Source organism: Streptomyces fuscichromogenes (genome assembly GCF_014645815.1).
GTDB lineage: Bacteria > Actinomycetota > Actinomycetes > Streptomycetales > Streptomycetaceae > Streptomyces > Streptomyces fuscichromogenes.
Window position 1 is genome coordinate 1 of sequence record NZ_BMML01000016.1, and the last position, 230,686, is coordinate 230,686.

A 230,686-nucleotide genomic window follows, 5' to 3' on the forward strand; every position below is an offset into this window, starting at 1 on the left:
CCCGACCCTGCTCCCCCGTCAGACCTCGGAACCGAGAAAACTCACGGCCCTGTAGCGCGCCCCAAAGGGGCGCGGGGAACTGCGCGACCAGCCACGAACCACCCGCAGCCGCCACACAACGGTCCCCCACGCCCCTTGGGCGCACTCTCACACCGTGATGATCGCCGGGTCGCTCACCCCGGGCTCCCCGTTCTCCACGTGCCCGGCGAACCGCCGCACAAAGCTCGCGTCGGCCGCCGACGTCACCGTCAGGTCGTACCACCGCTCGCTGTGGTTGAGATGCACGATGTGCGTCACGACGGCCCCGGCCCGCACCGTGAACGTCCGCCCCCGGCCCCCGTACCCGTCGGCCACCGCCAGCTTCACCGTCCCGCTGCCCTTGTTGGTGAACGTCAGCTCGATGTCGTCACCGTGCGGCCGGGCCGTGACCTCGGGCCCGGCCACCTTGCCGGGGCCCTGGAAGGTGCGCAGGAAGCCGTTCGGGCCGTGCACGGTCAGGTCGTACGAGCCGCCCGAGTACGCCGGGTTCCAGGTGTCGGAGACGGACTTGCCGGCCTCGGTGGTGTAGCTCCAGGGGCCGTCGGCGCGGTTGTTCGAGGTGACCAGGAAGGCGGCACCCGCGTGCGCGCCCGACGCGAAGGTGAGCGTGAACCTGCCGGCCGCCGCGTCCAGCGCGCCGTCCACCAGCGGGGCGTACCTGAGCGGCCGGGTGGGCCGGGAGCCGCGCTCCTGCCGGGGCAGCGCCGGGTTCGCGGGCGGGGTGGGCACGTAGTCGGGGTGGCGGTTCTTGTCGGGCGGCTGGTAGCCGTCCGTGGTCGGCAGCGCCACGGGCCTGGTGTCCTTGCGGGAGAAGTCGAACGCGGCGGTCAGGTCGCCGCTGACCGCGCGCCGCCAGGGCGAGATGTTCGGCTCGTGGACGCCGAAGCGGGCCTCCATGAACCGGATGATCGAGGTGTGGTCGAGCGTCTCGGAGCAGACGTAACCGCCCTTGCTCCACGGGGAGACGACCAGCATCGGGACGCGCTGCCCGAGGCCGTAGGCGCCGGCGGGGTGGCTCGCGTTGCCCGCGAAGAGGTCCAGGGCCGGGTCGACCGTGGATTTGCCCTGCGCGGCGGAGGACGGCGGGAACGGCGGGATCAGGTGGTCGAAGAAGCCGTCGTTCTCGTCGTACGTGATGAACACGGCCGTCTTCGCCCACACCTCGGGGTCGGACGTGAGCGCGTCGAGGACCTGGGAGACGTACCAGGCGCCGTAGTTCGCGGGCCAGTTGGGGTGCTCGGTGAAGGCCTCGGGGGCGACGACCCAGGAGATCTGCGGCAGCTTGCCGCCCTTGACGTCGGCCTTGAGCCGGTCGAAGAAGCCCTCGCCCTTGCTGGCGTCGGTGCCGGTGCGGGCCTTGTCGTACAGCGGGTCGCCGGGCTGGGCGTTCTGGTACTGCTTGAAGTAGAGCAGCGAGTTGTCGCCGTAGTTGCCGCGGTAGGCGTCCTGGATCCAGCCCCAGCCGCCGGCCGCGTCCAGGCCGTCGCCGACGTCCTGGTAGATCTTCCAGGAGACGCCCGCCTTCTCCAGGCGCTCCGGGTAGGTCGTCCAGCTGTAGCCGGCCTCGTCGTTGCCGAGGACCGGGCCGCCGCCCTGGCCGTCGTTGCCCGTGTAACCCGTCCACATGTAGTAGCGGTTCGGGTCCGTCGAGCCCATGAACGAGCAGTGGTAGGCGTCGCAGATGGTGAAGGCGTCGGCCAGCGCGTAGTGGAACGGTATGTCGTCCCGGTTCAGGTACGCCATGGTCGTACTGCCCTTGGCCGGCACCCACTTGTCGTACTTGCCGGCGTCGACGGCGCTGTGCGTGTCGTTCCAGCCGTGCGGCAGGTCCTGGAGGAAGGCGAGGCCCAGGTCGTCGGCGTCCGGGTGGAAGGGCAGGATGTCCTTCGTGCCGTCCGACTGGCGCCACACGGACTTGTCGTTCTGGGTGACCGGACGCGGGTCGCCGAAGCCGCGAACGCCTCTGAGGGTGCCGAAGTAGTGATCGAACGAACGGTTCTCCTGCATCAGGACGACAATGTGCTCGACGTCCTCGATCGACCCGGTGCGGTGGTTCGCGGGCAGCGCGGCGGCACGCTGGACGCTGCTGGACAGCGCGGTGAACGCCGTGGTGGCGCCCGCGAGTTGGAGGAATCGGCGCCGGTTTACTTCGGACATGGGTGAGCGACCTCTCATCCTGACGCACGGGCTGGCCGGAACAGGGCGGATTGTGCGCGGGTGCGAGTGTTCCAAGGGCATCGAACGTCAGGGAAGGGTCCGGTGGCGCGGATGTGAATCTCGGCGGTACGTGAGGTAGGTGGTCGGCAAGGAGACGGAGCCGGCCGCGGCGGGGCACGGTGACCGCGGCCGGCCCGGCGCGTCAGCTGATGAAGGAGCCCGCGGCGCAGGCGCTCGCCGTCACCCACTGGTGGGACAGGATGTTGTCGTTCATGTTGTTGCCGTCGGTGAAGTGGTCGCGGGTGAGGTCGTCCACGTAGAGCTCGCCCGGCTTCAGGCAGCCGTAGCCGCCCGAGTAGTTGGCGAAGTAGTAGAAGGCGACGACGTCCTTGCCGCCTACGTAGCCGCTGTTCATCACGGAGGAGGCGACGTTGCCGACGCCCTGGAAACCGCCGGAGCCGTCCGCCCAGTTGGCGTCGTTGCCCGCGGTGACGCCGAGCAGGCCGCCCGCGCAGTCCCAGTCCTTCCAGGCCCGCACGTTGCCGTCGCGGCCCGGCCACTGCGCGTTGCAGCCGGCGGAGGCCTGGGCGTTCACCGGCAGGGCGAAACCGACGGCCGCGAGGGCCAGTGTGGTGAGGGCGAGGGTCATTTTGCGCATGATGAATCCCGTTCTGCCTCGTCGGAGGCGGTCGGTGTGGGAGAGGGCCGCGGCGGGCGCCGCGGAGTCATGGGGCAGCGGCAGGTGTCAGGTGCGGGCGGGCACGAGCCGTTCGGCGCGCTCCAGCGCCTTCAGGCGCACCTGCCGGTAGGCGTCCAGCCGGGCGCCGTACTCGCCGTCCAGCCGGGCCAGATAGTGGGCCTCGCGGTTCCGGCCCACGGACTTGAGGGAGACCTCGCGGGCGCAGGTGGCGTCGGCGACCGCGATCCGGGTCTCGGCGGCGAAGCTCCTGGCCTCCTCGGCCCGGGTCTGGACCGCGGGGTGCTCCCGGGTGGCCTGCCGGGCCGCGTCCGGGTCCGGATAGGGATGGCCGGCCCGCTTCATGCAGGCGGACCACGCGTGCACGGCGGCGGTGAACCGCTGGTCGTGCAGGAGTCTGCCGACGTAGAGCGGGCGCAGGTTGCTCGCCGTGGTGTCGAGCCGGAACCAGGTCTGCGGATCGCCGTACAGCTGTCGCTCCGCCTCGCCGTCACAGCCGCCGGTCTGCTTGCTGACCTTGCCCCCGCCCGGCAGGTCGGTGCGCAGCAGCAGGGCCCGGCGGCCACCGTCGAGCGCGGTGTCGTACGCGGCCTTCCGGGTGGCCGTGAGGCCCTTGCGGTAGGCGCTGTTGGGGTTGCGCAGCCGGGCGCGGTCCTCCTTCGCCGTGATCCGGCTGCCGTATCCGTAGGTACGGGCCCAGCGCACGTCGTCCTGGACGTAGCCGAGCGGCCTGCTCTCGGCCAGGCTCAGCGGGCGGTCCGTCCAGTAGCGGAACCCGTGGCGCGCCATGCACCGCGCGACCAGCCGCTGTTCGGCGTCCGAGACCCGCAGGTCCTGCGCGTAGGTGAGATCGCGGACCCGGTGCCCGGCGGCGGGGGCCGGGCCGTCGCCGGACGTCCGGGAGCAGCCGGTGAGAACGAGCGCGGCCACTGCGGCGACGGCGCTCAGCCGCGCGACCCCGCGGCGGAAGGCGGTGCGCTTCATCGGACGGCTCCCTGGCGTAGGGCGAACGGCTCGGTGTTCACGTGCGGTTGACGCCGCCGGCGGGGCGTTCGTATGACATGCGGCCGCGGGGAGTTTCCGCCGCCGCGGATGTCGCCGCGGATGTCGCGGCGGATGTCGCGGCGGATTCGCGGACGCGGTCATACGAGGGCCGGCCGCCACCCGTCCCCCGCACAGGGACCGCTATGGCAACCCACAGAAACCAGCCAACTGCGGCCAGGGGCCGAGCGGCTCCCGCAGCGCCACAGGGACCGGTCCCCGTTCGGCGTACCGGGTGTCCCGGCCCTTTCGTCCGACCGGTCGGACGGAACGGTTCCGGACATGACGGCCCGGTTTTTCGCCTGCCCTGTCGATCGCCGCCGATATCGTTGTCGGCATCCGCGGGGCGGCGATCGGGGACCGATGTTCGAAGTGCGTCTGCTCGGCCCGGTGGAGGTCTGGGAGGGGGACGGGCGGGCCCCGCTGGGCGGCTCACGGCCGCTGGCCGTCCTCGCCGCCCTCGTCGTCCACCTGGGCGAGGTGATCTCCACCGAACGCCTGGTCGACTTCGTCTGGGACGAGGAGGCGCCCGCCACCGCGGGCGCCCTGGTCGCCACCCATGTCTCCGCCGTACGCCGGGCCCTGGCCCGCATCGGCACGGCCGAGGTGATCCGCACCCGGCCCCCGGGCTACGTGGTCGACCTCGCCCCGGCGCAGGTCGACGCCCGCCGCTTCGAGGAACTCCTCGCGGCCGGGCGGTCCCTGGGGCGCACGGAGGAGGCCGCCGACGCGCTCGCCGAGGCGCTGGGGCAGTGGCGGGGCCGGGAGGCGTTGGAGGGGCTCGGCCAGTCGTTCGCCCGGATCGAGGCGGCCCGGCTCGCCGAGCTGCGGCTGGTGGCCGAGGAGGAGTCCTACGGGCTGGCCCTGGAGCTGGACCGCGCGGACGGCACCATCGCGCCGCTGCTCGCCCATGTGGCCGCGCATCCGCTGCGGGAGCGGCCGCGCGGCCAGCTGATGACCGCCCTGTTCCGCACCGGCCGGATCTCCGACGCGCTGCGCGTCTACCAGGAGGGCCGCGCGGTGCTCCGCGACGAGCTGGGCATCGACCCGGGACCGGAGCTGCGGGAGGTGCACCGGGCGGTCCTCGCCCAGGACACCGCGGTGCTGGGCACCGGACCGGCCGCCCGGCCGGTGCCGGCGCCCAGGAACAGCCGGCCGGGCCGCCCCGCGCCCTCCCATCTCCCGCCCGACATCGCCGACTTCGTGGGCCGCGCGGATCAGGTCGAGTGGGCGACCGAGCTGGTGCGGGGCGTCGGCGAGACCGGCCGGACCGCGCCGCCGATCGCGGTGATCTCCGGGCGCTCCGGCATCGGCAAGACGGCCCTCGCCGTGCACGTCGGCCACCGCACCGCCGACCTGTTCCCGGACGGCCGTCTCTTCGTGGATCTGCGGGCCGCCGACACCACCCCGCTGGAACCCGCCGACGCGCTGGCCCGGCTGCTGCGGGCGATGGGCGTCGCCCCGGACACGCTGCCCTCCGGCGTCGAGGAGCTGACCGGCCTGTACCGCACGTACATCGGGCACCGGCGGACCCTGATCGTCCTGGACAACGCGGCCGGTGAGGCGCATCTGCGGCCCCTGCTCCCGCCGGGCCCCGGCTCGGCGGTGCTGATCACCAGCCGTCGCCGGCTGGTGGCGCTGGAGGGCGCCGCCCATCTGGACCTCGCCGTACCGGACGAGGCCGAGGCCCTCGACCTGCTGCGCCGGGTGGCCGGTGCGGGGCGGACCGGGGCGGAGCCGGAGCGGGCCGCCGAGATCGTCGCCCTGTGCGGGCGGCTGCCGCTCGCGGTGCGCATCGCCGGCGCCCGTCTGGCGGCCCGTCCGCACTGGGCGCCCGGCCGGCTGGCCGGCCGGCTGCGCGACGAGCGCCGCCGGCTCAACGAACTCAGCGCCGGCGACCTGGAGTTGCGCACCAGCCTGGAACTCGGCTACGCCGACCTCGACCCGCAGGAACGCCGGGCCCTGCGCCGCCTCGCCCTGCTGGACCTGCCCGACTTCGCGGCCTGGATCGCCGCTCCGCTGCTCGACATAGGGACGGAGGAGGCCGAGGAGGCCGTCGAGCGGCTGGTGGACTGCCACTTCATCGACGTGATCGGCGTCGACGGCACCGGCCTCGCCCGCTACCGCATCCCCGACCTCGCCCGCGAACACGCCCGCGAGCGCTGCCTGTTCGAGGAGAACGCCGAGGACCGGGCGGCGGCGGTGCTGCGGCTGGCCGCGAGCTGGCTGGACCTCGCCCGCAAGGCGGCCGCCCGGGGCCCCGGCGGTGCGACCCGGCACTTCCCCGAACCGGCCGCCGTCCGCCCGCTCGACCCGGCGACCGAGCAGGAGCTCCTCGCCCGGCCCGCGGCCTGGTTCGCCGCCGAGCAGGCCGGTCTGCTGGCCGCCGTGACCCACTGCGCCGACCACGGCATGGCACGCACCGCCCGCGATCTCGCCGGGGCGCTGATCGCGAGTTCGGCCGCGCTGTACAACCAGTTCGACGCCTGGTCCCGCGCGCACACCGCGGCCATGGCGGCGGTGCGGCGCGGCGGAGACCTGGAGGGCGAGGCCTGGCTGCTCGCCGGACTCGGTCAACTCCGTTATGAACAGGACCGGTTCGAGGACTCGTTCGCCTACTTCTCGGACGCGCTGCGGCTGTTCGGGGAACGGGTGCCGAACGGGGCGGCCGTGGCCCTCGCCGGGATGGGCACCGCCCGCCGCGAACAGGCCCGCTACACCGAGGCGCTGGAGCTGCTGGAGGCCGCGCTGGAGCGGTACGGCGACAGGGGGGACGTGGCGGCCCGCGCGGGGGTGCTGTACGGCATCGGCTATGTGCACCGGGAGCAGGGGCGCGGCCCGGCGGCCCGGGAGGCGCTGTCCGGGGCCCTCACGCTGTACCGGGCCGCGGCCGACCTGCACGGCGAGGGACTCACCCTGCGCTCGCTGGCCCTGTGCGAGCGGGCCGAGGGACGGTACGCCGAAGCCGGACGGCAACTCCTCGACGCGTTGCGGGTCTTCACCGGCCTACAGGACACCCTCGGCATCATGTACACCGAACAGGCCCTGGCCAAGGTGGAGTTGCGCACCGGCCGGACGGAGGAGGCGGGACGACGGCTGGCGCGCTGCCTGACGGTGGCCCGGGAGCGCCAGGACCGGTTCGGCGAGGCGCTGGTGCTGCGCACGCTCGGGGAGCTGCGGCTGGCGGCCGGGGACGCCGACGGGGCCCGGGAGCCGCTGGAGCGGGCGGCGGCCCTCTGGACGGAGTTGGGGCTGCCGCTGTGGCGGGCCCGTACGGTGCGGGACCTGGCCGCGGTGTGGTCGGCGGCCGGCGAGACCGAACGGGCGCGGGCCGCGCGGGCGGAGGCGCTGGCGGTGTTCCGGTCCCTGGGCGGACGGGAGGCGTGGGAGCGGGCGGGCGACGAGGTGTCGTAGCCACGTCCCGGGCGGGCCGGCGGGCGGAGCCGGACGGCGGCTGCAGAAGGCCTGGTGACGCGCTTGCAGGGAAGCTGCAGGGCAATTGCAGGGGAGCCGGGCACGCTGTTCCGCGTGACGGACATCATCACGCTCTCCGACCCCCGGGTCGCCGAGGTCGCCGAGCAGGAGTGCGGCGAACCGCTGGTCGACCTGCGGGAGACGCCCGGCCTGCGGATCGACCTCCGCCAGGCCGACGCCGACGGCAGCTTCGCGCACCTGCGCCTCGGGGCGCTGCGCCGGCTGCTCCAGGCGCAGTCGCTGCTGCCCGCCGGGGTCCGGTTCCTGGTGGTCGAGGGGTATCGGCCGCCCGGCCTGCAGCGCCGGTACTTCGAGCAGTACGCGGCGACCCTGCGCGCGGCCCACCCCGACGCCGGTCCGGACCGGATCCGCGAGCTGGCCAGCGCCTACATCTCCCCGCCGGAGGTGGCTCCGCACGTGAGCGGCGGGGCGGTGGACCTGACCCTGTGCACCGCCGACGGCACCGAGCTGCCGCTGGGCACGGAGGTCAACGCCACCCCGGAGGAGAGCGCGGGCGCCTGTCGTACCGGGGCACCGGGCATCGGCGCCGAGGCGCGTGCCCACCGGGCGTCGATGAGCCGGGCGCTGACCACGGCCGGCTTCGTCAACTACCCCACGGAGTGGTGGCACTGGTCCTACGGCGACCGGTACTGGGCCCTGCTGAGCCGGGCACCGGCCGCCCGCTACGGGCCCGCCCCGGCTCCGGTCCGACCCGCCTGACCGAGCGGACCGGACACCTTCCACGCACGACCCGACGCCCGACGACCACCGACCACCGACCACCGACCACCGACCACGACCACGACCACGACCACGACCACGACCGACCAACGGGGGACGACCATGGACAGTCACGGCGGCATGTGTACGCGGGACCCGCGCGACGCCGCGGACGACGGCTTCGGGCACCTGAGCCCGGGAGAGTTCGACGCCTCCTTCACCGCGGACATGCCGAGACTGCGCAGGCGGCTGCTCGCGCTGACCGGCAATCCGCACGACGCCGACGACCTCCTCCAGGAGACGTATCTGCGGCTCTCCCGGCGGGCCCGGGCCCGGACCCTGACGCCCCAGCAGCATCCGTACGCCTACACCTGCACGGTGGCGCTGAACCTGCTGCGCGACTCCTGGCTGCACCCCTCCCGCCGGGAGCACACCACCGACCGGCTGCCCGAGGCCGGCTGGGACGGCGGCCTCGGCAGCTACGAGGCCTCGGCCACCACGCTCGCGCTGCTGAGCGTGCTCTCGCCGAAGGAGGCGGCCGCGGTGATCCTCGTCGACCTGGAGGGGCTCACCCATGACACGGCGGGGGAACGGCTCGGCGCCCACCGCGGCACCGTCCAGCGCAACCGGATGCGGGCGCTGGCCAAGATGCGCGCGGCGCTGACCCGTTGAGCTCCGGGTGCCGCGCCCCCACGGGGGTGGGACGCGGCACCCGGTGGATCCGCCCGACCCCCGCACCCGGCTCCGAGTCGACGAAGGACGTACACCTTGAACCTCACCACGCCTGCCCGGACGCTCGCGGCGGTCGCGGCCCTCGCGTTGGCCCCGCTGCTGCCCGTCACCGCGCACGCCGCCGCCCAGGACACCTCGTGCGGGGTGCTGGCCTCCGGTGCCTCGGCCACCGCGCAGGCCGCCGTCGAGGCGGCCTGCTCCCAGATCGGCGTCTGGTACAGCTGGGGCGGCGGCCACGGCGCCACGCCCGGTGCCACGTACGGCTACTACGACGGCTCCGACCCGGACAGCCTGCACGACAACGAGCGCAGGGGTTTCGACTGTTCGGGCCTGATGCGCTACGCGTACTACCGGGCGACCGGCAGCGACCTGCTGAGCGGCACGGCCGACGACCAGTTCCACAGCCCGCAGGCCGCGGCCCGCTTCTCGGCGGGCCAGGGCACCGCTCCCCTGGTCCCGGGTGACCTGATGTTCTGGGGCAGCGGGTACATCCACCACGTCGCCATGTACCTGGGCGCGGGGCAGATGGTCGAGGCGTACGAGTCGGGCACCCACATCCGGGTCACCCCGGTCCGCACGGGCGGCGACTACGCGGGCGCGATCCGCGTCAACCCGTCCGGCACGCCGGTGCCGCCGCCGGCGAACGGCGGTTCGACCTTCGAGACGTGGGGCACGGGTGTGCACACGCACTCGACGCCGAGCGTGCACGCCTCGGTCGTCGACACCTTCGCCGGCCCCACGCAGGTCTCCGTCCAGTGCCAGGAGCACGCGGAGGAGGTGAGCGCCGAGGGCTACACGAACGACATCTGGGCCAGGCTGGCCGACGGCTCATGGATGACCAACATCTACATCAAGGGCCCGGCCGAGCTGCCCGGCATCCCGGACTGCGGCGGCGACAACCCGCCGCCGCCGAGCGGGGGCAGCACGGCGGTCCAGACCTGGGGCACGGGTGTGCGCACGCACAGCGAGCCGAACGTGAACGCCTCTGTCGTGGACTACTTCGCGCAGCCGACGACGGTCAACGTGGTCTGCCAGGCGCACGCCCAGACGGTCACCGCCGAGGGCTACACCAACGACGCCTGGTCCAAGCTGACCAACGGCGCGTGGCTGACGAACATCTACCTCAAGGGCCCGGCCTGGCTGCCGGGGGTCGCGACCTGCTGACCCGAGCTCGGCCAGGGGGTGCCCGACCCGTCGGGCACCCCCTCTCCCTGCCGCAATCCCTACTCACTTTGTTGTCTATGGAAGGCCGACCGCTGTTCGAGTCTGCGCAGCGCCAGCTCCCCCCAGCGGAGGTTCTCCCGCTCGAAGGACATCCCGCGCAGCAGGGTGAGGTACGGGCCGACGCGCTCCGCCTCGGCGAAGTACGCCTCCTCCGAGCGGCCGGCGAGCAGCCGCTGCCGTATGCGTTCGTAGCGGGCCAGTTTGGCGGTGGCCCACTCCATGCGCCCGGCGACGGCGGCACGGACCGCGTCGAGGTCACCGGCGTCCGCGCACTGCACCTTGACCAGCAGTTCGTCGCGGACCACGGGCGGCCGGGCCGGGGGTTCGGCGGTGTACGCGCGGACCGCGTCACGGCCTGCCGGAGTGAGGGAGAACAGCCGCTTGTCGGGGCGGCGCTCCTGCTCGACGACACGGGCGGTGACCAGCCCCTCGGCCGCCATGCGCTCCAGTTCGCGGTAGAGCTGCTGGGGCGTGGCCGTCCAGAAGTTGGCGACCGTCGCGTCGAACCCCTTGGCGAGGTCGTATCCGGAGGCCTCGCCCTCCAGCAGGGCGGCCATCACCGCATTCCGCAGAGCCATAGGCGCACGCTAGCATGCACCTACTCAACTTTTTGAATAGGTGAGGTGACCCTCCATGCCCCTCGTGCCCCCCGTGCACCCGTTCCGCGAGGCCGTCGAGAACGGCGACATGGACGCCGTGGCCGCGCTGCTCGCCGACGACGTCGTCTTCACCAGCCCGGTCGCCTTCAAGCCGTACCCGGGCAAGGCGATCACGGCCGCGATCCTGCGGGCGGTGTCGCAGGTGTTCGAGGACTTCGCCTACGTTCGGGAGATCGCGAACCCGGACGGCCGCGACCACGCCTTCGTGTTCACGGCGACGGTCGCCGGCAAGCGGCTCCAGGGCTGCGACTTCCTGCACTTCGACGAGGACGGGAAGATCGACGAGTTCACGGTGATGGTGCGCCCGCTGTCGGCCGCGCAGGCGCTGTCCGAGGCGATGGGCGCCCGGTTCGAGCAGATCGCCCAGGAGGCCGCCGCCGCCCGCTGACGCCGGCGGAAGCGGCGGGCGGGTCACCCTTTGCCCCCGCTGAAGTTCCGCCACTGGGGCCCGGTCTGCCGCCATTCCGCGTCCCATTCGGCGAGGCGGCGGCGCATCAGCTGCCGGCGGACCAGCCGGCCGCCGCCCCACACCACGGTGGCGACGAGCGGGCCCACGAGGACGGCGGTCGCCAGGGACTCGCAGGCGGCCTCGGTCTGGTTGAGCGGCGGGTCGACCAGCTGTTCGCCGTGGTTCACCCAGACCTGCAGCCGGCTGCCCGCCACGGCGGTGGGCAGGGCCTCGGCCAGGCCGGTGCGGACGGTGCCGTCCGCGCCCGTCCAGCGCACGGTCACCCATGACTTCCCCACGTCGTAGCCGGTGAGGACCGGTGAGCCGGCCGCCGCGTCCTCGGTCAGCCGGGCCGACACCGGGTGGACGGCGGCGCGCCGGTCGGCGAGGTTCCGGTGTACGGCCGCGCCGGCCGCCGCGCCGGCGAACAGCCCGCCGAGGAGGGCCAGGGTCCAGACGGCGAGCACGATCCAGGCCTCCACGACGTCGCTGTGGCGTCGCAGCGGATTGCGCCGCCAGCGCCACAGAGGCCTCCTGGCCGGGCGAACGCGACACGTCCTGCTCATGGTCCGGCGCCTCCTTCCGGGGTCCGGGACGTACGGCCGCGGGCGGCCCGGCTCAGGCCGGCGGCACGTGCTCCGGGTGCGGCACGTGCTCCGGGTCGGGAAGATCCGGGTCGAGGTCCGGGCGGCGGGGCGGACCCGCGAGCGCGCAGTCCACGGCGACCACGCCCGCCACGCCCCGCACCCACCCGGCGGCCACCGGGACCAGCCCGGTGTCCGGGACCCGGCCGGTGAGCGTGACGACGCCGTCACGGACCCGCACCGTCACCGGTTCGGCCGGGCCGGGGAAGAGGTGCGGGACGATGTCGCGCCGGATCTCGTCGGCGATGTCCTCGTCGGCCCGCAGGAACACCTTCAGCAGGTCGGCACGGCTCACGACGCCCCGCAGCAGACCGGCGGCGTCGACCACCGGAAGCCGTTTGACGCCGTGCCGGGCCATCGTGCGCGCGGCCTCGGGCAGCGGGGCCTCGGGGCGGACGGTGACGGCCGGGACGGTCATCAGTTCCGCGGCGGTGACCGCCGTCGCCTTGGTGCGGTCGGCTCCCGGGCGGCGGCCGGGGACCTCGGCGCGGGCCTGCTCCTTGCGCAGCAGGTCGGCCTCCGAGACGACGCCGACGACCCGGCCGTCGTCGTCGAGCACCGGGACCGCGCTCACCTGCCACCGCTGCATGGCCTGCACGATGTCCTTGAAGGCCGCGCCGTGGCGCAGGGCGAGGACGGTGTGGGTCATCACGTCGTTCACGACGTGTGGAGTGCCGGTCATGGCGACCTCCGTCCAGGGTTCGGCTGCCGTGGTCCGACACCCCCAGAATCGGTCATCGGTGCCGTGCGGGCATGGGCCGAACGGTCCCGTTCCCGGTCCCGGGCCGGCGGTGCCGGTGGTTCGACGCTACGGCCGGGACACCGGCACCCGCCACACCAGCGTCGTACCGCCGTCCCCGGGACAGTCCCAGTCCAGTCGGCCGCCGAGCTCGGCCGCCCGTTCCGCCATGTTGCGCAGTCCGCTGCGACGGCCGTCGGGCGGGATGCCGACGCCGTTGTCCCTGACGGTGAGGACCAGTTCCCGGCCGTCGGTGGCCAGGGCGATGTCCGTGCGGTCGGCGTGCGCGTGCCGGGCGACGTTGGTCAGGGCCTCGGAGAGGACGGCGACCGCGTGATCGGCGATCTCCTTGGGCACGTCGGTGTCGATCAGCCCCTCCATGCGGACGCTCGGCGCGAACCCGAGCGTCGGGGCCGCCTCGCCGGCCACCCGCACGGCGCGGGCCCGCAGCCCGGTGCCGGCGCCGCCCTCCCGGGCACGCAGTCCGAAGATGGTCGATCTGATGATCTTGATGGTCTCGTCCAGGTCGTCCACGGCGCGCAGCACCCGCTCGGACGCCTCCGAGTGCTCGATGAAGCGCCCGGCGCTCTGCAGGGTCATCCCGGTGGCGAACAGCCGCTGGATCGCCAGGTCGTGCAGGTCCCGGGCGATCCGGTCGCGGTCCTTGAGCACCGCGATCTCCTCGGCGTCCCGGCGCCGCTCCGCCAGTTCCATCGCGATGGCGGCCTGGGCCGCGAAGACCTGCAGCGGCTCGGTCTCCTTGGTGGTGAACAGCGGCTGACCCGCCTCCCGGGCCAGCAGCACCACACCGCGCACCCCCGCCCCGCCCGTGCCGATGGGGATCGCCACCGCGGGGCCGAGCCCGTGAAAGCGCGGCGGCTCGGGCGAGACCCGCTCGTCCTGGTTGACATCGACGCTGGTCACCGCCGCGCCCTGGGCGAACGCCAGGCCCATCAGGGTCCGGTCCATGACCAGCACCAGCCCCCGGTGGTCGTCGGCGTCCATGCCGACGGCGATCTCCACGGTGAGCGAGTCGGTGTCCGCCATCGGGGTCGCGACGGCGGCGAGCGCCGAGCCGGTGATCTCCCTGGCGTGTTCGGCGATCAGCCCGAGGGCCTCGGCGCTCGCGCTGCCGGACATCAGGCTGTGGCTGATCTCCGCGCTCGCCCGCAGCCAGCGCTCGCGCAGCCGTGACTCCTCGTACAGCCGGGCGTTGTCGATCGCCACCCCGGCCGCCACGGCCAGCGTGGACGTCACCGACACGTCCTCCTCGTCGAACTGGCCGCCGCCCCGCTTCTCGGTGAGGTAGAGGTTGCCGAAGACCTGCTCACGGACGCGGATCGGGACGCCGAGGAAGGAGTTCATCGGCGGGTGGTTCGGCGGGAAGCCGTACGAGGCCGGATGCTCGGAGAGCTTGGTCAGACGCAACGGCTCTGGGTGGCGGATCAGCTCGCCGAGGATTCCGTGGCCTTCCGGGAAGGGGCCGATCCGGGCGATCTCCTCCTCGGTGACGCCGACGGTGTGGAACGCCGACAGCCGCCTGCCGTCGGGGCCGATCACGCCGAGGGCCCCGTACTCGGCGTCGACCAGCACGGCCGCCGCCTCCACGATGCTGCGCAGAGCCTGCTCCAGGTCCAGTTCCCGGCCTACCGAGAGCACCGCCTCCAGCAGGCTGTGCACCCGGTCCCGGGTGCCGCGTGCGGCGTCCAGCCGGGCCTGCAGCTCTTCCAGCAGCTCGTCCAGCCTGAGCTGCGGCAGCCGCACCCGGGCCGCCTCGTGGCTCTCCACCGCACTCCTCCCGACCCCGTCGACTCGTACACCGGCAGGTCCGGTCAGAGCCAACGGTAGTGGGCACCGACCGCGTCGGGCACCCGGATCGGGCAAGTCCCGGGCGGCGCATCCGCCCCGCTCCGCCGTCACGGAGTATCCGTAACGGGTGTGCCGCCCGTGGCGTAAGGGCCGACCGGCCCCCGACGGGTGACCATCGGCACCTGCCGCGGGGCACGGACGGGGCGAGACTGGGCGCAGGAGCGGCGCCGTTCCCCCGCGGTGCCGCTCCGCCCGTGTCCGCGACACCGACTCACAGAGACCTGCCATGGCCGACGACCGCACGTACGCAGCGCCGCCGACGCGCCGGAGCATCGAGCTCGACAGTGCCGAGGCGCTGCGGCTGCTCGGCAGCGTGTCCCTGGGGCGCATCGTGTTCACCCAGCGGGCGCTGCCCACCGTCCGCCCGGTGAACCACGTCCTGGTGGACGGTGCCGTCGTCATCCGCACCCACGAGCGGGCGGCCCTCACCGCGCGCACCCGGCAGTCCCACGGCACGGGGGTCGTCGTCGCCTACGAGGCGGACGACATCGACCCGGTCAGCCACCTCGGCTGGAGCGTGGTGGTCACCGGCTACGCCCGCCTGGTCACCGACCCGCTGGAACTCGCCCGGTACGAGGCGCTGCTGCACCCCTGGGTGGACCGGGCCATGGAGCACACGGTCCGTATCCACCCCGGTCTGGTGACGGGCATCGCCCTCGTCGCGGGCGACCCGGCGGACGCCGGCTGAGCGGGCGCGGGGTCAGGGGACGGGATCCAGGCCGTACAGGGTGCGGCCGCCGGTCAGTTCGCGGCCGGTGACCAGCTCCGGCTCGATACGGACGAAGACCTCCCGGGGCGACGGCACCCAGGACCGGGGGCCGTCCCGGACCAGCCGCTCGTGTTCGCGGGGGTCGCCGACCACGGTCGCGCGGCCGGTGACGACGACGCTCCAGCCGGCGTGCGCCACGGCGTCGACCTCGTCGGCCTCGAAGGCGACGACGGCGCCGTCGATGGCCCGCACCAGCTCCGAGGCCTCGGACGTGCGCAGCACCACCGCTCCGTCGCGGTCCAGGCCGAAGTTGACGGGCAGTACGGCCGGCAGCGCCCCGCGCGTGTGGACGATACGGCCGACCGGCACCCCGGCGAGCAGTCTCAGGCACTCCCGCCGGTCGAGTTCACGGAATCCGTCGTTGGCGTACATCGGCCGTCCCGCCTCTCAGGTCTGTCACGTCGTGCCGCCGTGGTGCGCCGGCCCGCGGGGGCGGACAGCCGTGCCGCGGTGAACGCCGCGAGACCGCCGGGACCCGCGCTGCCGACGGCGACGACGGGCTCCTCGACGGCGGTGTCCGGTGTCGCCGGAGCCGCCCCGCGGGTCCAGCCTCTCCCGGCCCGGTGCGGGACCGCTTGGGCCGTCCGGCCCCCGCGGGCCGCCGGACGGGCCCGCGCTCGGCCCGCGCACCCCAGGACGGGCCGTTCGGGCCTGCCGCCGGGGGTGGAGGGGGCCGAACGGCCCTTCCGCGCGACCCGCCGACTGGACTTCGCTCTCTCCATGGCCGAAAACCACCCGGGGTCCGCGACGTACCGCACGACCCGTACCGACGGCGGCGCCACCGTCGTCACCCTGCACGGCGAACTCGACCTCCTGGCGGTTCCGGTCCTCTCCGCGGCCCTCGACAACCTGACGTCCGGCGCGCGGCCCGATCTGGTGCTCGACCTGAGCACCGTCTCCTTCATCGACTGCTCCGGCCTCAGCCTGCTGTGCCGGGCCCGCAACCGGGTCCGGTACCGCGTCGGCCGACTGCGCCTGGTCACACCGGACGACGGCATCCCGCGGCTGCTGCGCCGCACCGGGCTCGGCGACACGTTCGAGCTGTACTGCGGCCTCCCCGAGGCCCTCGCCGGCAAGCAGGTGCCCGGAGCGGTCGCCTGACCGGGCCGTCCGGTCACCGGCGACCGGACGTCAGCCGGTCCAGGTCCAGTCGGCGACCTCGGGCAGGTCGGTGCCGTGCTCGCGGATCCAGGCCTCGTGGCGGGTACGTGCGTCGGCCATCTGCTGGCGCACGCCGGCCGCGCGGACGGCGAGGCCGGGGACCCGGTCGATGACGTCCATGACCAGCCGGTAGCGGTCCAGGTCGTTGCGGACGACCATGTCGAACGGGGTGGTCGTGGTCCCCGACTCCTTGTAGCCGCGCACGTGCAGGTTCGCGTGCCCGGTGCGGCGATAGGCGAGACGGTGGACCAGCCAGGGGTAGCCATGGTAGGCGAAGATCACCGGTTTGTCGGTGGTGAACAGGCCGTCGTACTCGAAGTCGGTCATCCCGTGCGGATGTTCGTCCTTGGGCAGCAGCCGGGTCATGTCGACGACGTTGACCACCCGCACGGCCAGCTGCGGCAGATGGCGGCGCAGCAGCTGGGCGGCGGCGAGGATCTCCTGGGTGGGCACGTCACCGGCGCAGGCGAGGACGACATCGGGTTCGTGGGAGCCGTTCTCGGTGCCGGCCCACTCCCAGATCCCGGCGCCGCGCGCGCAGTGCACGCGGGCCTGGTCCATGGAGAGCCAGTCGAAGCAGGGCTGTTTGCCCGCCACGATCACGTTGACGTAGTCCCGACTGCGCAGGACGTGGTCCGCCACCGAGAGCAGGGTGTTGGCGTCCGGAGGCAGGTAGACGCGGACGACCTCGGGGCTCTTGTTGAGGACGTGGTCGACGAAGCCGGGGTCCTGGTGCGAGAAGCCGTTGTGGTCCTGACGCCACACGTGCGAGGTCAGCAGGTAGTTGAGGGAGGCGACGGGCGCCCGCCACGCCAACCCCCTTGACGTCTTCAGCCACTTGATGTGCTGGTTGACCATGGAGTCCACGATGTGCACGAACGCCTCGTAGCAGGAGAACAGCCCGTGCCGGCCGGTGAGGAGATAGCCCTCCAGCCAGCCCTGGCAGAGGTGTTCGGAGAGGATCTCCATCACCCGGCCGTGGTGTTCGAGATGTTCGTCGACCGGGAGCCGCTCGGCCTGCCAGGCCTTGCCGCTCACCTCGAACACCGCCTGCAGCCGGTTGGAGGCGGTCTCGTCCGGCCCGACCAGCCGGAAGTCCCGCCGCTCCCCGGTGTCCCTCATGACCTGGGCCAGGAAGTCGCCCAGGACCCGGGTGGGTTCGTGCAGGGAGGTGCCCGGCTTGTCGACGGGGACGGCGAACCCGTCGAGGTCGGCCAGGGGCAGATCGCGGACGAGGAGGCCGCCGTTGGCGTGCGGCGACGCGCCCAGCCGCTTCGCGCCGTCGGGGACAGCGGCCAGCACGTCGGCAACGGGCCGCCCGTCGGGACCGAACAGTTCCCCGGGCCGGTACGAGCGCAGCCACGCCTCCAGCTGCCGCAGGTGCTCGGGGTTCTCCCGGACCCCGGCCAGCGGCACCTGGTGGGCCCGCCAGGTGCCCTCGACGGGCACGCCGTCCACCTCGGCCGGGCCGGTCCAGCCCTTGGGCGTGCGCAGCACGACGACCGGCCAGTGCACGCGCCCGGTCACGCCGTCCTCGCGCGCCGAGCGCTGCATCACGGCGATCCGGTCCAGGGCGGTGTCCATCGCCGCGGCCATGTCCCGGTGCACCTGGTGCGGGTCGTCGCCCGTGACGTGGATCGGGTCGTGGCCGTAGCCGCGCAGCAGCGAGTCGAGTTCGGCCTCGGGGAGGCGGGAGAGCACGGTCGGGTTGGCGATCTTGTAGCCGTTGAGATGCAGGATCGGCAGGACGGCACCGTCGTGGACCGGGTCGAGGAACTTGTTGGAGTGCCAGGAGGCGGCCAGCGGCCCGGTCTCCGCCTCACCGTCGCCGATCACACAGGCCACCAGCAGGTCCGGGTTGTCCAGGGCCGCGCCGTAGGCGTGCGCGAGGGAGTAGCCCAGCTCGCCGCCCTCGTGGATCGACCCGGGGGTCTCGGGGGCCACGTGGCTGGGCACCCCGCCCGGGAAGGAGAACTGCCGGAACAGCCGCGCCATCCCCTCGGCGTCCCGGGAGACGTCGGGGTAGGTCTCGCCGTAGCTGCCCTCCAGCCAGGAGTTGGCCAGCACGGACGGGCCGCCGTGCCCCGGCCCCCACACGCACAGCGCGTCCAGGCCGCGCGCCTTGATCACCCGGTTGAGGTGGGTGTACACCAGGTTCAGGCCGGGCGAGGTGCCCCAGTGGCCGAGCAACCGCGGCTTGATGTGCTCGGGTCGCAGCGGTTCGGTGAGCAGCGGGTTGGACATGAGGTAGATCTGGCCCGCGGCGAGGTAGTTGGCGGCCCGCCAGTGCGCGTCCAGGGTGCGCAGTTCGTCGTCGGACAGTACGGTGGCGTCCTGGTGTTCGACCTTGGACATCGGATGGCTCCATGGGTAGGTCATCGGGCGGTGGAGGCGGCATGGCCGGCAAGAAGGCGGCGGAGCTGCCGCGCAGGGTGTACGAGGCGGAACTGCTGCGCCTGCAGACCGAACTGGTGAAGCTTCAGGAGTGGGTGCGGGCCACGGGCGCCCGCCTTGTAGTGATCTTCGAGGGGCGGGACGCGGCCGGCAAAGGCGGCACGATCAAACGGGTGACCGAGCACCTCAATCCGCGCAGCGCCCGGATCGCGGCGCTGCCGAAGCCCACCGAGCGCGAGCGCACCCAGTGGTACTTCCAGCGGTACGTGGAGCATCTCCCGGCGGCCGGGGAGATCGTGCTGTTCGACCGGTCCTGGTACAACCGGGCCGGCGTCGAGCATGTGATGGGCTTCTGTACGAAGGAGGAGTACCAGCTCTTCCTGCGGCACTGCCCGATCTTCGAGCGGATGCTGGTGGAGTCCGGGATCCTGCTGCGCAAGTACTGGTTCTCGGTGAGCGACACCGAGCAGCAGGACCGGTTCCGCAAGCGTCTCGACGATCCGCTGCGGCGCTGGAAGCTCTCGCCGATGGACCTGGAGTCGATCACCCACTGGGAGGCCTACTCCCGGGCGAAGGACGAGATGCTGGTCCACACCGACGTCCCCGACACGCCCTGGTACCTCGTGGAGAGCGACGACAAGCGCCGGGCCCGGCTGAACATGATCGCCCACCTGTTGTCGACCGTCCCGTACCACGACGTACCGCCGCCGGTGCTGGAACTCCCCAAGCGTCCGTCGTCGACCGGCTACGAGCGCCCGCCGCGGGATCTGCAGACGTACGTCCCCGACCACGCGGCGAGCCTCTGAGCGGCCGGCCGGCGCGGTCACGGCGGAGGGCGGGCGTCGGCCGGAGTTCCGGTGCGCGGGCTCCTGCACTGCCATGACGGTGATCCCTTCGGGGCGCGTCGGGACGGTGCGTGCTCTTCCTGACGCCGCCCACTCTGCCGGGGCGGACCCGGGCGCGCGGGTGCCGAAGGTCGGTGCCCGTTGGGCTGAACGGCCCTGTCCGCGAGGCCGGTTGGACATGCACACGGCGTGTGCGACATGGTCCGGCGCGGACCGCGGGATTCTGAGCTCACCGGACGGAAGGCGACGCATGACCCACGGCAGCGACGGGCACCCGGGGTGGCAACGGCTGGTGCCCGGCCTCGTCTCGCTGCTCGGCTACCGGCGCTCCTGGCTGAGGGGCGACCTGCTGGCCGGGGTGACGGTCGCCGCGTACCTGGTGCCGCAGGTGATGGCGTACGCCGGGGTGGCCGGGCTGCCCCCGGTCGCCGGCCTGTGGGCGATTCTGCCCGCCCTGGCCCTGTACACGGTGTTCGGCTCCTCCCGGCTCCTGTCGGTGGGTCCGGAGTCGACGACCGCGCTGATGACGGCCACCGTGGTCGCCCCGCTCGCCGCCGGTGACCCCGGCCGGTACGCGGTGCTGGCGGCCGCCCTCGCCGCCGCGGTCGGCCTGCTCTGTCTGATCGCGCGGGCGGTCCGCCTGGGCTTCCTGGCGGACCTGCTCTCCCGCCCCGTGCTGATCGGCTACCTGGCCGGGGTGGCCCTGATCATGGTGGTGGACCAGCTGCCCAAACTCACCGGGGTTCCGGTGACGGGATCCGAGTTCTTCCCCCAGCTCTGGTCGTTCTTCACGCACCTGGGCGAGGCCCGGCCGGCCACCGTGGTCTTCGCGGCGGCGGCCCTGCTCTTCCTGTTCGTCCTCACGCGGTACTTCCGGGCGCTCCCCGGCCCGCTGCTGACGGTGGTCCTGGGCACGGCGGCCGTGGTGGCGTTCGACCTCGACGGCCGTTACGGGATCAAGGTCATCGGCACCGTCCCGGCGGGGGTGCCCGCCCTCGCCCTGCCGGACCTGACCGAGCTGCCGCGCCTGGTCCTGCCCGCGCTCGGTGTCCTCCTGGTGGCGTACACGGACTTCATCCTCACCGCCCGCGCGTTCGCCGGGCGGAGCCCCGCCGAGGGCCCCGGACTCGACGCCGACCAGGAGTTCCTGGCCCTCGGCGCGGCCAACCTCGGGGCGAGCGTCCTGCACGGCTTCCCGGTGAGCAGCAGTGCCAGCCGCACCGCCCTGGCCACCTCGGCCGGGGCCCGCAGCCAGGCGTACTCCCTGGTATCCGGCGCCCTCGTGCTCGCGGTCCTGCTCTTTCTCAGCCCCCTGCTCACCCGGACGCCCGTCGTGGTCCTCGGCGCCCTGGTGGTCTACGCGGCGACCCGCATGACCGACCTCGCCGGCTTCCGCCGCCTGGCCGCCTTCCGCCGCCGTGAACTCCTCCTCGCGCTCGGCTGCCTGGCCGGGGTCCTCACCCTGGACATCCTGTACGGCGTGCTGGTCGCCGTCGGCCTGTCGGTGGCCGAACTGCTGACCCGGGTGGCCCGCCCGCACGACGCGGTCGAGGGCCTGGTGCCCGGTGTGGCCGGCATGCACGACATCGACGACTACCCCACCGCCCGGACGATCCCCGGCCTCCTGGTCTACCGCTACGACTCGCCCCTGTTCTTCGCCAACGCCGAGAACTTCCACCGCCGGGCCCTGGCCGCCGTCGACGGACAGAGCGAGCCCGTCCGCTGGTTCGTCCTCAACACCGAGGCCAACGTGGAGGTGGACATCACCGCCCTCGACGCGGTCGACGCCCTGCGCCGCGAACTGACCGCGCGCGACGTCGTGTTCGCCCTCGCCCGGGTGAAGCAGGACCTCCTGCAGAGCCTGGAGACGTACGGCCTCGCGGACGCGGTCGGCCACGACCGCATCTTCCCCACCCTGCCGACGGCGGTGACGGCCTACCGCGAGTGGCTGGCGGCGCGGCCGGACCGGTAGCGGGGCCGCGGCCGTGCGGCGGGGGTCCGGGCACGACCGCGCGGGGCGCGGCCCGCTTCGCACCGAAGGTCCCGGGTCGGGGACGTACCGAAGGTCCTGGGCCGGCGGGCCGCTCGGCCCATGGCCGGAGCGGCCCCGGCGCCGCACGCTGGCAGTGCCGGCTCGCAGACACGTCCCGTCACACGTCCCCTCACACGTCTCGTCACACGTTCCGTCCCGGGAGGCATGTCATGAACGCCCCGTCGACCCCCAGCATGCTGCGCGCCCTGCCCGCCGGGCAGCAGCGGCAGCTGATGCGCCATGCCCGGGAGGTCTCCTTCCCGCAGGGGACCCGGCTCTTCGAGGAAGGCGGTCACGCCGACCGGTTCTGGATCATCCGCACCGGCCGCGTCGAACTCGACATGCACGTCCCGGGCCGCCGGGCCGCCGTCATCGAGAGCCTCGGGCACAACGAACTGGTCGGCTGGTCGTGGCTGTTCGCACCCCCCGTGTGGCACCTGGGCGCCGAGGCCACCACGCCGGTACGCGCCTACGAGTTCGACTCCGCGACCGTGCTGGACCTGTGCCGACAGGACCCGGAGCTGGGCAACGCGGTCGGCCGGTGGGTGGGCCAGGTGCTCGCGCACCGCCTGCGCGCCTCCCGCAAACGGCTTCTGGACCTGTACGCCCCGTACGGCGCCGGCGCGAGCGTCTGACGCCGTCCCGGGCGCCGGCGACCTGGGCGACCTGGGCGAACAGGGCCGGGGACGTGGGGCCGGGGCAACAGGGGCCGGTCGGCCCTAGTACGACCGGCCCCGGCGGGCGATGATCCTCATGGGCAGCCCGCAGTCTGCCTTCCGTCCGGGGACAGCCGGCGACAAGGGGACGTCATGCCAGAGCCACGCACCTTCTCGGCCCAGGACCCGATCCGCGTGTTCCTGCTCGACGACCACGAGGTCGTCCGGCGCGGCCTGACCGACCTGCTCGACGCGGAGCCCGACATCTCGGTCGTCGGCGACGCGGGCACCGTCGGGCACGCCCTCGCCCGCGGCCCCGCGCTGCGCCCGCACGTCGCCGTCCTCGACGTCCGCCTCCCGGACGGCGACGGGATCACGGTCTGCCGGGAGCTGCGCGACCAGATGCCCGACCTGGCCTGCCTCATGCTGACGTCGTTCGACGACGAGGACGCCCTGCTGGACGCGATCATGGCCGGGGCGTCCGGCTATGTGCTCAAGCAGATCAAGGGCTCGGACCTGGTCTCGGCGGTCCGTACGGTCGCCTCGGGCCAGTCGATGCTGGACCCCGCGACCACGGCCCGCCTCATGCGCTCCCTGCGCGCCGACCCCGCTCAGACCCCGTCCGTGCCGCCGGAGCTGGCGAGCCTGTCGCCCCGCGAGCGGGACATCCTCGCCCTCATCGGCGACGGGCTGACCAACCGCGAGATCGGCGGGAAGCTGTACCTCTCCGAGAAGACCGTCAAGAACCACATCTCCCGCCTGCTGGCCAAGCTGGGCGTCCAGCGCCGCGTCCAGGCCGCGGTCCTCGCCTCCCACCTGGAACAGCCGGAGTCCGGGGGCTCTCCGGCGAAGTAGGCCCCGGGGCCGGTGCTTGAACTTCACCCACTCTCGCACCAATTTCCGTCGCTCAAACGAACCAATTGTGCGGCTCTTCGACCATCATGCGTCAGACCCGGAGACGCCGCCCCGGTACCGCTCCCGTCGGCCTACGGTCCGTGCAGATGGACGTGGACGCCGAGAAGCGTCCCCGTCGCAACCGACACCCGAAGGGGAGGCGCCGTCATGGCGAGCGTGGAAGTGTCGATGAAGGAAATGATGACCTCGGTCGAGGGGGCCCTGGGAGCCGCGGTCGTCGACTACACCAGCGGCATGGCGCTGGGAACGCTGGGCGGGGGCAAGGACCTCGATCTGACGATCGCCGCGGCCGGGAACACGGACGTCATCCGGGCCAAGGTGCGCACCATGGAACAACTGGGCCTCAAGACCCGGATCGAGGACATCCTCATCACCCTCGAAAGGCAGTACCACCTCATCCGTCTGATCACCGGCCGCAACGGGAACGGGCTGTTCCTCTATCTGGTCCTGGACAAGGAGCGCTCGAATCTCGCCATGGCCCGTCACCAGTTGAAGCGGGTCGAGGAACAGCTGGAGGTCTGAGGAGGATCCGGAGTCCGGGGTTTCGTGCGCCCACGATGTGAAAACTTCTTCAAGTCACCACATCAGCATGATTCCAATTCATGCCTGCCCACTGCCCCGGACGGCAAGGATCGGCTGTGACAGGCCGATGCGGCGGCGTCGCACGGCGCCGCCGCACCCCGACACCCCCTCCCGACCCGACCGGCAGAGAGCGAGCGGTCATGCAAGTCCCCCTCTACCAGGCCAAGGCGGACTTCTTCCGCATGCTCGGGCACCCCGTACGGATCAGGGTCCTGGAACTGCTCCAGCACGGGCCGGTCCCGGTACGGGACCTGCTCGCCGACATCGAGATCGAGCCGTCCAGCCTTTCGCAGCAGTTGGCCGTCCTGCGCCGGTCCGGCATCGTGGTGTCCATCCGAGAGGGTTCCACCGTCAGCTACGCACTGGCCGGCGGCGATGTCGCCGACCTCCTGCGCGCGGCCCGCCGTATCCTCACCGAGCTGCTCAACGGGCAGAACGTGCTTCTCGCCGAACTGCGCCAGGCCGACGCCTCCGCCACGCCCCTGTCCGCCAACAACCGCGGCTGACCGGCGCCCTGGACCGCCGGGCGAGTCGGTTCAGGGCCGGTGCGACGACGCGCGCAGGTCGAGCCCCATGGGGTTGTCCAGCGGAATGTCGCCCGCGCGCACCACGGCGTGCGTCAGCGGGCGCAGGAGCCGGACGAGTTCCTCGGTCTCGTCGGTGGTCAGCACGTCGTAGGCGGTGGCCGCCAGCCGGTCGGTCCGCTCCTCGATCTCGGCCTTGAGCCGATGCCCGCTCCGGGACAGCCGGTTGCCCTCCAGGAGCCCGCGCCGTTCGAGGGCGTCGTGTCTCGATGTCCACTCCGCCTCGTCGAAGTCGCGTGCCGGCCCGTAGACATCACGCGGGATCCCGCTCGCGGTCGCGTGCAGCACGTGTGAGTCGCGGCCCGTGATCCCGGCGGCGACCAGAGCCGCCACATGACCGTCGCCGCGGTGTTCACGAAGAAGGGTCGCGGCCTGCCACAGCCGGGCGAGGGGCTCCTGGGGCACGGGCAGGGAGCGGTTGGCCGCGAAGAGGGCCCGGCCTTCGAGGGGAGCCGACCGGGCGGCACGCGTGGCGAGCTCCGCCGCCCTGGCCACCGCCGCGCCCTCGGCCGCGGGGCCGAGTGCCCGCCGGAGCGCCCGCACCGACCCTCGTACGCGCGCTTCGAGGGCCTCCTCCGGCGGGGCGAAGCTCCAGGCCGCCGGCAGGGCGCGGCTCACCCGCGCGTAGCCGAAGTTGTAGAACAGCGCGTGCACGACCTCGGCTCCGGTACTGCCCAGGGGAGCGGCCCGGCCGGCGAAGTAGCCCATCCAGAAACCGCGGTAGCCCACCTCCCTGAACTCCGCCAACGGCTCCGGGGCGAAGTAGACGACGGCGTGGATCGGTTCGAGCAGCCGCCACAGGTCCCGGGCGACGTCCCCCGGGCGCGGCATCGATGCTGGTTCTGACATGACACCCTTGTACGCCTCGGCCGGTCACCGTGTCGCGCGGGGGGGCACTTCGCGCCCTGCGGGCAACGGGCGTTCCGCACCGGCGGGCCCCGGTGTCACTCGCCTCCGTACGGGAGCGTCGTCCCCGGCAGGTTGTACTCGTCGCGGCGGCCGCACATCCCGAAGCCGCCGAACCGGGTCGGCGCGGTCTGGTGCGCGGTCGCCTCGCCGAGGTACGACGGTTCGCCGGCCAGCAGCGCGTCCAGCTGGGCGCCGGTGCGCTCGGCGGCGGCCAGCGCACCGGCCCGCCACAGCTCGCGCCAGCGGGGCACCCGATCGCGCACCAGCCGGGCGGCGGCCCGCTGGAACTCGGCGTACGGGCCGCCGTCCCCGGCGACCAGCGCCTCGCGCAGACCGAGGTAGCCCGCGACGGCGAGGTCCCGGCGCCTGCGGGCGGCCTGCTCCGCCTCGGCTCCCGTACCGGGCGGCAGCGTCGCCACGGCCGCGTACCGTTCGGGGTCGGCGAGGACGTCGGGCGGGAAGGTGAAGACGGCGTCCCCGGCCTCGGGCAGTCCGCTGTTCTGCATCAGCACGGTGATGCGCAGGTCGCCGCCCTGCACCATGCGGTGCACGGTGCCCGGGGTGAACCAGGCGACGGATCCGGGCTCCAGCGGGATGTCCCGGTAGCCGTCCGGGCTCAGGGTCTGCACGGCACCCCGGCCGCCGGTGACGACGTACGCCTCCGTGCACACCAGGTGCAGATGCGGGCTGCCGCCGCAGACACCGTCGGCGGCCTCCCAGTCGTAGGCGCTGAGGTGGGACAGGCCGATGGCGCCGGGCAGCGGGTGCGGAAGCGTCGGTCGGGGGGACATGCGGTTCTCCTGGGAGCGCCGAGGACCAAGACATGACGAAAGCGATGGTGAAAAGCGATGCTGAAAGCGCTTGCTCTCGGAGGGACCCTAGATCCGCGGGAATGTCAGGACAACCCCCCGCGCGGCAGGTCAGTCGCTCACCTGTACGACCACCGTCGCCCCCGCCCGTACGGTCGGTGTCGCGTACGTGTACGTCACGCCGTTCACCGTCTTGGTGCGCACGTGCTGCCGCACCCCGTCGACCGTGATCCTCCTGTGGACGCCGGGGAAGCGGGCCTCCCAGCGGTAGGCACGGTGACGGGCGTTGTTCGTCAGCGTGGTCCTCGTCGCGCCGTCGTGCCGGACGGTGACGGTGTCCTTGCCGATCGGCACGTCCGCCGCCTGGAGCCACTTCATGCCCGAGGGCAGCCGGGACTGGGTGGTCACCGTGTGGTCGGCCGCGTCCGGAGCGATGCCCATCAGTCCCTGGACGGTCTGGCCGACCAGGGTGAACGACACCTCGGGGTAGTCGCCGTCCGGACCCTGGGCGGCGTTGACGTGCTGGGTGTCCCGCTCGCCGTAGATCTTCTTCATCCACCACCAGGCGGTGTCGGCGCGGTTGTTGTCGAAGAACATGTCGGGCAGGTACGTCGTCGACTCGATGTTGGGCGAGCCCTGCGGGCCCAGCTCCTGCGCCTGGATGTAGTCGAGGTAGGCGTCGTTGCGCGGTCCGGGATCGATGATCTGCTTCATCGGCATGAAGACGCTGTTCTCCTTGCCCCAGCCGGTGACCGGGGTGCCGGAGACCGTGTAGGCGCGCACCATGTCGGCGCCGCTCCCGGTGCCGCTCCAGTCGTCGTTGAAGTACGTCTTCAGTTCGGCGGCCCGCCGGTCGTATGTCCTGGCCAGCCCGGTGTCACCCTTGCCGCGGGCGAGCACGGCCATGGCCAGGTACGCCTGGTACTCGGCGGCGATGGTGTCCCCGGCCTCGGCGAGGTCGTCGCCGTCCTGCTCGTCGTAGCTGGCGGCGCCGGAGAAGATGCCCTGGCCGGTGCCTTCGGCCACCTTGACCTTGCCGTTGTCCTTGGCGGAGTTGTGCAGGTCGATGAACTGCCCGGTGGCGTGCCGGTAGAAGTTCCAGAGCACCGGGTCGTCGACGTATCTGCGGTCGCCGGTCCAGAGGTAGGCCTGGGCCGCCTTCTCGACGAGTTCGAAGACGGCGGGCACCTCGCGCACGAAGTCGTCCGGGCTCCGGTAGTCGATGCTCAGGTACGTCCTGGCGTCGAAGTTGAGGGACCAGACGGGGAAGTACCCGTGCTCGGCGGTGGCCGACGCCGCGTACGAGCGGAGCATCGTCTCGTTCTCGGTGTCGAGGCCGATGAGGTGGGCACCGGCGAGCTGGTGGGTCATGTCCCGCGAGTAGTAGGCGCTGCGGTTGGCGTATCCGGCCCAGTAGGTGGGCGCGTACGACGCCGTGCCGGTGCCGCCGGTCTGGTGCTCGTCGACGTTGACCGGGCCGGTCGTGCCGGGCAGCTGCACCCAGCTGTTGGCCTTCCGCGTGGCCCAGGCGAACATCTGGGCGACCTCGGGATCCGAGGAGGTGACCTCGGGGCGGGCGGACGCGGCCGGCGAGATCATCAGGTCGTCGGCGTTGACCCAGGAGCTGCCCGAGCCGAAGACGATCTCCAGCAGGTCGCCGGCCTTCAGCCGGACGTCGCTGATGGTGTACCGGGCGTAGCCGGCGTGCTGCGGCAGCGTGATCGTGCCGACGGTCTCGCCGTTGCGCCGGATCGTGTACGTGCCGCCGGTACCGGCACTGCCGATCCACGCGGAGAAGTCGTAGCTGCCGTCGCGGGGCGCGGTGACGGCCTGCTCGGCGGTCCTGCCCGCGCCGGCGTCGAGGTAGAGGAAGCGGGTGCCGCCGTGGCGGTTGCCGGTGCCGACGCCGGTTCCCGGGCCGAAGGTCCAGCCCAGCCCGCCGTTCTCGAAGCCCGGGTCGCTGATGGCGAGTTGGGGCTGGGCACCGGCTTCCGGTGCCGCCGAGGCCGACAGCGCCGGGGCCGTCGACACGAGGAGGGCCACAGCGGTGAGCAGCACGAGTCTTGAGCGCTTCATCGGGACTCCCGGTCTTCGGTGCCGTCGGGTGGGGCGGCCGAGTGGCGGCAAGCTAACAGGGGCCGCTGAGGCGGTTCAACGGTCATGCGGAAGAAACATGCAAGACCCGCAGTGAATCTGCCACTTTTTGCAGTCGACCGATCTGAAAGTTTTCCATAGATTCTTGCAAGTAGGCTGGAGCGCTTGCTGGCTTCCAGCCGCGTCCCGCGTCCGTCGGGCATGACCGTCCGTGACGAGCGGGCACGTATCATCGACGGCTGGCCCACGGGTGACGGAGGGAAACCGCATGAAGGTCGGCATCACCGAGGTCGCGGTCCGGGCGCGGGTGAGCGAGGCCACGGTCAGCCGTGTCGTCAACCGACGCCAGGGCGTGTCGCGCAAGACCCGCGAGGCGGTCGAGCGGGCGATGGCCGACCTGGGGTACGAGCGGCAGACGCGGGGGCAACTCGTCGCGATCATCACCGAGTTGGTGTCCAACCCGTTCTTCGCCGACGTCTGCGAACGGATCGAGTCCACCCTCGCCCCGCATGGCCTGAAGACGATCCTGTGCCCCTGCTTCCCCGGCGGGGTACAGGAGTTGGACTTCCTGACGTCCCTCGCCGACCGGGGTGTCGCCGCCGTCGTCTTCCTCTCCGCCAGCAACACGATCGAGGGCGCCGACCCGCAGGCGTACGAGTTGCTGCGGTCCCGGCGGATCCCGTTCGTCGGGGTCAACGGCCAGTTCGAGGGCGTGGGCGAGGCGCCGGTGTTCTCCACCGACGACCTGCTCGCCGCCGAGCTCGCCGTCGACCACCTCCACCGGCTCGGTCACCGGCGGATCGGCATGGCGTCCGGCCCGGTCGGCAACCGGCCGGCCGACCGCCGGGTCAGCGGCTTCGTCTCCTCGCTCGCCCGGCGCGGGGTCGAGGACCCCGAGCAGTGGGTGGTCCGGCAGTCGTACACCGTGGAGGGCGGCCAGTCCGCCGCGATCTCGCTGCTCGGCCGCGGCGCCACGGCCGTCGTCGCCGCCAGCGACTACATGGCGCTGGGCGCGATCCGCGGCGCGCGCCGCCAGGGGTACGACGTCCCGGGCGACGTGTCGGTGGTGGGCTACGACGGTGCCATGATCATGGACTTCGTCGATCCCCCGCTGACGACGGTCCGGCAACCGGCCGACCGCCTGTCCTCGGAGGTGGCCCGCAGCGTCATCGCCCTGGTCGGCAACCGGGACGTGCCCGTCGGGGAACTCCTCTTCGACCCCGAACTGGTGATCCGCGCGAGCACGGCGCCACCGAAGCAGGGGTGAGCGGGCCGACGGGATCCGAAGGCGGAACCGGGGATGGGATCCGCGAGGGCGCGGGCGGGGCGCGGGCGGAGCCCGTCCGGGGCGCGCGGGCGGAACGCGTCCGGGGCGCGGGCGGGGCGCGGGTGGGCATGTCATCGGGGTGTCGGCGGCGATGCGCAGGCGAGGACGGGGGGCTCGTCGGGCGCGGGGGACACCGCCACGGGAGCCGGTGCGGAGGCGGGGGCCAGCTCCTCCTCGGCCCAGACCACCTTGCCGCCCGGTACGGAGCGGCAGCCCCATCTGCGGGACAGCTGGGCGATCAGGAAGAGACCGCGGCCGTTCTCGTCGCTGGTGCGCGCGCTGCGCAGGCGGGGCGAGCAGGTGCTCGTGTCGAACACCTCGCAGGTCAGTACCTGGTGCCGGATCAGGCGCAGGCCGATCGGGCCGCTGCCGTGGCGGACGGCGTTGGTGACCAGTTCGCTGACGATCAGTTTCGTCGGGTCCTCCAGACCCTCCAGACCCCATTCGGCCAGCTGACGGGCCGCCAGATGCCGGGCGCGGCGGGCGGCGGTCTGGTCGCCGGGCAGCGTCCAGCAGGCCGCCTGTGCGGGGTTGAGGGTGTGGGTCCGGACGAGGAGCAGGGTGGCGTCGTCGGGGGGCGCCTGCCCCTGGAAGGTCTCCATCGCGCGGTCGCACAGGTCTTCCAGGGAGCGGCTCGGCCGGGCCAGGGCGGAGCCCAGCCGGTGCATGCCCTCCTCGATGTCGTGGTCGCGGGTCTCGATCAGACCGTCCGAGTACAGGGCGAGGAGGCTTCCCTCCGGCAGCTCCAGCTCCACCGCCTCGAAGGGGACCCCGAGTCCGACGCCCAGCGGGGTTCCGGTGGGCAGGTCGGGGAAGGCGACCCGGCCCTGCGGGTCGACGACCGCGGGCGGCGGGTGTCCGGCGCAGGCCATGGCGCAGCGGCGGGTGACCGGATCGTAGACCGCGTACACGCAGGTGGCGCCGAGCGGCGCGGGGCACTGGTCCGGGGGGTCGGCGTCCGCCTCGGCCAGTCGCTGGACCGTGTCGTCGAGGTGGGCCAGCAGTTCGTCGGGGGGCAGCTCCATGTCGGCGAGCGTGCGTACGGCGGTGCGCAGCCGGCCCATGGCCGCGGCGGCGTCGATGCCGTGTCCGACGACATCGCCGACGACGAGTGCCACCCGTGCGCCGGACAGCGGGATCACGTCGAACCAGTCGCCTCCCACGCCGTGGTCCATGTCGGCGGGGAGATAGCGCGAGGCCGTCTCGACCGCCGTGCCGCCCTTCAGACGATGCGGGAGCAGGTTGCGCTGGAGGGCGAGGGCCGTGGTGTGCTGGCGGAGGTACTGGCGCGCGTTGTCCAGCGACAGCGCGGCGCGGGCGACGAGTTCCTCCGCGAGCAGCACGTCGACCTCCTGGAACGGCCCCGGGTCCGCGGTGCGCACGAACAGCACCATGCCGAGCAGGACGCGCCGCGCACGGATGGGTATCACCATCACGGAGTGCATGCCGTTCTCGCGGATCTTCCGCGCCCGTGCCGGGTCGCGGTCGACCCAGGTGCCCGGCGCGGTGTCCAGGACCGGCTCCAGATGGGGCCTGCCGGTGCGCAGGACTTCCATGAGCGGTGAGGCGGCCGGCCAGGGGACCGTCTCACCGCGCCCCCACGGGGACTCCGGGATCCCGTTCCGGATCGAGGCCAGCCCGGCCCGCCGGAACACGGGAGGGCGCCCGAACGCCGGGCCCACCTGGAGCGGGGCCCCCTCGCCGCACGGGACCGACTGCTCCAGGTCGACGGCGACGTAGTCGGCGAGCAGGGGCACGGCCAGTTCCGCCAGTTCCTGGCTGGTGCGCATCACGTCCAGGCTGCTGCCCAGGCGGGCGCTGCCCTCGGTGAGGATGGCCAGCCGATCGCGTGCGCGCCGGCTCTCGGTGAGGTCGACGCTGATGACGCACACGCCCAGCGCTCGGCCGTCGGCGTCCTGGAGGCGGAAGATCGAGGCCACGAACGTGTGCTCCCGGTGCGGGCTCGACGGCAGCCACGTCCGGTGGTCCTGGACCTTGCTGGGCCCGCCCCGGAGGACCTCTCGCATCGCCGACTCGAGGGGATCGCCCTCGCCGCCCGGCAGTGCCTCGGTGAATCGACGGCCGAGCCGCCGGTCGCGGGAAATGCCGTCGTGGCTCTCCATCGTCTCGTTCACCCAGGTGCACCGCAGTTCCGGGTCCCGCACGACGATGCCCATCGGCACCCGGGCGAGCAGCGACTCCCGCACCAGGCCGTGCGTCGCCTCCCCGGAGGCCCTGCCGATGTCGGTCACGGACACCAGCCAGCGGACCGCCGCGCCCTGTCCCCACAGCATCGAGACCCGCAGGCTCACGTGGAGCCCGTGACCGTCCCGGTGCCGCACCGTCGTCGTGCCCGACCAGCCGTTCTCGGCCCGGCACCGCGCGACGAACTCCGATGTCGTCGGCGCCTCCTCGCAGGACAGCAGGACGAGTGAGGCCGGCCGGCCCACCACGTCACGGGCGGCGTACCCGACCAGCCGTTCCGCGGCCTGTGTCCATCCGACCACCGTCCCCTGCTGGTCGAGCATCGCGATCGCCGACTCCGAGGGCTCGCGGATGTCCGGGGGTTCGCCGGCGGGTGTTTCGTCAGTGCTGATCATCGAACCGTTGTCCTCGGAATAGATGGCGGCGGGGCGAACGCCTGCGGCGAGAGCGAGACTTCATCGCTTTTTGCCCCTTTTAACCCCATTGACCGAATGCTGGGGCGATCCGTGACAAAGGAACCCGACCCGAGGGTCCGTGCGCAGGGCCCGCGCGGCCGGACCTCCCGCGCGGGGGCGGCCGGTGCGGACGTACGGTGCTGGTATGTGCGCCACGCGGGAAGACGGCGCGGCACGGCCCGTCGGGCCCCGTCCGTCCGCACCCGCCAGCGGGTCGATCCACCGGGCGGAGCTGGACCGGCTGCTGGGGCTCGCCGTGCGCGACACCGGGGTCCTCGCGGGTGCGCTCTTCCTGCTGGCCTCCGACGCACGGACGCTCCGGCTGGAGGCGACCGCGGGGCTGCCGGCGGAGTATCTGACGCCCTGGTTCCGGGTGGCGCTGCCCAGTCCGGTCCCGGTGGCCGAGGCCCTGCGCGAACGGCGGCTGGTCTGGCTGAGCGACCCCCAGGAGTTCGCCCGGCGCTATCCGCGTACGGCGATCGCCCACCCGTACCACTACGCGGCGGCCGCCGCCCCGATCATCGCCGGCTCCAGGGCCTGGGGCACCCTGCTGCTCTTCTGGCCCGGCTCCGACCACGCCCACCCCGCCGACACGGCCAGACCCGCCGACACGTACGACACGTCCGATACCGCCGGGTCCGCCGGGTCCGCCGACACGGCCAAGTCCGCCAAGCCCACCGACACTGCCGGGCCCACCGGGGCCGCCGGGCCCACCCCGTCCGCCGACACCGCCAGGCCCACCGCGTCCGCCGGGGCCGCCGGGCCGAGTCCTGAGCGGGTGGCCGCCGTCTGCCGGCGACTGGGCCGGTTCCTGCGCGACGCCGCCGGTGCCGACCGCGCCGTCCGACCGAGCCCGGCACCCCGCACCCTGGCGCAACCGCCGCCCCGCGGCCGGGATCCGGCCGAGGCACTGGCCGCGACGGACCTCGTCGAGCGACTGCCGGAGGGCACCTGCTCACTCGATCTGGAGGGCCGGTTCACCTATGTCAGCGTGACCGCCGCCGTCCTGCTCGGCGGGGGCATCCAAGAGCTGACCGGCACCCGTCCCTGGCAGTCGCTGCCCTGGTGCGCCGGCTCCGCCTTCGAGGACTGCTACCGCGGCGCCGTGGTCAGCCGCAGGCCCGCGTACTTCACCGCCATGCGCCCGCCGGACCGATGGCTCGCGTTCGAGCTCTACCCGGACGGATCCGGGGTGAGTGTCCGGATCTCGCCGACCAGTCCGGGCCGGGCCGCCCAGGCCGGGCCCGCCAGGACGGAGATGTTCCCGGGCGAACCGATTCCACTGGGCGAGGTCTACCAGGTGCTGCACCTCGCCGCCGCCCTCTCCGAGGCGGTGGGCGTGCGGGACGTGGTCGATCTGGTCACCGAGGAGATCCTGCCCGCCTTCGGGGCCCGGACGGTCGCCCTGCTCGCGGCCGAGGACGGCAGAATGCGGGTCATCGGCCGGCACGGCTACCGCCCCTGGCTCCTCCAGCACTTCGACGGAGCGCCGCTGACCTGCGCCGCTCCCGCGGTCCGGGTCCTCGCCACCGGCCGGCCCGCCTTCTTCGCCACCTTCGAGGAACTCGCCCACGCCTATCCGCCCGCCCCTCGCCAGCCGGGCCTGCACGCCTGGGTCTTCCTGCCGCTGATCGCCTCAGGCCGCCCGGTGGGCTCGTGCGTGTTCGCCTTCGACCGCCCCCACCCCTTCCCCGAACAGGAACGGGTCGTCTTCACCGCACTCGCGGGACTCGTCGCGCAGGCCCTCGAACGGGCCCGTCTGTACGACGCCAGCAAGGAACTCGCGCAGACCCTGCAGACCGCCCTGCTCCCCGACTCGCTGCCCGACCTGCCCGGACTGGACGTGGCGGCCCGCTATCTGCCCGCCGCCCGCGGCCTGGACATCGGCGGCGACTTCTACGACCTGGTCCGCGTCGACGACACCACCGCGACCGCGTTCATCGGCGACGTCCAGGGCCACAACGTCACCGCCGCCGCGCTCATGGGCCGGATCCGTCCCGCACTCCGCTCCCACGCCGCCTCCGGGGCCATGCCGGCGCAGGCGCTCGCACAGGCCAACCGGCAACTGGTCGCCCTCGATCCGGGCCGCTTCGTCAGCTGCCTCCACGCCCGTCTCGACCTCGCCCGCCACCGGGCCGTGCTGGCCACGGCCGGGCATCCCCCACCGATCCTGCGGCACCCGGACGGACAGACGGAGGTCCTTGACCTGCCGCCCGGAGTGCTGCTCGGCATCGACCCCGACACGGACTATCCCGCCACCGAGATCCCGCTGCCACCCGGCACCGTCCTCGCGCTGTACACCGACGGACTCGTCGAGACCCCCGGAGTCGACCTGGACGACGCCATGGCGGCACTCGCCGTGGCACTCACCGAGGCCCGGTTCCAGTCCATGGACGGAATCGCCGCGACCCTGATCGAGCACGCCCGGCGGACCGCTCCCCGGACGGACGACATCGCCCTGCTGCTCATCGGCCTCACCCCCGCCGGGCATCCCGCCCCGGGGGCACACCTTGACGGCGCGTGGCCGGAGAACCAGCATGAAAACCATAGAAACTGATCTCGTTTCTTTCGTTTCCACAGCCGTCGGCCCAGGTGACGGGGCCGCGCACCGACCCGATCGTGGAGGCGGCCGGACGGCTGCTCCTCGCGGCGCGCCTCGCCCGGGTCAGCATGGACGACCTCGCGCGCGAGCCCGGGATGAGGAAGAAGACGATCCAGCGGCACGTCCCGGACAGGCGCATCCCGCTGACCACGCTGCTGGACCGGCGGTTCGCGGCGGCGGAGCGCACGCCGACGGCCGCCGCCGAGGACGCGGAAGGCCGGCCGTTCGGCATCCGGATACCGCGCTTCCTGATCACGGCGGGCTCCGAGTTCGGCCGGATCGGCGCGGTGCAACTCGCGACCGGCCGGGGCGACGCGGCGCTGCGCCGGTACGTGGAGCAACGCGTGGACGCGTGGACGCGAGGAGGACGAGGAGACGAGGAGGACGAGAGGGACGAGAGGGACCAGAGGGAGGTGGGCCCATGACCGCCACTCCCCTGGGCCGCCTGGCGCACCCGGCCGATGTCGCCCTGGCGGTCGCCTGCCAAGCAGACGAGGGCAACGCGTTCCTGACCGGCACACCGCCGCGGTCGACGGCGGCCTGGCGATGTGCTGACGCCCGCCGCCCCGGCCAGAAAGGACGTCCACGCACACCGTAGGCCTGGCCTGTGTCGGGCGCGGCCCGCACGGAGAGCCGGCCGCCCGTGTCGCGACCGGCTGTCACAGATCCCGGGACGCTCCGGTCGTAGTGAATGAGAACCCCCGCGATCGGAGTGAACCATGTCTCCTGCTGAACGACGTCTTTCCACGACGGTGCTGGTGATCGGCACCGGAGGAGCCGGGCTGCGGGCGTCGATCGAACTGGCCGAGGCCGGTGTCGACGTCCTCGCGGTCGGCAAGCGCCCCAAGGACGACGCCCATACGGCACTGGCCGCCGGCGGCATCAACGCGGCGCTGGCCACCATGGATCCCGAGGACAGCTGGCAGCAGCACGCGGCCGACACCCTCAAGGAGAGCTACCTGCTCGCCGACCCGCGCACCGTGGAGATCGTCACCCAGGGCGCCGCCCGGGGCATCGAGGACCTGGAGCGCTACGGCATGGCCTTCGCCCGGGAGGAGGACGGCCGGATCTCCCAGCGGTTCTTCGGCGCGCACAAGTTCCGGCGGACCGCCTTCGCGGGCGACTACACCGGCCTGGAGATCCAGCGCACGCTCATCAGGCGCACGGAACAACTCGGCATCCCCGTGCTCGACGGCGTCTACATCACCCGGCTCCTGGTCCACGACGGTGCCGTCTTCGGCGCCTACGGCTTCGACCTCACCCACGGCACCCGGTACCTGATCCACGCCGACTCCGTCATCCTCGCCGCGGGCGGCCACACCCGCATCTGGCGGCGGACCTCCTCGCGGCGCGACGAGAACACGGGCGACTCGTTCCGCCTGGCCGTGGAGGCCGGGGCGCGCCTGCGCGACCCCGAACTGGTCCAGTTCCACCCTTCCGGGATCATCGAGCCCGAGAACGCGGCCGGCACCCTCGTCAGCGAGGCCGCACGCGGTGAGGGCGGCATCCTGCGCAACGCCCTCGGCGAGCGGTTCATGAACCGCTACGACCCCGTCCGCATGGAGCTGTCCACCCGCGACCGCGTGGCCCTGGCCGCCTACACGGAGATCAAGGAAGACCGCGGCACCCCGAAGGGCGGGGTATGGCTCGACGTCTCGCACCTGCCCCGGCAGACGATCATGACGCGACTCCCCCGCGTCTACCAGAGCCTGCTGGACCTGCAGATGCTGGACATCACCCGCGACCCCATCGAGATCGCGCCCACCGCGCACTACTCGATGGGTGGGGTGTGGGTTCGCCCCGAGGACCACAGCACCGACGTACGCGGCCTGTACGCCATCGGCGAGGCGTCCAGCGGCCTGCACGGCGCCAACCGACTGGGCGGGAACAGCCTCATAGAACTTCTGGTCTTCGGCCGCATCACCGGCCAGGCGGCCGCCGCCTACTCGGAGTCGCTGACCGCGCAGCCGCGCTCGGCGACGGCGGTCGCGGCCGCCCGCGCGGAGATCGACGAACTCCTCGCGGCCGACGGCCCGGAGAACGTCCGCGCCCTGCAACGCGCCATCCGCAACACCATGACCGAGCACGCCGGAGTCGTCCGCGACGAACAAGGCCTGCGGGCCGGGCTCACGGAGCTCGCGTCGATCGAGAAGAGGATGCAGGACGTCGGTGTGCACCCGGACATCGCCGGCTTCCAGGATCTCGCCCACGCCTTCGACCTCAAGTCCGCCGCGCTGGCCGCCCGCGCCACCCTCGAAGCGGCACTGGAACGCCGCGAGACCCGCGGCTGCCACAACCGCAGCGACCACCCCGGGCTCGACCCGGCCCTCCAGGTCAATCTCGTGTGGTCCCCGGCGTCCGGTGTCACCCGCGAGAGCATCCCGGCGATCCCCGACGAGATCACCTCGCTGATGGAGGAGGTCTCGACCGACGGAAAACTCGCCGAATGACGCCGGTCCGCACCCGGGCGGATCGCTTCAGTCCGCTGTCGTGGCGCTCCGCGGGACCTCGGCCTGTGTGAACCCGTGGCTCCGTTCGACCTTCGCCACGTGCAGCGTGTAGCTCCGGTACCACTCGGCCCGCCCGCGCTGCTGCGCCGCACGGTGCTCGTCCTCGCGTCGCCAGCGCGCGAGGGCGTCGGCGTCGCGGAAGTACCCGACGGTGATGGACAGGCCACCGGGGGTGTGGGCCTGGTCCATGCCCAGGAACCCGGGGACCTCCTTCACCAGCTCCTCCATGCGCGCGGCGGTCTCGCCGTAGCCGCTCTGGTCCTGGGTGCGCACCGCGGTGAACACAGCCACGTAGTAAGGGGGTTCATAGGCCTCGACGGGCGCGACAGGCGCTTCGGCGTGATCACTCATGGCGCCACTGTAGGGCAGCGGCGCAGGGGTGTCAGGGGTCAAGGAGCGGCCCCGGAAGGCGGGTTCCGGCGGGCGGCCCGGTGTCCTGGTTCGACGACATGGAGCGACACAGGCTACATATCGGACCAAAATCGTCGGGGGAAGGTGCATGCCATGAAGTTCGCGCGCGACAGCCGTTCCGTGGTCACCGACGACACCGCCGGCCTGTTCGCCGCCGCCCCCGGCGATGTCCTCACCGCACCGGAGGGGGGCTGGTGCGCCGGGGGCCCGTTCGCGGTACCGCGTCGACCGGTTCGCCCACCGCCTCGGCCGGCTCGGCGGCCGAACCCCGGACCACGGTCAGCCGGGTGTCGGGCCGGGGGCCAGCAGTCGGCGGATGCGCTCGTACTCGGCGGCCATCTCCGGCGTGGCGAGGAAGTCGTCGAGATCCGCGGACACTTCTTGGTCGACGTCCTCGACGGAACGGATGGCGAGTTCGTAGAGCTCGCCGCGCCGGTTCTGCTCCAGGTAGCTCTGCCAGTGCGCCAACGCGCTGATGACGGTGAGGACTCCGGCGTCCAGGCCGTCGTCGACCAGGATGCCGTCGTAGACCGTCGCGAGCGCGTCGTGCAGCTCGGCGGCGCTGATCGTCAGGACGTTCGCGCAGGCGGTGTTGAGTGCCGCCCGGGCGTCCTCGGTGAGTTCGTCCTCGGCCGCGTCGCGCAGCAGCTCCGGCCGCACCAGACGGGTGACCGTCTCCTCCCCGAAGGCACGGACGCCGTCCTCGGTGGCTTCGACGACCAACCTGAGGACGTCCGCCTCCAGTTCGCTGTAGTTCACGCCCGCAGCCTATAGGCGGCCGCGGTCGCCCGGTTCCCGCACCCCGAGGCCCGTCCACCCGGCCGCACCGCTCGGGCGCCACGGACACTTTCGGATCTTGGCCGCAGACCGCCCCGACTGGCTGAAACCGGGCGTACTCTCGCGAACCTTGCTAGCCTGAAACCGGGTTGGGACCTAGGGGGGCCGGGTGGAACAGATCTCTCCGGCGGTCGAGTTGCGCCTGGTGATGGGCAGCGACCGCTTCAACGCGCAGGACGACTCCTGGCTGGAACAGGAGCGTGAACTGATACGGGCCCTGAGCGACGCCGGTGTGCCGGTGAAGCACGACGTCGCCGGCGGAGCACCTGGTACCAAGGGGCTGCTCGAAATCCTCGTGATGGCGCTCACCTCCGCGCAGGCGACCAGGTCCGCCGCCGAGTGCTGGCGCGCCTGGCTGGCGCGTGACGACTCCCGGCGCATCGAGGTGAGCCGCACGGTGGACGGTGAGACGTACTCCGTGGTCCTGACCGCCTCCCGGGTCCCGGAACGGGAACTCGCTCGTCTGCTGCGCGAGCCGGGTGGCCGCGCCACCGACGAGGACGGACCCGCTGTATGAGAGGGCGCCATCGCGCCCTCCTGATCGGTAACGCCCACTTTCCGAACGATCCGGCCCTGACCGATCTCAAGGGCCCGCCGAACGACGTGCTGCGGCTCGCCACCGCGCTCTGCGATGCCGAAGTGGGCGTCTTCGACGTCGAGGACGTCGAGGTCCTGCTCGAACGCGACAGCGCGCAGATCCTCGACGCCGTGCGCATCCTGTGCCAGAAGGCCGGACAGAACGACGTTCAGCTCATCTACTACAGCGGTCATGGCCTGCCGGGTCCGCCCGGGACCGGGACGCTGGTGCTCTGCGGGCGGGACACGTCCTCCGCCAGTCCGTCCACAGCGGTCGGTTTCCCCGAACTGGACGCGATCCTGCGGACGTCCCCCGCCGCGGCCACCGTCATCGTCTTGGACTGCTGCCTCAGCGGGGCGGCGAAGGCCGCCCCCGACACCCGCCCGCTGGCCGGCCGCGGCCGCTTCGTGCTGACCGCCTGTGGCCCCCGGGAGGCCGCCGGCGATGCCCTGACCGTCACCGCGATGAGCCGCTTCACCGAGCACGTCGTGACCGGGCTGCTCGGGGGAGCCGGGCGCCCCTATGCCGAGGCGATCACCTTCACCGACCTGTACGAGTACGTGTTCGCCACCATGTCGGCCGAGGGCGAGGCCCTGCCGACGGTACGTCAGGCGGCCACCGGCAGCGCGGTACTGGCCCGTACCCCGGTGGAGCCGCTGCCCGCCCGGCACGACGTGGGAGTTCCCCGGCCGCAGGAGTCGTCGCAGGCGCCGCGCTGGCTGCGCGCCACCGGCAGGTGGGGACTGGCCGTCCTCCTGCTGCTCCTCGTCTGCTTCGGGGCGCTGGGCTTCCAGGCACTGGGCGACGAGCTGGCCTATCGTGCCCAGTGGACGGTGGCCGAGGGCGTCAGCGAGTTGCAGGCCGTCGGCAGCCTGGGGCCGGCCTTCAACGAGATCGCCTTCTCCATGGTGGGAGCGGGGGCGGGCCTGTTCCTCGCGGCGTCGCTGCTGGCGCGCGTCCTGGGAGCCTTCTGGTGGATTCCACCGCTGCTGCTGATGCTCGCCGCCTCCCGGGCGATGTTCGACGGGCTCGACTTCTACGGGGACAACACCGCCCTCCTGCTGGTGCCCGCGGCGATCATCACGGCGGTGGCGCTCCGGCAGCCGGCCGGCGAACGCCGCGCGTGGCGCAGGACGGTGTCCGTGGTGGCGGCGGTCGCCGCGGTCCTGTACCCGTGCGCCTATCTCGCCTACGCCTTCGGTCAGTACGTGGGCAGCGGCTGGACCGTCGGCGACGCGATGACCTTCACCTCGCTCAAGGGATCCGCGGCCATCGGCCGGGTCTCCTGGGTGTGGGCCGCCGCGGTCGTCGGCTTCGCGCTGGGCGCCGTCGCGGCCCACTGGATCCTGCCGCGCATGCCGGTACTGGGCCGCTCCCCACACGGGGCCGCGCAAGGCCGTGCACGACCATGGCTGCACCACCTCGCGCGGTGGACAGCGGTGGTCGTCTGCGTACCGCTGGCCATGACCCTGGCGGTACGGGACTACGTGGGCCGACCGGACTTCGCCTTCACCGACCCGGCGATGCGGGCCATGGCCCTCGGCTGGTTCGGCTTCAGCAGCGGCTGCGAGGAGACCACCTGCACGCTGCGAGCCTGGGAGACGGCCGCGGTCGATGTGGAGTTCCTGGACCTGAGCAGCCCCAAGGACGCGCTCGGGTGGGTGCGGTCCGACAAGGATCGCGACCGCGTCATCGCCTACGAGGGAACCGACAAGGGCTACACCTACTGGATCGAGAAGTACGACGGCCACTCCGGCCGCATCGTATGGACGCATGAGCGCTGCGGCTGTGTGGCGTACATCGACGTCCGTGACGACAAGGCCGCCTACGACCAGGCCATCAGCACCTTCTGGTACGCCACCGACATCTCGAAACCGGAGGAATCCGGGTGAGCCGGGCATGAGACCGCTGGGGCCGGGTGATCCCGCGGAGATCGGGCCCTTCCGGACCGTGGGCCGGCTGGACGGCGGCGGCCCGGCCCGGGTCTACCTTGCCCGTTCGCACCGCGGCAGAGCCGTCGTGGTCAAGGTACCCCGCCCTGAGACGCTCGGCAGTGAGACCGTCCGGCGCCGTCTGGCTTCCGGCACCGGGGCAGCGAGCGGTGTGGAGCACCGGTTCCTCGCCGCGGTCCTGCAGTCCGACGCCTTCGGTGAGCCGCCCTGGGTGGCGACCGCCTACACGCCCGGACTGACTCTGGCCGAGGTGGTACGGCGTTTCGGGCCGCTGCCGGCGCATTCGGTGCGGGCACTGGGTGCGGGCTTGGCCGAGGGCCTCGATGCGGTGCACGGGGCGGGTATCACGCACGGCGCTCTCACCCCCGCCAATGTGCTGCTCGCAGCCGACGGCCCGCGGATCCTCGACCTCGGCAGCTCCCTGAGCGGCACATCGCGCTCCACCGACGAGTGGACCGGATTCATGGCGCCCGAACACATAGAGAACGGCCACATGGGCCCCGCGGCCGACATCTTCGCCCTCGGGGCCCTGCTCTGCTACGCCGTGGCCGGTGCGAGCCCGTACGGAGAGGGGTCGGCACAGGTCGTGCTCTATCGCGTCGTCCACGCCGATCCGGACCTGGACGCGGTGCCGGAAGGTCTGCGGCAGGGCGTCGAGTCGTGCCTGGACAGGGATCCCGCGCGCCGCCCGTCGGCCGCCGACGCCGGAGCCGGACTCGCGGATGTGCGGGACCAGGACACCTTCCGGGAGTGGCTGCCGGCTGCTGTGGCACTGGGGATGCTGTGCGAAGCGGCCGAGGTGCTGGACCGGGAGAGCGAAGCGGCCTGGCGACCGGCCAGGGCGCACCCTGCTCCACCGGCCGGGGCGGTCGGCACCACACACAGGACCGGGCCCACGGTGCGGCCTGACACGAAGCCCGAAGCGAGAACCGGCGAAGCGGCGGCCGAGGAGGATGTTCCGCAGCGACCTGCCAATCCCCTCCGCCGCCTCACCCGTCGTCAGCTGCTGGCCGCCGGCGGTGGGGTGGCTCTGGCGGCCGGCGGAGCGGCCCTCGGTGTCCGCGGTGTGCTGCGGGGGCCGCGACCGGACCACGCCCGATGGCGGTACGACGCCGGCTCGTCGGTCTACGGCCCGCTGCAAGTGGCCGCGGACGCAGGTGTCGTCCTGTTCGTCGACTGGAACCGCTCACTGCACGCCGTCGACATGTCCACCGGAGCGAGACGCTGGAGACGGGGACCCGCGCACGATGCCGGGGACCGGCCGGCCACGGCCCGGGGACTGGTCCTGGCCTGCATGGACGGCAAGCTGTACGCCATCGACGCCAGGAACGGCGACTTCGCCTGGTCCGTCCCCGGCATCGGGAACGGCGAGGTGACCGCCGACGCCCGTCAGGCGTATGTCACGACGTACGAGAGCGACGAACTGGTCGCTGTCGACCTGGACACCCGCAAGGTCCGGTACCGCAGGCACGCGGAAGAAGGATTCTCACGTGGGGCCACGGTCTGCGGTGATGTGCTTCTGGTCGGCATCGGTGGTTCCGCGTACTGTCTGGAGTCCGCCACCGGCCAGGTCCGCTGGAGCCAGGACGCCGGGAGCGGGACCGCCGCAGCCCCGGTCGCCGCGGACGGCCTGGTGTGGCTCGGGACGAGCATCGGGGACATGTTCGCCTTCGACCTGGCCACCGGTCAGGTCCGCCACAGGACGCTGATGTCGGGGGGCACGTACGGCGACGGGAGATCCCGGGTGGCCGTGCACCGCGGCATCGCGGTGGTCGGCACGACGGACTCGAAGGTGTACGGCGTCGACGCCACGAGCGGCAGGGTGCGGTGGTCGCACCTCACAGAAGGCGATCCGGAGTTCGGCGGGGTCGAGTCCTCACCGGCGATCGCCGGGGACACCGTGTTCATCGGCAGCGGTGGCCACTATCTCGACGCCCTCGACCTGACCAGCGGCACACTCCGCTGGCGCTTCCGCACGCTGAAGGTGGTCGACTCCTCCCCCGCCGTCCACCGCGACCTCGTGTTCTTCGGCAGCTACGACCACGGTGTCTACGCCGTGAACCGGCGAACCGGCCGCGGCTGACGTGGCCCACGGCAGCGCCACCGCACCACGCCCGCCATCGCCGTACCCCCACTCGGTCCGGGCCCATGCCGGTGCGGGAGGCACGCCCCCGGACCGGGAGGGTCATACCCGGTGCCGCGCCGTGTAGAGGGTCGCGGTCATCGGCGCTGTCACGGGGCCGACGCCGAGGAACTCCGTCATGTTCCGCGTGACGGCGGCCTGGACGGCCCGGGCGTCTTCGCGGGTCTGCACGGCGGCGCTCACCGGAGTGCCGGTGAGGCCCCAGGGGAGAGCCGACGGCAGCATCCCCTCAACCAGGGGGTACCCAAGCCCTCTTCCGCCGTCACCTCGGTGGAAGGACGCACCGCACGATCCACAGGCCCCTGTGACGGCCGGCAGTTGTTGCCCCCAGCGCACCGTCCTGGCATCTCGCAGCGCCTCAGGCAGAGATGACCCGGCGCCCGGCCCTTTGTGCAGGGCCCGGACCCGGATGCGCCTTCTCCGCACGACGGACGGCCCGCTGATCGGGCACGACTTCGAGCGCCTGCGGCTTCGCCGGTGATCACCCGAGGGCCGGACGGCCATGGACGGTGCGGGTGCTCCGGAGTGCGGCCGTCCTGGCGGTCCTCGGCCGCCCGCCCCGCCCTAGGATGGCGATGGACAGGGCGAAGGGAGAATCGGTCATGCGACGGCTGGGTGATCTGGAGGCGGAAATCATGGACCGCCTGTGGCGGTGGAGGCGCCCGGCGACCGTGCGTGAAGTCGTCGACGACATCAACCGGACCCGGCCCATCGCCTACACCACGGTGATGACCGTGGCCAACATCCTCCACTCCAAGGGCTGGCTGCTACGCGAGCAGAAAGACGGCCGCGCCTGGCTGTACGAGCCGGTCCGTACCCGGGAGGAGTACTCCGCGGCCCTCATGGAGGATGCTCTCAGTGCCAGCGCGGACCGGCCTGTGGCGCTCGCGCACTTCGTCGGCCAGATGTCACCCGCCGAACTCTCCGCACTGCGCAAGGCCCTGCGCGAGACGGGAAAGCGCGCGGACACCTGACCCGGTCTCCGCGCCTGACAGGGGGCACGCCGTCCGTGCCGGCGCGCAGGGCGATGCCGTGCCAGTGGATGGACGTCGTGGTCTTGTCGGGCAGCTGGTCGGACAGTTCGGCGGCGAGCGTGTCGCCGACGGCCGGCCGGATCTCCTTTCCAGGGGTGCGGCCGCTCAAGGCCCAGCTCTTGGCCATCACCCCGGCGCCGAGGTCGAGCATGGCCGACACGGCGGTCAGGGTCACGTTCTGCACTTTGCCCGTACTGCTGCGCTTCCTGTCCGTGGCGACGACCACCTTGCTGTCGGGGCTGACCAGCGAGGAAGTGCTGTTGGAGCTGCCGGAGCCGCTGCCGCACGCGGCGAGCGCGCCGTCGGGGTACGCGATCGGCCGACGTGGACGGCCGCGGGTGGTGGTGCGAGTCCCGCCGTGCCCACCTCCCCGGACGGGCGGTGCCGCATGGCAGGGCCCGAGCAGGCGCCGCCCATCACCGACTTTCGACTCCCGCTGCGACCAGGGCCAGGAACCGGCCGTCACGCCCCACGCCCCCGCAATACCCGAGCCCTCCGACGCCGTCGCTCCGCACCCGCAGATCCCGCCGGGCCGCCTGATCAGCAGAGAGCCGACGACACCGGACGGCACCGGCCGCAGAACGCCATGACCTCCAGGAGGCACGGAGGCGGTGACGCGTACCGGCGTGGCGGCACTGCACCGACCACCTGCCGGGCATACCGGACACGCCACTGCCCGACGACGCTCAGGCCGTCTTGCCCGCCGGCGTGACAGCGTGCCACGTGCCGTTCTTGCCCTGGCCGTTCATCTCACCGGCCTTGGTGTCACCCATGTACCGGTACAGCGGCCAGCCCGCGATGGTGACCTGCTTCATGCCGTCGGAGCGAGTCACGGTGCCGACCTCGGCCTGCAGCCCCATCCCCTGGACGCTGCCGTCCGCCATGACCGGCATCCAGGTCTGCGCACAGCTGTCGGTACACATCGACATGGAGGGGGACGCCTGATCCTTGTCGTAGCGGTAGAGCGTCCAGCCCTGCGCGTCGGTCACCACCGAGCCCATGCCGGACATCTGCTTCACCATCAGCATGTTGGTGCTGACCATGTGCGTGCCACCGGCAGCGGCGGCGGTGGATGTGCCACTGTCCGCCGGAGCCGTGGTGCCGGCCGGAGCGCCGGCCGCAGACGCAGCGGCGCCGGTGGAGTTGCTGTCGGTGGACGAGCCGCTGCTGCATGCGGCGAGCAACAGCACGGAGGCGATGCCGGAGGCCATGGCGAGAGCGATGCGGTGCCGGGACACGGGGGTTCTCCCTTGTGATGTCTTCTGTTTCTACTGACGAACTTAGTACGTTCGGTCTCAGGCGGCCGTTCAGTCGCACAGGTGGCACATGGCGAAGCCTTTACCCGGACCCCCGGGCGCACGGTGGGACGCCGTGGGATTTGACAGATTGCGCCGGGGAGGAGCGTGGAGCGGCCCGGCCGGAAGCTGCTGGATGTCGTCCGGTGCCAGGGCTGGATCCGGCGCCCACAACACCACTATTCAGCTAAGGAAGTTAGCGTTGGCGTGCAGCAGAAGGGCGGACCACGCTCCGGGCGTGAGGGGCTTGTGCTGTGCGGAAACGCGTAACCGTAGGGGGTTGGTGCGGGTCCCGCAGGGGTCAGGGCCCGCAGGCCACCAGCAGCGGAAGCAGCGGAGCCGCGACACTCGCCGCCACGATGCCCAGCCACGCCGCGCGGTGCGGCCGGGGCTGCGGGGTGAGCACGCGCCGCAACCGGATGAGGGCTCCCGACCCGCCCGCCCCCAGAGCCGCTTGCGGCGCCCTCCCGGACGCGACCTCGCACATCGCGGTGGCCAGCGCCTCCCGGGAGTACATCCGCAGGGCGCGGTCGTCCGCGATCATCTCCAGCAGCAGGTTCGTCTGCTCCTTGCCCTGCCGGGCGAGCGGAAGACCGCGGAAGGCACGCGAGAACGCGTCGACGAAGATCTTCAGCACGTGGTGCCTGCCCGTGATGTGGGCACGCTCGTGCTCCAGCACGGCCAGCAACTGCTCCTCGGTCAGGGCGTCCAGCGCGCCACGGGTGACGACGATGTGGGAGCCGGGTCCCGACAGGCAGTAGACGGCCGGGGCGTCGTACTCGACGATCGTGGCGCCGTACTCCGGCGCAGGTTCGCCGACGAGGGTGAGCATGTCCAGCTGACGGCCGCGAGCACGTCGAGCCCGCCATGTGCAGCGGAGCAGCCAGCCGACCGGTAGCAGGACGACCGCGATCGGAGCGGCGATCACCAGCGCGTCCCCGAAGGCGGACGGCGCGTGGCCGGGCGGGGCGTCGGCGGCCACTCCGCACACGGTGAGCAATCCGACCAGTCCGTCGTGCACATGCTGCTCGGTGATCACCAGGTGGTACACGGCGAGAGCGGTGGCGACGACGAACGTGACCATGAGGCCCTGCCACGCCAGCACGGCGGCGGCCGGTGCCCGGTACGCCCACCGGGCGCGGGCCAGCAGGGAAGGCGCCACGACGCCCACCAGGACCGCGTATCCGGCCAGCCCCACTGCTGTGATCATGCGCTGCTCCGCCTCTTCACGGCTCGGAGCGCCGAGCGTAGCGCGTCCACTTCCTCTGCACTCATCTGCTCCACGAAACAGGCCAGAGCGCCCACCGCCGTCAACTGCTGCTTCCATCAGCACGTTTGGAGACCTGGGAGTGTCGTCCGCGGATCGAAACGGCGGATCACCACCACGGCAAGGGGCACGCCCGCGCTGACGACCGGCAGGTACCAGAGCGCCGAGAACCGGGGCACGTCGGAGTCGTACTCCATGACCGGCACCAGCCGGAAAGCAGCCGGGTGATCACGTGCTCAGTGCCCAGGCGGGCTGCTCGTCGTGCTCGCGGAGCATCTGCATGACGGTGGCGGGCGAGGGGTGCGTCCGCCGGTGTCATGCCACCGCTCATGCGCCGTCGCGGGTGCGCAGTAGGTTCACGACCGTCACCCGCAGCACCGGCTCGCCGCCCTGATCGACGAGTTCGGCGAGCGTGCGCACGATGCCGCGTCGCGGATCGGAGCTTGATGGCCGGGTGTCGACGGTTCGGAGGCGTAGGCGGAGCCGGTCGCCGGGGCGCACGGGCTTGAGCCAGCGCAGTTCGTCCACTCCGGGGCTGCCGAGACTCGCGACCTGCGAGAGATAGTGCCTGGCGAACAGCCGCATCATCAGTGCGACGGTGTGCCACCCGCTGGCGACCAGCCCGCCGAAGGGGCCCTGCTGCGCGGCGATGGGATCGATGTGGAAGGACTGAGGGTCGTACTGCGAGGCAAAGCCGATGATTTCCTCCTCGGTGATCGCAACGCTGCCGTACTCGTACGTCGCACCCGCTGTGTAGTCCTCGAAGTACCGGTCGTCGACGGGGACCGTGAATCCGTCCATGCCCTGGTGTCCATTCATGTTGCTTCATCTCTACGAACTCGGGGCAAAAGCACTGCGGGGAGGAGGCCGAGGGTCGCGACCGCGGCCATGAGCAGCAAGGTGGTCCGCACGGAGGCGGCGGCGCCTGCGCTGGTTGCGATGGCGATGCCGAGGGTCGGGCCGATGTTCGTCGCGGTCTGTTTCAGGCCGCCGACGGCTCCGGCGTATTCGGGTGGCGCGTCGCCGACCACCGTCCCGGTTGCGGTGACCATGACGGCGGCGAATCCGGCGCCGATCACGGCGAATGCGGCTCCCGTTGGTCCCGCCGCGCCGCTCCGGGTCAGTTGCGAAAGCCCGGCTATGCCGAGTACGACGAGGAGCGTTCCGCTGACCGCGGTCGGGCGCGGGCCCCATCGGCCCAGGGCGACGCTCGCCAGCGGTGAGCCGAGCACCATCAGCACTGTGAGCGGCAGTACGCGCAACCCGGCGGCGAGAGGATCCAGGCGCAGGACGCTCTGGAGATAGAAGGTAGCGGTGAACAGACTGCCGAACAGGCCGGCGGTGGCGAGCGCGAGCAGCGCCATCGAGGCCGTCACCGGTACTGACCGCGTCACGGCCGACGGCACGATCGGATTCCCGGCACGGCGCTCGCTCACCGCCAGTACGGCCGCCAGGCCCGCCACGGCGGAGAGTTCGAGCAGCGTGTGCGGAGCGGCCCAGCCGCGCGCCGGGACGTCCGCCAGGGCGTGGACGAGGAGGGCCAGGAAGCTCGCGAGCAGTACCGCACCGGTGAGATCGAGCCTCTGCGGGGCTGTGCTCTCGGGGGCCGGAAGCCGGACCGCGAGAGCGAGCAGCACCGCAGCAAGGGAGATCGGAACGTTGATCCAGAACACGGCCCGCCACCCCAGGTGCGCCACGAGGACTCCCCCGAGCACCGGGCCGCTCCCGGCGGCCACCGCGATTGCGGCGGTCCGCACGGCGACGGCCCGGTGGAGCTCCCGTTCCGGGTACGCCAGCCGCAGCATCGCGAGTGTCGCCGGCTGGAGCAAGGCTCCGAAGACACCCTGAGCGGTCCTCAGCCCGATCACCCAGCTGACCGAGGGCGCGAGGACGATCCCTGACGAGGAGGCGGCGAAGCCGAGCAGACCGATACACAGCAGTCGCAGATGCCCGTACCGATCCCCCAGCCGTCCCGCGACGACGAGAAGGGCGGCCACCGCGACGAGATAACCAGTACTGGTCCACTGGATCTGTGCCGGACTCGCGGCGAGCGAACGCTGCAGGCTGGGCTGCGCCACCAGCAGGACGGTGCCGTCCAGTGCGACGATCATCGCCCCGGCCACGCTGACCAGAAGAGGGACGGAGCGTCGCAGCCGCCCGGTCATGAGGCCCTCGGGCCGAGATGGGCGTCCAGCGCGGCTTCGATCAGCCGGTCGTGACTGTCGGAACCGCCGTCTAGGGCGAGTTGCAGGCTGCCCCAGGACCACAGTTGGGCGATGCCGTGCAGGTTCGCCCACAGGGCGGCCGCAGCGACGGCCGCCGACGGCTCCGGTGCTTGCGCCCGGCACCGGGCGACGAGTTCGGTGACGCCCTGGAACATCGGGAGCGTCGCCTCCCGCAGCCGAGGCCCGTCCGGACCTCCACTCTGCTCGCCGCTGTCGAGCAGGTCGTGACGGAACATCAACTCGAACATGCCGCGCCGTTCCCGTGCGTAGGTGACATACACCCGCGCCTGCGCGCGATGGCCGACAGCAGTGCCCTCAGACAACACCAGCTCTACGCCTGCATCGACCAGTCGCTCCCGCAGAGCCCCCTCAACATCCATAGACAGTGTCTACCAGATATTCGTAGACAGCGTCTACGGGCAACTCGTCTGCGAGGACCGAGGGTTGGAGGTCACCCTGTGCCGTTCGCTGTCCAGCTCGGGCCTGCGATGCCGTCCGAGCCCGCTACACGGCGGTTCGGCTGCCGGTCGGGAGGAAAGACGGCCCCATCACCGTGCGGGGCGGCGCTTCGCCCACGGCGGTCCCAAGCGCCCCACCTACCGGGCGATCGAGGAACTCGGGCGGGCGGTGCGTACGGCGTTCCTTCGTGACTACCCCGCCGGAGCCGACCTGCGCCGTGAGATCAACGACGGGCTCCAGGTCGTGGAGAACCGGAACTCCGCCAACCACGACCTGTTCCACGGCAAGGACGGCGACCTGACCGGCTCCGACAAGGAGGCCCAGGAGGTGTCCATGCTCGCCCTACACCTGCACCTGCTCCAGTCGGCGTTGGCGCACGTCAACACTCCGCTCCTCCAGGACATCCTGGGCGAGGAGAAGTGGCAGAAGCCGGCTCACCGACACCGACCGGCGGACACTGCCGCTGTTCTGTTTTCTCACGTGAACCGCTACGGCCGGTTCGATCAGCGGCGGACGGTACGGCCGGGTCGGCATCCTGAAACCCGCTACAGGTGTGATCGCTCCCTGGGCAGTCGGGTCCGATACGACTGCCCCACCTGATCGGTGGATGAGGCCCGCCCGCCGTCTCGGCGGAGCGTGGCGGGCGGCCAGTTCCGCGAGGCTGGGGCGCCATGGGGGGTCAGCGCTCGGACTTGGGGGGTCGCTGCATCAGCGCGGCGGCGGCCTCGTCGAGGGTGATTTTGTCGTTGAGCAGGGCGGAGACCACTTCCGCGATCGGCATCTCGACGCCGCGGGTACGCGCCAGGTCAAGGACCGCTTCGGCGGACTTGACGCCCTCGGTGGTCTGCCAGGTGGCCGCCGTCGCCTCCGCGACGCTCAGGCCCCGGCCCAGGTGGACGCCGAAGGTGCGGTTGCGGGCGAGCGGGGAGGTGCAGCTTGCCACCAGGTCGCCCAGGCCGGACAGCCCGGCGAGGGTGGCCGGGGAGGCGCCCATGGCCACGGCCAGCCGGGTGGTCTCAGCCAGTCCGCGGGTGATGAGCAGGGCCGCGGCGTTGTCGCCGAGGCCCATGCCCGAGGCGATGCCGACCGACAGGGCAATGACGTTCTTCACCGCGCCGCCCAGCTCGCAGCCGATGACGTCGGTGCTGGTGTAGGGCCGGAAACAGGGGGTGTGGCAAGCCTGCTGGAAGCGGCGTGCGGCATCCTCGTCGGCGCAGGCGATCGTTGCGGCGGCGGGCTGGCCGTCCATGATCTCGGGAGCGAGGTTCGGGCCCGACAGTACGGCGACCCGGTCCGCGCTCACTCCGGTCACCTCGGTGACGACCTGGCTCGCCCGTAGCTCGCTGCCCCGCTCGATGCCCTTCATCAGCGACACGATCAATGTCTCGGGACCGATATACGGAGCCCATGCAGCGAGGTTCGCACGCAGGGACTGCGCGGGAATGGACAGCACGAGGAAGTCGGCGCCTTCCAGCGCGACGGTCGGGTCCGTGGTGGCCGTTATGGCGTGGGGCAGTTCGATGTCCGGGAAGTACCCGGGGTTGCGGTGCGCCGTGGTGATGGCGTCGGCGATCTCACCCCGTCGGGCGTGCATGATGACGTCGGTGCCGGCGTCGGCCATGATCTTGGCGAGGGCGGTTCCCCAGGACCCGGCCGAGAACACCGCCGCACGGGCGGGACGGTACTGGCTCACTGAGAGTCCTCTCGCCAGGGGCGGTGTGACGTTGTGATCAATCGGCTGCTTACAGGAGATCTCCGACCCATCTCATCGAGGCGCGGAGTTCGAGGCCGGCAAGGTGACCAGCGGATGTCTTGTCGAAGCGTGGGGCGATGCCGCGCCGGTCTCCGAAGCCGCAGGAGCGGCAGCGTGATCCGGAGCGCACGCGCAGGCTGATTCTTGAGGCGGCGGTGGCGGAGTTCGCCGCGCACGGCTACGCGGGTGCCCGCATCGTTGGGGCGAGCGGGCGAGCAAGCTCGTCGACCCCGGCACCCCGCTGTCCGAGCAACCGCGCCGCTATGTGCTGGAGGCGCTGGAGAACCGGGACGGCGTACGGTTGCTGGCCTGGGGCGGCCTGGAGTACACGGGCCCGGAGGCGGATCCGGACCAGCGTCCGCGCACGGAGCGTCTCGCGGAGTCCGTGGCCGGCATCCGTGGCCGGCATCCGTGAACGGCAGGCGGCCGGGGCCGTGCCGCAGGAGATGGACCCGGCCTGCCCGACCGTCATGCTGATGGCGGCGGCGATGGCTCCTGTCACCCTTCCGCACGTCATCGCGGGCGGGTGCGACGACGACCCGCAGTCTCCAGAGTTCATCGAACGCTTCGCCGACCAGCTCGCCCTCCTGGTCCGCCGGCTCGGACTCGGTTGCGACGGGCCTGCGTGATGGCGTGATCAGCCTTGCCGCTTCGGCGCAGTCAGACCCGGCAGGGCCCTGAGATCTTCTGTGCAACTCGGGCACCTGGGCGCGGAGAACGTCGGCTGCGCTGCGGGCGTCAGCGACGAGCGCCTGGAGCAGGCCGGGCTGTCCGGGACCGGCGTCGAGGAGTTGGGCGGTGGCACGGCCGCGCGACCGTCTGCGCCCCATGGTCGTGTTTCCGGTTCGACGTTCTGAGGCTTTGGGCCGGGGGCCTTCGCCGCCGCGGCAGTCCTCAGGTTGTGAGGCGGGCCAAGAGCGCGGGATGGTCTGCCATGGCCGATTCCAGCATGGCCCGGGCAAGGGGCTTGAAGAAGTCGAGGTCGGCGGACCGCCAGTCGATGCCACCCAGGGGTGGCTGCGGGTCGTACTCGATGAGGAGCTGGACAGTGCGGGCGGTCTGCTCGCCCGCGAGGCGTTCAACCAGGTGGAGGGCCATGTCGATACCGGCCGACACTCCGGCGGCGGTGAGCACGGGGCCGGCCTCGACCCAGCGTTCGGCGACGGGTGTCGCGCCGAACTTGGCCAGCAGGTCACGGAAGCCCCAGTGTGTGGTGGCCTGACGACCGTCGAGCAGGCCGGCTGCACCCAGGATCAGGGAGCCGGTGCACACCGAGCCGATGACCTCGGCCGACCGCGCGGCCTTGCGGATCCAACTCAGCAGGAGCTCGTTGGTCAGGGCAGCGAGGGTCGGCTCGGTCCCGCCGGGCACGATCAGTGCGAAGGGCTCGGTGACCTGGTCGAACGTATGGCTCGGCGTCAGCTTCAGCGGAGTGTCGGTGCCCAGGGGGGCGAGGTCCTGGCCGACGACGACCACCGCGAACGACGGGTCGATCTGGGCCAGCGTCGACAGCACCTGAAGCGGCCCCACCACGTCGAGCGGGGTGATGCCGGGATAGAGCACGAAGGCGAGCGTCTTGGTCATGCCGTCACCTTCGGCCCGAGTCCGTGGGAAAGCCAAGGGAAGACAGCGACCAGGTCGGAATTCTTGGGATACAAGTCAGTCCGACATAGGGTCCTGGTCATGGAGGAACGACTGGTGATCCTCGTCGGATACGACGAGGCCGAGTTGCTGGACATCGCCTGCGTGACAACAAGCCTGGTCACCGCCAACCGGCTCGGAGCCAGCCCCGCCTACGCCGTGAGCGTGGCCACCCCGGGAAGCCGCGCGATCACCTGCGACTCGGGGCTGACGCTGCAAGGCCAGCGATCCCTGGAGCGGGTGCGGGGGCCACTGGACACGCTGATCGTCTCGGGAGGGTTCGGCCATCAGGCCGCGGCAGAAAACCCGCGGATCGTCGGCCATGTCCGCCGCCTGGCCAGGGAGAGCCGCAGAGTGGCCTCGGTCTGCACAGGGGCGACCGTCCTGGCTGCCGCCGGCCTGCTCAACGGCAAACGCGTCACGACTCACTGGTGGTACGCCGATCAGTTGGCCTCGGCCTACCCGGAGATCACCGTGGATCCCGCGCCGATCTACATCCGCGACGGAAGCGTGTCCACCGCGGCGGGCGTCACCAGCGCCCTGGACCTCACCCTGGCCTTCATCGAGGAGGACCACGACGCGGAGTTGGCGCGCGCCGTGGCCCGCGGTCTGGTCACCTACATGCAACGGCCAGGCAACCAGGCACAGATGAGCATGTTCACAGCCATCCCAGCACCTACCAACTGCCTGGTCAGGCGAGCCGTCAACTACATCGCCAGCCACCTGACCAGCGACCTGACCACAACCGCACTGGCAGCCGACGCCGGGGTGAGCGAACGCCACCTGACCCGCTTGTTCATTGACGACCTTGGAAAGGCGCCAGGTCGATTCGTCCGCGACGCGCGCACCGGAGCCGCCGCTCACCTTCTGGCTTCCACCTCACTACCCGTGGCGAGCGTGGCCGCACAGTGCGGCTTCAGAACCGCTGAAACACTCCGCCAAGCATTCGTCAGCCGCTACGGAACACCACCATCGCGCTACCGAGCAACGCAGAGCACAACAGCTACCTAACGGCAGCACCCGACGTCCACACCCAGGCATTCGGGCAGTTCCCATGCCCGACTCCACCATGAGCCGTCTACCCCGCCGAGACCGCAGTGGCCGACCACCTCTGAGAAAAGTGGCTCAGTGTTGCGCGTCATCCGGGGCAGGCAGGCTGGTCAGCTCGGAGGTCGCCGCGGGTGAGGGCTTGAAGTAGCGGCGGGCGTTCTCCGTCTTCTTGTGCCTCGGCTTCGCTGTCAGCGGGGACGCGCCCGGGTCGGGGGCTGGGAGGGGGGTGGCCGTGAGGCGCCGGCGCAGGGTGGAGGCTCTCGGCGTACAGGTTCGCCGCGGGCCTGGGTGAGCTGGGTGCGCAGGGCGGTGATGGTGTCGTCACCGGCACCGCCGTGCCGCCCCGCGACGGACCGGGCACCTCCATGTCCAGCAGGCGGCTGAACTCCCGCGACCTCATCCCCGTCGTGACCGCCGGTTCCGCCGCCGGCATGCTCCGCAACCGCTTCGCCCGCCGAGACCGGCGGTCCACGCTCCCGTCCGGGAGATCACCGCCCAGACCGACCCGGTGCAACATCACCCACTGCGCCCGCGACAGGTGCCGCACATCCAGATCAGCTGCGGTCCCCCACGACAGAGCATCCCGGCCGTTACGTCGCCGCAGGTAGGACCGCTGCCGAAGAAGACCCGAGCCCACCGCCCAGTCGTAGAGACCGTTGATCGCCGCACGGTTGCGCCGCCACGTCGCCGGCCCCACCGGCACCGGCGCACGCTGCGTACGCCACCGCCGGAAAGCCACCAGGTCCTCCTCCGACGCCGACAGCAGATCCGTCGGCGGATCAAGCACCCGGGCCAGGAAGTCCTCCAAGCCCATCAAGTCATACGCGTAGTCCCGAAGACTCTCCGCCTCCACACGAAGTCCTCGGCTCACGCGGCCGCATGTCCTCATCCAGGAAGAACGGGGTGCCCTCCGGCAGCGTCATCGGAGCCGACAGCATCGCCGGGACATCGAAGCCGAAGCCGCCGAACGCCTCCTGGTGACGTACGACGCTGCTGTACGAGGTGAAGAAGTAGGACATCAGACTCCCGCGGTGAGGCCGAGGCGTAACGACCGCGGAACCCAACAGCCCAGCCCACCCGTCCAGTTCGTTGCGTCAACGAGCTGAGGCAGGTAGAGAGACTGGACCTGGCCCAGCAGCAGGGCTTCGGCCCCTGTGAGCGCGAGACGGCGGGGCGCGTGGTGGTGTCCGTCAGCGCCCCTCCGGGTTGTTGACCCACGCCTCAACCGTGACAGCTATGAGGCTTAGCAGCCATACCGTGGCGCGGGCCGTGACTGTCTTGCGTTCACGCCATAGCGGCCGGGACGGGCCGGACACATCCGCGAAGGCCGTGCCGTGACTTGCGTCGGCAGTCGTCGGACGCCGCCGTCGCCAAGAGGCCTTCTGCGGGTCAGGCCGTCTTCGCGAAGACGAGCACCTCCGTGGTGGCAACGCCCATGGGTGCCAAGAAGCCGGCCTCCAGGCTGCAGCCGAGGGTCGCGAAGAGGTCCACGCATGTCCGGCGGGGCATGGCGGCCGGGTAGGAGTCGTGCCCGGCACCGCCCTCCGTCGCCCAGGCACGTACCGCCGCCGGGTCCAGGCAGTTCTCTGTCATGACGTCGAAGACGATCCGCCCGCCGGTTCGCGTGACACGCGCCATCTCGAAGAAGTACCGGGAGGCGCCGAGAAAGGTCACGGTGTTGAACACCTTGTGGGCCTGAACGAGGTCGACGCTGCCGTCGGGTGTCGGGGCGAGACTGCTTCCCGTGGTCGGTTGGGCGACCACGCCGAACGTGTCCACCAGGTAGTCGGCCCAGGGCGCCGCCGTCTCGTAGATCTCGTAGCGCTCCGGTGAACACTCCTTCAGCGTCTTCTCCAGGTACCGCCCGGATCCGGGGCCGATCTCCAGCACCGTGTTCGGGTTGGCGGCGAAGACGCCGCGAGCGCGTAGTTCGTCGACCGTGGCCTGGGTGGCACCAGGCGTCCCGTTCATGACCTCGTCGATGTAGTCACCGACCGACAGGCCGGTCGCCCGTGCAGCCCTCATCGTCGCCTCGAAGGGGATGAAGTCGTCGACCCCGCCCAGGTTGTTGGTGCTGCGCACGATGTCGAATCCAGCACGCCCCAGGAGCCGCTTGGCCCCCGACTTCCATACGGACTTTTCCCCGCCTGCCACCTTCATCGAACATACCCCCCGAGATCGCCTCAATCTTCGATATCAGCATAGATATCATGGGCACGAACGTGCAGTGGGACGGCGGATTCACCACGGGACCGAGGGCCGCTACCCGCGCTCCACCCCGCCACGCCGACATGGTCGCCGCCGCGACCAGCGCATCGAGGGTCTTCGACCGACGACGCGACCGTCATCGAAAGCGGGTGGCGGCAACCAGGTAAGCCGTCCCCGGCCAACGCCACAGGCCCCGGCCGACACTGTCCGCCGGTCGTTCACGGCGACGCGTCCACCGGTGCACGAGCCGATCGACCGGCGGGACGGAGGGCGTCAGGTCGTAGTGGACGACGTCGACGGGACGCAGCCCGGCTTCCCGCATCCGCCGCCGTAGTCGGCCGGGCGGGAGCGCCCGGATACCGGACTTCGCCACACCGTGCCTTCGCTCCGGGGGCAGGCCGAGCAGACCCTCGACCTGGCCGAGCAACCGAAGCAGTGGCCAGTACACCCCCCATTCGAACAGGCGGTAGGGGCTCAACGGGTTCAGCATGCTGACGAGAACGAGCCCGTGCGGGCGCACCACGCGGCGAAGTTCCCGCAAGGCCACGGAAGGCTCGCAGTACTCCAGCACCCCCATCGCGACCACGACGTCGAAGCGCTCGTCCGGGAACTGCAGCGCCTCCGCCCTCCCGACGGCCAGTTCGACCCCGGCACCCGCCGTGCGGCCCGCGGCCTCGGCGATCATCGCGGGCGCCCGGTCGACGGCGGTGATCCGGAAATCGCCGGGACGCATGTCGAGCACACCGCGGACGAACATGCCCGGCCCGCAGCCGACGTCGAGGAGATCGCCGCCAGGACTTCGGTCCAGGGCCTCGAAGACCGCATGGAGCCTGGAGGAGAAGTACCGCTGAGCGGGCCCCGATCCGTGGTACGAGGCGGCATAGGAGGCCGCGAAAGACGGATCGTCGAACTGGACACGGACGTCACGACCGGACGCCCCTGCACCCGCGACCGTCGAAGGCGTCCCGGCGGGACCGCCCCTGACGACGGCCCACTTCTCCTTGCGAACCCCCACCGTCGACCTCCCGTCAGGGTGACCTCGATATTCCGAAGCCACTTAGTAATACAGTAGTTAAGCGCACTATGGTCGGCCATGTCCTCCGTTCCGCGCGGAAAGCGTCGCCCGCGCGCCTCGCACACGGGCGGTCCCCGAAGCGGCTCGACAGCTTCTTCGCCCACGTCACGGCGGGACGTCGCCTGCCCTACGGCGAAACGGCCGTACTGGACGGCAGGCCGGCCCGTATGCTCCGGGCTTTCGGTCTGACAGCACCCCGGGCCCGTCGGCGTGCCCCTGCGGGTCACAGGAGGAGCCGAGGCGACGCCAAGCCGGGCGGGCGGGCCTGGCGCGAGGCGCTGGAAGCACCCGCTCTGCGGGACCAACATCACGTCCTGACCACCGAAGCGGACGCGCAGCCCACCGATACGGGCACGGCGCCCTGTGACGGCCCGAGCCCATCCCGACTCGACCCCACGAGGGACTGCACCGGGACCGCACTGGGACTGCACGCTCTGAACTGGCCTTCCACCGATCTGCTTCCGCGGGACGGAAGTGGTGTTGCGGCACGGCGGCGCCCTTCCGGACGATGCCATCACAGCAGACAGACGGGAGCCGCACGATGCCGCACATGACCGCCTTCGCCAGGAACCAGTGGTACGTAGCCGCCTACAGTCACGAGGTCGGGCGGGAGTTGCTCGGGCGGACGATCCTCGGGGAACCGCTCGTGTTCTACCGGGCGGAGGAGGACGGCGCGCCCGTCGCCCTGAGCGATCGCTGTGTGCACCGCCGCTACCCGCTGTCGGAGAGCGGACTCGACGGTGACCGGATCGTGTGCGGGTACCACGGGTTCACCTACGACCGCACCGGCGCGTGCGTGTACGTGCCGGGGCAGAAGCGCATCCCGCGCACCGCCCGGGTCGCCTCCTACCCGGTGGTCGAGCAGGACTCGCTGGTGTGGGTGTGGGTCGGCGACCCGGCGCTCGCCGACGCGCAGTCCATACCGCGGGCCCGCCACCTCGACTCCCCCGGCTGGACCACCGTGCGCGGCATGGAGCCCATCGACGCCGACTACGGCCTCCTCGTCGACAACCTCCTCGACCTCTCCCACGAGACCTATCTGCACGGCGGTTACATCGGCACCCCCGAGGTCGCCGAGACGCCCATCACGACCGAGGTCGACGAGGGCGCCGGGATCGTCCGGGTCAGCCGGCACATGGACGACGCCGAGTGCCCGCCGTTCTACGCCCGTTCGACCGGGATAGCGGGGCGCATCACCCGTTGGCAGGACATCGAGTACCACGCGCCGTGCCTGTACCTGCTGCACAGCCGGATCGCGCCGGTCGGCGTCCTGCCGGAGGCCGACGGCGGCGACCCGAACGGCTTCCACACCGAGATCACCTACGCGATCACCCCGTCCGCGGACGGCAAGGTGTACGACTTCTGGATGGTCTCCCGGGACTGGGCGACCGGCGACGCCGAGGTCACCGAGTTCCTGCGGAGCAACAACCACACGGTGGTGATGCAGGACGTGGACGCCCTCAACCTCCTGCAGCGGACGCTGGGTTCGGAGCGGGCCGGCTACCAGGAGCTGAGCATCAACATCGACACCGGCGGCCTCGCCGCGCGCCGTATCCTCGGCCGGCTGGTCGAGGAGGGCGACAAGCCGGTGGAGAAGGTCCTGTGAGCGCACCGACCGGTGAGGTCTACCGCATCGACTGGCTGCCGGGCACCGACGTGCTGCACGGCACCTGTCACTGCGGCGCCGAGCACTCCGCCCAGGACCCGGTCGAGATGTGGGAGTGGATGCTCGGCCACCCCGAGGGCCATCAGCTTACGGAGCGCACCTCATGAGCCTGTACGAAGCCGAACTCGTCGTGACGGAACGCGTGTCGGCGGCCGACGGGGTCGTCGCCCTGACCCTGCGGCATCCGCTGGGCGAGGAACTGCCCGGCTGGGATCCCGGAGCGCATGTCGACGTCGTGCTCGGGCCGGAGCTGGAGCGGCAGTTCTCGCTCTGCGGGGATCCCGGGGACCGCTCAGGCTGGCGGGTCGCGGTGCTCAGGGAGCCGGACGGGCGCGGCGGATCCGCCTACGTGCACGAGCAGTTGGGCGTCGGCGACAAGGTGCGGGTACGCGGGCCGCGCAACCACTTCCGGCTCGAACCCGCGCCCCGCTACCGGTTCCTCGCGGGCGGCATCGGTATCACCCCGATCCTGCCGATGCTCGCCGCCGCCGAGGCCGCGGGCGCGGAGTGGACGCTGCTGTACGGCGGGCGGTCCCGACGGTCCATGGCGTTCACCGCCGAGTTGGCGCGGTACGGGGACGAACGGGTCACCGTCGCCCCGCAGGACGAGTCCGGGCTGCTGGACCTGGCCGCCGTACTCGACGACGTCCCGGACGGCACCCTCGTGTACTGCTGCGGTCCTGGGCCGTTGCTGGACGCGGTGGAGGAGCGCTGCCCGGCCGGCGTACTGCGGGTCGAGCGGTTCCAGCCCAAGGCGCAACAGGGGGGCGAGGAGCGGGAGTTCGAGGTGGTCCTCGCGCAGAGCGGTCGTACCCTGACCGTCGCGCCCGGTGTCTCGGTGCTCGACACCGTCCGGGTCGCCGGGGTCGAGGTGCTGTACTCCTGCACCGAGGGCACCTGCGGGACGTGCGAGACGGACGTCCTGGAGGGCGAACCGGAGCACCGGGACTCGGTGCTCACCGAGGAGGAGCGGGCGGCCGGGGAGACCATGCTCATCTGCGTGTCGCGGTGCCGAGGGGCGCGCCTGGTGCTGGATCTGTGATCCGCAGGTCCGCCTCGATCCGTGCCACCGCCGCCAGCAGGTGCGGCAGCAGATCGCGGCGGGCCGCCACGGCGGACATGCGGCCGGAATGCATCGCGAGGGCCGCCCCGGCCACCACCCGGCCGCCCCGGTCCCGGACCGGGGCGGCCAGTGTGCTGACACCGGCCTCGGGATCGCCCTCCAGCAGGGCGCAGTCGGGTGGTGGCCCGTCGGCCAGCAGCACCCGCCCCGCCGCCGTCCCGTGCGCCGGGAAGCGCGCCCCCACCGTGATCGTCGCCGCCATCACCCGCCGGGGCCGGGCGGCGGCGACCGGCACGACGGCATCGCCGTCCAGCAGGCACAGGGCCGCCGACTCCCCTGCCTGCTCGGCGAGTCGGGCCAGATGCGGTTGTGCGAGGTTCGGCAGGTCCAGGCCGCAGAGGTAGGCGTAGCCGAGTTCCAGGACGCGCGGAGTGAGCCGGAAGCTGCGGCCGTCGCAGTGCACATAGCCCAGGTCGGCGAGGGTGAGCAGCAGGCGGCGGGCGGCGGCGCGGGTCAGGTCGCAGGCGCGGGCCACCTCGCTGAGCGTGCGCGCCGGATGCTCGGCGTCGAAGGCCCGGATGACGGCCAGGCCGCGCTCGAAGGACCTGACGAAATGCGGTGCGCGGGCATCCCTCGACATCATCGCCTCCCGGTCCGACACGCGATCCGACACGATCCGGCACCGTCCGAGACACGGTCCGGCACGGAGAACACGGTGAGAGCGCGGTTCGATAACTGTCAACAATTTTGTCAGCTAAACCCATTGACCGGGTCGTACGGCCGGTTCTACCTTCCCGCTGAGCACCAATCGAGCACCAGTGTGCGCACAGCGCACAACGCACAGCCTGTCGGAACACCGTTGTCTGCACAGGAGGAGCCATGCGTCGTCTGCTCGCCGGTCTCGCGACCGGCACCTTCCTGCTCGCCACGGCGGCCTGCGGCTCCTCCGGGGGTTCGTCGTCCACCTCGCCCTCCTCGGGCGGCACCACCACCGTCAAGGTGGGGATCATCCCCATCGTCGACGTGGCGCCCCTCTACCTCGGCCAGAAGGAGGGCTTCTTCAGCAAGCGCGGACTGAAGCTGTCGATGACGCTCGCGCAGGGCGGTGCGGCCATCGTGCCCGGTGTGACGAGCGGTCAGTTCCAGTTCGGCTTCAGCAACATGACCTCGCTGATGATCGCCCAGTCCAACGGCGTGCCGGTGCAGGCGATCGCCAACGGCGTGGCGTCGACGGGCGTGGCCGGCAAGGACTTCGGCGGGCTGGTCGTGAAGAAGGGCAGCAGCATCACGTCGCCGAAGCAGCTGGTGGGCAAGAAGGTCGCCGTCAACACGCTGAAGAACATCAACGAGACCGCCGTACGCGAGTCCGTGCGCAAGGCCGGCGGCGACCCGGACAAGGTGGGCTTCGTCGAGCTCGCCTTCGACCAGATGCCGGCCGCGCTCGACAAGGGCCAGATCGACGCGGCGATGGCCGTCGAACCGGCCCTCGCCACCATGAAGCTCCAGGGCGCCACCGAGATCGCCTCACCGCTGGTCGACGTGGCGAAGAACCTCACCGTCGCCATGTACTTCACCTCGGCCTCCTACGCGCAGAAGAACCCCGGCGTGGTGACCGAGTTCCAGGCCGCCGTGGCGGAGTCGCTGTCCTACGCGGACGCGCACCCGGACGAGGTCCGGCAGATCGTCACCACCTACACCAAGACCCCGGCGGACGTGCTGGCCGAGGTGACCCTGCCCAAGTGGCCCGCGGAGGCCAACCGTTCCTCGATCGAGACGCTGGAGAAGCTCAGCGAGCAGGACGGCCTCTTCAAGACGGCACCCGACCTGGACAAGCTGCTGCCGTGAAGGGTCTGAACACCCTGTTGGGTACGGCCGGTCTCGCGGTCTTCCTCGCCCTGGGCGAGGCGGTGCCGCGGCTCGGCCTGGTCAAGGCGGACTACTTCCCGCCGACCAGCCGGATCGCCCGCGCGCTGGGCACCGAACTCGCCGACGGCGCCTTCTGGTCGGCGCTCGGCGACACCCTGACCGGCTGGGCGGTGGGCCTGGCCGTCGCGGTCGGCGCCGGGGTCGCGGCCGGTGTCGTCGTCTCGGTCGTCCCGCACCTGCGCCAGGCCACCGCGTCCACCGTCGAGTTCCTCCGCCCGATCCCCTCGGTCGCCCTGATCCCCCTCGCGATCCTCCTCTACGGCACCGAACTCCGCTCGGTCCTCCTCCTGGTCGTCTACGCCGCGTTCTGGCAGGTGCTGATCCAGGTGATGTACGGCGTCCAGGACGTCGACCCGGTCGCCGAGGAGACGGCGCGGTCGTACGGTCTCGGCGCCTGGGCCCGGGTCCGCCATGTGCTGTGGCCGACCGCGCTGCCGTACGTGATGACCGGTGTCCGGCTGGCCGCCGCGGTCGCGCTGATCCTCACCATCACCGCCGAACTGGTCATCGGCGCGCCCGGGTTGGGCCAGCAGATCGCGATCGCGCAGGCCTCGCAGGCGGTGCCGGACATGTACGCCCTGATCGTGGTGACCGGGCTGCTCGGGCTGGTCATCAACGTGGGTGCCCGGTCGGTGGAGCGGCGGGCGCTGGCCTGGCACCAGTCGGTGCGCGGGGAGGTGGCGGTGTGAGGGGCGTCCTGCTGCGCGTCGGGTACGTCCTCGCGCTGCCCGCCGTCCTGGTCGCCCTGTGGTGGCTGGCCTCCGACGGCAGCACGAACGTCTACTGGCCACCGCTGCGGACGATCCTGCGGACCTTCCCGGACGTGTGGACCGGGCAGCGGCTCCACGACGACCTGCTGCGCAGTGTGCTGCGGCTGCTCGCCGGGTACGCGACGGCGGCCGTCGCCGGTGTGGCCCTGGGCACGGTCATCGGCTCGTACCGGCGGGTGCGTGCGGTGTGCGAACCGGTGCTGGAGTTTCTGCGGGCGGTGCCGCCGCCGGTGCTCGTCCCGGTCATCATGCTGTTCGCCGGCATCGGCGACACCATGAAGATCGTGGTGATCGCCAGCGGCGGCGTCTGGCCGATCCTGCTCAACACGGTCGAGGGTGTCCGGGCGGTCGACCCGGTGATGGCGGAGACGGCCCGTTCCTACGGCATCACGGGCGCGGCCCGGCTGCGTACGCTGGTACTGCGTTCGGCGAGTCCGCAGATCTTCGCGGGCCTGCGGCAGGCGCTGTCGATCGGAATCATCCTGATGGTCATCAGCGAGATGTTCGCCGCCAGCAACGGACTCGGCTTCGCCATCGTGCAGTTCCAGCGCGGCTTCGCGATCCCCGACATGTGGACCGGGATCCTGCTGCTGGGCCTGCTCGGTTTCGCGCTGTCGGTGGTCTTCCAGGTCGTCGAGCGCCGGGTGCTCGGCTGGTACCACGGGCTGCGCGCGACAACCCGGCGGTCCTGAATGAACCTCGCGAAGGGGCGGTCCATGCTCGACGTACGCGGCCTGAACAAGGTCTACGACGGATCCGGCCGCCGCGTCGAGGCGGTGCGGGACCTCACCTTCACCGTGCCGGCGGGCGAACTCGTCTGTCTGGTCGGCCCGTCGGGCTGTGGCAAGACCACCCTGCTGAAGTGCATGGGCGGCCTGCTCGCTCCGACGGGCGGTGAGGTCCTCCTGGAGGACCGGAAGGTGACCGGCCCGCCGCCCGGGATGGCGTTCGTCTTCCAGGAGTACGGCCGCAGCCTGTTCCCCTGGATGCGGGTCGGCGAGAACGTCGAACTGCCGCTGAAGCAGAAGCGTCTGGGACGTGAGCGGCGCAAGGAGCTGGTCGCCGACGCGCTCGGTTCGGTCGGTCTCGCGGACGCCGCGGGCGCCTACCCATGGCAGCTCTCCGGCGGTATGCAGCAGCGGGTGGCGATCGCCCGCGCCCTCGCCTACGAGCCGCGGGTGCTCCTGATGGACGAGCCGTTCGCCGCCGTCGACGCCCAGACCAGGGCCGATCTCGAGGACCTGGTCCGCGGGTTGTGGCGGGAGCGCGGGATCACCATCCTGTTCGTCACGCACGACATCGACGAGGCGGTCTACCTGGGCCAGCGGGTGATCGTCCTGTCCGCCTCCCCGACCGTCGTCCAGGAGCAGCTGAAGGTCGATCTGCCGGACGACCGCGACCAGTTGCACACGCGGGTGGCCCCGCGCTTCGCCGAGCTGCGGACCCATGTCTACGAGCAGATCCAGGCGGCGAAACGCGGGGTTCCCCGGGGGGAGGACCCGGTCTAGTCGGTCAGCCAGGCCGCCGTGTCCTGCGGCAGCCGGCCTTCGTCGTCCAGCGGGCCGCTGGCGATCAGGAGCCGGGAGCGGGCGGGGAGTTCGGCGGGGGCGGCCGCGAGGTTGACCACGCACGTCACGCCCTCGGCGCGGGTGAAGGCGAGGACGCCCTCGGGGGCGGGCAGCCAGGTCAGCGGGCCGTCACCGAAGCGGGGGCGCAGGGCGATGGCACGCCGGTAGAGGGCGAGCACGGAGTCCGCGTCGTCCTGCTGGCGGTCGACGGCGTACGACTCCCAGCCGGCCGGCTGCGGCAGCCACGGCTCCTCGCCCGCACCGAATCCCGCGTGCGGGGCCCCGGCCGCCCAGGGCAGCGGCACCCGGCAGCCGTCCCGGCCGGGGTCGGTGCCGCCGGACCGGAAGTACATCGGGTCCTGGATGCGGTCGGCCGGGATCCCGGCCTCGGGCAGCCCCAGTTCCTCGCCCTGGTAGACGTAGACAGCGCCGGGCAGCGCCAGGGTCAGCAGGGCGGCCGCGCGGGCCCGGCGGGTCCCGAGGGCGAGGTCCGTCGGGACGCCGAAGGCCTTGGCCGCGAAGTCGAAGCCGGTGTCCTCGCGGCCGTACCGGGTGACCGTACGGGTCACGTCGTGGTTGCACAGCACCCAGGTGGCGGGGGCCCCGACCGGGGCGTGTTCGGCGAGGGTGGTGTCGATGGAGGTCCGCAGCCGGGCCGCGTCCCAGGGGCAGGACAGGAAGGAGAAGTTGAAGGCGGTGTGGAGTTCGTCGGGGCGCAGGTAGCGGGCGAAGCGCTCGGTGTCGGGGAGCCAGACCTCGCCGACGAAGACGCCGTCGTAGTGGTCGGCGACCGCACGCCAGGAGCGGTAGACGTCGTGGAGTTCGTCGCGGTCGACGAAGGGGTGCGGGCGCGGGCGCGTGGCCAGGTCGGGCAGGTCCGGGTCCTTGGCGAGCAGGGCGGCCGAGTCGATGCGGACGCCCGCGACACCCCGCTCGAACCAGAAGCGCAGGATGTCCTCGTGCTCCTGCCGGACGGCCGGGTGCGCCCAGTTGAGGTCGGGCTGTTCCGGGGTGAACAGGTGCAGGTACCACTCGCCGTCCGGCAGCCGGGTCCACACCGGTTCGGTGGAGCCGGCGAACTGCGACGGCCAGTCGTTGGGCGGCAGGTCGCCGCCTGGTCCGCGGCCGGGCCGGAAGTGGAACAGCTCGCGCTCCGGGCTGCCGGGCCCGGCGGTCGACGCGGCCTGGAACCAGGGGTGTTGGTCGGAGACGTGGTTGGGGACGATGTCGACGATCGTCCGGATGCCCAGCTCCCGGGCCTCCGCGATGAGCTTCTCGGCCTCGGCGAGGGTGCCGAAGGCCGGGTCGATGGCCCGGTAGTCGGCGACGTCGTAACCGCCGTCCTTCATCGGTGACGGGTACCAGGGGCTGAACCACAGTGCGTCCACGCCGAGTTCGGCGAGGTAAGGCAGCCTGGCGCGGACGCCCGCGAGGTCGCCGGTGCCGTCGCCGTCGCTGTCGGCGAAGCTGCGGACGTACACCTGGTAGATGACGGCCGAGCGCCACCAGTCGTGGTCCTCGTGGTCCTTCGGGGCATGGCTGGGCTGTCCCACGGTGCGAACCTTTCTGTCGGAGGAAGGGCCGTCAGCCCTTGGTGCTGCCCGCGCTGATCCCGGCGATGATGTGCCGCTGGAAGACGAGGAACAGCGCGACCATCGGGATACTGGCGATCACCATCGCGGCGATGAGCACGGTGAGCTGGATGTTCTGCGACAGCTGGACCAGGGCCACGCTGATGGGCTGCTTGTCGGTGTCGGAGAAGACCATCAGCGGCCACAGGAAGTCCTGCCAGACCGCGACCAGGGCGAAGATCGACACCACCCCGAGCACCGGGCGGGACATGGGCAGCACCACGGACCACAGGACGCGCAGCTTTCCGGCGCCGTCGATCTCGGCGGCCTCCAGCACGTCGCGGGGCAGCTGGTCGAAGAACCGTTTGAGGAGATACAGGTTGAAGGCGTTGGCGACCGCCGGCAGCCAGATGCCGAGCGGGTCGTTGAGCAGGCTGGTGTGGAGGAACGGCAGGTCGGCCGCGGTCAGGTACTTGGGTACGACCAGGGCCTGGGCCGGGACCATCAGGGTGGCCAGGATGCCGCCGAGGATCACCTTGCCGAAGGCCGGCCTCAGCTTCGACAGGGCGTAGGCGGCGGCCGTGCAGAACACCAGCTGGAAGGCCCAGGCGCCGGCGGCCTGCACCACCGTGTTCCACAGGTGCTCCGGGAGCTGCATCAGGTCCCAGGCGTCGGTGTAGCCGGACAGGTGCCAGTGCTCGGGGACGAGGGTGGGCGGGGTCCGGGCGACCTCGTCCGGTGACTTCATCGCGCCGGTCACCATCCAGTACACGGGGAAGAGGAAGGCAAGCGTGAAGAGGACGACGACACCGGTGAAGACGCTCCAGTAGACCGCCCTCCCGCGCGGACGGGCCAGCGTCGCCGGGGAGATCAGGGTGCGGGTGGCGCTGCTCATCCGTCCTCCCCGGAGCGGGTCAGCCGCAGATATCCGGCCGAGAAGACGCCGAGCAGCACCAGGAGCATCACGCTGAGCGCGCAGGCGCCGCCGAAGTCGTCGTAGAGGAAGGCGTACTTGTAGATCAGGTAGAGCACGGTGACCGTGGCGTTCTCCGGGCCGCCCCCCGTGATGACGAACGGTTCGGTGAACACCTGCATGGTGGCGATGATCTGAAGGAGCATCAGCATCAGGATGACGAACCTGGTCTGAGGGATCGTCACATGGCGGATGCGCTGGAGCAGGTCGGCGCCGTCGAGTTCGGCGGCCTCGTAGAGCTCGCCGGGGATGGACTGGAGGGCGGCCAGGTAGATCAGGACGGTGCCGCCCATGTTGGCCCAGGTGGCGACGATCACCAGGGAGACGAGTGCGGTGCCGGTGCCGTTGGTCCAGTTCGAGGTGGGCAGGTGCAGGAAGCGCAGGGTCTCGTTGGCGAGGCCGGCACCCGGGTCGTAGAACCACTTCCACAGCAGGGCGCTGACCACCGGCGGGATCATCACCGGGAGGTAGACCACGACCCGGAAGAACGCCTTGGCGTGCCGGAGTTCGTTGAGGACCAGGGCGAGGACGAAGGGGATCGCGAAGCCGATGAGCAGGGCCAGCAGGGTGAAGGTGAGGGTGTTGCGCCAGGCCGCCGAGAACTCGGGGTCGTGCAGCACCCGGGTGAAGTTGGCGGTGCCGGCCCACTCGGCGGAGGAGCCCGGCGTGTACTTCTGGAAGGAGATCACGACCGCGCGGATCGCCGGGTACCAGGAGAACAGGGCGAAGCAGATCAGTCCGCCGAGCAGGAAGCCGTAGGCACGCGCCTGGTCGAGCAGCCGGCGCCGCCTCCGGTCCCCTGCCGGGGGCGGCGCCGGGGACTGTCGTACGACGACCGCCGCGGGGGCAGGTCGTCGTGCGGCTGTCTTCGTCATCGCGGTCAGCCCCGGGCCAGGATGCCGTTGATCTTGTCGTTGGCGTCCTTGAGGAGCCGGTCGATGTCGGCGTCCTTCTTGGTGAGGACGGCGGAGACGGTGCCGTCGAGGACGGAGTAGATCTGCTGGGCGTCCGGCGGCTCGATCTTCATCTGGAGGGACTGGTTGCCGTCCAGGAACGCCTGGTAGTTCTCCACCGGCACGTTGGCATTGGCCTTCTTGACCGCCTGGTCCCTGGCGTCGGCGGCCCCGGTGAACAGGCGCGGCTCGGGCAGGCCGACGGGCGCGTCGTTCTTCTTGGCGCGGGCGTAGTCGCCGAGGAAGCCGTCGCCGGGGGTGAGGAACATGGAGTCGAGCCACTTGAGGCCGGCGCGGATCTGGGCGGGCGTGTCCTTCTTGTTGAACATGTAGCCGTCGCCGCCGATGAGGGTGCCCTGGCCGCCGGGCATCGGGCCGAGGGCGAGGTCCTTGTAGTTGCCGCCCTTCTCCTTCACCAGGATCGGGATGTTGTCCGGCGCGGAGAGGTACATGCCGAGCTTGCCCGCACCCATCATCTGCTGGACGTCGTTGATGATGAGGAGCTGCTTGCTGCCCATCGAGTCGTCGGTCCAGCGCATGTCGTGCAGGTTCCGCAGGACCGCGTGGCCCTCGGGGGTGTCGACGGTCGCCGACCTGCCGTCGGCCGACACCACGTCGCCGCCCTGCGAGTACAGCTCCGCGGTGAAGTGCCAGCCGCCCTGGTTCTGGGCGCTGTAGTCGGCGTACCCGACGGTGCCGTTGCCGAGCGCGGCGATCTTCTCGGCGTCGGCGCGGACCTCGTCCCAGGTGGTCGGCGGCTGGTCGGGGTCGAGGCCGGCCTGCTGGAAGAGCTTGCGGTTGTAGATCAGGCCCATCGAGTAGCCGGTGCGCGGGATGCCGTAGACCTTGCCGTCGACGGTGTAGATGTCCCGCAGCTGCTTCTGGATGGTGTCGTAGCTCTTCAGGTCCTTGAGATACGGCGTGAGGTCGGCCGCCTGGTTGATGTCCACGACATGCCTGGCGTCGGTGAAGTACGTGTAGAAGACGTCCTCCATCTGGCCGCCGGCCAGCTTGGCGTCGAAGGTCTTCGGGTCCTGGCAGGGGAACGCGTCGTGCGCGACGACGTCGATGTCCGGGTTCTTCTTCTCGAAGTCGGCGATGTCCTGGTCGAAGAACGACCGGTCGACCTTGGCGCTCTTCGGCGGCTCGCAGTTGACGGTGATGCGCGTCCCGCCGCTGCCCGCGCCGTCGTCACCCGACCCGCAGGCCGAGGCGGAGAGCGCGAGCGAGGAACAGACGCCGAACGCGACGAGAGCACGGCGGAACCCGGTGCTGGACATCGGTGGACCCCCCAGAACAGGAGCGGTTGGGCGCCGCACCGGGACCGGTGGGCGCCGCACACTCAAGCACCGGCGACACCGGCGCGCAATATCTCGCGCAGAGTCTGTAATTATTCGACAGCAGATGGGATCTACTGCGGGTCAGGCTTTCGGCGCTTGCGCGGTCGACCCCCTGACGACCAGCTCCGGCTCGAACAGCAGCTCCTCCGCCGGGACCACCGTGCCGCCGATCTGGGCGTTCAGCAGCTCGACGGCGGCCCGGCCCATGGCCTCGATGGGCTGTCGGACGGTGGTGAGCGGGGGCTCGGTGCAGTTCATGAACGCCGAGTCGTCGTAACCGACGACGGAGATCCGGGAGGGGACCCCGTACCCCTTGCGGCGGGCGGCGCGCACGGCGCCCAGCGCAAGGGGGTCGCTGGCGCAGATGATGCCGGTGACACCGCGGTCGATCAGCCGTGACGCGGCCGCGTGGCCGCCCTCGATGGAGAAGATGGCGCGGGCGACGAACTCGTCGGGGACGTCGCCGACCGCCCGCGCGGCGGCCAGTTTCCGGGCCGACGGCATGTGGTCGGCGGGGCCGAGGACGAGGCCGATGCGCTCGTGGCCGAGGGAGGCCAGGTGCCGCCAGGCCTGCTCGACGGCGACGGCGTCGTCACAGGACACGCCCGGGAAGCCGAGGTGTTCGATGGCGGCGTTGACCAGCACCACCGGGATGTTGCGGCCGGCGAGCAGCCGGTAGTGGTCGTGCGGCGCGTCGGCCTGGGCGTAGAGACCGCCGGCGAACACCACGCCGGAGACCTGCTGTTGCAGCAGCAACTCCACGTAGTCCGCCTCGGAGACCCCGCCCTTGGTCTGGGTGCACAGCACCGGGGTGAGGCCGAGCTGGGCCAGGGCGCCGCCGATGACCTCGGCGAACGCCGGGAAGATGGGGTTCTGCAGCTCCGGCAGGACCAGGCCCACGAGCCGGGCGCGCTCACCGCGCAGCTGGGTGGGGCGCTCGTAGCCGAGCACGTCGAGGGCGGAGAGCACCGCCTGCCGGGTCGCCTCGGACACCCCCGGCTTGCCGTTGAGCACCCGGCTGACCGTGGCCTCGCTGACCCCGACCTTTTTGGCCACTTCCGCAAGTCGTCGCGTCATGACCGCAAGCCTAGCGCAAGATACGCAAGCTTTTTGCGTAACGTCACAAGCCCTGGCTCACACCCGGCTGGCGGTCGCCGTGTCCGCCGACAGTCTTTGCGCAACGTAGATCGGGACGACCGACAGCAGGACGAGCACGGCCGCCACCACGTTCACCACCGGAGCCTGCTGTGGGCGGGTCATGTTGTCGAAGATCCACAGGGGCAGCGTCTGGACACCCGGACCCGCGGTGAACGTCGTCACCACGATCTCGTCGAAGGAGAGCGCGAAGGCGAGCAGCCCGCCCGCCAGCAGCGCCGAGCGCACCAGCGGGAAGGTGACGTCGACGAAGGCACGGAAGGTGTCGGCGCCCAGGTCGGCCGCCGCCTCCTCGTAGCTGCCGGAGGTGCGGCGCAGCCGGGCGACGACGTTGTTGAAGACGATCACGACACAGAAGGTGGCGTGCCCGACGACCACGGTGAACAGGCCGAGCCCGACACCGAGCGGTTCCAGGACCGTGCTGAACGCCGAGTTGAGGGCGATGCCGGTGACGATGCCGGGCAGCGCGATCGGCAGGACGACCACGAAGGAGAGGGCGTCCCGGCCGAAGAAGCGGTACCGGGCGACGGCGAACGCGATCAGGGTGCCCAGCACCAGGGCGATCGCGGTGGCGCCGAGCCCCGCCCTGACCGAGGTCCACAGCGCCTCACGGGCCCCGGAACTGTGCCAGGCGGCCGACCACCAGCGGGTGGTCAGACCGGGCGGCGGCCAGCTCGCGCTGCGGTCGGGGCTGAGGGAGTTGACGAGGACCAGCAGCAGCGGCACGTAGATCACCGCGAAGCCGAGGCCGGCGGCGGCGCGCACCGCGATCCGCGCGGAACGGGAGAGTTGCACGGCGGTCTCCTCTACAGGCTGCTCAACGCCCCCGTCCGCCGCATCGCCAGCAGGTACAGCACGATGACGACGACCGGGACGGTGGCGAGGGCGGCGGCCATGGGCAGGTTGAGTTCGATGTTGGCGTAGACGAGGTTGCCGATGAGCTGGGTCTTGCCGCCGACGATCTGCACGGTGATGTAGTCGCCGAGGCTCAGCGAGAACGTGAACACCGATCCGGCGGCCACCGACGGCAGCACCATCGGCAGCACCACGGACCGGAAGGTCCGCCCGGCACGGGCGCCCAGGTCCGCGGACGCGTCCAGCAGGTTGTCGGGCAGCTGCTCCAGCGCGGTGTGGATCGGCAGGATCATGTACGGCAGCCACAGGTAGGTCAGGGTCAGCACAGTGGCCGTGAGCCCGAAGCCCGGCCCGTGCAGCCCGAGGGGCCCCAGCAGCCAGTCGGCGAGGCCGCCCTCGGAGAGGATCAGCCGCCACGCGTACACCTTGACCAGGTAACTCGCCCACAGCGGGGTGAGGATGGCGACCACGAGGAGTGGGCGCCGGCTCGGCCTGGCCACCCGCGCCGTGTAGAAGGCGACCGGGAAGGCGATCACCGCGCACAGGACGGTCACCGCGAGGGCGACGCCGACGCTGCGCAGGATCACCTGCCGGTAGACCGGCGTGGTGAACAGCTCGTGGAAGTTGTCGGCCGACCACACCTTCACCACCTCGGAGGTGAAGGAGTCCGTCGTCCAGAACGCGGAGACGAACAGCACGGCCAGCGAGCCCAGGTAGAGCACGGCCAGCCACAGCAGCGGGGCGGTCAGCAGCAGGGCGAGGCGGAGCCGGGGGCGCCGGTGCAGCGCCCCCGCGGTCCGGGTGAGCAGGGCCATGGGTCAGCCCTTGATCTCGGTCCAGGCCTGCACCCACTTGGCGTACGGCACGCACGTGACGTCGGTGCGGCCGTCCAGGCACTGCTCGATGGGCGTGTTCCAGAAGGCGATGTTCTTCCAGTAGCTCTCGTCGGCCGCGTGGTAGGTCGCGCAGAAGTTCTTGTCGGCGGTCAGGTCGCAGGCCTTGGCGTTGGCCGGGGCCTCGCCGAAGTACTCGGCGACCTCGGCGTTGACCTTCGGGGAGACGATCCAGTTCAGCCACCGGTAGGCGCAGTCGGGGTGCTTGGCCTTGGCGGACACCATCCAGGTGTCGGACCAGCCGGTGGAACCCTCCTTCGGCACGAAGGCCCTGACCTTGGCGCCCTCGCCGGCGGCCAGGTTGGCGATGACCTGCCAGCTGGTGCCGATGACGGAGTCGCCGCTCTTGAAGGCGGAGATCTCCTTGAGGTAGTCGCTCCAGTACTCGCCGATGTCCGCGTTCTGCTTCTTCAGCAGGGCGACGGCGGCGTCGAACTGCTTCTGGTCCAGCGCGTAGGGGTCCTTGATCTTCAACTCCGGCTTGGTGGCCTTGAGGTAGAGAGCCGCGTCGGCGATGTAGATCGGCGAGTCGTAGGCGGTGACATGGCCCTTGTACGTGCCCGCGTCGTCGAAGACGGCCGACCAGGAAGTGGGCGCGGGGCTGACCTTCTCGGTGTTGTACATCAGCAGGTTGGCGCCGCGGCCGTGCGGGATGCCGTACATCTGGCCCTTGACCGAGTTCCAGGCACCGTTCTTCAGGCCGCTGAAGATGTCCTTGTAGTTCGGTACGAGCTTGGTGTTGACCGGGGCCGCGTCGCCGGAGGCGATCAGGCGCAGGGAGGCGTCGCCGGAGGCGGAGACGGCGTCGTACTGGCCCGTCTTCATCAGCTTGACCATCTCGTCGGAGCTGGCGGCGACCTTCGAGTTGACGTGGCAGCCGGTCTGCTTCTCGAAGTCGGTGACCCAGTCGACCTTCGGGTCGTCGGAGCCGTCCTCGACATAGCCGGCCCAGGCGATCAGGTTGACCTCGCCCTCGGACCTGCCCAGCTTGGCGAGGGGCTTGAGGTCGGGCGGGTTGAGGCCGGTCGAGGAGCCGGAGCCGGAGGAACCGCAGGCGGTGGCGGCCAGCAGCAGCGCCGCGCAGGCGGCCGCGGTGAGGGGACGGGTGAGGCGCACGACGTACTCCAGGACGTGAGGAACGACGGGACCGGACATGAAGGACGACGGGACCGGACGTGAGGGACGGCGGGACCGGACATGAAGGACGGCGGATCCGGACGTGAGGGACGGTGGGTGGGTCGGGAACGTCGACGGTGGGTCAGTCGGGGACCTGGACGGTGTGCCGGCGCTGCCAGCGCAGCCGGACGCGGGTGCCGCGGTAGGCGGCGACGTCGTCGGCGGAGGTGTCGAGGTTCTGCTGCAGCGCGGTGAGCCGGCCGCCGCCGTCCAGGTCGACCAGGAAGCGGGTGGCGTCGCCGAGGTAGACCACCTCCGCGACGGTGCCCACGGCGGTGGCGTGGCCTTCCTCGCCCGGGTCGGCGGTCTCCTCGAGGACCCGGATCTTCTCGGGCCGGACGCTGTGGGTGCCGCTCTCGCCGAGCACCCGCAGGGCGGCCTCGCCGGTGAGCAGGTTGGAGGTGCCGACGAAGGAGGCGACGAACGCGGTGGCGGGGCGTTCGTAGATCTCGGCCGGGGTGCCGACCTGTTCGATGCGGCCCTGGTGGAAGACGGCGACGCGGTCGCTCATCGTCAGGGCCTCCTCCTGGTCGTGGGTGACGAAGACGAAGGTGATGCCCACCTCGCGCTGGAGCGCCTTGAGTTCGATCTGCATCTGCTCGCGCAGCTTGAGGTCGAGGGCGCCGAGGGGTTCGTCGAGGAGCAGGACGCGGGGGCGGCCGACGAGGGCGCGGGCGAGGGCCACGCGCTGCCGCTGGCCGCCGGAGAGCTGGGAGGGGCGGCGGCCGCCGAATCCTTCGAGGCGGACCTCGGCGAGGGCCTTGCGGGCCCGGACCAGGCGTTCGGCCTTGGGGACCCGGCGGACCCTGAGGGAGTAGGCGACGTTCTGCTCGACGGTCATGTGCGGGAACAGGGCGTAGTCCTGGAAGACGGTGTGCACGTCCCGTTCGAAGGGGGCGCGGCGGGTCACGTCCTGTCCGGCGAGTTCGATCGTGCCCGAGGTGGGGCTCTCGAAGCCCGCGACCATGCGCAGGACCGTGGTCTTGCCGGAGCCGGAGGGGCCCAGCATCGAGAAGAACTCGCCGTCCCGGATCTCCAGGTCGACCCCGGCCACGGCGCTCGTGTCGCCGAACGACTTCCGCAGATCCCGCAACCGGATCGCACTGGCCTCCATGGGCGGGAACCTTTCTGCCGCTCTCTTGCGTTGCACCTGGTGACCGGAAAGATATGAAGTCATAGTTCAGAGCTCAAGACCCTTCCGAGGTAAAGCTTGGGTCAACGCATAGGGTGGTGGGCCGTGAGACAGCACCAGACGGACGGCGGCGCCCGAAAGGCCGTGTTCGCCCCGGTGGACAGCGGGGCCCGGGTCGCCGCCGTGGTCCGCCGGATCGGCGACGCCATCGAACTCGGCCTGCTCGCCGACGGGGAGCAGCTGCCCGGTGAGACCGAGCTGGCCGGACAGCTCGGGGTGTCCACGGTGACCCTGCGGGAGGCGCTGATGGCGCTGCGCCAGCAGGGGCTGGTGGTCACCCGCCGGGGCCGGGGCGGCGGCAGCTTCGTGTCCTCCCCCGAGGTGCCCGACCGGGAGCGGCTCGTCGAGCGGCTGCGCGACTGGAGCCCCGAGGAGCTGCGCGACCTCGGCGACCACTGGGCGGCACTGTCCGGCACCGCCGCCGGTCTCGCCGCGCAGCGCACCGAGGACCACGACCTCGACCAGCTCCGCCGGACCACCGAGGCGCTGCGCGGGGCGCCGGACGCGGCGGCGCGCAGCCGGGTGTACGGCCGCTTCCACGTGGAGCTGGCCGCCGCCGCCCAGTCGGCCCGGCTCACCCGGGAACAGGTCGCGCTCCAGACGGAGATCGGGGCGCTGCTGTGCCTTGTGCTCGGCGACGACGAATATCGTGAAGAGGTGGCGGACCGTCACCGGTCCGTAATCTCCGCCGTGCAGGATGGGGCGCACGCATCGGCCAGGGAGCTGGCCGAGCGGTGCGTACGGGACTCGACGGCACGGCTCATCGCCCTGCGGCTGGCCCTGTAGCCGCACCCCGCCCGCTCCCCCGTCCGCTGGAGGGCACCATGAGCCGCAGCACCGTCCCCTCCGGCCCGGCCGCGGCCACGCTCGACGCCGCCGAGGAGTACGTGGCCGAGCGGGTGGGCCACGCCCTGGAGTCGGTGTTCGAGGCCGTCGCGGCCACCCGCGCCGACACGGCCGCGCTGCTGGCCCGGGTGGCCGCGCAGGGCCGTCGGCCGGTGACCGCGGACCTGGCCGCGCTCCGTCCCGGGCTGCATCTGCGCCTGACCCGGCAGGAGTTGGTCTCCGGCGTCGGGTTCGTGGCCGCGCCCGGCGTGCTGGCCGACGTCCCGGCGTGGCTGGAGTGGTGGCAGAGCGACGCCGGCGGGGACGTACGGCCGCTGCTGCTCGACCTCGACCCGCGCACCTCGGCCTACTCGGACTACACGCACTGGGATTGGTTCGCGCTGCCCCGGGACAGCGGGCGGCGCGCGGTGGCCGGGCCGTACGTCGACTACCTCTGCTCGGACGAGTACAGCCTCACGCTGTCCGCGCCGGTGGAGGCGGGCGGCCGGTTCCTGGGCGTGGCCGCGGCCGACGTGTATCTGCGGCACTTCGAGGCGGCCGCGCTGCCGCTGCTGCGCGAACTGCCCGGTCCCGCGCGGCTGGTCAACGCCCGCGGCCGGGTGGCGGCGTCGGCGGACCCGGCACAGCTGGCCGGTTCGCTGACCAGGGGACCGGACTTCGCGGCGGTACTGGAGAGCGGCCGGCCGGCCATGTCCGACGGACTACGACTGATGCCGTGCCGGGGCGTGCCACTGGTCCTGGTCGTGGCGGGCGGCTGAGCCGGCGGCGGGGTGGCGTCCGGCCCGGCGCCGTCGGCGACCTGAACGCCGACGGTGCCGGGTCAGCCTTCGGGGGCCGGGACGACGGTCAGATGGGCGCCCAGGCCGCCGGGCCGGCGGGAGCGGCGCGGGGCGGTGGCGGGGCGGGGAGCGGCGCGCAGCACCAGGGTGTAACGCGCGTAGCCCATGTCCTGAAGGGTCTTGGGGGTCTCGCCGACCACCCGGCACTCGGTGGCGCCCAGCAGCGGATCCGGGTGCAGCAGCAGCCGGACCGCCCCGTCGAGCTGTGCGCCGTCCTCGCCGACCGCGCGCAGCCAGTGCGGCAGCCCCTGCCGGAAGGCGGCCTCCATGATGGGGTCCTGGGCGATCTCCCGGCGGATCGCCTGGAGTTCGTGGTCGTGGCCGTACCGCTCCAGGGTGGTCTTGAACTGCGCCAGCAGCGGCAGGCACCAGCCCGCCTCGTGGGCGCCGAGAATCGTTCCGGCGTCCGGATGGAACAGGACGAAACGGAGGAAGTTGTCCCCGGGCATCGCGGTGGGATGCGGGGCGACCGCCCGGAAAAGTGTCTCGAACGCGCCGTTGGCCAGCACCACGTCCCAGCGGTGGTCCACCACCAGGGACGGGAAGGGGACCGCGTCCAGCAGTAACGCGTAGTCCTGGAGATACGCCTGGGCCTCCAGGCCCTCGGGGACCGGCCGCGGCGCCGGCCGCCGCCCACCTGCCTGATATGCCATCGGGAGGTCACCCCTCTTGCCTATGCGGCCTTCTCGCGGCGATGTGATCCTGCTGCCCCACCCTGAGTCATGTCAACTATCGTGGCATTTCATGCCTGTTGACGTCCGAAATTGGCCACAGTTGTGGCGAGACCTGGATGTGAGTTCGAACGACCCGCTAATCTCCGGGGGGTCCGTGCCGGAAGGTTCACGGCGAAGTTCACGGCGATGCTTGTGAGAAGCCCCTGATTCCCCTGAGAGACGTAGGAGTTCTGTCGGTGACGGATGGCTACGAGGATCCGGGCGCCGCGGCGACCGCCCAGCTGCCGGCCGCCGTCGCCCGCGTCACCGCGCTCGCCGACCGGCTCGGCGTCCCGCACGCCGAGGTCTTCCACGTCGGACGGCTCTCCTACGCCTGCGGTGTTCCCGAGTCGGTGGTCAGGGCCCTGCTGAGCGGCCGGCCCGCGGGCGAGCCGGACGTCCAGGCCCGCTTCCTGCAACGCCTCGACCTGCTGCGCCGCACCCGGCTCAAACCGAACGGCCGCAAGCACACCCAGCAGGAGATCGCCGACGGCGCGGGCATGTCCCGGCAGCAGGCCGGCGCCCTGATCAACGGTGACCGGCGGCCGACCATGGAGCACTGCGACGCCCTCCAGCGCTTCTTCCGGGTGCACGCCGGCTTCCTCACCGCCGAGGACCCCGAGGCGCTCGCCGGTGCCCTCCAGCGCGTCGAACAGGAACTGCTCCAGAAGCTGGCCGACCGGGAGCGGGCCGCGGCCGGGGCGGCCGAGGACCCGCTGGAGCGGCTGCTCCAGGACCACGGAGTGCGCGGTATCGCCTGGCGGGCCGCCCAGCTGCCCACCGACCAGCACCGGGACAAGGTCGCGGAATGGCTGGACATGCTCCTGGAGAGCGTCAAGCGGCCCGAGTCGTGAGCCGAGGGAGAAGAGTGGGCATCGGCAGGGACATGCGTCGGCTGAGCGGTGAGCTGGTCGGGGAGCTGACCATGCCCGCGCCCGCCCCGCCGCAGGAGCTGTACCGGGCGCTGTGCGACGCGCTCAGCCGCCGTCGCGGTCGTCCCGTGCAGTTCCGTACGGCGGTCTTCCCGCCCGGCACGGCCAGCGGACTCTGGCTCGACCTGGCCGACCGCGACCTGGTCGTCGTCGAGGAACGCACCGTGCCCGACCACCAGTTGGTGATCCTCGGCCACGAGCTGTGGCACATGCACGCCGAGCACAGCGGTCACGACATCGACGGGGTCGGGGTGGCCGCCCGGCTCCTCGGCGCGGCGGCCGGCCCGGGTACCGGCGCCGAGGCCGACCAGGCGGCGCTGCAGGCGGCGCTCCAGGCCGCCGTCCAGCGGGTGGCCGCCCGCACCCGCTTCGACCGGGCCGAGGAACGGGACGCGGAGACCTTCGGGCTGCTGCTGGCCAGCAAGTGCCGGACCTGGCTCGCCGGTTCGGCCCTGCGCGGCCCGGTGCGCCGGCACGACGTGGCGGGCCGCATCGAGGTCTCGCTGGGGTACCTGGGGAAGTAGGCGTGGCGGCCTCGGGGCCGTGCCCGGCGCGGCACGGGCTCAGGTGGCGCTGCGCTCGCTCGCCTCGCGCAGGTCCGGCTGCCCCACCGGGCCGTGGCCCGGGGCGGGGCGGCCGTCCACGAGCAGGGTGCGCCAGTGCTCACGGCTCCAGTCCGCCGGGGCGGTGGCCGCGGTGAACTCCTGGACCAGGGCGACGAACCGGGCCGGGTCGGCGTGGAACGGGAAGTGTCCGGCGCCCTCGAAGATCTCCAGCCGGGCGCCGGGCATCGCCTCACGGGCGCGGTGGGCGTGCCGTACCGGGACCACGCTGTCGCGGTCGCCCCACAGGAGCATGGTCGGCATGCCCTCGGTGAGATAGCAGCGGTCCAGCATGGTGACGACCTGGCCGCGCCAGTCGACGACCGCGCGCAGGGTGCGGATGAAGGCGTTGCGGGAGGTCTCGTCGGGGAGCGCGTCGACCAGGGTGAGCAGTTCCGGGGCGTCCTGGCCGAGGCCGGTGTCCAGGAGTCTCAGCAGGCGCACGGCCAGGCCCACCTGGAGGCGCATACCGGGCAGCCGCAGCGCGGACAGCGCCAGATGGGCGCCCGGCAGCGAGACGAGCCGGAGCACCGGGTTGACCTCGCGGCCCACCCCGCCCGCGCTGACCAGGATGAGCCGCTCGGTGCGCTCGGGGAACTGGTAGGCGAACTGCATCGCGACTCCCCCGCCCAGCGAGTGCCCGAGCAGGGTCGCGGACTCGATGCCCAGGGTGGTCAGCAGATCCCGCACCCCGTTGGCGTAGGCGGCGACCGAGTAGTCGGCCCGGGGCTTGTCCGACTCGCCGTGGCCGAGCAGGTCGGGGGCGATCACGGTGTGGGTGCGGGCGAGGTCGGGGATGAGCCGTGCCCAGGTCGCCGAGGAGTCCCCGATGCCGTGGATGAGGACCAGGGCGGGCCCGTCGCCGGCGATGCGGTAGGCACGCCGGTAGCCGTGCACGACCCGGTGGTGCGCCACCAGTTCCCCGTCGCCCACCGGGCGCAGGTGCGCGGTGCGCTGCGGACGGCTGGGCATCGCTTCTGACACGGCTCGGCCTCCCCCGCTGTCCGGGCTCGCTGCGGCCCGGCCGGAATCCCCTTCGGTCAGGGTAGGAAGACATGCCTCCCGGGGAGTTTCGGTGAGGTTTCACCTCGGCTAAGCGGGCGAACCGGGGCCGGGCGCGGGGGCGTTGTCAGTGGCGGACGGCAAGCTGGGGGTGCGCACCGCACACCCGGTGCGCCCGCGCCGTCCGGGCGCGTGACCACGACGACCGACGGGGAGAGCCGACCGATGCACACCGCCGTACTGACCGACCGTGAACGCGCCGCCGTCCAGGCCTATCTGCGGCTGCTGCACACCGTGCGCGCGGCCTTCGACGGGCCGCCCGGGAGCCCTCGCCCCGTCCTGGTGCCGCCGGCCGTGCTCGCCGAGGCCGAGGAGGCCCTGGCCGGGGCCGGACTCGCGGGCAACGAGGAGGCGTTCTTCCGGCTGCTGCACGACTGGTGCCCACCCACCTGAGCCGGCGCGGCGCGTCAGGGGTGCGGCACCACCACGGCCGAGGTCAGCATGGAGTGCCCCACGCTCCAGCGGCCCTCGAAGACCTCCAGCCGCCGCCCGCCGACCTCCGGGCCCGGGACGAGGAGGTGGGCACGCAGGATGCCGTGCGGCCGCTCACCGGGCTCCGGGACGAGCTCTATGTCGGCCTCCATGAAGTCCAGCCACTGCCCGGTGAGGGGGAACCACGCCTTGTAGACGGATTCCTTGGCGCTGAACAGCAGGCGGTCCCAGTGCACGGCGGGCAGTTCGGCCGCGAGCAGCGCGAGCCGCTGCCGCTCCGCGGGCAGCAGCACGGACTCGGCGACGCCCTCGGGGAGCGCGGCGTGCGGTTCGGCGTCGATACCCAGGGAGGCCAGGTCGGTGGCGCGGACCAGGGCGGCGGCGCAGTAGCCCTCGCAGTGGGTCATGCTGCCGATCAGCCCGGCGGGCCAGCGCGGGGCGCCGCGCTCTCCCCTCACGACGGGCTGCGGCGGGACCCCGAGCTTCTCCATGGCGCGCCGGGCGCAGGCACGTACGGCGGCGTACTCCCGGCGGCGCTTGGGCACGGCACGGGCGATCTGTGCCGCCTCCTCGGGGTAGAGCGGGGCCTCGTGGATGGCCTCGTCACCGAGCATCTCCACGGCCACCACCGAGTCCGGGAGCAGCTCCTCGATCACCGGTTCCGACCTCCATCGGCAGAATGCGGCGCAGCCGGCCCGGTTCCTCGGAACGCTTGCGCCACTCGCGGGGATATCCCACGGAGACCTCTTCGAAGCGGACCCCGTCGTGCCAGGTGGTCCGGGGGATGTGCAGATGACCGTAGACCATGGTCCGGACGCGGAACCGGCGGTGCCAGTCCGCGGTGCGGGTGGTGCCGCACCACATGGCGAACTCCGGGTACCAGAGCACGTCGGTGGGGTGCCGGTCCAGCGGGTAGTGCCCGGCCAGCACGGTCGGCAGGTCCTCGGGCAGTTCGGCGAGCCGGCGCTCGGTGGCCTCGATCCGGGCCCGGCACCAGTCCTCGCGGGTCGGGTAGGGGTCGGGGTGCAGGAGGTACTCGTCGTTGCAGACGATGCCGGTGCCGTGCGCGTAGGCGAGGCCCTCCTCCTTGGTGGCGCAGCCCGCCGGCAGGAAGGAGTAGTCGTACAACAGGAACAGCGGTGCCACGACGACCGGGCCGCCCGGTCCCGTCCAGACCGGGTACGGGTCCTCGGGGGTGACCACGCCCAGTTCCCGGCAGAGGCCGACGAGGTGCTCGTAGCGGGCGACTCCGCGCAGGGTGACCGGGTCCTTGGGGTGGGTCCACAGGTCGTGGTTCCCGGGCGCCCACAGCACCCTGCGGAAGCGGCCGGCGAGCGTCTCCAGCGTCCAGCGGATGTCGGCGACGGTCTCCGCGATGTCACCGGCGACGATCAGCCAGTCCTCGTCCGTTTCCGGACGCATCTTCTCGACGAGCTCGCGGTTCTCCGGGTACGAGATGTGCAGGTCGCTGATGGCCAGCAACTGCCCGGCACCGGCCGTGGACTCCACCCCGTACCCCTTCCGATCATGTCGTCGTCCCCCACCACAACACATGTCGGGGGCCGGAACAAGGGCACCCCGCCGGGCGCGGGACCGGGATCGGGACCGGGGATCGGAGTCGTCAAGGAAACCGCCGCGGACGGTGCAGGAAAACGCGCGTGGACAGTACGGGGAAATCCGTAACACTCGCGTTGCACGCGGGGCCCCTCGAAAGCCGTATGATCCCCCCAACACCACCGCCACGAACTTCCCTTCGTACAGGGCGGTTTGGTGTCCCTCCAACCACCCTGCCCGGGCACGGGCCCGCTGAGCCCTGCCCGAAAACCCCGAAAGGCGGCTTTAATGCGCTCTCGCGTACGCGTCTGGCTCAACCGCACGTACGCGGAGAACGTGTTCTTCATGGATCAGCTGCGGAGAAATCCCAGCGACCGGGCGGTCGAGATCCATGCGACGCACGGTGACGCCGACTCCCCCGTGCTGGCCGCCGCCGACACCGCCGACCTGGAGCCGGAGGGCCTGTCCCCGGCCGCCTACGTCGAGTACGCCCTGGACCAGTGCCAGCGCCGTGGCATCGATGTCTTCGTGCCCCGGCTGCACCAGTCGGCGATCGTGGCCCACCGGGCCGACTTCGAGGCGGTCGGCACCGCCCTGCTGGCGCCGACACCGCAGGCCACCGCCGTCTTCGAGGACAAGGCGACCGCGTACGAGGCGGTCAGCTCGGTGGGCGTCCCGGTGCCGCCGTGGTCGCGGGTCCGCACGGCGGACGAACTCGTCGCCGCCGTGGCGGAGCTGGAGGCCGGCGGGCACAAGGCCTGCTTCAAGCCGGCCGCCGGTGCGGGTGGCGTGGGCTTCCGCGTGATCACACGCGCCCCCTTCTCGCTCCTGAACCTCAACGGGTTCCCCGGGCCGTACGTCCAGCTCGATCTGGTCGTGGACGCGCTGCGCCGCGCCGACCAGCCGGTGGACTGGCTGGTGATGCCGCGGCTGGAGGAGCCGGAGGTGTCCGTCGACTGCCTCACCGGGCCCGACAACCGGATCCGGCTGGCCGTGGGCCGCACCAAGAAGGGCCGTCGGCGCGGGTTCACCCTCGACGAGCAGTGGCTGAAGCCGGCCCGGATCATCGCCGAGGGCTTCGGGCTGCACTACCTGTCCAACATCCAGTTCCGGATGTACGGCGACCAGCCCGTGCTGCTCGACGTCAACACGCGTCCGGCGGGCGGGTTGCACCAGCTGTCGCTCTGCGGGATCAACGCGCCGTGGGCGGCCGTGCAGTTGGCGCTGGGCGAGGACCCCGGGGTGATCGAGCCGCCGTTCCTGGGGCAGGACTACGCGGTGGTGTCGGGGCCGCGGCACGTGCTGCCGTCCGGGCCGGTGGCCCGGGAGGAGGCCGACGTGGTGTTGGCGCCGGCGTTGCCCATGGAAGTGGAGTCGATGAACACCGCGGCCGCGGTGTTGCCGCTCTAGGTGTCGGCCGGGTGCGGCGCCGCCGTGGTTGCTCGCGCAGTTCCCCGCGCCCCCAGGTAAGTCACCTCACCGGTATGGACCAATTTTCGCTCGTCACCTTGACAGGCCCATTGGTCCATACCAACTTTGTTGCGCACCCCCTTGCACCTTCGTGCACTCCCGAACACCCCCATTCCTTCAGGGAGATCGCGTGCGCAACTCGCTCAGACGTTCCAGACGTCGAATATTCGCCCTGCTCGGGTCCGCCGCTCTCGCGCTCGCCGGGGCCATCGCGCTGCCCGGTACCGCGCAGGCGGCGAACATCCTCGCCAACCCCGGATTCGAGTCGGGGAGTCTCTCGCCCTGGTCCTGCACCGGGAACCTCGGCTCGGTCGTGTCCTCCCCGGTGCACGGCGGCTCCAGGGCGCTCGCGGGAGCCGCGAGTTCCAGTGACACCGCCCAGTGCACGCAGACCGTCGCCGTACAGCCCAACACGACGTACTCGCTCAGCGGCTGGGTCCGCGGCTCGTACGTCTATCTCGGGGTGACCGGCGGCGCCTCCACCTGGACGACCTCGGCGTCCCAGTACAGCCAGCTGACCGTCTCCTTCACCACCGGGGCCGCGCAGACCAGCGCCCAGATCTATGTGCACGGCTGGTACGCCCAGGGGACCTACTACGCCGACGACATCAGCCTCGACGGGCCCGGCGGCAGTTCGGACACGCAGGCGCCCACCGCGCCCACGAACCTCGCCTCCACCGGGAAGACCTCGTCGAGCGTGTCCCTGTCGTGGTCGGCCGCGACGGACAACGTCGGGGTCACGGCGTACGACATCTACAGCGGGTCCAGCCAGGTGGCGAGCGTCTCCGGGACCTCCGGCACGGTGAGCGGGCTGTCGGCCAGTACCGCCTACACGTTCACCGTGAAGGCGCGGGACGCGGCCGGGAACGTGTCGGCGGCCTCCAACTCCGTGTCCGTGACCACCAGCGCGGGCAGCGGCGGCGGCACCGGCTTCAAGCAGGCCGCCCCCTACCTCTACGAGGGCTGGGGTGACCCGCCGAGCCCGTCCACCGTGATGAGCGCGACCGGCATCAAGAACTTCACCATGGCCTTCGTGCTGGACTCGGGCGGCTGCACCCCGGCCTGGGACGGCAGCCGGGCGCTGACCGGCGGTGTCGACCAGACCGCGATCAACCAGATCAAGGCGGCCGGCGGCGACATCACCCCGTCGTTCGGCGGCTGGCAGGGCAGCAAGCTCGGTGCCGACTGCTCCTCCGCGAGCGCGCTGGCCGGGGCGATCCAGAAGGTGATCAACGCCTACGGTCTCAAGTCCGTCGACATGGACATCGAGAACACGGACGAGTTCGAGAACGAGGCCGTGCAGGCGAGGATCCTCACCGCCCTGAAGACGGTCAAGGCCAACAACGCGGGCCTGAGGACCATCGTCACCTTCGGGACGTCCACCACCGGTCCGACGTACTACGGCAACCGGCTGATCGAACAGGCTCAGTCGATCGGCGCCGACATCGACGTCTTCACCATCATGCCGTTCGACTTCGGTGGCGGTTCGGACATGTACGGCAACACCGTCGCCGCGGCCGAGGGACTGAAGACCAAGCTGAAGTCCACCTTCGGCTGGGACGACGCGACGGCCTACGCGCACATCGGCATCTCCGGCATGAACGGTCTGTCGGACCAGCAGGAGACCACGACCCCGGCGATCTGGACGTCCATCCGCGACTGGGCGAACTCGCACCACATCGCCCGGCTCGCGTTCTGGGCGGTCAACCGGGACCGCGGCTGCGCGGGCGGCGGCGTGGTGAGCAACTGTTCCGGGATCAGCCAGAACAACTGGCAGTTCACCTCGATCACGGCCGGCTTCACCGGCTGACCGTCGGCAGCGGCGGCGTGGGGATGCCTAGACCGGGTATCCCCACGCCTTCGCTATCTCGGCGAGCCGGGGCGGGAGTTCGGCGGCGGGGTCGGCCTGGCGGGCGGCCTGGATGCGGCCGGACCTGATCTCGCTGCTCCAGTCACCGAGTTTGGGCCGGAACGTGCCGTGGTCCTGCTGGCCGTAGTCGAGCATGCCGCTCTCCCACGGGACGCCGAGGTACCCGCACAGGCCTCGGGTGACCCGTTCCGGGTCCGCGGTGAGGTCCTCGTACGTGATCACATGGGCGCCGGGGAGGTGCTGCCGGGCCTCTTCGAGCTTCTCCGCGTAGCCCAGGACCTCGGCGCGGATCGCCTCGTGGTCGGGATCGGCACGGCGGCTGGTCAGGGACTGGACGACGGCGCCGGGGTGGCGCAGCAGCAGGATGAACCGGGCGTCGGGCCAACATCGGTGCAGCCGGGGCCAGATGAGGGTGTTCGGCGGGGTCTTGTCGACGATGACGTCCTTGCCGCTGCGGCTGAGCTCCAGGTGCAGGACCCGGTCCCAGAGCACGTGCTCCAGTTCCTCGCGGTCGAGGGCGAGCTCCTTCATGGCGTCCGCCGTGAACTCCCGCGACATGCGGACGTGGACCGTGCGCAGATGCATCTCGTGCGGGGCACGGATGCGGCTGTGGCTGTTCAGCAGGACCCGCAGCAGTGTGGAGCCGGAGCGCACCGAGGACAGCACGAACGCCGGGGAGTCCACCAGGCGCGGGGCGAGCGGGGCCGTGTAGCCGTCGGAGGGCTGCTGCCGATGCCCGGCCGGGCGCTGGGTCGGGATGGCGTCCAGGGTCTTGCGCGGCGGGCTCACCGCCTGTGCCATGAGCCGGCCCCGGCGCTTCAGCCCCTTGGCGATCGCTGACATTCGCGGGTCTCGCACGGTGATGCCTCTCTGTCGTCCCTGCCGTTCCGCATCCCAGGGGCGACAGACGAACCCAAGGTGTCCAAGAAGCGAACGGGCAGCGCCACGGCGGCCCGAAAAGCCGCCGTGACCTGCCCATTTACCGTTCTCTTAATTCTTCATATAAGAACTTCCGGCCTAAGCCGTGAATCCGCTCAGAACCGTCCGGATCCCCGGTACAGCTCCAGCTCCCCGTCCAGTTCGACGGCGAGGACGGTGGCGTACGGGTCGAGGTCGGCCGCGGCCGGCGGGTCGATCCACAGGACGCCGACCGCCTCGTGCAGCCCGCCGACCACCCGGTGGTCGAGTTCGGTGCCGGTGCCGAGGACGGTGACCCTGTTCACCGCGGTCGCCAGGCCCCGGACGCCGATCTCGGCGCGCGGGACGTCGAACAGGGTGAGGTAGAGCGTGCGCCGGTCGGCGGAGAGGGTGCTCGGGCCGTAGTGGTGCCCGGCCGGCAGGCCGCGCCCGGTCCCGTACACCGCCTCCGCGTGCCTGCGGATCCACTCCCCCAGCCCTTCGAGACGCTCGGCCTGGGGCTGCGGGATGGTCCCGTCCTCCATGGGGCCGACGTCGAGCAGCAGGTTGCCGCCGCCCCCGATGGTCTCGGTGAAGTAGCGGATCAGCTGGGCGAGGGACTTGTGGTTGTGGTCCTGGTGCTGGTAGCCCCACGAGTCGTTGATCGTCAGGCACAGCTCCCAGGGGCCGTCCGGCGGCACGACGGGGGCGCCCTGCTCGGGGGTCGCGTAGTCCCCCTCGCTGAGCATCCGCGCGTTGAGGACGACGTGCGGGACGTACGACCGGATGAGCGTGGCGAGTTCGGGGATCCGCCACTGCTCCTCGCTGCGGTCCCACTCCCCGTCGAACCACATCAGGTCGGGCCGGAAGCGGGAGGCCAACTCCGTGATCTGGCCGTCCCGGTAGGCGATGAAGCGTTCCCAGGCGGCCAGGTCCTCGTCCTCGGCCGCCACCTCCGAGTACCGGTTGTCCTCCAGCTCCGGCGGGCGGCCCGGCTTGCGCGTGGAGGCGTAGTCGGGGTGGTTCCAGTCGGAGTGCGAGTAGTAGAGGCCGACCTTGAGCCCCTGCTCGCGCAGGGCCTCGGCGTACGGGCCGAGGTAGTCCCTGCCCAGGTTGAGGTCGCCGTACGCCGTGTCCCACAGGGCGACACCGTCGTGGTGACGGCTCGTCAGCACGGCGTACTTCGCACCGGCGCGGGCGAACAGGTCCGCCCACGCCTTCGGGTCGTACCTGGCGCCCGTGAAGCGGTCCAGCTGGGACATGTACCGCTCGTGCGGCACGATGTCGTCGTAGAAGGACCAGGACTCCTGGACCCCGTCGACGGCGTAGATGCCCCAGTGCACGAAGATCCCCAACTTGGCGTCGGTGAACCAGGGTTGCATCGGCATACGGTCAGCCCCTCCGCAGCCGGAGGGTGAGGATCTGGAAGGGGCGCAGTTCCACCGCGACGGTGTCGCCGTCGGTGGCCGCGTCCTCCAGGGGGCGCTCCAGCAGGTCGGTCACCTGGGCGCCCGCGAGCGGGAAGCCGGTGCGCAGGACGCCCAGGGCGCGGCCGCCCCGGGACTCGTAGAGCCGGACCACGACATCGCCGGAGGCGTCGTCGGCGAGCTTGACCGCCTCGACGGTCACACCCTCGCCGTCCACCGAGACGACCGACTCCGGCGCGCCCGCCGAATCCGCCACCCGGAGCGGGAGGTTGAGGGCGTAGCCCGCCGCGACCGCGTCTCCGATGCTCGCGCCGGGCAGCAGGGAGTAGGTGAAGCGGTGGCGGCCCTGGTCGGCGCCCGGGTCCGGGACGCGCGGGGCGCGGACCAGGGAGAGGCGGACCGTGGTGGTCGTGCCGCCGTCCTCGCGGACCGTGCGGGAGACGTCGTGGCCGTACGTCGAGTCGTTGATGACGGCGACGCCGTAGCCGGGCTCGGCGAGGTGCACCCAGCGGTGGCCGGAGACCTCGAAGCGGGCCGCCTCCCAGCTGGTGTTGGTGTGGGTGGGCCGCTGGACGTGGCCGAACTGGATCTCGGCGGAGGAGTGCGCGGCGCGGATGTCCACCGGGAAGCCGGCCTTGAGGAACTTCTCGGCCTCGTGCCAGTCGATGTCCGTCTCGAAGTCGATCCGGGGGCTGCCGGCGCGCACGGTGATCGTCTGGACGATCGTCGAGCCGTTGCCGAACGGACGGGTGATCCGGACCGAGCCGAGCAGCGGGTCCTCGTCGACGACCGTGATCTCGGAGGGGTCGAGGAGGTCCGTGTAGCGGTTCTTGTAGTGCTTGTCGACGTCCCAGGCGTCCCAGTAGTTCGGGAGGTCGGTGTGCAGCCGGAGCAGGTTGCCCTGGTCGGCGAGGACTTCGCGGCAGGCCCGCTGGTCGTACACGGACGACAGGGTGCCGTCCGCGGCGATCTCCACCCGGACCAGACCGTTGTCGATGACCCGGCCGTCGACGGTCACCGGCTGCGGGGCCTGCGCGGCGCCGGTCAGCGGGGCGCTGCCGCTCGCGGGGACCTCGACGTAGACCGGGGTGCCGGCGGCGTCGCGGACGACCTCGGCGCGGTCGTAGGGGCTGGTGTTGAAGACGCGGGCGGTGCCGCCGCCGAGCGCGGTGACCGCCTCGCTGGTGAGCGCCTCCAGTTCCTCGGCGACGCGGGCGTACTCGGCCTCGGCCTCGCGGTGCACCCAGGCGATCGAGGAGCCCGGCAGGATGTCGTGGAACTGGTGGAGCAGGACCGTCTTCCAGAGCCGGTCGAGCTTCTCGTGCGGGTAGCTGTAGCCGGGCGCGTGCAGCGCGGCCGTGGTCGCCCACAGCTCGGCCTCGCGCAGCTTGTGCTCGCTGCGCCGGTTGCCCTGCTTGGTGCGGGCCTGCGAGGTGTAGGTGGCGCGGTGCAGCTCCAGGTAGAGCTCGCCGACCCAGACCGGGGCGTCCTCGTACTCGGCGCGGGCCTTGGCGAAGAACGCGTCCGGGTGCTCGACCTCGACCTTCGCGGAGCCCTCCAGGTCCTTCAGCCGGCGGGCCCGCTCCATGATCTCGCGGGTGGGGCCGCCACCGCCGTCGCCCCAGCCGAAGGGGGCAAGGGAGCGGGTGGCGGCGCCCTTCTCGGCGTAGTTGCGGACCGCGCGGGACATCTCCTCGCCGCTGAAGCGGGCGTTGTAGGTGTCGACCGGCGGGAAGTGCGTGAAGATGCGGGTGCCGTCGATGCCCTCCCACCAGAAGGTGTGGTGGGGGAAGGTGTTGGTCTGGTTCCAGGAGATCTTCTGGGTGAGGAACCACTCGTTGCCGGCCAGCTTGGCGAGCTGCGGGTAGGCCGCGTTGTAGCCGAAGGAGTCGGGCAGCCAGACGCCCTTGGTCTCGATCCCGAAGTGCTCGATGAAGAACCGCTTGCCGTGCACGAGCTGGCGGGCGATCGCCTCGCCGCCGGGGAGGTTGCCGTCGGACTCGACCCACATGCCGCCGACCGGCGCCCACTGGCCCCTCTTCACCGACTCCTGGATCCGGGCCCAGACCTGCGGGTAGTTGTCGCGCACCCACTCGTACTGCTGGGCCTGCGAGCAGGCGAAGACGAACTCCTCGTACTCGTCCGCCAACGATGTCACGTTGGAGAAGGTCCGGGAGGTCTTGCGCTTGGTCTCGCGGATCGGCCAGAGCCAGGCCGAGTCGATGTGCGCGTGGCCGACGCCCGAGACGATGTGGGCGCTGGCGTGCGCGGGCTTGGCGAGGACCGGCTTCAGGGCCTCGCGGACGGCGGCGGCGGAGCCGGAGACGTCGTCCAGGTCGAGCAGGTCCATCGCGCGGTCGAGGGCGTGCATGATCTCGTGGCGGCGCGGGTCGTGCTCACCGAGCTCCAGCATCAGCTCGCGCAGCACCTGGACGTCGAGGTCGAGGTGCCAGACGTTCTCGTCGAGGACGGCGATGTCGGCGCGCTTGAAGGTGTAGAGCGGCTTGTCGCCCGCCGTCAGGACGTCGCCGAGCGGCGTCGGGGCCTCGAAGTTGTTGGCCAGGATGTCGGGGTTGGAGGCGGCCTCGACCAGGTAGTCGACCACCTCGCCGCCGGTCGCCGGGTTCGCGATCGCCACGTACTGGTTGAGCGGGTTGACCGCCTTGAGCGGGGTCCCGTCGGTGAGGTGGACCAGGGCCTCGGCCTGGTTGCCGGGCCAGTCGCCCACGAAGCCGAGGTCGATGACGGCCTCGACGCGGCGGCCCGCGAACTCGGCGGGCACCTCGCCGCGCATCCGGAACCAGGTGGTGCCCCAGGGCGGACCCCACGGGGTGTCCATGGCGAACGGCTCGTACGGGGCGGCCGCGGCCTCCTCGAAGGAGACCGGCTCCCCGGGGGCCTGCCAGGCGGACACCTCGAAGGGGACGGTGGCCGCGTAGACCGCGGGCCTGATGCGCTGGTTCTGGAGGCGCTCTACGCGCTCCTCGATCCGGCGGCGTTCGTCGTGCATGGAAGTCTCCAGAAGAGGGATGGAAAGCGCTTTCCGAGGGGCTGACTACTTAAGATACGCGAGGCCGGGGTGGACCTCGGTGTACCCCTCCACCAGCCTGCGGGCCACGTTCACCGAGTCGACCAGCGGGTGCAGCGCGAACGCCTTGACGGCCGTCGCACGGGAGCCGGACTCGGCGGCGGCGAGCACCTCGCGCTCGACCGCCTTGACCGCGCAGACCAGGCCGGTGGCGTGGTCGGGCAGCGGGGCGACCGCGACCGGGTGGGCGCCGTTGGCGTCGACCAGGCAGGGCACCTCGATGACGGCGTCACCGTCGAGCGCCGAGAGGGTGCCGCGGTTGCGCACGTTGAGGATCAGCGTGGTGCGCTCGTCGCGGGCGATGGCCCGCATCAGGGCCAGGGCGACCTTCTCGTAGCCGCCGGACAGGTCGTCGGCGTCGCGTTCGCCGGCGCCCGCGGTCTCCCGGTTCTCCGACATGTAGGTGGCCTCGCGCTCGGCGCGGGTGCGGTCCCAGACGTCCAGCGCCCTCGCCCCCGGGCCGGTGACCGTCTCGTAGAAGTGCGCCTGCTGGTCGCGCAGGAAGGCGCCGCGGGTCTTCTCCGCCTGCTGGTAGGCGCGGACGGCCTCGCGGTTGAAGTAGTAGTAGTGCAGGTACTCGTTGGGGATGGCCCCGAGGGACTGCAGCCAGTCGACGCCGAAGAGCTTGCCCTCCTCGAAGGAGCCGAGCAGGTCGGGGTCGGCGAGCAGGCGCGGGAGCTCGTCGCGGCCCGCGATGTGCAGGCCGCGCACCCAGCCGAGGTGGTTGAGGCCGACGTAGTCGATCCAGGCCTCCTTCGGGTTCCCGCCGAGCACCCGGGCGATCCGGCGGCCGAGGCCGACCGGGGAGTCGCAGATGCCGATGACGCGGTCGCCGAGGTGCCGGGACATGGCCTCGGTGACCAGGCCGGCGGGGTTCGTGAAGTTGATGACCCAGGCGTCGGGGGCGAGCCGGGCCACCCGGCGGGCGATGTCGACGGCGACGGGCACGGTCCGCAGGCCGTAGGCGATGCCGCCGGCGCCGACCGTCTCCTGGCCGAGGACCCCCTCGGCGAGGGCCACCCGCTCGTCGTTCGCCCTGCCCTCCAGGCCGCCGACCCGGATCGCCGAGAAGACGAAGTCGGCGCCGCGCAGGGCCTCGTCCAGGTCGGTCGTGGCGGACACGGACGGGGCGCCCGGGACCTGTGCCGCCTGCTCGGCCAGCACCCGGACGACCGCGGAGAGCCGGCCGGCATCGAGATCGTGCAGCACGACCTCGGTGACCCGCCCCTCGGCCCGGTCCGTCAGCAGTGCGCCGTACACGAGCGGCACACGGAACCCGCCGCCGCCCAGAATCGTCAGTTTCACGCTTGAGCCTTTCCTGCCAGGACCACCTCGACGCCGGCCTCCTCCAGGGAGGCCCGCGTCGCCGTGTCCACCGGCGCGTTGGTCACCACCATGTCCAGGTCCTCCGGACCGCAGACCTTCGCCATGCCCGTACCCGGGAACTTGGCGGTATCGGCGAGCAGGACCACCTTGTCGCTCGCCTTGATCATCGCGCGCTTGACCGGCACCTCCACGACCGTCGTGTCCATCACCTGTCCGCCGGGGCGCACCCCGCTGGTCCCGAGGAACAGCCAGTCGGCGTGCAGCTGGCGCAGGTTGTCCTCGGTGAGGAACCCGACCAGGGAGCGGTACTCGCGGCGCAGCATGCCGCCGAGCAGCACCAGCTCGATGCCCTCGTCGTCGGCCAGCTCCTCGTAGACCACCAGATTGCTGGTGATCACCGTGAGGCGGCGGCCGTGCAGCTGACGGGCGAGCCGGAAAGCGGTGGTGCCGATGTCGAGCAGCACCGACTGACCGTCCCTGACCAGCGCCGCCGCGCGCGCGGCTATCGCGTCCTTCTCGGCCACCCGCACCTCGGCCACCTCGGCGAAGGGCTGGTCGCCCTCGTCGACGACGGCGCCGCCGTGGACACGTGTGAGCAGCCCGTCCTCCTCCAGCTTGACCAGGTCACGCCGGATCGTGGCGGGGCTCACGTCCAGCTGCTCGGAGAGGTCGGTCACAGAGGCGGGGCCACCGGAGCGAAGGGCCCGCAGGATGAGTTGGTGTCGTCGTTCTGCCAGCACGCGGTGCACACTACTCGTCATCTTCAATCATTTCCATGCTCACTTCTGCTCGGGTATTGACCAATCTCCCCGAGCAGCGCACGATTCCGGCATCGAAAATGACGAGTTTTGACGAGAGGCTGCGCGCGTGGACGACGACAGGCCCGATGTGCTGCTGACCGGTCTGCTCTTCTACGACCTCGTCCTCACGGGGCTGGGAAAGCCGCCGACCCCGGGCGAGGAGATCTGGACGGCCGGCATGGGCTGCGGCCCCGGCGGCATCGCGAACCTCGCGGTGGCGACGGCCCGCTTCGGTCTGCGCACCTCGCTGGCCACGGTCTTCGGGGACGACTTCTACGGCGAGTACTGCCGTGACGTCCTGTGCGACCAGGAGGACATCGACCTCTCGCTCTCCCGCACCGCGGACGGCTGGCCCACCCCCGTCACCGTCTCGCTCGCCACCGGCCACGACCGGGCCCTCGTCACCCACGGCCAGGAGCCCCCGTATTCTCAGGACGTGCTGATGGGCGATCCGCCCGAGGCGCGCACGGCGCTCGTGCACATCGAGGCCGAGCCGCGCGAGTGGATCGCCAAGGCCGCCGCGAACGGCACCCATGTCTACGCCGACGTGGGCTGGGACCCCTCCCAGGAGTGGTCCCGCGACCTCCTCGACCAGCTCGCGCTCTGCCACGCCTTCCTCCCGAACGAGACCGAGGCGATGGCCTACACCCGCACCGACAGCGCGGTGGCGGCCCTCGGTACGCTCGCGGAGCTGGTGCCGGTGGCGGTCGTCACCCGGGGCGGGGACGGCGCGGTGGCCGTCGACCAGACCACCGGGGAGTACGCGGAGGTCCCGGCCCTGGCCGTGGACGTCCTGGACGCCACCGGCGCCGGGGACGTCTTCGGGGCGAGCTTCGTCACCGCCTCCCTCGGCGGCTGGCCGCTGGCCGAGCGGCTGCGGTTCGCGGTCCTCGCGGCCGGACTCTCCGTCCAGCAGCACGGCGGCGCCCTCGCGGCCCCCGGCTGGTACGGGGTCGACCGCTGGTGGCGCTCGCTGACCGATCCCGATCTGAGGAAGACCTACGGCTTCCTCGCCGACCGCCTGCCGGCGGACGTGGGCCCCCCGGTGCGCCACGCGCCCGTCACCCCGCCCGCCCGGCAGCACTGACCCGCACCCGATCCACACCGCCCGACACCCAGAGCCCCACAGCACGACGCCCCCCACCACCCCAGCACCACGCCCCTCAGTACCACGCACAGGAACAACAGGAGTGACCCGTGGACCTTTCACGCAGAGGCTTCCTCCAGGCCGCCGCGCTCACGGCGGCCGCGTCCGGCCTGACCGTCGCATGCGGCGGCTCCGGATCGGGCGGCACCAAGAACGGCAAGAACCTCACCCTGTGGTACTGGGGCGGCGCGCTCAGCGACAAGGTGGTGGCGGACGCGAAGACCCACTTCAGCGGTGCGGTCAAGCTGACGGCCTCGTCCATCGGCGGTGACTTCAAGCAGAAGCTCACCACCACCCTCGCCGCGGGCGGCTCCTCGGTGCCCGACATCACCGGCATCAAGGGCGAGGACATAGCCTCCTTCCTGCCCAACGCCTCCCGCTTCCTCGACCTGAACGAGCTGGGCTTCAAGAAGCTCTCCTCCCAGTACCTGGGCTGGAAGACCAAGCTCGCCCAGACCTCCGACGGCAAGCAGATCGGCTTCCCGATCGACATCGGCCCCACCGCGCTCTTCTACCGCGAGGACCTGTTCGCCAAGGCCGGCGTGGCCACCGACCCCGCCAAGGTCGCCGCCCTGGTCACGACCTGGGACGACTACTTCACGCTCGGCACCGAGCTGCAGAAGAAGAACCCCGGCAGCTACCTGGTCAACAACATCGGCTCCGTCTTCAACATCGTGGTCGGCCAGGGCACCCAGCGGTTCATCGACAAGAACAACCACTTCATCGGCGACCAGGACCACATCCGCAGCGCGTGGACCACGGCCGTCCGCCCCTACACCCTGGGCCTCGACGCCAAGATCAACGACAACAGCTGGAACGCCGCCGTCGGCAAGAACCTCCTCACCGAGCTCGGCGCCGCCTGGCACGCGCTGGACATCGAGCAGGCCGCCCCGCAGACCAAGGGCAAGTGGCGGGTCTGCGCCAACCCGGTCGGACCGGCCAACCAGGGCGGCTCCTACCTGGCGCTGCCCAAGCAGTGCCGGAACCCCGAGGAGGCCTTCAAGATCATCAGCTGGATCCTCAGCCCCGCCAACGACGCCCGCGGTTTCACCGACGCCGCCATCTTCCCGGCCGCTCCGGCCGCGTACGCCATGCCGGCCATGACGGGCCCCGACGCCTTCTTCGGCGGACAGAAGATCATCGAGGTCTTCGGCCCGGCCGCCAAGGCCGTCCCGAACAGCTACGAGGCGCCGGCCGACGCGGCCGTCATGGCCCCGTACATGACGGAGCTGACCAACATCGAGGCCAAGGGCAAGAAGCCCGACGACGCCTGGAACGACGCGGTCAGCCAGGCCAAGCAGATCGCCCGGCGGCAGGGGGTGAACTGAGGTGACGTCCCCTCCGGTCACCGGTCCCGCCGCGGTGCCCGAACACCGCGGCGGGCCGGGCCCGGCCCGGTTCCGCCCACGGCGCGTCACGCCCGCGGGCACCGTCCGGCCGAAGCGGCGCGGCCTGCTGGCGTACTGGCGCCAGTACCTGGCGATCTCGCCGTTCTACCTGATCTTCGCCGCTTTCTCCTTCTTCCCGGTCTTCTACTCCCTGTACCTGGCCTTCCAGCGCTGGGACGGCCTCGGCGACATGCAGTTCGTGGGCCTGCAGCAGTTCAGGTTCCTCTGGTCGGACCCGGTCTTCTGGCTGTCGATCCGCAACACCCTGGTGATCTGGGTGCTGTCCACGGTGCCCACCCTGCTGGGCGCCCTGGTGCTGGCGACACTGCTGCACTCGGTGCGCCGCTTCAAGGGCTTCTACCGGATCGCCCTCTACGTGCCGAACGTCACCTCGATCGTCGCCGTGGCGATCTTCTTCGGCGCGGTGTTCAGCAACAACTTCGGCCTGGTCAACGCGATCCTGGGCACGGTCGGCATCTCGCCGGTGCCGTGGCTGAGCAACCCGTGGCTGATCAAGGTGGTCATCTCGCTGCTGATGACCTGGATGTGGACCGGCTACAACATGATCATCTACCTGGCCGGTCTCCAGGCGATCCCGACCTCGATCTACGAGGCGGCGAAGATGGACGGCGCCGGCCCGGTCCGCACCTTCTTCCAGATCACCGTCCCGATCATGCGGCCGATCATCCTGTTCACCGTCATCATCTCGACGATCAACGGTCTGCAGAGCTTCAGCGAACCCCAGGTGCTGTTCGCCAGCAACGCCGCCAACGCGAACCTCGGCGGCCCGGGACAAGCCGGTCTGACCACGCTCCTGTACTTCTACCAGTCGGCCTTCCTCAACAACGACTACGGCTACGGCGCCGCCATCGTGTGGGCCTTCTTCCTGCTGATCATCGTCCTCGTCGCCGTCAACTGGCGCATCACCCAACGAGGGAGGAAGCCGTGACCACAGCCGACACCACGGCCGCCACGACGGCCGACCCGGCACGGCCGGCCCCGCGCGCGAGGCGGCTGCGCCGCCCCAAGGGCCTGACCGCGCACATCATCCTCATGGCGGCCGTGCTGCTCTCGGTCTTCCCGTTCGTGTGGACGATCGTCATGGCCACCAACACCACCCAGGACATCTACAAGAGCCCGCCGAAGTTCACCTTCGGCTCCCACCTGCTGGAGAACATCCGGCACGTGCTCAACACCATCGACTTCTTCGGGTCGATGCTCAACACGGTCATCGTCGCGACCGTCACCACCGTCCTGGTGCTGTTCATCGACTCGCTGGCGGCCTTCACCTTCGCCAAGTTCGACTTCCCCGGCCGCAAGGCGCTCTTCGGCACGCTGCTGCTGTTCATGATGCTGCCGCTGCAGCTGGCGATCCTGCCGCAGTTCATCCTCATGTCGAACATCGGCTGGGTCGGCATGCTCAAGGCGCTGGTCCCGCCCGCGCTGGCCAACGCCTTCGGCATCTTCTGGCTGCGCCAGTACATCGAGAACGGCGTGCCCGACGAACTCCTCGACGCCGCGCGCATCGACGGCGCCGGGTTCTTCCGCCAGTACTGGAACATCGCGCTGCCGATGATCAGGCCCGCGCTGTCCTTCCTCGCCATCTACGCCTTCGTCGGGGCCTGGAACGACTACGTCTGGCCGCTCATCGTGCTCACCAACCCCGACCACGTGACCCTCCAGGTGGAGCTCGCGCAGCTGAACGTCGGCCACACCACCGACTACAGCATGGTCATGGCCGGTGTGCTGATGGCGGCGCTGCCGCTGGTGCTGGTCTTCGCCATCTTCGCCCGCGGCTTCATCGCGGGCGCCACCGAGGGCGCGGTGCAGGGCACCTGACCCGCGCGGGCCGCCCCGGCCCGCGCGACACCCGCTGGACAGAGGAGGGATCCGGTGACGGACGCCGACGCCGGCACCGGGCGGAGCCGGGCGCCGGAGGGCACGGGGCCCTCCGCCCGCCTGCCGTTCACCCGGCACCGTGCCGTGCCCCCGGGCCGGGACGGCACCGCGCGCCGCAAGGTGCTCGTGGTGGGCATGGACGGGCTGCGCCACGACCGGCTGACCCGGCCCGGCGCCCACGCGCCCGTCCTGCACGGGCTGCTGGCCGCGGGCGCCCACGGCACCAGCCTGCTGCCCTACGGGGAGCGGGACGGCCAGGCCGAGGGCGGCCCGTCGACCAGCATGGCCTACACCGACTCCGGCCCCGGCTGGTCGAGCGTGCTGACCGGGGTGTGGCCCGACCGCCACGGGGTGACCGGCAACGACTTCCGGGGCGCCGACTACAGCCGCTACCCCGACTTCCTCACCCGCGCGGTCGCCGCCCGCCCCGGTCTGCGCACCGCGGCGACGGTCTCCTGGCCGGAGCTGGTGCACCGCGGCGTCCTCGGCCCGGCCGTCGGCAGCCGGGTCCACCACGACGGCGAGAGCGACGGCTACGCGACCGCGGACGGCCTGGTCGCCCGTACCGCCCTCGGCTGGCTCACCGCCGACGACCCGGACCTGCTGTTCGTCTACTTCGGCGGCACCGACGAGGCCGGCCACGCCACCGGGCCGCTCTCCCCCGCCTACGACGCCGCCCTGCTCGCCCAGGACGCCCACCTCGGACGGCTGCTGGCCGCGCTCGACGCCCGCGGTTCCCGCGAGCGGTGGACCGTGCTGGTCACCACCGACCACGGGCACCTCGACAGCGGCGGCCACGGCGGCGACACGGACGCCGAACGGCAGGTGTTCGTCATCCTCGCCGAGCCCGGCACGCCCCCCGGCACCCGGCTCGACTCACCCCGTCTCGTCGACATCGCCCCCACCGTCCTGGACCGGCTCGGCATCCCCGTCGACCCGGCCTGGGGCCTGGCCGGACGCGTCCTGCCCGGCCCCGCCGCGTCACCCACGTAAGCCACATCTCTCATGTCACCCATGCCGCCAGAAAAGGGAGCCATCCGCCGATGAACGATCCGTCGATCCCCGGGCCCCGGCCCGCCGATCCCCTGATCGCCCTCCGACCCTGGGAGGCACCCGAGGTGACCTCCTGGGGACGGCTCCCCATGAACGCCGTCGACCGGCGCACCGGAGCGCTCCCCCTGGACGGCGACTGGCGTTTCCAGTTGCTGCCGGCTCCGGACGCGCCGGTCGGCGGCTCCTGGTCCACGGCGTACGTCCCCGGCGCCTGGACCGTGCAGGGCACGGACGACCTGCCGCAGTACACGAACGTCACCATGCCGTTCCGCGCGTTCCCGCCGGAATCCCCCGCCGCCGACCCGACCGGGGTCTACGAGCGCGAGCTGGACGTACCGGCCGAGTGGGCCGGGCGGCGGATCGTGCTCCAGGTGGGCGCGGCGGAGAGCGTGCTCCTGGTGCATGTCGACGGACGGCCGGTGGGTGTCTCCAAGGACTCGCACCTGGCGGCCGAGTTCGACCTGACCGGGGTCGTCCGCCCCGGCGGGCGGTCGGTCCTGCGGCTCACCGTCGTCAAGTGGTCGGACGCCACGCACATCGAGGACCAGGACCACTGGTGGCACGGCGGGATCACCCGCTCGGTGCTGCTGTACGCGACCGACCCGTTCCGGCTCGCCGACGTGACCGTACGGGCGCGACGGGACGGCGATCTGCGGGTGGACTGCCAGGTGCGCAACGCGGCGGGCGACCGGGCGCTGCCCGACGGCTGGTACGTCACCGGCGACCTCGACGGCGAACCGCTCGCGCAGGACGCCGAGTTCGACCGGCTCAACACCGAGGACGACCGGGTCTCCGACTTCCTCGGCGAGGCCCGCATCCACGCCACCGTGTCCGGCGTACGCACCTGGAACGCGGAACAGCCCGAGCTGTACGGGCTGACCGTCCGGCTGCACCGCGCGGACGGCACGGTCGCCGACACGTCGTACCAGCGTGTCGGCTTCCGGGACGTCGAGATCGTCGGCCGGGACCTGCTCGTCAACGGCGAGCGGGTGTTCGTCCGGGGCGTCAACCGGCACGACTTCCACCCGCTGACCGGGCGGACGGTGTCCTACGACGACATGCGCGCGGACCTGGTGCTGCTGAAGCGGTTCGGCTTCAACGCGATCCGCACCTCGCACTACCCGAACGACCCGGCGCTGTACGACCTCGCGGACGAGCTCGGCTTCTACGTCGTGGACGAGGCGGACATCGAGTCCCACGACCACGCGCACGAGATCGCCGACGACCCGCGCTATCTGAACGCCTTCGTGGACCGGGTCTCGCGGATGGTGCTGCGCGACAAGAACCACCCGTCGGTCATCATCTGGTCGCTGGGCAACGAGTCCGACTACGGGGCGAACCACGACGCGGCGGCAGGCTGGGTGCGACGGCACGACCCGACCCGGCCGCTCCAGTACGAGGGGGCGGCCAAGCGCGGCTGGGCGGACCCGGACGTGGCCTCCGACATCGCCTGCCCGATGTACGCGTCGCTGGAGGACTGCGTGGCGCACGCCCTGTCCGGCGAGCAGACCAAGCCGCTGATCCAGTGCGAGTACTCCCATGCGATGGGCAACAGCAACGGCACGCTCGCCGACCACTGGGCCGCCATCGAGTCAACTCCGGGGCTTCAGGGCGGGTTCATCTGGGAGTTCTGGGACCACGGAATTCTCCAGCGGGTGAGCGACGGAAGACCGGTCGGGCGCGCGGGCGCCGGACTGTATGACAACGGTGTCGCCGCGCCCGGCCACCGCTGGGCGTACGGCGGCGACTTCGGCGAGGCCCTGCACGACGGGGCGTTCGTCGCGGACGGGATCGTCTTCCCCGACCGCACCCCGAAGCCCGCGATGTACGAGCACCGGGAGATCGCGGCGCCGGTCCGCATCCGGTGCCTGCGCCACGAGGGCATCGTGCTCGCCAACCACCAGCACTTCCGCGGCTTCGACTGGCTGACGGGCAGCTGGGAGCTGGCGCTGGCCGACGGTCGGACCCTGACCGGCCCGGCCGTACTGCCCGAGCTGTGCCCCGGCGAGACGGCGGCCGTACCGCTGCCGTTCGAGGTGCCGGCGGACGGCGGGGAGGCCTGGCTGACGCTGCGGGTGACGGTCGCCGAGGACCAGGCGTGGGCGCCGGCCGGTACGGAGATCTGCGCGCCGCAGATCCGGATCCGGGCGGCCGACCCGCTCGGGCCGCCGGTGCCGGCGGGCCCCGCCGTCGAGGTGGACGACGAGGGGCTGCTGCGCCACCCCCTGCTGGCCGCCGCGCCGGTGCTGTCCCTGTGGCGGGCGCCCACCGACAACGACGACCTGGGCGGCATCGCGCCGCGCTGGCGGGCCTGGGGGCTGGACCGGCTGGTGCGCAAGGTGGTCTCGGTGCGCCGGGACGGCGGGCGAAGCGAGACGGGGGTCCCCCCGGCCGAAGGCTGGGGGACGGTGACCGTGCTCGCGGAGTACGCCGGCACCGTCGGGGTGGTGCGGCACCGGCAGGAGTTCACGCCGGTCGAGGGCGGTGTCCGGGTCGACGAGTCGGCCGAGCTGCCCCCGGAGTTCGCGGACGTGGCCCGGGTCGGCTCGGTCTTCGAGACGGTGGCCGGGTTCGATCTGCTGGAGTGGTTCGGTCAGGGTCCCTGGGAGTCGTACCCGGACCGTGCCGCCGGAGCCCCGGTCGGCCACCACTCGCTCCCTGTCGACGAGTTGTTCACCCCCTACCTGCGGCCCCAGGAGAGCGGCGGCCGGCACGGCGTACGGCGGTTCACGCTGTCGGCGCCGGACGCCGCCGGGCTCGCGGTCGAGCTGGACGGGCCCCGCCAGGTCTCCGTCAGCCGCTACCGCGCCGAGGACCTCACGGCCGTCACCCACCACGACGAACTCGTGCCGCGGGCCGGCTGCGTGGTCCACATCGACGCCGCGCACCGGGGCCTCGGCACGGCCTCGTGCGGTCCCGACACCTTCCCCTCCTACCTCGTCGCACCGGGTGTCCACCGCTGGAGCTGGACCCTGCGTGTCCGCTGAATCCCCCCACGCCCTTCGCCGTCACTTCCGCTTACCCACGGAGCACACGTGTGTACTTCGCATGACCACCCGCAGGGCGAGGCCACGCAGGCCGGAGCCGGCCGGCGCAACTTCCTCAGAGCCACCGCGCTGCTCGGCGCCGCCGCCACCGCCGGAATCACCCTGCCGGCCGTCGCCGAGGCGTCCACCGGGTCGGGCCGGCGGCCCGACCCGGAGAGCCGGCGCTTCACCCTCGCGGTGATGCCCGACACCCAGTACCTCTTCGACGGGCCGAGCATCGACGCGGCGCCCGTGGAGGCCTCGCTGCGCTATCTCCTGGAGCAGGGCGGCGCTTCCGAGGACAACATCGTCTTCCTGTCCCACCTCGGCGACCTCACCCAGAACGGGGCGGCGCAGGAGTTCGCCGCGATCGGCAAGGCGTTCGGGATCCTCGACCGGCGCGGGGTCGGCTACAGCGTGCTGGCCGGCAACCACGACATCAGGTCGTCCACGGACGACCAGCGCGGCGCCACCCCGTACCTGGACGTCTTCGGGCCGCAGCGCTTCGAGGACCACCCGACGTTCGGCGGGGCGTCCGCGGACGGCTACAACACCTACCACCTGTTCCGGGCCGCCGGGCGGGAGTGGCTGGTGCTGGCGCTGGACTGGCGGCTGTCGGCCAAGGGGTACGCCTGGGCGAAGGACGTCATCGCCGCGCACCCGAAGACCCCGGTCATCCTCACCACGCACGAACTGGTCGTGCAGGACGACGAGTTGTCGTCGTACGGGCAGCAGCTGTGGGACCAGCTGATCAACGAGCACGACCAGGTCTTCCTCACCCTGAACGGCCACTACTGGCCGGCCGGCCGCGCGACCCGGAAGAACGCCGCCGGTCACGACGTGCACCTGCATCTGACGAACTATCAGAACCGGTACTTCGGCGGGGCGGCGATGATCCGCCTCTACCGCTTCGACCTGGACCGGAACGTCATCGACGTGGAGACGGTCTCGCCGTGGATCCTCGGCCGGGCGGGCAAGGGCCTGAACGAGCTGGAACGGCAGGAGATGGAACTGAGCGGCGACGCCGACCGGTTCTCCGTCGACATCGACTTCGCGGACCGCTTCGCCGGCTTCGACCCGGTGCCGGTCCGTCCGGCACGGCCCGCGCCGCAGCTGCTGGTCCGGGGCACCGCCGCCTACTGGCGGTTCGACTCGGCGGTCTCCGGCACGGTCCGTGACCTGTCCGGCCACGGCAACGACCTCACCGTGGTCCCGGTGGGCGGCGGCACCCTCGGCTGGTCGGCGGACCACCACCCGGACCAACCGGGCCACGGCAGCCTGGAGTTCACCGGGTACAAGTCGCCGCTGAAGGGCGCCTACCTGCGGACGGTCGACGGCGCGCCGCTCAACTCGGCGACCTTCCGAGACGGTTACACCATCGAGGTGTTCTACCGGCTGCCGGCGGACTGGGACCCCGATCACAACGCCTGGTCCGGTCTCGTCGGCCGCACCGGTACCGGCGGCGCCGCGGGCAAGACCGCCGACGACCCGGACGAGCCCCTCGCCACCCTCTCGCTGTCCAACGACCGCGAGCCGCAGTGGGCGATGCGCCCGCTGAACCAGGAGGGCATCGCCACCAACTGGGGCCAGGAGACCCCGCTGGAGACCTGGTGGCACCTGGCGGTCGTCAACGACGGACGGCACAGCACCCTGTACGTCGAGGGCTGCCCGGTCGTCCGCAACCCGAAGGCCGCCGCGGTCGGCATCGCCTCCGTCGGCCTGCCCTGGCTGGTCGGCGGCTACACGTACGCCGACAAGATCGACCAGATCCTGCACGGCCGCCTCGGCGACGTCCGGATCGTCTCCCGGGCCCTGCCCGTCTCCTCCTTCATGACCCACTGACCCCCGTTACGAGGATCACCACTCTCATGACCGAGCAGCAGCTGCCCTCCTGGGCCGATCCTTCCGTCTCCCCCGCCGAACTCGACGCCCAGGGCATGTCGAGACGTGGACTCCTGCGCCGCGCGGGCCTGTTCGGTGCCGCGTTCGCGCTGGGGTCGGCGGCGACGCCCGCGTTCGCCGCCGACCGCCGGGTCCTGGGCGGCGAGGACCCGCGCCTGGCCTACCTGGTCGGCGACCACCACGTGCACTCCGTGTACAGCCACGACGCCAAGTACACGTTCTCCCAGCAGGCCCGGGCAGCCGCGACGTACGGCCTGGACTGGATGGTGTTCAACGAGCACTCCAACTTCGGGCACGCCTACTACGGCGCGAAGCTGGAGCACGCGGAGATCCTCAAGGCCCGTGCCGAGAACCCGCGTCAGCTGATCTTCCAGGGCCTGGAGTGGTACATCCCGGCGGCCGAGCACTGCACGGTGTTCGCCGCGCCCGGCCCGCACGAGACCGATCTGCTGACGCAGTTCGAGCTGGCCTACGACGGCAAGCTGCTCGGCTACACCGAGGGTTCCGCCGGCGCGACCGACACCGCCCGCAACGAGGCGCACGCCGTCAAGGCCATCCAGTGGCTGGCCGAGCAGCGCCGCACCGGCTACGTCGACGACGTCCTCGTCCTCGCCAACCACCCGCTGCGCCTCGGCATCGACTCCCCGCACGAGATGCGCAACTGGCGGGACGCAGGGTGGGGCGGCGGGAATGACGAAGCCTCCGCGATCATGATCGGCATGGAGGGCGCGCCCGGTGCCCAGGGTGCGGCGCTCCCCGGCTGGCGCGGGGCCACCTCGATCCGCGGCGAGTACGAGAACAAGCCCTCCGCGCAGTCCTGGGCCGGCTACCCGGCGGACGCGTATCTGACGTACGGCGGCTTCGACTGGGCTACGGCGACGGTCGGCGGTCTGTGGGACGCGATGCTGTCCGAGGGTCGCCTGTTCACCATCACCACCAACTCCGACAATCACCGCACGGTCTTCGACACCTGGAAGAACGGCGACTGGCCGGCGGGGCAGAACTTCGACAACACCGGCAAGCTGCCCGACCCGGTGAACACCGACACACCGCAGCCCGGCAGCGACTTCTGGCCCGGCCAGTTCAGCCGCACCCATGTCGGCGTCACCGGGTACGGCTACCGCGCGGTGATGGCGGGCCTGCGGGCGGGCCGGGTCTGGCTGGACCACGGGCATCTGCTGGACGGGCTGGACGTCCGGGTGAAGCGGGACTGCGACCACGGCGCCGGTGTCACGCTGGGTGGCCGGCTGCGCGTCCGCAAGGGCGAGCGGATCACCCTGAACGTGACCGTGACGACTGCTTCCCGGGTCAACGACCAGGGGATCCTGCCCCAGTTGGCGCACGTCGACGTGATCCGGGGTGCGGTGCGCGGTCCGGTGGCCGACCGCGACACCTGGCAGGCGCCGGACACCAGGGTCGTGCAGTCGAAGGACGTGTCCGGCCGCAAGGGCACCTACACCCTGCGCATCCCGCTCACCGCGGGCGACGAGTCGTTCTACGTCCGGCTGCGCGGCAGCGACGGCAAGCGCAACGGAACGGGCTATCTGGGCGCGGCGGTCGACCCGCGCGGTCCGGTCCCGCACGAGCCGGGGAACGGCGACCCGTGGGCGGACACGTGGTTCTATTCCAACCCCGTCTTCGTGGACGTGGTGGGTTCCTGACGAATCGTCGCCCATTACTCACCTTGTGTAGTCGCGGAGTCCGCGGCGGGCGTGCGTGAATCGTGTCCGGACCGCTACTCAGAGTTGGAGTACGGTTCGGGCGCGATTGCCTGCCGCGCCCCGGAACCGCCGATTCCGCACCGATCGGAACCATTGCGGGAGCCACGGCTTTTCAGCAGTTCGGACATTCGGCGAGCGGGGTCCCGCGCCCCGGATTAAAGGCGAACAATTCCATCGGCCGCTATCCGGACCAAAGCGGGCGGGCGGGCGCGGGAAATCCGCGGGACCCATTTCGGGCCGCCCGGCCCGGACTCCGCAGCCAGGGCGGCACTGCATAGATTTATGCGACAGGCGACCCCATACTGCATACAGCAAGGGCGCCCGGGGGCCCGTTCTCCGGTGGGCGGACCCGGCATCGACCGGTCTGGAGCGATCCTCAAGTGATCGTCATTCACCACTGATGCACTTACCCACACGCCGAACAACACACGGCACGGAACATAAACACCCAAGAGCGACACAACGAACTTTCGGCTCAGCAGCACGGCGCGCCGTGCGCTGTCCACCCCACCGCCCAGGTCGGCGTCGCAAACCCCTTGCCGGAGGGGCTCCGGGCCGGGGAGTTGCGACCCCGTGTGACCTTTTCCTGGCGGGTGGTGTTTACTGGGTACCGGTCTGAACCTCGACGGGTCCGGGCCCTTTACGGAGGCTCCGGGGGTGGTTCCCCGGAGCCTCCTCTCTTTGTCCGGCGTTTACATCTGGGCCGACCGCCGCTCATCCGTGAGAAATATTCGTACGGGGCGGCGCATAGACTTTCAATGACCCGCCCCGGGAAAGAAAACCCCGTCGATCATCACCTCCCCAAGGCAGTGTGATGCACGCCACACCGCTACGGAGTCGGTTCGGGAACTCCCTCTCGCGAGTGTTTTCCCGGCGGCCGCCACCCGGACGGGAAACTTCGCTCTCCGTCATCGGTGACTGGCAATTTCCTGGGACAGAGGGGTAACTTGTCAAAACGTCTTCGCCTCGCAGCCCGGACTTACCAACCGGATCGACAACGCGAGAGAGAGGACCTGGACCCGTCGTCCGGGTGTGCCGCAGCCAGTGGCGCACCCGGGATCCCATTCGCACCGGCACGAAGGACCTCAGACCGATGAACACCGCCATCGCCGATGGCTTCGGCACCTCCCCCGCCCCGCACCGGCGCCCGGACGGCGCCCCGTACCTGACGCAGCGTGACGACGGCCATCCGGTCCGACGGCACGTCCACCCGCCCGCCGTCGCCGCGCCCGCGACCGGAGCCTGACCGATGGTCCCGAAGGTCGACGCCTTCCGGACCGGCGACGTGCTCAACGGACGCCAGCCCATGCCCGCCCGCAGCTTCCTCGCCCTGCTCCCGCCCGGTTCCTGGCCGTTGCTGGTCGGCAAGTGGGGCGCGGACAGCCGCGTCCACGAACGCGACGAGGAACTGCCCATCGGGCCGGCCGACGAACACGTGCACATCGTGCTGGGCGGCTGCGTCCGCCAGGAGCGTCACCCGTTCGGCAACGCGGCGGGCGCACCCAGGATCACCCGGTTCCGCGGGGTGGGCCAACTGCTCGGCGAGGCCAAGCTGATCGAGCCGACGGCCGAGGTCACGACGACCTGCCTCACCACCACCTGGGTCATGCCCTGTCCCGTCCCGGCCATGAACTTCCTGCTGCGCCGCCGCCCGCACATCCAACTGGCCCTGCTGCGCAGCCTGGAGGACCGCAGCCGCACCGACGACCTGATCTACGGCACCATGACCCGTTCGCCGCTGGAGCGGGTCTGCGGGCTGCTCGTCCACCTCGCCGAGGTCGCCGGCACCCCCGGCTCCGACGGCACCGACGAACCCGGTCACCTCACCATCCTGGGCCCGAGTCAGAAGGACATCGCGGACGCCCTGCTGCTGGGTGTCTCCACCGTGGAGAACACGCTCCGCCTGCTGCGCACACCCGCCGTGCGGGGCGGTCTCTTCCCGGACGGCGTCCTGCGCAGCGGGTACCGCCGGTTCGTGGTCACGGACCTGCCCTCACTCCGCGCCGTCGCCCAACTCCCCTAGGGCCTGTCGTCACCTTCCCGTCGTCGCCCGAAGGGCGTGCATGGCGTCGCCAGGCAGACGGGAAGGTGACGACAGGCCCCAGGGCCTGCCCCACCCGTTCCCCCGCCCCCACGCGCGGACGTTCCCGGCCCCTCCCCGAGGGGTGTCCGCGCGTTCTCACGAACGGATCACGCCCATGCTCTTCAGCCCCACCGTGTCGGCCGCCGCCGGCGCGGTCGTGGCCGTCGTCGGCGTCCTCACCCTGCGCCGCCAACGCAAGGCGTTGGCCTGGGTGAAGCGGATGCGCGGGTCCGACGACGACGCCCAGGACTGCGAGGACGCCGCCGCCCACCTCAGGAACCTCTTCGAGATGCTCTGCGACCGGGCGCACAGGCCGTGCCGCGCCCGGGACTTCGAGCCCCTGCACGGCCTGCGCCACCTCCTGGCCGACGCCGCGCAGGGCGCGGAGGGCGTCCGCCCCGAACTCGACGGCGTCGTGGCCCGCCTGGACCGTTGTCTGGACACGGTGCTCCGCCGGTGCCGGCCGCCGGGCAGGCCGGCGGCACCGCGCGGCGGCGCATCGGCGGGCCGCGCAGGGCGGCCCGATCAGCCGTAGAACCGCGACAGGCTCTGCAGCACGGCGGCGGGCTTGGTCCCGCCGTCGATCTCGATCGTCCCGTCGACGACGATCTGCACGCCGCCCGGTACGTCCTCGACCTCCGTCAGCCGGCCGGCCAGCCGGATCCGGGAGCCGACCTTCACCGGGGCGGGGAAACGCACCTTGTTCAGGCCGTAGTTGACCTTCGTGGCGACGCCCTGGACGTCCAGCAGCTCGGTGAACAGGGGGATGAACAGCGACAGGGTGAGGTAGCCGTGGGCGATCGGGGCGCCGAAGGGTCCCGCGGCCGCCCGCTCGGGGTCGACGTGGATCCACTGGTGGTCGCCGGTCGCGTCGGCGAAGGTGTCGATGCGGTCCTGGGTGACCTCGATCCAGTCGCTGGTGCCCAGGTCGCTGCCCGCGAGCTTCTTCAGTTCGTCGAGGCCGTTGACGGTGACGCTCATGTGGCTTTCCTTAGCTGGGAGTCGGGGGCGCCGTAGCGCTTGCGCACCCGGGCCTTGAGGAGCTTTCCGGAGGCGGTGCGCGGGAGTTCGTCGGCGACCACCACGGATTTGGGGAGCTTGTACTTGGCGAGCCGGCCGGCGAGCGAGGCCAGCACGTCGTCGGGGTCGAGCACGGCACCCTCGCGGGGCACGACCACCGCGCGCGGCACCTCGCCCCACTTGTCGTCCGGTACGCCGATCACCGCGCACTCGACGATGTCGGGGTGGGTGAGGAGTTCGTCCTCGATCTCGGCGGGGTAGATGTTCTCTCCGCCGGAGATGATCATGTCCTTGAGGCGGTCGACGATGAAGACGTAGCCGTCCTCGTCGACCCGGGCCGCGTCCCCGCTGCGGAACCAGCCCTCCGCGAAGGAGGCCGCCGTCTCCTCGGGCAATCCCCAGTAGCCGGGCATGACATGGGGTCCGCGGACCATGACCTCGCCGGTCTCGCCGACATCGACCGGTGTCAGGTCGGGCCGCACGACCCGTACGTCGCTGAAGAAGTGCGGTACGCCCGCCGAGCCCGCCTTGTCGACCGCGTGTTCGGCGTCGAGGAAGAGGGTGCCGGGCGAGGCCTCCGTCATGCCGTAGCCCTGGAGGAAGGTCAGGCCCCGCTCCTGGTACCTGGCGATCAGCGGGGTCGACACCGGGGAGCCGCCGCAGGTCAGGATGCGCAGGGAGGAGAGGTCGGCGTCCGGCCAGCGGGGGTGGCGGGCCACCTGGTCGAACATCGTGGGCACCCCGAACATGAAGGTGATCCGGTGCTCTTCGATCAGGTCCAGGGTGGCCGCCGGGTCGAAGGACTCCACCAGGACACAGGTGCCGCCCTTGAGCAGGACCGGGAGGGCGAGCATGTTCAGGCCCGCGGTGTGGAACAACGGAGCCGAGACCAGGGCGCGTTCGTCGGCGATCAGGTCGGTGTCGACCAGGACGTTGAGCGCGTTCCAGGTGAGGTTGGCGTGCGTGAGCATCGCGCCCTTGGGGCGTCCGGTCGTCCCCGAGGTGTACATGATGATGCAGGTGTCGTCGGGGCCGACCGGCTCGTCGATCGGGTCGTCGGCCGCGGCGGTCAGCAACTCCTCGTACTCGGGGCCCACTTCGACATACGTCCGGACGTCGCTGGTGCCGGGCAGGCCCGCGACCAGGCCGGCGTGCGAGGGGCCGTAGAGGAGCGCCTTGGCGCCGGAGTCGGCGAGCTGGTAGGCGATCTCGGGCCCGGCCAGGCGGGTGTTGAGGGGGACGAAGACCGCGCCGAGCACGCCGGCCGCGAACAGGGTCTCCAGGTAGGCGGGGTGGTTGGGGCCGAGGTAGCCGACGCGGTCGCCGCGGCGGATGCCCCGGGCACGCAGGGCATGGGCCAGGCGGGTGGTGCGGGCGTACAGGGTGCGGTAGTCGGTCCGCTGTCCGCCGGACAACAGGGCCGTGCGGTGCGGGGTCTTGCGGGCCCGGCGTGCGGGCCACGATCCCAGTCCCTCGTTGCGCATCTGCGGTCCCTTATGGCTTGGTCAGCCCGAGCAGGCGGGCGGCGTTCTCCTTGAGGATCTTCGGCCGGACCTCGTCCTTGATCGGCAGCTTCGCGAAGTCGGCGAGCCAGCGGTCGGGGGTGAGGACGGGGAAGTCGGAGCCGAACAGCACCTTGTCCTTCAGCAGCGTGTTGGCGTACTGCACCAGCTGCGGCGGGAAGTACTTCGGCGACCAGCCGGACAGGTCGATGTGGACGCCCGGCTTGTGGGTGGCGACGGCGAGCGCCTCGTCCTGCCAGGGGAAGGACGGGTGCGCCAGGATGATCTTCAGGTGCGGGAAGTCGGCCGCCACGTCGTCCACGTGCAGTGGGTTGCTGTACTTCAGCCGGATCCCGCCGCCGCCCGGGACGCCGGCGCCGATACCGGTCTGGCCGGTGTGGAAGAGGGCGATGGTTCCGGTCTCCTCGATCACCTCGTAGAGCCCGTAGGCCACCGCGCGGTCGTTCGGGAAGAAGCCCTGGATGCTGGGGTGGAACTTGAAGCCCTTCACCCCGTACTCCTCGACCAGGCGACGGGCCTGCCGGATGCCCGCCTTCCCCCGGAAGGGGTCGATGGAGGCGAACGGGATCAGCACGTCCGCGTTGGCCGCGGCGGCCTCGGCCACCTCCTCGTTGGGCACCGGCGCGGTACCGGTCGCCGACTCGGCGTCGACCGTGAAGATCACGGCGGCCATGTTCCGCTCCCGGTAGTGGGCGGCGGTCTCCTCGATCGTCGGCTTCCGCTTGCCCTCGACCTTGAAGTAGGCGGAGGAGGCGTCGTGCAGGTCGTCGTCGAGGGAGGAGTGGCCCCGGGAGGAGACCTCGGCGTGCGTGTGGACGTCGATCGCGGTCAGTGCCTCGATGTCCATCATGCCTCCGGAAGCTTCGGCGCCGGGATGCCCACCGTCTGGAGTTCGGCGCCGACCGAGGTCGGGAAGGCGTCGGCCAGGGTGCCCGGGGTCCAGCCGCCGTCGGCGTAGGCCGCCCTGATCTCCTGCGGATGCGACCAGAGTGCCACCTTGTCGCCGCCGATGCCGATGGCCTGGCCGGTGATTCCGCGGGCGGCCTCGGAGGCCAGGAAGGGAACCAGGGCCGCACAGTCCTCGGGGGTGCCGAAGCCCTCGCCCTTGCGGAGGAAGCCCGGCAGCGGCTCGCCGTTCTTCATGGCCTCGATGTAGGGGGCGAAGGCGGGGATGGTCTCGGTCATCGCGGTGGCGGCCACCGGGACGATCGCGTTGACCGTGATGCCCGCCCGGCCCAGCTCCATCGACCAGGTACGGGCCATGGCGGCGATGCCGGCCTTCGCGGCGGCGTAGTTCGTCTGGCCGAAGTTGCCGCGCTGGCCGGCCGGGGAGCCGACCAGGACCAGGGTGCCGCCCCCGCCCTGCTCGCGCATCCGGACGGCGGCGGCGCGGGCACAGGTGAAGGTGCCCTTGAGATGGGTGGTGATCACCGCGTCGAAGTCGTCGTCGGTCATCTTCCACAGCACCTTGTCGCGCAGGATGCCCGCGTTGGTGACCAGGATGTCGAGGCGGCCGAACTCCTGGACCGCCCGGTTCACCAGCCGGTCCGCGGCCTCGGCGGTGCCGACCGGGACCACCTCGGCGACGGCGGTGCCGCCGGCCTCGACGATGGACTTCACGGCCTGCTCGGCGACGGTCTCGTCCACGTCGTTGACGACCACCGAGGCGCCATGGGCGGCGAGGGCGTGGGCATAGGCGAGGCCGAGGCCCCGGCCGCTGCCGGTGACGACGGCGGCCTTGCCGGTGAGATCGATGGTGGGCACGGTCGGTCCCTTCACAGACGACGGTGGCGGCCCCGGGGCCGCCTGCGGCTTTCGAGATCGAAGCTAAGAGCAATAATTGTTGTCGTCAATAGTTGTTGCCGACCTACGGGTGCCTCATGCTGGAATCTGTCCGACCGCCCGCCCCGCCGCCGGGGCCTGTACCAGGGAGACCGCCATCACTCGCCGGCACACCGAGAACCCGACCTCGATCGACGCGAACGAGCCGTGGATGCGCGGGCTGCACGCGGACACGGGCTATCTGCTGTACCGCCTGGGCCAACGCTCCGGGCAGCTCTTCAACACGTTCCTCCAGGAGTCGGGGCTGCGGCTGCGGCACTACGCGGTGCTGCGTTTCCTCGCCGGCTCGGAGGGCTCGCTCCAGCGGGAGCTGAGCACCCGGCTCGGCTACGACCCGAGCGCGATCGTCGGCCTGGTCGACGACCTGGAGAAGCTGGGCTTCGCCGAGCGGCGCCCCTCCCCCGACGACCGGCGCAGCCGGATCGTCGTCCTGACCGAGTCCGGCCGGGGGTTCCTGCGGGACACCGACGAGGCCGGCCAGCGCGTGACGAACGAGCTGCTGGGCCCGCTCGACCCCGCCGAGCGGGCCGGGCTCCACGCCCTGCTGCTGCGCGTCGCCGACCGGCCATGACCGCCGCCGCCCGGTCCGCTCCCGACCGGCTGCTCGCGGTCCTGGCCGCCTTCGACCACGGGCATCCGGCGCTGAGCCTGTCCGGCATCAGCCGCCGGGCCGGGCTCTCCCTGACCACCGCGCACCGGCTGGTCGGGGCGCTCACCGCCTGGGGCGCGCTGGAACGCGACGCGGACGGCTGTTACCACGTGGGGCTGCGGCTCTGGGAACTGGCCGCACTGGCCCCGCGCGGTCTCGCGTTGCGTCAGGTCGCGCTGCCCTGCCTGGAGGACCTGTACGAAGCGACGCACGAGAACGTGCAGCTGGCGGTGCGGGACGGGTCCGAGGTCGTCTACATCGAGTGGCTGTCGGGGCGCTCGGCGGTGGGCGTGCACATCCGGGTGGGCGCCCGCTGGCCGCTGCACGCGACCGGAGTGGGGCTCGCCCTGCTCGCACACGAGCCCCCCGGCTTCCAACAGGACTACTGCGCGGGCCCGTTGGCGGCTTTCACGCCGTACACCGTCACGGATCCGGCCCGGTTGCGCCGTTCGCTGGCCGAAGTCCGGCGCACCGGAGTGGCGGTGAGCAGCCGTCAGGTCACCGACGACGCGCTGTCGGTGGCGGCTCCGGTGCGCGGGGCGACGGGGCAGGTGGTCGCGGCGGTCTCGGTGGTGGTGCCCGAGGCCGACGCGCAGGTGCCGGTGCTGGTCCCGGCGGTGCGGCTGGCGGCCCGCGGGATCTCCCGGGCGCTGGGCTGGCAGCCGGACCGGACGACGGACCCGGCCGTGTAGCGTGGCCCGGTGACGGCGAGCGAGATGTACCGGGAGCTGGGCGAGGCCGCCTGGGCGTGGGTGCTGGGGCAGGTACGCGAGGACGAGGGTCCCTGGCTGCCGGAGGAGGTACCGCAGGAGGAACCCTGGGACCTCGCGCCCGCGGAGGACCGGGACTCGCTGTACTCGGGCATCGCGGGTCTGGCCCCGGTGCTGGCGGAGATCGCCCGGTACCGGGAGCTGAGCGGGCCCGAACAGACCCTGGCGGCCGGGATCGTGAGCCGTCTGTCGGCGCGGGCACCCGCCGTGCTGGAACCCTCGCTCTACCTCGGCCTGGCGGGCCACGCCACGGCGCTGCGGCTGCTCGCGCCGGGCGGCGAGGCGGTCGTGCTGCGGCGGCTGGCCGACCTCGCGACCCCCGAGGGCTGGCGGACCACCACCACCTTCGTGCCGGACTCCGACGCGCCCCTGACCGACGTCATCATGGGGGCCGCGGGCGTGGTCATGACGGCGCTCTGGGCGGGCGGCGAGTACGCGGAGCGGATCGCGACGACCGGCGGCGAGGCGCTGCTGCGGATGGCGGACCGCACGGAGGCGGGCCTGGACTGGGGGATCTCGCCGAGCACGGAGTGGCGCTGCCCGAACTACTCGCACGGCGCCGCCGGGGTGGGCGCCGCCCTGGCGGTGGCGGGCGCGGCACTGCACCGCGAGGACTTCGTCGCGGCCGCCGTGGACGCGGCACGCCACGTCCTGGCCATGGGCTCGCTCGCGGACGGCGGTTTCGTCGTCCCGCACACGATCCCGCCGTCGAAGCGGGAGGTGGAACCGCTCACTTACACCTGGTGCCACGGCCCGGCGGGCACCTCGCACCTCTTCGCGGCACTGGCGCACGCGGGCGTCACCGAGGTGGCGGGGCACGACGTCGAGGAGCTGCGGCAGCGCTGCCTCACCTCGATCCTCACCTCGGGGGTCCCGGAGCGGCTGCGCCCCGGGTTCTGGGACAACGACGGCCGCTGCTGCGGCACCGCGGGGGTCGGGGACGTCCTCCTGGACGCGGCCCAGGACTGCGCGGGGACGCCACGGGCCAGGACGCTGGAGGGCGCCGCGGTGCGCATGGGCGACGCGCTCGTGGAGCGCGCGGTCCGGGACCGGGCGGGCGCCCGCTGGCGGTTCGTGGAGTACCGCATCGAGACCCCGCTGCTGCCGCCGGGCACCTCCTGGATGCAGGGCGCGGCCGGCATCGCGGCGTACCTGCTGCGCCTGGCCCGGTACCTCGACACCGGCCCGGACGCCACCGTCGTGGACCGCCCGGACCAGTGGTGGGCGGTACCGGCGCGGGTACGCGGCCGACAGCCTTCGCAGGCCGGCTGACACCGCGACGGGTGAGCGTGGCGGGGCGGGTGGCGCGGGCCCTTCCGGCCGCTCAAGCCGTTCCGACCGCCCAGGCCGCTCCGGCCGCCCAGGCCGTTCCGACCGCCCAGGCCGCCCAGGCCGTTCCGGCCGCTCCCACCGTTCCGGCCGCTCAAGCCGTTCCGACCGCCCAGGCCGCTCCGGCCGCCCAAGGCGCTCCGGCCGCTCAAGCCGTTCCGACTGTTCCGGCCGCTCAGGACGGCAGTTCTGCCCGCAGCCGTCGGTCGCGCGGGGCGTCGGTGCGGTCGAGGCGGGCGTCGAGCAGTCGCCGGGCCGCCTCGCAACGGCCGTCGGACACCAGGGCGTACAGCAGGGTCTCCTCGACCACCTCCCGCTGGGCCGCGCTGCCGCCGACCCGGCGCAGCACCGGCAGCAGGGCGTCGAGTCCCCGGGCCGCCTCCCGGAAGCGCTCCTCGACGAGCGCGGCGAACGCCTCGCACAGCGGGGCGACCACCTCGCGCTGCACCTCGTCGGCGCCGGCGGCGTGATCACGCAGCCGGCGCAGCGCGGCCAGGTCCCCGGCCGCGGTGAGGGCGACGGCCGCGTGCAGGGCGGTGAACGCGGTCTGCGGCCGCTCCAGCACGTCGCGTTCCACCGCCTCCAGCACCCCCGCGACGGGGAGGTCCCCCTGCCAGCTGTCGCTCACCCGGGCCCGCCACAGCAGCGACCCCGAGTCGACCAGGGCCCGTACCCCGTTCACCACCCGGCCCGGCGCGAGCTGCGCGAACCAGCGTCGGCGGACGGCGGACGGGTCGTCGAGGGCGAGTTCGTGCAGGGCGATGTGCCAGGAGAAGTGCGCCCGGTGCACCGCGCCCCGGCCGCGTCCGGACACCCACCGGTCGAGCCAGTCCCGGCCCGCCTCGTGTGCCCCGGACTCGTAGTGGACGTGCGCCAGGGCGTGCACCGCGTGCCCGGAGGCGGGCTCGGCGGCCAGCGCCCGGTGGGCCAGTTCGCCCGCCTCGTGCAGCCGTCCCTGCTCCTGGCGCAGGAAGGCCAGCAGCGAGGTGTGGAACCAGTGGCCGTCGTACGCGGGCGAGGTCAGGTCGAGCAGCCTGAGGGCGTCGTCGTCCTGCAGGTCGCTCACCCCGGAGAACGCGATGGTCGGCACGGCCGCCGCGAGCGCCAGCGCGTCCGCGCGGTGCTCCCGCAGATGCCGTACGAGCGCCTGGTCGCCGTCGTCACCGGTCACCCGGCGTGTGACCACGTCCACGAAGGACCGCTCGCGTTCGTCGGCACGCTCACGGGCGCTGCGCTGGGCGTCGGCGAGGGCGCGCGGCACGTCGACGGCGGCGGCGCACTCGTGGCCGAGCCGGGCGAGGGCCGCGTGGCCGAGGGCGAAGCCGGGGTCGAGGGCGACCGCGCGGGCGAAGGCGTCCTCGGCACCGGAGCGCACCTTGAGGACCCGGTCGAGGCCGCCGCGGTAGGCGGCGGCCGCCTCGGCGCGGGTGGACAGGGGCAGCCCGTGGCCGTCCACCGGCCGCCGCGAGCCCCGCCGGCGCCCCGGGAGCGGCAGCAACCGCTGGGCGAGCTCGGCCGCCTGGACGCGGATCTCGGGGATCGCCGTGGTCTCCCACAGCTCGCCCCGGCGCGGGGCGCCCAGCGTGAACAGCGGCAGTCCGGCCCGGCCCGCGGCGTCGAGGAGCTGTCCGTCGCGGGTGGCCGCGCCCATACCGAGCGGGCCCGGGACAGCCGTGCCGGAGGCGAACAGGCTCCGCCACAGGGGGGCGTCGAGGCGGCGGCCGGGGCCGGTGCAGTCGACCACCCAGCCCACCGGCAGCGTGGCACCGCCGGACAACTCGACGGCGAGCGGCCCCTGTTCGGTCTCCGTGGCGCGCACCACGGTGCCGGTGTGGACCTGTAGGCGGCGCGCGGTGCGGGCGCGGGAGAGGTGTTCGGCGGTGGCCGGGGCCATCCGGTGCCGGTGGGTGTTCCACAGCGCGCCCTCGTGGGTCAGGAACTCCTCGCGCTCCTCGGGGGTGAGGCTGCGCCACAGCCGGGCGGTGTGCGGGCGCAGGCTGTCCAGGCCGGGCCGCCAGTCGCCGTGGGTGCGCACCGAGCGGCTCACATGCCGGTAGACCGCGCGGCGCAGCCGCCCCAGCGAGGTGTCGTCCAGGCCCTCCGGGGCGGGCATGGCGCCGGCCGGGCCGAGGGCGTGCGGCTGGGGCAGCAGTCCGCTGCGGGAGAGGGCGTGCACGGTGCGGCCGGGGCGGTCGAGGGCGAGGGCGAGATCGACGGCGGTCAGGCCGGTGCCGACCAGGAGGACGTCGTACGGGCTGTCCCGTACCGGGTCCAGGGCGCCCGGCGCCCAGGGGCCGGCGATGAACCGGGGCGAGGTGCGCAGGGCGGGCGGGGCCCAGCCCGCGCTCGCCCCGGCGGGGCCGGTGGCCAGGACCGCGCTGTCCACCGCCAGGGGTCCCCCGTCGGCGAGGCGGAGTTCCAGCCGCCCGTCGGGGGTGCCGGTACAGCTCTCCGCACGGGTGCGCAGCCGGCGTACGGCGACCGTGCCGTGGGCGCGCACGAGGGCCTGCCCGAGGGTGTCGGCGAGGTAGGCGCCGTAGCGGTAGCGGGTGGCGAAGTCGGCGCCGGTGACGGCGGGTTCGCCGTGCCGGCAGAGCCAGCGGACGAAGTGACCGGGTTCGTCCGGGTAGGCGCTCATGTTGCCGGCGGGCACGTTGAGCCGGTGCCGGGGGTCGCGGGTGGCGTAGGCGGTGCCCCGGCCCGCCTCCGGGGCCGGGTCGATCAGGTAGAGGTCGAGCGGAGTCCGGCGGCGGTGCGCCGTCTCGCAGAGCTGGACGGCGGTGAGGGTGCCCGCCGCTCCTGCTCCCACGATGGCCACGCTGTGCCGCTTGCGGACGTCGGTCACGGAATACCTCCGGCGGGGTCGGGCTGCTGTCTCTGCGCTGTTCCGAACTATTCCGATCGGTCAGGTGGGGAAGCCAGGCCGGGTGGGTGATCTCACCGGAAACTCAGGCCGCCGGCCGGGCGTTCATACTCTGTTCACGATCGACGGGCGGGGCAACCGGGGTTCCGGCCGACTCGCCCCGGTCCGCGGGGGGTTGGCCGTGACCGCGCAGGGTGACCTCGCCGCTCCTCATCGGAATCTCAGCGTGCACCCCCATGATTCAAAGGAACCACCCATACAACGAGCGCAGGATGCCCTGACACAGGTGGACAAGTCAGGAAGGCGTGTCGTGGGCGTCCAGCACATATCGAACCGGTCCGGACGGCAGTCGGGGAAGTGGTCCCGGCGCGGGATCCTCGCCGCTCTGGGCGCGGTGCCCGCGGGGGCCGCACTGGCCGGATGCAGTTCCTCCACGGACGCCGCGGCCACCACCGCCGGCAAGGGTGCCACGGCCTCGGCGAAGTCCGCCACCAAGAAGGCGACGATCTCGGTCACCCCCGTCTCGGGCACCAGGAAGGCCGACTTCACCGCCCCCGTCGAGGTCACGGTGGCCGACGGCACGCTGGCCTCGGTGACCGTCGCGGGCAACGACGGGGCGGCGCTGGCGGGCACCTTCAACGACGCGAGGACGAAGTGGACGTCGGCGAAGAACCCGTACTCCGGCACGAAGTACACGGTGACCGCGAAGGCCCGGGGCGCGGCCGACGAGACGGTGGCCACCTTCACCACGAAGTCCCCCGGCGAGACCTTCATCGGCTACTTCACACCCGAGGCGGACTCCACGTCCGGCGTCGGCATGCCGGTGTCGATCAACTTCACGCACGCGGTCAAGGACCGCGCGGCGGTGCAGAAGGCGATCACCGTGACCGCGGAACCCGAGGTCGAGATCGTCGGGCACTGGTTCAGCGACACCCGCCTCGACTTCCGCCCGGAGACGTACTGGGCGAAGGGCACCAAGATCACACTGAGCCTGAAGCTGAAGGACGTCGAGGGCTCGGACGGGATCTACGGTGTGCAGTCCAAGGACGTCACCTTCCACATCGGCCGCGAGCAGATCAGCACCGTGGACCTGTCGGCCAAGGAGATGACCGTGAAGCGGGACGGCGCCACGTACGCCTCCTACCCGGTCTCCGGCGGCAACGCCCAGCACACCACCTGGGCCGGGATCATGGTGATCAGCGAGCGGTTCAAGCAGACCCGGATGGAGTCCTCCACGGTCGGCCTCGGCGACGAGTACGACATCTCCGACGTCCCGCACGCCCAGCGCCTGACCACCTCCGGCACCTTCGTGCACGGCAACTACTGGGCGTCCACCTCGGTGTTCGGCAGCCAGAACACCAGCCACGGCTGTGTCGGCCTGCACGACGCCAAGGGCGCGAGCGACTCCTCGGTGGCGGGCTACAAGTTCTACGAGAGCTCGATGATCGGTGACGTGGTGATCGTCAAGAACTCCGGGGACAAGACGGTCGAGGCCTCCAACGGCCTCAACGGCTGGAACCTGTCCTGGGCGGACTGGAAGGCCGGCAGCGCGGTCTAGCGGGTGGCCGGGCCGGACACCCCGGCCACCGGCTTCACCGCCTGAACTCCGTTGAGAATCAAGGTGATTCTTTGTTTTAACTCTTGACGACGGAAGGCACGGAGAGCACATTGGGCCCACTTTGAGAGCGCTCTCAGCCAGTTCTGGCGCTCTCGGAGTCCCACCCGCGCACCCCCTTCAGTACCCGAGAGGCACCCCCATGAGTGAAACCTCCGGTATACCCCCCGCGGATCACAGACGGCGGCGTTCGCTGCGCCGCGCCCTCCTCGCCGCGTTCGCCACCATGGGTCTGGCGGTCGCGGCCGCCACGACCGCCACCCTCCCCGCCAGCGCCTCGGCGCCCAGCGTGCCGTCCGGCTGGAGCCAGGTCTTCCTCGACGACTTCAACGGCACCGCCGGCACCGGCGTCAACACGTCCGACTGGCAGTACGACACCGGGACCTCGTACCCCGGCGGGGCCGCCAACTGGGGCACCGGCGAGGTCGAGACGATGACCTCCAGCACCACCAACGTCGCCCTGGACGGCAGCGGCGACCTGAAGATCACGCCGGTGCGGGACTCGGCCGGCAACTGGACGTCGGGCCGGATCGAGACCACCCGAACCGACTTCCAGCCCCCGGCCGGCGGCAAACTGCGCGTCGAGGCCCGTATCCAGATGCCGAACGTCACCGGCACCGCCGCCTACGGCTACTGGCCCGCGTTCTGGATGCTGGGCGCGCCCTACCGGGGCAACTACCAGAACTGGCCGAGCGTCGGCGAGCTGGACATCATGGAGAACGTGCAGGGCCTGAACAAGGTCTGGGCCACGATGCACTGCGGCACCAACCCGGGCGGCCCCTGCAACGAGACGACGGGCCTGGGCAATTCGACCGCCTGTCCCAACACCACCTGCCAGTCCGGCTTCCACACCTACACGATGGAGTGGGACCGCTCGGTGAGCCCCGAGGCGATCCGCTTCTACGTCGACGGCGTCAACTACCAGACCGTGACGGCCAGTCAGGTCGACGCCACCACCTGGGCGAACGCCACCAACCACGGCTTCTTCGTGATCCTGAACGTGGCGATGGGCGGCGGCTTCCCGGACGCGTTCGGCGGCGGCCCGACCAGCGCCACCGAGTCCGGCCACCCGATGGTCGTCGACTACGTCCAGGTGCTGTCGGCAAGTGGGAGCGGTACCACCACCCCGCCGACCGGCAGCCGGGACGCGTACAGCGCCATCCAGGCGGAGTCGTACGACAGCCAGTCCGGCGTGACCGCCGAGACCACCACCGACACCGGCGGCGGCCAGGACATCGGGTACGTCGCCAACGGTGACTGGGCGCTCTACAAGGGCGTGAACTTCGGCTCCACCGCGGCCACCCAGTTCTACGCCCGGGTGGCGAGCGGCGCGGCCTCCGGGGTGAGCGGCCTGGTGCAGGTCCGGCTGGACAGTCCCTCCAACGCGCCCATCGGGAGCTTCTCGGTCGCCAACACCGGCGGCTGGCAGACCTGGACGACGGTCCCGGCCAACATCAGCTCGGTGACGGGCACCCACGACGTCTATCTGACCTTCAGCAGCGGTCAGTCGGCGGACTTCGTGAACGTGAACTGGTTCGACTTCGGTCACTGACACGACGTCACCGGCATGACGTCACCGACACGACGTCACCGGCACGGCAGTCGGGCACGCGGCGCCGGAGGGGATCCCCTCCGGCGCCGTCGCGCTGCCCGGCCCGCCCGGGTCAGCGCAGCTCCGCCCGGAAGGCCACCGGCGTCTGGCCGGTGTGCAGTTGGAAGAACTTGGAGAAGTTCGCCGCGTCCGGGAACCCGACCGCCGCGCCGACCCGGCCGATCGGGAGGTCGGTATGGGCGAGGAGGCGTTTGGCCTCCAGGACGACCCGCTTGTCGATGAAACCCTTGGGGGTCTCGCCGGTCGCGGCACGGACCGCGCGGACCAGGGTGCGGCGGGAGTAGCCGAGGGCGTCGGCGTAGGCGCTGACGCTGTGGTTGGCGGCGAAGTCCTTCTCCACCGCGTCCCTGAAGAGGGTGAAGGTGGTGTCGGCCTGACGGCGGGCCGCCTCCGCCGAACTGGCCGCCAGATGGGCGAGGCGCAGCAGGAACGCCGTCAGGGAGTGCCGCAGCACCGACGCGTGCAGGCTCGGGGGAAGGGTTTCGGTGTCCTCGTACTCGCGTTGCAGGTGAGTGAGCGACGCCCGGAGCGCGGCGAGGTGCGGGGCGTCGGGGCGGAGCAGGGGCGGCAGGTCGTAGCGGTAGAGGCCGGTGGCCTCGACGGTGGCCCGCGGGAGGAAGCCGGGCTGCATGGTCAGGACGCTTCCGCGGTACTCGCTGGACCGCGAGAAGCGGTGCACCTGGCCGGGGCGGATCCAGAGCAGGTCACCGGCGTGCGCCTCGTACTCGGCGAAGTCGATCATGTGGCGGACCGGTCCCCCGGTGAAGAGCATGACCACGTGGAAGTCGATGCGGTGGACGCGCTCCAGCGGGGCATCCGCATGCCACCGGCGTTCGGTCCCCATCGGGCCGACCTGGATGCCGACGCCTCCGACGCTCAGATCCACCGGGAAGGGGAAGGTTCTGATTCCGTCACCGTCGCCTGCCCCGTTGGGCGTTCTGTCCGCCATGTCCTTCTCGTGCCGTCCCTGTCGAAGATCCGTGTCCCACTTTCACCACAGGCTGACACACCCCGACCTTCCCTCCTAAAAGTCAGACTTTTACTTTTGAACGCGTCAGGCCAGCCGGAACGTTTCGAACGAGGACTTCTTGAAGATGAGCACGGAGACGAGCACGCAGCCATCGGACGGCTTCGAGTGGACCGACCTCGACCGGCGCGCCGTGGACACCGCCCGCCTTCTCGCGGCCGACGCCGTGCAGCAGGTCGGCAACGGGCACCCCGGCACCGCGATGAGCCTGGCCCCCGCCGCGTACACGATCTTTCAGAAGGTGATGCGTCACGACCCCGCCGATCCCGAGTGGACCGGCCGGGACCGCTTCGTCCTCTCCCCCGGGCACACCTCGCTCACCCTCTACACCCAGCTGTTCCTCGCCGGGTACGAGCTGGAGCTGGACGACCTCAGGGCCTTCCGGACCCACGGGTCGAAGACGCCGGGCCACCCGGAGTACGGGCACACGGCCGGCGTCGAGACCACCACCGGTCCGCTCGGCCAGGGCGCCGCCAACGCCGTCGGCATGGCCATGGCCGCCCGCTACGAGCGCGGTCTCTTCGACCCCGAGGCCCCCGAGGGCACCTCCCCCTTCGACCACACCATCTGGGCGATCGTCTCCGACGGCGACCTGGAGGAGGGCGTCTCCGCCGAGGCGTCCTCGCTGGCCGGCCACCAGAGGCTCGGCAACCTGGTCTTCGTCTACGACGACAACCACATCTCCATCGAGGGCGACACCGCGACCGCGTTCTCCGAGGACGTCCTGAAGCGGTACGAGGCCTACGGCTGGCACACCCAGCGCATCGAGCCCACCGCCGAGGGCGACGTCGACGTCCGTGCCCTGTACGCGGCCCTGAGGGCGGCGCAGGCCGAGACCGGGCGGCCGTCCATCATCGCGATGCGCACGATCATCGCCTGGCCCGCCCCGAACGCGCGGAACACCGAGGCGTCGCACGGCTCCGCGCTCGGCGCCGACGAGATCGCCGCCACCAAGCGCGTCCTCGGCTTCGACCCCGGGCAGAGCTTCCAGGTCGACGCCGACGTCCTGGCCCACACCCACCGGGCGCTCGACCGGGGCGCCGAGGCCCACGCCGCCTGGGACAAGCGGATCGCCGAGTGGCGCACCGGCGACGAGGAGCACGCCCGCCTCTTCGACCGGGTCGTGGCGGGTCAGCTCCCCGACGGCTGGGAGGACGCGCTGCCCGCCTTCCAGGAGGGCACCTCCCTCGCCACCCGCGCCGCCTCCGGCAAGGTCCTCCAGGCGCTGGGCCCGGTGCTGCCCGAGCTGTGGGGCGGCTCCGCCGACCTCGCGGGCTCCAACAACACCACCATCGACACGGCCTCCTCCTTCCTCCCCGAGGGCAACCCGCTGCCCGAGGCGAACCCGTACGGCCGTACCGTCCACTTCGGCATCCGCGAGTTCTCGATGGCCGCCGAGATGAACGGCATCGCCCTGCACGGAAACACCCGCGTCTACGGCGGCACCTTCCTGGTGTTCTCCGACTACATGCGCAACGCCGTCCGCATGTCGGCGCTCATGCAGCTCCCGGTGACGTACGTCTGGACGCACGACTCCATCGGTCTCGGCGAGGACGGCCCGACCCACCAGCCGGTCGAGCACCTGGCCGCGCTGCGGGCCATCCCGGGCCTGAACGTCGTCCGCCCGGCCGACGCCAACGAGACCGCGGCGGCCTGGGCCGAGATCCTGAAGAGGCACGCCACGCACCCCGCCCCGCACGGGCTCGCGCTGACCCGCCAGGGCGTGCCGACGTACGCGCCGAACCCGGACGCGGCCAAGGGCGGCTATGTGCTGCGCGAGTCGTCGACCGAGACCCCGGAGGTGGTCCTGATCGCCACCGGTTCCGAGGTGCACCTCGCCGTCGGGGCACGCGACCTCCTGGAGGCCGAGGGGATCGGCACCCGGGTGGTGTCGATGCCGTCCGTGGAGTGGTTCGAGGAGCAGCCCCGCGAGTACCGCGAGAGCGTCCTGCCGCCGGCCGTGAAGGCGCGGGTCGCGGTGGAGGCCGGGATCGGCCTGACCTGGTACCGCTTCGTCGGCGACGCCGGCCGGATCGTCTCCCTGGAGCACTTCGGTGCCTCCGCCGACGCCACCACCCTGTTCGCCGGGTTCGGCTTCACCCCCGAGAACGTGGCGGCCGCGGCCCGCGAGTCGCTCGCCGCCGCCCGCACCGCCTGATCCACCAGCCAGAATCAGTTCAGTAGAGGAAGATGATCACTGTGACCGAAGCAACCGCCACCGCGGGAGCACTCAAGCGCCTCTCCGACGAGGGCGTCTCGATCTGGCTGGACGACCTGTCGCGCAAGCGGATCAGCACCGGCAACCTCGCCGCGCTCGTCGCGGACCGCGGTGTGGTGGGCGTGACCACGAACCCGTCGATCTTCCAGGCCGCCATCGGCTCCGGCGAGGGCTACGAGGAGCAGCTCGCCGACCTCGCGGTGCGGGGGGTCACGGTCGACGAGGCCGTGCGGATGATGACCACCCAGGACGTACGGGCCGCGGCCGACGTGCTGCGCCCGGTGTACGACGCGACGGACGGCCGGGACGGCCGGGTCTCCATCGAGGTCGACCCGCGCCTCGCCCACGCGACGGCGGCCACGGTCGCCGAGGCCCGGCAGCTCGCCTGGCTGGTCGACCGCCCCAACGTGATGATCAAGATCCCGGCGACGAAGGCCGGCCTCCCGGCCATCACCGAGGTCATCGCCCAGGGCATCAGCGTCAACGTCACGCTGATCTTCTCCCTGGAGCGCTACCGCGAGGTCATGGCCGCCTACCTGGCCGGCCTGGAGCAGGCCGCCGCCAAGGGCCTGGACCTCGCCACCATCCACTCCGTGGCCTCCTTCTTCGTCTCCCGCGTCGACAGCGAGATCGACAAGCGGCTGACGGCCGTCGGCTCCGACGAGGCGCTCGGGCTCAAGGGCCGGGCGGCACTGGCCAACGCGCGGCTCGCCTACGAGGCGTACGAGCAGGTCTTCGCCGGTGGCCGCTGGACCGCCCTGGAGTCCGCGGGCGCCCACCGCCAGCGCCCCCTGTGGGCGTCCACCGGCGTGAAGGACCCGGCGTACAAGGACACCCTCTACGTCGACGAGCTGGTCGCGCCCGGCACCGTCAACACCATGCCGGAGGCGACGCTGAACGCGACCGCCGACCACGGTGACATCCACGGCGACACGGTGACCGGCGGCTACGACCAGGCACGTGCCGACCTGGCGGCCGTCGAGAAGCTCGGCATCTCCTACGACGAGGTCGTCGGCAAGCTGGAGGACGAGGGCGTCGCCAAGTTCGCGGTGGCCTGGCAGGACCTGCTGGACGCCGTCACGAAGTCCCTGGACAGCAAGGGAGTTGAGGCGTAATGAGCGAGACCGCCAAGGAGGCGCGGGTGCCGGTGGTGCCCGCCGCCGACTGGGACAACCCGCTGCGTGACCCGCGCGACCGGCGGCTGCCGCGGGTGGCGGGTCCGTCGGGCCTGGTCATCTTCGGGGTGACCGGTGACCTGTCCCGCAAGAAGCTGATGCCGGCCGTCTACGACCTGGCCAACCGCGGCCTGCTGCCGCCGGGCTTCTCCCTGGTCGGCTTCGCCCGCCGGGACTGGGCGGACCAGGACTTCGCGCAGGTCGTCCACGACGCGGTGCGCGAGCACTCCCGGACCCCGTTCCGCGAGGAGGTCTGGCAGCAGCTCGCCGAGGGCATGCGGTTCATCCCGGGCGACTTCGACGACGACACGGCGTTCAAGCAGCTCAGGTCGGCCGTGGACGAGCTGGACTCGTCCCGGGGCACCGGCGGCAACTTCGCCTTCTACCTCTCCGTGCCGCCGAAGTTCTTCCCCAAGGTCGTCCAGCAGCTGAAGAAGGTCGGCCTGGCGACCCCGCCGGAGGGCTCCTGGCGGCGGGCGGTCATCGAGAAGCCGTTCGGCCACGACCTGGCCTCCGCGCAGGACCTGAACGCGGTCGTGCACGACGTGTTCGACCCGGACCAGGTGTTCCGCATCGACCACTACCTGGGCAAGGAGACCGTCCAGAACATCCTGGCGCTGCGCTTCGCCAACCAGATGTACGAGCCGATCTGGAACCGCTCCTACGTCGACCACGTGCAGATCACCATGGCCGAGGACATCGGCATCGGCGGCCGGGCGGGCTACTACGACGGCATCGGCTCGGCCCGTGACGTCATCCAGAACCACCTGCTCCAGCTGATGGCGCTCACCGCGATGGAGGAGCCGATCGCGTTCGACGCGGACGCGCTGCTCACCGAGAAGCTGAAGGTCCTCAAGTCGGTGCGGCTGCCGGAGGAGCTGGGCCGGCACACGGTGCGCGGCCAGTACGCCGAGGGCTGGCAGGGCGGCGAGAAGGTGATCGGCTACCTCCAGGAGGACGGTATCGACCCGAAGTCGAAGACCGACACCTACGCGGCCGTCAAGCTCGGCATCGACAACCGCCGCTGGGCCGGCGTCCCCTTCTACCTGCGCACCGGCAAGCGGCTGGGGCGCCGGGTCACCGAGATCGCGGTGGTCTTCAAGCGGGCCCCGCACTCCCCCTTCGACTCCACGGCCACCGAGGAGCTCGGCGCGAACGCGATCGTCATCCGCGTCCAGCCCGACGAGGGCATGACCGTCCGGTTCGGCTCCAAGGTGCCGGGCACCTCGATGGAGATCCGGGACGTCACGATGGACTTCGCGTACGGCGAGTCGTTCACCGAGTCCAGCCCGGAGGCGTACGAGCGGCTCATCCTGGATGTGCTGCTCGGCGACGCCAATTTGTTCCCTCGTCACCAGGAAGTGGAAGAGTCCTGGAAGATCCTCGACCCGATCGAGACGTACTGGGCAAAGCATGGTAAGCCCGCACAGTACGAGTCGGGCAGCTGGGGACCTCAGGAAGCCGACGAGATGCTCGCACGAGACGGACGGAGCTGGCGCAGGCCATGAAGATCGACCTGACCGACACCACGGCAAGCAAGATCAACAAGGCGCTGGTGCAGGGTCGCCGCGCCATCGGAACCCCTGCCGTGGGCATGGTCCTGACGATGGTGATCGTCACGGACGAGGAGAACGCCTACGACTCGATCAAGGCCGCCGAGGAGGCCTCGCACGAGCACCCCTCGCGCACCCTGGTCGTCATCAAGCGGCACGCCCGCACCCTGCGTGACCGCACCACGTCCCGGCTGGACGCCGAGGTCCGGGTCGGCTCCGAGGCCGGCACCGGCGAGACGGTCGTGCTGCGCACCTACGGCGAGGTCTCCGACCACGCCGACTCGGTGGTGCTGCCGCTGCTGCTGCCGGACGCCCCGGTGGTGGTGTGGTGGCCGGTGGAGGCCCCGGAGACCCCCTCCAAGGACCCGCTCGGCGCACTCGCCCAGCGCCGGATCACCGACCTGTACGCGGTCGACCGGCCGATGCAGGTGCTGGAGACCCGCGCCCGCAACTACGCGCCCGGCGACACCGACCTCGCCTGGACCCGGCTCACCCTGTGGCGGTCCATGCTGGCCGCCGCCCTCGACCAGGCCCGTGCCGACGTGACCTCGGCGGCCGTGGAGGCCGAGGCGGACAACCCGAGCGCCGAACTCCTCGCCCGCTGGCTGGAGGCCCGGCTGAAGGTCAAGGTGGACCGCGTGGTCTCCCCCGGCCCGGTCGTCACGAAGGTCCGGCTCGGCACCGCGACCGGCGAGATCGTCATCGACCGCCCCGAGGGCCCGCTGGCCAGCCTGACCCTGCCGGGCCAGCCGCCGCGCACCCTCGCCCTGAAGGTCCGCCCCACCTCCGAACTCATCGCCGAGGAACTGCGCCGCCTCGACGCCGACGAGATGTACGCCATCGCCCTGCGCGGCGAGGCAACCGAGGAGACCGCTTCCCATGTCTGACACCCCCGAGCTCACCCGGCGACCCGAGTGGGCCGCCCTGGAGGACCACCGGGCCGAAGGACAGCCCGTCCTGCGTGAGCTGTTCGCGGCCGACCCGGCGCGCGCCGAGCGGTATGTCGTACGGGTCGGCGACCTGTACATCGACTACAGCAAGCACCTGATCACGGACGAGACCCTCGCCCTGCTCCGGGAACTGGCCGCCGCCACCGACGTGTTCGGGCTGCGGGACGCCATGTTCCGCGGCGAGAAGATCAACATCACCGAGCGGCGGGCGGTCCTGCACACCGCCCTGCGCGCCCCGCGCGACGCGGTGGTCGAGGTCGACGGCGAGAACGTGGTGCCGCAGGTGCACGCGGTCCTCGACAAGATGGCCGACTTCGCCGGGCGGGTGCGCTCGGGCGAGTGGACCGGGCACACCGGCAGGCGCATCCGCAACGTCGTCAATATCGGCATCGGCGGCTCCGACCTGGGCCCGGCGATGGCCTACGAGGCCCTGCGGGCTTTCACCGCACGGGAGTTGACGTTCCGCTTCGTCTCCAACGTGGACGGCGCGGACCTGCACGAGGCGACCCGCGACCTGGACCCGGCGGAGACGCTGTTCATCGTCGCCTCGAAGACGTTCACCACGATCGAGACGATCACCAACGCCACCTCGGCCCGCACCTGGCTCCTGGACGGGCTGGGAGGCGACGAGAAGGCGGTGGCCAGGCACTTCGTGGCACTGTCGACGAACGCCGGGAAGGTGACGGAGTTCGGCATCGACCCGGACAACATGTTCGAGTTCTGGGACTGGGTCGGCGGCCGCTACTCCTACGACTCCGCCATCGGCCTCTCGCTGATGATCGCCATCGGCCCGGACCGGTTCCGCGAGATGCTCGACGGCTTCCACCTGGTCGACGAGCACTTCCGCACCGCCCCCGCCGAGGCCAACGCGCCTCTGCTGCTGGGCCTGCTGGGCGTCTGGTACGGCAACTTCCACGACGCCCAGTCGCACGCGGTGCTGCCCTACAGCCACTACCTGTCGAAGTTCACGGCGTATCTCCAGCAGCTGGACATGGAGTCCAACGGCAAGTCGGTGGACCGGGAGGGCCGGCCGGTCCAGTGGCAGACGGGTCCCGTGGTGTGGGGCACGCCGGGCACCAACGGCCAGCACGCGTACTACCAGTTGATCCACCAGGGCACCAAGCTGATCCCGGCGGACTTCATCGGCTTCGCCGAGCCGGTCGCCGAGCTGAGCGGTGAACTGAAGGCGCAGCACGACCTGCTGATGGCGAACTTCTTCGCCCAGACCCAGGCGCTGGCCTTCGGCAAGACCGCCGACGAGGCCCGCGCGGAGGGCGTGGCCGAGGAGCAGGTGGCGCACCGCACCTTCAAGGGCAACCACCCCACCACCACGGTCCTGGCCCGCGAACTGACCCCGTCGGTCCTCGGCCAGCTGATCGCCCTCTACGAGCACAAGGTCTTCGTGCAGGGCGCGATCTGGAACATCGACTCCTTCGACCAGTGGGGCGTGGAGCTGGGCAAGGTCCTCGCCAAGCGCATCGAGCCCGCGCTCACCGAGGGCGCCGAGGTCCCCGGCCTCGACCCGTCCACCACCGCCCTCGTCTCGACGTACCGAACGCTTAGGAAGTGAACGACATGCAGCTCGGACTGATCGGCCTCGGCAAGATGGGCGGCAACATGCGCGAGCGGATCCGCCGCGCAGGGCACACCGTCATCGGCTACGACCGCAACCCCGACGTCTCCGACGTCAAGTCCCTGGAAGAACTGGTCGAGAAGCTCGACGCCCCGCGCGTGGTGTGGGTGATGGTCCCGGCGGGCCACGCCACCCAGTCCGTCGTCGACGAGCTGAAGGACCTGCTGTCCGAGGGCGACACCGTGGTGGACGGCGGCAACTCCCGCTGGACGGACGACGAGAAGCACGCCGCCGAACTCGCCATCAAGGGCATCGGCTTCGTCGACGCCGGGGTCTCCGGCGGTGTGTGGGGCCTGCAGAACGGCTACGCCCTGATGGTCGGCGGCGACAAGCAGCACGTCGAGCGGCTGCACCCGATCTTCGAGGCGCTCAAGCCGGAGGGCCCGTACGGCTATGTCCACGCCGGCAAGGTCGGCGCCGGGCACTTCTCCAAGATGGTCCACAACGGCATCGAGTACGCCATGATGCAGGCGTACGCGGAGGGCTGGGAGCTTCTTGAGAAGGTCAAGTCGGTGGACAACGTCCGTGAGGTCTACCGCTCCTGGCAGGAGGGCACGGTCATCCGTTCCTGGCTGCTCGACCTCGCGGTCAACGCGCTGGACGACGACGAGCACCTGGACAAGCTGAAGGGCTTCGCGCAGGACTCGGGCGAGGGCCGCTGGACGGTCGAGGCGGCCATCGACAACGCGGTGCCGCTGCCCGCGATCACGGCCTCCCTGTTCGCCCGGTTCGCGTCCCGCCAGGACGACTCCCCGCAGATGAAGATGATCGCGGCGCTGCGCAACCAGTTCGGCGGACACGCCGTCGAGTCGAAGGAGTAGGGCGCCGTGGGGGACCTTCTTCTGGTCCGCCACGGTGAGACGGAGTGGAGCGTGTCGGGACAGCACACCAGCTGGACCGACCTGCCCCTCACCCAGCACGGCGAGGAACAGGCCAAGTCACTCGCTCCGCTCCTCACCGACCGGACCTATGCACTGGTTCTGGCCAGCCCGCTGGACCGCGCGATACGCACGGCCGAACTGGCCGGTCTGCCCGGGGTCGTGGCCGACCCCGACCTGCACGAATGGGACTACGGCGGCTACGAGGGCATCACCACGGCGGAGATCCACCGCTCCCGCCCGGACTGGTACCTGTGGACCGACGGCGTGCCCCCGGGCCCGGAGGGCCACCCCGGTGAGTCGCCGGAACAGATCGGCGCACGGGCCGACCGGGTGCTCAGGAAGGTCGAGGCGGCACTCACCAGCGGCACCGGTGACGTGATCCTGGTGGCCCACGCCCACTTCCTGCGCGTGCTGACGGCGCGCCGCCTGGGGCTGCCGCCCGCCGAGGGCAGGCTGTTCCAGTTGGCGACCGGCACGGTCAGCCGGTTGTCCACCGAGCACGGGTGGCCCGTGATCACCGAGTGGAACAAGCGGCCGTAGCGGACCTCGAAGCGGCCCGCCAGTGACAACTGGTGGGCCGCTTCGTCATGTTGGCGCCCGGCAATCCTCCGGCGGCGCTCGGGAAAGTTTCTACGGCCCATTTCCTAACCCCTTGTCGAAAGTCCCGGGAAGCCCATAGCCTTGCGCCGCGCCGGTGCCGTCGTACGACCCGGCCCGGCCGTGACGGGATGGGAGGGGCAGCCGCGTGAAGCGCACATCGCGTGACATCCGCACCGCGAACCGCTACGAGGTGCTGCGCCAGATCATCGCCCAGTCCCCCACCTCCCGGCAGACGCTGGCGGCCGCCACCGGGCTGAGCGTGGCCACCGTCGCCACCCTCGTCGGCGAGCTGCTTGACCTCCGGATGATCACGGAGGTCGGCTTCGAGGACTCCGCGGGCGGCCGGCCCCGGGGGCTCGTCGCGGTGAACGCCTCGGGCGGCGCGCTGATCGGCGTCGACATGGCGGAGACCTACGTCCGGGTGGAACTGTTCGACCTGGGGCTGAACGTGCTGGCCCGCGCGGTGGAGGACATGCGCCCCGGGGAGAGCCGGCCGGAGCAGGCGGTGGGCCAGGTGGCCGCGGCGGTCGGCGCGGTGGTCGCCCAGGCCGGGATCGAGGGCGCGCGGGTGCTGGGCGTCGGGGTGAGCGTGCCGGGGCAGGTGGACCGGGCCACCGGCATCGCCGAGTACGCGCCCAACTGGGACTGGCACGACGTGCCGTTGCTCGACCTGCTCGCCGAGTACATCGCCTACCCCCTGCACCTGGACAACCCGCTGCGGGCGAGCGCGGTGGCCGAGCTGTGGTTCGGGGCGGCGCGCGGCCGCGAGGACGCCGTGGTGGTGAACCTCGGGACCGGGGTGGGCGCCGGACTGGTCCTCGGCGGCGGCCTGTACCGGGGGGTCAGCAACAGCGCCGGGGAGTGGGGCCACACGACGCTGGTCCTGGACGGGCGGCTGTGCCACTGCGGCAACCACGGCTGCGTCGAGACGTACGTCGGCGCCCCCGGCATCATGCTCAACCTGCGCGAACTCGGCCCCCGCAGCCCGCTGTTGCACCCCGAGGACCAGACGGCCACCATCGACGCCCTGGCCCTGGGGGTCGCCGCGGGCGACCCGGTGGCCGTCAAGGTGGTCCGCGACACGGCCCGTTACCTGGGCGCGGGCATCGCGGACCTGGTGAACGTGTACAACCCCGAGGTGGTCGTGCTCAGCAGCTGGGTCGCCAAGAAGCTGGGCGCACCGCTGCTCGACGAAGTACGCGAGGCCGTCCGACGGCACGCGCTGCGGCGGCCGTTCGCCGCCACCGAGATCGTCCTCTCTCCCGTCCCCACCGACCCGGTCTGCCTGGGCGCGGCCACGTTCGCCCTGGAGGGCGCCCTGCAGGCCGTGGGACAGAGGTCACCGAAACGCACCACCCCCGCACGGAGCCGAACCGCACCGCCTTCATGACGACGGAAGGGATGCACGTGTCTCACCCCCACCGCAGGAGATCGGTTCTCCTGACGGCCGCGGCCGCACTGGCCGTCGCCGGACCCCTGATATCCGCCCCGCCCACCTCGGCCGCCACCGGCACCGCCGCCGCGGCCGAGGTCTCCCCGCACGCCGCCCAGACCATCGACGACATCGGCGCCTCGGGCGCCTGGTGGGTCAACGACCTGCAGCACTTCTCCCCCAAGGTCCAGGCCCGGGTGGCGAAGCTGCTGTTCTCCAAGAAGGGCCTGGACCTCAGTTCGTACCGCTACAACATCGGCGGCGGCGGGGTCGCGGTCAGCACCCCGGCGCGGGTCGCCGAGGACTTCCTGAACGCCGACGGCTCCTACGACTGGAGCAGGGACAAGGGCGGCCGGACCTTCCTCAGGTACGCCGCGAAGTACGGCGTCGAGGACCTGATCGGCTTCGTCAACAGCGCGCCCGCCCAGTGGACCACCAACGGGCAGAGCTGCGGCGGCCAGTTGAAGGCGGAGAACGAGACCGCCTACGCGAACTACATCGCCGACGTCACCGACCACTTCGCCCGCCAGGGCGTGAAGCTGGACTACATCAGCCCCTTCAACGAACCCGACAACGACTTCGGTTCGTGCGGCCAGGAGGGCATGCAGGTCACGGTCGACCAGCGGGACGACATCGTGCGGGCGCTCGGTGCCGAGCAGCGGGCCCGGCACCAGAAGACCTCGGTCATCGCGGACGAGTCGAGCCAGACGACCCAGTTCGTCTCCGAACTCCCGCAGTGGATCTCGCAGCCGGACACCGCGCAGTACGTGTCCGCGCTGGCCCACCACACCTACAACAACCCCAGCGACGGCCAGCTCGGCAACGTCTACGAGACGTCGAGGACCGTCGGCCAGAAGTCCTGGGCCTCGGAGATCTGCTGCTTCGGCAAGGGCTCGACGGGCTGGAACCAGGAGTACGACCCGTCGATCGACAACGCCCTGCTGATGTCCCGGATCATCTACAAGGACTTCGCGAGCGCCCACGACTCGGCCTTCCAGTGGTGGGTGGCACTGGCCAGCGGCTACGGCACCGACCCGTACGCGAAGAACGACGTCGGCTGGAACGACGGCCTGATCTACTACGACCCCGACTACGCGACGAACGGCAACCAGACGCTGTACTTCACCAAGCGGTACTACGCGCTGGGCCAGTACAGCAAGTTCGTGAAACCCGGCTCGGTCGCGCACAACGTGACCGGGGCGCCGGACGGGGTCGAGGTGTCGTCGTACGACAGGGACGGCAAGTGGGTGGTCGTGGTGAACAACCAGAACGCCACCGACACCCCGCTGAGCCTGCACTTCAACAGCGCGACACCGGTTCGGGCCAGGGAGGCGGTGCGCACGTCGGCCACCGAGGACTGGGCCGACGTCGCGAAACCGTCGGTGAGCGCGGGGACGGTCGCCACGACACTGGCGGCCCGCTCGATCACGACGTACGTCTTCGACCAGAAGGGCCACGGCAGTTCGGCGGTCACCGGCGCGCTGGTGGGCAAGCAGTCCGGCAAGTGCCTGACGGCGGACGCCACCGGGGCCGCCATCGCCACCTGCACGGGCGCCGCGGACCAGTCCTGGTCGTACGACGCGAACGGCACCCTGAAGGGCGCGAACGGCTATCTGACGGCCTCCGGTTCCGGTCTGACGGTCACCGCCGATCCCACCGGCGACGCGAGCGGGCGCTGGCTGCTGAACGCCAACGGCCAGATCCTCGGCGAGGCGTCCGGCAAGTGCCTGGACGTCAGCGGACAGTCCACCGCCGACGGCGGCAAGGTGATCCTCTACAGCTGCAACAGCGGCACCAATGAGGTCTGGACCAGACAGTAACCGCACCTCACCGCCCCGACCGAGGGCCGCCGGCCACCCCCTGGCCCGGCGGCTCTCAACTCACCCTGCTTTCCCCCCTGTTCGTCATCCCGAACCAGGTACAACGTTTCGCGCAGACTTCGTCCAACCTCTTGCCGAAGTGTTAGCCGAAGGTTAACGTCCCGCTCCGCAACACAATTTCGGCCATCTGGCTCCCGAGGTTTTCAGGGCCTCCCACAGCCGTAGAACCGCAGCCGCACTCGACAGACAAGGACGTCAGCATGTCGGCACCGAGCAACAACAACTGGTCCCGCCGCTCCATCTTCCGGGCGGCCGCGGGCGTGGCCGCCGCCGGCACGCTGGCCGCGTGCGGCAGCAACAACGGCAGAGGCGGGGGCAGCGGGTCGGGCACCCAGCTCACCCAGTACTTCCACGCCTACGGCGAGGCGGGGACGGAGCAGGCCCTCAAGCGGTACGCCGCGGCCTACAAGAAGGCCGACGTGAGCACCAACTGGATCACGGGCAACAACTTCGAGTCCGCGCTGTTCGCGGCCCTGCTCACCAAGAAGGCGCCCGACGTCTTCGAGTTCCACCCGCAGCTCCAGCTCGTCAAGAGCGGCCAGGTGGCGGACCTGAGCGACATCATCGACCCGGTCAAGGACGACTTCAACCCGAACGACATCAACTCCCACACGGTCGACGGGAAGATCTACGGGATCCGGATGATCGACGACCCGCAGTTCTTCTACTACCGCAAGTCGATGCTGGAGAAGGCCAAGGTCGACGTGCCCACCACGCTCGACGAGCTGCTGGAGGCCGCCGCCAAGCTGACCACCAGCAAGGTCAAGGGCGTCTTCCTCGGCAACGACTTCAGCGCGATCCAGAACCCCATCATCTGGTCCGCCGGCGCCGACACCATCAACGACAAGAACGAGATCGCCTACCACACGGACGGCGTCATCGGGGGCCTCAAGCAGCTTCGCAAGCTGTTCACCAGCGGCAACGTGCTCCTGGACGCGCCGACCGACTTCTGGGACCCGTCCTCGCTCAACCAGGGCCTGTGTGCCATCCAGTGGGGCGGCATGTGGTCCATGCCGGCCATGCAGAAGGCCCTCGGCGACGACCTCGGCATCTTCCCGTTCCCGAAGATCGGCAGCGCCGGCAAGCTGTCCGTCTACAACGGCGGCTGGTCGATCTTCGTCAACGCCAAGGGCAACAACGTCGACGCGGCCAAGGAGTACGTCAAGTGGCTGTGGATCGACCAGAAGAAGTACCAGGAGGACTGGGCCACCTCGTACGGCTTCCACATCCCGCCGCGCACCTCGATCGCCAGCGGGGCCACCAAGCTCAAGTCCGGTCTGGCCGCCGAGGGCGTGAAGCTCTTCACCGACTACGGCCACTTCGACAACATCGCCTACGACCAGACGATGCAGACCGCGTTCGCCGATGTGATCGCGTCCTCCGTCCGTAAGAACGGCGACCCCGAGGCGGCGCTCGACACCTGCGACAAGAAGGTCAACGTCGAGCTGAAGAAGCTGTTCGGATAGGCGACCGGGAACCACGACATGTCGACCACCACCACACGCGGGGTCGCCCAGCCCGCCCCGGCCAAGGCCTCCCCGGCCCGGCCGCGGCGGGGCCTGCGGGGCAACCCGACCGTGAACTTCTGGCTCTTCACCGGGCCCTTCCTCGTCGGGCTGGCGATCTTCGTCATCGTGCCGATCGGCTGGAGCATCTGGCTCAGCTTCTTCGACGCCCGCTACACCGTCACGCCGAGCCATTTCATCGGCTTCGACAACTACAAGCAGATCCTCACCAACAGCGGCTTCCCCGACTCGCTGCTGACCTTCACGGTGTTCGCCGCGTTCATCGTGCCGACCACCTGGGCGCTGTCGCTCGGGCTCGCGCTGCTCGTGAACCAGCTGCGGTTCATGCGGGCGTTCTTCCGGTCGGTGTTCTTCCTGCCGACCGCGGTCTCGTACGTGGCCGCCGCCCTGATCTGGAAGATGTCCATCTTCAGCGGTGTCCGCTTCGGACTCGCGAACACGGTCATCGGCTGGTTCGGCGCCGACACCATCGCATGGATGTCCAACCCCACTCCGCCCTGGTACTGGCTGGTCATCGTGACCCTGCGGCTGTGGATCCAGTCGGGCTTCTACATGATCCTGTTCCTGGCGGCGCTCCAGAACATCCCCGCCGAGCTGTACGAGGCCGCCGCCATCGACGGCGCCAAGCGGGGCTGGCAGACCTTCCGGTACATCACGCTGCCGCAGCTGCGCGCCACCTCGACCGCGGTGATCCTGCTGCTGCTCATCGCCGCCTACCAGGCCTTCGACGAGTTCTTCAACATCGTCGGCCAGAAGGCGACCTGGGCCCAGACACCGCTCATGGAGCTCTACAAGACCGCCCTCGGCACCAGCCAGGACTACGGCGCGGGCAGCGCGGGCGCGGTCATCCTGTCGCTGCTCATCTGCCTCGTCACCCTGATCCAGGGCAAGTTCATGGGATTCGGAAGGGGGGACGAGTCCAAGTGACCACCACCACGTCCCAGGCCGGCAAGCGCCGCAGGCAGGGCGGCGGCGTCCTCGGCAACACGGGGCTGTACGTCGCCGTCGGCATCGCCGCCCTGCTCTTCCTGATCCCCTTCTACCTGATCTTCCGCAACGCCCTCTCCACGGACCTGGAGATCACGGGCGAGAACTGGAAGGTGCTGCCCTCCTTCCAGTGGGGCAACATCTCCGAACTGTTCGACGACCCCACCGTCGAGTTCGGCCGTTCCATGGTGAACTCGCTGGTCGTGGCCGTCCTCACCACGACCGGCACGCTCCTGGTGTGCTCCCTGGCCGGGTACGGCCTGGCCCGTATCCCGTACAGGCACGCCAACAAGGTCTTCTACGCGGTCCTGGCGACCCTGATGGTCCCCACCGCCGTCACCTTCGTGCCCAGTTTCGTGCTGGTCTCGTCCCTCGGCTGGGTGGACACCTACCGCGGTCTGATCATCCCGGGCCTGTTCAGTGGTTTCACCTGCTTCCTCTTCCGGCAGTACTTCCTCGGATTCCCGAAGGAGCTGGAGGAGGCGGCACGCGTGGACGGGCTCGGGTACTGGGGCGCGTACTGGCGGATCGTCGTACCCAACTCGCTGAACTTCTTCGCGGCGATCGCCACCATCACCTTCATCAGCGCCTGGAACTCCTTCCTGTGGCCGCTGGTCATCGGCCAGGACCCGAGTTCCTGGACGGTGCAGATCGCGCTCTCCTCCTTCATGACCAACCAGACCGTCAACTTCCACCTGATCTTCATGGCCACCGCCATCTCCATCCTGCCGCTGGTGTTCGTCTTCCTCTTCCTCCAGCGCTGGCTGGTCCAGGGGATCGCGCAGACCGGTATCAAGGGCTGACACCGCGAACACACCTCGAACACACCTCGAAAGACCTGGAGACCGATGTCTTTCCGCCCCGCCACGGCCGCCGACCACGTCGAGGACGTCTCACCGGGCTCCGGGGCCCTGCCGCCCCGCGCCTGGTACCCCGCCTCGGACGCCGCGTCCCTCTCCCTGAACGGTGACTGGCGCTTCCGGCTGTCGCCCACCGCCGACGCCGAGGACGACTCGTTCGCCGAGCCGGGGTACGACGCCGGTGGCTGGGCGAAGGTCTCGGTCCCGGGGCACTGGGTGCTCCAGGGGCACGGCGCTCCGGTCTACACGAACCACCTCTACCCGTTCCCGGTCGACCCGCCGAGGGTCCCGACCGAGAACCCCACCGGCGACCACCTGCGGTTCTTCGACCTGCCCGACGGCTGGGACCCGGCGGACGGCGGGACGGTGCTGCGCTTCGACGGCGTCGAGTCCTGCGCCCGGGTGTGGCTGAACGGCACGGACATCGGCGAGTTCAAGGGCTCCCGGCTGCCGCACGAGTTCGCCGTCGGCCATCTGCTGAAGCCGGCCGGCAACGTGCTCGCCGTCCGCGTCCACCAGTGGTCGGCCGGCTCCTACCTGGAGGACCAGGACCAGTGGTGGCTGCCCGGCATCTTCCGGGACGTGACCCTGCTGCACCGCCCGGCCGGCAGCGTCCTCGACTTCTTCGTGCACGCCTCCTACGACCATGTGACCGGCGCGGGCACGCTGCGCGTCGACTCCGACGTGGCCGGCCGGGTCACCGTGCCGGAGCTGGGCATCGACATCGCCACCGGCGAGCCGGCGACCGTCCCGGTCGAGGCGTGGACGGCCGAGACCCCCAGGCTGTACGACGGGGTGCTGGCCACCGAGGGCGAGCGGGTACCGCTGCGCATCGGCTTCCGGACGGTGGAGCTGGCCGACGGGCTGATCAAGGTCAACGGCCGGCCCGTCCTCTTCAAGGGCGTCAACCGGCACGAGTGGCACCCCGAGCGGGGCCGCGCCCTGGACCTGGAGACCATGCGCGCGGACGTGCTGCTGATGAAGCGGCACAACATCAACGCGGTCCGCACCTCCCACTACCCGCCGCACCCGGCCTTCCTGGACCTGTGCGACGAGTTCGGCCTGTGGGTGATCGACGAGTGCGACCTGGAGACGCACGGCTTCACCGAACAGGCCTGGCGCGACAACCCCGTGGACGACGACCGCTGGACCCCGGCCCTGCTCGACCGGGCCGCCCGGATGGTCGAGCGCGACAAGAACCACCCGTCGGTGGTGATCTGGTCCCTGGGCAACGAGGCCGGCACCGGACGCGGCCTGACCGCGATGTCCGAGTGGATTCACGGCCGCGACGCGTCGCGGCTGGTGCACTACGAGGGTGACATCGACTGCCGTGACACGGACGTGTACTCACGGATGTACGCCGACCACGCCGAGGTCGAGCGGATCGGCCAGGGTCTCGACGGCGGCACCCACAGGCGCCGTCAACTCCCCTTCATCCTCTGCGAGTACGGGCACGCGATGGGCAACGGCCCCGGTGGCCTCGCCGACTACCAGCAGATCTTCGAGTCGTACGACCGGCTCCAGGGCGGCTTCATCTGGGAGTGGATCGACCACGGCATCAAGGACGACCGCTACGAGTACGCGTACGGCGGCGACTTCGGCGAGGAGCTGCACGACGGGAACTTCGTCTGCGACGGGCTGGTCTTCCCCGACCGGCGGCCCTCCCCCGGGCTGGTGGAGTACAAGAAGGTGATCGAGCCCGTCCGTATCGAGGGCGACGGCGCCACCGTCCGCGTCACCAACAAGCAGGACTTCGCCGATCTTTCGGCGCTCGACTTCGAGTGGTCGTACCAGGTCGGTGGCGAGACCGTCGAGTCCGGCAGCCTGGGCGTGCCGGCCCTGGCGGCCGGTGAGTCGGCGGAGGTGAAGCTGCCGGAGCCGCCGGTCGTCACCGGCGGCGGCGAGACGCAGTGGACGGTACGCGCCCTGCTGGCGGCCGACACCGGCTGGGGACCGCGCGGCCATGTGGTGGCCTGGGGACAGGTCCCCGTCTCGGGGCGGCAGTTGCCGTCCTTCGCCGCCTCCGGCGGGCCCGTGGTGTCCGGCGACGGGCTGATCGCCCTCGGCCCGGCCGTCTTCGACGCGCGCAGCGGCGCGCTGCGGAGCATCGGCTCGGTGCCGGTGACCGGTCTGCGGCTGGACGTGTGGCGGGCGACCACCGACAACGACGACGGCGCGGCCTGGCAGAGCGACATCCGCTACGGCGCCCTGTGGCGGAAGTTCGGTCTGCACCGCATGCGGCACCGCCTGGACGCGGTGGAAGCGGTCGGCGACACCCTGACCGTGCGCACCCGGGTGGCGCCCGCCGCCTGGGAGTTCGGGCTGGTGACGGTCTACCGCTGGACCACGGACGGCAGCCGCCTCCGGCTCACCGTCTCCGTGACTCCCGACGGCGACTGGACGGTGCCGCTGCCCCGGCTCGGCGTCCGCTTCGGGCTGTCGGCGGCCGACCGCGTGCGCTGGTTCGGCGGCGGGCCGGGCGAGGCGTATCCGGACACCAGGGCGGCGTCGGTGCTGGGCCGTTGGCAGTCGACGGTGGACGACCTGCAGACGCCGTACGTCCGCCCGCAGGAGAACGGCGCCCGCGCGGACGTCCGTTGGGCGGAGCTCGGCGGGCTGCGCATCGAGGGCGACCCGGAGTTCTGGTTCACGGCCCGCCGCTGGACCACCGAACAGCTGGACGCGGCGGCCCACCGCACCGATCTCACCCCCGGTGACACGGTATGGGTCAACCTGGACCACGGCCAGCACGGCATCGGCTCGCAGTCCTGCGGGCCCGGCGTCCTGCCGCCGTACCGACTCCTGGCCGGACCCGTCGAGTTCTCCTTCGTGTTCGCGGACGTCGGCTGATCCGCACCGCCCCGCGAGGCCCCGGACCGTGCCTGGTCCGGGGCCTCCGGTCCGTTCAGCGTCGGTGCCCGGCGGCCCCGCAGCGGTACAGGGTGTAGCGCGCGACATGGACGGGTGAGCAGTGGCCGATGGCCCAGCGCACCAGGGCCCGGCCCGGGGTCCTCGCATCCCGGGCGCGGTGGGTGAGGTCGGCCGCGGAGAGCAGGACGTAGCGGAGCCGCCCGGTGTCGATCAGGTGGTGGAAGGTGCCGGGCGCGGGGTACGGCACATGCGCGGTGAAGCCGCCGAGCGGGAGGATGGCGGCGTTGTCCGACAGGATGTACGGCGCCGCCATCTGCCAGCGGGGCACGGCGGCCAGGTAGCGGGCGCCGTCGCGGTGTGCGGTGAGATAGGCGAGGACGCGCTGCTGGGCCGGGTTCAGGGTGGAGGCGGCGTTGCGGGTGGCGATGCTGCCGGGGCCGATCCGGCCGAAGCCGCCGGGCTGGTTGTAGCGCAGGGAGGTCGCCGACACGGACCAGACGGCGGGGACGACCAGGACCGCGGCGAGGGCGACGGCCAGGGCACTTCGGCGCGGACGCGACCCGCCGACGGCGAAGAGGACCAGCGCCGGCAGGGCCAGGACCACGGCGACACCGACCGACCAGGTGAAGAAGTGCGGGTAGTAGAGGGTGAGGGCCGCGCACCAGCCGACGTTGACGGCGAGGACCGCGCACAGCACGCTGCGGCGCCGCACCCGGGTCACGGCCGTCGCGGCCAGGGCCGACAGGCCGACCGCCACCACTCCCATGTAGTAGGTGTGTCCGGTCACGCTGCCGAAGCTGAAGACCAGGAAGAACGTCACCAGCCAGACGCCCCACAGCAGGTACCCGGCCAGGAAGGGATCGGTGCGCCGCGGGCGGCGGCGCCGGAGCGCGACCAGCCCGGCGGCCAGGCCCAGCGCCGCCAGCGGGTAGAGCCAGCCCGTCTGACTGGCCAGCCCGGGGCTGAACATCTTCCAGACGCTGTCCCCCATCCCCACCGAGGCCCTGCCGTGCGCCCGGTCCGCGACGATGCTCCCGGTGCCGGCCGCGTCGACGCCCAGCGTCTGGAAGCGGGTCAGGAAGTTGTAGCCGACGACCAGGGCGATCGGCGAGTTGTCGGTGGTGCCGTCGAGATAGGGACGGGCGGCGGCCGGGGTGAGGCCGGCGGCCAGCATCCAGGACAGGGAGACCGCCAGCATGACCGCCCCGGACACGGCGAGGTCCCGGATCCGGCGGCGCAGCGTGGTCGGCGCGGCCACCAGGTAGGTCACGGCCAGCGCGGGCAGCACCGCCCAGGCCTCCAGCATCTTGCACTGGAAGGCCGCCCCGACCCAGACGCCCGCCAGGACCAGGGTGCGCGGCCGGGCGCGGGCGGTGGCCCGCTGGGTGGCCTCGGCGGCCAGCAGCAACAGCAGGACGAACGGCGCGTCCTCGGTGACGGAACGGCCGAGGCCCACGGTCACCGGGGTGAAGGTGAGGAAGGCGGCGGCCAGCAGCCCGGCCGGTACGCCGGCCCAGCGCCGTACCACCACGTGCAGCAGGACCACCGAGGCCACGCCCTCCAGTGCCTGCGGGACCACCAGGGACCAGGGGTGGAAGCCGAGGACCAGTGCCGACAGGGCCTGCGGCCACAGGAAGCCGGGCAGTTTGTCCAGGGTGATGGAGTTGCCCGGGTCGAAGGAGCCGTAGAGGAAGGCGACCGGGTTGTCGGTCATGCTGCGGACCGCGCTCGCGTAGAAGGCGTGGTACGCGCTGTGCCAGATGCCCCAGAAGCAGAGCAGCGCGGCGACGGTGGCGATGCCGGCGAGCAACGGTCGCTCGTAGCGCTGGGTGCGGCTCCGCTCCCGGGTCGGCGGGGGCGGCGGCCCCTCGGCACGGACGAGCGGCTCGGCGCTGACAGGGCTCGGCATCGCGGACGGCCTCCAGAACTCCCGGTGTCCAGGACTTCCAGAGCGCCCTGGACTGCTACGGCCTCTAGGACGACTGGATCTCGACGAACGTCACATCCGGAATGTCAAGGAACATTCAGGATGTTCGTGAGTATCGGCCGTGGAAGCTGTAAGGATCCTGAACCCCGGCTGTGTCTCACCGGCCTCTCACCGCAAGCTCACCCGGCACCGGTTCAGCGGGCCGGCCGCCCGGCGTGCTGGGCCGCGAGGCGCACCGGGGCGTTCTGGGCGCCGTATCCGCGGTACCCGGGCTCCCGCTCGACGAGTTCGAAGAACACCCGTCCGACCGTCCGGGTGTAGCAGTGCCGGAAGACACCGCCCGCGTCGCGGTCGTAGAGGATGCCGAGGTCGCGGTAGATCTCCAGCTCCTCCTGCGCGAACTCGTACCGGGCGGCGAGGTCGTCGTGGTAGTTGGCGGGGATGGGCAGCAGCGCGCCGCCTGCGGCACGGAAGGCCCGGGCGGCGGCGACCACGTCCTCGACGGCCAGGGCGATGTGCTGGGCGTGCAGGGTGTCGTCGGCCGGGGCGGCGCCGACACCGAGGGCGATGCGGACGCTGCCGTCGGCGTTGGTGACGGCTCGGGAGCGCAGCAGCCCGTAGGGGTCGGCGACGTCGACGCTCTCCTGGGCGTGCAGACCGAGGACGCTGCGGTGGAAGAGGGTCGCCTCGTCGTACTGGTGCCAGGGCTGGACGAGCGCGAGGTGGTCGATGCGCGCCGGAGCCGGCCCAGGATCGTGTGGCACCTCGGCGAAGTCGGCCCGCCAGTGCGGGAGTTCGCGGTCGCGTCCGGTGGCGCAGAAGAAGAGTTCGGTGCCGTCGGGGGCGGCGACCGCGTCGAGCGGGGCGTCCTCGGGGGCGCGGCGGCGGGGCAGTACGGGGGCGAGCAGGGCCTCGGCACGGCGGGCGGCGGCCCGCGGGTCGGGTGACTCCAGGCCGATGGCGGCGAGCCCGGTGCCGTCGCGGCGGGCCGCGGGCCCGGTGTTCACCAGGATCCGGGCCTCGCCCAGCTCCCACAGATCGACGGGCTTGCTCCGATGCCGTGCGGTCCGGGCGAAGCCGAGCGCGCCGAGCAGCGCCGAGACGGGTTCGGCGTCCGGGGTGACCAGTTCGGCGAACGCGACTCCCGTCGGTACGACCGGTGCGGGCAGCTCCGCGACTCCGAGGGCCTCTTGCAGCACCAGCAGCGAACGCTGCGCGTCGACGGCGGTCGGCCCGGCCTCGGCCTGCCGGAAGACGTCGTTGAACACCTCCAGCGACAGCGGCCCGTCGTACCCGGCGCGCAGCACATGCCCTGCCAGCCCGGCGACGTCGAACCCGCCCTGGCCCGGGAAGCACCGGTAGTGCCGGCTCCACTGGAGCACGTCCATGGCGAGCAGCGGGGCGTCGGCGAGCTGCAGGAAGAAGATCTTCTCGCCGGGGATGTCCTCGATGCCCTTCGGGTCGGACCCCCGGGAGAGGATGTGGAAGCTGTCGAGACAGGTCCCGAGGGCGGGATGCCCGGCCGCCTCGACGATGCGCCAGGCGTGGTCGTACGTGCTGACGTGCCGCCCCCAGGCGAGCGCCTCGTAGGCGACGCGGATGCCGAAGTCCTGGGCGAGCGAGGCCAGTTCGGAGAGCTGCCCGGCCGCGAGACCGTCGTCGTCGATCGCGAGCGGGGAGACGGAGGAGCAGACGAGAACGGTGTCGGCCCCCAACTCCCGCATCAGCGCGAACTTGTGCCGGGCACGGCGGAGGTTGCGCGTGAACTCGTCCCGCGGGACGGCTTCGATGTCCCGCATGGGCTGGTAGAGGTCGACGGTGAGCCCGAGATCGGCGCACCGGACCCGTATCTCGCGGGGCGAGAGCGGACTGGCGAGCAGATCGTTCTCGAAGATCTCCACCCCGTCGAACCCGGCCCGCGAGGCGGCGGTGAGCTTTTCGGTGAGCGACCCACTGAGCGAGACGGTCGCGATGGAAGTGCGCATGGCCTTTTCCTTAGGGATGGACAGCGCCCCGTCTTTTTGGGGGCGCGGGGAACTGCGCGACCAGCCACAACCGGTCCGCACCCGTCACACGACCTGCCCCGCCGGCCTCTCACCCAACTCCCCGATGTCGGCCAGCATCCGAGCCGCGTCCGGTTCCCTCCCCGTGAACAACCGGAACGCGTCCACGGCCTGGAACACGGCCATCCCGCCCCCGTCCAGCACCGCGCACCCCAACGCCCGTGCGGTCCGCACCAGTTCCGTCTCCAGCGGCCGGTACACCACCTCGGCCACCCACAGCTCGGGTCGCAGCAACTCGGCGGGCAACGGCAGTCCCGGGTGCGCGGCCATCCCGGTCGGCGTCGCGTGCACCAGCCCGTCGGCGCCCGCCAGCAGCTCCGGCAACAGCTCCGGCACCGCGGCCACCGCGCGCCCCGTGCCGAAGTGCCGGTTCAGTGCGCCCGCGAGATCCGTGGCCCGGTCGGCGAGCGCGTCCACGACGGTGACCCGCTCGGCCCCCAGCGTGAGCGTCGCGTGCGCGACCGCGGCCCCGGCGCCCCCGGCACCGAGCTGTACGACCCTCTCCAGCGGAGCGTCCCGCAGCCCACGCGCGAACGACGCCGCGAACCCGGTCACGTCCGTGTTGTGGCCGACGGCCCTTCCGTCGGTCTCGAAGACCACCGTGTTGACCGCGCCGAGCGCCTCGGCCTGCGGGGCGAGCGCGTCCAGGTGCTCGATGACCAGCTGCTTGCAGGGGTGGGTGATGTTCAGCCCGTCGAAGCCGAGGTCACGCGCGGCCCGGACCAGATCCCCCACGGCCTCGGGCTGCACGCCGAGCACGTCGATGTCGATGAGCCGGTACAGGTACCGCAGCCCCTGCCGGCCGGCCTCGCGCTCGTGCAGGGCCGGGCTGAGCGACGGGCCGATACCGGAACCGATCAGTCCGACGAGATACGAGTCCTTGGCCATGTGGCCCTCCCGAGCGGCATAGCTAATGTACGAACTAGTACGTTAGCTATAACACCGGAGACCACGGCAGGGGAAGACCTGGTAGACAACGCCTGCGGCACGGGCTTCTACAATCTCCGCACCGGACCGCCCCTCGAAGGAACCCGATAGGAACCCGATGACCAGCGTCGACGAACCGGCACAGACCAACGGGCGGCTCCGTGACGCGGCCCGCACCCAGGCCGAGATCCTCGACGTGGCCACCCAGGAGTTCGCGCGGGCCGGCTACGACGGGGCCCGCGTCGACGAGATCGCGGCCCGCACCCGCACCACCAAGCGGATGATCTACTACTACTTCGGCGGCAAGGAGCAGCTGTTCACGGCGGTCCTGGAGCGCGCGTACGGCGTGATCCGCGAGGCCGAGCAGCAACTGGACGTCGAGCACCTGGACCCGGTCGCGGCGATCCGCCGGCTCGCCGAGCTGACCTTCGACCACCATGAGCAGCACCCGGACTTCATCCGCCTGGTCAGCATCGAGAACATCCACGGCGCCGAGCACATCGCGGCCTCCGCGAAGCTCGGCAGGATCGGCTCGCCGGCACTTGAGGTGATCCGCCGGATCCTGGCCGCCGGGCAGGAGTCCGGCCTGTTCACGGCCGACGTGGACGCCGTCGACCTGCACGCGCTGATCAGCTCGTTCTGTTTCTTCCGGGTGGCGAACCGGCACACCTTCGGCGTCCTGTTCGGCCGGGACCTGGTGGACCCGGCACAGCGCGCGCACTACCGGACCATGCTCGGCGACATGGTGATCGCCTACCTCACCGCGGAGCGCGCGGCGGACTGACCGCGGCGGGGTGCGCGCTCCGAACGGGGCCGGTGCGACCTCTTGACACCGGGGAAACGCGAGCGCAACATCCGTACCCATCGCGACTAACTACCCAGTGGGTTAATTAGCACCAGGCCCGCTGGTCCGCCGACCCCGTCATCCCTGGGATCCGGCCTTCTCCCCCGCCGCTCACTCCGCTTACGTTGGAGTTCCCCGAAGGAGCACCGCCGTGTCCGTCCCCGCCGAGTCCGCCGCCACCGCCGTACCACCCGGTGGCCAGCCGAGGAAGGCCGCCCTGGCCGCCTGGATCGGCAGCGCCCTGGAGTACTACGACTTCTTCATCTACGGCAGCGCGGCCGCGCTGATCTTCCCGAAGGTCTTCTTCGACGAGTCGGACCCGGCCACCGCGACCCTGCTATCGCTGGCCACGTTCGGGGTGGCGTACGCGGCCCGTCCGGTCGGCGCGCTGTTCCTCGGGCACTTCGGGGACCGGATCGGCCGCAAGAACGTCATGGTCTTCACGCTGCTGCTGATGGGCCTGTCGACGTTCCTGATCGGCTGTCTGCCGACCCGCGCCCAGGTGGGCGGCCTGGCCCCGGTGCTGCTGGTGCTGTGCCGGGTGCTGCAGGGCATCTCGGCCGCCGGTGAGCAGGCCAGCGCCAGTTCGATGAGCCTGGAACACGCGCCGCCGAACCGGCGCGGCTTCTTCACCAGCTTCACCCTCAGCGGCACCCAGGGCGGTCAGCTGATCGCCACCCTGGTCTTCATCGCGGTCTCCCAGCTGCCCGAGGACCAGCTGATGTCCTGGGGCTGGCGGGTGCCGTTCTGGCTGAGTGTCGCGGTGGCCGTGGCCGGCTGGTTCATCCGGCGCAGGCTCCAGGAGACCCCGGCCTTCGCCGAGCAGGCGGCGGGCGAGGGTGTCCTGCGGCTGCCGCTGGTGACGCTGCTGCGCCACCACTGGGCGGACCTGCTGCGGGTGATCGGGGGCGCGCTGATCGCCTCGGTGAGCACGATCTTCACGGTGTGGGCGCTGGCGTACGCGACGAGCGACTCGGTCGGGATGTCCAGGACGTCGATGCTGTGGGTGGGCGCGCTGGCGAACCTGGTGGCGCTGGGCGCGATCCCGGCGTGGGCGACGCTGTCGGACCGGATCGGCCGGCGGCCGGTGTACCTGATCGGCGCGGTGGGCAGCGCGGTGGCGATGTCCGGGTACCTGTGGGCGATCTCCACCGGCTCCTACCCGCTGATCGTGGTCCTCGGGATCGTCGCCTTCGGTGTCGTCTACAGCGCGGCGAACGGTGTCTGGCCGTCCTTCTACGGCGAGATGTTCTCGACCCGGGTCCGGCTGTCGGGCATGGCGATCGGGACCCAGATCGGGTTCGCGGTGGCCGGTTTCGCGGTGACCTTCGCGGCGCAGATCGCGGGTCCGGGCGGCGACGACTGGTCGGCGGTGGCACTGTTCACCGCGGCGCTGTGCGTGCCTCCGGTCATCGCCGCCCTGTCGGCACGCGAGACCCACACCCTGGCCACGGAGGACCTCGGGTCACGCACCGCCGGCGCGGCATCCCGGCCGGAGACCGTGACGGCCTGAGCCGGTCACGCGCGGAGGAACAGGCACACGTCCGCCCGGGGAGGCGCCCTGGGCGGACGCGCTGGCGGGCGTCCTTCCCGGCACCGGTGTCCTCGTCCTCCTCAGCCCGGCCGAAGGAGACGGCTCGGCGCCCGCCTCCTGCCCGCCCCGGCCGACCGCCGGGAGCCGATCGCCTGACGGCCCCGCGGACCGCGGGCCCTGCGCGAGAGGAACGAGATCCCCGGCGAAACCGCTGATGCCGGCCTCCTCGCGCAGGTCCCCGCACGCAACGTGCCCGCCGGCGGACTCCACCGCCGCGCACCCGGCTCCGGACGCTGGTGTCTCAACCCGACACCAGCAGTTCCGTCCACTCCTCTGCCACCCGCTCCAGCGAGAATCCCTCCCGCACCTGTGCGCGGGCCGCCGCTCCGGCGGACTGCCAGTCCTCCTGCTCGGTGAGCCCGGCGATCGCGTCGGCCATCGCCTCGGGGGTGTCGTGGATCCAGCGCCGGTCGTAGATCTCGTCCGCGCCCGGCCACGGCAGCAGCGCCGGTACCGCCCCGGAGGCCATGCCCTCGGCCGGGGCGAGGTGGAAGCTCTCGTCGTCGCTGGTGGACAGGACGTGCCCGACACGGCGCAGCCAGTTGGGCACGTCCGGGCCGAACTGGTCGAAGACGACGGCGCCTTCGAGCAGCGGCGAGGTCTGCATCCGGCGCAGGATCGCCTCGTAGTGCTCGCGTTCCGCGGGCTTGTTCCAGATCCACCAGTACTCCCACGGCGGCTTGGACTTGACCGAGAGGTGCCAGCGCCGGTCGCGGGCGCGCAGCGCTTCGAGGACGTCGAGGCCGAGGTCGAGGCGTTTGCGGCTGGGCGCGATGCCGATCATGCCGAGCCGGTGCCGGGCGCCGGGCGCCTTGGGCCGGTCGAGCTGTTCGACGTCGACCCAGTTGCCGATCGTGGTGATCTTCGCGGCGGGCCAGCCGGTGCGGTCCCGGGTGGCGCGGGTGTAGTAGGGGCTGACGCACACCACCCGGTCGACGGCGTCGATGTCGACCTGGCGCGGGTATCCGGCGTCGAGTTCGAAGCGGTGCAGGCGCACGATCAGTCTGCTGCCGCGCCGTTTGTGGCGGCTGTACCAGATCGCCGCCGGGCCGCACCACTCGACGACCACCACATCGGCCCAGTCGGCGAGTTCACGGCCGGCGGCCGCGTCGTGCTGGGCGAGCGCGGGCCAGGCGTCGATCCGGATGTCGAGGCCGGGCAGGGCACGCAGGTGGTCGAGGAGGCGGGTGAGGAACTTCAGGTCGTGGCCGGCGACGCCGACCCGCAGCGGGCGGGTCCGGGTGGCTACGGCGGCGGGCCCGGCGGGGAAGGCGCGGTCGAGATGGCCGCGCCAGCGGGCCGCCGCGGCCTCCATGGTGTACTCGCGGGCGGCCGTCGCGCACCGGTCGGCGGCCGACTGCCGGGCCCCGGTGTCGTGCACGGCGACGCAGACGGCGGCCGCCGCGTCCGCGAGGGTCGCGCCGCCCGGTACGAACAGCGGGTAGTCGGCGCCGAGCAGTGCCTCGTGGGCCGGGGTGCGGTTGAGTACGACGGGCAGCCCGAGGGAGCCGAACTCCAGTACCTTGGTGGAGAGTTCGAGGCTGGCGTCGAGGGAGGCGTCGCGCCAGCCGAGGCCGATGTCGCAGTCGGCGGCGAGCCGCATGGCCTCCTCGCGCGGTACGCCGCCGTGGTGGACGACCTCGGGGGTGGTGCGCAGTGCCTCGGCCATGGCGGTGTCGAAGCCGGGGTGGGCCGCGTCCTTGTGGATCTTGTCGCCGACGGTGTGCAGTTCGGTGCGGATGCCGCGTTCGGCCAGCATCGCGGGCAGCCGGGTCATCGGCAGGGTGTTCCAGTGGGGCGCGAACTTGCCGGTGTAGACGAGGCGTACGGGATCGTGCAGGCCCTCTCGCCGCGAGACCGGGAAGCCCGGCTCGGGCACCGCGGGCGGGCAGAGCACGGACCGGCCGCAGGCCTCGGGCACCCAGGCCTCCAGGAAGCAGCGCAACTCCTCGGTCTGGCAGAGGAGCTGCCGGGAGGCCTTGGCGATGCGGGCCAGGTCGGCGCGGGCCTCCTCGGTCATCTCGGCGGCGGACTGCGGGATGTCGGTGAGGTAGGCCCAGATACGGCCGTCGAAGGCGCCGTCGCCGACGATCTGCTTCACCAGCCGCCGGCCGCGCAGCACCAGCAGGTCGCAGCGTTCCTCCGCGTCGAGCCGGGCCAGCAACTGCGAGGCCTGGAACGGCGAGAGGGGGTGCGCGCCCTGGCCGGGGACGAGGTGTTCCTCGTAAGGACGGACCACGGTGACCCCGGGCAGGCCGGCCAGCGGGTCGGTCAGCCGGCCGGTCTCGACCGGGGCCTTGAGGACGAGGCGGGTCCGGCAGCCCGCGCGGGACAGCGCCTGGACCGTGGACTGGGCCCAGACGGCGGAACCGTCGATGAGGTTGAGGTCCACGTCGCCGTAGACGAGCGCCCTCAGGGTGCGGGTCATGACGGTTCCTTTCCACGCACGGCGAACAGGCGGTGCCCGGCCCGCGACCAGCCGTCCGGCGGGATGCCGGAGTCGAGGAGCGAGCGGCGCACGAGCAGCGGCCTCAGGGCCGGTACGAAGGCGTAGTCGTCGGCGGCGGGGGTGTGGCCCACCGCGTCGGCGCCCGAGAACTCCTGGGCGCAGAGCAGGTCGAGGAGGAGGGTGTCGGGGCGGTCCTCGGTCAGGTCGGTCCAGTCGGCGACCCAGGGTGCGGTGGGCGGTCCGGCGTGCACGGCGACCGAGGCGGCGGTGAGCTCGTCGAGGGCGAGGCCCGCGGGGTCGGCGACGACCACCTCGGACGGCCGGTGCAGCTGGCCGAGTGTCTGGGCGACGAGCCGGGCCATGTCGGTGGTGTCCCGGGGCGCGGCGAGGACGGCGATCCGGCGCTCGGCGAGCGGGTCGGGGGCGCCGATGAGCGCGGCGAGCCGGGCCAGCCGGATCCGGGTGCTGTCCTGCTGGAAGACGTCCCGGAGCCGGTCCCGGCCGTCGGTGACCGGGTCGAGGCGGAAGAGCGCGGTCCCGGTGTCGCCGTCGAGGACGGCGTCCCAGGGCAGCTGGGACAGGCCGGGGGCGGACGACGCCGGGCCGTCCCGCCACAGCACCGCGGTGCGGCCCAGCCCCCTTGCCCGCGCGACGAGTTCGGCGAGCCGCCGGTCCAGGTCGGGGGCGAGTCCGGTGCCGGTGAGCGCCCATGGGCCGTCCTGGGCCGCGCACGCGCTCAGCTGGACCAGGAAGACGTCCGGGTCGGTGCGCTCGACCAGCAGCCGTCCGTCGTGCGGCAGCACCCGGCTGACCACCGTGTCCGCCGCGAAGTCCTGGGCGGTGCGGTCGGTGAGCACGCCGGTGATCACCAGCCGGTCGCGGGGCGCCACGGACAGGGCGCGGTGGGCGAGGTGGAAGCGGTCGTCGGCCTGCGGCTCGGCCGCGAAGGCGGGGACGGAGGCGGCGGCCCGGGCGCCGGCGGAGCGGCCCCTGGCCTTCCGCTGCCGCCACAGCCCGTACAGCTCCCCCGGCAGCCCGGCCGCGCGGCGCTTCGGCGACCGGGCCGCCGACACCAGTGCCCGTCCGACCCGCAGCGAGGTGGAGCCCTCCAGCATGGCCACCCGCCCTTCCAGCACGCCGGTCCGGGCCCGGGACCGGCGCAGTGCGCAGGAGAGCTGGTCCTTGTCCCGCAGGGCGGCGGCGAGCCGTTCGGCGAGGCCGTCCTCGCGTGCGGTCTCCAGGGCGCGGGCGCTCTCCTCGGCCGCCCGCTCCAGGTCGATCAGGCGGGCCCGCTGGGAACGGGAGACGAAGTCGGCGAGGACGTACTCGTCGGCGATCCGCAGGGCGGTGGCGAAGCCGTCGGCGGGCAGCGGGCGGCCGAACCAGTCGTGCGGCGGCAGGAGTTCCTCGGTGCACGCGAACACCGCGCCGGCGTGCAGGTGCGTGTAGCCGAGCGAGGCGGCGTGCAGCACCTGGCAGCGGTGCGCCACCAGGGCGTCCAGGAGCCGGTGGTAGGGCAGGTCGGTGCCGGGGTGGCCGAAGACGATCAGGCCCCGGCCGCCGGGCCGCATCCGTTCCAGTGCGGCCAGGCAGTCCGCCTCGTCGCCGTGCACGGCGGGGTCGGGGCCGTAGCAGAGGAGCATCAGCTCCCCTTCGCCGACGGGCTGTTCGTGCCGGGCCGGGGTGACGCCGGGCGGCAGGTGCAGATAGGGGTCGAGACGCAGCCCGCCGCTCGTCGCGTCCACGACGGAGGTCACGTCGTCCAGGTGCGGGTGGAGCAGATCGGTCAGGCGCATCAGCGGATCCTTGTGAGGGCGTGGGTCGGGCGCATCAGCGGGTCCTCGTGAAGACATCGGTCGGCGCGCATCAGCGGGTCCTCGTGAAGACGTGGAAGCCGACCCGGTTCTCGCGGAAGCCGTAGGGCCGGAAGTGGGTGTGGCTCAGGCCCAGGGGTTCGAGTTCGCCGCGATAGGCGGAGATCGGCCGGTGCAGGATGTAGTCGCCGCGCGGGACGGCCTCGTCGGTGTGCTCGTCGGTGACGATCAGCCGGCCGGTGATCCGGACCAGGGAGGCGAGGTTGCGCAGGCCGGCCGCCCACTGCGCGTCGTTCAGGACGTGGAAGAGGACGTCCACGCAGAGCACCACGTCGTAGAGCCAGGGGCTGCGCCACTCGTCGAGGCCGGCGACGGCGTAGCGGGGGCCGCCGCCCTCGGCCCGTGCGTGGGTGACGGCCGCCTCGCTGGCGTCGAAGGCGTCGACGTGGTGGCCGCAGCGGGCCAGGGAGCGGGCGAAGTGCCCCTTGCCGCAGCCCGCGTCGAGGACGAACAGCGGGGACGCCGGGCTGGACAGGTCGCCGATCAGGGTGAGGAGCTGGCCCAGCCGGATGGCGTAGAAGATCTCGTTGCCGGGCCGGTCCAGGCCGATGTGGCCGCCGGAGGCGAGGTCGTCGCGTTCCCGGTGCCGGGTGTCCCAGTAGGTGTGGGGGGCGTCGGTACAGGTGCGGGTGGCGTCAGTCATGGCGCTCCAGCCACTCGGTGAGCACCCGGGCGATCCGGGGGCCGGCCTTGCCGTCCCACAGCGGCGGTCCCTCGGGGCCGGCGGCCGGCTGTCCGTCGAGGACCTTGCGCAGGGCGGGCACCAGTTCGCCGTGCCGGACCAGGCGGTTGGTGCCGTGGGTGACCGTGACCGGGCGCTCGGTCGTGGTGCGCAGGGTCAGACAGGGCACGCCGAGCACGGTGGTCTCCTCCTGGACGCCCCCCGAGTCGGTGATCACGGCGGCGGCCCCGCGGACCAGGCCCATGAACTCGACGTAGCCGAGCGGTTCGAGGAGATGGATGCCGGGCGCGTCGGCGAGGCCCGCCTTGCGCAGGGCCTCCCGGCCGCGCGGGTGCAGGGGCACGGCGAGGTCCAGGTGGCCGGCCGCCTCGGTGAGCGCGCGGGCGGCCGCCGCGGCGGCCTCGGGGTCGTCCACGTTGGCCGGGCGGTGCAGGGTGACCACGCCGTACCGCTCGGGCAGCGCGTGGGCGGCACGGGCGGCGGCCGGGTCGAAATGGTCCAGATGGGTGAGCAGGGTGTCGATCATGGGGTTGCCGACGAGGTGCACCCGGCCCGGGTCGACGCCCTCGCGGGCGAGGTGGCCGACGGCTTCCGGGCTGGTCGCGAAGAGCAGCTCGGCCAGCTGGTCGACCAGGCGCCGGTTGACCTCCTCCGGCATCGCCATGTCGAAGCTGCGCAGTCCGGCCTCGACATGGGCCACCGGGATGCCGAGCTTGGCGGCGGCCAGGGCCGCGGCCAGCGTGGAGTTCACGTCGCCGTAGACGACCACCAGGGCCGGGGCGCGGGCCAGCAGCTCGGTCTCCAGGGCCACCAGCAGGTCGGCGGTCTGCCGGGCCTGGCTGCCGGAGCCGACGCCGAGGTCGGTGTCCGGGGCGGGCAGACCCAGCTCCCGGAAGAAGATGTGCGACATCCGTTCGTCGTAGTGCTGACCCGTGTGCACCAGAACCTGGTCGTGCCCGGTCGCGCGCAGGGCGGCGACGACGGGCGCGGCCTTCACGAAGTTCGGCCGGGTCCCTACGACATGGAGTACGCGACCGTTCATGTCGTACGTTCTCCGCTCTGTCGGCCTACCTTGGCGACATGGCCAGACGTCCGTCCCGGCACCTGCCGCGTGGTGTTTCTCGGTTCCCCCGTGCCCTCAGCTTGGCCGCATCCGTGGCATGGGGCGAGTTGCGGCACGACCCCGTCCGGGCCGCGCTGCTCGGTGTGCGGCTGCTGCCGGGGCGGGTGCGGCGCGGGCTGGGACCGGTCGAGAGACGGCTCGCCGTCCGGGCCCGCGCGGCCGGTCCCGGTGCCGGTCCGTCCGCCGCCCGGGTGCCGGCGCCCGCCGGGCGACCGGTGCGTCCCGTGCCCGGCCGGGTGCTCCATCTGGTGACCAACGGGCTGCCGTTCAAGCACGCCGGCTACACCGTGCGCACCCAGGCCCTGGCCGAGGCCCAGCGGGCCGCCGGGCTCGATCCGCACGTGGTGACCCGGATCGGGTTCCCGGTGGCGCAGGGCGTCCTGGACGCCCGGCCGTGGCAGCTCGTGAACGGGGTGCCACAGCACCGGCTGCTGCCGTACGGGCTGCCGTACGGCCAGGGGGCGGTCCTGGCCCGCAACGCCGAGCTGGCCGGACGTCTGGTGGAGCGGCTGCGGCCGGCGGTGCTGCACGCGGCCACCGACCACGGCAACGGGCGGGTGGCACTGGCCCTGCGGGAGACCTACCGGCTGCCGGTCGTCTACGAGGTGCGGGGCTTCCTGGAGGAAACCTGGCTGACCCAGGCGCCCGGCCGCACCGAGGACGACACGTCGTACCGCGCCCGGCGCGCCCTGGAGACGTACTGCATGCGCGCGGCCGATCTGGTGCTGACGCTGGGCACGGCGATGAAGGCCGAGATCGTGGCCCGCGGGGTGCCCGAGGAGCGGGTCCTGATCGTGCCCAACGCGGTGGACGACGCCTTCCTCGCCCCGCCGCCGGACGGGGCGGGGCTGCGCACCCGGCTCGGCATCGCGGCGGACGACTACGTGGTGGGCACCGTGAGCAGCCTTACTCCACACGAGGGAATCTCCACGTTGCTCCATGCGGGTGCCGAACTGCGCCGTCGGGGTGTCCCGCTGCGGCTGCTGATCGTCGGTGACGGGCCCGAGCTCGGGCGGCTTCGGGCACTGGCCGGACGGCTCGGACTCGACGACGGCGTCGCCCTGTTCACCGGCCGCGTGCCGCACCGTCAAGTCCGCGCCTACCACGGCGTTCTGGACGTCTTCGCGGTGCCGCGCACCGATGCGCGGGTGTGCCGTCTGGTCACCCCGCTGAAGCCGGTCGAGGCGATGGCGAGCGGTGTTCCGGTGGCGGCCAGTGACCTCACCGCCCTGCGGGAGCTGGTGCAAGACGAGGTGAACGGACGACTCGTCCATCCGGATTCACCACAAGCTTGGGCAGAAGCTCTCGAACTAATGCTTTACAGTCGAAAACGGCGGGATGAATGGGGAGCATCCGCCCGCGCGCTGGTGGCGCGTGAACGCACCTGGAAAGGGGTCGCTGCCACGACCCGAGAGGCGTATCGCGCTCTTGGAGGTGTCTGAGACCCCGCGCCCGGAACCGCTCACCGTCCGGGCTCTTCGGATCCGTACGGCATCTGCCGTCGAGGGCGGAGTGAATCCCTATGCAGGTCGAAACGTTCGTACCGCTCGGGGAATCGAGCACATCGCTCGGGGATGAGGAACAGACCGACTGCTTCGAACTGGCCGTCATCGGGCTCGGCTACGTAGGACTCCCGCTCGCGCGGGAGGCGTCGCTGGTCGGCCTGCGAGTGGCCGGGCTCGACCTCGACCCACGGGTCGTGGAGGGCCTCAACGCCGGCCACTCCCATGTCGACGACGTCTCCGACGAGGACGTCGCCCGGATGCGGGCGGCCGGGTTCACCGCGTACACCGACGACAGGTGTCTGGCCCGCGCGCAGACCGTCGTGATCTGCGTGCCGACCCCGCTCAGCGAGGACGGCGGCCCCGATCTGGGCGCGGTGACCTCCGCCGTGCGGACGGTGGCGGGCAGACTGCGCCCCGGACGGCTCGTCGTCCTGGAGTCGACCACCTATCCGGGCACCACCGAGGAGATCGTCAGACCGCTCCTGGAGGAGTCGGGACTGCGGGCCGGCGACGACTTCGCGCTGGCCTTCTCACCCGAGCGCATCGACCCCGGCAACACCACCCACGGGCTGCGCGAGACACCGAAGGTGGTGGGCGGCTGCACCCCGGCCTGCGCGGCGAAGGCCGCCGCCTTCTACGGCAAGCTCGTCGACACGGTCGTACAGGCCAAGGGCACCCGCGAGGCCGAGATGGCCAAGCTGCTCGAAAACACCTACCGGCACGTCAACATCGCACTGGTCAACGAACTGGCCATTCTCTGCCGTGAGTTGCACGTCGACGTGTGGGACGCGATCCGCTGCGCCGGGACCAAGCCGTTCGGTTTCCAGCCCTTCCGGCCGAGCGCCGGGGTGGGCGGCCACTGCATCCCGATCGACCCCAACTACCTTTCCTACAAGGTGCGTTCGATCGGCTACGAGTTCAGGTTCGTGGAACTCGCCCGGGAGATCAACGCACACATGCCGGAGTACGTCGTCCGGCGCGCCCAGGACCTGCTCAACCACGAGGGCCGCGCGCTGCACGGCTCCCGGGTGCTGCTCCTCGGCGTCACCTACAAGCCGGACGTCGCCGACCAGCGCGAGGCGCCGGCGGTGCCGGTGGCCCGGCTGCTGCGGGAGCGGGAGGCCGAGATCTCCTTCCACGACCCGTTCGTGCAGGCCTGGTTCGTGGACGGGGAGGGCGTGCCACGCGTCACCGACGTCATGGCCGCCGTGCGCTCGCACGACCTGACGATCCTGCTCCAGGACCACTCCGCGTACGACCTTCCGGCCCTCGGCGACGAGGCCCGGCTGCTCTTCGACACCCGGGGGCGGATCTTCCGGCCCGGCGTCGAGGTGCTGTAGCCGACCTGTGTAGCAACTCCCCTTCCGCGGCTCGGAGTCGAAGGGCTCCGGGCCGCGGAGTCGAAAGGCGCTCAGATGCGGATACTCGTCGTCACCGTCGTCCACCACCCCGAGGACGCGCGCATCCTGCACCGGCAGATCACCGCGCTGCGCGACCGCGGTCACCATGTCGTCTACGCGGCGCCGTTCTCGGCCCGCGAGGTACGGCCCCGCCCCGACCTGGAAGGCATCGACCTGCCCCGGGCGGCGGGCCGCAGCCGCCGCACGGCGGTGCGGGCGGCCCGGACCCTGCTGGCCGAACGCGGCCGGCAGGCCGACGTCGTCCTGCTCCACGACCCGGAACTGCTGCTGGCGCTCCCCGGCACCCTGCGCCGCTGGCGGCGCTCCGGAACCGGGCCGGTGGTCGTCTGGGACGTCCACGAGGACACCGCGGCCGCGCTCGCCATGAAACGCTGGGTGCCGGCGCCGCTGCGGCCACCGCTGCGGCTCGCCGTCCGCGCGGCCGAACGGCTGGCGGAACGCCATCTGCGGCTGCTGCTCGCCGAGGACGCCTACCAGGAGCGGTTCCGCCGCAGCCACCCGGTGGTGCCGAACTTCACGACCGCGCCGGTCCAGGCGCCCGAACCGCCGGGTACCGCGCACGTCGTCTACGTCGGCCACCTGTCGCGGGCCCGCGGCGCGCTCGACCTCGTCGAGACGGCCCGGCACCTGGGGCCCGGCGTGCGCGTCGACGTGGCCGGCGCGGCCGACCCCGACGTCCGCGAGGCGCTGGCCGCGGCCGACCGGGAGGGCGTCCTGCGCTGGCACGGCTTCCTGCCCAACGACCGCGCGCTCGCCCTGTTCCCCGGCGCCCTGGCCGGCCTCTCCCTCCTCCACGACCAGCCCAACTACCGCCATTCGCGGCCCACCAAGGTGGTCGAGTACATGGCCCACGGCGTCCCCGTCGTCACCACACCCACCCCGCTGGCGGCCGACATGGTCGAGCAGCACGGCTGCGGTCTGGTCGTCCCGTACGAGGACCCACCCGCGGCGGCGGAGGCGATACGACGACTGGGCACCGACGCGATCCTGCGCCACACCGCGGCCCAGCGCGGCCGCGAGGCGGCCCTCGCCCACTTCAACTGGCCCGACGCGGCTGCCGAGTTCACTCACCGCCTGGAGGCGTGGGCGCGGGAGGAGAGCGGTGCGGGGCCCGCTCGTGACGCGGCTCGTACAGAGCGACCTCGCCTCCGCCCGGCAACCGGAAGCCCGTCACCCGGCCCCAGGCCGCGGTCTGGACGGGTCGGCTGAACTCCACACCCTTGGCGGTGAGTTCAGCCACCGTGGCGTCCAGGTCGTCGCACATCAGCATGAGTTCGTGCGACGGTTCACCGTCGGCCGGATGACAGGCCACCTCGGCCGGCGGCAGCCGGAAGATCAGCCACCCGTGCCCGGCGTCGACATGCGGCCAGCCCAGCACATCCCGGAGAAAGACGCGGTCCGCCTCGACGTCGCGCGTGTAGATCACCACATGAGCCCCATTGATCACGCGCGGAGGCTAGCCCCGGCGGGCCGCGGCATCAAGCACCGCCGCTACGCGTTCGACCAGCCGCGCTCGCAGAGCACGAGCCGGTATCCGTCCGGGTCCTCGATCGTGACACCCCAGCGGTTCCAGTACGGGTTGGGCGACGGCACCCGCTTCCCGCCGTGCTCCTCCAGCCGGGCGACCAGTTCATCCGGCACCGGACCGTCCAGGTAGACGACCAGCAGGTCCTCCTCGGTGGGCCGGGGCTCGACGGGCCCGGCGGGCTCGTGGACCAGCTCCAGATGCCAGCCGGCGTCCGGCCAGCCCACCATCAGCAGGTCGTGCTCACCGGGTTCCGGCCCGCCCTCGGCCCGCCACACCACACCGAGCCCCAGCCCGCGCACCCAGAAGCGCTCGGCCGCCGCCAGGTCCCTGGAGGGCCGGGCGACGCGGATGTGACTACGGCCGTTGACGGGCATCGTGACCTCTTCCTGAGCTGCCGTTTCCTCTTCGGCAGCCTAGGTCTCCGAGCCGCGCGGGGCCATCGGCCGATCGCCCTGGGTCACGGGTCCTAGGCCCCGCCGCCGCACCGCTCCCGCCGTCAGGCCCGCGGGATGCCGTAGGCCCGCTCCACCCGCAGCCGCAGCACCAGGCGGCGGTCGCGGACCATCGCGGCGCGGTAGTCGTCCCAGTCGGGATGCTCGCCGCGGACGTCGCGGTAGAGGCGGATGAGCTCCTCCACGGTCGCGTCGTAGGGGTCCTCGGCGACCGGTGAGAGTTCGGCGGTGCCCTCGGCGACCGTGTAGGCCCAGCGGTCCGGGCTGGTCACGTGGTACGAGGCGCGGGGGTCACGGCGCAGGTTGCGGGTCTTGGCGCGGTCGTCGGTGATCGAGACGCGCACGGTCCGCTCGTCGGGGTAGTACGCGTGGTTGACGTTGGACAGCTGGGGGCGGCCGTCGCTCCTGAGGGTGACCAGCACCCCGTCGTGGACTTCGGAGAGCAGCTTCAGAAGAGCGTCCTGGGTCATGTCGGGTGCAACCCCGCCCGACCCCTCGGGCATTCCCGCCACTCCCATCCCGTAGTCACTGTCTACGCCCTCCTGGTAGACAGTGTCCATGACTGAGTCCGACACGAGTCTGCGGGACCGGCTGGTCGACGTCGGCGCGGAGCTGGTGGCCGCCGAGGGCGCACAGGCGCTGACCCTGCGGGAGATCGCCCGCCGCGCGGGGGTCTCGCACGGGGCGCCCCGCCGCTGGTTCCCCACCCATCTCGAACTGCTCTCGGCCATCGCCCGCCGGGGCTTCACCGAGCTGGCCGGACGCGCGGAGGCCGCACTGGGCGACGGTACCGCGGCGCCGGGCGCACAAGTCGCCGCGCTGGCCCGGGTGTACCTGGAGTTCGCCCGGGACAACTCGGGCATGTATCAGCTGATGTTCCGTCATGACCTGCTGGAGAGCGGCCACCTGCGGCTGCGGGAGACCAGCCTGCCGCTGTTCGGGCTGCTCGCCGACCTGGTCGGCCGGGCCCGCCCCGGCGTGGACGCACGGCTCGTCGCGGGCGCCCTGTGGGCGAACCTGCACGGCATCGCCCAGCTGTGGGCCTGGGGCAGCCTCCGACTCGCCACCGGGGCCGACGACCTGGGGCCGCTGCTGGACGCGACGCTGGACGCCCATCTGGGGGCCGGGCGGTGAACCGGCGGCCGGCACTGACGAGCAGCGTGGCGGGCGCCGTGGTCGTCGCGCTGGACGGCACCGTCCTCACGGTCGCCCAGCCCACTGCGCAGAGGGAGTCTCGGCGACCGGTACGGGCAGCGGCGCGTGTCCGGGCTCGGCATGCTGGGCTTCGGCGCCGCCTCCGCCGGCATCGGGCTCGCGCCCGGGATCGGCTGGGTGATCGGACTGCGGGCGGCCCGGCGCGGTCGCGCTGTACGGCGGGTTCGCGCTGCTGGGCGCCGGGTTCGGCACGGTGCCGGTGGCGGCGACACACGTCGTCGTACGGCAGGCGGACGTCGGGACGGCCGGGGTGGCGGGCGGGTCGCAGCAGACCGCGCTCAACGTCGGGCCGGCGCTCGGGGTGGCCGTGGCGGGCGCTCTGATGGGCTCCGGGACCGGAGAACCCCTGCTCGCGATGGCGTTCCTGGCCGTGCTCGGCGTGGCGGCGGCGCGGTGGCTCCCCGGCGCCTCTTCTATAGCGTCCGTCACACCGCACGTGGATGAGCGGGACCGTTCCCCTCATCCTGCGCGACGATGAGGTCCGAGGTCGGACCGCACCGCGGACGACACGACCGGAGGAGAGCGATGGCACAGCTGCGACAGGAAGTCGACCCCAGTGAGGTCGGGCTGGACGTGAAGGCGCTGGACCGCCTCGACCAGCACTTCGCCCACTACGTCGACGAAGGGCGCCTGCCCGGCTACCTGGTGGCCGTGGCTCGCGGCGGCCGGGTCGCCCACCTCACCGCTCAGGGCCACCGCGACCGCGCGGCCGGACTGCCGGTCGAGGCGGACACCATCTGGCGGATCTACTCCATGACCAAGCCGGTCACCGCGGTCGCCGTGCTGCTGCTCATGGAGGACGGGCTGCTGTCGCTGGACGACCCGGTCGACCGCTTCCTGCCCGAGTTCGCCTCCCCCCGGGTCCATGTGTCCGGCTCCGGCGACGACATGGTGACCCGGCCGGCCGACGGCCCGATCCGGATCCGTCATCTGCTCACCCACACCGCCGGGTTGACCTTCGCCTTCTACCACACGCACCCGGTGGACGCCCGGTACCGCGAGGCGGGCCTGGAGTTCTCGGTGCCGGCGGGCGCGGACCTCGCCGAGACGATGGCGGTGTACGCCCGCATGCCGCTCCAGTTCGAGCCGGGCACCCAGTGGAACTACTCCGTCGGCTTCAACGTGCTCAGCCGGGTCATCGAGGTGGTCTCCGGGCAGCGGCTCGACGAGTTCTTCGCCGACCGGATCTTCCGGCCGCTCGGCATGCCGGACGCGGGCCTGCACATCGTGCCGGAACAGGCCGACCGGCTCTCGGAGTTGTACGGCGAGACAGAGGGCGGCGGCATCGAGGCGATCCCCGGCCTGCCGTTGCGCGGCCGCCCCCGCTTCCTGTCCGGCAGCGGCGGCCTGGCGGCGACGGCGTACGACTACCACCGGTTCGCGGAGATGCTGCGCCGGGGCGGCGAACTGGACGGCGTCCGGCTGCTGTCCGCGGCGTCGGTGAGGCTGCTCGCCGGCAACCACCTGCCCGGCGGGGCCGATCTGCGGACCTTCGGCGCCCCGGTGCACCGCGAACCCGGCAACGACGGGCTCGGCTTCGGCCTGGGCGTCTCCGTGGTGATCGACCCGGACCGCACCCTCGCCCCGAGCAGCGCCGGCACCTACGGCTGGACCGGCGCGGCCACCACCGCGTTCTGGGTGGACCCCGCCCACGACCTGACCGTGCAGTTCCACACCCAGGTGCGGCCGAAGACCCTGAAGGTCTTCCCGGAGCTGCGCCGGCTGGTCCACGAGTCGATCCTGGACTGAGCTTCATGCGAACGGGCGCCGGGTCAGACCAGGTTGGTCTCCGGGCGCGGGGCGTCGGCCGCGAACCGGCCGGCGCCGAGCGGGCGGACGTCCAGGAAGGGGACGCGCCCCAGGTAGAGGTCGCGGACCACCTCGCCGACGGCCGGTGCCTGGAGGAAGCCATGGCCGGAGAACCCGGTGGCGTACAGGAACCGGGAGACCGCAGGCGCCTCGCCGATCAGGGCGTTGTGGTCCGGGGTGTTCTCGTACAGACCCGCCCAGCCGCCGGTGCGGCGCAGGTCGAGCAGGGCCGGGGCGCGGCGTTCCATCGCGGCGTACAGGCGCGGGATCCAGCGGTCGTGGGTGTCGGTGGCGAAGCCGGGCCGCTCGTCGGGGTCGGACATGCCGAGCAGCAGGCCGGGGCCCTCGGCGTGGAAGTACAGGCTGGTCGTGAAGTCGATCGTCATGGGGAGCGCCGGCGGCAGCCCCGGGACCGGCTCGGTCACCGCGATCTGGCGGCGCAGCGGCTGCACCGGTAAGTCCACTCCGGCCATCGCACCGACCGCCCGCGACCAGGCGCCGGCCGCGCAGATCACCGTGTCGGTGGCGATCCGGCCGAGGGTGGTGTGCACGGCGGTGAGGTACCCGCCGTCCCGTTCGATGCCGGTGACCTCGGTGTGGCGCAGGACGCGGGCGCCGTGGGCGCGGGCGGCGGCCGCGTAGCCGTGCACGACGGACTCGGGAGTGCAGTGGCCGTCGTCCGGGGAGTACGCGGCGGCCAGCAGTCCGTCGGTGGTGATCAGCGGGGAGAGCCGGGCCGCCTCTTTCGGGGTGAGCATCCGGCTGGGCACGCCCAGATGGTTCTGGAGCCGGACACCCGCCTCGAAGGAGGCGACCTCCTCGGGGGTGGAGAGCAGGAAGAGGTAACCGACCCGGTGCAGCCCGATGTCGTACCCGATCTCCTGCCCGAAGCGGGCGAAGGCCTCTAAGCTGCGTGCGCCCAGCTGGATGTTGAGCTCGTCGGAGAACTGGGCGCGCACCCCGCCCGCTGCCTTCGAGGTGGATCCGGCGGCGAGTTCGTCGCGTTCGACGAGGACGACGTCACGGACGCCCGCACTCGCCAGGTGCCAGGCGATGCTGGTGCCCATCACCCCGCCGCCGATGATCACGACCTGGGCCCGGAGATTCACCTCAGGACCAGTGCGCCACGGCGTCCAGGTGGGGCAGCACGTGGTCCAGCCGCTCACGCTTGGTGCGCAGGTAGGTGATGTTGTTCTCGCACGGCTCGATCAGCAGCGGGACCGTTTCGGCGACGTCGATGCCGTGCCGTTCCAAGGACTCGCGCTTGCGCGGGTTGTTGGACATCAGGCGGACCGAACGCACCCCGAGGTCGCTCAGGATGCCGGCCGCGACCCCGTAGTCACGGGCGTCGACGGGCAGGCCGAGCGCGAGGTTCGCCTCCACCGTGTCCAGGCCCTCCGCCTGCAGCGCCATCGCCCGCAGCTTGCCGAGCAGGCCGATGCCGCGGCCCTCGTGCCCCCGCAGGTAGACGACGATGCCGCTGCCTTCGGCGACGACCGCGCGCAGTGCGGCGGCCAGCTGGTCACCGCACTCGCAGTGCTGGGAGCCGAACGCGTCCCCGGTCAGGCACTCGGAGTGCAGCCGGGTCAGCACCCGGTCGCTGTCGATGTCCCCGTAGACCAGGGCCACTTGCTCGTCACCGCGGTCGTGGTCCAGGTAGCCGACCGCCTGGAATTTCCCGTACACGGTGGGCAGCGGTGCATTTACGACGCGTTCCACGCCCGAACGCCGTGGGGACTTCGTGCCGAGGACGCCGATGTTTTCTGTCATGATCTGATTCCTAAGCAGAGACGAAAGGCCGTGAAAAGATGAGTGGTTCGGGCGCGCGTACGTCGGCGTACGGTTTGTTGCCGGCGGACACCACGGAAGAGGTACGGACCAGGGGGGCGAGCGTTTCAACACAGGTCGCCGTCCTTCCCGTCGGGAGCTTCGAGCAGCACGGCCGCTACCTTCCGCTCGCGACGGACACCCTCGTCGCCTGTGCCGTGGCCCGGGAGATCGCCGCCGGGTACCCGGTGCACCTGCTGCCGCCGGTGACGGTCTCCTGCTCGCACGAGCACGCCGCCTGGCCGGGGACCGTCAGCATCTCCGCGGTGACGCTGCACGCCGTGGTGACCGACATCGCCGCCTCGCTGCGCCGCTCGGGCGTCGAGGCGCTGGTCGTGGTCAACGGCCACGGCGGCAACTACGTGCTGGGCAACGTCGTGCAGGAGGCGTCCGCGCGCGGCGAGCGGCTGGCGCTGTACCCGGCCGCGGAGGACTGGGAGGCGGCGCTCACGAGGGCCGGGGTGGAGACCTCGGCGCTCACCGACATGCATGCCGGAGAAATCGAGACCTCCATTCTGCTGCACGCTCATCCCGAATTGGTCCGCCCTGGTTACGAGTCCGCCGATTTCACCGCTGACGACCGTCGTCATCTCCTCACCCTGGGAATGTCCGCCTATACCGAGTCGGGCGTCATCGGCCGTCCTTCCCTGGGGTCCGCGGAAAAGGGGAAGGAACTCCTGTCGAGCCTCGCGGATTCCTTCGGCGCGATTTTCGAACTGCTCACCGCGGGGCGGGAGTAGCGCAGTCCCGCGTACCAGCGGACGACCAGCACCACCAGGCCGGGCAGGGCCGCCACGAAGCTGAGGACGCCGTAGACCACGGCGGTGGCGAAGCCGCTGTCCGCGCCGAGGCCCGCCGCGGCGAACGCCCAGGCGGTGACGCCCTCCCGGGGGCCCCAGCCACCGACGTTCAGCGGCAGGCCCATGGCGACCAGGGCGAGGACGGCGATCGGCACGAGGACCGCCACGGACGCGGCCGAGCCCGCGACCCGGGCGGCCACCACGAACATCCCCACGTGTCCGGCGAGGATGGCCGCCGAGGACAGTGCGACACCCGGCCCGTTGCGCCGCGACAGCAGGGCCCGGCGGGCCTCGCCGAGGGTGGCGCGCAGGGCGCCGCCGCGCTTGCCCCGCGACTTGTTCATACGGACGGCGAGCACGATCGCGCACGCGCCGGCCACCCCGGCCGCCGCCAGCGGGGCGAAGCTGCGCACGTCGTCACGGACCGGCGAGGGCAGGATCAGCAGGGCGCCCGCGCCGAACACGGTCAACGCGATCTGCCCCGCGGTGCGTTCGAGGACGACGGCGCGGACCCCGCGCCCGATGTCGCCCTCGCTCTGCCCGTGCCGGACCGCCCGGTGCACGTCGCCGAGGACCCCGCCGGGCAGGGCCGCGTTCAGGAACAGCGCCCGGTAGTAGTCGCCGACCGCGGGTCCGAGCGGGAGCCGCAGCCCGAGACTGCGGGCCACCAACTGCCAGCGCCAGGCGCTGAGCACGGTCGTGACCGCGCCGACCGCCAGGCCGATGACCAGCGTCGGGGTGTCGATCCGGCGCAGTCCGTCGAGGAAGACGCCGGTGCCGAGCCGCCACAGCAGCACGGCGATGATGGCGGCTCCGGCGAGGGTGCCCAGGTGGGTGCGGAGGGCCCGGAGGCTCAGGCGCCGGGGCACGGCGAGCGGCGCGACGGGCGCGCTCTCCCGGACCAGGGTGGGGGTGCTCATGAGGCGCCTCCGGTCGGCCGGGCGAGCGCGAGCAGGTCGCTGTGGTGCACGACGACCCGCAGTTCACCGGCCGCGTTGGCGGCGAGCCGCTCGGCGAGATAGGCCTCGGCGCGCTCGGCCAGTTCCGGACGCTGCTCGACGGCGGCGCCGACCCAGCCGCGCAGCCACTGCTCGGTGAGCGCCTTCTCGTCGGGGCCGAGCCGCCACGCGCTGGGGTGCACCTTCACGGTGGCGCCCCGGTCGGCGAACGCCTCGCAGGCGGCCGTGACCGCGTCCGGGCCGAGCATCCCGCCGCGCCGCTGGTGGGCGTTGAACGCCTCGGCGAGCTCCGTGTCCAGCGGGTGGGAGGGGGTCAGCTCGACCCGCCCGGCGACCGACAGGGTGAGCAGCGCGGGGCAGCCGGCCCCGGCGCAGGCCGCGGCGAGGGTGTCGACCTCCTCCCGGGTGAGCACGTCCAGCAGGGCGGAGGCGGTCACCAGGGAGGCGCCGATCAGCGCGTCCGGGGTGAGCCGGGCGACGTCACCGCGGCGGGTCTCCACCGTGACCCGGCTGCCGTCGGCGGCCGCGCGGGGCGAGGCCACGGCGGCGAAGTGCAGCAGGTAGGGGTCGCGGTCGTGCAGGACCCAGTGCTGGGCGCCGTCCAGGCGGGGCGCCAGCCAGCGGCCCATGGAACCGGTGCCGCAGCCCAGGTCGTGCACGACCACGCCGCCGGCCTTGCCGGGGAGGTTGGCCAGCCGGATCCGCAGCGGGTCCAGCAGGTCGTGCGCCCGGGCGGCCGCGTCCGCGCTCTCCCGCAGCTCCAGCCACTCGGGGGCGTACCGCGGCGGTTCCTCGGGACCGGCCTCACGCAGCCGTACGGTGGCCCGCTCGCCCGGACGCACGACGGGACCCGCCCCGGCGATCACCCCGGAGGGCGCCTCTTCGCGTTCTCGTCCCACTCCTGCATCCGTAACATCCGTCGGTCCCGGCTGCGCGGGGATCGCGCCGACCGGAGTAGTGGTGGTGGTCTCGCTGGTCATGCCGCCCTCCGGGGTTCGTCAGGGAGCCTCAGCAGGACTCCGGCAAGGCTGCGGGCGGTGGTCGCCCAGCCGTCGAGCGCCGCCCGGCGGCCGCGCGCGGCGGCCTTGAGCCGACGGCGTACGTCCGCCTCGCCGAACCAGCCGCGCAGTTCGGCGGCGAGCGCGGCGGGGTCCTCCGGCGGCACGAGGATGCCGGGCACCCCGCCGTCGGGGGCGCGGCCGACCGCCTCCGGCAGGCCGCCGACGTCGGTGGCGAGCACCGGGATGCCGCGGGCGAGGGCCTCGGTGACGGCCATGCCGTAGGTCTCGGCGTACGAGGTGAGGACCATCAGGTCGGCGGCCGCGTAGCTGGCGTCGAGGTCGGCGCCGGAGCGGGGGCCGGCCAGGTGCAGCCGGTCGGTCAGGCCGTGTTCGGCGATGAGCGAGCGCAGGTGGGCGACGTACTCGGGGTCCTGGCCCAGTCCGCCGACGCAGGTGCAGGTCCACGGCAGGTCACGGACCGCCGCGAGCGCCTCGACCAGCCGGTGCTGGCCCTTGCGCGGGGTGACGGCGGCGACGCACAGCAGGTGCGAGACGCCGTCGGTGCCGCCGGCCAGCGGGGCGATGTCGGCGCCCGGGGCGGCGACGTGCACCCGGTCGGGGGCCAGGCCGTGGTGCGAGACCAGCCGTCGTACCGCCCAGTCGCTGGTCGCGATCACGGCGGGAACCGCGCGCAGCACCGCGCGCTCACGGGCGTCCAGGTCGGCGGCCACGGCCCGGTCGAGCCCGGTCTCGTCGCCGAGCGGCAGGTGCACGAGGACGGCGAGCCGCAGCCGTTCCGTCTCGGGGACGATGATCTCCGGGACGCCGCAGGCGACCAGGCCGTCGAGCAGGACGGCCGCCCCGTCGGGCAGTTCCCGCAGGGTGCGGGCGAGGCTGTCACGGGCGGCCTGCTCGGGGCGCGGCCAGGAGCCGGACACCACGTGCCGGGTGACCTGCCAGCCGAAGCCGGGCAGGTCCAGGCAGACCCGCCGGTCGTAGGCGTTGCCGCCGCTCGGCTGGGCCGGGTCGTCGACACCGCCCGGCATGACGAAGTGCATGTTGCGCAGGGACATGGGGAGGATCCCGATGTTCGCGGGGGCTTCGCCGGCGACGGTGCCCGCGCGCTGCGCGGGCACGTAGGTGAGGGCCGACGGGCGGCCGATGGCCATGTCGGTCACAGGGCACGCTCGTAACTCGCCCAGGCGACGTGCGATTCGTGGAGGGTGACGGTCAGTCCCGCGAGGCCCTTGGCGCCCTCGCCCAGCGCGCCCTTCGCGATGCGCTCGGCGAGCCGGTCCGCGATGACCTTCGCGAGGAACTCCGTGGAGGTGTTGATCCCGGCGAAGTCGGGCTCGCTGTCCAGGTTTCTGTAGTTCAGCTCGCTGACCACGGCCCCGAGTTCCTGGGTGGCGAGACCGATGTCGACGACGATGTTGTCGTCGTCCAGCTGCTCACGGCGGAAGGTGGCATCCACGAGGAACGTGGCGCCGTGCAGTCGCTGCGCGGGCCCGAACACCTCGCCGCGGAAGCTGTGGGCGATCATGATGTGATCGCGGACGGTGATGCTGAACAACGGACGACCCTCCAGGTGCGGCGCGTCTGGTCCACCGGCTGATCCCTGCCGGTGGATGCCCTTAATACGGCTCTTGGCTTTCCCGCGTTCAGTCCACTCTCACTCTTTTCTCAGGTCAGGACCTCTTGGCGGGCGGCACCGGACGGTAGTGGACGTTCCGTCAGCCGTTGTCGCCGTAGCGGACCCGGTGACAGAGGGCGGGAATCTCCCCGGAGGCGAGCTTCGGGAGCACCTCCGGCAGCTCCTCGAACACGCTTTCCCCTGTGATGAGGGCGTCCAGCGCCGGGTCGGCCAGCAGGTCCAGGGCCAGGGCGAGCCGGTCGGCGTAGCTGCGGCCGGCCCGGGCGGCCGGGGAGACGGTGCCGACCTGGCTGCTGCGCACGGTGAGGCGGCGGGAGTGGAACGCCTCGCCGAGCGGAAGGGCGATACGCCGGTCGCCGTACCAGCTGAGGTCCAGCACGGTGCCCTCGGGCGCGAGGAGTTCCAGTGCGCGGCTGAGGCCCTGCTCGGTGGCGCTGGCGTGCACGACGAGGTCGCAGTCGCCGAGGGCGTCCTCGGGGGCCGCGAAGTCCACGCCGAGGGCCCCGGCGGTCCTGGCGCGGGCCGGGTCGGCGTCGACCAGCTGGAGCCGCAGGCCGGGGAAGCGGGCGAGCAGGGCGGCGACCGAGCAGCCGACCATGCCGCCGCCGATCACCGCGATCCGGTCGCCGACCAGCGGCGCCGCGTCCCAGAGGGCGTTCACGGCGGTCTCGACAGTGCCCGCGAGTACCGCACGCGCCGGTGGTACCCGATCCGGTACCACCGTCACCGCGCTCACCGGAACGACGTAACGCGTCTGATGCGGATACAGGCAGAAGACCGTACGCCCGATCAGCCCATCGGGCCCCTGCTCGACCACGCCCACGTTGAGGTAGCCGTACTTGACCGGACCGGGGAACTCGCCCTCCTGGAACGGCGCCCGCATCACGGCGTGTTGGCTCTCCGGCACCCCGCCCCGGAACACCAGTGTCTCGGTGCCACGGCTGACTCCCGAGTACAGCGAGCGCACCAGTACCTCGCCCTCGCCGGGCTCCGTGAGGGTGACGTCACGCAGCTCTCCGTGGCCCGGGGAGCGGAGCCAGAACGCGCGGGCCGAGCGGTTCATCGGCATCCTCCTGAACGATCGGGAAGTTGTTCACGTACCGAGATGTGCACAAGCGAGAAGTGCACAGGCCGCGCACAGTACGCGGCGTTGATCGACTCTGTCACTCGGCCGGAGGACGTGCGGTGGCCCTGAACAACACTTACGAAGCCAGGCTGGTCCAGCAGGAGACCGCTGTGGGAGCGGGCGTACAGATCCTGTTGCTGGCCCTGCTAGGGACGGCGATCGGCATGGGGCCGGCCGGCTGGCTCGTGGGGCTCGCGTTCGCGATAGCCACCTGGGCGGTGCTCTCCCGGGCCCTGCACCGCAGCCGGCCGCGCTCCTTCGGCCCCGCCAACCGGGTGACCCTCGGCCGCGCGATCCTTGTCGGCGGCGTGACCGCCCTGGTCGCCGACTCCTTCGAGAGCTCCCCGCCGGTCACGCTGCTGGTCGGCCTGACGGCCGTGGCGCTCATCCTCGACGGCGTGGACGGCAAGGTGGCCCGCCGCACGGGTACGTCCACGGCCCTGGGCGCGCGCTTCGACATGGAGGTCGACGCGTTCCTGATCCTGGTGCTGAGCGTGTACGTGTCGACGCAGCTGGGCCCGTGGGTCCTCCTCATCGGCGGGATGCGCTACGCGTTCGTGGCGGCCGCGAAGGTCGCGCCCTGGCTGAACTCCCCGCTGCCGCACTCGATGGCCCGCAAGACGGTCGCCGCGATGCAGGGCATCTGCCTGCTGCTGGCGGGCGCGGACCTGCTGCCGCACCTGGCCAACCTGGGCGTGGCGCTGCTGGCGCTGGGCTCCCTGGTGTGGTCCTTCGGACGGGACGTGCTGTGGCTGTGGCGCAACGCGCGAGTGGCTGCGCAGGCCCTGCCGACGACAGAGCCGGCGGCCCCGGCGGCGGCCGACCTGGAACTCCGGGAGCTGGCCGCGGCCCGCTGACCCGCCACCAACGAAGAGGGCCCGAACCGGGGGATGGTTCGGGCCCTCTTCGTTGGCCTACGGGCGTGGGCCTACAAGTGTGGGCCAACAGGTGTGGGCCAACAGGTGTGGGCCAACAGGTGTGGGCCAACGGATGTCGGCCCACTCGCCTCGGCTACGACCGGGCGCCGCCCCGCGTCCGTACGACGGCGAACGCGGCCGCCGCCAGGCCCAGCGCGCCGACGATCAGGCCCGCGATGCCGAGGCCGCGCGCGGTGGAGTCGCTGGAGTCGGCGGCCGCGGTGGTCGCCTTGCCGCCGGTCTTCGCGGCCGGGGCCGCCGACGCCGCGGAGTCGTCCCCCGCCGCCGTGAGCTTGAGCGTCGGCGCCGGGTTCTCCGGCTCGTCGTCGCCGCTCTGCGCCTCCTCGATCCAGCGCACGACCTTGCCGTCGGAGTAGGTCTGGAGGGTCTTGAAGGTGAGCTGGTCGGTGTCCTCGGGCAGCTGCCCGAACGCGACGTCGAAGTCCTGGTACTGGCCGGCGCCGATCTTGCCGCCGGTCCAGGTGATCTCGGAGGCGGCCTCGGTGATGGTGCCGTCGTCGGTCTTCACGGGCGTCTTGAGCTTGGTGGTGGTCACCTTGGCGGTCCAGCCGTCCTGCGGGGTGACGAGGACGCCCAGGACCGGATGGTCGGTGGGCAGGTAGACCTGGACCTTGGTGGTGGCGGCGGTGTTCTCCTCGTTGGGCACCCGGAAGGTCAGGACTCCGTCGGTGGCGCCCTTGGCGTAGCTCTCGGGGTGGACGGTGACGTGCGCGGCGGCGACACCGGCGGCGGCGAGGACCGACGCGGCGGTGACCGCGGTGACGGTGGCGGCGCGGCGCAGGGTGCGGCGAGTGGCAGACATGGCAGACATGAGTGAGTGGATCTCCGTACGAGTGAAGTCTGTTAGAGAGTCTTACTGGTGTTAGACCGTGTACGGGATCGGGTTCGGGGGGCCGCGTCGGCTGACCGCGTGCCGGAGCGCCAGCAGTCGGCGGGGCCGTATCGGGCGGGCCGGGGCCCGGCGGGCGCCGTCGGCCGGGGCGGACAGCGGGGCCTTGCGCCACCAGGCGTACCAGGCGTACCAGGCGGCCAGACCTGGGACGAACGCGGCTGTCCGCCTCAGCAGCGACCACAGCGCGGCCTCACCGCGCCGCAGCCACCAGGAGGCGACGAGCGCGGCGACGACATGGGCGACGGTGGCGTGCGCGGTCAGGATGTGGACGTGCGGGTGCCGCTGCGCCATACCGGTCATGCCCGCCATGCGCGCCACGCCTGTCGCCGCATGGCCGTGCATGCGCATCGAGGTCATGTTCATGGCGTGCACGGGACCCGGGGTGACCGCGCGGGCCGCGTCGAAGCCGAAGTGCAGACCGGCCTGGGTGAGGAGCATGCCGGCGCCGATCTCCGGCAGCCCGCGCTCCCGTCCCGCGAGGGCGCGGCCCAGGGCGAACACGGCGGCGAATCCGGCCGCGTCGGCCCACAGCGGCGGCAGGTCGCCCATGGCGAGGCCGTGGCCGGCGGCAGCCAGCAGCACGCACACCGCGGCGAACACCGCGGCACGCAGGCTCCGTACCGCCGGTGACGCACTCATGGTGAGCGATCCTCCCACGGTGGTGGGATACGGGAGGCAGGGACGCCCCGTTCACTCCCGGCTGGGGTTTTCCGGTGCGTCGGCCATGGCTTCCTGTGGACGTGCGAGCGCCGGGCTGGGCGGCACCGCCCGGCCCGGCAGGGCACGGCACGGCGCGGCCGACGGCGACGGGCGTCCGGCCGAGGGGCAGCGGCACGACGACAGGAGCGGCGGGCGGCAGTCCGGCGGAGCCGGTCCGGTCGGCGGGCCGGGGCGCGCACGCCGCCCCGGAGCCGGACCCGGCCGTGCAGCGCCCCGGCCGGACGGGTGCCGCGCGGATCAGACCTAGGCCACGAACGCCACGAACGCCACGAACTCCGACCACCCGTCCCGGCCCACGGCGAAGTGCGGGCGGGACACGTCCTTGGAGTCCCTTACACAGACGGCCTGTTCGGCGACGGCGACCTCGATGCAGTCGTCCCCCTGGCTACCGCTGTAGCTGGACTTGAACCAGGTGAGTTCCGTCGTACTCATAGTTCTCCTCGCAGTCGCTCCAACAGGCCCTGCGATTCTTTGGGATTCAGGGCCTGCGAGCGCAGTGTGTCATAGCGCTGCTGCAGCAGGCTCACCTCTTTCACGTCACCGATCAGCCGCCCGTTCTGCTGCCCTTCCGAGTACGCGAACCGCCGCCCCTCCGCCGTCTCCAGCAGCCGCACAGGCCCATCCAGACACGCGTGCAACCCCGCCTCCAACGGCACGATCTGAAGCGTCACGTTGCGCAGGGCGGACCGCTCCAGCACATGGTCGTACATCTCGCGCATCCGCTCCGCGCCCCCGAACCGCCGCCGGAACACGTGCTCCTCGACGATGAAACTGAACGGCACGGTCGGCCGCTCGTACAGCATGCGCTGGCGCTTCATCCGCACGTCGAGCAGATTCTCCAGCCCCTCGTCGGTGACCACCGGAATGGTGCCGTCGAACACGGTCCGCGCGTATCCGTCCGACTGCAACAACCCCGGCACCAGCCTGCACTCGTACGTACCCAGACTGACCGCGATCCGCTCCAGCCGGGCCCACCGCCGGAACCAGACGGCCAGCCCCCTTTCCCCGCGCGTCAGGAACTGGGCCGCCTTCCGTAACGCCCCGGTGTTCCCCAGCACCTCCTCGGCCCGCTCGACGAACGCCCTGTCCGGCATCCGCCTCCCCAACTCCACGGACGCGACCGTGTGTTTGGAGAACCGCACCAGCTCGGCGAACTCGGTCCTGCTGTACCCGGCGTGCTCCCGCAGTGCCTGGACGACGGCCCCGAAGGTCCGCAGGCTGTCGGAGGGATCGGGTTCACGCTCCCCCTCACAGCCCGTCAGGTCGTCGCCGTCACTCTCGTCCACACCGTTCGTCATACGCGGCCACCTCCAGGTACGTACGCACTGCGCTCCCCCGCGATCAACTCACCCAGAGTGACCGCAATGTCGCGTACCGTCAACGGATTGCCCTCGTACGCTGACGCGGCGTACGAGCAGGCGGTCGCCCGGATCCGCCGGGCGCTGGAGCCGCGGGCGGCGTCACCGGAACCGGCGCGCGTCTCGCCGTAGCCGGCCGGGAGGTTGGTGCGGTGGACGCGGAACTCCCCTGGGCCGCGTCCACCGCGGTATGTGTCAGGCCGCCCGGCGGGCCTGTCCCCGGTGGGCGCGGATGATGTCCGCGTACCGGTGTCCGCTGCCCTTGATGGTGCGGACCTGGGTGCGGTAGTCGACGTGGACCAGGCCGAAGCGCTTGGCGTAGCCGTACGCCCACTCGAAGTTGTCCAGCAGCGACCAGGCGAAGTACCCGGCCAGCGGGGCACCCTTGCGGGCCGCCGAGGCGCAGGCCGCGAGGTGGGCGGCCAGGTACTCCTGGCGCTCGGGGTCGTCGACGGTGCCGTCGGGGCGGACCACGTCCGGGTAGGCGGAGCCGTTCTCGGTGACGTAGAGCTTGCGGGCGCCGTAAGCGTCCGTGAGGCGCAGCAGCAGGGTCTCGATGCCGCTCGCGTCGATCTCCCAGTCCATGCCGGTGCGCGGGACTCCGGGCCGGCGCACGGAGCGGGCGTACGGGGCCGGGCCGTTCGGGTCGTCCTCGATGTAGGCGGGGAAGTAGTAGTTCAGGCCCAGCCAGTCGAGCGGGGTGGCGATGGTCATCAAGTCACCCGGCTGTTCTGGGAGTTCGACGCCGTAGGTCTCGACCATGTCGGCGGGGAAGCCGCGGCCGTGCACCGGGTCCAGCCACCAGCGGTTGACGTGTCCGTCGTGGCGGCGGACGGCGGCCGCGTCCTCGGGGCGGTCCGTCGCGGCGAACACGGTGGAGAGGTTGTTCACGATGCCGACCTGGACGCCGGGCGCGGCGGCGCGGATCGCCTGGGCGGCCAGGCCATGGCCGAGGAGCAGGTGGTAGGAGGCGCGGACGGCGACCGTGAGGTCGGTCAGGCCGGGGGCCATGGTGCCCTCCAGGTGGCCGATCCAGGCCGAGCAGGAGGGTTCGTTGAGGGTGGTCCAGTGGTGGACGCGGTCGCCGAGGCGTTCGGCGACGACGGCTGCGTAGGCGGCGAAGTGCTCGGCGGTCGCCCGCTCCGGCCAGCCGCCCCGGTCCTGGAGGGCCTGCGGCAGGTCCCAGTGGTACAGGGTGACCGACGGGGTGATGCCGGCCGCCAGCAGGGCGTCGACCAACTCGTCGTAGAAGTCGAGGCCCTTGGCGTTGACCGGGCCGTCGCCATCGGGCCTCACGCGCGGCCAGGCGACCGACAACCGGTAGGCATTGACCCCCAGTTGCCCCATCAGGCCGATGTCCTCGCGCCAGCGGTGGTAGTGGTCGCAGGCGACGTCGCCGTTGTCGTCACCCGCGATCTTCCCCGGGGTGTGCGAGAAGGTGTCCCAGATGGAGGGCGAACGGCCGTCCTCGGCGACGGCTCCCTCGATCTGGTACGCCGCGGTTGCCGTGCCCCACAGGAAGTCGTGCGGGAGGGCGGCAAGGTCGATGGTCACGTAAGTCCCTTCGGAACTGGCTTCGTTGCGAGGTGGGTTCACTTGACGGCGCCGGCGGTCAGTCCGGCGACGAGATAGCGCTGGAGGAGCAGGAAACCGGCCACCACGGGGACGCTCACCACCAGCGAGGCGGCCATGATCTGGTTCCAGTACACGTCGTTGAGCGTGGAGTAGCCCTGGAGGCCGACGGCCAGCGTGCGGGTGGTGTCGTTGGTCATCACCGACGCGAACAGCACCTCGCCCCAGGCGGTCATGAAGGCGTAGACGGCGACCGCGACGATGCCGGGGATCGCGGCGGGTACGACGATCCGCAGCAGCGCGCCGAGCGGCCCGCAGCCGTCCACCAGCGCCGCCTCGTCCAGGTCCCTCGGCACCGAGTCGAAGTACCCGATCAGCATCCAGATCGAGAACGGCAGCGAGAAGGTCAGATAGGTGAGGATCAGGCCGCCGCGGGAGCCGAACAGGGCGATGCCGGTGGCGTTGCCGATGTTGACGTACAGGAGGAACAGCGGGAGCAGGAAGAGGATGCCCGGGAACATCTGCGTGGACAGCACGGTGACCGTGAAGACCCGCTTGCCGCGGAACTCGTAGCGGCTGACCGCGTAGGCGGCGAAGACCGCCACGACGACCGAGCAGAGGGTCGCCGCGACCGACACGATCAGCGAGTTCACGAAGTACCTGGCGAGCGGGACCGTCGACCAGATGTCGATGTACGGGCGTACGGTCAGTCCGCTCGGCAGCCAGCGGAACTTGCCGGTGACGTCCGCGAGGGGCTTGAGCGAGCTGGAGACCATCACGTACACGGGGACCAGCACGAAGCCGGTGAGCAGCGTGAGGAAGATCCGCCGGGACCACAGGAAGGACCGCGGCGGGGCCATCGGCGAACTGGGGCTAGACATCGGCGGTCCTCCGTCCGCGTGTGGTGAACACCAGGTACACGCCGGTCACCACCAGCAGGAAGAGCAGCAGGAGCACGGACATGGCCGAGCCGGTGCCGAAGTTCCAGGTGACGAAGGAGGCCTGGTAGATGTGGACCGAGATGAGGTCGGCGGCCTCCGGGGCTGACCTGCCGAACAGGACGTACGGCGTGTTGAAGTCGTTGAACGTCCAGAGGAAGAGGACGAGGACCAGGACCTGGTTGACCGGGCGCAGCGACGGCAGCGTGATCCGGCGGATCTGCTGCCACCTGCCCGCGCCGTCGAGGGCGGCGGCCTCGTACAGCTCCCTGGGGATGTTCTGCAGTCCGGCCGTCACGATCAGGAAGGCGAACGGCCAGCCCTTCCACACCGACACGGTCAGCAGGGCGTAGAAGCTGTTGTCGCCGATCAGCCAGAAGGACGGCTTGTCGGTGAGGTGCAGCTGGTCGTGCAGGACGTGGTTCACCAGGCCGTTGTCGTGCTGGAACATGAACACCCAGGTGATGACGGCCGCGTAGACCGGCAGCGCGTACGGCACCAGGAACAGGGCGCGCAGCAGGCCCCGGCCGCGGAAGGTGTCCTGCATGAACACCGCGGCGGCGGTGCCGATCAGCCAGCACAGGCCGACCGAGAGAAGGGTGAAGCCGACGGTGACGAGGAAGGAGTGCAACAGGGCCTTGCCGACCGGGGCGTTGAACTCGACCGACGTCCGGTAGTTGTCGAACGCGGCCCAGGGGGCGGTGGTCCAGTCCCGGATGTAGAACTGGGTGAGTTCCTTGAAGCTCATCACGACGCCGATGACCATCGGGATGAGGTGGACGAGGAGTTCGAGCAGCAGGGCGGGCAGCAGGAGCAGGTAGGGCAGTCCGATGCGGCGGATCCGCCCGGGGCGGCGGCCCGAGCCGCCCGCCGCCCCGGGAGAGTCCACCCGCGCCGGTTCCCGCACGGCGGTGGTGGTGGTCGTCATGGTGCTCAGGCCGCCGGCATCTGCTGCTGGGCCTTCGCCAGCTCGGCCTTCACGGAGTCGGTGGTGACGGCCTTTCCGGCGGCCGCGGCGGCGAAGAGGTTCTTCACGGCCGTACCGACGGTCGTCTCGAACTGGGACTCCGCGGCCACCTGGGGCAGCGCCGCGGCGCTGGTGGCGAGGGTGTTCTTGAGGACGGAGTTGGCGGGGGTGTTGAAGGCCGGGTCCTCCTGGGCCGCCTTGACCGGCGGGATGGAGCTGTAGGCGGTGTTGAGGATCTTCTGCTCGTCGTCGCTGGTCATGAACTTCACGAACTTGGCGGCGCCGTCGAGGTTCTTGGTGTTCTTGAAGACGGCCAGGTTGATGCCGGCGACCATCGAGTTGACCTGGGTGCCGGTGCCGGGGGTGCCGGACTGCACGGGCACCGGGGCGATGCCGTAGTCGCTGTCGCTCATGCCCTGCGACTTGAGGTTGGCGGAGGCCGACTGCCACAGCAGCATGGCCTGTTTGCCCTTGGCGAAGTCGCTGACGGACTGGTTCTGCGCGTACTCGGCGTCGCCGGTGGGGATGACCTTGTCCTTGGCCATCAGGTCGACGTACTGCTTGACCGCGGCGACGATGTTGTCGTTGGTGAAGTCCGGCTTGCCGTCGGAGGTGAAGAAGTCGGCGCCGTGCTGCTTGGCGAAGACGAAGGCGTGGTGGATGTTCTCCGACCCGTTGCCGCCCTCGGCGCCCAGCACCGACTTGCCCTTCGCCGATATCTTCTTGCCGTCGGCGATCAACTCGTCCCAGGTGACGGGGGGCTTGGCGATGCCGGCGTCGGCGAAGATCTTCTTGTTGTAGTAGAGCGCGTACGCCATCGAGTACAGCGGTACGGCTGCCGGGTCCTTGCCCGTGGCGCCCGTGGAGCCGAGCGCGGAGTCGACGAACCGGTCCTTGCCGCCGATCTTGGCGAGGTTCTCGGCGTCCCAGGGCAGCAGCGCGCCGGTCGCCTGCAGTGAGGCGCTCCAGGTGTTGCCGATGTTCAGCACGTCCGGGCCCTGGCCGGACGTGGTCGCGGTGAGGATCCGGTTGAGCAGGTCCGACCAGGGCACGACCTCCAGCTTGACCTTGATGCCGGTCTGCTTCTGGAACTTGTCGAGTTCCGGCTGGAGCACCTTCTTGTCGATCTCGATGCTGGCACCCTGGTTGGAGGCCCAGTAGGTGAGCGTCTTCGGGGAGTCGTCGGACCCGCCACCGGTGGACGAACCGCCACCGCAGGCCGTGGCCGCGAGGGCGAGGGACATGGTGACGGCGCCTACGGCCGCGGCTCGGATGCTGCGCATGGCTCCAGCTGTGCCTTTCCGGGAGACGAGAACCCCGAGAGGGCTTCGCGAAGGCCGGCGCCCGCGCGTGCGGACACCTGGGCCGTCGTTCGGCTCCCGAAGCCCCTCATGGCTTAATTTAGGACGTGAGTTAATCCCCGGAACAGTGGCTCGTCAAGGGATCCGGCACGGGTATCCGTGCAGGCGGGCCGGGGAACAGCCGGTTCCACGGCACCGGTACGCCCGCACCCGACGCCGTGACCTGGGCCGAAGCGGGGCGACCTGCGCGGAGCGGGACCGACCGCCGTTCCACAACGGTTGTGTTTCGACGGGCGGTGCGGGGGTCGGGGGGAGGGTGGGCGACGGCGGCGGGGGCCGGGGAGGTTGTCCCCGGCCCCCGCGCTGCGGGCTGCCCGGTCCCGCACGGGGCGGGGTCAGCGATCCGCACCCTGCGGCGTCACCGGGCCGGGCGGGGTCGGGGCGTGGCCCGACGGGCGGGTGGTGAAGGTGCCCCGGCCCTGGGTGCGGCCGCGCAACCGGGTCGCGTAGCCGAACAGTTCGGCCAGCGGCACGGTGGCGGTGAGCACCGCCCCGCCACCCCGGGCCGCGGCGGAACCGGTGACCCGGCCGCGCCGGGCGGCCAGGTCGCCGAGCACGCCGCCCACCGCGTCCTCGGGCACGGTGACCGTGACCTCCGCGACCGGCTCCAGGAGCGTCATCGCGCAGGCCCGCAGGGCCTCCCGCAGGCCGAGCCGGCCCGCCGTACGGAACGCCGTGTCGGAGGAGTCCTTCACATGCGTCGAGCCGTCGGTCAGCGTGACCCGCAGCCCCGTGACCGGATGCCCGCCAAGCGGACCCTCGGCGAGGGCGTCCCGGCAGCCTGCCTCGACGGCACGCACGTACTCCTGCGGCACCCGGCCGCCCACGACCGCCGACCGGAACTCGAAGCCGTCCTCGTGCCCGAGGGGCGCCACGTCCAGGACGACGTGCGCGAACTGCCCCGCCCCGCCGGTCTGGTGGACGTGCCGGTGGACGAAGCCGGTCACCCCGTGGACCACGGTCTCCCGGAAGGCGACCCGCGGCCGACCGACCGTGACCTCGGGGCCACCGTCCCGGCGGATCTTCTCCACCGCGACCTCCAGGTGCAGTTCCCCCATCCCGGACAGCACGGTCTGCCCGGTCTCGGCGTCGGCGCGCACCACCAGCGAGGGGTCCTCCTCGGCCAGCCGGGCCAGCGCCTGCGCCAGCCGGTCGGTGTCGGTACGGCGACGGGCCTCGACCGCGACCGACACCACCGGTTCCGCGGCGACCGGCGGTTCCAGCAGCAGCGGGGCGTCCGGAGCGCACAGCGTGGCGCCGGGGCGGGCCGACTTCAGCCCGACGACGGCGACGATGTCGCCCGCCACCGCGCGGTCCAGGGGCAGATGCCGGTCGGCCATGACACGCAGGATGCGCGCCACGCGTTCGGTACGGCGCGTCGCCGGGTCCCACACGGTGGCTCCCTTCTCGATCGTGCCCGAGTAGATCCGGACGTGGGTGAGGCGTCCGGTGGCGGTCGCGGTCACCTTGAACGCGAGCGCCGCGAACGGCCCTTCGGGGTCGGCGGCCCGCCGCTGCTCGGCGCCCTGGTGGGTACCGCGCACGGCGGGTACGTCGAGCGGCGAGGGCAGATACGCCACGGCCGCGTCGAGCAGCGGTTCGATGCCCCGGTTGCGGTAGGCGGAGCCGCAGAGCACGACGACGCCCTCGCCGGTCAGGGTGAGGTCGCGCAGCGCGCCGGCCAGGGTGGCGGCGGACAGCCGGCCGGGCGGCGCGCAGAACTCCTCCAGCGCGGCCGGGTGCAGCGCGGCCACCGCCTCCTCCAGCACGCGCCGTCGCCGTTCGGCCTCGGCACGCAACTCCTCGGGCACCGGCCCGATCACCGGCCCGGCGGCCGATTGCACCGACGGACCCGCCACGGATCCGTTCGCCGGTCCGGTCGCCGGTCCGTTCACCGGTCCGTTCGCCGGTCCCGGCACCGCCCTGCCGCCGTCGTCCGCCCAGACCAGCGCGCGCATGCGTACGAGGTCGACGACGCCGGTGAAGCCGTCCTCCGTGCCGATGGGCAACTGGACGACGAGCGGGACCGGGTGCAGACGGCCGCGGATCGACTCGACGGCTCTGTCGAGGTCGGCGCCCGCGCGGTCCAGCTTGTTGACGAAGGCGATCCTCGGGACGCCGTGCCGGTCGGCCTGCCGCCACACCGACTCGCTCTGCGGCTCGACGCCGGCGACCGCGTCGAAGACGGCGATCGCGCCGTCGAGGACGCGCAGGGAGCGTTCGACCTCGTCGGCGAAGTCGACGTGGCCGGGGGTGTCGATGAGGTTGACGCGGTGGCCGTTCCAGGCGCAGCTGACGGCCGCGGCGAAGATGGTGATGCCGCGGTCGCGTTCCTGGGGATCGAAATCGGTGACGGTGGTGCCGTCGTGGACCTCGCCGCGTTTGTGGATGGTACCGGTGGCGAAGAGGACGCGTTCGGTGACGGTGGTCTTTCCGGCGTCGACGTGGGCGAGGATGCCCAGGTTGCGAACGGCGGCCAGAGGACTGAGCGAGTTCGGGTGGAGTTCGGTGCGCATGGCCCGATGCCTTTCGAATGACGGTTCCCGGAATGACTCCCGGAAGGGGCAGCGCAATTTCCCGTGCGGCGAAGTTCACCGGTCATGACTGACGACGTGTCAATGCCGTGGCATATGCCGGTAGTTGATTGATCCGGTCGCGCGTCACGGAGTCCGGTACCGGCCGCGCAGCGGGCACCGGGGGGACGGGGACACGAGGATCACCTCGTAGCGGGAACGGGGAGAGGAGACGGCGGTGCGATCCCGCATGACCCTCTCCTCTCATTCGTCCGGACTCGTCGCGGCACGGCACCTGGAGCGCGTTCCGCGGCTACGGTGCGTGATACCGGGTGAGTGTAGGCAGGGGGTGCGGGACACGGCACCCGGTTTTCGACCGGCCGCTTCCGCCCGGCACTTCAGGAGAGCTCCCACGGCGTTCCCCGCGGCCCTCCCGCCGGTGCGAGGGGCCCGGCGGCCGGGCGGGGAGACCTGCGGGCACTTTCCGGAGATACCGGTTCGTTCCCTTTTCTCCGCTCCGCAGGGAATGGGGCGACTCGTTGTCCCGACATTTTCCGGACATTCATCTGGCCGGCATCGATAACTCCCCGCACCGGGAAGGCGCTTTCTGGATCGACGGACCAGAGCGGAGCCGTTCACCGGCAGAGACCGCCGCAACTCCAGCGATTGGCCGAAAAGCACGCTTTACGGCTCCCACAGGGACATCGGGACGCCGATCTCCGGCACCGGCACCGCCCAGCCCGGAAAGGACGTCCGGAACGCCCCGGATGCACATCATCCCGGGTGACGCGCACCGCGGACCTCCCTGAACCGGCACAGCGGGAGTTGGTGTGGAACATGTGTGGACATTCGGTGAAGTGCTGCTCATGGCTGAGAAATTGGGATCCCGCCCCGGGTTCCGGCGGGGTGCGCAATCGACGGGAAGTGGTCCGTCCCGGTGGCCGGTGAACGCTCTACCGCTCTACGAGCAGGCCTAATCTGATGCGCGGGCAGGCTGAATGGGCCCGGAAAGCGGACGGATTGGAATCGATTGGACACGGATAAGACGCGGAGAGCACCATTCGCCGCGCTGCGCCCGGATGCCACGATGCCGGTCGCCGCGCAGGTGCTCATCGCGGGGACGCTCTTCTCCCGGCTCGGTGACACGCTCGCCTCCCTGGGCCTGGTGCTGCACGCGGCGGACCGGGACATCCGCTTCGGGGTGACCGAGGTGATGCTCGCCGAACTCATCCCCACGGTCCTCGCGGCACCGCTGATCGGCTCCGTGGTGGACCGGTTCAGTGCGCGCGCGGTCTGCCTGTGGGCGCTGTTGGCCCAGGCGCTGGCCCTGGGCGCTGCCACCGCGGTCGGCGGATTCCACGCACGGGTGGCGCTGGTGGCGCTGTCGGCCCTGGCCGGCGTGGCCTCGGTGGCCGCCGGGTTCAAGATGCTGCCCGCCGTGTCCGGTGAGAAGCACACGGGCCGGGCGAACAGCCTGCTGACGGCGGGCCTCTCGGTCGCGGGGCTGATCGGCCCTCCCCTGGCCGGCTTCCTGAACTCCCGGTGGGGCACGCCCGTGCTGCTCGCGGTGGACGCCGCGTCCTTCCTGGTGCTCGCGGGCTGCACCATGCTGGCGGTGCCGAACACCGTGGACGTGGCGATCGGCCGCCGCCCCGCCACCAGGCTCGCGGACGGCTACCGGGCGCTGCGCGACGCGCCGGTGGTGGGCACGCTGATGCCGGCGCTGGCGGCGGCGATGGTGGCCACCAGCATCGAGAACGTCGCGGGCGTCTACTACCTGCGGGACGTCGTCAACGGCGACGACACCGTGTTCGGCCTCTTCCTGGCGACCTGGGCCCTCGGCTCCGTCCCGGGCGCGCTGCTCGCGGGCCGCGCGCGCTGGGCCGACCGGCACACCCTGCTGATCGTCGGCGGCGTGACGGGCATCGCGGTGGGCCTGCTCCTCACCGGTCTGATCCCGGTGGCCGCGGTGATCTTCCCGTTGTTCCTGATCGCGGGCTTCGGCAACGGCGCCTGCAACGTCGGCCTGCGCAACGCGGTGCACGCGCGCGTGCCGGCCGAGGTGCACGGCAGCGCCTGGGCCTGCTTCCAGGCGCTGTCCCGCAGCTGCATCGGCGTCGGCTACCTGCTGGGCACTCCCAACAGCGTGGTCTCCAGCCAGGGTCAGGTCATCATCTCGGGCGTCATCCCGCTGGTGGCCATGGTGTGGGCCGCCCTGGTCTTCGTCCGCCGCCGCGAGTCCACCGTGAGCGAGCCCTCCTCCTGAGCGACCGACCGGCTGGTCGGAAAGTAACGGAACCGAAGGCGACCGCAAAGTCCCTGCCCGCGTGCGCAGTTGACACCGGCGAGCCCGAATGGACGCAGTTGGTCTAGTCCTCTTGACGGAATGGCCTCGGCGGCGGTTTGGTATGTACCAAATCACGGCCCACCCCCACCACTCCGCCCTCGATGGGCATCCCGAAAGGGCCACTGTCATGCACCTGGCAAGATTTGCGGCCTCCGCGTGCGCCCTCGCACTCGCGGCCACCGGCGTCACCGTCGCGCTGGCCCCCGCCGGCAGCGCCGCGGGGAGCAGCGTCTACTCCGTGGCTCCCTACGTCGACATGTCGAACGGTCAGGAAGGACTGCTCGACACGGCCGTCACGGGCCACGGGCTCAAGGCCTACACGGCGGCCTTCGTGCTCGGCGAGGGCTGCACCCAGATCTGGGGCGACACGCTCCCCATCGGCAACGACTCCTACACCGACCCCGAGATCGCCAGGGCGAGGTCCGAGGGCGCCTCCGTCATCATCTCCTCCGGAGGGGCGAGCGGTGAGCCGCTCGCCTGGACGTGCGCCACCCAGAGCAGCATCGACGCCGGGTACCAGGCCGTCATCAACGACTACGGCGTCACCCAGCTCGACTTCGACGTCGAGGGCGCCGCCATCGCGGACACCGCCGCCGCGGCCCGCCAGATGCAGGCGATGAAGGACCTCAAGTCGGCCAACCCGAACCTGAGGTTCTCCATGACCCTGCCGGTGCTGACGAGCGGACTGACCGGCGACGGCGTCAACATCCTCAAGGCCGCCAAGACCGCCGGCATCAAGATCGACGTGGTCAACGTCATGACCATGGACTACTACGCGGGCACCGGCACCGAGATGGGGCAGGCCGCGGTCTCCGCGGCCAAGGCCACCCTGGCGCAGATGCAGTCCGTCGACTCCGGCTACACCTACGCCAACCTCGGCATCACGCCGATGATCGGCAGGAACGACGACGGGTCCACCTTCACGCTCGCGGACGCCGGGACGGTGGAGAGCTTCGCCGCGCAGAACGGTGTCGGGCGACTGTCGTTCTGGTCGGCCAACCGGGACCAGCCGTGCGGCGGCAGCGCCAACTCGCTGTCCACGTGCAGCGAGATCAGCCAGAACCCGCTGGCGTTCACCGACGCGTTCGTGCCCTACGAGGGCGGCACGGGCGGCGGCGGAGGCGCCACCACCGACTTCTCGCTGTCCCTGTCGCCGGGTTCCGCCTCGGTAGCCCAGGGCGGTTCGGCGACCGCGACCGTCGCCACGGCCGTCACCTCCGGCAGCGCCGAGTCGGTCGGCCTCACCGCCTCCGGCGCGCCCTCGGGTGTCAGCGTCTCCTTCTCCCCCACCTCCGTGACGTCCGGCGGCAGTTCGACGCTGACGGCGACGGTCGGCTCGTCCGTCGCCGCGGGCACCTACCCGATCACCGTCACGGGCACCGCCGCCAGTGGCGGCCACAGCGCCACCTACTCGCTCACGGTCACCTCCTCCGGCGGCGGCGGGGGCGGCGGGGGCTCGCTGGCCAACGCGGGCTTCGAGACCGGCAGTACGAGCCCCTGGACCTGCGCGGGCGGCAGCTCGGTGGTCTCCGGCCCGGTCCACAGCGGCAGCCACAGCCTCCAGGTCACGCCGAGTTCCAGCAGCACCGGCGAATGCGACCAGACCGTCACCCTGTCCGCCAACCACACCTACACCCTCACCGCCTGGGTGCAGGGCCCGTACGCCTACATCGGGGTCAGCGGCGGCGCCGGCGCGAGCACCTGGTCCAACAGCGGCAGCTGGAACCAGCTCACGGTCGGCTTCACCACCGGCAGCAGCGGGACGGTCACCGTCTACGTCCACGGCTGGTACGGCCAGTCCGACGTGAACGCGGACGACTTCACCCTCGGCTGAGCACGGTCACCTCGACGAGGGGGGCCGGTCCCCCGGGCACACGCCCGGGGAACCGGCCCCCCTCTCACAGGTGCTGCCGTGCCGCCTTACGCCCTACTGGCCGAAGCCGTAGGCGAAGAGGTGGTCGGTGCCCGAGGAACCGGTCACCGGCAGCGTCACCGACGCGACCTGCTTGGACGGATCCAGCGGGACCTTCGTGGCGAAGACATAGGTCTTCACGCCGTCCCGGCCGCCGCTCCCGGTGTTCCGGTAGGCGGTCGTGACGGCCGTGGTGTCACCCGGCAGCGGCTTGCTCGGTCCGCCGTTGAGCGTCCAGTCGGAGAAGCCGACCGTCGCCTGCGAGGTGCTGCCGTCGGTGTAGGTGACGGTCAGCGTGCCCGAGACCCCGTCGGTGGGCGCGTTGACCGCCGCGCCCAGCAGACCCAGCGACGCCCCCGAGGTGCCGGCCGGCATCGGGAGGGTCTGGCCGGCCATCTCCAGGTTGTCGAGCTGACCGGAGGTCACCGTCGGCCAGGTGTAGGAGACGCCGTCGACCGTGAGGGGGGAGCCGCTCGTGACGCCGGCCGCCGCCAGCGCGTTCTGCGAGTAGGCCCAGCCGCCGCCGTCGAAGCCGCCCGAGTAGGTGGTGCCGTCGGGGTAGACGCCCTCGTTGGTGGCGTACGGCCACAGCGCGCCGGGCTTGGCGACGGCCACCCGGAGGGCCGCCCCGGACAGTGCCGTACCCGTGCTGTGGTCGGTGAGGGCGAAGGGGACCCGGTACGTCCCCTCGTCCGCGCCCGCCGTCACGTGGACCTTCGCCTCGGCGCTGCCGGAGGCGGGCACCGTCAGTGAGCCGGACGCCGTGTCGAGCGTGACGCCCGAGGGCGCCGTCGCCGTCCAGTCGACCGTGACGGCCTTGCCGCCGAGGTTGGTCACGTCGAGCGTGCTGTCACCGCCGGTACCCGGCTGGAGGACCAGGCCGTTGGCGGGACCGGTCGCGGCCAGCACCCGGCCGCCGCCCGTGGTGTCCGACGGCGGCACCGCCGACGCTCCGGACGCCCAGGAGGTGTTCGGCCGGGTGCCGAGCGTGTAGTCGAGCGTGCCCGCGCCCTCGAACTGCCCGAACGTCAGCCAGGAGGCCTGCCACGCCTTGCCCCTGACGTTCAGGGACTGCACGTACGGCGCGTCGGGCGCGGCCTGCGGCGCGTCGATCCGCACCGTCCTGCCGTTCCCGAGGGTCACCTGGGCCGCCGGGAACGCCGGGCTGCCGAGCACCAGGGTGTCCGTGCCCGGGGTCTCCGGGTACATGCCGAGCTCGGACCAGACGTACCAGGAGCTCATGGCGCCGAGGTCGTCGTTGCCGAAGGAGCCGACGGGGGCGTTGAAGTACAGGTGCTGCTGGGCGTCGCGGACGGCCGCCTGGGTCTTCCACGGCTGGCCGGTGTAGTCGTACTCCCAGGGGATCTCCACACTGGGCTCGTTGCTCAGGTCGGCGTCGGTGCTGCCGGGGTCGGTGATGTCGTCCAGGAGGCTGTCCAGGTAGGACGAGTACGCCTTGGCGCCCCCGCGGGCCTGGATGAGCTCTTGCAGGTTGAACGGGACCATCGGGGTGTACTGGGCCGACGTGCCCTCCACGAAGCCGTTGGAGGTGCCGGGGGTGAACCCGGTCGCGAACTGGCCGTCCTTGTTCCTGGCCTGGAGGTAGCCGGACTGCGGGTTGAAGACGTTCATCCAGTCCTGGGCGCGGGTGGCGAACTTCGTGTAGACGTCCGTCCTGCCCAGCGACTTCGCGAAGGCGGCCAGGGCGTAGTCGGCGGAGTCGTACTCCAGTTGGGTGGAGACCGGGCCGTAGAAGTTGCAGCAGTTGTAGTCGTTCTCGTCCAGCGGGAGGTAGCCCTTGGCGTCCCGGACCGGCTCGCCGGGGCGGTCGTTGTTCGGGACGGTGGCCTCGTGCCGGAGGGCGGCGAGGGCCTTGGCCGTGTCGAAGCCCCGCGCGCCGAAGGCGTACGCGTCGGTGATGATGCCGGCGGCCGGGTCGCCGACCATCACGTAGCTCTCACCGTTGTTCGAGGCCCACTTGGGCAGCAGACCCGTCTGGTCGTAGCCGTTGAGCATCGAGGTGACGACGTCACTGGCGACCTCGGGCTCGACCAGTGCCATCAGCTGGGTCTGGGAGCGGTAGGTGTCCCAGCCCGAGTAGTTGGCGTACTGGGCCTTCTGTCCCTTGGCCAGCTTGTGGATCTGGTTGTCCATGCCCATGTACTGGCCGTTGTCGTCCGAGAAGACGTTCGGGTGCAGCAGGGCGTGGTACAGCGCGGTGTAGAACTGCGTCTGCTGGTCGGCGGATCCGCCGCCCACCCGGATCTTCTTCAGCACCGTGTTCCAGGCGTCGTGGTTGGCCTTCTCGACGGCACCCACGTTCCAGTTCCTGATCTCCGTGCCGAGGTTCTTCGTCGCGTTGGCGTCGCTCGTGTACGAGATGCCGACCTTCGCCGTCACCGTGCGGTGCGCGGAGGTGTCGAAGGTGAGGTACATGCCGTTGGCGCCGGTGGTGGGCGGCTCGGCGGCGCGGGAGGCCTTGGCGGCGGTGCCGTGGACCGTCGGGGCCGGCTTCGCCGGGACGGTGAAGTGCTTCTCCTTCAGCGGCGCCCACGTGGACGTCTGCGGGGCCTTGCCGACCTTGCCCGCCTTCAGCGACTTCGCGTCCGGGGTGATGGTGCTGCCGACCCAGGTGCCGCTCGCGGCGAACGGCCGGTCGAACTTGATGTCGAAGTGCAGCGTGTACCGGTTGCTCGCGCCGCAGAAGTGGCCGCTGTCGATCGCGCCGCTGATCTCCTTGCCGTTCACGACCTGGACGCGGGTCCCGTCCACCTGGGTGGCGCCCCCGCTGAGCTTGAACAGCAGGTTCGCCTGCTGTCCCGCGGGGAACGTGAAGCTGCCCAGACCGGCGCGGGTGGTGTCGGTCAGCTCGGTCCTGACCCCGCCTGCGTCGGTGACCTTGTAGGACCCGACGGCGGCCTGCTCGTCGGCGTGGCTGAAACCGACCGACGTGCCGCCGAGGTCGCCCGAGAGCGCGCCGGTCACCGGCAGGACGGGCAGGTCGCCCGCGACCGGGCAGCCCGGTCCGGAGACGTGGGTGAGGCTGAAGCCGGAGAGCTTCTTGTCGGCGTACTCGTAGCCGCCGCCGTCGGGGCGGTTCGGCGTCGTGTCGGGGCCCCACTGCACCATGCCGGCCGGCATGTCGGGACCGGGGAAGGTGTCCACCGCACCGGAGGTGCCGATGAGGGGGTTGACGAGGGACGCGGGGTCGGCCACGAGGGCCGGTCTCGCGGTGCTCGCGGCATGCGCGCTGCCGACCGTCGAGAGCGGCAGGGCGGCCATGCCCAGGACGCAGACCACGGCAAGGCGCCCGCGGAATCCTGCTCTGGTGGGGGGTGGTGCGGCTGAACGTCGGGGTCTCACCATCGGTTGCCTCCGCAGCAGTTCGTGCTTCGCACATCAGGTGTCGGCGCGCCGAGAAGCGCCGGAGAGCCAGGCGACAGGCAACGGACCGGGTCGCGACTGCACGGCCTGACAACGTTGCCATACACGAGTGTCGAGTGAAACGCCTGCGCTTGCGGCATGTCAACGAGGCCAACAGGACTTTCTGCGAGCGAAGTTCACGGCGTGGGCCGCGCCGGGCCCGACGCCGGGATTCCTTGCGGGAGTTACGGCCTGTGGGCAACAGCCGCCCTACAGCCCCCGGGTGACGTGACTCAGCGCGTCGGCGAGCTGTTCGCGGTGGCTCCGCAGCGCCTCGGGGGTGATGCCCTTCTCGGCCACGGCGCGGGCCAGGTCGTCGGTCGTCACCTTGAGCACGGCGCTCATGGTGGCGGCCCGCATACGCACGTCGAGCAGGTCGGCGGACCCGCCCGCGCGGTCGGCGAGCACCTCGGCGAACGTTTCCTCCGCACGCTCCCGCAGGACCAGGTAGACGGCCCGCAACCCGGGTTCGTCGCGGGTCATCCGGATCACGGTGAGGACCGCCTCGGCGTCCCCGTCGGACGACCCGTCGGGGGCGGGCCGGTAGGAGGCGCGCAGATGCTCCGTCAGGTCCGCCTGGGCCGGCCAGGCCCGCAGGACCTCCTGGAAGGCCGCGACCGACTGGGTGAGCAGCGGCTCGACGCAGCTCTCCTTGCTCGGGAACCAGCGCCACAGCGTGCGCTCCGAGACGCCGGCCGCCCGCGCTATCTGCTCGCCGGAGGTGGCGGCCACTCCCTGTGCAGCGAACAGCCGGACCGCGTGACGGGAGATGTCCAGACGCCGATGCCGCCGCTGCCGCTCGCTCACCGGGGGCCGTCCCCGGCGGGGCGCCATCGGGCCACTGCCCACCGTCACGTCCTCCATCGGGCGATCCAACCATGCCCGGACCGCGGGACGACTGGCCGAAAACATTATTGGCAGTCACTGACAATAAAGTGTTACGGTCGAAATGCCGGAAGATCGCGTTCCGAGGTCCAGGAGGAGGACCATGAACGGTGCCGCCGAGCGTTCACAACTTCCCTTCGCACGGCCGAACGTGCTCGAACTCGCACCTCTGTACGAGGTGCTGCGCCGGGAGGCGCCGATCACGCCGGTCACCACACCGGCCGGGGACCCGGCCTGGCTGGTCACCCGCTTCGACGAGGTGCGCGAGCTCCTCGGCGACAAGCGGCTCGGCCGCTCCCATCCCGAGCCGGAGCGGGCGTCCCGCATCACGACCGCCGCGGTGCAGGAGGGCCCCTCGGGCGACTACGCCACCGAGGAGGCCGACCACACCCGGATGCGCCGGCTGCTGACCCCGGCCTTCTCCGCCCGGCGCATGGTGATGCTCTCCGATCACGTACGGCACCTGGTGGACGACTGCATCGACCGGCTGACCGCCGAGCGAGCCGCGGCCCCCGACGGGGTGGTCGACCTGCACGCCGGGCTGGCCTTCCCGGTGCCGGTCGCCGTCATCTGCCGACTGCTCGGCGCACCCGAGAGCGACCGTGAGTACTTCTCCGCGCTGTCGGGGCGCATGGCCGACTACGCCATCGGCGACGAGGCCGAACGGGCCCGGGAGGAGTTCAACCAGTACATGACCACTCTGGCCGAGGCCAAGCGCGCCCGGCCGGGCGAGGACGTCATCTCCGACCTCGTGCGCGCACAGAGCGCCGACGCGGACTTCGACTACGACGAGATGATCAGGCTCTGTGTCGGCCTGCTGTTCGCCGGGCACGAGACCACCGTCAACCGCATCGGGCTGGGCACGCTCTTCCTGCTCACCCGCCCCGGCCAGTGGCGGGCGCTGAGCGCCGACCCGGCCGGCCGCGTCAACGCCACCGTCGAGGAGATCATGCGCCTCGGCGCGCCCGGCGACCTCGGCCTGCTGCGCTACGCCCACACCGACGTCGACGTCGCCGGGGTCACCATCCGGTGCGGCGACGCCGTGATCCTCTCCGTCAACTCGGCCAACCGCGACGCGGCCGCCTACCGCGACGCCGAGACCTTCGACCCCGACCGTCCGGAACGCAACCACCTCGGATTCGGCCACGGCCCGCACTTCTGCATCGGGGCGAGCCTGGCCCGCACGGAGCTGCGCATCGTCTTCACCGCCCTGGCCGAGCGCCTGCCCGGTCTGCGGCTCGCCAAGGACGTCGACGAGCTGGAGGTGCGCACCACCCTCACCGGCGGGGTCAGCGAGCTTCCCGTGACCTGGTGAGGGCGGTGCGGCCGCCGGGTCAGTCCTCGTCGCGCAGCCGGGCCGCCAGGGAGGCCAGCGGCTCGGTCTCCTCGGTGTGGCCCAGGGCACCGAGGCGGGCGACCGCCGCGTCGAGGCGGGCCAGGGCGGGGGCGGGACGTTCCAGGTAGAGGCCCTCCATGACAGCCGCGAGCCGAACGCACTCGGCCCACTCACCGACATGGTCCTTGTCGTCGGCCCCGGACTCGGACCCAGCCCCGGCCCCGGACTCGGATCCGGGTTCGCCGAGCAAGGTGAGTGCCTCTTCCAGGGCGGTCAGGGCGGTCTCGTACTCACCGGCGTAGGCGTTGACCCGGCCGTGTTCGTAGGCGAGAGCGCTGTCCAGGTCGCGGCCGCCGGCCTCGTACCCCGCGGCGCGGGCCTCGTCGGCGATCCGGCCCGCGTCGGCGAGCAGGGCGAGGGCGTCGGCGAGGCCCTCGGCACCCTGCTGCTGGGCCTGGAGGCGGGCGAGTTCGCGCAGGCAGTTGCTGAGCTGCTCGTAGCGCGGGGTCCGGGCGTGCGCGGCGAGGGCCTGGTCCGCGGCCTCCCGGGCGCGGCCGAACTCACCGGCCTCGGCGAGGAGTACGGCGGTCTCCGCGGCGATCATGGCATGGCTCGCGGGGTCGTCGTCCCAGCCGGCCGACTCGGCCGCGAGGGCGGCGTACTCCGCCGTGGCGGCCTTCAGGTCCTCCCCCGCGTGCAGGGCGCGGGCGCGGCTGAGGCGCAACTGGGCGACGAGCCGGTCGTCCACCTCCCCGGCGGCGACGTCCGGTTCGGCCAGGAGGGAGTCGAGCAGCGCGATGCAGTCCTCGACCCGGCCCAGTTCGAGGCTGAGCTGCGCCGCGTTGCTGTAGGTGCAGAACGCGTCGAGCCGACTGCCGTGGCGCAGTTCCAGCTCCGCGGAGCGCGTCAGGTGCCGCAGTGCCTCGTCGGGGCGGCCCAGACGCATACAGGTCTGCGCGAGGTCGCCGTGCAGGCGGGCGGTGCCCACGGCGTCGGCGGGCCATTCGGCGGCCAGGCGCAGCGCCTCGGTCAGGTCCGCGTGGGCCGCCTGCGCGTCCCGCAGGCCCAGCCGGATCCGCCCGCGCAGTCCGAACGCGTGGGGCAGGTGCCAGGCCGGGCCGTGTGCCCTGAGCCGGTCGACGAGGGCATCGGTCGCGCTGACCGCCGCGGGCAGGTCGCCGCAGAGGGCGTGGGTGCCGGCCCGCAGCAGCAGGGCGCCGGAGATCTGCCCGGCGATGTCGTGCCGGACGGCGAACTCCTCCAGCCGTTCCACCTCGGCGAGGACCGGCTCGACATGCTCCTCGTCGCGGGACGCCTGGAACCGCAGGCCGAGCACGGTCGCCCGCAGCCGCAGCAGACGGGCCTCCTGGTACGGGGCGAGGTCGCCGGCCGCCTCGTGGAGTCGGACCATGGACGCGTGGGCGTCGGTCAGCGCGGCGGCCCTCGCCTCGGCCTCGTCGGCGTCCTGCGGGGCGATCTGCGCGGCGGCGAGCAGGGCACTGGCGCGGCTGACCGCCGCCCGCCCCGGCTCCGCGGCGTCGTCGTACAGGCCCGCGGCCTCCTCGTAGCGGGCGGCGGCCTCGTCGAACAGGTCCTTCTCGCCCAGCCGGCCCGCCTCGTCGGCCAGCAGGTCCGCGCGCAGCCGTGCGAACGGTCCCGCGGCCGGGTCGTCGGGGTGGACGTAGTCGGGGGCGGTGGCGAGTGTGCGCAGCCGTGCCCACTGGGCCGTCGCGTCCGGATGTCCCTCGGCCGCCGACTTCCGGGCCCGGGTGATGAGTTCGGGCAGCGACTCGGGGACGGGGGCGGCCGTGCGGGCGGCGGCCGGCACGGCGGCCGGGGCCACGTCGTCGAGGCCGCGGGTGCGCAGGGTCAGTTCGAGCGCGTCCAGGAGCGGGGCCCGGTCGAGGCGGGCGCTGCGCCGGTCGGTGTGGGCCGTGGTGCCGTTGCGGGCGTCGAAGCGGGCGGCGAGGTCGTCGGCCCGGCCGCGGATCTCGGCGCGCAGGCCGGCCACCGTCCAGGTGCGGCCGGGGTATCCGGCGGCGGGCAGGCCGCCGTGGCCGAGGGACTCGACGCGCTGGAGGAGGACCTCCGTGCCGGTGAGGAAACTCAGCTGGTCCAGCGGCGATTCGACCTCGTCGAACAGGTTCCGGTTCTCGGCGAGGAGTTCCAGACCGCGTGCCTCGTTGCCGGTGAGCGCGCAGAACTCCAGGTGCCGGCCGATCTCGCCGGACATCGAGGGGTTGCGGCGGCAGCCGCGGTAGCCGGCGAGGTGCAGCTCGCGGGCCCGGTCGGCGCCGCCGGTGCGCAGCAGCGGAAGCAGCGCGTAGGAGACGGAGCGGGCGGGCTCCTCCTGGCAGGACTCCTGCCCGGCCAGGACGGACTCCCAGGTGCGCAGCGCCCGTTCGTCGTCGCCGGCCGCGAGGTGGTGGCGGGCGCGCTCGCAGATCTCGCAGGCCTCGCAGTCGCTGAGCCGGGTGCGGGCCCGCCCTGCCCACAGCTCGTAGGCCAGGTCGGCGTCCTCGCCGACGTGGGCGGCGAGTTGGTACGCCTGTCCGTAGTAGGGCTGGAGTTCGAGACCGGCCTTCTCGTACCGGTCGCGCATCTCGGTCAGCCACTGGCGCAGGCCGGCCAGGGGGATCTCGGGCAGCGCGAGCAGGGCGCCTGCGACCCACTTGAACCGCCAGAACAGGGTGTGCCGCAGCCGCTCGTCGAAGGCGTCGGGCTGCTCGTCGAAGAGGGTGAGCACCCGGGCGAAGACCACCGGGGACTTCCTGGGTTCGGAGCCGTAGTGGTACGCCTTCTGGAGGGCGAGGAGCGCGTGCGCGAGCGGCCGGGGCTCGGCGAACTGCTCGGCCGCGTCGACGAGTTCCTCGGCGGTGACGGTGCGGGTACGGCCGTAGGGGCGCCGGTCGTTGTCCTGGAGCGCCTGGTACAGCTCGTCCGTGTTCTGCGGATGGGGTGCGGTGGGCATCGTCAGCTGTCCTTGCGGAGGGCGTGGGCGAGGAGGTCGAGGAAGGAGCGGTTGATGAGGCTCGACTCGGCGGGCCTGAGCGGGCGGCGGGACAGCATCGCGGCCTGCCCGTAGAGGGCTTCGGCGCTGGTTCGGGCCAGTTCGGGTTCGTCGATGGTGACGGCCGTACGGACCAGCGGGTTGAGCTGGTTGAGGATCAGCTGGGCCCGCGGGGCCTCCTGGCGCAGGTGGCCGAGGATGTCGCCCCACACGCCGCCCTGCTGCTCGCGGGCGAGCTGGGAGCGGGTGCGTTCGTGCCGGGCCTCGCGGCTGTCCAGGAGGAGGGCGGGGGCGGAGGCGGGCTGGAAGGTGCGCAGTGCGACATCGCAGTCGAAGACGGCGAGGGCGTCGCGGGCCAGCGCGAGGTAGGCCGCGGCGGCCAGTTCCGTCTCCCGGTCGACGGGGTCGAGGTGCGCGGTGAGGGTGCCCGGGTCGAGGTCGGCGACGGCGACCTCGGGCCTGATCTCCGGCAGCCGGTGGACCAGTTCACGGTCGTAGGTGTAACCGCCGTTGACGACGCCCAGCCCGGCGGCCGCGGCGATCGCCGCCACCTGCCGGAACTCCTCCACGCTGGCGGTCACCAGCACGGTGCGGTGGGCGCGCGCGAACTCGTCCAGGGTGGCGTGTCCGTCGGTGGTCTCGAACGGCAGCCACGGCAGCAGCATCCGCAGGATCTCGTCGTCGTGCACGGCCAGGGACTTCACGGCCAGGTGGTGGGTCTGGAGGAAACGGCCCAGGAGGTCGGGGTCGCTGGCGGCGGTCCGGGCGATCCACGCGCGCAGCCGTTCGGCGAGGGCGTCACGGACGGCGGCGAGGGTGTCGTCCTCGTACAGGGACTCGCGGGACGCGGTCGGCCGCAGGCTCTCGGCGTCGAGGACGCAGCGGACGAAGAACGCCCACTCGGGCAGGATCTCCTCGGCCCGCTCGGACAGCAGCATGCCCTTGACGTGCACGCGGTGGCCGTGGCGGCGCCCGGCCGGCACCGCCTCGGGCAGCACGCACGCGATGCCCTTCAGACCCACGGCGGGCAGGTCGAGGTCGATGGTGTCCAGCGGGGTGAATCCGAGGATCTCCTCGCCGTACGCGGCCAGCGCGCGGGAGCGTGCGCCCGGTGTGGGGTAGGCACGCGCCCAGGGGGCGGGCTCGGGGTTGACGGCCGCGCCGGGACCGCCGGTGCCGTCGTCGAAGGTCACCGGGTGCCGCAGCAGGGAGCCGAAGTGCCGTGCGAGGGACAGCACGTGGACCGGCCGGGTCCACTCGGCGCTGTCGGCGCGGGGCGTCAGCGTGACGGTGGTGCCGGGCCGCGGGCGGGCGGTGGTGGGCAGGGTGCGCACGGAGTAGCTGCCGTCACCGCGGCCCCGCCACTCGACGGCGGGGGCGTCGGGCGTGCGGGCGGAACGGCTCACGACGTGGATCTCGTCGGCGACCAGGAAGCAGGAGAGCAGGCCGATGCCGAACTGGCCGATGAAGTCGGCACGTTGCTCGGCGACCTGGTCGGCGCGCTTGCTGCTGCGGCCGATGGTGGCGAGGAAGGTGTGCACGTCGGCCTCGGTGAGACCGACGCCGTCGTCCTCCACCCGGACCACCGAACCGTCGGCGTACACGCGGATGCCGAACGCGTCGGCGGGGGCGCCCGGTTCGAGGCCGTGCCGGGCGGTCAGCGCGTCCACCGCGTTCTGCAGGAGCTCGCGCAGGTAGACGCGGGGGCTGGAGTAGAGGTGGTGGGAGAGGAGGTCGACGAGGCCGCGCAGGTCCACCTGGAAGGTGCGGTCGGCGCCGTCCGCGCTCACGCGGGCGTGGGGCAGAGTCATCAAGGAGTCCGGGGTGGGGTGGAGTGGTCGGAGGATGGCGGGTGTGGCGTGCCGGGCGGCGCGGGAGACACCGGTGCCGGCTGCCGCCGGTTCAGGCGCGGCGCCGGAAGCGGGCGTACGCCTTCTCCGGCTGCGCCATGTAGACCCAGGGCCACCGGGTGAAGGCGCCGTCCAGCTCGTGGTAGACGCGTGGGGCCACGACGCTCTCGGCGGCCAGCGACAGGGCCATGGCGAAGATGTTGAAGTCCTCCTGCCAGCCCGGGTGCCGCCGGTGGTCGGGGTGGAGGATGCTGCGCCTGGCCACGTCCCTCAACTCGCGCTGGATCTCAGGGGTGTCGAGGCAGCTCTTGTCGTCGGACTCCACCCAGTCCTCGATGTGGGCCATGGCGACCGCGCAGCCGAGGCGATGGCCGTCGGGGGCGCCGGCGAACGCGGTGCGCGCGAACTCCAGGGCCTGGCCCGGCTCGCCGTGCCACCGCGGCTGAAGGTGCGACACCCACTCGATGTGCGTCTCCAGGTCCAGCGGGTCGCGGCGCAGGGCGGCGTCGAGGCGGGTGTCGTTGACGGCGGTGCCCAGCGACATGCCGCGGCCGGAGGTGAGCAGGCGGCGCCACGGCGTGATCCACTCCGGTCGCAGCTCGGCGGCTTCGAGCAGGTGTTCCTCGGCGAGGTGGAGCCGTTCGTGGAAGACCCGCCACTGCTCCCGCGAGACGTCCGTGGCACGCGCGGAGGTGCGCGCCTCCCAGCCCCAGCTGATGTGGCGCGCCCCGGATATCAGCAGGGCCGTCGCCCGGTGCTCCGCGTCCTTCTCGACGGCCCGGCCGATCCAGTCCTGCACGCCGTCCACGTCGGACAGCTCGCCCAGCACCTTGTGGTCGCGGCCGAGATCGAAGTGGGCCGACGCCATCCTGACCGCGTCCCAGTCGCCCGACTCCGCCGCCACCACCAGCGCCATGACCCGGGCGTCACCGAGGTTCTGCAGCTTGTACACCCCGTTCTGCCGACGCGGTACGGGAAGGGCATGCGGATCCGCCGCCGGTCTCTCCCCGCCTCTGCCGAACAGCTTGCCGAACATGCCGCGCCCTCCCCAGGTTCCGCGTGATCATTCCGGTGCAGCATAGGGGGCGGCACCGACATCACCGCACAGGGTTTTCACCGGCGGCTCACGGGGACCGGTCGGCCGTCGGCGGCGATGAGGGCGAGCCGCGCGCAGCGGGTGGTGCCGCCGGGCGTGCGTGCGCCCGGCGGCACCAGTGGGGCGGTTCAGGTGTTCCAGACCTGGAACTCGGAGACCTGTCCGGCCGGCCAGCCGTTGTTCGCCGTGATGTCCACCCGGAAGTACCGCTGGGTGGTCGCGGCGAACGTGAGGGTGACCGTGTTGGCTGTGGTGGGGTCGAAGGTGTACGTCGCCGACGACCTGACGGTGGTGAAGGAGGCGCCGTCGGTGCTGCCCGACAGGGAGAGCGTCTGGTCGCGGGCGCCCCAGCCGGCGGGGAGCTGGAGGACGACGCGGGTCGCGCTCTGCGCGGAACCGAGGTCGACCTGGACCCACTGCGGGAAGGCGTTGTCGGCGCTCTCCCAGTAGGTGCCCTGGTTGCCGTCCGTGATATTGGACGACGGGTAGACGTCGGTGTGGCTGGACTCGGTGGTGGCCGCGCCCGCCGCCAGGTTCCTGCGCACCGTGCCGGCTCCGGTGCCGGTCAGCGCGACCGTGGTCGTGCCGTTCGACGCGTTGCCGGCGATGCTGAGACCGCCGGTGCGGGTGCCGGACGCGGTGGGCGTGAACGTGACGGCCACCGTGCAGGAGGCGTTCGCCGCGATCGACGTCCCGCAGGTGTTGGTCTGCGCGAAGTCGCCCGTGACGGTGATGCCGGAGACGGTCGCCGCCGCGGTACCGGTGTTGGTCACCGTGACCGTCCGCGCGCTGCTCGCGGTGTTCAGCGCCTGGGTGGGATACGACAGTGACGTCGGGTCGGCCGACAGGGTCGCCGGCGAGGAGCCGCCGGTACTGGGGAAGACCTCCAGATCGGACAACTGGGCGGCGTTCCACCCGGTGTTGGCGGTGATGTTCACCCGGACGTATCTCGCCGTGGCGGCGCTGAAGGTGATGGTCACCGTGTTGCCGTCGGCGTTCGGGTCGAAGGTGTACCCGGCCGAGGCCTTGATCGTGGCGAAGCCGGAGCCGTCCGTGGACCCCTGCACCGACAGCGTCTGGGTGCGGGCCGACCACGCCGTCGTCGGCGGGAGTCTGAGCACGACCTTGCCGACCCCGTAGTTCTGGCCGAGGTCGACCTGTGCCCACTGCGGGAACGAACCGTTGGTGCCCTCCCAGTACGTCGAGGCGTCCGTGTCGGTGAGGTTGGAGGCGACGTACGGGCTGTTGCTCGAACTCGCCGTCGCCGGACGCCCGGCGGCGATGTCGGTGGTGCTGTCGATGCCGCTGCCGGACAGGGCGACCACGGTCGGGCTGTTGTTGGCGTTGCTGCTGACGGTCAGGCTGCCGGTGCGCGAGCCGCCGGTGGTGGGCTTGAATCCGACGCTCACCGTGCAGGAGGCGCCGACCGCGAGGGTGGCGCAGTTGTTGGTCTGGCTGAAGTCGCCGGTCGCCGAGACTCCCGAGACGGTCGCCGAGGTGGTGCCCGAGTTGGTCACCTTCACCGTCTGCGCGGTGGCCGAGGAGCCGACCACCGTCGCGTCGAAGGTCAGGTTCGCCGGGTCGGTGCTCAGGACCGGGCCGGGCGCGGTGCCGGTGCCGGAGAGGGCGACCGTGTTGGTGACGCCGCCCGCGCTGACGGTCAGGGCGCCGCCACGGCTGCCGGTCGCGGTCGGCGCGAACGTCACGCTGACGGTGCACGAGCCGTTCGCCGGGATCGACGAACCGCACGTGTTGGTCTGGGAGTAGTCGCCGCCGGCGGAGACCGACGAGACGGAAGCGGCGCCGCCGGTCGGGTTGGAGACCGTCACGGTCCGGGCATCGCTGGTCGAACCGGTCGGGACCGAACCGAAGTCGAGCGCGCCGGGGGTGGCCGTCACGCCTTCGGACGGGTAGGGCGGGAAGACCGGCGCCGGCCACCCACCGCAGTACGGCGTGCCGCTGATGCCGGAGTTGCCGCCGCCGTCGGTGACGGTGAAGTTGCCGCCCGAGCAGTTGTACACCGGGGCGGAGTAACCGACGCCGGTGGCCGTGACGTTGGTGAACCTGGCCGCACCGCCGGTCTGTTCCTGGAGGGCGAAGGTTCCGGTGCCGGCGATGGTCACGTTGTCGAGGTTGACGCCGCTGATGGTGCCCTCGACCCACTGGACGGCTTCGTAGGGACTCTGCTGGATCAGCGCGTTGGTCACGTTGACGGGTCCGGTGATCGCGCCCTGGCTGCCGTCGAACCACAACGCGCCCACGCCGAACTGCCAGTTCGGGTCGAGGCTGCCGTCCCGGACCATGGTGTTGCCGGAGATGGTGGTGGTGCCGACGGGCGTCGACGTGAAGCGCTGCCCGACGTGGATGCCGCCGCCCTGGGTGATGCCGCTGTCCACCACCCGGTTGCCGCTGACGGTGTTGTCGTGGCCGCCGTAGATCGCTATGCCGTTGGCGAGGATCTGCAGGGACACGGTGTTGTCGGAGATCGTGTCGTCGGCGTCGGCGCCGATGGCGGAGTCCGCCCAGGTGGCGATACCGTCGTCGCCGGTGTTGCGGATGTCGCTGTCGGTCACCTTGGAGTCGGTGACCGCGCCGTGGAAGTTGATGCCGTCCGCGGTGGTGTCCCGGATGCGCATGCCGCTGAACGTCAGCCCGTCCATCGGCCCGTCCATCCAGGCGCCGACCTTCATGTGGTCGATCCACAGGTCGGCGACGGTCGAGTTGCTCAGCGCGCCGCCGATGCCGTTGACCTGGGCGCTGTCGTCACGCTCCTGCACATCGCCGAAGACCGCGAAGTTCTGCAGGTGCACGTGGGTGCTGGCCGAGGGCGCGGAGTTGCCGTAGAAGCCGGGGGCCGTGCCGGTGACGGTCGAGTACCACATGCCGGCGCCGGCGATCGTGACGTTGTTGACGCTGATGTGGCCGGGGATGTCGTAGGTGCCCGGCGGGATCCACACGGTGCCGCCGGGCCCGGCCGAGCTGATCGCGGCGTTGAAGGCGCTGGTCGCGTCGCTCACGCCGGTCGGGTCGGCGCCCTTGCCGGTCACCGACACCGATCCCGGGGGCGCGGTCAGGGCGGCGCCGACCTGCTCGAAGTCGGCGAAGTCGATCGTGTACGAGGAGGCGGTGTCCCCCGGGTCGATCTGCAGCTTGAAGGTCGTGCCCGCCGGATAGGTGGTGGAGAACAGGCGGTGGGCCTCGTCGTAGAAGTGGTGCGGGTTGCCGCCCGGCGTGTTGGTGAAGGGGTAGCTGCCGTAGTACCAGCTGTAGGCGTTGGTCAGGGTGAAGTCGGGCTGCTTGACGCCGTTGACGTACAGGGACAGTGCGGCGGTGTAGACCGAGCCGCCCGAGGTGTCGGGGATGCTGTACCGGAAGTTGATCGAGTTGGTGGCCACCGGTGTGGTGAACGTGACGTACTCGCCGGTGCCCTGGAGCGTCGTCGCCTTCCGGTACGACGCCTCGTCGGCCAGCTGGCCCTGGGTGTGACTCGGGCCGATGCCGGTGCCGTTGGTGGCGGAGTTCTCCGCCTGCACCTCGACGTACGGCAGACCCGCGCCGCTGCCGCCGGTGGCGGCGGCCGCCGCCCAGGCGGGTTGGACGGCCAGAGCGACGATGCCGAAGGCGGCCACCATCACGGTGCTGACCACCCACACAAGAGCTCGTCTCAGTTCTCGGATGGAATGGACCACTTACCACTCCTTTCATCCGCCAGAGAGGGAGGGATGTGACGCGAGGGGACCGTAATGTCATCGACAAGATCACGCAAGAACTAGACAGAACATTGCAACAACAAAAATCCAGCCCGCAAGATCTAATGCATCACCGGGACCATGGAGCGGCAGGTCGGCCGACCGGCGGCGTTCACCCTCTACGCCGACCCGACTGCACCCCCCAGACACTCCATGCAAGTTCCTTCTCAAACTCTGCAAATTTCGGATACCGGTCGACGGCCGGGGGTCAGGGGCGGTCGAGGAGTGCCGCGGACCGGTACGGCGCCCCCGAACTCGGGCGTGTCCGGCTTCACCGAGACGACCGCCGCCAACAGGCGCCGATCCCGCGCGCACCCGTTCCCCGCGACCGCGACCGCGTCTCGAAAGCCCGCTCCTCGCCCGAGCCGCACCGTCTCCGGGGCGCTGAGCGCCTCCCCCGGAGACGGTCGACCCAAGGGCGCGAGCACCACCGCGGAGTGCTCTCAAGGTCCGGCGGAGAGTGCGTACGGCACCGCTCCCGTCGGCTCCCGGGTCCTCAATTCGGTTTGTCGTCGGGGGCCTTGGGCCACGGCGTCTTGACGCACGCCGAAACGGAGGGCACGCTGATCACGATGCATTCCGGAGTTGCGCAAGTCAGCGCATGAGCGTGTCGGTGCAAGGCAGAGACGGTATTTCTCCTTCAGACGGCACAGCGCGCTCACAGCAGAGGAACTGACCAACCGGAGCGTCCTGGAACGGACTTCCTCCCTCGCAGCGACCTCTTCTCCGCACTCGTTTCTCCATTCCCCCAGGCACAGTGCTCGACAGCGCCGTTGTTCTGATGAGAAAACGTTGTCAAAGGAATCTGGAGCGAGCCATGAAGGCGTCCGATGTCCTGATCAGCGGCTTGGGTGCCTTTCTGCCCGACCGGGTACCCATGGAGTGGGCGGTCGAGCGGGGGCTGATCGATCCGGCCGCCGCGGCAGAATACGGAATCACGAGCGTCACCGTCGCGGGCGATATCCCGGCGCCCGAGATGGCGGTGCGGGCGTCTCGCCAGGCGCTCGAACGGGCCGGGCAGAATCCGGCGTCCCTGAGCTTATTACTCTACGTCAGCGTGTGGTATCAGGGCCCGCACGGCTGGTGTCCGCAGTATTACGTGCAGCGGCACACGGGCGCGGGCCGGGCCACCGCCGCCGAGGTCAGACAGGGCTGCATGGGAATGTTCTCCGCCCTGGAACTCGCGGCGGGTCATCTCATGGCCTCGGCCGACCACGAAGCGGCTCTGGTCACCTCCGGCGACAACTTCACCTCGGACCTGCTCGAACGCTGGCGTTTCAGCCCGCACTTCGTCATGGGTGACGCGGGCTCGGCCGTCGTCCTCAGCCGACGCGAGGGGTTCGCCCGGCTCAAGTCCGTCAACGCGGTCACGCTCCCCGAGTACGAGTCCATGCACCGCGGACCCGAGCCCCTGTTCCCGCCGGGAGCCGGCCGACCGGGCAGGCTCGACTTCGGCGACTCCAAAGACCGCTGGCTGGACGGCCCGGACCGGGATCCGGCCGGCCCGCTGAGGCTCGTGGCCGCGCAGGACGAACTCGTCAGCCGCACCCTCGACGAGGCGGGCATCACGATGGCCGACGTCACCCGCGTCGCCTATGCCAACGGGTCCCGGGAGCGTGTCGAGGGACGCGCGATGGTGCCGCTCGGCCTGCCGATGTCCCTCTCGACGTGGGAACAGGGGCGCACCGTCGGCCATATCGGCGCCAGCGACCAGGTGGTGGCGCTCGAACAGCTGCTGCTCTGCGGCGAACTGCGGCGCGGGGACCATTTCCTGATGCTCGGCGTAGGACCCGGACTGAACATCGCGTGCGCCGTGATCGAGATCGTCGGAACTCCGCACTGGTCCGCCGCCCGTCCCGCCAACGCCGCGTGAAAGGCGTCTCATGGACTTCAGCCTGAGCGCTCGGCAGAAAGAGCGCTACGCGCGGACGAAAGCAGCCGCGGAGGGACTTCCCACGGATTCCGCCGCCGCCGGATTACGCCGGGAGCAGTGGAAGGAACTCGTCTGGAAGAGACCGGCCGGCCTGGGACTGCTCGGCGCGGCCGTCCCCGAGGAGCACGGCGGTGCGGGTTTCGGCGCGCTGGACACGGCCCTTCTGTACGAGGCCGCCGGCGAGGGCGGCGCGGACACCGGACTGCTCTTCGCCGCCGCGGCCCATCTCTTCGCCTGTGTCCGGCCGGTGCTGGAATTCGCGCTCCCGCAGACCAGGAAAGCGCTGCTGCCCGGCCTGTGCGCGGGAGAACTGATCGCGGGGAACGCCATGACGGAACCGGAGTCGGGATCGGACGTCTCCCGATTGACGACCCGGGCCACCAGGGTCGACGGCGGATATCTCCTCGACGGGGTCAAGAGCTTCGTCAGCAACGGCCCGGTCGCCGATCTCTACGTCACCTATGCGACCACGGATCCGGAAGGCGGCTATTTCGGCTCCACCGCCTTCGCCGTGGACCGTGACTCCCCCGGTCTGGAAGCCGGCGCGCCGCTGGCGAAGACCGCGCTGGCTGCCTGTCAGGCCGGCGAAGTGGTGTTCACCCGCTGCTTCGTGCCGGACGACCGGGTGCTGGGCAGCCCCGGCCAGGGGCAGTTGGTGTTCCAGACGTCCATGCAGTGGGAGCGGTCCTGCCTGTTCGCCATCTATCTGGGCCAGCAGGAGCGCGTCGTCCGGCGCTGCGTGCAACACGTGCGGGAGCGGCGGCAGTTCGGGAAGCGGCTCGCCGATCTCCAGCCGGTCGCGGACCGGCTGGCGGACATGAGGCTACGGCTGGAGAGCGGGCGGCTCCTGCTCTACCGGGCCTGTGCCGGGATCGACGGCGGCGAGGACACCTCCCTCTGGGTGGCCCTGGCGAAGCTGGCCGTGTCCGAGGCCGCGGTCGCCACCGCGCTGGACGCCGGCCGGATCTTCGGGGGCCGGGCCTTCCTGGCGGAGTACGGGATCGAGGAGCACGTGCGCGACGCCCTTCCCGCCACGACCTTCTCCGGCACCTCCGACATCCAACGCCGGCTGATCGCCCAGGAGATGGGACTGTGAGCCTCTACAGCCTGGTGGTCGACGCGGCCGCACGGACGCCGCGCGCGCTCGCGGTCCACGACCTGGTCACCGGCCTCGACTACGGCACGCTGGACGCACGGGCCGACGCGTACCTGGCCGCGCTGCGCGGACGCGGCGTCCGGCCGGGCGACCGTGTCCTGGTGTGGACGGACAAGACGACCGAAGCGGTGGCCGTCGCCCAGGCGGTGTTGCGGTGCGGCGCGGTCCATGTCCCGGTCCCGCGGAGCAATCCCCGGGAGCGGGTGGCCCGGATCGCCGCGGACGCCCGCCCGGCACTGATCGTCACGGACCACGACGACCGCGTCCCCGGCACGGTCTGCGTACCCTGCGCGGACCTCGTCCGGGAAGCGGAGCCTCGCAGGGAAACGGAGCCTCGCAGGGAAACGGAGCCTCCCCGGATGACGGGGCCCCGCCCGGAAGCGGAGCCTTCCCGGGAGACGGAGCCCCGCCCGCAGACGGAGCCTCCCCGGCAGCCGGAGCCCCGCTCGAAGGTGGCGTCCGGCCCGGCCACCGCGCATCATCCGGTCCGCCTCTCCGACCCGGCCTACATCCTCTACACCTCCGGGTCGACGGGGACGCCGAAGGGCGTCTGCCTGAGCCACGGGAACGCGCTCGCGTTCGTCGACTGGGCGTGCCGGGAGCTGGCGCTCACCGCGGCCGACCGGCTGGCGAACCACGCCGCGTTCGGTTTCGACCTGTCGGTCCTCGACCTCTACGGAGCCTTCCGGGCCGGCGCCTCGGTGCACCTCGTCGGCGAGACGCTCGCCCAGGCCGCGGGACCGCTGGTCGACTTCCTGCTGGAGCGCCGGATCACGGTCTGGTACTCGGTGCCCTCCGCACTGGTGCTGATGGCCGAGTACGGCGAGCTGCTGGAGCGCGGTCCGGGGGCGCTGCGCACGTGCGTCTTCGCCGGCGAACCCTTTCCGCTGAAGCGTTTGCAGGACCTGCGCCGCGCCTGGCCCGGCGTCCGGATGCTCAACTGGTACGGACCGACGGAGACCAACGTGTGCACCTCGTACGAGGTGACGGCCGCCGACCTCGCGCGCACCACCCCCGTCCCGATCGGATCGCCCGCCGCCGGAGACCGGGTCTGGCTGGCCGACGACGGCGAGATCCTGGTCAGCGGCCCGACCGTGATGCTCGGCTACTGGGGCGGGGAGCCCCAGGCCGGTCCGTACCGCACCGGTGATCTCGGCCGGTACGACGCCGGCGGTCTGCTGGAGTACCGGGGCCGGGCCGACGACATGGCGAAGATCCGCGGCTACCGGATCGAGCCGGCCGAGGTGGCCGGCGTGCTCGTCGCGCACGAGGCGGTGCGGGACGCGGCGGTGCTCGTCGTGGGCACCGGTCCGGACGCCCGGTTACAGGCCTTCGTGGTCCCCGAGACCGGCCGGACGCCCGGACTCGTGGAGCTGCGCCGGCACTGCGCGGCCTTCCTGCCGCCGTACATGACCGTCGACGCCGTGCACGTGGTCGACGGATTTCCCCGCACCCCCAACGGCAAGGTCGACCGTGCCGCGCTCGGCGGCCTGGTGGCGCGGGGAGTGCGCGCATGACCGGCGGCACGGCCTGGGACGCGTTCTGGTCGGCGCTCCCCGCCGAGCCCGGAGCCGCCCTGTGGGACTCGGCGCCCCGGCTGACCGCCGAGCGGCACCTGCCGCTGTTCCGTGACCATGCCGACCCCGCGCTGCCGCTGGTCGACCTCGGGTGCGGCAGCGGCCGGCAGACGCAGTGGCTGGCACGGCACTTCCGGCGGGTGGTCGGGGTCGACATCGCCGAGGCCGCCGTGCAGCTGGCCGAGGCCACGCACCCGGCGCCCAACGTCGCCTACCGCCGCGCCGACCTGCTCGGCCGGGACACCGCGGCGGCGCTGCACGCGGAGCTCGGTGACGTCAACGTCTATCTGCGCGGTGTGCTGCACCAGCTCGCCCCGGACGACCGCACCAGGATGCTGGCGGCGATCAGGTGTCTGCTGGGCGGGGCCGGGGTCCTGTTCGCGCAGGAGCTGACCGAGCGCACCGGTTGGTACGTCGCGGAGTTGCTCGCCGGGGGTGCCCACCTGCCGAAGACGGCGGGTCTCGCGGCCCGCTTCGGGTTCGGCGCCCGGGTCGCTCCCGCGCACGACGGCCGGCTGCGGCTGCTGTTCGAGGAGAACGGATTCGACGTCGTGGCCGACGGCGACATCCCCCTGCACACCACGGAGCGCACGCCCGACGGACGGCCGCTGGAACTGCCGACGAGGTACCTCGTGGCGCGCGCACCGGCTCGGCTCTCACCTCCGGAGGAGACATGACGGACCTTGAACGGGCGGCCCTGCTGGACCAGTTGCTCCGCTATGTGCGCGAGGAACTCGAAACGGGCCTGCCCGCCGACCAGATCACCCCGGGCAGCCCGCTGCTGGAGACGGGAGTGCTGGACTCGGTCCGCACCGCCCGCCTGCTGGCGCACATCCGCACCGCCCACGACGTCCGGGTGCCGCCCGTGCACATGACCGGTGAGCACTTCCGCACGCTGGAGACGATCACCGACCTGATCCTGCTGCTCCGTTCGCGGGCCGCCTCCCTCTGACCTGCCGACCGGCTGACCGGCTGACTGGCTGACTGGAGAACAGATGCTTCACGACTACGACATCGGGGTCATCGGCGGCGGCCCGGCCGGTTCCACCGCCGCGTCCTACCTGGCCAAGGCCGGTCTGTCGGTCGCGGTCTTCGAGAGTGAGTTCTTCCCGCGGGAGCACGTGGGCGAGTCGCTGGTGCCGGCGACCACGCCGGTGCTGCTGGAGATCGGCGCCATGGACAAGATCGAGGCGGCGGGGTTTCCGCGCAAGTACGGCGCCGCGTGGACGTCGGCCAACGCGGACGGGGTGGACCCGCTCGGCTTCCAGGTCCACGACCACGGCCTCGGGGCGGCCGACGTGCTGTTCAACGAACGCGACCAGCTGGGCGTCGACCGCGACTACACCTTCCACGTGGACCGCGGCCGGTTCGACCACATCCTGCTCAAGCACGCGGAGAGCCTGGGCGCGAAGGTGTTCTCCGGGGTACGGGTGCGCGGCGTGGACTTCGCCGATCCCGCCCGTCCCGTGCTGCGGGTGGGCCTCGGCGGGACGACCGCGCAGGTCGCGGTACGGATGGTCGTCGACGCCAGCGGACGCGGCACCCTCCTGGGGCGGCAGCTCAAGGTGAAGGTCCCCGACCCGGTGTTCAAGCAGTACGCCGTGCACAGCTGGTTCGAGGGGCTCGACCGGGAGGCCCTGGCGAACGACGACGACCAGGCCGAGTACATCTTCATCCACTTCCTGCCGCTCAGCGACACCTGGGTGTGGCAGATCCCGATCACCGACACGATCACGTCGGTCGGGGTCGTCACCCAGCGGGCCCGGTTCAGGGAGGGCAAGGACGATCTCGAAGGGTTCTTCTGGGACTCGGTGGCCAGCAGGCCCCTGCTGCACGAGGCGCTGAAGAACACCGTACGGGTGCGGCCGTTCAAGGCCGAGGGCGACTACAGCTACGGCATGCGCAAGGTCTGCGACGACGGCATGGTCATGATCGGCGACGCGGCCCGGTTCGTCGACCCGATCTTCTCCAGCGGTGTCAGCGTCGCCATGAACAGCGCCCGGCTGGCCTGCGCCGACATCATCGCCGCCGCCGAGGCCGGCGACTTCGGTGCCGGCCGGTTCGAGAACTACGTGACGAAGCTGCGGCGCGGCGTGTCCAGCTGGTACGAGTTCATCTCCATCTACTACCGCCTGAACATCCTGTTCACCGCCTTCGTCCAGGACCCCCGCTACCGGATCGACGTCCTGAAACTGCTCCAGGGGGACGTCTACGACGAGCAGGAGCCGGCCGCGCTGACGGCGATGCGCGAGTTCATCGCCGCCGTCGAGGCGGATCCCGACCACCTCTGGCACCCGCTGCTGGGCCGGATGAAGGTGTCCCTCAGCTCCCGGGCGCTGTTCTGACCGGGCGGTGGGCGGTCCTGTTCGACCTGGACGGCACCCTCGTCGACACCGAACCGCTGCTGCACGACGCCCTGTCGGCGGAACTCGGCGCGGCGGGCGTGCCGGCCGCCGCGATCCGGCCCGAGGAACTGCGCGGGCGCAGCGTCGCCGAGAACCTGACCCGGCTCGGCGGCCTCACCCGGTCGCCGATGAGCGCGCAGGAGCTGTACGCGCGCGTCAGCGGCCGCCTGCTCGACCGGCTGCGCCTCGGCGTCGCCCCGCTCCCCGGAGCGGCCGGCCTGCTCGGGGCGCTGCGGCGGGCGGGCGTTCCGTGCGCGCTGGTCTCCTCCTCGTACCGGGCGATGGTGGACGCGGTCCTGCCCTCGCTCGGCCGGGCGGAGTTCGCCGTGACCCTGGCGGGCGACGAGGTACGGCGCCCGAAACCGGATCCCGAGCCGTACCGCACCGCCGCGGACCGGCTCGGCGTCGCACCGGGGCGCTGCGTGGTCGTCGAGGACTCGTCCGCCGGGCTCCGCGCGGGGCGTGCCGCGGGGTGCGTGACGGTCTCGGTCGCGCCGACGCGCGAACCGGTGGCCGTCCGGGTGCGGAGCCTGTCCGAGCTGACCGTCGCCCGGCTCGCACACCTGGTGGACACCCCCGTTCCCTTCCGATCCAGCACAGAAAGTGACGCATCGACATGAACGAGCCCTGCCGGGGACCGGCATGAAGCCGGCGAACGTGTTCCTGAGCGGCCTCGGTTGCTGGCTGCCGGCCGCCTATGCCGCGTCCGAGGCGGTCGCCGCGGGCCTGTACGACGCCACGGCCTTCGCCGAGAGCGGGCTGCGCGGCGTGCTGGTCGCCGGGGCGGAGCCGCCGCCCGACATGGCCGTACGGGCCGCGCGGACGGCCCTCGGCCGCTCCCCCGGCGGCGCCGCCGCGATCGGGACGGTGCTGCACGGCTCGACGTTCTACCAGGGGCCCGAGATGTGGTCGCCGTCCGCGTACATCATGCGGGAGCTGGGCATCTCGGGGGCGGGCAGCACCGAGATCCGCAACGGGTGCAACAGCATGCTCACCGGCGTGGAGCTGGCCGCGGGGCTGCTGTCGTACCAGCCGGAGGACCGGCCGGACATCCTGCTGACCACCGCGGACAACTTCAACTCGCCCATGTTCAACCGGTGGGACAGCGGTCCGATGGGCGTGATCGCGGCCGACGCGGCCAGCTCCGTCGTGCTCAGTGCGACCGCCGGATTCGCCCGCGTCGACGCGGTCGTCTCCCGGGTCTATCCGGAGTTCGAGGCGATGGCGCGCGGCGACGAGCCGCTGTTCCCGCCCACCGGGTCCACGGGCCGGCGGATCGACACGGTCGAGCGCGCCCAGCAGTTCAACGAGCGGGTACGGGAGGTCGGGGGTACGAGCGTCGCCGACGGCATCGCGAGGGCCTGCTCCGAGACGGCGCTCGCCGCCGTGGCCGAGGCCGACATCGGCGTGGGTGACCTGCGCTGGGTCCTGGTGCCCAACGGCGACGAGGCGACCACCCGGAACTGCATGATGGACCCGCTGGGCCTGGACGTCTCCCGGTCGCAGTGGGAGTTCGGCCGCGGGATCGGACACGCCTCGTCCAGCGACCAGTTCATCGCCCTCGACCATCTGCTGCGCACCGGACGGCTCGACGCGGGCGACCATGTCCTGCTCTTCGGCGGCGCGCCGGGCTGGTCGGCCGTGGCCGTGATCCTCACCGTCACCGAACCACCGTCCTGGAACTAGGGGTTGACGATGCCGACAGGAGGAAGCCGCGTGACGGCGCAGCAGCAGGACCCGGCCGCCGGGCAGCCGATCGCCATCGTGGGCATGGCGTGCGAGTTCCCCGGCGCGGACGGCGTCCCGGCGTTCTGGCGGATGCAGCTCGACGGGGTGGACGCCACCGCGGACGTGCCCGCCGACCGGTTCCCGGTCGACGCGTTCCACGACCCCCGGCCGCGGACGCCCGGCCGGATCGTCAGCCGCCGCGGCGGCTTCCTGCCCGGCATCCGGGGCTTCGACGCCCACTACTTCGGGGTGTCCGGCCGCGAGGCGAGCCACATGGACCCCCAGCAGCGGCTGCTCCTGCAGACCGCCGCGGCGGCCGTGCGGGACGCCGGCCTGACGCCGGAGCGGCTCGCGGGCAGCCCGACCGCGGTGGTCGTCGGACAGCGGACCGCCGAGTACTGGGACCTGCTGCGGGCCGCCGGGGCGCTGGACATCTACGCCAACACCGGTACGTCCCGCAGCGTGCTGTCCGGCCGGCTGTCGTTCTTCTTCGATCTGCGCGGCCCGAGCACCTCCGTCGACACGGCCTGCTCGTCGTCGCTGGTGGCCGTGCACCAGGCGTGTGCCGCGCTGCGCGCCGGGGAGGCGACCCTCGCCCTGGCCGCGGGGGTCAACCTGGTGCTGACGCCGGAGGAGAGCATCACCTTCTCGCAGGCGGACATGCTCTCCGCGGACGGCCGGTGCAAGTTCGGCGCGGCCGACGCCGACGGCTTCGTCCGCAGCGACGGCGTCGGCGTCGTGGTCCTCAAGCCGCTGGCGCGGGCCGAGGCCGACGGCGACCGCGTCCACGCGGTCATCCACGGCTCGGCGGTCGAGAACGAGGGCCGCAGCAGCGGATACCTGATGACCCCGTCCCGGAGCGCCCAGATCGACACCATGCGGCACGCCTGCGCGCGCGGTGGTGTCGACCCGCGGGCCGTCGGCTTCGTGGAGGCGCACGGCACCGGCACGCCCACCGGCGACCCGATCGAACTGCGCAGCGTGGACGCGGTGTACGGCAGCGGCGCGGGCCGGTCGGCCGCGGACCCGGTGCTGGTCGGCTCCGTGAAGACGAACATCGGCCACACCGAGGCGGCCGCCGGCATCGCGGCGCTCATCCGGGCGGCGCTGTGTGTCGCGCACGGCGTCGTCCCGCCCAGTCTGCACAGCGGCCGCCTGACCGACGCGGTGGACTGGGACCGGATGGCGCTGGAGATACCGCAGACCGTCCGCGACTGGGGCCGGGACGGCGCCCTGCGGTACGCCGCCGTCAGCTCGTTCGGCATCTCCGGCACCAACGCCCATGTCGTCCTCGGCGAGCACCGCCCCGCGACCGTGCCGCCGCCGCCCGCCGAGCCGCGGCCGTACCTGCTCGCCCTGTCCGCGCAGACACCCGCCGCGCTGCGTGAACTCGCGGACTCCTACGCCGACTTCCTCGGACCCGACGGGGAGGGGCGCCGGTACCCGCTGCGCGACGTCAGCTTCAGCGCACTGACCCGCAGCGCCCATCACCGGCACCGTATGACCGTGCTCGCCCGGGACCACGACCAGGTCGTCCGGCAGCTGCGCAAGGGCCGGCCGATCGTCGCCGCCAGGTCCGGCGCCCGGTGGAGGACCGTCTTCGTGTTCCCCGGCCAGGGCTCCCAGTGGGCCGGTATGGGACGCGGGCTCCTGCGCACCTCCGCGGTCTTCCGGGAGGCGATCGAGGAGTGCGACCGGCATGTGCGTGCCGAGCGCGGCTGGTCGGTGGCCGAGCGGCTGGCCGGTGACGACGAGGCGGCCTGGCCGATCGACGTGGTGCAGCCGCTGCTCTGGGCGACCGAGGTGGCGCTGGCCGCGCTCTGGCGGTCGTGGGGTGTCGAGCCCGATGTCGTGATCGGGCACAGCATGGGCGAGGTCGCGGCCGCCTGCGTCGCCGGCGCCCTCACCCTGGCCGACGGCGCGGCGGTGATCTGCCGCCGCAGCGCCCTGCTCCGGGAGATCGCCGGCGCCGGGGCGATGGCCGCGGTCGACCTGCCCGCGGACGAGGTGCGCCGGGAACTCGCCGACGTGCCGGACGTGGACGTCGCGGTGAGCAACGGCCCGCGGCGCACCATCGTCTCGGGCCGCACCGAGGCGGTGGAGAAGGTGCTGGCCGACCTGGCGGAGCGGGACGTCCTCGCCAGGATCGTGAAGGTGGACGTCGCCTCGCACAGCAGTCAGGTCGACCCGCTGCTGGACGCGCTGCGCGCCGCCCTGGAACCGGTCCGGCCCCGCAGGGGTCGGGTGCCGCTGCGCTCGACGGTGACCGGGGAGCTGCTGACCGGCGAGGAGCTGAACGCCGGCTACTGGGTGCGCAACCTCCGCGACGAGGTCCGCTTCCACGCGGCCGTCGACGCCGAGACCGCCGGCGCCGAGGCGGCGGCCGTCGTCGAGATCAGCCCGCACCCCGTACTCAGCGCGGCGGTGAAGGAGTGCCTGCCCGAGGAGCGCGCCGACGACCAGGTGGTGCCGTCACTGCTGCGCGACACCGACGACCTGACCGCGCTGCTGACCTCCGTCGGACAGCTCCACCAGGCCGGATACCCGCTGCGGCACCGTGCGCTGTTCGACGGGCCGGCCACCTTCGTGGGGCTGCCCGCCTATCCGTGGCAGCGCACCGAGCACTGGCTGGAACCGGCTGCCGGGACGGGCGTTCCGCGGACGACTCTCGCGGCCACGGCCGCGCCGGACCTCCCGGGCGGGCACCCGCTGCTCGGCGCGCACACCGTCCTCGACGACGGCGTGCACCGGTGGGAGGGGCCCGTCGACCTGGAGCGCAACGCCTACCTCCTGGACCACCAGGTGCAGGGCCTGGTCATCCTGCCCGGCACCGCGTATCTGGAGCTGGCGGCGGTGGCCGCGGCCGAGGCCTTCGGCGGCGGCGTCACCGACGTCGTCGTCACCGACGTCCGCTACGACAAGGCGCTCTTCTGCACCGCCGAGGCCCCGCCGCTGCTGCGGGTGACGCTGCGGCCGGCCGGAGCGCGGTGGGACTTCGACGTGGCCACCGCCGACGGCACCGGCTGGACCCGGCACGCGCACGGCCGGGTCGGGCGGGCGCCCGCCGACGCACCCGCCGACGGCGTCCCGGAGGGCACGCCCCGCCAGGTAGCCGCACGGGTCCCCGACCACCTCACCGGCGCCGAGTTCTACCGCCGGTTCGCGGCCCGCGGCAACGACTGGCACGGCGTCTTCCGGGGCATCGGCCAGGTGTGGCGCGGTGACGACGAGGCGCTGGCCGAGGTCGTCGTCCCGGCCGGCCTCGCCGAGTACGAGCGGCACCACGTCCATCCGGCGGTCCTCGACGCCTGCGGACAGGTGCTGGCGGCGACCCTGCCCGACACCACGGTCCCCGGTGACCAGCACGCCTTCGTCCTGGGCTCCGTCGACGCGTTCCGCCGGTACCGGCCGCTGACCGGGACCCTGTACAGCCATGTGGTGCAACGCGACCTGACGGCCGAGTCGTTCAGCGGCGACATCGCCGTCCGCGACGGACAGGGCAGGCTGCTGGCCGAGTTCCGCGGCCTGCGGATCCGCTGGCTGCTGCGCCGGGAACAGCCCGGCCCGCCGACCGGCTGGCTGTACCGGCCGCGGTGGACACCGGCCGCCGTACCGGTACCCGCGCCCGCGGCCGTGCCGGAACCCGCCGGCGCCTGGCTGGTGTTCGAGGACGAGGAGGTCGGGCCGCGGCTCGAACCGGCGCACGGCGCGCGGATCGCCGTACGGCCCGGGGAGCGGTACGAGCGCACCGGCGACGGGACGTACCGCATCGACCCGTCCCGTCTCGACGACTACGCCCGGCTGCTGTACGAGGTGGGCCGCGACCGCCCCGAGGGGGTCGACGCGGTGGTGCATCTGTGGAGCACGGGGGCGTCGCGACCGGTGGGGGCGGTGCCGCTGGGGCTCGGCAGCGCGCTGCTGCTGGACCGGGCGCTGTCCATGGCGCGCCGGGACGGCCCGCCGCCCCGGCTCGTGCTCGTCACCCGCGGCGCCGAGACGGTCCTGGACACGGACGGGGCACCGGACCCGGAGCAGTCCGCCGTGTGGGGCTTCGGGCGTACGGCGGCGAGCGAGCTGTCCGCCGTCCGGCACATCCTCATCGACCTCGCCGCGGACGCCGGTGCGGCGCAGGCGGAGGCACTGGCCCGGGAGATCGCGGCCGACGACGCGGCCGAGGACCAGATCGCGCTGCGGGCCGGCGCCCGGTACGTCCTGCGGCTGCGCCGCGCATCGACGGCGGCCGGTGCCGACGGTGTCACCGGGACCGGTCCGGCCGACGACCGCCGTGGCGGCCCGGGGCGCGCGGCGGCCGGGGCGCGGCCCCCGGCCGCCGGTGAGGTGCGGATCGCGGCGGCGTACGGCGGGGTCGGCTTCCGCGACGGGCCCCCGGCCGACGGGGCCCGCCCGAGCCGGGACGGGGACAGGGACGTGGACGGCCGGCCCGGCTGGGAGACCGCGGGCGTGGTGACGGCCACCGGTTCCGGCGTGCGGGGACTGCACGTGGGCGACCAGGTGGTCGCGGTCGCCCGGCCCGGAACGGCCACGCGGGTCCTCGCGGATCATCGGCTGACCCACCGCGTTCCCGACGGCCTCGGGCTCGCGGCGGCCGCCACCGTCCCGGTCCCCTACCTCACCGCCTGGTACGGCCTCATGGAACCGGCCGCCCTCCGGACCGGCGAACGGGTGCTGATCCACGGCGCCACCGGTGATGTGGGGCTCGCCGCGATCCAGCTGGCCCGGTGGCGGGGCGCCGAGATCTACGCCACCGCGGGCAGCGGGAAGCTGCGGGCCCTGTTACGGGCCATGGGTGTCGCCCATGTCGCCGACTCCGGGGCCGACTTCGCCGGTCCGCTGCTGGACGCGACCCGGGGGGCGGGGATGGACGTCGTCCTCGACTCGCCGACCGGGACGGCCGTCGACCAGAACCTCGGCCTGCTCGCCCCGTACGGGCGCTATGTGGCACTGGCCGGGCGGGGTCCGGCGGACGGCCGCCCGCCGGGGCTGGGCGGCCTGCCGCGCAACGCCTCCTTCCGGGTCCTCGACATCGCCGCCCTGTGCCGTGACCGCCCGGAGCCGACCGGCGCGCTGCTCGGCCGCCTGCTGCGGCTGGTCGCGGCCGGTGAACTCGCGCCCCTGCCCGCAGAGTTCTGCCCGCCAGACGCCGTCGACGCGGCGGTCGCCGACATGTCCGAGTCCCGGCGTATCGGGACGCTCCTCGTGGACCTGCGCACCGCCCCGGCGGCGGACCCACCGGCGCCCGCGCCCACCCGGATGCGGCCGGACGCCACCTATCTGGTGACCGGCGGCGCCGGGGGGATCGGCTCCGGGCTGGCCCGCTGGCTCGTCGCGCGCGGCGCCCGGCATCTGCTGCTCACCGGCCGTTCGCTGCCCGGTCCGGCGTCGCCGTCCGGGGGTGACATCGCGGCCCTGTTGGCGGAACTGCGCGGCCAGGACGTCGAGGTGCAGTACGCGCCGGTGGACGCGGCGGACGAGCGGTCCATGCGGCGGCTGGTGGAGAACCGCCGCGCGGCGGGCCGCCCGCCGGTCCGGGGCGTCTTCCACACCGCCGGTGTCTTCCTGTACCAGCCGATCGGCGACACCACCCTGCGGGACCTGGAAGCGGTGCTGCGGCCGAAGCTGGCGGGCGGCCGCGTCCTCGACCGTCTCTTCGAGGACGACCTCGACCACTTCGTGCTGTTCTCCTCCGGGAACGCCCTGCTGGCCTCGCCCCAGGTCGCGGCGGGGGCCGCCGCCAACGCGGGCCTCGACGCGATCGCCCGCGGCCGTCGCAGCCGGGGCCGCAGGGCGCTCGCGGTGAACTGGGGTTTCTGGACCGACCGGGGCATGGCCGCACGGGCGGGCAGCGACCTCGGGCGGAACCTGATCCCACGGGGCATGACCGGTTTCACCTCCGCCACGGGGTTCGAGGTACTGGACCACCTGCTGGCCACGGGCGCCCCGGACACCGTGGTCATGCCGGTGGACTGGGCCCGATGGCGGGCCGCGTACCCGATCGCGGCGGCCTCCCCGTTCCTGCGAGACGTCGTCGACGCCCCACCCACGCCACATACTCCCGCACCACACAGGCCGGGGCCGGGAACGGGACTGGGATGGGGGCCGGGGCCGGGGCCGGGGCCGGGGCCGGGGCTGGGGCTGGGATCGGGACCGGAGTTGGGATCGGGGCCGGGATCGGGACCGGAGCTGGGACCGGGATCGGGATCGGGACCGGGGCTGGGATTGGGACCAGGAACGGGACCGGAGCTGGGACCGGGATCGGGATCGGAATCAGGGCCGGGGCTGGGATCGGGGCCGGGATCGGGATCAGGGCCGGGGCTGGGATCGGGGGCGGGGCTGGGATCGGGGGCGGTTGCGGCTCCGGTTCCGGCTCCGGCTCCGGCTCCGGAGTGGGAGTCGGGTGGTGTGGTGGCGACCGTCGTGGACCGGGCCGGGCTGTTCCTCGGCGAGGTCGCCGCCATCCTGCGCGTCGACTCCGCGCATCTCGACCCCGACCGCGACCTGACCAGTCAGGGACTCGACTCGCTGATGGCGGCCCAGCTCCGACAGGAGGTACACCGCTCGCACGGGGTCCTGCTGCCGATCGGCAGGATCCTCAGCCGGGCGACGCTCAGCGAACTCACGGACCAGCTGAGCACCGCGGAAGGACCGGGGTGATACCGCCACAACCAAAGCCCGGACCGGCGAGTCTCCTCTCGTGACGGGTGGAGGCGCGGATGGATCGGCACAGGTCCTTTGCGAGCGGCGGCCGGTACGAGTACGCCGCTCCCTCCGGGTGGGAGGTGCCGGCGGCCCTCGTCGCCATCGTGGTGTGGTGGGCGTTCGGGCCGCTCGGGGATCTGTGGCTCTACGCCCTGGGCTGGACGGCGGCGCTGACCGCGGTGAACGGTGTCCTCGGGCTGCTCAGGGTCCGCCGCGGGGCCGCCGTTCCTTCGCCGGGCGGCCTCGTGGCGGACCTGCTGCGGCTCGGCCCGGAGTCGTGGCTGCTCGCCCCGCGCTGGGCCAGGGTCCGCATGGCCGTCGGGGCCTTCCTGCTGTTCGCCGTCTTCGCCGCGGGCATGGGATGGCAGGCCGGAAAGGAGTACCGGCTGCTGGCGGACCTCCGGCAGCACGGCCGGCGGACCGACGCGGCCGTGATCAGGATCAGCGGCCGGTCGGAGGAGGGCCGGGTGAACGCCGTGACCGTCCGCTTCAGCACACCGACCGGCCCCGTACAGGCCCGTGTCGACATCCCGGGCACCTCGGCCGACTCCCCGCAGCCGGGCATGTACGTACCCGTCGTGTTCGACCCGGCGCACCCCGCCGAGGTCCGTCACCTCTCCTACCTCGACGGAGACGACGCCAAGGGAATCCGGCTGGGAGCGATCGTGGGCGGGCTGCTCGCGGCAGGGTTCCTGGCGGGCACCGTCGGCGAGGTGGTGCGCGCCCGGCGGCAGACGGAGACCGCGCCCGCAAACGGCTCCCCCGGTACTGCCCCGCCGGAGTAGTGTCCGCGGGATGACCTCGACGCCCACGGACCTTCTGGCACGCGCCCTGGACACCCCGGGCGAGCCCCGGCTGCGGCCACTGCCGCCGGTCGTGGCGGAGTTGCTGCGTTCGCTGAACGCCCCGCCCCGGCTGGCGGCGCACCTGCGGGCGGTCCATGACGTCGCGGTCGATCTGGTGGACTGGGTGCGGGACCGGTATCCGGATCTGGCCGTCGACCGCGACCGCGTTCTCTTCGGTGCGGCGACCCACGACGTGGGCAAGGTCCTGCATCCCGCGGAACTCGCCGGGCCCGGCTCGGCCCACGAGGCGGCCGGTCGTGACCTGTTGCTGAGCCGCGGGTTCGGCCCCGCACTGGCCCGGTTCGCCGCGACCCACGCCGACTGGGACGCCCCCGGTGTGACACCGGAGGATCTCCTCGTCAGCACGGCCGACAAGATATGGAAGGACAAGCGCGTCCCCGGCCTGGAGGACAGGCTCGTCGCGGCGCTGGCGGACGCGACGCGACGGGAGCCCTGGGAGGAGTACCTCGCGCTCGACGACCTGCTCACCCGCCTCGGTGCGGACGCCGCCCCCCCGTCTGGCTTTCCAGGCGGCCTTCCCGGTGCGCACCTGACCCGGCCGCCACGGAGCTCATCACGGCGTCGGTGGCGGTGCGCGTACTCCCACTCCCGCCCGGCGGCGAGGGCGGCCGGTCAGACCGTGACGGAGCAGCGGTTCGCGGCCCGGCCGGCCGAACCCCCGGCCGCCGATATCCGCTCGCCGGTCCGGAGGAATTCGGCGGGTGGCGGGGAAGTCCCGCCGCAACGCTTCGGAACGCCCGGCCGGTGGATTCCCGCACGCTTGAATTCGGTGCTCGCGTCCGGCGGGAGATGCCGTTTCTCCCCGAACTCGGCCCGCCGTCCGGCCGCCCGTGCCAACAGCCGATCGAAATGCGCCATGAGGGATTCCCCTCGTATTTGCGGACGGTTCCCTCTCCCGCCACACCGTCACGCCGTTGCTCGACGACTTGCCGTCCATCATGGGGAATTGACCGCGCTCGGCAAGGGAAATCCCCCTGTGCGCCGGCACCCGGAGGTTTTCCGCAACGTTCCCGCCCCGTTCCCGCCCCGGGCCCACCTGGGCGGTCCGTCGGCAACAGTCGCTTGCCGCTCGGCGATCCGGGCCGCGCCGCCGGTCCGCACGGTGTCGCCGCGACGGAGCACCGCCACCCGGTGACCGATGTGCCCCACCACGGACAGGCCGCGGGTCCCGAGGAGGCGGGCCACCCACTCCGGTCGCCTCCTGGATCCCACCGCCCGAGCACGCGCGCGGCCGACGGCGGGCCGGACGGCTCCTGTGTCGTGCCGCGGGTGCCCCGATGGCCGGCGGGCGAATTCAGGCCATGTTCCGGGGCGCCGATCGAGCGTTCCGGGTGTGTCACCGCGCCGAGTGCCCCAGCCGTGGCACGGCGGTTACGGCCGCGCGGGTTCGACGGTCGTCGCGATCCGGCCGCACGTCGTCACGCGGACACGTCCCGGCGGAACTGCCGGACCGCAGGGAGTTCGAGCGATACCACGAATGCCATCGGCCGCCGCCACCGGAGAACGGCCTCGAAGTCGGGCCCGAAGCCGATCCGGGAACCGTGCCGATATCCGCCGCGCCTTTTCGCCCTGGGCCGCGCGATCGTCTGCCGACGCGCCCCTGGTTCTCCTTTTGATCCGACCCTTATGACAATAAGGTTGACCTTTCAAGGTCCACGCCGTTGGATCTCATCCGACGCGAAGGTGCCATGGCGGGTCCGCACGCTTGTCATGAGCACGCACGAAAGGAACATATCGCCATGCGCGTTCCGCCGGTCGGCATCCGAAAGCCGGCCATCGCATGAGCAGTCCCTCTCCCGCCCCGCGGCCCGCGGCCGCGGCGGACGGCCCCGGTACGGCGCCGGCGGTCGCGCACGGAGCGCAGGAGACGCCCGCCGAGCCGCGCAAGGAGGCGCTGCACCATGCGATCGCGCGCACGCTCGACGAGTTGCCCGAGCCGAGTCTGCGTCTGCTGGCCGCGATGGCCGTGGTGAACCAGGAGACCCCCCTGCCGATCCTCGCCGTCATCGCGCACGTGGCCGATCCCAGCGCCGCGCTCGACGACCTGATCGAGGCCGGGTTCGTCACCTGGCTCCCGCGCAGCCTCGCCCAGCCGGTCGGCATCAACTCCGAGTCCTTACGCGCCGTCGTGTACTGGAACCTGCCCACATCCCTGCGCCGGGCCATGCACCTCGCCTCGGCCGAGCAGGTCAGCGGCGTCCACGGGCACCAGCACGCGCTGCTCGGCGCCCGCCGGCGCGATCCCGAGCTTGCCGCGCGGCTGGAGGACGAGGCGACGCGCTACCACAAGGCCGGAGACACCGAGCGGGCCGGAACCCTCCTGCTGTGGTCCGCCGACGTCTCGGTGGACAGGGACGAGCGGGAACGCAGGCTGCTCGTCGCGGCCCTGTGGGGCCAGGAGATGCCCACCGCCGGCTGGGCGGCGGCGCTCGGCGAACGGCTCGCCCTTCTCGAAGCCAGCGTGGCGCGCAATCTGTTCCTCGGCCAGCTCGCCGCGCGCGAGGCCCGGTACGAGGCCGCCCACGCGCTGTTCGACCAGGCCAGGGAAATCGTCCGCGACCGGCCCTTCGTGGAGCGCGCGACCGTGGAACTCGCGGCCGCGACCCTGCACGCGGACACCGGGCACCTCGACGCCGAGGAGCGGATCGCGCTGTCCCTGCTGGCGCAGGACGGGCTCCCGGAGGAGTTCCGAGAGTGGTCGGTGTGGTTCGCGGCGGACGCGTACGGCAGGATCCACCGTTCGGTGGAGGCCTCGCTTCGCCGGCTGGAGCTGCTCGCGCCCGAGCTCGGCGCGCCGGAGGCCGACCGGCCCGGACACGGCATCCTGCGGTGGGCGCGCGGCATGTGGCTGGCGCACAGCGGCAGACCGAGCCAGGCCCTGGGCGACCTCCAGTGGGTGCTGCGTTCGCACGACGGCCCGGCCGGGCCGGTGCTGCCGCTGTCGTACGGCCTGCTCGGCTACGCCCTGTTCCAACTCGGCGACTGGCAGGCGGCGTTGCGTGAGGCCCACGAGGGCATGCGGGTGGCCGGGGCCCGCAACGACCGGCGCTACGGCATCCCGGCCGCCTCGCTCGCGGCGGGTATCAGCGCGCTGCGCGGCGACTGGCAGGAGGCCGCCGAGCAGGTGGACTCCGTGACCGACGACCAGCGCACGGTGGGCCAGGCCCGCTACGGGGTGTTCCCGGCGGTGGCCGCGGCGACGCTGGCCCAGGCACGCGGCGAGCCCGGTCGCGTCCTGGCCGTGCTCGCCCCCGTGGCCGCGCAGCCGGGGCTGTTCGCGCTGGAGCAGTTGCTGTGGCGTCCCCTGTACATCGAGGCGCTGATCGACACCGGCCGGCTCGCCACCGCGCGCACCGCCCTCGCCTCGTTGCGCACCGCCATCGCGGCCGACGCTCCCCCGACGGCGGTCATGGCCAGGCTCGAAGCCCGGATCCTCACGGCCGAGGGCGATCCGGCCGCCGCGGCCGAGCTGCTGGCCGGTGCTGCCGAGCAGTCGGCGGACGAGGACTCGCCGTTCAGTCTCGCCCAGCTCGAACACGACTACGGCAGGCTGCTGTTGGGCTCACGGCGCCGAAGGCCGGCCATCAGGTGGCTGCTGTCGGCACACGGCCGCTACGTCGATCTCGGTGCGCGGCCGTTCGCGGAACGGTGCCTCAGACAGCTGAAGGAGGCCGGCGCGCACATCCCCGGGGCCGGCACCGCCGGCGGGGAGGAGGGTGCCGAGACGGCCGCCCGCTCAGCCGTCGAACTGACCCAGCAGGAGTACCGCATCGCGCAGCTCGCCGCCCAGGGACTGACCAACCAGCAGATCGCGCGCGCCCTGTTCGTGAGCGCCAAGACGATCGAGTACCACCTGGGAAACGTCTTCACCAAGCTCGGCATCGCCTCCCGCCGTCAACTCCGCGCCGAACTGGACGCGCTGACGGGTCATCACATCGAGTAGCCGCACGTCACGGAACCGGCCGCCGGGACGGAGCCTCCGTGACGTCCTCAGATCAGACCCTCGCGGATGGCGAACGCGACCGCGTGGGTCCGGTTCCGCAGCTGGTAGCGGACCGTGACGTCGTGCAGCACGCTGGCCACGGTGCGTTTCGAGTAGGCGAGTTCGCCCGCGATCTCGGTGGTGCCGAAGCCGTCGGCCGCCAGCCGCAGTACCCGGCGTTCGCGGTCGGAGAGTCCGCTCAGGGTCAGCCCCTGGGGGCGCAGCACGTGCTGCTGGAGCCGTCCCACCTGTTTGAGCAGACGGGTCAGCAGATCGGAGGGCAGGGCCGCGTTGCCCGAGGCGGCCCTGATCACCGCCTGGGTGAGGGAGGTCGCCGTGGCCTCCCACCGCCACAGCACCGCGCAGGCTCCGGACTCGACGACGGTCAGCAGCTCGTCGTCCGACAGGGCGGAGACGACGAGCACGGCCTGCGCCCCGTCCCGCGAGCGCACCGATCTGATCGCGTCGAGGGCGGGCACCGTCAGCGCGTCGAGCGCGAACACCACCACCTGGGCCGATCCGCCCCGGGGTAACGAGTCGACGAGTTCGAGCTCGGCGCGCTGCCGCAGCTCGGTCGCCAGTCCCGCTCGTGTGATGGGGTCGTCCGCGTAGACCGACACCGGTATCCGACGTTCCAAAACGACCTCCGGGTTCCGAGTGTGTGCCGCCTGTGCGGCTCGTTCACAAAATGAACACATCCCGCCTGGGGATGTCGACTAGGGAAGCTCCTAGGCGGTGCCTAGTCGTGCATCGGGGGTCGCCGAGAGCGGCAGCGCCACGCCGCCGTGAGCGGGTGCCGCCGCACGTCCTGGCTGCGCTTTTCGCTGCACGATCACGCAGGCGCCGGGCCGTGCGCGCTGCCAGTCTGTTCCGGCACGGTCGGCCGCTCCGCGCCACGTGCCGCGCTGCCGTGCGCGCTCGTCCGGCTGACCTGGGGCGAGCGGGACGGGTAGGCAGCGCGCTTCCCGAGGAACGTGGCACGAGGAACGAAGAGGGGGACCGGGCCGATGGGAGTTTCCGTCGTCTTCGAGGACGGCAGCGACGCGGTCGAGGTCGTGCCGGGCGAGGAGGCCGTGTGCCTCCTGCGCGTGGAGAACACCGGGATGGTCGTCGACCGGGTCCTGCTCGACGTGCTCGGCGAGGCCGCCGAGTGGGCGAGCGTCGAGCCCGCACAGGCCAACCTCCTGCCGGGCGAGGTCACACAGGTCCGCGTCCTCTTCCGGCCGCCGCGAACGGCCACCCGGACCCCGGGCGAGGTGCGGTTCGGGCTGCGCGCGATGTCGACCGAGGACTCCGAGGGCTCGTGCGTCGAGGAGGGCAGTGTCACGGTCGCGGAATTCGGCGACCTCGGCGTGCAGTTGGTGCCCAAGAGCTCGACGGGACGACGCTCGGCGCGGTTCAGGCTGGTCGTGGAGAACCGCGGCAACCGGCCGGAGCAGGTGCGGGTCGAGGCGCTCGACCCGGAGGTCGGACTGGGCTTCAAGACGAAGCCCGCGGTGTTCGTCGCGCGACCGGGCACGGCGACCTTCGTGCGCCTGAAGGCCGTGCCGCGCAAGACGTTCCTGCGGGGGCCCAACCGCACGCTGCCGTTCGAGGTCTCCGCGTTGCCGGAGCGGGGTGAGGCGGCCAGGGCCGAGGGCGTGATGCTGGAGAAGCAGACGCTGCCCGAATGGCTGCTGCCCGTGCTCGGGATCGCGGTGGTGGCCTGCGGCCTGCTCATCGCGCTGTGGATGACCGTGCTCCAGCCCGTGGCGCACTCCGCCGCGTCGGCGGCGGCGGACGCGCAGAACGCGGCCAGCTCCGCCAAGTCGGCGGCGGCCAAGGCCATGGCGACCGCCAAGCCCTCCAAGTCCGCCAAACCCGCGCCGCCCACCGAACTGGCCGTGAAGATCGCCTCGCCGACCGTCGTCACCGGTGCGACCGAGTCGGCGACCGGCACCTTCTCGGGCGGCAGCGGCTCGAACCCCAAGCTCGTGTGGACCTCCTCGGCCCCGCGTGTCGCCAAGGTCTCGCAGCGCGGCGTGGTGACCGCGCTCAGTCCGGGTACGGCGATCATCACCGCGACCGGCGCCGGAGGTACGGCGTCCACTGCCTCGGGGGCTCCCTCGGCGGCGTCCACGGCCACGGCGGGCGCGTCGCCCGACCCGGGCACGGGCTCGCCGAGTGCCGACCCGGCGGGCACGCCGGGTGCGAGCGCCGCGGCCGCGGCGGTGCTGTCCGGTTCCGTGACGGTCAACGTGGTCGGCCCGGTGTCGGTCACCACGACCACGCTGCCGGAAGCGGCCCGCGGCAAGACCTACTCCGCGTCCCTCGGCGCCACCGGCGGCACCGGCTCCTACACCTGGTCGGTCAGTTCCGGGTCGCTCCCGGCGGGGCTCTCGCTCTCGCCCCAGACGGGCGCCCTCACCGGCACCCCGGCCACCGCCGGGACGAGCAGGTTCACCGTACGGCTGACGGACCCCGGACCGCCCGCCCAGTTCACCACCAGGACCTTCAAGCTGACCGCCCTCGGCTCGCTGGCCGTGAACAGTTCCTCGCTGCCCGGGGCGACCACGGCCACCGCGTACTCCCAGACACTGGAGGCCGTCGGCGGGACCGCCCCCTACAAGTGGTCGCTCGCCCCGGGGCAGGGCACGTTCCCGCACGGCCTGCGCCTCGACCCGGACTCCGGGGCGATCACCGGCATCGCGGCACAGGCCGGTACCTACGGCGTCACCGTCCAGGTCACGGACTCGGCCAAGCCGGGCCAGACGGCCACCCAGCACCTGACCCTGACGGTCGCCAAACCGCTGACGATCGGCACCCTGGGCCTGCCGGACGGGGTCACCCACACGTCGTACTCGCAGGCAATGAACGCCTCCGGCGGCGTCGAGCCGTACACGTGGTCCGTCTCCTCCGGTTCGCTGCCCGGGGGGCTGACGCTCAGCCCGAAGTCCGGGGTGCTCGGCGGGACTCCGCAGGCGGACGGTTCCTCGACGTTCACCGTGCGCGTCACCGACTCCGCCAAGCCCGCCCACACCGTGTCCCAGGCGTTCACCGTCGAGGTGGTGACCGGCTTCGCCGCCACGACGTCGAGCATGCCCCAGGCGACCTACAGCAAGGACTACCGGACCCAGCTGACCGCGGCCGGCGGCTCCCCCACGTACGTGTGGACGCTGACGGGCACGCTGCCGCCGGGACTGAACCTCGCGCCGAACGGCCTGATCACCGGCAAGCCGACCGCCACCGGCAGCTTCCCGTTCAGTGTGCAGGCGACCGATTCGAGCGCGCCCCCGCTGACCGCCACCAGATCCCTGACCATCACGGTGGTGGCCTCGCTGCAGATCGTCACCACGTCGCTGCCGCACGCGCTGACCGGGCAGCCGTACTCGCAGACCCTCATGGCGATCGGCGGTACGGCCCCGTACACCTGGTCCGTGACCTCGGGCGACCTGCCGGACGGCCTGAGCCTGAATCCGGTCACCGGTGTCATCAGCGGCACACCCGAGTCCACCGGTACCGCGTCGCTCGACATCTCCGTGTCCGACTCGGGGCCCACGCCCCAGACCGCGAACCTGTCCCGGCTCTCGCTGACGGTCGTCCTGCCCCTGGGCTTCCAGGAGCCCTCGACCATCCCCGAGGCGGCCCTGGGGTTCCCGTACAAGGGATTCTCGCCGACCAACGTGATCGGCGGCTCCGGCAAGTACAGCTGGTCGGTGACCGAGGGAGCACTGCCGGACGGCCTTCGGCTCGACCGCGGCACCGGGGCCGTCACCGGCACCGCGCAGTCGCCCGCCAGTGCCGGGACGTACCAGTTCACGATCACGGTGAGCGATGCCACGGACTACACGGTGACCGCGAAGACCAGGGTCTCCGTCACCGTCGTCAACCCGTTGACCGTTCAGAGCACCTACCCCTGGAGCGGCACGATCGGCACGTCGTCCCAGATGACGGTCCAGCCGGCCGAAGGTGTGGCGCCGTACCACTTCGCCCTGGCCGACGGCGCCCCGAAATGGATGTCGATCGACCCCTCGACGGGCGTGCTCACCGCCACCCCGGACGGTCCCTGCCGGAATCCCGTCTCCACCGAACCGTCCACCGGATCCGTGGAGATCACCTGCGACGCGAACCACTTCTCCGGAGAACAGGTGAAGATCACCGACGACCTGGGCGAATCCGTGACGACCACGGTGAACCTGACGGCCGCCGTGCCACCGCTGGACGTGACGTTCAACACGAACACCCACACCCAGACCGGGGGTTCCCCGCTGACGAGCTTCGACGTGACCGTCGGAAGCCCGTCCGGCGGGTACGGCGCCGGCTCGTACTCGTTCACCGCCTCGCCGCTGCCCTGCGACACCTCCGGGCCCGACTGCGACTCGATCGACTCCGACACCGGGACGGTGAACGGAAACCTCGGCCAACTCGACGGCCAGAAGCACACCTTCACCGTGACGGTCACGTCCACGGACCCGAAGGACAGCACCAACACGATCACGACCACCTTCGACGAGTCCATCCAGACGCAGCCCGCCCCCACCCCCAGCCCCACTCCTTCCAGCGCGGGTTCGACCCGTGGAGGCTCCGCATGACCGGATCACCCAGCGGATCACCCAACGGATCGCCTGCCGCGTCACCGGCCGTGGCGGTGCCGTCGGTGGCCCCGCTGGCCGTCCTGGTGCTCCAGACGGCCGCGGCCCTGGAGAACCTCGCCGTCGAGTCCTACACGACCGCGGCGGGCCTGCCCTTCGTGGTGCGGGGGAACGCGCGGTTGCGGGAACTCGTGGCCCGCAACCGGGCGCACCACATCGCGCACGCGCAGACGTTCAACCGGGCCGTCGCCAAGGCCGGCGGGGCGCCGCAGCATGCCCCCGACGTGCGGTACGCCCCGACCGTGAGCCGGCGGCTGGCCGCCATGACCGACGCGGACTCGCTGGTCGGCCTGCTCATCGAACTCGAAGGCATCAACGCCCAGACCTGCACGCGGTACGCGAGCCTCGCCGAGGGCGGCCGCCTGCGCTCGCTGTTCGTGAGCGTCGCGTCGGTCGAGGCGCAGCACGGTTCGGAGCTGCTGATCCTCCCCACCCTGCCGGACGGCGGCAGCGCCGTGACACACGCGACCGGGGCCGCCGTGCGGGCGGTCCCGGCGGCGGCCGGCACGGCCGGCATCCCGCATGCCGCGTTCCCCACCGGGAACGCTTCCGCGATCAACGAAGGAGCGGTGCGATGAGCGGCACCGGACACGGGACGGACGCGCAGTCGTCCGACGCGGAGGGGACCGACGCACAGCCGTCCGACACGGAAGAGACCGACGCGCTGGGGGCCGAGGCGCAGGAGACCGGCGCGCAGTCGTCCGACACGCTCGCGGACGGCGGTCGCCCGGACGGCTCGAAGCCGAAGAGCCCACCGTCGCGGCGGTCCGTCGTGCTGAGCGCCGCGGGGATCGCCCTGGGCGCGGCGGGGATCGGTGTCGGCCTCGCGCTGAACGCCTCCGGCGGCGGTCACCACGCGTCGTCGCCGTACTCCGGGGACCTGCGGACCGTGGCCCTGGCCGCCGCGCTGGAGAACCAGGCGGTGCGCGCCTACCAGGCCGTCGACGAGGCGCTGCGGGCCAGGAGGTTCGGCCCGGCGGTCCCCGCGCTGGCCGCGTTCGTGCGGACCGCCGCGGCCCACCATGCCCAGCACGCCGCGACCTGGAACGCGATCCTGCGCGGGGCGCGCAGGCCGGCCGTCACCGGGGTCCCGCTCTCGGACCACGCACGGCTGATGGACACGATCCGGACGGCGTCGAGCGTGGCCGAGATCGTGTCCGCGGTGCAGGATCTGGAGCACCGTGCGGCACAGACCCACACGGCCGCGGCCGGGAGCCTGGCGGGCACCGGGCCGGCCGTCGTCGCCGCCGCCACGATCGCGCCGGTCGAGGCGATGCACGCCGCGACGCTGGGCTATGTGCTCGGCGGCCGGTCCCCGGTGGCGAGCTTCCTCGACCCGGCCGGGGCGCTGCGGACCACGGAACTGACGGTATGACGGCTCGCCGCGGGCCCTGTCGGGCGGGGCTTGCCCGCACCCGGGCCTGAGTACGCGTGCGTCACCGCCCGGCCGGCATCGAAGGAGACCCATGAGCATGCTGCGGGACGCGGATCTCTCGCTCGCGAACTGGCTGGGGAGCGTTCTGCCGCCGGGCACCGGCGTCAGGTTCGACGCGCCGCGCGCGGACTGGGAGCGGCCGGGATCCGGGCAGCCGTTCGTCAGCCTGTTCCTCTACGACATCCGCAGGGACGGGCAGGACCTGCCGCCCTCCGGATGGTCGGAGGTACGCGATGCCGACGGGCGGCTGGTGGGCAGGCAGCCCGCGGTGCGCCGCTACCGGATCTCCTACACGGTCACCGTCTGGGCGGGCCCGGCGGCCACCGGCCACGAGACGTCCCAGGAGGCGTTGCAGGAGGCGTCCCGGCGGGCCGTCGAGGAGCACGACCTGCTCGGCCTGCTGATCGACGCCTGTACGAACACGGACACCATCGTGGGCGGCCATCTGGCGGGAGCCCTGGCCGAGGCCGGGCTCCCGCCCCTCGTACGCTGCGGGGGCGACGAACCGGGGCGCTCGGCGCAGGGCCTGTGGCCGGGACTCGGGATCGCGCCGCGCGCGCATCTGACGCTGGAGCTGGTGGTTCCCGTGCTGCCGCCCATGGTCACCGACCTGGCACCGCCGGCACGCGAGATCGTGCTCGGCGCGGGCCGGTTGCCCACGCCCGGTCCGACGGGCCCGACGGGTCCGACGGGCCCGACAGCCCCGACCGGCGGGGACAACGGGGGCGGTGCGGTGACGGCCGGTGCGGCCCCGTCCCGCCCGGCACCGGCCGGGACCGCGGGAACCGTGCGGCGCTGGGAGCGGCGCACGATCACCGAGCCCCTGCAGGCCGCACCCCGGCCGGGAAACGGGTCGTAGGCCCACGGCCGGAGTACGCCCGCCCCGCCGCACCCACCGCACCCACTCCCTCCGCAGCCACTCCCTCCGCGCCCGGCGGAGCCGCCGTACGTCCCGTCCTCAGCTCGCGGTCACCGAGGCGTTGGTGGTGATGAACCGCGCGGTACCCGGCTTCGTCGGCACCGTGTCGGGCACCGGGCCGGCCGGAGTCGGCTGGGTGGCGGGCGTCTCCACCGTGAACAGGGCCGTGAACGTGCCGCCCCCGACCAGGATCGGCTTGCCGCCGTTGGTGGTGCGCCGGGTCAGGTTCGCCGGCAGCAGCGTGAGCGTCAGGGTGCCGGTGCCGGGAACGGTGAAGGGCGGTGCCGTGTACACCAGCGGCACCCGCAGTGCCATCGGCAGTTCGTCCCCCTGGAGGCAGACGGGCATTCCGCCGACGGTCACGTTCGTGCTCGAACCGGTCAGTGGCAGCGGCGCCGCCAGGGCCGGTACGACCGCGGGCTCCGGGATGGTCACTTCGAGCAGGTCCCCGGTCCTGATGACGAAATCCGCCACGCCCACCCCCCTGTCACGTCGTGAAGCCGAACAGCTCGATCTCGGCGATGGCCACGGTGGATCCGTGGCTGCCCGGATACACCGCGCCCACCTCCATCCGCATGCTGGTGACCAGGTTCGCGTGGCTGACGGAGAACGTCTGGTCCTGGGAGGTGTCCTTCGGGACGATGGTGAAGGACTTGCCGTTGGAGTACGTCAGCCGCAGTTCGCTGGGTCTGCCGTCCTGGACGTAGGCGTCGCTGGCGCCCGAGCGCAGGATGATCTTCTGCACCGTCACATGGTGCTCGAACCTGAAGGTGAGGGCCGGCTCGGCCGAGGTCGACCAGGGCGCCAGCCAGTACCTGTTGGTCACCTCGTCCGCGGCGTTCAGCGCGGGGTGTCCGTGCGCCGAGACGTTCGCCGTCACGCTGACGGCGTGGATCGGCGAGAGCTCGTGGCTGATCGTGCCGGTGGCCTCGGTCTTCAGGCGGCGTACCCGGCCGTCGACCGCGTGCTGGAACGGCGGGTACGTGCCGTAGAGCGTGCCGGCGCAGAGCAGGGCCACCGCGATGCCGATACGGCCCTTGCGGTAGATCTGCCGGAGCACGAACTTCAGGTCGAGGCCGGGCTTCGCGAGGTGCGCGGCGGAGTTGCCGTCCGCCTGGCCGCCACCCGCGTCCGGAGTGAGCTGGACGACGCGGGGTCCGCGCCGGGGTACGAATCTTCGCCACCACGGTTCCCTGACCTTCGCCGCCTCGACGAGCGAGGCGCCGCAGCGGCTGCAGAAGCTGCGGGTGCTCGGATTGCCCTCGCCGCACGCCCCGCACACCAGGTCGCCCGGGTGCAGCCGACGGGTCGGCGCGGTCCTGGTCACCGCGACCGCCCGGGCCCGCGCGATCTGCGGCGCCTGTTCGCGAATCGCCTCAGGCGCCCGCGCCGGGGCGGTTCCGTCCCCGGCGGGGGCGGGACCTGCGGGCGCGGGACCGGCGGGCGGCGCCTGCGGCGCACGTGCCTCGGGCCCGGCTCCGGGCGCGGAATGCTCGACGGGCGCTACCAGAGCCGCGGCGTCGCGACGCCGGTCGGCGGGCGGTGGTGGTGGTGGTGCGACCGAAGCCGCCGTGGTCTTCCGGGCCGACGCGGGCGGGGGCGGGGGCGGCGGTGGAGGGGCAGCAGCCGAAACCGCGCTCTTCCGAGCCGACGCCGACGGAGGCGGGGGCGGGGGCGGGGGCGCAACAGCCGCCGCCGCGCTCTTCCGAGCCGAAGGCGGCGGGGGCGGAGGGGGAGGCGGAGCAGCCGACGGTGTGCTCTTTCGGGCCGATGGAGGCGGGGGCGGAGGTGGAGGGGCCGCAGCCGACGCCGTGCTCCTCCGAGTCGGCGGGGGCGGGGGCGGAGGTGTGGGGCCAGTCGGTCTCGGCCGTGGTGCGGGGGGTGGCGGAGGCGGGGGCGCGGCGGCTCCGGGACGCGGTGCCGCGGGCGCACCCGGGCGTGGCGGCGGGGCTCCCGCAGGGCCTCGCGGCCCGGCCGGCGGGGCCTGCCGTTCCGTACCGGCGGGGCCGGCGGAATCCGGCCTGGGACCGGCGATGAAGGTGTTCGTCCCCTGGATCACGCGCTGCAGCAGGCCGACCCGCGGTTCGGCGGCCGCCTGCTCCTGCTGCTGCTCGATCTCCTGGACCACCTCCTGCGCGACCTTCGGCGCCTGCTTCTCCCCGGTCCATTCGAGGAAGCCTCCGCAGGAGCCGCAGAAGGCGTCGTCCTCAGCGTTGCGGAACCCGCACTTACGACAAACGATCATCTCTCCACGACCTCCAGCCCGTGCGGAACATGCGCGGGCTTCTCCGCAACGATCAGTTCCTCCAGTGCCGCGACATCCACCGGCGTACCCCTCGGCACCGTCACCCGGACGGCCAGCCGGGCCGCCTCCTCGCCCGGCAGCGGGGTGTTCGGGGCCGCGGACCAGCGGACCCCGCCGCTCTCGGCGAGTTCCACCTCCCCGCCGGTGACCAGTTCGACCAGGGTGCGCAGTCCTTCGGCGGTGCCGCGCAGCCGGTAGAGCGGCACCGAGTGCGCCACGGCCGCCCGCTGCCGGTCCAGGGGCCAGTTCTCGTCCAGGACCGTGCCCAGCCAGCCGGCGAGCCACCGTACGAAGTCGTCGGGCGCGAGCATCGGGTCGGTGTAGGCCGCCAGGCAGTCCAGTGTCGAGATGGCCGGCGCGAGCACCTCGTCCAGGGCCCCGGTCCACCGCATCGCCACCGGGTCCTCCTGGAAGACCGCGGGCAGCAGGGTGCCGATCGGATACGGGGTGTCCAGCCCCGCCACGGCTCGGCGCATCAGTGTGCCTCCACTCTGACCTGGTGCTCGTAGGAGAACACCAGGCTGTTGGCGTCGAGATCGATCCGGCGGGCCTCCTTGCCGCGCGCCCCGGTGACCGGGTCGGCGGAGAACAGCCGTACGTCCTCGACCAGTTCGACGCCGTGCACCTGTTGCAGCCGGCCGAAGATCTCGCCGGACTGCACCGGGCGGCCGAACGGCCAGCCGGCGCCCTCGGGCCCGCCGCCGGGCAGCGGATTGAGATAACGGTGGAGGGCTTCGAGCGCGTCCTCGCGCACCCGGTCGACGTTCACCCGCGGCCGGGCCACCAGCCGGGCGACCACCGTGACGCCGCGGTAGAGCGGCGGTTCGAGCATGACGCGGGTGCCCACGACCCGCGCCCGGTCGAGCCGTTCGGCGATCCGGCGCAGCGTCGGCTCCGGCGGGACGAGGTTCTCGAACAGGATCCGGCCGTCCCGCATGGCCGCGGCCGGGACGACCAGCACCCGGACTCCCCCGGCCTCGGCGGGGTCCTGGCCGGTCGGCACGCAGCGCACCCGGGCGATCTCCGGCGCCGCCTCGCGGGTCAGGATCTCGTAGTCCTCCGCCGTCACCGCGCGGCTGCGGGTGCGGACCAGCAGCGGCCCGCGGTTCTTCGCCTCGTCGAGGGTCTCGCCGTCCACCCCGCCCTGGGCCGGGCGCCGGTTCTCCACCGCGGAGACGGACGGGACCGAGGACTTCAGCCGGCAGACCGACCCGGCCGCGACGTTCCCGCGGGCGCCGCCTCCGGTCGCGTACCCGCGGATCCGCACCTCGGCGCCCTTCTCGGGCACGGCGCCGTGGCGGCGCAGGCTGCCGTCGCTCTCGCGGACCGCCGGACCGAACAGGACGAGTCCGGAGACCGCGTCCAGGGCGAAGTGCCGGTCCTCGGGCCGGCTGTCGGCGAAGTGCTCGACCTCGGTCCACTCCAGCCAGCCGTCCGGTGAGCTGGTCTCCACGACCGGCGAGCCATAGCCGGCCAGCACCGGGCTGTGCCGGAGCGGGAACTGCTGCCCGGGCACGCCCTCGGCCTGGCCCAGCTCCTCCAGCGCGACCGGTTCGGCGTGCACGGCCTCGACCGTGCCGCCGACCGTGCAGACGGTCAGCCCGTCGACCACGGGCGAGTCGGTGTACGGGGGTTGCCCCTCCTCGGGCTCGGTGACCCGGGCCCTGAGCCAACCGGCGCGGTCGCCGTCGACCACGCTCGCCCGGTGCGCGGCCGGCACGTGCAGGACGATCGCACCCGAGGTGTTCAGGCCCCCGGTCTCGTCGAGCCCCGCCTCGCACTGCGTCCAGCCCTCTCCGGTCCATGCCTCCCAGATCAGCGGGGGGTGTTTCGGGTTGACCCCGACGCCCTCGACCCGGCCGCGGAATCCCAGTCGGACCACGCACCCGGGCACCGGGTCGGTGAGGCCGATCAGCAGCGCGTCCCCCGTCCCGGGGCGTCGGCGGAACACGGGGAACGGCCGGCCGTCCAAGAGCAGCCGGGAGCGGTCCGCGGTCTCGGCCGGCTCGCCGTCCCCGGCGCCCGCACCGGCCTGTTCGCCCTCGGACTCCGGTTCGACCGCGGTCCGGATCCTGGCGAGTGAGCAGGGCACGACGGCCAGGTCCTCCCGGGTGCTGAAGACGATCGACTCGGCGGTGGCGGTACGGAGTGTCCCCACCCGGGTGCCCGCGG

At 72.0% G+C, this 230,686-nt stretch carries 186 protein-coding genes and 3 pseudogenes (1 of these 189 cut by a window edge); 99 read left to right on the forward strand and 90 right to left on the reverse strand.

The features are described from left to right. Positions 1-147 precede the first annotated feature (147 nt). The 3 genes from IEZ11_RS30425 to IEZ11_RS30435 all read right to left on the reverse strand — a co-directional run bounded on the left by IEZ11_RS30425 (position 148) and on the right by IEZ11_RS30435 (position 3,877). Positions 148-2,196 carry a phosphocholine-specific phospholipase C gene (locus tag IEZ11_RS30425; protein WP_189266135.1) on the reverse strand — a complete coding sequence of 683 codons (2,049 nt, stop codon included), beginning with the start codon at positions 2,194-2,196 and terminating at the stop codon, positions 148-150. Between the two features lie 202 nt (positions 2,197-2,398). Beyond that, positions 2,399-2,854 carry a hypothetical protein gene (locus tag IEZ11_RS30430; RefSeq protein WP_189266136.1) on the reverse strand — a complete coding sequence of 152 codons (456 nt, stop codon included), beginning with the start codon at positions 2,852-2,854 and terminating at the stop codon, positions 2,399-2,401. A gap of 87 nt (positions 2,855-2,941) precedes the next feature. Then, complete coding sequence (locus IEZ11_RS30435; protein ID WP_189266137.1) at positions 2,942-3,877, reverse strand: hypothetical protein; 936 nt, start codon at positions 3,875-3,877, stop codon at positions 2,942-2,944. 420 nt (positions 3,878-4,297) lie between these two features. On the opposite strand from IEZ11_RS30435, the gene IEZ11_RS30440 reads away from it, so the two are divergent. From IEZ11_RS30440 to IEZ11_RS30455, 4 genes are all read left to right on the forward strand, one after another. Further along, positions 4,298-7,348, forward strand: coding sequence for an AfsR/SARP family transcriptional regulator (locus IEZ11_RS30440; RefSeq protein WP_189266138.1), 3,051 nt, complete (start codon positions 4,298-4,300; stop codon positions 7,346-7,348). Between the two features lie 114 nt (positions 7,349-7,462). Continuing rightward, a complete protein-coding gene (locus IEZ11_RS30445) occupies positions 7,463-8,128 on the forward strand; it encodes a M15 family metallopeptidase (RefSeq protein ID WP_189266139.1) in 666 nt (221 codons plus the stop codon). Between the two features lie 141 nt (positions 8,129-8,269). Next, positions 8,270-8,800: an RNA polymerase sigma factor gene (locus IEZ11_RS30450; protein WP_189266140.1), complete on the forward strand. Its 531-nt coding sequence runs from the start codon at positions 8,270-8,272 to the stop codon at positions 8,798-8,800. A 96-nt stretch (positions 8,801-8,896) separates the two neighbouring features. Then, positions 8,897-10,024, forward strand: coding sequence for a C40 family peptidase (locus tag IEZ11_RS30455; RefSeq protein ID WP_189266141.1), 1,128 nt, complete (start codon positions 8,897-8,899; stop codon positions 10,022-10,024). Positions 10,025-10,083: 59 nt separating this feature from the next. On the opposite strand, the gene IEZ11_RS30460 is transcribed toward IEZ11_RS30455, so the two are convergent. Next, positions 10,084-10,662, reverse strand: a complete 579-nt coding sequence (locus IEZ11_RS30460) for a PadR family transcriptional regulator (protein ID WP_189266142.1) — start codon at positions 10,660-10,662, stop codon at positions 10,084-10,086. 73 nt (positions 10,663-10,735) lie between these two features. On the opposite strand from IEZ11_RS30460, the gene IEZ11_RS30465 reads away from it, so the two are divergent. Further along, positions 10,736-11,131, forward strand: a complete 396-nt coding sequence (locus tag IEZ11_RS30465; RefSeq protein WP_189266314.1) for a nuclear transport factor 2 family protein — start codon at positions 10,736-10,738, stop codon at positions 11,129-11,131. Positions 11,132-11,154: 23 nt separating this feature from the next. Here IEZ11_RS30465 and IEZ11_RS30470 read toward each other — a convergent pair whose 3' ends face one another. From IEZ11_RS30470 to IEZ11_RS30480, 3 genes are all read right to left on the reverse strand, one after another. After that, entirely contained in the window at positions 11,155-11,757 is a 603-nt protein-coding gene (locus tag IEZ11_RS30470; RefSeq protein ID WP_189266143.1) for an Rv1733c family protein, read from the reverse strand. A gap of 52 nt (positions 11,758-11,809) precedes the next feature. Further along, entirely contained in the window at positions 11,810-12,517 is a 708-nt protein-coding gene (locus IEZ11_RS30475) for a CBS domain-containing protein (protein WP_189266144.1), read from the reverse strand. Between the two features lie 126 nt (positions 12,518-12,643). Next, complete coding sequence (locus IEZ11_RS30480; RefSeq protein ID WP_189266145.1) at positions 12,644-14,362, reverse strand: sensor histidine kinase; 1,719 nt, start codon at positions 14,360-14,362, stop codon at positions 12,644-12,646. A gap of 307 nt (positions 14,363-14,669) precedes the next feature. Between IEZ11_RS30480 and IEZ11_RS30485 the strand changes: the two genes are divergently transcribed. Continuing rightward, the gene (locus tag IEZ11_RS30485; RefSeq protein WP_189266146.1) at positions 14,670-15,131 is read left to right on the forward strand and encodes a pyridoxamine 5'-phosphate oxidase family protein; all 462 of its coding nucleotides are present in this window, start codon (positions 14,670-14,672) and stop codon (positions 15,129-15,131) included. Positions 15,132-15,143: 12 nt separating this feature from the next. Here the strand turns inward: IEZ11_RS30485 and IEZ11_RS30490 are convergent, their stop codons facing one another. Then, the gene (locus IEZ11_RS30490) at positions 15,144-15,584 is read right to left on the reverse strand and encodes a pyridoxamine 5'-phosphate oxidase family protein (RefSeq protein WP_189266147.1); all 441 of its coding nucleotides are present in this window, start codon (positions 15,582-15,584) and stop codon (positions 15,144-15,146) included. 348 nt (positions 15,585-15,932) lie between these two features. Between IEZ11_RS30490 and IEZ11_RS30495 the strand changes: the two genes are divergently transcribed. Beyond that, a complete protein-coding gene (locus IEZ11_RS30495) occupies positions 15,933-16,313 on the forward strand; it encodes an STAS domain-containing protein (protein ID WP_189266148.1) in 381 nt (126 codons plus the stop codon). Between the two features lie 30 nt (positions 16,314-16,343). Here the strand turns inward: IEZ11_RS30495 and IEZ11_RS30500 are convergent, their stop codons facing one another. Then, entirely contained in the window at positions 16,344-18,728 is a 2,385-nt protein-coding gene (locus tag IEZ11_RS30500; protein WP_189266149.1) for a phosphoketolase family protein, read from the reverse strand. A gap of 41 nt (positions 18,729-18,769) precedes the next feature. On the opposite strand from IEZ11_RS30500, the gene ppk2 reads away from it, so the two are divergent. From ppk2 to IEZ11_RS30530, 6 genes are all read left to right on the forward strand, one after another. Next, positions 18,770-19,573, forward strand: coding sequence for a polyphosphate kinase 2 (gene ppk2 / locus IEZ11_RS30505; RefSeq protein ID WP_189266150.1), 804 nt, complete (start codon positions 18,770-18,772; stop codon positions 19,571-19,573). A 289-nt stretch (positions 19,574-19,862) separates the two neighbouring features. Next, positions 19,863-21,584 carry a SulP family inorganic anion transporter gene (locus IEZ11_RS30510; RefSeq protein WP_189266151.1) on the forward strand — a complete coding sequence of 574 codons (1,722 nt, stop codon included), beginning with the start codon at positions 19,863-19,865 and terminating at the stop codon, positions 21,582-21,584. A 230-nt stretch (positions 21,585-21,814) separates the two neighbouring features. Further along, entirely contained in the window at positions 21,815-22,279 is a 465-nt protein-coding gene (locus IEZ11_RS30515; RefSeq protein ID WP_189266152.1) for a cyclic nucleotide-binding domain-containing protein, read from the forward strand. Positions 22,280-22,453: 174 nt separating this feature from the next. Next, positions 22,454-23,155 carry a response regulator gene (locus IEZ11_RS30520; RefSeq protein WP_189266153.1) on the forward strand — a complete coding sequence of 234 codons (702 nt, stop codon included), beginning with the start codon at positions 22,454-22,456 and terminating at the stop codon, positions 23,153-23,155. Between the two features lie 207 nt (positions 23,156-23,362). Next, on the forward strand, positions 23,363-23,737 hold the full coding sequence (locus tag IEZ11_RS30525; RefSeq protein ID WP_189266154.1) for a roadblock/LC7 domain-containing protein: 375 nt from the start codon (positions 23,363-23,365) through the stop codon (positions 23,735-23,737). Positions 23,738-23,937: 200 nt separating this feature from the next. Continuing rightward, positions 23,938-24,303 (forward strand): ArsR/SmtB family transcription factor, encoded by a 366-nt coding sequence (locus tag IEZ11_RS30530; protein ID WP_189266155.1) that lies wholly within the window; start codon positions 23,938-23,940, stop codon positions 24,301-24,303. A 30-nt stretch (positions 24,304-24,333) separates the two neighbouring features. Here the strand turns inward: IEZ11_RS30530 and IEZ11_RS30535 are convergent, their stop codons facing one another. The 3 genes from IEZ11_RS30535 to IEZ11_RS30545 form a co-directional block, all read right to left on the reverse strand. Further along, positions 24,334-25,230: an SCO6745 family protein gene (locus IEZ11_RS30535; RefSeq protein ID WP_229713449.1), complete on the reverse strand. Its 897-nt coding sequence runs from the start codon at positions 25,228-25,230 to the stop codon at positions 24,334-24,336. A gap of 95 nt (positions 25,231-25,325) precedes the next feature. Beyond that, a complete protein-coding gene (locus IEZ11_RS30540; protein WP_189266156.1) occupies positions 25,326-26,081 on the reverse strand; it encodes a cupin domain-containing protein in 756 nt (251 codons plus the stop codon). A gap of 129 nt (positions 26,082-26,210) precedes the next feature. Beyond that, a complete protein-coding gene (locus tag IEZ11_RS30545) occupies positions 26,211-28,175 on the reverse strand; it encodes a carbohydrate-binding protein (RefSeq protein ID WP_229713450.1) in 1,965 nt (654 codons plus the stop codon). A 286-nt stretch (positions 28,176-28,461) separates the two neighbouring features. Here IEZ11_RS30545 and IEZ11_RS30550 point away from each other — a divergent pair, with 286 nt between their 5' ends. Further along, positions 28,462-29,460 carry a LacI family DNA-binding transcriptional regulator gene (locus IEZ11_RS30550; protein ID WP_189266157.1) on the forward strand — a complete coding sequence of 333 codons (999 nt, stop codon included), beginning with the start codon at positions 28,462-28,464 and terminating at the stop codon, positions 29,458-29,460. A 131-nt stretch (positions 29,461-29,591) separates the two neighbouring features. Here the strand turns inward: IEZ11_RS30550 and IEZ11_RS30555 are convergent, their stop codons facing one another. Beyond that, a complete protein-coding gene (locus IEZ11_RS30555) occupies positions 29,592-32,120 on the reverse strand; it encodes a SpoIIE family protein phosphatase (RefSeq protein WP_189266158.1) in 2,529 nt (842 codons plus the stop codon). 205 nt (positions 32,121-32,325) lie between these two features. On the opposite strand from IEZ11_RS30555, the gene IEZ11_RS30560 reads away from it, so the two are divergent. The 4 genes from IEZ11_RS30560 (at position 32,326) to IEZ11_RS30575 (ending at position 37,232) form a co-directional block, all read left to right on the forward strand. After that, positions 32,326-34,737, forward strand: a complete 2,412-nt coding sequence (locus tag IEZ11_RS30560; RefSeq protein WP_268239934.1) for a SpoIIE family protein phosphatase — start codon at positions 32,326-32,328, stop codon at positions 34,735-34,737. 35 nt (positions 34,738-34,772) lie between these two features. Then, complete coding sequence (locus IEZ11_RS30565; RefSeq protein WP_189266159.1) at positions 34,773-35,207, forward strand: hypothetical protein; 435 nt, start codon at positions 34,773-34,775, stop codon at positions 35,205-35,207. After that, the gene (locus IEZ11_RS30570; protein ID WP_189266160.1) at positions 35,204-35,380 is read left to right on the forward strand and encodes a hypothetical protein; all 177 of its coding nucleotides are present in this window, start codon (positions 35,204-35,206) and stop codon (positions 35,378-35,380) included. Before IEZ11_RS30565 ends, IEZ11_RS30570 begins: the two co-directional genes overlap by 4 nt. Before the next feature lie 121 nt (positions 35,381-35,501). Further along, positions 35,502-37,232, forward strand: a complete 1,731-nt coding sequence (locus IEZ11_RS30575) for an L-aspartate oxidase (RefSeq protein ID WP_189266161.1) — start codon at positions 35,502-35,504, stop codon at positions 37,230-37,232. A 27-nt stretch (positions 37,233-37,259) separates the two neighbouring features. Here the strand turns inward: IEZ11_RS30575 and IEZ11_RS30580 are convergent, their stop codons facing one another. Next, positions 37,260-37,643 (reverse strand): antibiotic biosynthesis monooxygenase family protein, encoded by a 384-nt coding sequence (locus IEZ11_RS30580; RefSeq protein WP_189266162.1) that lies wholly within the window; start codon positions 37,641-37,643, stop codon positions 37,260-37,262. Between the two features lie 339 nt (positions 37,644-37,982). After that, positions 37,983-38,462, reverse strand: coding sequence for a hypothetical protein (locus IEZ11_RS30585; protein WP_189266163.1), 480 nt, complete (start codon positions 38,460-38,462; stop codon positions 37,983-37,985). Positions 38,463-38,649: 187 nt separating this feature from the next. Here IEZ11_RS30585 and IEZ11_RS30590 point away from each other — a divergent pair, with 187 nt between their 5' ends. From IEZ11_RS30590 to IEZ11_RS30600, 3 genes are read left to right on the forward strand one after another with little or no spacing between them, the layout of a single operon-like run. Next, a complete protein-coding gene (locus IEZ11_RS30590; protein ID WP_189266164.1) occupies positions 38,650-39,057 on the forward strand; it encodes an effector-associated constant component EACC1 in 408 nt (135 codons plus the stop codon). Then, positions 39,054-41,009: a caspase family protein gene (locus IEZ11_RS30595; protein ID WP_189266165.1), complete on the forward strand. Its 1,956-nt coding sequence runs from the start codon at positions 39,054-39,056 to the stop codon at positions 41,007-41,009. The genes IEZ11_RS30590 and IEZ11_RS30595 overlap by 4 nt, the downstream gene beginning before the upstream one ends. 7 nt (positions 41,010-41,016) lie before the next feature. Next, a complete protein-coding gene (locus IEZ11_RS30600; RefSeq protein ID WP_189266166.1) occupies positions 41,017-43,152 on the forward strand; it encodes a serine/threonine-protein kinase in 2,136 nt (711 codons plus the stop codon). 102 nt (positions 43,153-43,254) lie between these two features. Here the strand turns inward: IEZ11_RS30600 and IEZ11_RS30605 are convergent, their stop codons facing one another. Then, positions 43,255-43,437, reverse strand: coding sequence for a hypothetical protein (locus IEZ11_RS30605; protein ID WP_229713451.1), 183 nt, complete (start codon positions 43,435-43,437; stop codon positions 43,255-43,257). A gap of 377 nt (positions 43,438-43,814) precedes the next feature. Here IEZ11_RS30605 and IEZ11_RS30610 point away from each other — a divergent pair, with 377 nt between their 5' ends. Beyond that, positions 43,815-44,186, forward strand: a complete 372-nt coding sequence (locus IEZ11_RS30610; RefSeq protein ID WP_189266167.1) for a BlaI/MecI/CopY family transcriptional regulator — start codon at positions 43,815-43,817, stop codon at positions 44,184-44,186. Here the strand turns inward: IEZ11_RS30610 and IEZ11_RS52265 are convergent. Next, entirely contained in the window at positions 44,068-44,373 is a 306-nt protein-coding gene (locus IEZ11_RS52265; RefSeq protein WP_308426505.1) for a multicopper oxidase domain-containing protein, read from the reverse strand. The two genes, IEZ11_RS30610 and IEZ11_RS52265, sit on opposite strands and share 119 nt — an antisense overlap. Here IEZ11_RS52265 and IEZ11_RS52270 point away from each other — a divergent pair. Beyond that, the gene (locus IEZ11_RS52270; RefSeq protein ID WP_308426507.1) at positions 44,255-44,836 is read left to right on the forward strand and encodes a hypothetical protein; all 582 of its coding nucleotides are present in this window, start codon (positions 44,255-44,257) and stop codon (positions 44,834-44,836) included. The genes IEZ11_RS52265 and IEZ11_RS52270 overlap by 119 nt on opposite strands. A gap of 96 nt (positions 44,837-44,932) precedes the next feature. Here IEZ11_RS52270 and IEZ11_RS30620 read toward each other — a convergent pair whose 3' ends face one another. From IEZ11_RS30620 to IEZ11_RS30640, 5 genes are all read right to left on the reverse strand, one after another. After that, the gene (locus IEZ11_RS30620; protein ID WP_189266168.1) at positions 44,933-45,484 is read right to left on the reverse strand and encodes a hypothetical protein; all 552 of its coding nucleotides are present in this window, start codon (positions 45,482-45,484) and stop codon (positions 44,933-44,935) included. A gap of 358 nt (positions 45,485-45,842) precedes the next feature. Continuing rightward, the gene (locus IEZ11_RS30625) at positions 45,843-46,751 is read right to left on the reverse strand and encodes a M56 family metallopeptidase (RefSeq protein WP_189266169.1); all 909 of its coding nucleotides are present in this window, start codon (positions 46,749-46,751) and stop codon (positions 45,843-45,845) included. Positions 46,752-47,135: 384 nt separating this feature from the next. Further along, on the reverse strand, positions 47,136-47,609 hold the full coding sequence (locus IEZ11_RS30630; protein WP_189266170.1) for a MaoC family dehydratase: 474 nt from the start codon (positions 47,607-47,609) through the stop codon (positions 47,136-47,138). Positions 47,610-47,623: 14 nt separating this feature from the next. Then, positions 47,624-48,973, reverse strand: coding sequence for an MFS transporter (locus tag IEZ11_RS30635; RefSeq protein ID WP_189266171.1), 1,350 nt, complete (start codon positions 48,971-48,973; stop codon positions 47,624-47,626). Continuing rightward, positions 48,970-49,413: a TetR-like C-terminal domain-containing protein gene (locus IEZ11_RS30640; protein WP_189266172.1), complete on the reverse strand. Its 444-nt coding sequence runs from the start codon at positions 49,411-49,413 to the stop codon at positions 48,970-48,972. The genes IEZ11_RS30635 and IEZ11_RS30640 overlap by 4 nt, the downstream gene beginning before the upstream one ends. Between IEZ11_RS30640 and IEZ11_RS30645 the strand changes: the two genes are divergently transcribed. Next, positions 49,343-50,092, forward strand: coding sequence for a Tn3 family transposase (locus IEZ11_RS30645; protein ID WP_229713453.1), 750 nt, complete (start codon positions 49,343-49,345; stop codon positions 50,090-50,092). The two genes, IEZ11_RS30640 and IEZ11_RS30645, sit on opposite strands and share 71 nt — an antisense overlap. 79 nt (positions 50,093-50,171) lie before the next feature. Here the strand turns inward: IEZ11_RS30645 and IEZ11_RS30650 are convergent, their stop codons facing one another. Beyond that, positions 50,172-51,185, reverse strand: coding sequence for an NAD(P)H-dependent glycerol-3-phosphate dehydrogenase (locus IEZ11_RS30650; protein ID WP_189266174.1), 1,014 nt, complete (start codon positions 51,183-51,185; stop codon positions 50,172-50,174). 325 nt (positions 51,186-51,510) lie between these two features. Here IEZ11_RS30650 and IEZ11_RS51190 point away from each other — a divergent pair, with 325 nt between their 5' ends. Next, entirely contained in the window at positions 51,511-51,660 is a 150-nt protein-coding gene (locus IEZ11_RS51190; RefSeq protein WP_229713454.1) for a hypothetical protein, read from the forward strand. Next, entirely contained in the window at positions 51,644-51,874 is a 231-nt protein-coding gene (locus IEZ11_RS51195) for a hypothetical protein (RefSeq protein ID WP_229713455.1), read from the forward strand. The genes IEZ11_RS51190 and IEZ11_RS51195 overlap by 17 nt, the downstream gene beginning before the upstream one ends. Positions 51,875-52,139: 265 nt before the next feature. Here IEZ11_RS51195 and IEZ11_RS30660 read toward each other — a convergent pair whose 3' ends face one another. Then, on the reverse strand, positions 52,140-52,829 hold the full coding sequence (locus IEZ11_RS30660; RefSeq protein ID WP_189266175.1) for a DJ-1/PfpI family protein: 690 nt from the start codon (positions 52,827-52,829) through the stop codon (positions 52,140-52,142). A gap of 99 nt (positions 52,830-52,928) precedes the next feature. Here IEZ11_RS30660 and IEZ11_RS30665 point away from each other — a divergent pair, with 99 nt between their 5' ends. Continuing rightward, positions 52,929-53,897 (forward strand): GlxA family transcriptional regulator, encoded by a 969-nt coding sequence (locus IEZ11_RS30665; protein WP_189266176.1) that lies wholly within the window; start codon positions 52,929-52,931, stop codon positions 53,895-53,897. A gap of 127 nt (positions 53,898-54,024) precedes the next feature. Here the strand turns inward: IEZ11_RS30665 and IEZ11_RS52550 are convergent, their stop codons facing one another. The 4 genes from IEZ11_RS52550 to IEZ11_RS30685 form a co-directional block, all read right to left on the reverse strand. Continuing rightward, positions 54,025-54,825 (reverse strand): site-specific integrase, encoded by an 801-nt coding sequence (locus tag IEZ11_RS52550; protein ID WP_373294996.1) that lies wholly within the window; start codon positions 54,823-54,825, stop codon positions 54,025-54,027. Then, positions 54,755-54,955, reverse strand: a complete 201-nt coding sequence (locus IEZ11_RS30675) for a hypothetical protein (protein WP_189266178.1) — start codon at positions 54,953-54,955, stop codon at positions 54,755-54,757. Before IEZ11_RS30675 ends, IEZ11_RS52550 begins: the two co-directional genes overlap by 71 nt. A gap of 370 nt (positions 54,956-55,325) precedes the next feature. Continuing rightward, complete coding sequence (locus IEZ11_RS30680) at positions 55,326-56,096, reverse strand: methyltransferase domain-containing protein (protein ID WP_189266179.1); 771 nt, start codon at positions 56,094-56,096, stop codon at positions 55,326-55,328. A 184-nt stretch (positions 56,097-56,280) separates the two neighbouring features. Continuing rightward, complete coding sequence (locus IEZ11_RS30685; RefSeq protein WP_189266180.1) at positions 56,281-57,159, reverse strand: class I SAM-dependent methyltransferase; 879 nt, start codon at positions 57,157-57,159, stop codon at positions 56,281-56,283. Positions 57,160-57,760: 601 nt separating this feature from the next. Here IEZ11_RS30685 and IEZ11_RS30690 point away from each other — a divergent pair. From IEZ11_RS30690 to IEZ11_RS30700, 3 genes are read left to right on the forward strand one after another with little or no spacing between them, the layout of a single operon-like run. Further along, a complete protein-coding gene (locus IEZ11_RS30690; protein WP_189266181.1) occupies positions 57,761-58,825 on the forward strand; it encodes a Rieske 2Fe-2S domain-containing protein in 1,065 nt (354 codons plus the stop codon). Continuing rightward, positions 58,822-58,992: a hypothetical protein gene (locus IEZ11_RS30695; protein ID WP_189266182.1), complete on the forward strand. Its 171-nt coding sequence runs from the start codon at positions 58,822-58,824 to the stop codon at positions 58,990-58,992. Before IEZ11_RS30690 ends, IEZ11_RS30695 begins: the two co-directional genes overlap by 4 nt. After that, positions 58,989-59,927 carry a PDR/VanB family oxidoreductase gene (locus tag IEZ11_RS30700; RefSeq protein WP_189266183.1) on the forward strand — a complete coding sequence of 313 codons (939 nt, stop codon included), beginning with the start codon at positions 58,989-58,991 and terminating at the stop codon, positions 59,925-59,927. Before IEZ11_RS30695 ends, IEZ11_RS30700 begins: the two co-directional genes overlap by 4 nt. On the opposite strand, the gene IEZ11_RS30705 is transcribed toward IEZ11_RS30700, so the two are convergent. Then, on the reverse strand, positions 59,878-60,588 hold the full coding sequence (locus IEZ11_RS30705) for an IclR family transcriptional regulator domain-containing protein (protein WP_189266319.1): 711 nt from the start codon (positions 60,586-60,588) through the stop codon (positions 59,878-59,880). The genes IEZ11_RS30700 and IEZ11_RS30705 overlap by 50 nt on opposite strands. Positions 60,589-60,827: 239 nt before the next feature. On the opposite strand from IEZ11_RS30705, the gene IEZ11_RS30710 reads away from it, so the two are divergent. From IEZ11_RS30710 to IEZ11_RS30725, 4 genes are read left to right on the forward strand one after another with little or no spacing between them, the layout of a single operon-like run. Further along, positions 60,828-61,793, forward strand: coding sequence for an ABC transporter substrate-binding protein (locus tag IEZ11_RS30710; RefSeq protein WP_189266184.1), 966 nt, complete (start codon positions 60,828-60,830; stop codon positions 61,791-61,793). Next, positions 61,790-62,563: an ABC transporter permease gene (locus IEZ11_RS30715; RefSeq protein WP_189266185.1), complete on the forward strand. Its 774-nt coding sequence runs from the start codon at positions 61,790-61,792 to the stop codon at positions 62,561-62,563. Before IEZ11_RS30710 ends, IEZ11_RS30715 begins: the two co-directional genes overlap by 4 nt. Beyond that, entirely contained in the window at positions 62,560-63,336 is a 777-nt protein-coding gene (locus tag IEZ11_RS30720; RefSeq protein ID WP_189266186.1) for an ABC transporter permease, read from the forward strand. Before IEZ11_RS30715 ends, IEZ11_RS30720 begins: the two co-directional genes overlap by 4 nt. Before the next feature lie 24 nt (positions 63,337-63,360). Next, complete coding sequence (locus tag IEZ11_RS30725) at positions 63,361-64,152, forward strand: ABC transporter ATP-binding protein (RefSeq protein ID WP_229713456.1); 792 nt, start codon at positions 63,361-63,363, stop codon at positions 64,150-64,152. Here the strand turns inward: IEZ11_RS30725 and IEZ11_RS30730 are convergent. From IEZ11_RS30730 to IEZ11_RS30770, 9 genes are all read right to left on the reverse strand, one after another. Next, the gene (locus tag IEZ11_RS30730; RefSeq protein WP_189266188.1) at positions 64,149-65,765 is read right to left on the reverse strand and encodes a glycoside hydrolase family 13 protein; all 1,617 of its coding nucleotides are present in this window, start codon (positions 65,763-65,765) and stop codon (positions 64,149-64,151) included. The genes IEZ11_RS30725 and IEZ11_RS30730 overlap by 4 nt on opposite strands. Positions 65,766-65,796: 31 nt before the next feature. Then, positions 65,797-66,678 carry a carbohydrate ABC transporter permease gene (locus IEZ11_RS30735; RefSeq protein ID WP_189266189.1) on the reverse strand — a complete coding sequence of 294 codons (882 nt, stop codon included), beginning with the start codon at positions 66,676-66,678 and terminating at the stop codon, positions 65,797-65,799. Then, positions 66,675-67,631: a carbohydrate ABC transporter permease gene (locus tag IEZ11_RS30740; protein ID WP_189266190.1), complete on the reverse strand. Its 957-nt coding sequence runs from the start codon at positions 67,629-67,631 to the stop codon at positions 66,675-66,677. Before IEZ11_RS30740 ends, IEZ11_RS30735 begins: the two co-directional genes overlap by 4 nt. A gap of 5 nt (positions 67,632-67,636) precedes the next feature. Continuing rightward, positions 67,637-68,989: an ABC transporter substrate-binding protein gene (locus IEZ11_RS30745; protein WP_189266191.1), complete on the reverse strand. Its 1,353-nt coding sequence runs from the start codon at positions 68,987-68,989 to the stop codon at positions 67,637-67,639. A gap of 141 nt (positions 68,990-69,130) precedes the next feature. Next, positions 69,131-70,126, reverse strand: a complete 996-nt coding sequence (locus IEZ11_RS30750) for a LacI family DNA-binding transcriptional regulator (RefSeq protein WP_189266192.1) — start codon at positions 70,124-70,126, stop codon at positions 69,131-69,133. A gap of 57 nt (positions 70,127-70,183) precedes the next feature. Continuing rightward, a complete protein-coding gene (locus tag IEZ11_RS30755; protein WP_189266193.1) occupies positions 70,184-70,999 on the reverse strand; it encodes an ABC transporter permease in 816 nt (271 codons plus the stop codon). Positions 71,000-71,010: 11 nt separating this feature from the next. After that, entirely contained in the window at positions 71,011-71,874 is an 864-nt protein-coding gene (locus IEZ11_RS30760) for an ABC transporter permease (protein ID WP_189266194.1), read from the reverse strand. 3 nt (positions 71,875-71,877) lie between these two features. Beyond that, positions 71,878-73,107, reverse strand: a complete 1,230-nt coding sequence (locus tag IEZ11_RS30765) for an ABC transporter substrate-binding protein (RefSeq protein WP_229713457.1) — start codon at positions 73,105-73,107, stop codon at positions 71,878-71,880. 103 nt (positions 73,108-73,210) lie between these two features. Then, complete coding sequence (locus tag IEZ11_RS30770) at positions 73,211-74,242, reverse strand: ABC transporter ATP-binding protein (protein WP_189266195.1); 1,032 nt, start codon at positions 74,240-74,242, stop codon at positions 73,211-73,213. A 123-nt stretch (positions 74,243-74,365) separates the two neighbouring features. Between IEZ11_RS30770 and IEZ11_RS30775 the strand changes: the two genes are divergently transcribed. Together IEZ11_RS30775 and IEZ11_RS30780 are read left to right on the forward strand one after the other, a co-directional pair. Continuing rightward, positions 74,366-75,106, forward strand: coding sequence for a FadR/GntR family transcriptional regulator (locus IEZ11_RS30775; RefSeq protein WP_189266196.1), 741 nt, complete (start codon positions 74,366-74,368; stop codon positions 75,104-75,106). A 38-nt stretch (positions 75,107-75,144) separates the two neighbouring features. Further along, positions 75,145-75,924: a cache domain-containing protein gene (locus tag IEZ11_RS30780; RefSeq protein ID WP_189266197.1), complete on the forward strand. Its 780-nt coding sequence runs from the start codon at positions 75,145-75,147 to the stop codon at positions 75,922-75,924. Between the two features lie 62 nt (positions 75,925-75,986). Here IEZ11_RS30780 and IEZ11_RS30785 read toward each other — a convergent pair whose 3' ends face one another. Further along, on the reverse strand, positions 75,987-76,658 hold the full coding sequence (locus IEZ11_RS30785; protein ID WP_189266198.1) for an MmyB family transcriptional regulator: 672 nt from the start codon (positions 76,656-76,658) through the stop codon (positions 75,987-75,989). A 257-nt stretch (positions 76,659-76,915) separates the two neighbouring features. On the opposite strand from IEZ11_RS30785, the gene IEZ11_RS30790 reads away from it, so the two are divergent. Both IEZ11_RS30790 and IEZ11_RS30795 read left to right on the forward strand, forming a co-directional pair. Next, positions 76,916-77,572: a helix-turn-helix domain-containing protein gene (locus tag IEZ11_RS30790; protein WP_189266199.1), complete on the forward strand. Its 657-nt coding sequence runs from the start codon at positions 76,916-76,918 to the stop codon at positions 77,570-77,572. 32 nt (positions 77,573-77,604) lie between these two features. After that, a complete protein-coding gene (locus tag IEZ11_RS30795) occupies positions 77,605-78,174 on the forward strand; it encodes a M48 family metalloprotease (RefSeq protein WP_189266321.1) in 570 nt (189 codons plus the stop codon). Between the two features lie 39 nt (positions 78,175-78,213). Here IEZ11_RS30795 and IEZ11_RS30800 read toward each other — a convergent pair whose 3' ends face one another. Further along, positions 78,214-79,224 (reverse strand): alpha/beta fold hydrolase, encoded by a 1,011-nt coding sequence (locus IEZ11_RS30800; protein WP_189266322.1) that lies wholly within the window; start codon positions 79,222-79,224, stop codon positions 78,214-78,216. A 255-nt stretch (positions 79,225-79,479) separates the two neighbouring features. On the opposite strand from IEZ11_RS30800, the gene IEZ11_RS30805 reads away from it, so the two are divergent. Further along, on the forward strand, positions 79,480-79,707 hold the full coding sequence (locus tag IEZ11_RS30805; protein ID WP_189266323.1) for a hypothetical protein: 228 nt from the start codon (positions 79,480-79,482) through the stop codon (positions 79,705-79,707). Positions 79,708-79,721: 14 nt separating this feature from the next. Here the strand turns inward: IEZ11_RS30805 and IEZ11_RS30810 are convergent, their stop codons facing one another. Further along, a complete protein-coding gene (locus IEZ11_RS30810) occupies positions 79,722-80,402 on the reverse strand; it encodes a 4'-phosphopantetheinyl transferase family protein (RefSeq protein ID WP_189266200.1) in 681 nt (226 codons plus the stop codon). Continuing rightward, on the reverse strand, positions 80,350-81,255 hold the full coding sequence (locus tag IEZ11_RS30815) for a metallophosphoesterase family protein (RefSeq protein ID WP_189266201.1): 906 nt from the start codon (positions 81,253-81,255) through the stop codon (positions 80,350-80,352). The genes IEZ11_RS30810 and IEZ11_RS30815 overlap by 53 nt, the downstream gene beginning before the upstream one ends. A gap of 333 nt (positions 81,256-81,588) precedes the next feature. On the opposite strand from IEZ11_RS30815, the gene IEZ11_RS30820 reads away from it, so the two are divergent. Continuing rightward, a complete protein-coding gene (locus tag IEZ11_RS30820; protein WP_189266202.1) occupies positions 81,589-82,710 on the forward strand; it encodes an ATP-grasp domain-containing protein in 1,122 nt (373 codons plus the stop codon). A gap of 190 nt (positions 82,711-82,900) precedes the next feature. After that, positions 82,901-84,580 (forward strand): carbohydrate binding domain-containing protein, encoded by a 1,680-nt coding sequence (locus IEZ11_RS30825; RefSeq protein WP_189266203.1) that lies wholly within the window; start codon positions 82,901-82,903, stop codon positions 84,578-84,580. A gap of 27 nt (positions 84,581-84,607) precedes the next feature. Here the strand turns inward: IEZ11_RS30825 and IEZ11_RS30830 are convergent, their stop codons facing one another. The 5 genes from IEZ11_RS30830 to IEZ11_RS30850 all read right to left on the reverse strand — a co-directional run bounded on the left by IEZ11_RS30830 (position 84,608) and on the right by IEZ11_RS30850 (position 92,118). Next, complete coding sequence (locus tag IEZ11_RS30830; protein WP_189266204.1) at positions 84,608-85,483, reverse strand: sulfotransferase family protein; 876 nt, start codon at positions 85,481-85,483, stop codon at positions 84,608-84,610. Between the two features lie 191 nt (positions 85,484-85,674). Continuing rightward, positions 85,675-86,925 carry an alpha-L-fucosidase gene (locus IEZ11_RS30835; protein WP_189266205.1) on the reverse strand — a complete coding sequence of 417 codons (1,251 nt, stop codon included), beginning with the start codon at positions 86,923-86,925 and terminating at the stop codon, positions 85,675-85,677. Between the two features lie 4 nt (positions 86,926-86,929). After that, on the reverse strand, positions 86,930-89,974 hold the full coding sequence (locus tag IEZ11_RS30840) for an alpha-mannosidase (RefSeq protein ID WP_189266206.1): 3,045 nt from the start codon (positions 89,972-89,974) through the stop codon (positions 86,930-86,932). A 45-nt stretch (positions 89,975-90,019) separates the two neighbouring features. Then, a complete protein-coding gene (locus tag IEZ11_RS30845; protein ID WP_189266207.1) occupies positions 90,020-91,357 on the reverse strand; it encodes a 6-phospho-beta-glucosidase in 1,338 nt (445 codons plus the stop codon). Next, positions 91,354-92,118, reverse strand: coding sequence for a DeoR/GlpR family DNA-binding transcription regulator (locus tag IEZ11_RS30850; RefSeq protein ID WP_189266324.1), 765 nt, complete (start codon positions 92,116-92,118; stop codon positions 91,354-91,356). Before IEZ11_RS30850 ends, IEZ11_RS30845 begins: the two co-directional genes overlap by 4 nt. Positions 92,119-92,245: 127 nt before the next feature. Between IEZ11_RS30850 and IEZ11_RS30855 the strand changes: the two genes are divergently transcribed. From IEZ11_RS30855 to IEZ11_RS30905, 11 genes are all read left to right on the forward strand, one after another. After that, a complete protein-coding gene (locus IEZ11_RS30855; RefSeq protein ID WP_189266208.1) occupies positions 92,246-93,265 on the forward strand; it encodes a carbohydrate kinase family protein in 1,020 nt (339 codons plus the stop codon). Between the two features lie 110 nt (positions 93,266-93,375). Beyond that, complete coding sequence (locus IEZ11_RS30860; protein WP_189266209.1) at positions 93,376-94,653, forward strand: ABC transporter substrate-binding protein; 1,278 nt, start codon at positions 93,376-93,378, stop codon at positions 94,651-94,653. 124 nt (positions 94,654-94,777) lie between these two features. Continuing rightward, positions 94,778-95,662, forward strand: coding sequence for a carbohydrate ABC transporter permease (locus tag IEZ11_RS30865; RefSeq protein WP_189266326.1), 885 nt, complete (start codon positions 94,778-94,780; stop codon positions 95,660-95,662). Next, positions 95,659-96,552, forward strand: coding sequence for a carbohydrate ABC transporter permease (locus tag IEZ11_RS30870; protein WP_373294997.1), 894 nt, complete (start codon positions 95,659-95,661; stop codon positions 96,550-96,552). The genes IEZ11_RS30865 and IEZ11_RS30870 overlap by 4 nt, the downstream gene beginning before the upstream one ends. 144 nt (positions 96,553-96,696) lie before the next feature. Further along, positions 96,697-97,605: an alkaline phosphatase family protein gene (locus tag IEZ11_RS30875; RefSeq protein ID WP_268239935.1), complete on the forward strand. Its 909-nt coding sequence runs from the start codon at positions 96,697-96,699 to the stop codon at positions 97,603-97,605. Positions 97,606-97,655: 50 nt separating this feature from the next. Then, positions 97,656-100,652, forward strand: a complete 2,997-nt coding sequence (locus IEZ11_RS30880) for a glycoside hydrolase family 2 TIM barrel-domain containing protein (protein ID WP_189266210.1) — start codon at positions 97,656-97,658, stop codon at positions 100,650-100,652. A gap of 48 nt (positions 100,653-100,700) precedes the next feature. Further along, positions 100,701-102,533, forward strand: coding sequence for a LamG-like jellyroll fold domain-containing protein (locus IEZ11_RS30885; protein WP_189266211.1), 1,833 nt, complete (start codon positions 100,701-100,703; stop codon positions 102,531-102,533). 26 nt (positions 102,534-102,559) lie between these two features. Then, positions 102,560-104,254: a PHP domain-containing protein gene (locus tag IEZ11_RS30890; protein WP_189266212.1), complete on the forward strand. Its 1,695-nt coding sequence runs from the start codon at positions 102,560-102,562 to the stop codon at positions 104,252-104,254. Between the two features lie 1,153 nt (positions 104,255-105,407). Continuing rightward, positions 105,408-105,560, forward strand: coding sequence for a hypothetical protein (locus IEZ11_RS30895; protein WP_189266213.1), 153 nt, complete (start codon positions 105,408-105,410; stop codon positions 105,558-105,560). Between the two features lie 3 nt (positions 105,561-105,563). After that, positions 105,564-106,337 (forward strand): Crp/Fnr family transcriptional regulator, encoded by a 774-nt coding sequence (locus IEZ11_RS30900; protein WP_189266214.1) that lies wholly within the window; start codon positions 105,564-105,566, stop codon positions 106,335-106,337. A gap of 175 nt (positions 106,338-106,512) precedes the next feature. Then, positions 106,513-106,932 carry a hypothetical protein gene (locus IEZ11_RS30905; RefSeq protein ID WP_189266215.1) on the forward strand — a complete coding sequence of 140 codons (420 nt, stop codon included), beginning with the start codon at positions 106,513-106,515 and terminating at the stop codon, positions 106,930-106,932. Here IEZ11_RS30905 and IEZ11_RS30910 read toward each other — a convergent pair. From IEZ11_RS30910 to IEZ11_RS30925, 4 genes are read right to left on the reverse strand one after another with little or no spacing between them, the layout of a single operon-like run. Further along, positions 106,923-107,378 (reverse strand): MaoC family dehydratase, encoded by a 456-nt coding sequence (locus IEZ11_RS30910; protein ID WP_189266216.1) that lies wholly within the window; start codon positions 107,376-107,378, stop codon positions 106,923-106,925. The genes IEZ11_RS30905 and IEZ11_RS30910 overlap by 10 nt on opposite strands. Continuing rightward, positions 107,375-108,901 (reverse strand): acyl-CoA synthetase, encoded by a 1,527-nt coding sequence (locus tag IEZ11_RS30915; RefSeq protein WP_189266217.1) that lies wholly within the window; start codon positions 108,899-108,901, stop codon positions 107,375-107,377. Before IEZ11_RS30915 ends, IEZ11_RS30910 begins: the two co-directional genes overlap by 4 nt. Before the next feature lie 10 nt (positions 108,902-108,911). Beyond that, entirely contained in the window at positions 108,912-109,787 is an 876-nt protein-coding gene (locus IEZ11_RS30920; RefSeq protein WP_189266218.1) for an amidohydrolase family protein, read from the reverse strand. Then, positions 109,787-110,704: an SDR family oxidoreductase gene (locus IEZ11_RS30925; protein ID WP_308426504.1), complete on the reverse strand. Its 918-nt coding sequence runs from the start codon at positions 110,702-110,704 to the stop codon at positions 109,787-109,789. Before IEZ11_RS30925 ends, IEZ11_RS30920 begins: the two co-directional genes overlap by 1 nt. Before the next feature lie 229 nt (positions 110,705-110,933). Here IEZ11_RS30925 and IEZ11_RS30930 point away from each other — a divergent pair, with 229 nt between their 5' ends. The 3 genes from IEZ11_RS30930 to IEZ11_RS30940 are packed head-to-tail and all read left to right on the forward strand — an operon-like array spanning position 110,934 to position 113,473. Then, positions 110,934-111,353 carry a MarR family winged helix-turn-helix transcriptional regulator gene (locus IEZ11_RS30930; protein WP_189266219.1) on the forward strand — a complete coding sequence of 140 codons (420 nt, stop codon included), beginning with the start codon at positions 110,934-110,936 and terminating at the stop codon, positions 111,351-111,353. Further along, on the forward strand, positions 111,350-112,123 hold the full coding sequence (locus IEZ11_RS30935; RefSeq protein ID WP_189266220.1) for an IclR family transcriptional regulator: 774 nt from the start codon (positions 111,350-111,352) through the stop codon (positions 112,121-112,123). Before IEZ11_RS30930 ends, IEZ11_RS30935 begins: the two co-directional genes overlap by 4 nt. A gap of 9 nt (positions 112,124-112,132) precedes the next feature. Further along, positions 112,133-113,473: a lanthionine synthetase LanC family protein gene (locus IEZ11_RS30940; RefSeq protein ID WP_229713458.1), complete on the forward strand. Its 1,341-nt coding sequence runs from the start codon at positions 112,133-112,135 to the stop codon at positions 113,471-113,473. Between the two features lie 232 nt (positions 113,474-113,705). On the opposite strand, the gene IEZ11_RS30945 is transcribed toward IEZ11_RS30940, so the two are convergent. Then, the gene (locus tag IEZ11_RS30945; protein ID WP_229713459.1) at positions 113,706-116,375 is read right to left on the reverse strand and encodes an FAD/NAD(P)-binding protein; all 2,670 of its coding nucleotides are present in this window, start codon (positions 116,373-116,375) and stop codon (positions 113,706-113,708) included. 328 nt (positions 116,376-116,703) lie between these two features. Here IEZ11_RS30945 and IEZ11_RS30950 point away from each other — a divergent pair, with 328 nt between their 5' ends. After that, the gene (locus IEZ11_RS30950; RefSeq protein ID WP_189266221.1) at positions 116,704-117,951 is read left to right on the forward strand and encodes a L,D-transpeptidase; all 1,248 of its coding nucleotides are present in this window, start codon (positions 116,704-116,706) and stop codon (positions 117,949-117,951) included. Between the two features lie 199 nt (positions 117,952-118,150). Further along, positions 118,151-119,560 carry a glycoside hydrolase family 16 protein gene (locus IEZ11_RS30955; RefSeq protein WP_189266222.1) on the forward strand — a complete coding sequence of 470 codons (1,410 nt, stop codon included), beginning with the start codon at positions 118,151-118,153 and terminating at the stop codon, positions 119,558-119,560. A 112-nt stretch (positions 119,561-119,672) separates the two neighbouring features. Here IEZ11_RS30955 and IEZ11_RS30960 read toward each other — a convergent pair whose 3' ends face one another. Further along, positions 119,673-120,569 carry a helix-turn-helix domain-containing protein gene (locus IEZ11_RS30960; protein WP_189266223.1) on the reverse strand — a complete coding sequence of 299 codons (897 nt, stop codon included), beginning with the start codon at positions 120,567-120,569 and terminating at the stop codon, positions 119,673-119,675. Between the two features lie 145 nt (positions 120,570-120,714). Between IEZ11_RS30960 and tkt the strand changes: the two genes are divergently transcribed. The 13 genes from tkt to IEZ11_RS31025 all read left to right on the forward strand — a co-directional run bounded on the left by tkt (position 120,715) and on the right by IEZ11_RS31025 (position 139,192). Next, positions 120,715-122,805, forward strand: coding sequence for a transketolase (gene tkt / locus IEZ11_RS30965; RefSeq protein WP_189266224.1), 2,091 nt, complete (start codon positions 120,715-120,717; stop codon positions 122,803-122,805). A gap of 32 nt (positions 122,806-122,837) precedes the next feature. After that, positions 122,838-123,980, forward strand: a complete 1,143-nt coding sequence (gene tal / locus IEZ11_RS30970) for a transaldolase (RefSeq protein ID WP_189266225.1) — start codon at positions 122,838-122,840, stop codon at positions 123,978-123,980. After that, positions 123,980-125,548 (forward strand): glucose-6-phosphate dehydrogenase, encoded by a 1,569-nt coding sequence (gene zwf / locus IEZ11_RS30975; protein WP_189266226.1) that lies wholly within the window; start codon positions 123,980-123,982, stop codon positions 125,546-125,548. Before tal ends, zwf begins: the two co-directional genes overlap by 1 nt. After that, positions 125,545-126,480 (forward strand): glucose-6-phosphate dehydrogenase assembly protein OpcA, encoded by a 936-nt coding sequence (gene opcA, locus IEZ11_RS30980; protein WP_189266227.1) that lies wholly within the window; start codon positions 125,545-125,547, stop codon positions 126,478-126,480. Before zwf ends, opcA begins: the two co-directional genes overlap by 4 nt. Next, a complete protein-coding gene (gene pgi, locus IEZ11_RS30985; RefSeq protein ID WP_189266228.1) occupies positions 126,473-128,113 on the forward strand; it encodes a glucose-6-phosphate isomerase in 1,641 nt (546 codons plus the stop codon). The genes opcA and pgi overlap by 8 nt, the downstream gene beginning before the upstream one ends. Before the next feature lie 5 nt (positions 128,114-128,118). After that, entirely contained in the window at positions 128,119-128,997 is an 879-nt protein-coding gene (gene gnd / locus IEZ11_RS30990) for a phosphogluconate dehydrogenase (NAD(+)-dependent, decarboxylating) (RefSeq protein WP_189266331.1), read from the forward strand. Positions 128,998-129,003: 6 nt separating this feature from the next. Continuing rightward, positions 129,004-129,597, forward strand: a complete 594-nt coding sequence (locus IEZ11_RS30995; protein ID WP_189266229.1) for a histidine phosphatase family protein — start codon at positions 129,004-129,006, stop codon at positions 129,595-129,597. A 205-nt stretch (positions 129,598-129,802) separates the two neighbouring features. Beyond that, positions 129,803-131,047: an ROK family protein gene (locus IEZ11_RS31000; RefSeq protein ID WP_189266230.1), complete on the forward strand. Its 1,245-nt coding sequence runs from the start codon at positions 129,803-129,805 to the stop codon at positions 131,045-131,047. Positions 131,048-131,058: 11 nt separating this feature from the next. Further along, the gene (locus IEZ11_RS31005; protein ID WP_189266231.1) at positions 131,059-132,909 is read left to right on the forward strand and encodes a glycoside hydrolase; all 1,851 of its coding nucleotides are present in this window, start codon (positions 131,059-131,061) and stop codon (positions 132,907-132,909) included. Positions 132,910-133,169: 260 nt separating this feature from the next. Continuing rightward, positions 133,170-134,435: an ABC transporter substrate-binding protein gene (locus tag IEZ11_RS31010; RefSeq protein WP_189266232.1), complete on the forward strand. Its 1,266-nt coding sequence runs from the start codon at positions 133,170-133,172 to the stop codon at positions 134,433-134,435. Positions 134,436-134,453: 18 nt separating this feature from the next. Beyond that, positions 134,454-135,422 carry a carbohydrate ABC transporter permease gene (locus IEZ11_RS31015; protein WP_189266233.1) on the forward strand — a complete coding sequence of 323 codons (969 nt, stop codon included), beginning with the start codon at positions 134,454-134,456 and terminating at the stop codon, positions 135,420-135,422. Then, a complete protein-coding gene (locus IEZ11_RS31020; protein WP_189266234.1) occupies positions 135,419-136,285 on the forward strand; it encodes a carbohydrate ABC transporter permease in 867 nt (288 codons plus the stop codon). Before IEZ11_RS31015 ends, IEZ11_RS31020 begins: the two co-directional genes overlap by 4 nt. Before the next feature lie 45 nt (positions 136,286-136,330). After that, positions 136,331-139,192: a glycoside hydrolase family 2 TIM barrel-domain containing protein gene (locus tag IEZ11_RS31025; protein ID WP_189266235.1), complete on the forward strand. Its 2,862-nt coding sequence runs from the start codon at positions 136,331-136,333 to the stop codon at positions 139,190-139,192. Positions 139,193-139,247: 55 nt separating this feature from the next. On the opposite strand, the gene IEZ11_RS31030 is transcribed toward IEZ11_RS31025, so the two are convergent. From IEZ11_RS31030 to IEZ11_RS31040, 3 genes are all read right to left on the reverse strand, one after another. After that, entirely contained in the window at positions 139,248-141,122 is a 1,875-nt protein-coding gene (locus IEZ11_RS31030) for an ArnT family glycosyltransferase (RefSeq protein WP_189266236.1), read from the reverse strand. A 212-nt stretch (positions 141,123-141,334) separates the two neighbouring features. Further along, entirely contained in the window at positions 141,335-143,125 is a 1,791-nt protein-coding gene (locus tag IEZ11_RS31035; RefSeq protein WP_189266237.1) for a bifunctional sugar phosphate isomerase/epimerase/4-hydroxyphenylpyruvate dioxygenase family protein, read from the reverse strand. Between the two features lie 84 nt (positions 143,126-143,209). After that, positions 143,210-144,091 carry a shikimate dehydrogenase gene (locus IEZ11_RS31040; RefSeq protein WP_189266238.1) on the reverse strand — a complete coding sequence of 294 codons (882 nt, stop codon included), beginning with the start codon at positions 144,089-144,091 and terminating at the stop codon, positions 143,210-143,212. 157 nt (positions 144,092-144,248) lie between these two features. Between IEZ11_RS31040 and IEZ11_RS31045 the strand changes: the two genes are divergently transcribed. Both IEZ11_RS31045 and IEZ11_RS31050 read left to right on the forward strand, forming a co-directional pair. Beyond that, on the forward strand, positions 144,249-144,914 hold the full coding sequence (locus IEZ11_RS31045; RefSeq protein WP_189266239.1) for a TetR/AcrR family transcriptional regulator: 666 nt from the start codon (positions 144,249-144,251) through the stop codon (positions 144,912-144,914). A 211-nt stretch (positions 144,915-145,125) separates the two neighbouring features. Beyond that, positions 145,126-146,487 carry an MFS transporter gene (locus IEZ11_RS31050; protein ID WP_189266240.1) on the forward strand — a complete coding sequence of 454 codons (1,362 nt, stop codon included), beginning with the start codon at positions 145,126-145,128 and terminating at the stop codon, positions 146,485-146,487. A 322-nt stretch (positions 146,488-146,809) separates the two neighbouring features. On the opposite strand, the gene IEZ11_RS31055 is transcribed toward IEZ11_RS31050, so the two are convergent. The 4 genes from IEZ11_RS31055 to wecB all read right to left on the reverse strand — a co-directional run bounded on the left by IEZ11_RS31055 (position 146,810) and on the right by wecB (position 152,615). Next, positions 146,810-148,996 carry a glycosyltransferase gene (locus tag IEZ11_RS31055; protein ID WP_189266241.1) on the reverse strand — a complete coding sequence of 729 codons (2,187 nt, stop codon included), beginning with the start codon at positions 148,994-148,996 and terminating at the stop codon, positions 146,810-146,812. Next, positions 148,993-150,813, reverse strand: a complete 1,821-nt coding sequence (locus tag IEZ11_RS31060; protein WP_189266242.1) for a serine/threonine-protein kinase — start codon at positions 150,811-150,813, stop codon at positions 148,993-148,995. The genes IEZ11_RS31055 and IEZ11_RS31060 overlap by 4 nt, the downstream gene beginning before the upstream one ends. Before the next feature lie 70 nt (positions 150,814-150,883). Continuing rightward, complete coding sequence (locus tag IEZ11_RS31065) at positions 150,884-151,534, reverse strand: class I SAM-dependent methyltransferase (protein WP_189266243.1); 651 nt, start codon at positions 151,532-151,534, stop codon at positions 150,884-150,886. Continuing rightward, positions 151,527-152,615: a non-hydrolyzing UDP-N-acetylglucosamine 2-epimerase gene (gene wecB / locus IEZ11_RS31070; RefSeq protein WP_189266244.1), complete on the reverse strand. Its 1,089-nt coding sequence runs from the start codon at positions 152,613-152,615 to the stop codon at positions 151,527-151,529. The genes IEZ11_RS31065 and wecB overlap by 8 nt, the downstream gene beginning before the upstream one ends. Before the next feature lie 38 nt (positions 152,616-152,653). Here wecB and IEZ11_RS31075 point away from each other — a divergent pair, with 38 nt between their 5' ends. The 3 genes from IEZ11_RS31075 (at position 152,654) to IEZ11_RS31085 (ending at position 156,831) form a co-directional block, all read left to right on the forward strand. Then, entirely contained in the window at positions 152,654-154,138 is a 1,485-nt protein-coding gene (locus IEZ11_RS31075; protein ID WP_189266245.1) for a glycosyltransferase family 4 protein, read from the forward strand. Between the two features lie 80 nt (positions 154,139-154,218). Further along, entirely contained in the window at positions 154,219-155,541 is a 1,323-nt protein-coding gene (locus tag IEZ11_RS31080; protein WP_189266246.1) for a nucleotide sugar dehydrogenase, read from the forward strand. A gap of 75 nt (positions 155,542-155,616) precedes the next feature. Further along, positions 155,617-156,831, forward strand: a complete 1,215-nt coding sequence (locus tag IEZ11_RS31085) for a glycosyltransferase (protein WP_189266247.1) — start codon at positions 155,617-155,619, stop codon at positions 156,829-156,831. On the opposite strand, the pseudogene IEZ11_RS51205 reads toward IEZ11_RS31085, so the two are convergent. The 3 genes and pseudogenes from IEZ11_RS51205 to IEZ11_RS31100 all read right to left on the reverse strand — a co-directional run. Next, positions 156,830-157,069: pseudogene (locus IEZ11_RS51205) on the reverse strand (VOC family protein); the annotation flags it as partial. The gene IEZ11_RS31085 and the pseudogene IEZ11_RS51205 sit on opposite strands and share 2 nt — an antisense overlap. Before the next feature lie 44 nt (positions 157,070-157,113). Continuing rightward, positions 157,114-157,524 carry a VOC family protein gene (locus IEZ11_RS31095; RefSeq protein WP_189266248.1) on the reverse strand — a complete coding sequence of 137 codons (411 nt, stop codon included), beginning with the start codon at positions 157,522-157,524 and terminating at the stop codon, positions 157,114-157,116. A 122-nt stretch (positions 157,525-157,646) separates the two neighbouring features. Next, on the reverse strand, positions 157,647-158,072 hold the full coding sequence (locus IEZ11_RS31100) for a PPOX class F420-dependent oxidoreductase (RefSeq protein WP_189266332.1): 426 nt from the start codon (positions 158,070-158,072) through the stop codon (positions 157,647-157,649). 88 nt (positions 158,073-158,160) lie between these two features. On the opposite strand from IEZ11_RS31100, the gene IEZ11_RS31105 reads away from it, so the two are divergent. The 3 genes from IEZ11_RS31105 to IEZ11_RS31115 all read left to right on the forward strand — a co-directional run bounded on the left by IEZ11_RS31105 (position 158,161) and on the right by IEZ11_RS31115 (position 160,566). Next, entirely contained in the window at positions 158,161-158,736 is a 576-nt protein-coding gene (locus tag IEZ11_RS31105; protein ID WP_189266249.1) for a TetR/AcrR family transcriptional regulator, read from the forward strand. 280 nt (positions 158,737-159,016) lie between these two features. Further along, positions 159,017-159,295: a hypothetical protein gene (locus IEZ11_RS51210; protein WP_229713460.1), complete on the forward strand. Its 279-nt coding sequence runs from the start codon at positions 159,017-159,019 to the stop codon at positions 159,293-159,295. Positions 159,296-159,342: 47 nt separating this feature from the next. Continuing rightward, complete coding sequence (locus tag IEZ11_RS31115) at positions 159,343-160,566, forward strand: serine hydrolase domain-containing protein (protein ID WP_189266250.1); 1,224 nt, start codon at positions 159,343-159,345, stop codon at positions 160,564-160,566. A 23-nt stretch (positions 160,567-160,589) separates the two neighbouring features. On the opposite strand, the gene IEZ11_RS31120 is transcribed toward IEZ11_RS31115, so the two are convergent. After that, positions 160,590-161,735 carry an NAD(P)/FAD-dependent oxidoreductase gene (locus tag IEZ11_RS31120; RefSeq protein WP_189266251.1) on the reverse strand — a complete coding sequence of 382 codons (1,146 nt, stop codon included), beginning with the start codon at positions 161,733-161,735 and terminating at the stop codon, positions 160,590-160,592. Position 161,736: 1 nt separating this feature from the next. Next, on the reverse strand, positions 161,737-162,396 hold the full coding sequence (ribA, locus tag IEZ11_RS31125) for a GTP cyclohydrolase II (RefSeq protein WP_189266252.1): 660 nt from the start codon (positions 162,394-162,396) through the stop codon (positions 161,737-161,739). A gap of 38 nt (positions 162,397-162,434) precedes the next feature. On the opposite strand from ribA, the gene IEZ11_RS31130 reads away from it, so the two are divergent. Then, on the forward strand, positions 162,435-163,193 hold the full coding sequence (locus IEZ11_RS31130) for a creatininase family protein (protein WP_189266253.1): 759 nt from the start codon (positions 162,435-162,437) through the stop codon (positions 163,191-163,193). Positions 163,194-163,246: 53 nt separating this feature from the next. Here IEZ11_RS31130 and IEZ11_RS51215 read toward each other — a convergent pair. The 5 genes and pseudogenes from IEZ11_RS51215 to IEZ11_RS31150 all read right to left on the reverse strand — a co-directional run. Beyond that, positions 163,247-164,173, reverse strand: a pseudogene (locus tag IEZ11_RS51215) (lysylphosphatidylglycerol synthase transmembrane domain-containing protein); the annotation flags it as partial. Then, a complete protein-coding gene (locus IEZ11_RS31135) occupies positions 164,170-165,192 on the reverse strand; it encodes a trans-aconitate methyltransferase (RefSeq protein WP_189266254.1) in 1,023 nt (340 codons plus the stop codon). The gene IEZ11_RS31135 and the pseudogene IEZ11_RS51215, both read right to left, overlap by 4 nt. Then, entirely contained in the window at positions 165,189-166,382 is a 1,194-nt protein-coding gene (locus IEZ11_RS31140; protein WP_373295001.1) for a glycosyltransferase family 4 protein, read from the reverse strand. The genes IEZ11_RS31135 and IEZ11_RS31140 overlap by 4 nt, the downstream gene beginning before the upstream one ends. Before the next feature lie 5 nt (positions 166,383-166,387). Next, the gene (locus tag IEZ11_RS31145) at positions 166,388-166,786 is read right to left on the reverse strand and encodes a 6-pyruvoyl trahydropterin synthase family protein (protein WP_189266256.1); all 399 of its coding nucleotides are present in this window, start codon (positions 166,784-166,786) and stop codon (positions 166,388-166,390) included. 160 nt (positions 166,787-166,946) lie between these two features. Beyond that, positions 166,947-167,930, reverse strand: a complete 984-nt coding sequence (locus IEZ11_RS31150) for a zinc-dependent alcohol dehydrogenase (protein WP_189266257.1) — start codon at positions 167,928-167,930, stop codon at positions 166,947-166,949. Positions 167,931-168,052: 122 nt separating this feature from the next. Between IEZ11_RS31150 and IEZ11_RS31155 the strand changes: the two genes are divergently transcribed. Continuing rightward, positions 168,053-168,850: a CDP-alcohol phosphatidyltransferase family protein gene (locus IEZ11_RS31155; protein ID WP_189266258.1), complete on the forward strand. Its 798-nt coding sequence runs from the start codon at positions 168,053-168,055 to the stop codon at positions 168,848-168,850. A gap of 154 nt (positions 168,851-169,004) precedes the next feature. Here IEZ11_RS31155 and IEZ11_RS31160 read toward each other — a convergent pair whose 3' ends face one another. The 9 genes from IEZ11_RS31160 to IEZ11_RS31200 all read right to left on the reverse strand — a co-directional run bounded on the left by IEZ11_RS31160 (position 169,005) and on the right by IEZ11_RS31200 (position 179,255). Continuing rightward, positions 169,005-169,733 (reverse strand): YcnI family protein, encoded by a 729-nt coding sequence (locus IEZ11_RS31160; RefSeq protein ID WP_189266259.1) that lies wholly within the window; start codon positions 169,731-169,733, stop codon positions 169,005-169,007. A gap of 60 nt (positions 169,734-169,793) precedes the next feature. After that, the gene (locus IEZ11_RS31165) at positions 169,794-170,462 is read right to left on the reverse strand and encodes a hypothetical protein (RefSeq protein ID WP_189266260.1); all 669 of its coding nucleotides are present in this window, start codon (positions 170,460-170,462) and stop codon (positions 169,794-169,796) included. A 324-nt stretch (positions 170,463-170,786) separates the two neighbouring features. Next, positions 170,787-170,975 carry a DUF397 domain-containing protein gene (locus IEZ11_RS31170; protein ID WP_189266261.1) on the reverse strand — a complete coding sequence of 63 codons (189 nt, stop codon included), beginning with the start codon at positions 170,973-170,975 and terminating at the stop codon, positions 170,787-170,789. Beyond that, the gene (locus IEZ11_RS31175) at positions 170,972-171,841 is read right to left on the reverse strand and encodes a helix-turn-helix domain-containing protein (protein ID WP_189266262.1); all 870 of its coding nucleotides are present in this window, start codon (positions 171,839-171,841) and stop codon (positions 170,972-170,974) included. Before IEZ11_RS31175 ends, IEZ11_RS31170 begins: the two co-directional genes overlap by 4 nt. Before the next feature lie 255 nt (positions 171,842-172,096). Then, a complete protein-coding gene (locus tag IEZ11_RS31180) occupies positions 172,097-173,455 on the reverse strand; it encodes a GH1 family beta-glucosidase (protein WP_189266263.1) in 1,359 nt (452 codons plus the stop codon). Positions 173,456-173,493: 38 nt separating this feature from the next. Further along, positions 173,494-174,333 (reverse strand): carbohydrate ABC transporter permease, encoded by an 840-nt coding sequence (locus tag IEZ11_RS31185; protein WP_189266333.1) that lies wholly within the window; start codon positions 174,331-174,333, stop codon positions 173,494-173,496. A 13-nt stretch (positions 174,334-174,346) separates the two neighbouring features. After that, complete coding sequence (locus IEZ11_RS31190) at positions 174,347-175,339, reverse strand: carbohydrate ABC transporter permease (protein ID WP_189266264.1); 993 nt, start codon at positions 175,337-175,339, stop codon at positions 174,347-174,349. A 5-nt stretch (positions 175,340-175,344) separates the two neighbouring features. Next, a complete protein-coding gene (locus IEZ11_RS31195) occupies positions 175,345-176,661 on the reverse strand; it encodes an ABC transporter substrate-binding protein (RefSeq protein WP_189266265.1) in 1,317 nt (438 codons plus the stop codon). Positions 176,662-177,074: 413 nt separating this feature from the next. Then, positions 177,075-179,255 carry an elongation factor G gene (locus IEZ11_RS31200; protein ID WP_189266266.1) on the reverse strand — a complete coding sequence of 727 codons (2,181 nt, stop codon included), beginning with the start codon at positions 179,253-179,255 and terminating at the stop codon, positions 177,075-177,077. A gap of 1,084 nt (positions 179,256-180,339) precedes the next feature. Between IEZ11_RS31200 and IEZ11_RS31205 the strand changes: the two genes are divergently transcribed. After that, positions 180,340-181,518, forward strand: a complete 1,179-nt coding sequence (locus tag IEZ11_RS31205; protein ID WP_189266267.1) for an MFS transporter — start codon at positions 180,340-180,342, stop codon at positions 181,516-181,518. A gap of 208 nt (positions 181,519-181,726) precedes the next feature. Continuing rightward, the gene (locus tag IEZ11_RS31210) at positions 181,727-183,433 is read left to right on the forward strand and encodes a carbohydrate binding domain-containing protein (RefSeq protein ID WP_189266268.1); all 1,707 of its coding nucleotides are present in this window, start codon (positions 181,727-181,729) and stop codon (positions 183,431-183,433) included. Between the two features lie 93 nt (positions 183,434-183,526). Here IEZ11_RS31210 and IEZ11_RS31215 read toward each other — a convergent pair whose 3' ends face one another. Both IEZ11_RS31215 and IEZ11_RS31220 read right to left on the reverse strand, forming a co-directional pair. Then, on the reverse strand, positions 183,527-186,811 hold the full coding sequence (locus tag IEZ11_RS31215; RefSeq protein WP_229713462.1) for a lectin: 3,285 nt from the start codon (positions 186,809-186,811) through the stop codon (positions 183,527-183,529). 333 nt (positions 186,812-187,144) lie between these two features. Next, positions 187,145-187,798, reverse strand: a complete 654-nt coding sequence (locus tag IEZ11_RS31220) for a TetR/AcrR family transcriptional regulator (protein WP_229713463.1) — start codon at positions 187,796-187,798, stop codon at positions 187,145-187,147. Positions 187,799-187,922: 124 nt separating this feature from the next. On the opposite strand from IEZ11_RS31220, the gene IEZ11_RS31225 reads away from it, so the two are divergent. After that, the gene (locus IEZ11_RS31225; protein WP_189266270.1) at positions 187,923-189,134 is read left to right on the forward strand and encodes a cytochrome P450; all 1,212 of its coding nucleotides are present in this window, start codon (positions 187,923-187,925) and stop codon (positions 189,132-189,134) included. Between the two features lie 19 nt (positions 189,135-189,153). On the opposite strand, the gene IEZ11_RS31230 is transcribed toward IEZ11_RS31225, so the two are convergent. The 4 genes from IEZ11_RS31230 to IEZ11_RS31245 form a co-directional block, all read right to left on the reverse strand. Further along, positions 189,154-192,126: a hypothetical protein gene (locus IEZ11_RS31230; RefSeq protein WP_189266271.1), complete on the reverse strand. Its 2,973-nt coding sequence runs from the start codon at positions 192,124-192,126 to the stop codon at positions 189,154-189,156. 2 nt (positions 192,127-192,128) lie between these two features. Next, entirely contained in the window at positions 192,129-193,976 is a 1,848-nt protein-coding gene (locus IEZ11_RS31235) for an HSP90 family protein (RefSeq protein ID WP_189266272.1), read from the reverse strand. A gap of 91 nt (positions 193,977-194,067) precedes the next feature. Continuing rightward, on the reverse strand, positions 194,068-195,051 hold the full coding sequence (locus IEZ11_RS31240; protein WP_189266273.1) for a hypothetical protein: 984 nt from the start codon (positions 195,049-195,051) through the stop codon (positions 194,068-194,070). 188 nt (positions 195,052-195,239) lie between these two features. Then, positions 195,240-198,758, reverse strand: coding sequence for a choice-of-anchor D domain-containing protein (locus IEZ11_RS31245; protein WP_229713464.1), 3,519 nt, complete (start codon positions 198,756-198,758; stop codon positions 195,240-195,242). Positions 198,759-199,617: 859 nt separating this feature from the next. Here IEZ11_RS31245 and IEZ11_RS31250 point away from each other — a divergent pair. The 12 genes and pseudogenes from IEZ11_RS31250 to IEZ11_RS31305 all read left to right on the forward strand — a co-directional run bounded on the left by IEZ11_RS31250 (position 199,618) and on the right by IEZ11_RS31305 (position 219,185). Then, a complete protein-coding gene (locus IEZ11_RS31250; RefSeq protein ID WP_229713465.1) occupies positions 199,618-200,733 on the forward strand; it encodes a ketoacyl-ACP synthase III family protein in 1,116 nt (371 codons plus the stop codon). Between the two features lie 10 nt (positions 200,734-200,743). Then, entirely contained in the window at positions 200,744-201,889 is a 1,146-nt protein-coding gene (locus IEZ11_RS31255; RefSeq protein WP_189266275.1) for an acyl-CoA dehydrogenase family protein, read from the forward strand. Then, positions 201,886-203,466, forward strand: coding sequence for an AMP-binding protein (locus IEZ11_RS31260; RefSeq protein ID WP_189266276.1), 1,581 nt, complete (start codon positions 201,886-201,888; stop codon positions 203,464-203,466). Before IEZ11_RS31255 ends, IEZ11_RS31260 begins: the two co-directional genes overlap by 4 nt. Continuing rightward, positions 203,463-204,203: a class I SAM-dependent methyltransferase gene (locus IEZ11_RS31265; protein WP_189266277.1), complete on the forward strand. Its 741-nt coding sequence runs from the start codon at positions 203,463-203,465 to the stop codon at positions 204,201-204,203. The genes IEZ11_RS31260 and IEZ11_RS31265 overlap by 4 nt, the downstream gene beginning before the upstream one ends. Continuing rightward, positions 204,200-204,478: an acyl carrier protein gene (locus IEZ11_RS31270; protein ID WP_189266278.1), complete on the forward strand. Its 279-nt coding sequence runs from the start codon at positions 204,200-204,202 to the stop codon at positions 204,476-204,478. Before IEZ11_RS31265 ends, IEZ11_RS31270 begins: the two co-directional genes overlap by 4 nt. 43 nt (positions 204,479-204,521) lie before the next feature. Next, complete coding sequence (locus IEZ11_RS31275) at positions 204,522-205,871, forward strand: NAD(P)/FAD-dependent oxidoreductase (RefSeq protein WP_189266279.1); 1,350 nt, start codon at positions 204,522-204,524, stop codon at positions 205,869-205,871. Between the two features lie 17 nt (positions 205,872-205,888). Then, complete coding sequence (locus IEZ11_RS31280; protein ID WP_268239936.1) at positions 205,889-206,551, forward strand: HAD family hydrolase; 663 nt, start codon at positions 205,889-205,891, stop codon at positions 206,549-206,551. A gap of 22 nt (positions 206,552-206,573) precedes the next feature. Continuing rightward, the gene (locus IEZ11_RS31285) at positions 206,574-207,617 is read left to right on the forward strand and encodes a ketoacyl-ACP synthase III family protein (RefSeq protein WP_189266280.1); all 1,044 of its coding nucleotides are present in this window, start codon (positions 206,574-206,576) and stop codon (positions 207,615-207,617) included. Positions 207,618-207,647: 30 nt separating this feature from the next. Further along, positions 207,648-214,331 (forward strand): type I polyketide synthase, encoded by a 6,684-nt coding sequence (locus IEZ11_RS31290; protein ID WP_189266281.1) that lies wholly within the window; start codon positions 207,648-207,650, stop codon positions 214,329-214,331. Between the two features lie 59 nt (positions 214,332-214,390). Further along, on the forward strand, positions 214,391-215,161 hold the full coding sequence (locus tag IEZ11_RS31295; RefSeq protein WP_189266282.1) for a DUF3592 domain-containing protein: 771 nt from the start codon (positions 214,391-214,393) through the stop codon (positions 215,159-215,161). 10 nt (positions 215,162-215,171) lie between these two features. After that, positions 215,172-215,775 (forward strand): annotated as a pseudogene (locus IEZ11_RS51220) (HD domain-containing protein). 1,247 nt (positions 215,776-217,022) lie between these two features. Beyond that, positions 217,023-219,185, forward strand: coding sequence for a helix-turn-helix domain-containing protein (locus IEZ11_RS31305; RefSeq protein ID WP_189266284.1), 2,163 nt, complete (start codon positions 217,023-217,025; stop codon positions 219,183-219,185). Between the two features lie 47 nt (positions 219,186-219,232). Here IEZ11_RS31305 and IEZ11_RS31310 read toward each other — a convergent pair whose 3' ends face one another. After that, positions 219,233-219,862 (reverse strand): response regulator transcription factor, encoded by a 630-nt coding sequence (locus IEZ11_RS31310; protein ID WP_229713466.1) that lies wholly within the window; start codon positions 219,860-219,862, stop codon positions 219,233-219,235. Positions 219,863-220,231: 369 nt separating this feature from the next. Here IEZ11_RS31310 and IEZ11_RS31315 point away from each other — a divergent pair, with 369 nt between their 5' ends. The 4 genes from IEZ11_RS31315 to IEZ11_RS31330 all read left to right on the forward strand — a co-directional run bounded on the left by IEZ11_RS31315 (position 220,232) and on the right by IEZ11_RS31330 (position 226,149). Further along, on the forward strand, positions 220,232-223,795 hold the full coding sequence (locus tag IEZ11_RS31315) for a putative Ig domain-containing protein (RefSeq protein ID WP_189266286.1): 3,564 nt from the start codon (positions 220,232-220,234) through the stop codon (positions 223,793-223,795). After that, the gene (locus IEZ11_RS31320) at positions 223,792-224,433 is read left to right on the forward strand and encodes a ferritin-like domain-containing protein (protein WP_189266287.1); all 642 of its coding nucleotides are present in this window, start codon (positions 223,792-223,794) and stop codon (positions 224,431-224,433) included. Before IEZ11_RS31315 ends, IEZ11_RS31320 begins: the two co-directional genes overlap by 4 nt. Then, on the forward strand, positions 224,430-225,230 hold the full coding sequence (locus IEZ11_RS31325) for a ferritin-like domain-containing protein (RefSeq protein ID WP_189266288.1): 801 nt from the start codon (positions 224,430-224,432) through the stop codon (positions 225,228-225,230). Before IEZ11_RS31320 ends, IEZ11_RS31325 begins: the two co-directional genes overlap by 4 nt. Positions 225,231-225,321: 91 nt before the next feature. Then, positions 225,322-226,149 (forward strand): Pvc16 family protein, encoded by an 828-nt coding sequence (locus tag IEZ11_RS31330; protein ID WP_189266289.1) that lies wholly within the window; start codon positions 225,322-225,324, stop codon positions 226,147-226,149. A gap of 99 nt (positions 226,150-226,248) precedes the next feature. Here IEZ11_RS31330 and IEZ11_RS31335 read toward each other — a convergent pair whose 3' ends face one another. From IEZ11_RS31335 to IEZ11_RS31350, 4 genes are all read right to left on the reverse strand, one after another. Next, complete coding sequence (locus tag IEZ11_RS31335) at positions 226,249-226,683, reverse strand: contractile injection system spike tip protein (protein ID WP_189266290.1); 435 nt, start codon at positions 226,681-226,683, stop codon at positions 226,249-226,251. Between the two features lie 13 nt (positions 226,684-226,696). Further along, positions 226,697-227,536: an NADase-type glycan-binding domain-containing protein gene (locus IEZ11_RS31340; RefSeq protein WP_189266291.1), complete on the reverse strand. Its 840-nt coding sequence runs from the start codon at positions 227,534-227,536 to the stop codon at positions 226,697-226,699. 914 nt (positions 227,537-228,450) lie between these two features. Beyond that, positions 228,451-228,990, reverse strand: a complete 540-nt coding sequence (locus tag IEZ11_RS31345) for a phage tail protein (RefSeq protein ID WP_189266292.1) — start codon at positions 228,988-228,990, stop codon at positions 228,451-228,453. Continuing rightward, a protein-coding gene (locus IEZ11_RS31350; protein WP_189266293.1) for a putative baseplate assembly protein crosses the window boundary here: on the reverse strand, positions 228,990-230,686 show its 3' portion. 304 nt of this gene lie beyond the right edge of the window; the window shows 1,697 of its 2,001 coding nt (coding positions 305-2,001); the start codon falls outside the window, past its right edge — the gene reads right to left on this strand; the stop codon is at positions 228,990-228,992. Before IEZ11_RS31350 ends, IEZ11_RS31345 begins: the two co-directional genes overlap by 1 nt.

Excerpts from the sequence above, each read along its gene's own strand:
- IEZ11_RS31065 (WP_189266243.1), bottom strand. The coding sequence starts at position 151,534 with ATGACTGACGCCACCCGCACCTGTACCGACGCCCCCCACACCTACTGG.
- IEZ11_RS31200 (WP_189266266.1), bottom strand. The coding sequence starts at position 179,255 with ATGCGCACCGAACTCCACCCGAACTCGCTCAGTCCTCTGGCCGCCGTT.
- IEZ11_RS31015 (WP_189266233.1), top strand. The coding sequence starts at position 134,454 with ATGTCGACCACCACCACACGCGGGGTCGCCCAGCCCGCCCCGGCCAAG.
- opcA (WP_189266227.1), top strand. The coding sequence starts at position 125,545 with ATGAAGATCGACCTGACCGACACCACGGCAAGCAAGATCAACAAGGCG.
- IEZ11_RS30470 (WP_189266143.1), bottom strand. The coding sequence starts at position 11,757 with ATGAGCAGGACGTGTCGCGTTCGCCCGGCCAGGAGGCCTCTGTGGCGC.
- IEZ11_RS52265 (WP_308426505.1), bottom strand. The coding sequence starts at position 44,373 with ATGGCCAAGAGCTGGGCCTTGAGCGGCCGCACCCCTGGAAAGGAGATC.
- IEZ11_RS30545 (WP_229713450.1), bottom strand. The coding sequence starts at position 28,175 with ATGAAGCGCTCAAGACTCGTGCTGCTCACCGCTGTGGCCCTCCTCGTG.
- IEZ11_RS31295 (WP_189266282.1), top strand. The coding sequence starts at position 214,391 with ATGGATCGGCACAGGTCCTTTGCGAGCGGCGGCCGGTACGAGTACGCC.
- IEZ11_RS30770 (WP_189266195.1), bottom strand. The coding sequence starts at position 74,242 with ATGGAGGCCAGTGCGATCCGGTTGCGGGATCTGCGGAAGTCGTTCGGC.
- IEZ11_RS30490 (WP_189266147.1), bottom strand. The coding sequence starts at position 15,584 with ATGTACGCCAACGACGGATTCCGTGAACTCGACCGGCGGGAGTGCCTG.
- IEZ11_RS30510 (WP_189266151.1), top strand. The coding sequence starts at position 19,863 with ATGACCCACGGCAGCGACGGGCACCCGGGGTGGCAACGGCTGGTGCCC.
- IEZ11_RS30780 (WP_189266197.1), top strand. The coding sequence starts at position 75,145 with ATGAGCCGCAGCACCGTCCCCTCCGGCCCGGCCGCGGCCACGCTCGAC.
- IEZ11_RS31100 (WP_189266332.1), bottom strand. The coding sequence starts at position 158,072 with ATGACCCAGGACGCTCTTCTGAAGCTGCTCTCCGAAGTCCACGACGGG.
- IEZ11_RS30535 (WP_229713449.1), bottom strand. The coding sequence starts at position 25,230 with ATGTCAGAACCAGCATCGATGCCGCGCCCGGGGGACGTCGCCCGGGAC.
- IEZ11_RS31025 (WP_189266235.1), top strand. The coding sequence starts at position 136,331 with ATGTCTTTCCGCCCCGCCACGGCCGCCGACCACGTCGAGGACGTCTCA.
- IEZ11_RS31240 (WP_189266273.1), bottom strand. The coding sequence starts at position 195,051 with ATGTTCGGCAAGCTGTTCGGCAGAGGCGGGGAGAGACCGGCGGCGGAT.
- IEZ11_RS30430 (WP_189266136.1), bottom strand. The coding sequence starts at position 2,854 with ATGCGCAAAATGACCCTCGCCCTCACCACACTGGCCCTCGCGGCCGTC.
- IEZ11_RS30895 (WP_189266213.1), top strand. The coding sequence starts at position 105,408 with ATGAACACCGCCATCGCCGATGGCTTCGGCACCTCCCCCGCCCCGCAC.
- ppk2 (WP_189266150.1), top strand. The coding sequence starts at position 18,770 with ATGGCCGGCAAGAAGGCGGCGGAGCTGCCGCGCAGGGTGTACGAGGCG.
- IEZ11_RS31045 (WP_189266239.1), top strand. The coding sequence starts at position 144,249 with ATGACCAGCGTCGACGAACCGGCACAGACCAACGGGCGGCTCCGTGAC.
- IEZ11_RS31105 (WP_189266249.1), top strand. The coding sequence starts at position 158,161 with ATGACTGAGTCCGACACGAGTCTGCGGGACCGGCTGGTCGACGTCGGC.
- IEZ11_RS31270 (WP_189266278.1), top strand. The coding sequence starts at position 204,200 with ATGACGGACCTTGAACGGGCGGCCCTGCTGGACCAGTTGCTCCGCTAT.
- IEZ11_RS31190 (WP_189266264.1), bottom strand. The coding sequence starts at position 175,339 with ATGACGACCACCACCACCGCCGTGCGGGAACCGGCGCGGGTGGACTCT.
- IEZ11_RS31275 (WP_189266279.1), top strand. The coding sequence starts at position 204,522 with ATGCTTCACGACTACGACATCGGGGTCATCGGCGGCGGCCCGGCCGGT.
- IEZ11_RS31160 (WP_189266259.1), bottom strand. The coding sequence starts at position 169,733 with ATGTCTGCCACTCGCCGCACCCTGCGCCGCGCCGCCACCGTCACCGCG.
- IEZ11_RS31055 (WP_189266241.1), bottom strand. The coding sequence starts at position 148,996 with ATGACCCGCACCCTGAGGGCGCTCGTCTACGGCGACGTGGACCTCAAC.
- IEZ11_RS30800 (WP_189266322.1), bottom strand. The coding sequence starts at position 79,224 with ATGCCCAGCCGTCCGCAGCGCACCGCGCACCTGCGCCCGGTGGGCGAC.
- IEZ11_RS30840 (WP_189266206.1), bottom strand. The coding sequence starts at position 89,974 with ATGCACGACGAACGCCGCCGGATCGAGGAGCGCGTAGAGCGCCTCCAG.
- IEZ11_RS30610 (WP_189266167.1), top strand. The coding sequence starts at position 43,815 with ATGCGACGGCTGGGTGATCTGGAGGCGGAAATCATGGACCGCCTGTGG.
- IEZ11_RS31165 (WP_189266260.1), bottom strand. The coding sequence starts at position 170,462 with ATGAGTGCGTCACCGGCGGTACGGAGCCTGCGTGCCGCGGTGTTCGCC.
- IEZ11_RS30595 (WP_189266165.1), top strand. The coding sequence starts at position 39,054 with ATGAGAGGGCGCCATCGCGCCCTCCTGATCGGTAACGCCCACTTTCCG.
- IEZ11_RS30665 (WP_189266176.1), top strand. The coding sequence starts at position 52,929 with ATGGAGGAACGACTGGTGATCCTCGTCGGATACGACGAGGCCGAGTTG.
- IEZ11_RS30435 (WP_189266137.1), bottom strand. The coding sequence starts at position 3,877 with ATGAAGCGCACCGCCTTCCGCCGCGGGGTCGCGCGGCTGAGCGCCGTC.
- IEZ11_RS30425 (WP_189266135.1), bottom strand. The coding sequence starts at position 2,196 with ATGTCCGAAGTAAACCGGCGCCGATTCCTCCAACTCGCGGGCGCCACC.
- IEZ11_RS30485 (WP_189266146.1), top strand. The coding sequence starts at position 14,670 with ATGGCCGACGACCGCACGTACGCAGCGCCGCCGACGCGCCGGAGCATC.
- IEZ11_RS31255 (WP_189266275.1), top strand. The coding sequence starts at position 200,744 with ATGGACTTCAGCCTGAGCGCTCGGCAGAAAGAGCGCTACGCGCGGACG.
- IEZ11_RS30660 (WP_189266175.1), bottom strand. The coding sequence starts at position 52,829 with ATGACCAAGACGCTCGCCTTCGTGCTCTATCCCGGCATCACCCCGCTC.
- IEZ11_RS31330 (WP_189266289.1), top strand. The coding sequence starts at position 225,322 with ATGAGCATGCTGCGGGACGCGGATCTCTCGCTCGCGAACTGGCTGGGG.
- IEZ11_RS30550 (WP_189266157.1), top strand. The coding sequence starts at position 28,462 with ATGAAGGTCGGCATCACCGAGGTCGCGGTCCGGGCGCGGGTGAGCGAG.
- IEZ11_RS30765 (WP_229713457.1), bottom strand. The coding sequence starts at position 73,107 with ATGTCCGGTCCCGTCGTTCCTCACGTCCTGGAGTACGTCGTGCGCCTC.
- IEZ11_RS30900 (WP_189266214.1), top strand. The coding sequence starts at position 105,564 with ATGGTCCCGAAGGTCGACGCCTTCCGGACCGGCGACGTGCTCAACGGA.
- IEZ11_RS31235 (WP_189266272.1), bottom strand. The coding sequence starts at position 193,976 with ATGACTCTGCCCCACGCCCGCGTGAGCGCGGACGGCGCCGACCGCACC.
- IEZ11_RS30520 (WP_189266153.1), top strand. The coding sequence starts at position 22,454 with ATGCCAGAGCCACGCACCTTCTCGGCCCAGGACCCGATCCGCGTGTTC.
- IEZ11_RS30960 (WP_189266223.1), bottom strand. The coding sequence starts at position 120,569 with ATGGCGGACAGAACGCCCAACGGGGCAGGCGACGGTGACGGAATCAGA.
- IEZ11_RS31040 (WP_189266238.1), bottom strand. The coding sequence starts at position 144,091 with ATGGCCAAGGACTCGTATCTCGTCGGACTGATCGGTTCCGGTATCGGC.
- IEZ11_RS31010 (WP_189266232.1), top strand. The coding sequence starts at position 133,170 with ATGTCGGCACCGAGCAACAACAACTGGTCCCGCCGCTCCATCTTCCGG.
- IEZ11_RS31080 (WP_189266246.1), top strand. The coding sequence starts at position 154,219 with ATGCAGGTCGAAACGTTCGTACCGCTCGGGGAATCGAGCACATCGCTC.
- IEZ11_RS30690 (WP_189266181.1), top strand. The coding sequence starts at position 57,761 with ATGCCGCACATGACCGCCTTCGCCAGGAACCAGTGGTACGTAGCCGCC.
- wecB (WP_189266244.1), bottom strand. The coding sequence starts at position 152,615 with ATGAACGGTCGCGTACTCCATGTCGTAGGGACCCGGCCGAACTTCGTG.
- IEZ11_RS30795 (WP_189266321.1), top strand. The coding sequence starts at position 77,605 with ATGCGTCGGCTGAGCGGTGAGCTGGTCGGGGAGCTGACCATGCCCGCG.
- IEZ11_RS31265 (WP_189266277.1), top strand. The coding sequence starts at position 203,463 with ATGACCGGCGGCACGGCCTGGGACGCGTTCTGGTCGGCGCTCCCCGCC.
- IEZ11_RS31060 (WP_189266242.1), bottom strand. The coding sequence starts at position 150,813 with ATGCGCCTGACCGATCTGCTCCACCCGCACCTGGACGACGTGACCTCC.
- IEZ11_RS30745 (WP_189266191.1), bottom strand. The coding sequence starts at position 68,989 with ATGTCCAGCACCGGGTTCCGCCGTGCTCTCGTCGCGTTCGGCGTCTGT.
- IEZ11_RS31285 (WP_189266280.1), top strand. The coding sequence starts at position 206,574 with ATGAAGCCGGCGAACGTGTTCCTGAGCGGCCTCGGTTGCTGGCTGCCG.
- IEZ11_RS30880 (WP_189266210.1), top strand. The coding sequence starts at position 97,656 with ATGAACGATCCGTCGATCCCCGGGCCCCGGCCCGCCGATCCCCTGATC.
- IEZ11_RS30750 (WP_189266192.1), bottom strand. The coding sequence starts at position 70,126 with ATGACGCGACGACTTGCGGAAGTGGCCAAAAAGGTCGGGGTCAGCGAG.
- IEZ11_RS30835 (WP_189266205.1), bottom strand. The coding sequence starts at position 86,925 with ATGCCGATGCAACCCTGGTTCACCGACGCCAAGTTGGGGATCTTCGTG.
- IEZ11_RS30460 (WP_189266142.1), bottom strand. The coding sequence starts at position 10,662 with ATGGCTCTGCGGAATGCGGTGATGGCCGCCCTGCTGGAGGGCGAGGCC.
- IEZ11_RS30740 (WP_189266190.1), bottom strand. The coding sequence starts at position 67,631 with ATGACGAAGACAGCCGCACGACGACCTGCCCCCGCGGCGGTCGTCGTA.
- IEZ11_RS30955 (WP_189266222.1), top strand. The coding sequence starts at position 118,151 with ATGAGTGAAACCTCCGGTATACCCCCCGCGGATCACAGACGGCGGCGT.
- IEZ11_RS30710 (WP_189266184.1), top strand. The coding sequence starts at position 60,828 with ATGCGTCGTCTGCTCGCCGGTCTCGCGACCGGCACCTTCCTGCTCGCC.
- IEZ11_RS30905 (WP_189266215.1), top strand. The coding sequence starts at position 106,513 with ATGCTCTTCAGCCCCACCGTGTCGGCCGCCGCCGGCGCGGTCGTGGCC.
- IEZ11_RS31320 (WP_189266287.1), top strand. The coding sequence starts at position 223,792 with ATGACCGGATCACCCAGCGGATCACCCAACGGATCGCCTGCCGCGTCA.
- IEZ11_RS30920 (WP_189266218.1), bottom strand. The coding sequence starts at position 109,787 with ATGGACATCGAGGCACTGACCGCGATCGACGTCCACACGCACGCCGAG.
- IEZ11_RS52550 (WP_373294996.1), bottom strand. The coding sequence starts at position 54,825 with ATGAGGACATGCGGCCGCGTGAGCCGAGGACTTCGTGTGGAGGCGGAG.
- IEZ11_RS30910 (WP_189266216.1), bottom strand. The coding sequence starts at position 107,378 with ATGAGCGTCACCGTCAACGGCCTCGACGAACTGAAGAAGCTCGCGGGC.
- IEZ11_RS31220 (WP_229713463.1), bottom strand. The coding sequence starts at position 187,798 with ATGGAGGACGTGACGGTGGGCAGTGGCCCGATGGCGCCCCGCCGGGGA.
- IEZ11_RS30625 (WP_189266169.1), bottom strand. The coding sequence starts at position 46,751 with ATGATCACAGCAGTGGGGCTGGCCGGATACGCGGTCCTGGTGGGCGTC.
- IEZ11_RS30725 (WP_229713456.1), top strand. The coding sequence starts at position 63,361 with ATGCTCGACGTACGCGGCCTGAACAAGGTCTACGACGGATCCGGCCGC.
- IEZ11_RS31185 (WP_189266333.1), bottom strand. The coding sequence starts at position 174,333 with ATGGCCCCGCCGCGGTCCTTCCTGTGGTCCCGGCGGATCTTCCTCACG.
- zwf (WP_189266226.1), top strand. The coding sequence starts at position 123,980 with ATGAGCGAGACCGCCAAGGAGGCGCGGGTGCCGGTGGTGCCCGCCGCC.
- IEZ11_RS30555 (WP_189266158.1), bottom strand. The coding sequence starts at position 32,120 with ATGATCAGCACTGACGAAACACCCGCCGGCGAACCCCCGGACATCCGC.
- IEZ11_RS31115 (WP_189266250.1), top strand. The coding sequence starts at position 159,343 with ATGGCACAGCTGCGACAGGAAGTCGACCCCAGTGAGGTCGGGCTGGAC.
- tal (WP_189266225.1), top strand. The coding sequence starts at position 122,838 with ATGATCACTGTGACCGAAGCAACCGCCACCGCGGGAGCACTCAAGCGC.
- gnd (WP_189266331.1), top strand. The coding sequence starts at position 128,119 with ATGCAGCTCGGACTGATCGGCCTCGGCAAGATGGGCGGCAACATGCGC.
- IEZ11_RS30575 (WP_189266161.1), top strand. The coding sequence starts at position 35,502 with ATGTCTCCTGCTGAACGACGTCTTTCCACGACGGTGCTGGTGATCGGC.
- IEZ11_RS31205 (WP_189266267.1), top strand. The coding sequence starts at position 180,340 with ATGCCGGTCGCCGCGCAGGTGCTCATCGCGGGGACGCTCTTCTCCCGG.
- IEZ11_RS31035 (WP_189266237.1), bottom strand. The coding sequence starts at position 143,125 with ATGCGCACTTCCATCGCGACCGTCTCGCTCAGTGGGTCGCTCACCGAA.
- IEZ11_RS30935 (WP_189266220.1), top strand. The coding sequence starts at position 111,350 with ATGACCGCCGCCGCCCGGTCCGCTCCCGACCGGCTGCTCGCGGTCCTG.
- IEZ11_RS30560 (WP_268239934.1), top strand. The coding sequence starts at position 32,326 with ATGTGCGCCACGCGGGAAGACGGCGCGGCACGGCCCGTCGGGCCCCGT.
- IEZ11_RS30675 (WP_189266178.1), bottom strand. The coding sequence starts at position 54,955 with ATGTCCTACTTCTTCACCTCGTACAGCAGCGTCGTACGTCACCAGGAG.
- IEZ11_RS30605 (WP_229713451.1), bottom strand. The coding sequence starts at position 43,437 with ATGCTGCCGTCGGCTCTCCCCTGGGGCCTCACCGGCACTCCGGTGAGC.
- IEZ11_RS31210 (WP_189266268.1), top strand. The coding sequence starts at position 181,727 with ATGCACCTGGCAAGATTTGCGGCCTCCGCGTGCGCCCTCGCACTCGCG.
- IEZ11_RS31345 (WP_189266292.1), bottom strand. The coding sequence starts at position 228,990 with ATGCGCCGAGCCGTGGCGGGGCTGGACACCCCGTATCCGATCGGCACC.
- IEZ11_RS31075 (WP_189266245.1), top strand. The coding sequence starts at position 152,654 with ATGGCCAGACGTCCGTCCCGGCACCTGCCGCGTGGTGTTTCTCGGTTC.
- IEZ11_RS30700 (WP_189266183.1), top strand. The coding sequence starts at position 58,989 with ATGAGCCTGTACGAAGCCGAACTCGTCGTGACGGAACGCGTGTCGGCG.
- IEZ11_RS30440 (WP_189266138.1), top strand. The coding sequence starts at position 4,298 with ATGTTCGAAGTGCGTCTGCTCGGCCCGGTGGAGGTCTGGGAGGGGGAC.
- IEZ11_RS30500 (WP_189266149.1), bottom strand. The coding sequence starts at position 18,728 with ATGTCCAAGGTCGAACACCAGGACGCCACCGTACTGTCCGACGACGAA.
- IEZ11_RS30735 (WP_189266189.1), bottom strand. The coding sequence starts at position 66,678 with ATGAGCAGCGCCACCCGCACCCTGATCTCCCCGGCGACGCTGGCCCGT.
- IEZ11_RS31170 (WP_189266261.1), bottom strand. The coding sequence starts at position 170,975 with ATGAGTACGACGGAACTCACCTGGTTCAAGTCCAGCTACAGCGGTAGC.
- IEZ11_RS31140 (WP_373295001.1), bottom strand. The coding sequence starts at position 166,382 with ATGGCCATCGGCCGCCCGTCGGCCCTCACCTACGTGCCCGCGCAGCGC.
- IEZ11_RS30830 (WP_189266204.1), bottom strand. The coding sequence starts at position 85,483 with ATGTCAGCGATCGCCAAGGGGCTGAAGCGCCGGGGCCGGCTCATGGCA.
- IEZ11_RS30580 (WP_189266162.1), bottom strand. The coding sequence starts at position 37,643 with ATGAGTGATCACGCCGAAGCGCCTGTCGCGCCCGTCGAGGCCTATGAA.
- IEZ11_RS30705 (WP_189266319.1), bottom strand. The coding sequence starts at position 60,588 with ATGTCGAGGGATGCCCGCGCACCGCATTTCGTCAGGTCCTTCGAGCGC.
- IEZ11_RS31325 (WP_189266288.1), top strand. The coding sequence starts at position 224,430 with ATGAGCGGCACCGGACACGGGACGGACGCGCAGTCGTCCGACGCGGAG.
- tkt (WP_189266224.1), top strand. The coding sequence starts at position 120,715 with ATGAGCACGGAGACGAGCACGCAGCCATCGGACGGCTTCGAGTGGACC.
- IEZ11_RS30630 (WP_189266170.1), bottom strand. The coding sequence starts at position 47,609 with ATGGACGGATTCACGGTCCCCGTCGACGACCGGTACTTCGAGGACTAC.
- IEZ11_RS30515 (WP_189266152.1), top strand. The coding sequence starts at position 21,815 with ATGAACGCCCCGTCGACCCCCAGCATGCTGCGCGCCCTGCCCGCCGGG.
- pgi (WP_189266228.1), top strand. The coding sequence starts at position 126,473 with ATGTCTGACACCCCCGAGCTCACCCGGCGACCCGAGTGGGCCGCCCTG.
- IEZ11_RS30450 (WP_189266140.1), top strand. The coding sequence starts at position 8,270 with ATGTGTACGCGGGACCCGCGCGACGCCGCGGACGACGGCTTCGGGCAC.
- IEZ11_RS31095 (WP_189266248.1), bottom strand. The coding sequence starts at position 157,524 with ATGCCCGTCAACGGCCGTAGTCACATCCGCGTCGCCCGGCCCTCCAGG.
- IEZ11_RS30820 (WP_189266202.1), top strand. The coding sequence starts at position 81,589 with ATGCGCTCTCGCGTACGCGTCTGGCTCAACCGCACGTACGCGGAGAAC.
- IEZ11_RS31230 (WP_189266271.1), bottom strand. The coding sequence starts at position 192,126 with ATGCCCACCGCACCCCATCCGCAGAACACGGACGAGCTGTACCAGGCG.
- ribA (WP_189266252.1), bottom strand. The coding sequence starts at position 162,396 with ATGACAGAAAACATCGGCGTCCTCGGCACGAAGTCCCCACGGCGTTCG.
- IEZ11_RS31130 (WP_189266253.1), top strand. The coding sequence starts at position 162,435 with ATGAGTGGTTCGGGCGCGCGTACGTCGGCGTACGGTTTGTTGCCGGCG.
- IEZ11_RS30760 (WP_189266194.1), bottom strand. The coding sequence starts at position 71,874 with ATGGCCCTGCTCACCCGGACCGCGGGGGCGCTGCACCGGCGCCCCCGG.
- IEZ11_RS30570 (WP_189266160.1), top strand. The coding sequence starts at position 35,204 with ATGACCGCCACTCCCCTGGGCCGCCTGGCGCACCCGGCCGATGTCGCC.
- IEZ11_RS30785 (WP_189266198.1), bottom strand. The coding sequence starts at position 76,658 with ATGGCATATCAGGCAGGTGGGCGGCGGCCGGCGCCGCGGCCGGTCCCC.
- IEZ11_RS31175 (WP_189266262.1), bottom strand. The coding sequence starts at position 171,841 with ATGACGAACGGTGTGGACGAGAGTGACGGCGACGACCTGACGGGCTGT.
- IEZ11_RS30890 (WP_189266212.1), top strand. The coding sequence starts at position 102,560 with ATGACCGAGCAGCAGCTGCCCTCCTGGGCCGATCCTTCCGTCTCCCCC.
- IEZ11_RS30805 (WP_189266323.1), top strand. The coding sequence starts at position 79,480 with ATGCACACCGCCGTACTGACCGACCGTGAACGCGCCGCCGTCCAGGCC.
- IEZ11_RS30680 (WP_189266179.1), bottom strand. The coding sequence starts at position 56,096 with ATGAAGGTGGCAGGCGGGGAAAAGTCCGTATGGAAGTCGGGGGCCAAG.
- IEZ11_RS30475 (WP_189266144.1), bottom strand. The coding sequence starts at position 12,517 with ATGACCGGCACTCCACACGTCGTGAACGACGTGATGACCCACACCGTC.
- IEZ11_RS30530 (WP_189266155.1), top strand. The coding sequence starts at position 23,938 with ATGCAAGTCCCCCTCTACCAGGCCAAGGCGGACTTCTTCCGCATGCTC.
- IEZ11_RS31005 (WP_189266231.1), top strand. The coding sequence starts at position 131,059 with ATGCACGTGTCTCACCCCCACCGCAGGAGATCGGTTCTCCTGACGGCC.
- IEZ11_RS30495 (WP_189266148.1), top strand. The coding sequence starts at position 15,933 with ATGGCCGAAAACCACCCGGGGTCCGCGACGTACCGCACGACCCGTACC.
- IEZ11_RS31195 (WP_189266265.1), bottom strand. The coding sequence starts at position 176,661 with ATGCGCAGCATCCGAGCCGCGGCCGTAGGCGCCGTCACCATGTCCCTC.
- IEZ11_RS31085 (WP_189266247.1), top strand. The coding sequence starts at position 155,617 with ATGCGGATACTCGTCGTCACCGTCGTCCACCACCCCGAGGACGCGCGC.
- IEZ11_RS30525 (WP_189266154.1), top strand. The coding sequence starts at position 23,363 with ATGGCGAGCGTGGAAGTGTCGATGAAGGAAATGATGACCTCGGTCGAG.
- IEZ11_RS52270 (WP_308426507.1), top strand. The coding sequence starts at position 44,255 with ATGGACGTCGTGGTCTTGTCGGGCAGCTGGTCGGACAGTTCGGCGGCG.
- IEZ11_RS31305 (WP_189266284.1), top strand. The coding sequence starts at position 217,023 with ATGAGCAGTCCCTCTCCCGCCCCGCGGCCCGCGGCCGCGGCGGACGGC.
- IEZ11_RS31030 (WP_189266236.1), bottom strand. The coding sequence starts at position 141,122 with ATGCCGAGCCCTGTCAGCGCCGAGCCGCTCGTCCGTGCCGAGGGGCCG.
- IEZ11_RS31315 (WP_189266286.1), top strand. The coding sequence starts at position 220,232 with ATGGGAGTTTCCGTCGTCTTCGAGGACGGCAGCGACGCGGTCGAGGTC.
- IEZ11_RS30540 (WP_189266156.1), bottom strand. The coding sequence starts at position 26,081 with ATGTCCCCCCGACCGACGCTTCCGCACCCGCTGCCCGGCGCCATCGGC.
- IEZ11_RS30640 (WP_189266172.1), bottom strand. The coding sequence starts at position 49,413 with ATGGATGTTGAGGGGGCTCTGCGGGAGCGACTGGTCGATGCAGGCGTA.
- IEZ11_RS30915 (WP_189266217.1), bottom strand. The coding sequence starts at position 108,901 with ATGCGCAACGAGGGACTGGGATCGTGGCCCGCACGCCGGGCCCGCAAG.
- IEZ11_RS31225 (WP_189266270.1), top strand. The coding sequence starts at position 187,923 with ATGAACGGTGCCGCCGAGCGTTCACAACTTCCCTTCGCACGGCCGAAC.
- IEZ11_RS30930 (WP_189266219.1), top strand. The coding sequence starts at position 110,934 with ATGCGCGGGCTGCACGCGGACACGGGCTATCTGCTGTACCGCCTGGGC.
- IEZ11_RS31150 (WP_189266257.1), bottom strand. The coding sequence starts at position 167,930 with ATGAACCGCTCGGCCCGCGCGTTCTGGCTCCGCTCCCCGGGCCACGGA.
- IEZ11_RS30600 (WP_189266166.1), top strand. The coding sequence starts at position 41,017 with ATGAGACCGCTGGGGCCGGGTGATCCCGCGGAGATCGGGCCCTTCCGG.
- IEZ11_RS30635 (WP_189266171.1), bottom strand. The coding sequence starts at position 48,973 with ATGACCGGGCGGCTGCGACGCTCCGTCCCTCTTCTGGTCAGCGTGGCC.
- IEZ11_RS31135 (WP_189266254.1), bottom strand. The coding sequence starts at position 165,192 with ATGACCAGCGAGACCACCACCACTACTCCGGTCGGCGCGATCCCCGCG.